At 63.2% G+C, this 227,807-nt stretch carries 209 protein-coding genes, 1 tRNA gene, 1 other RNA gene and 2 pseudogenes (2 of these 213 running past the window's edge); 99 read left to right on the top strand and 114 right to left on the bottom strand.

The genetic code is table 11. The features are described 5' to 3' along the window. The 6 genes from NKJ76_RS09805 to NKJ76_RS09780 form a co-directional block, all read right to left on the bottom strand. On the bottom strand, positions 1-1,093 hold the 5' portion of the coding sequence (locus NKJ76_RS09805; RefSeq protein WP_023681982.1) for a CpaE/TadZ family protein. 191 nt of this gene lie to the left of the window's left edge; the window shows 1,093 of its 1,284 coding nt (coding positions 1-1,093); the start codon lies at positions 1,091-1,093; the stop codon falls past the left edge of the window. 54 nt (positions 1,094-1,147) lie between these two features. Beyond that, positions 1,148-1,885 (bottom strand): CpaD family pilus assembly protein, encoded by a 738-nt coding sequence (locus NKJ76_RS09800; protein WP_023681983.1) that lies wholly within the window; start codon positions 1,883-1,885, stop codon positions 1,148-1,150. Positions 1,886-1,899: 14 nt separating this feature from the next. Further along, on the bottom strand, positions 1,900-3,432 hold the full coding sequence (locus NKJ76_RS09795; RefSeq protein WP_023681984.1) for a type II and III secretion system protein family protein: 1,533 nt from the start codon (positions 3,430-3,432) through the stop codon (positions 1,900-1,902). Further along, positions 3,429-4,241 carry a Flp pilus assembly protein CpaB gene (cpaB, locus tag NKJ76_RS09790; protein ID WP_023681985.1) on the bottom strand — a complete coding sequence of 271 codons (813 nt, stop codon included), beginning with the start codon at positions 4,239-4,241 and terminating at the stop codon, positions 3,429-3,431. Before cpaB ends, NKJ76_RS09795 begins: the two co-directional genes overlap by 4 nt. A 205-nt stretch (positions 4,242-4,446) precedes the next feature. Next, entirely contained in the window at positions 4,447-4,965 is a 519-nt protein-coding gene (locus tag NKJ76_RS09785; protein WP_023703464.1) for an A24 family peptidase, read from the bottom strand. 149 nt (positions 4,966-5,114) lie between these two features. Beyond that, positions 5,115-5,285 carry a Flp family type IVb pilin gene (locus tag NKJ76_RS09780; protein ID WP_023681987.1) on the bottom strand — a complete coding sequence of 57 codons (171 nt, stop codon included), beginning with the start codon at positions 5,283-5,285 and terminating at the stop codon, positions 5,115-5,117. 345 nt (positions 5,286-5,630) lie between these two features. On the opposite strand from NKJ76_RS09780, the gene NKJ76_RS09775 reads away from it, so the two are divergent. The 3 genes from NKJ76_RS09775 to NKJ76_RS09765 all read left to right on the top strand — a co-directional run bounded on the left by NKJ76_RS09775 (position 5,631) and on the right by NKJ76_RS09765 (position 7,488). After that, complete coding sequence (locus NKJ76_RS09775; protein ID WP_023681988.1) at positions 5,631-6,053, top strand: pilus assembly protein N-terminal domain-containing protein; 423 nt, start codon at positions 5,631-5,633, stop codon at positions 6,051-6,053. Between the two features lie 156 nt (positions 6,054-6,209). Continuing rightward, a complete protein-coding gene (locus tag NKJ76_RS09770) occupies positions 6,210-6,827 on the top strand; it encodes a TadE/TadG family type IV pilus assembly protein (RefSeq protein WP_031196259.1) in 618 nt (205 codons plus the stop codon). A 25-nt stretch (positions 6,828-6,852) separates the two neighbouring features. Then, positions 6,853-7,488, top strand: coding sequence for a TadE/TadG family type IV pilus assembly protein (locus tag NKJ76_RS09765; RefSeq protein WP_352510962.1), 636 nt, complete (start codon positions 6,853-6,855; stop codon positions 7,486-7,488). Positions 7,489-7,513: 25 nt separating this feature from the next. Here NKJ76_RS09765 and NKJ76_RS09760 read toward each other — a convergent pair whose 3' ends face one another. Further along, the gene (locus tag NKJ76_RS09760) at positions 7,514-8,467 is read right to left on the bottom strand and encodes a PhnD/SsuA/transferrin family substrate-binding protein (RefSeq protein ID WP_352537301.1); all 954 of its coding nucleotides are present in this window, start codon (positions 8,465-8,467) and stop codon (positions 7,514-7,516) included. Positions 8,468-8,642: 175 nt separating this feature from the next. Between NKJ76_RS09760 and NKJ76_RS09755 the strand changes: the two genes are divergently transcribed. From NKJ76_RS09755 to dnaA, 5 genes are all read left to right on the top strand, one after another. Then, a complete protein-coding gene (locus tag NKJ76_RS09755) occupies positions 8,643-9,881 on the top strand; it encodes a phosphopentomutase (protein ID WP_352459187.1) in 1,239 nt (412 codons plus the stop codon). Then, positions 9,874-10,764, top strand: a complete 891-nt coding sequence (gene mutM, locus NKJ76_RS09750) for a bifunctional DNA-formamidopyrimidine glycosylase/DNA-(apurinic or apyrimidinic site) lyase (RefSeq protein WP_023831948.1) — start codon at positions 9,874-9,876, stop codon at positions 10,762-10,764. Before NKJ76_RS09755 ends, mutM begins: the two co-directional genes overlap by 8 nt. A gap of 40 nt (positions 10,765-10,804) precedes the next feature. Beyond that, complete coding sequence (locus tag NKJ76_RS09745; protein ID WP_352537300.1) at positions 10,805-11,578, top strand: enoyl-CoA hydratase; 774 nt, start codon at positions 10,805-10,807, stop codon at positions 11,576-11,578. Positions 11,579-11,737: 159 nt separating this feature from the next. Continuing rightward, complete coding sequence (gene rpsT / locus NKJ76_RS09740) at positions 11,738-12,004, top strand: 30S ribosomal protein S20 (protein ID WP_023681995.1); 267 nt, start codon at positions 11,738-11,740, stop codon at positions 12,002-12,004. A gap of 847 nt (positions 12,005-12,851) precedes the next feature. Continuing rightward, entirely contained in the window at positions 12,852-14,396 is a 1,545-nt protein-coding gene (dnaA, locus tag NKJ76_RS09735; RefSeq protein WP_031199295.1) for a chromosomal replication initiator protein DnaA, read from the top strand. Positions 14,397-14,423: 27 nt separating this feature from the next. On the opposite strand, the gene NKJ76_RS09730 is transcribed toward dnaA, so the two are convergent. Continuing rightward, positions 14,424-14,699, bottom strand: a complete 276-nt coding sequence (locus NKJ76_RS09730) for a hypothetical protein (RefSeq protein WP_155922476.1) — start codon at positions 14,697-14,699, stop codon at positions 14,424-14,426. Between NKJ76_RS09730 and dnaN the strand changes: the two genes are divergently transcribed. The 6 genes from dnaN to NKJ76_RS09700 are packed head-to-tail and all read left to right on the top strand — an operon-like array spanning position 14,698 to position 19,960. Continuing rightward, positions 14,698-15,816 (top strand): DNA polymerase III subunit beta, encoded by a 1,119-nt coding sequence (gene dnaN, locus NKJ76_RS09725; protein WP_352537299.1) that lies wholly within the window; start codon positions 14,698-14,700, stop codon positions 15,814-15,816. The two genes, NKJ76_RS09730 and dnaN, sit on opposite strands and share 2 nt — an antisense overlap. 58 nt (positions 15,817-15,874) lie before the next feature. Continuing rightward, the gene (recF, locus tag NKJ76_RS09720) at positions 15,875-17,020 is read left to right on the top strand and encodes a DNA replication/repair protein RecF (RefSeq protein WP_023669574.1); all 1,146 of its coding nucleotides are present in this window, start codon (positions 15,875-15,877) and stop codon (positions 17,018-17,020) included. A gap of 31 nt (positions 17,021-17,051) precedes the next feature. After that, on the top strand, positions 17,052-17,807 hold the full coding sequence (locus tag NKJ76_RS09715; RefSeq protein WP_352537298.1) for a molybdopterin-synthase adenylyltransferase MoeB: 756 nt from the start codon (positions 17,052-17,054) through the stop codon (positions 17,805-17,807). A gap of 4 nt (positions 17,808-17,811) precedes the next feature. Continuing rightward, positions 17,812-18,300 (top strand): GNAT family N-acetyltransferase, encoded by a 489-nt coding sequence (locus NKJ76_RS09710; RefSeq protein WP_352537297.1) that lies wholly within the window; start codon positions 17,812-17,814, stop codon positions 18,298-18,300. Beyond that, the gene (locus NKJ76_RS09705) at positions 18,297-19,550 is read left to right on the top strand and encodes an aconitase X (protein ID WP_352537296.1); all 1,254 of its coding nucleotides are present in this window, start codon (positions 18,297-18,299) and stop codon (positions 19,548-19,550) included. Before NKJ76_RS09710 ends, NKJ76_RS09705 begins: the two co-directional genes overlap by 4 nt. Then, positions 19,547-19,960 carry an aconitase X swivel domain-containing protein gene (locus NKJ76_RS09700; protein ID WP_352537295.1) on the top strand — a complete coding sequence of 138 codons (414 nt, stop codon included), beginning with the start codon at positions 19,547-19,549 and terminating at the stop codon, positions 19,958-19,960. The genes NKJ76_RS09705 and NKJ76_RS09700 overlap by 4 nt, the downstream gene beginning before the upstream one ends. Before the next feature lie 12 nt (positions 19,961-19,972). Here the strand turns inward: NKJ76_RS09700 and NKJ76_RS09695 are convergent, their stop codons facing one another. Further along, positions 19,973-20,974 carry a 2-hydroxyacid dehydrogenase gene (locus NKJ76_RS09695; protein ID WP_352537294.1) on the bottom strand — a complete coding sequence of 334 codons (1,002 nt, stop codon included), beginning with the start codon at positions 20,972-20,974 and terminating at the stop codon, positions 19,973-19,975. 156 nt (positions 20,975-21,130) lie between these two features. On the opposite strand from NKJ76_RS09695, the gene NKJ76_RS09690 reads away from it, so the two are divergent. Then, entirely contained in the window at positions 21,131-21,688 is a 558-nt protein-coding gene (locus NKJ76_RS09690; RefSeq protein WP_023669569.1) for an SH3 domain-containing protein, read from the top strand. Between the two features lie 13 nt (positions 21,689-21,701). Here NKJ76_RS09690 and NKJ76_RS09685 read toward each other — a convergent pair whose 3' ends face one another. Further along, positions 21,702-22,061, bottom strand: coding sequence for a DUF4260 domain-containing protein (locus NKJ76_RS09685; RefSeq protein WP_352537293.1), 360 nt, complete (start codon positions 22,059-22,061; stop codon positions 21,702-21,704). A 10-nt stretch (positions 22,062-22,071) separates the two neighbouring features. After that, positions 22,072-22,503, bottom strand: coding sequence for an iron response transcriptional regulator IrrA (gene irrA, locus NKJ76_RS09680; RefSeq protein ID WP_023688734.1), 432 nt, complete (start codon positions 22,501-22,503; stop codon positions 22,072-22,074). Between the two features lie 345 nt (positions 22,504-22,848). Between irrA and fabA the strand changes: the two genes are divergently transcribed. The 4 genes from fabA to NKJ76_RS09660 all read left to right on the top strand — a co-directional run bounded on the left by fabA (position 22,849) and on the right by NKJ76_RS09660 (position 27,291). Beyond that, entirely contained in the window at positions 22,849-23,364 is a 516-nt protein-coding gene (gene fabA, locus NKJ76_RS09675) for a 3-hydroxyacyl-[acyl-carrier-protein] dehydratase FabA (RefSeq protein WP_023738185.1), read from the top strand. Positions 23,365-23,487: 123 nt separating this feature from the next. Beyond that, positions 23,488-24,708, top strand: coding sequence for a beta-ketoacyl-ACP synthase I (gene fabB, locus NKJ76_RS09670; protein WP_352537292.1), 1,221 nt, complete (start codon positions 23,488-23,490; stop codon positions 24,706-24,708). 33 nt (positions 24,709-24,741) lie between these two features. After that, complete coding sequence (gene fabI, locus NKJ76_RS09665; protein WP_023669564.1) at positions 24,742-25,554, top strand: enoyl-ACP reductase FabI; 813 nt, start codon at positions 24,742-24,744, stop codon at positions 25,552-25,554. A gap of 183 nt (positions 25,555-25,737) precedes the next feature. Beyond that, positions 25,738-27,291, top strand: a complete 1,554-nt coding sequence (locus tag NKJ76_RS09660) for a putative bifunctional diguanylate cyclase/phosphodiesterase (RefSeq protein WP_023688736.1) — start codon at positions 25,738-25,740, stop codon at positions 27,289-27,291. Positions 27,292-27,307: 16 nt separating this feature from the next. Here the strand turns inward: NKJ76_RS09660 and NKJ76_RS09655 are convergent, their stop codons facing one another. The 10 genes from NKJ76_RS09655 to rimP all read right to left on the bottom strand — a co-directional run bounded on the left by NKJ76_RS09655 (position 27,308) and on the right by rimP (position 39,528). Then, positions 27,308-28,321, bottom strand: coding sequence for a class I SAM-dependent methyltransferase (locus NKJ76_RS09655; RefSeq protein WP_352537291.1), 1,014 nt, complete (start codon positions 28,319-28,321; stop codon positions 27,308-27,310). Positions 28,322-28,406: 85 nt separating this feature from the next. After that, positions 28,407-30,554: a polyribonucleotide nucleotidyltransferase gene (pnp, locus tag NKJ76_RS09650; RefSeq protein ID WP_023688738.1), complete on the bottom strand. Its 2,148-nt coding sequence runs from the start codon at positions 30,552-30,554 to the stop codon at positions 28,407-28,409. A gap of 277 nt (positions 30,555-30,831) precedes the next feature. After that, entirely contained in the window at positions 30,832-31,101 is a 270-nt protein-coding gene (gene rpsO, locus NKJ76_RS09645; RefSeq protein ID WP_006202929.1) for a 30S ribosomal protein S15, read from the bottom strand. A 198-nt stretch (positions 31,102-31,299) separates the two neighbouring features. Next, positions 31,300-32,394, bottom strand: a complete 1,095-nt coding sequence (gene corA / locus NKJ76_RS09640) for a magnesium/cobalt transporter CorA (RefSeq protein WP_023692583.1) — start codon at positions 32,392-32,394, stop codon at positions 31,300-31,302. Positions 32,395-32,438: 44 nt separating this feature from the next. Then, a complete protein-coding gene (truB, locus tag NKJ76_RS09635; RefSeq protein ID WP_023692584.1) occupies positions 32,439-33,410 on the bottom strand; it encodes a tRNA pseudouridine(55) synthase TruB in 972 nt (323 codons plus the stop codon). After that, entirely contained in the window at positions 33,410-33,829 is a 420-nt protein-coding gene (rbfA, locus tag NKJ76_RS09630; protein ID WP_023692585.1) for a 30S ribosome-binding factor RbfA, read from the bottom strand. Before rbfA ends, truB begins: the two co-directional genes overlap by 1 nt. 161 nt (positions 33,830-33,990) lie before the next feature. Continuing rightward, positions 33,991-36,555, bottom strand: coding sequence for a translation initiation factor IF-2 (gene infB, locus NKJ76_RS09625; RefSeq protein ID WP_023669557.1), 2,565 nt, complete (start codon positions 36,553-36,555; stop codon positions 33,991-33,993). After that, the gene (locus NKJ76_RS09620) at positions 36,552-37,202 is read right to left on the bottom strand and encodes an RNA-binding protein (protein WP_023669556.1); all 651 of its coding nucleotides are present in this window, start codon (positions 37,200-37,202) and stop codon (positions 36,552-36,554) included. Before NKJ76_RS09620 ends, infB begins: the two co-directional genes overlap by 4 nt. Before the next feature lie 38 nt (positions 37,203-37,240). Then, positions 37,241-38,836 carry a transcription termination factor NusA gene (nusA, locus tag NKJ76_RS09615; RefSeq protein WP_023669555.1) on the bottom strand — a complete coding sequence of 532 codons (1,596 nt, stop codon included), beginning with the start codon at positions 38,834-38,836 and terminating at the stop codon, positions 37,241-37,243. Positions 38,837-38,883: 47 nt separating this feature from the next. After that, entirely contained in the window at positions 38,884-39,528 is a 645-nt protein-coding gene (gene rimP, locus NKJ76_RS09610) for a ribosome maturation factor RimP (RefSeq protein WP_023669554.1), read from the bottom strand. A gap of 335 nt (positions 39,529-39,863) precedes the next feature. Here rimP and NKJ76_RS09605 point away from each other — a divergent pair, with 335 nt between their 5' ends. Next, entirely contained in the window at positions 39,864-40,028 is a 165-nt protein-coding gene (locus NKJ76_RS09605; protein ID WP_023669553.1) for a hypothetical protein, read from the top strand. A gap of 42 nt (positions 40,029-40,070) precedes the next feature. Here NKJ76_RS09605 and trmB read toward each other — a convergent pair whose 3' ends face one another. The 18 genes from trmB to NKJ76_RS09515 form a co-directional block, all read right to left on the bottom strand. Continuing rightward, positions 40,071-40,772, bottom strand: a complete 702-nt coding sequence (gene trmB / locus NKJ76_RS09600) for a tRNA (guanine(46)-N(7))-methyltransferase TrmB (RefSeq protein ID WP_023688742.1) — start codon at positions 40,770-40,772, stop codon at positions 40,071-40,073. 139 nt (positions 40,773-40,911) lie between these two features. Beyond that, positions 40,912-42,177: a methionine adenosyltransferase gene (gene metK / locus NKJ76_RS09595; RefSeq protein WP_023669551.1), complete on the bottom strand. Its 1,266-nt coding sequence runs from the start codon at positions 42,175-42,177 to the stop codon at positions 40,912-40,914. 221 nt (positions 42,178-42,398) lie between these two features. Beyond that, entirely contained in the window at positions 42,399-42,818 is a 420-nt protein-coding gene (locus NKJ76_RS09590; RefSeq protein WP_023669550.1) for a helix-turn-helix domain-containing protein, read from the bottom strand. Between the two features lie 137 nt (positions 42,819-42,955). Then, positions 42,956-44,548, bottom strand: coding sequence for an apolipoprotein N-acyltransferase (lnt, locus tag NKJ76_RS09585; RefSeq protein ID WP_352537290.1), 1,593 nt, complete (start codon positions 44,546-44,548; stop codon positions 42,956-42,958). Positions 44,549-44,625: 77 nt separating this feature from the next. Further along, complete coding sequence (locus tag NKJ76_RS09580) at positions 44,626-45,096, bottom strand: VOC family protein (RefSeq protein ID WP_352537289.1); 471 nt, start codon at positions 45,094-45,096, stop codon at positions 44,626-44,628. Between the two features lie 20 nt (positions 45,097-45,116). Continuing rightward, on the bottom strand, positions 45,117-46,211 hold the full coding sequence (locus tag NKJ76_RS09575) for a hemolysin family protein (protein ID WP_352537288.1): 1,095 nt from the start codon (positions 46,209-46,211) through the stop codon (positions 45,117-45,119). Positions 46,212-46,239: 28 nt separating this feature from the next. Next, positions 46,240-46,746 carry an rRNA maturation RNase YbeY gene (gene ybeY / locus NKJ76_RS09570; protein ID WP_023703484.1) on the bottom strand — a complete coding sequence of 169 codons (507 nt, stop codon included), beginning with the start codon at positions 46,744-46,746 and terminating at the stop codon, positions 46,240-46,242. A gap of 17 nt (positions 46,747-46,763) precedes the next feature. Beyond that, positions 46,764-47,756, bottom strand: a complete 993-nt coding sequence (locus NKJ76_RS09565; RefSeq protein ID WP_027049340.1) for a PhoH family protein — start codon at positions 47,754-47,756, stop codon at positions 46,764-46,766. An 83-nt stretch (positions 47,757-47,839) separates the two neighbouring features. Next, positions 47,840-49,249 (bottom strand): tRNA (N6-isopentenyl adenosine(37)-C2)-methylthiotransferase MiaB, encoded by a 1,410-nt coding sequence (gene miaB, locus NKJ76_RS09560; protein WP_023703485.1) that lies wholly within the window; start codon positions 49,247-49,249, stop codon positions 47,840-47,842. 76 nt (positions 49,250-49,325) lie between these two features. Then, on the bottom strand, positions 49,326-50,126 hold the full coding sequence (olsA, locus tag NKJ76_RS09555) for a lyso-ornithine lipid O-acyltransferase (RefSeq protein WP_023703486.1): 801 nt from the start codon (positions 50,124-50,126) through the stop codon (positions 49,326-49,328). A 28-nt stretch (positions 50,127-50,154) separates the two neighbouring features. Beyond that, positions 50,155-50,649, bottom strand: a complete 495-nt coding sequence (gene rimI / locus NKJ76_RS09550; protein WP_023669542.1) for a ribosomal protein S18-alanine N-acetyltransferase — start codon at positions 50,647-50,649, stop codon at positions 50,155-50,157. Beyond that, positions 50,649-51,326, bottom strand: coding sequence for a tRNA (adenosine(37)-N6)-threonylcarbamoyltransferase complex dimerization subunit type 1 TsaB (gene tsaB, locus NKJ76_RS09545; RefSeq protein ID WP_023703487.1), 678 nt, complete (start codon positions 51,324-51,326; stop codon positions 50,649-50,651). Before tsaB ends, rimI begins: the two co-directional genes overlap by 1 nt. Positions 51,327-51,433: 107 nt before the next feature. Next, entirely contained in the window at positions 51,434-52,549 is a 1,116-nt protein-coding gene (locus NKJ76_RS09540; RefSeq protein ID WP_352521649.1) for a DUF1513 domain-containing protein, read from the bottom strand. Positions 52,550-52,552: 3 nt separating this feature from the next. Further along, on the bottom strand, positions 52,553-53,632 hold the full coding sequence (locus NKJ76_RS09535) for an imelysin family protein (RefSeq protein ID WP_352521648.1): 1,080 nt from the start codon (positions 53,630-53,632) through the stop codon (positions 52,553-52,555). Next, complete coding sequence (locus NKJ76_RS09530; RefSeq protein ID WP_352521647.1) at positions 53,632-55,221, bottom strand: di-heme oxidoreductase family protein; 1,590 nt, start codon at positions 55,219-55,221, stop codon at positions 53,632-53,634. The genes NKJ76_RS09535 and NKJ76_RS09530 overlap by 1 nt, the downstream gene beginning before the upstream one ends. Positions 55,222-55,233: 12 nt before the next feature. Next, positions 55,234-55,719 (bottom strand): bacterioferritin, encoded by a 486-nt coding sequence (bfr, locus tag NKJ76_RS09525; protein ID WP_023669537.1) that lies wholly within the window; start codon positions 55,717-55,719, stop codon positions 55,234-55,236. Further along, positions 55,685-55,996 (bottom strand): (2Fe-2S)-binding protein, encoded by a 312-nt coding sequence (locus tag NKJ76_RS09520; protein WP_023669536.1) that lies wholly within the window; start codon positions 55,994-55,996, stop codon positions 55,685-55,687. The genes bfr and NKJ76_RS09520 overlap by 35 nt, the downstream gene beginning before the upstream one ends. A gap of 59 nt (positions 55,997-56,055) precedes the next feature. Next, complete coding sequence (locus tag NKJ76_RS09515) at positions 56,056-57,348, bottom strand: imelysin family protein (protein WP_352521690.1); 1,293 nt, start codon at positions 57,346-57,348, stop codon at positions 56,056-56,058. 490 nt (positions 57,349-57,838) lie between these two features. Between NKJ76_RS09515 and NKJ76_RS09510 the strand changes: the two genes are divergently transcribed. Next, a complete protein-coding gene (locus NKJ76_RS09510; RefSeq protein WP_352521646.1) occupies positions 57,839-59,092 on the top strand; it encodes an NAD(P)/FAD-dependent oxidoreductase in 1,254 nt (417 codons plus the stop codon). A gap of 129 nt (positions 59,093-59,221) precedes the next feature. On the opposite strand, the gene NKJ76_RS09505 is transcribed toward NKJ76_RS09510, so the two are convergent. After that, positions 59,222-60,499, bottom strand: coding sequence for a 4-aminobutyrate--2-oxoglutarate transaminase (locus NKJ76_RS09505; protein ID WP_352521645.1), 1,278 nt, complete (start codon positions 60,497-60,499; stop codon positions 59,222-59,224). Between the two features lie 263 nt (positions 60,500-60,762). Between NKJ76_RS09505 and NKJ76_RS09500 the strand changes: the two genes are divergently transcribed. Together NKJ76_RS09500 and NKJ76_RS09495 are read left to right on the top strand one after the other, a co-directional pair. After that, positions 60,763-61,143 carry an efflux RND transporter permease subunit gene (locus NKJ76_RS09500; RefSeq protein WP_352537287.1) on the top strand — a complete coding sequence of 127 codons (381 nt, stop codon included), beginning with the start codon at positions 60,763-60,765 and terminating at the stop codon, positions 61,141-61,143. Positions 61,144-61,226: 83 nt separating this feature from the next. Further along, entirely contained in the window at positions 61,227-61,400 is a 174-nt protein-coding gene (locus tag NKJ76_RS09495; RefSeq protein ID WP_023732453.1) for a hypothetical protein, read from the top strand. 68 nt (positions 61,401-61,468) lie between these two features. Here the strand turns inward: NKJ76_RS09495 and NKJ76_RS09490 are convergent, their stop codons facing one another. From NKJ76_RS09490 to ffs, 12 genes are all read right to left on the bottom strand, one after another. Further along, complete coding sequence (locus NKJ76_RS09490) at positions 61,469-61,807, bottom strand: hypothetical protein (protein ID WP_352537286.1); 339 nt, start codon at positions 61,805-61,807, stop codon at positions 61,469-61,471. Positions 61,808-61,821: 14 nt separating this feature from the next. Further along, on the bottom strand, positions 61,822-62,571 hold the full coding sequence (locus tag NKJ76_RS09485; protein WP_352537285.1) for an ABC transporter ATP-binding protein: 750 nt from the start codon (positions 62,569-62,571) through the stop codon (positions 61,822-61,824). Then, entirely contained in the window at positions 62,568-63,404 is an 837-nt protein-coding gene (locus tag NKJ76_RS09480) for an ABC transporter ATP-binding protein (protein WP_352537284.1), read from the bottom strand. The genes NKJ76_RS09485 and NKJ76_RS09480 overlap by 4 nt, the downstream gene beginning before the upstream one ends. A gap of 10 nt (positions 63,405-63,414) precedes the next feature. After that, the gene (gene nikC / locus NKJ76_RS09475) at positions 63,415-64,335 is read right to left on the bottom strand and encodes a nickel transporter permease (RefSeq protein ID WP_023682024.1); all 921 of its coding nucleotides are present in this window, start codon (positions 64,333-64,335) and stop codon (positions 63,415-63,417) included. Continuing rightward, positions 64,332-65,399 (bottom strand): ABC transporter permease, encoded by a 1,068-nt coding sequence (locus NKJ76_RS09470; RefSeq protein WP_023669524.1) that lies wholly within the window; start codon positions 65,397-65,399, stop codon positions 64,332-64,334. The genes nikC and NKJ76_RS09470 overlap by 4 nt, the downstream gene beginning before the upstream one ends. 19 nt (positions 65,400-65,418) lie before the next feature. After that, positions 65,419-67,062: an ABC transporter substrate-binding protein gene (locus NKJ76_RS09465; RefSeq protein WP_023725785.1), complete on the bottom strand. Its 1,644-nt coding sequence runs from the start codon at positions 67,060-67,062 to the stop codon at positions 65,419-65,421. Between the two features lie 264 nt (positions 67,063-67,326). Beyond that, complete coding sequence (locus NKJ76_RS09460) at positions 67,327-68,604, bottom strand: lytic murein transglycosylase (RefSeq protein WP_352537283.1); 1,278 nt, start codon at positions 68,602-68,604, stop codon at positions 67,327-67,329. A 175-nt stretch (positions 68,605-68,779) separates the two neighbouring features. Continuing rightward, on the bottom strand, positions 68,780-69,385 hold the full coding sequence (gene recR / locus NKJ76_RS09455) for a recombination mediator RecR (RefSeq protein WP_023688760.1): 606 nt from the start codon (positions 69,383-69,385) through the stop codon (positions 68,780-68,782). Positions 69,386-69,481: 96 nt separating this feature from the next. Then, positions 69,482-70,450, bottom strand: a complete 969-nt coding sequence (locus NKJ76_RS09450) for a cell wall hydrolase (RefSeq protein WP_023703499.1) — start codon at positions 70,448-70,450, stop codon at positions 69,482-69,484. A 219-nt stretch (positions 70,451-70,669) separates the two neighbouring features. After that, the gene (locus NKJ76_RS09445) at positions 70,670-70,993 is read right to left on the bottom strand and encodes a YbaB/EbfC family nucleoid-associated protein (protein ID WP_023669519.1); all 324 of its coding nucleotides are present in this window, start codon (positions 70,991-70,993) and stop codon (positions 70,670-70,672) included. A 31-nt stretch (positions 70,994-71,024) separates the two neighbouring features. Further along, positions 71,025-72,836, bottom strand: a complete 1,812-nt coding sequence (locus tag NKJ76_RS09440) for a DNA polymerase III subunit gamma/tau (protein ID WP_023703500.1) — start codon at positions 72,834-72,836, stop codon at positions 71,025-71,027. Between the two features lie 204 nt (positions 72,837-73,040). Beyond that, an RNA gene (gene ffs / locus NKJ76_RS09435) (signal recognition particle sRNA small type) lies at positions 73,041-73,137 on the bottom strand. Positions 73,138-73,294: 157 nt separating this feature from the next. On the opposite strand from ffs, the gene NKJ76_RS09430 reads away from it, so the two are divergent. From NKJ76_RS09430 to NKJ76_RS09420, 3 genes and pseudogenes are all read left to right on the top strand, one after another. Next, on the top strand, positions 73,295-73,714 hold the full coding sequence (locus NKJ76_RS09430) for an HIT domain-containing protein (protein WP_352537282.1): 420 nt from the start codon (positions 73,295-73,297) through the stop codon (positions 73,712-73,714). Between the two features lie 35 nt (positions 73,715-73,749). Then, a pseudogene (nudC, locus tag NKJ76_RS09425) lies at positions 73,750-74,692 on the top strand (NAD(+) diphosphatase). A 75-nt stretch (positions 74,693-74,767) separates the two neighbouring features. Further along, positions 74,768-75,073, top strand: coding sequence for a Dabb family protein (locus NKJ76_RS09420; RefSeq protein ID WP_023669515.1), 306 nt, complete (start codon positions 74,768-74,770; stop codon positions 75,071-75,073). A 7-nt stretch (positions 75,074-75,080) separates the two neighbouring features. On the opposite strand, the gene NKJ76_RS09415 is transcribed toward NKJ76_RS09420, so the two are convergent. Beyond that, positions 75,081-75,944: a prephenate dehydratase gene (locus tag NKJ76_RS09415; RefSeq protein WP_023696750.1), complete on the bottom strand. Its 864-nt coding sequence runs from the start codon at positions 75,942-75,944 to the stop codon at positions 75,081-75,083. 53 nt (positions 75,945-75,997) lie between these two features. Then, positions 75,998-76,723, bottom strand: coding sequence for a 3-deoxy-manno-octulosonate cytidylyltransferase (locus NKJ76_RS09410; protein ID WP_352537281.1), 726 nt, complete (start codon positions 76,721-76,723; stop codon positions 75,998-76,000). 193 nt (positions 76,724-76,916) lie between these two features. Between NKJ76_RS09410 and NKJ76_RS09405 the strand changes: the two genes are divergently transcribed. The 7 genes from NKJ76_RS09405 (at position 76,917) to NKJ76_RS09375 (ending at position 86,479) form a co-directional block, all read left to right on the top strand. After that, positions 76,917-77,582: a c-type cytochrome gene (locus NKJ76_RS09405; RefSeq protein ID WP_023751921.1), complete on the top strand. Its 666-nt coding sequence runs from the start codon at positions 76,917-76,919 to the stop codon at positions 77,580-77,582. A 151-nt stretch (positions 77,583-77,733) separates the two neighbouring features. After that, positions 77,734-79,611: an extracellular solute-binding protein gene (locus tag NKJ76_RS09400; protein ID WP_023745252.1), complete on the top strand. Its 1,878-nt coding sequence runs from the start codon at positions 77,734-77,736 to the stop codon at positions 79,609-79,611. Beyond that, positions 79,611-81,479 carry an extracellular solute-binding protein gene (locus tag NKJ76_RS09395; RefSeq protein WP_352537280.1) on the top strand — a complete coding sequence of 623 codons (1,869 nt, stop codon included), beginning with the start codon at positions 79,611-79,613 and terminating at the stop codon, positions 81,477-81,479. The genes NKJ76_RS09400 and NKJ76_RS09395 overlap by 1 nt, the downstream gene beginning before the upstream one ends. Positions 81,480-81,653: 174 nt before the next feature. Next, positions 81,654-82,751: a microcin C ABC transporter permease YejB gene (locus NKJ76_RS09390; RefSeq protein WP_023669509.1), complete on the top strand. Its 1,098-nt coding sequence runs from the start codon at positions 81,654-81,656 to the stop codon at positions 82,749-82,751. Next, entirely contained in the window at positions 82,751-83,890 is a 1,140-nt protein-coding gene (locus NKJ76_RS09385; protein WP_023669508.1) for an ABC transporter permease, read from the top strand. Before NKJ76_RS09390 ends, NKJ76_RS09385 begins: the two co-directional genes overlap by 1 nt. After that, a complete protein-coding gene (locus NKJ76_RS09380; protein WP_352521641.1) occupies positions 83,887-85,518 on the top strand; it encodes an ABC transporter ATP-binding protein in 1,632 nt (543 codons plus the stop codon). The genes NKJ76_RS09385 and NKJ76_RS09380 overlap by 4 nt, the downstream gene beginning before the upstream one ends. A gap of 19 nt (positions 85,519-85,537) precedes the next feature. Next, the gene (locus NKJ76_RS09375) at positions 85,538-86,479 is read left to right on the top strand and encodes a 2-hydroxyacid dehydrogenase (RefSeq protein WP_023682039.1); all 942 of its coding nucleotides are present in this window, start codon (positions 85,538-85,540) and stop codon (positions 86,477-86,479) included. A gap of 12 nt (positions 86,480-86,491) precedes the next feature. Here NKJ76_RS09375 and NKJ76_RS09370 read toward each other — a convergent pair whose 3' ends face one another. Both NKJ76_RS09370 and NKJ76_RS09365 read right to left on the bottom strand, forming a co-directional pair. Continuing rightward, complete coding sequence (locus NKJ76_RS09370) at positions 86,492-86,848, bottom strand: hypothetical protein (RefSeq protein WP_023692609.1); 357 nt, start codon at positions 86,846-86,848, stop codon at positions 86,492-86,494. 104 nt (positions 86,849-86,952) lie between these two features. Next, the gene (locus NKJ76_RS09365; RefSeq protein WP_352537279.1) at positions 86,953-87,885 is read right to left on the bottom strand and encodes a class I SAM-dependent DNA methyltransferase; all 933 of its coding nucleotides are present in this window, start codon (positions 87,883-87,885) and stop codon (positions 86,953-86,955) included. Positions 87,886-87,990: 105 nt separating this feature from the next. Between NKJ76_RS09365 and NKJ76_RS09360 the strand changes: the two genes are divergently transcribed. Together NKJ76_RS09360 and NKJ76_RS09355 are read left to right on the top strand one after the other, a co-directional pair. Then, positions 87,991-89,001 (top strand): ligase-associated DNA damage response exonuclease, encoded by a 1,011-nt coding sequence (locus NKJ76_RS09360; RefSeq protein ID WP_023731394.1) that lies wholly within the window; start codon positions 87,991-87,993, stop codon positions 88,999-89,001. Between the two features lie 244 nt (positions 89,002-89,245). Continuing rightward, positions 89,246-90,844 (top strand): cisplatin damage response ATP-dependent DNA ligase, encoded by a 1,599-nt coding sequence (locus NKJ76_RS09355; protein WP_352521638.1) that lies wholly within the window; start codon positions 89,246-89,248, stop codon positions 90,842-90,844. A 7-nt stretch (positions 90,845-90,851) separates the two neighbouring features. Here NKJ76_RS09355 and NKJ76_RS09350 read toward each other — a convergent pair whose 3' ends face one another. Beyond that, on the bottom strand, positions 90,852-92,075 hold the full coding sequence (locus NKJ76_RS09350; RefSeq protein WP_352521637.1) for a hypothetical protein: 1,224 nt from the start codon (positions 92,073-92,075) through the stop codon (positions 90,852-90,854). A gap of 351 nt (positions 92,076-92,426) precedes the next feature. Between NKJ76_RS09350 and NKJ76_RS09345 the strand changes: the two genes are divergently transcribed. From NKJ76_RS09345 to NKJ76_RS09320, 6 genes are all read left to right on the top strand, one after another. Beyond that, a tRNA-Thr gene (locus NKJ76_RS09345) sits at positions 92,427-92,502 on the top strand. A gap of 490 nt (positions 92,503-92,992) precedes the next feature. Further along, the gene (locus tag NKJ76_RS09340) at positions 92,993-93,181 is read left to right on the top strand and encodes a hypothetical protein (RefSeq protein ID WP_023682045.1); all 189 of its coding nucleotides are present in this window, start codon (positions 92,993-92,995) and stop codon (positions 93,179-93,181) included. Continuing rightward, positions 93,181-94,362, top strand: a complete 1,182-nt coding sequence (locus NKJ76_RS09335; protein WP_023669499.1) for an acyltransferase family protein — start codon at positions 93,181-93,183, stop codon at positions 94,360-94,362. Before NKJ76_RS09340 ends, NKJ76_RS09335 begins: the two co-directional genes overlap by 1 nt. Beyond that, positions 94,359-95,471, top strand: a complete 1,113-nt coding sequence (locus tag NKJ76_RS09330) for a glycosyltransferase family 2 protein (protein WP_023682047.1) — start codon at positions 94,359-94,361, stop codon at positions 95,469-95,471. Before NKJ76_RS09335 ends, NKJ76_RS09330 begins: the two co-directional genes overlap by 4 nt. Further along, positions 95,468-96,514 (top strand): glycosyltransferase family 2 protein, encoded by a 1,047-nt coding sequence (locus NKJ76_RS09325; protein WP_023732470.1) that lies wholly within the window; start codon positions 95,468-95,470, stop codon positions 96,512-96,514. The genes NKJ76_RS09330 and NKJ76_RS09325 overlap by 4 nt, the downstream gene beginning before the upstream one ends. Further along, positions 96,514-98,310, top strand: coding sequence for an ABC transporter ATP-binding protein (locus NKJ76_RS09320; RefSeq protein WP_027049321.1), 1,797 nt, complete (start codon positions 96,514-96,516; stop codon positions 98,308-98,310). The genes NKJ76_RS09325 and NKJ76_RS09320 overlap by 1 nt, the downstream gene beginning before the upstream one ends. Before the next feature lie 124 nt (positions 98,311-98,434). Here NKJ76_RS09320 and NKJ76_RS09315 read toward each other — a convergent pair whose 3' ends face one another. Genes NKJ76_RS09315 through NKJ76_RS09295 form a run of 5 tightly spaced genes read right to left on the bottom strand, consistent with a single transcriptional unit; the run spans position 98,435 to position 103,674 of the window. Next, positions 98,435-99,265 carry a dipeptide ABC transporter ATP-binding protein gene (locus tag NKJ76_RS09315; protein ID WP_023682050.1) on the bottom strand — a complete coding sequence of 277 codons (831 nt, stop codon included), beginning with the start codon at positions 99,263-99,265 and terminating at the stop codon, positions 98,435-98,437. Further along, the gene (locus tag NKJ76_RS09310) at positions 99,265-100,110 is read right to left on the bottom strand and encodes an ABC transporter ATP-binding protein (RefSeq protein ID WP_023682051.1); all 846 of its coding nucleotides are present in this window, start codon (positions 100,108-100,110) and stop codon (positions 99,265-99,267) included. The genes NKJ76_RS09315 and NKJ76_RS09310 overlap by 1 nt, the downstream gene beginning before the upstream one ends. Then, entirely contained in the window at positions 100,110-100,994 is an 885-nt protein-coding gene (locus tag NKJ76_RS09305) for an ABC transporter permease subunit (protein WP_050485757.1), read from the bottom strand. Before NKJ76_RS09305 ends, NKJ76_RS09310 begins: the two co-directional genes overlap by 1 nt. 26 nt (positions 100,995-101,020) lie before the next feature. Continuing rightward, a complete protein-coding gene (locus NKJ76_RS09300; RefSeq protein ID WP_023669492.1) occupies positions 101,021-102,028 on the bottom strand; it encodes an ABC transporter permease subunit in 1,008 nt (335 codons plus the stop codon). 47 nt (positions 102,029-102,075) lie between these two features. Further along, positions 102,076-103,674, bottom strand: coding sequence for an ABC transporter substrate-binding protein (locus NKJ76_RS09295; RefSeq protein WP_023669491.1), 1,599 nt, complete (start codon positions 103,672-103,674; stop codon positions 102,076-102,078). 476 nt (positions 103,675-104,150) lie between these two features. Here NKJ76_RS09295 and NKJ76_RS09290 point away from each other — a divergent pair, with 476 nt between their 5' ends. Together NKJ76_RS09290 and NKJ76_RS09285 are read left to right on the top strand one after the other, a co-directional pair. Then, positions 104,151-106,142 (top strand): long-chain fatty acid--CoA ligase, encoded by a 1,992-nt coding sequence (locus tag NKJ76_RS09290; RefSeq protein WP_352537278.1) that lies wholly within the window; start codon positions 104,151-104,153, stop codon positions 106,140-106,142. 29 nt (positions 106,143-106,171) lie between these two features. Beyond that, on the top strand, positions 106,172-106,879 hold the full coding sequence (locus NKJ76_RS09285) for a class I SAM-dependent methyltransferase (RefSeq protein WP_352537277.1): 708 nt from the start codon (positions 106,172-106,174) through the stop codon (positions 106,877-106,879). Positions 106,880-106,963: 84 nt separating this feature from the next. Here NKJ76_RS09285 and NKJ76_RS09280 read toward each other — a convergent pair whose 3' ends face one another. The 3 genes from NKJ76_RS09280 to pgi all read right to left on the bottom strand — a co-directional run bounded on the left by NKJ76_RS09280 (position 106,964) and on the right by pgi (position 109,626). Then, positions 106,964-107,185 (bottom strand): hypothetical protein, encoded by a 222-nt coding sequence (locus NKJ76_RS09280; protein ID WP_155922478.1) that lies wholly within the window; start codon positions 107,183-107,185, stop codon positions 106,964-106,966. A gap of 69 nt (positions 107,186-107,254) precedes the next feature. Continuing rightward, a complete protein-coding gene (locus tag NKJ76_RS09275) occupies positions 107,255-107,986 on the bottom strand; it encodes an HAD family hydrolase (RefSeq protein ID WP_023688783.1) in 732 nt (243 codons plus the stop codon). After that, positions 107,983-109,626 (bottom strand): glucose-6-phosphate isomerase, encoded by a 1,644-nt coding sequence (pgi, locus tag NKJ76_RS09270; protein ID WP_502902285.1) that lies wholly within the window; start codon positions 109,624-109,626, stop codon positions 107,983-107,985. Before pgi ends, NKJ76_RS09275 begins: the two co-directional genes overlap by 4 nt. Before the next feature lie 427 nt (positions 109,627-110,053). On the opposite strand from pgi, the gene pdxR reads away from it, so the two are divergent. Together pdxR and NKJ76_RS09260 are read left to right on the top strand one after the other, a co-directional pair. Beyond that, a complete protein-coding gene (gene pdxR, locus NKJ76_RS09265) occupies positions 110,054-111,547 on the top strand; it encodes a MocR-like pyridoxine biosynthesis transcription factor PdxR (protein ID WP_023669484.1) in 1,494 nt (497 codons plus the stop codon). Positions 111,548-111,753: 206 nt separating this feature from the next. Continuing rightward, complete coding sequence (locus NKJ76_RS09260; protein ID WP_023745244.1) at positions 111,754-113,373, top strand: trimethylamine methyltransferase family protein; 1,620 nt, start codon at positions 111,754-111,756, stop codon at positions 113,371-113,373. 17 nt (positions 113,374-113,390) lie between these two features. Here NKJ76_RS09260 and NKJ76_RS09255 read toward each other — a convergent pair whose 3' ends face one another. The 3 genes from NKJ76_RS09255 to NKJ76_RS09245 all read right to left on the bottom strand — a co-directional run bounded on the left by NKJ76_RS09255 (position 113,391) and on the right by NKJ76_RS09245 (position 117,486). After that, complete coding sequence (locus tag NKJ76_RS09255) at positions 113,391-113,756, bottom strand: hypothetical protein (protein WP_352537276.1); 366 nt, start codon at positions 113,754-113,756, stop codon at positions 113,391-113,393. A 110-nt stretch (positions 113,757-113,866) separates the two neighbouring features. Continuing rightward, on the bottom strand, positions 113,867-115,348 hold the full coding sequence (locus NKJ76_RS09250) for a flavin monoamine oxidase family protein (RefSeq protein ID WP_352537275.1): 1,482 nt from the start codon (positions 115,346-115,348) through the stop codon (positions 113,867-113,869). Positions 115,349-115,680: 332 nt separating this feature from the next. Then, positions 115,681-117,486 (bottom strand): IlvD/Edd family dehydratase, encoded by a 1,806-nt coding sequence (locus NKJ76_RS09245; RefSeq protein WP_023712598.1) that lies wholly within the window; start codon positions 117,484-117,486, stop codon positions 115,681-115,683. Positions 117,487-117,629: 143 nt separating this feature from the next. Between NKJ76_RS09245 and NKJ76_RS09240 the strand changes: the two genes are divergently transcribed. Then, positions 117,630-118,088, top strand: coding sequence for an SRPBCC family protein (locus NKJ76_RS09240; protein WP_023712599.1), 459 nt, complete (start codon positions 117,630-117,632; stop codon positions 118,086-118,088). Between the two features lie 17 nt (positions 118,089-118,105). On the opposite strand, the gene NKJ76_RS09235 is transcribed toward NKJ76_RS09240, so the two are convergent. The 3 genes from NKJ76_RS09235 to NKJ76_RS09225 all read right to left on the bottom strand — a co-directional run bounded on the left by NKJ76_RS09235 (position 118,106) and on the right by NKJ76_RS09225 (position 121,024). Further along, complete coding sequence (locus NKJ76_RS09235; protein ID WP_352537274.1) at positions 118,106-119,296, bottom strand: Mrp/NBP35 family ATP-binding protein; 1,191 nt, start codon at positions 119,294-119,296, stop codon at positions 118,106-118,108. Between the two features lie 78 nt (positions 119,297-119,374). Further along, positions 119,375-120,379, bottom strand: a complete 1,005-nt coding sequence (locus tag NKJ76_RS09230; protein WP_023703518.1) for an inorganic phosphate transporter — start codon at positions 120,377-120,379, stop codon at positions 119,375-119,377. A gap of 3 nt (positions 120,380-120,382) precedes the next feature. Continuing rightward, complete coding sequence (locus NKJ76_RS09225) at positions 120,383-121,024, bottom strand: DUF47 domain-containing protein (protein WP_023673429.1); 642 nt, start codon at positions 121,022-121,024, stop codon at positions 120,383-120,385. Positions 121,025-121,182: 158 nt separating this feature from the next. Between NKJ76_RS09225 and NKJ76_RS09220 the strand changes: the two genes are divergently transcribed. From NKJ76_RS09220 to NKJ76_RS09175, 10 genes are all read left to right on the top strand, one after another. Next, complete coding sequence (locus NKJ76_RS09220; RefSeq protein ID WP_023688790.1) at positions 121,183-122,082, top strand: LysR family transcriptional regulator; 900 nt, start codon at positions 121,183-121,185, stop codon at positions 122,080-122,082. Between the two features lie 194 nt (positions 122,083-122,276). Then, the gene (locus tag NKJ76_RS09215; RefSeq protein WP_023738147.1) at positions 122,277-122,756 is read left to right on the top strand and encodes a formate dehydrogenase subunit gamma; all 480 of its coding nucleotides are present in this window, start codon (positions 122,277-122,279) and stop codon (positions 122,754-122,756) included. Continuing rightward, the gene (locus NKJ76_RS09210) at positions 122,753-124,309 is read left to right on the top strand and encodes a formate dehydrogenase beta subunit (RefSeq protein WP_352537273.1); all 1,557 of its coding nucleotides are present in this window, start codon (positions 122,753-122,755) and stop codon (positions 124,307-124,309) included. Before NKJ76_RS09215 ends, NKJ76_RS09210 begins: the two co-directional genes overlap by 4 nt. A gap of 10 nt (positions 124,310-124,319) precedes the next feature. Then, on the top strand, positions 124,320-127,232 hold the full coding sequence (gene fdhF, locus NKJ76_RS09205; RefSeq protein ID WP_352537272.1) for a formate dehydrogenase subunit alpha: 2,913 nt from the start codon (positions 124,320-124,322) through the stop codon (positions 127,230-127,232). A 346-nt stretch (positions 127,233-127,578) separates the two neighbouring features. After that, positions 127,579-128,409, top strand: coding sequence for a formate dehydrogenase accessory sulfurtransferase FdhD (gene fdhD / locus NKJ76_RS09200; RefSeq protein ID WP_352537271.1), 831 nt, complete (start codon positions 127,579-127,581; stop codon positions 128,407-128,409). Beyond that, positions 128,399-128,713: a formate dehydrogenase subunit delta gene (locus NKJ76_RS09195; RefSeq protein WP_023703522.1), complete on the top strand. Its 315-nt coding sequence runs from the start codon at positions 128,399-128,401 to the stop codon at positions 128,711-128,713. Before fdhD ends, NKJ76_RS09195 begins: the two co-directional genes overlap by 11 nt. Positions 128,714-128,849: 136 nt before the next feature. Further along, positions 128,850-130,403 carry an alpha/beta fold hydrolase gene (locus tag NKJ76_RS09190; RefSeq protein WP_352537270.1) on the top strand — a complete coding sequence of 518 codons (1,554 nt, stop codon included), beginning with the start codon at positions 128,850-128,852 and terminating at the stop codon, positions 130,401-130,403. Between the two features lie 110 nt (positions 130,404-130,513). Next, positions 130,514-130,993, top strand: coding sequence for a carboxymuconolactone decarboxylase family protein (locus tag NKJ76_RS09185; protein ID WP_023688798.1), 480 nt, complete (start codon positions 130,514-130,516; stop codon positions 130,991-130,993). Between the two features lie 76 nt (positions 130,994-131,069). Then, positions 131,070-131,432, top strand: a complete 363-nt coding sequence (locus tag NKJ76_RS09180; RefSeq protein ID WP_023688799.1) for a nuclear transport factor 2 family protein — start codon at positions 131,070-131,072, stop codon at positions 131,430-131,432. A gap of 55 nt (positions 131,433-131,487) precedes the next feature. Further along, the gene (locus NKJ76_RS09175) at positions 131,488-131,802 is read left to right on the top strand and encodes a hypothetical protein (protein WP_352537269.1); all 315 of its coding nucleotides are present in this window, start codon (positions 131,488-131,490) and stop codon (positions 131,800-131,802) included. A 28-nt stretch (positions 131,803-131,830) separates the two neighbouring features. On the opposite strand, the gene NKJ76_RS09170 is transcribed toward NKJ76_RS09175, so the two are convergent. From NKJ76_RS09170 to NKJ76_RS09125, 10 genes are all read right to left on the bottom strand, one after another. Next, a complete protein-coding gene (locus NKJ76_RS09170) occupies positions 131,831-132,529 on the bottom strand; it encodes a DUF3592 domain-containing protein (protein ID WP_023819543.1) in 699 nt (232 codons plus the stop codon). Between the two features lie 153 nt (positions 132,530-132,682). Then, positions 132,683-134,110 (bottom strand): gamma-aminobutyraldehyde dehydrogenase, encoded by a 1,428-nt coding sequence (locus NKJ76_RS09165; RefSeq protein ID WP_023673417.1) that lies wholly within the window; start codon positions 134,108-134,110, stop codon positions 132,683-132,685. Between the two features lie 105 nt (positions 134,111-134,215). Further along, positions 134,216-135,031 carry an ABC transporter permease gene (locus NKJ76_RS09160; RefSeq protein WP_023673416.1) on the bottom strand — a complete coding sequence of 272 codons (816 nt, stop codon included), beginning with the start codon at positions 135,029-135,031 and terminating at the stop codon, positions 134,216-134,218. Continuing rightward, positions 135,021-135,983 (bottom strand): ABC transporter permease, encoded by a 963-nt coding sequence (locus NKJ76_RS09155; protein WP_352537268.1) that lies wholly within the window; start codon positions 135,981-135,983, stop codon positions 135,021-135,023. Before NKJ76_RS09155 ends, NKJ76_RS09160 begins: the two co-directional genes overlap by 11 nt. Before the next feature lie 220 nt (positions 135,984-136,203). Continuing rightward, the gene (locus NKJ76_RS09150; RefSeq protein ID WP_023745236.1) at positions 136,204-137,202 is read right to left on the bottom strand and encodes an ABC transporter ATP-binding protein; all 999 of its coding nucleotides are present in this window, start codon (positions 137,200-137,202) and stop codon (positions 136,204-136,206) included. Positions 137,203-137,408: 206 nt separating this feature from the next. Further along, entirely contained in the window at positions 137,409-138,563 is a 1,155-nt protein-coding gene (locus NKJ76_RS09145) for an ABC transporter substrate-binding protein (RefSeq protein ID WP_023692632.1), read from the bottom strand. Positions 138,564-138,774: 211 nt separating this feature from the next. Next, positions 138,775-139,686: a LysR family transcriptional regulator gene (locus NKJ76_RS09140; protein ID WP_023673412.1), complete on the bottom strand. Its 912-nt coding sequence runs from the start codon at positions 139,684-139,686 to the stop codon at positions 138,775-138,777. Positions 139,687-139,766: 80 nt separating this feature from the next. Next, positions 139,767-140,378: a DedA family protein gene (locus tag NKJ76_RS09135; protein WP_023692634.1), complete on the bottom strand. Its 612-nt coding sequence runs from the start codon at positions 140,376-140,378 to the stop codon at positions 139,767-139,769. Positions 140,379-140,433: 55 nt separating this feature from the next. Beyond that, positions 140,434-140,619, bottom strand: coding sequence for a hypothetical protein (locus NKJ76_RS09130; RefSeq protein ID WP_156933986.1), 186 nt, complete (start codon positions 140,617-140,619; stop codon positions 140,434-140,436). A gap of 157 nt (positions 140,620-140,776) precedes the next feature. Next, entirely contained in the window at positions 140,777-141,541 is a 765-nt protein-coding gene (locus NKJ76_RS09125) for a DeoR/GlpR family DNA-binding transcription regulator (RefSeq protein ID WP_023685103.1), read from the bottom strand. Between the two features lie 420 nt (positions 141,542-141,961). On the opposite strand from NKJ76_RS09125, the gene NKJ76_RS09120 reads away from it, so the two are divergent. Next, positions 141,962-142,846, top strand: a complete 885-nt coding sequence (locus NKJ76_RS09120; protein WP_352537267.1) for a phosphotransferase — start codon at positions 141,962-141,964, stop codon at positions 142,844-142,846. Further along, entirely contained in the window at positions 142,843-145,296 is a 2,454-nt protein-coding gene (locus tag NKJ76_RS09115; RefSeq protein WP_352537266.1) for a GcvT family protein, read from the top strand. The genes NKJ76_RS09120 and NKJ76_RS09115 overlap by 4 nt, the downstream gene beginning before the upstream one ends. A gap of 12 nt (positions 145,297-145,308) precedes the next feature. Here the strand turns inward: NKJ76_RS09115 and NKJ76_RS09110 are convergent, their stop codons facing one another. Further along, entirely contained in the window at positions 145,309-145,941 is a 633-nt protein-coding gene (locus NKJ76_RS09110; RefSeq protein WP_023688807.1) for a class I SAM-dependent DNA methyltransferase, read from the bottom strand. 107 nt (positions 145,942-146,048) lie between these two features. Here NKJ76_RS09110 and NKJ76_RS09105 point away from each other — a divergent pair, with 107 nt between their 5' ends. Then, positions 146,049-146,951 (top strand): phosphotransferase family protein, encoded by a 903-nt coding sequence (locus NKJ76_RS09105; protein WP_023823791.1) that lies wholly within the window; start codon positions 146,049-146,051, stop codon positions 146,949-146,951. A 1-nt stretch (position 146,952) separates the two neighbouring features. On the opposite strand, the gene NKJ76_RS09100 is transcribed toward NKJ76_RS09105, so the two are convergent. Both NKJ76_RS09100 and NKJ76_RS09095 read right to left on the bottom strand, forming a co-directional pair. Further along, complete coding sequence (locus tag NKJ76_RS09100) at positions 146,953-147,876, bottom strand: DMT family transporter (RefSeq protein ID WP_352537265.1); 924 nt, start codon at positions 147,874-147,876, stop codon at positions 146,953-146,955. Between the two features lie 72 nt (positions 147,877-147,948). After that, positions 147,949-149,229: an amidohydrolase family protein gene (locus tag NKJ76_RS09095; RefSeq protein WP_352537264.1), complete on the bottom strand. Its 1,281-nt coding sequence runs from the start codon at positions 149,227-149,229 to the stop codon at positions 147,949-147,951. 175 nt (positions 149,230-149,404) lie between these two features. Here NKJ76_RS09095 and NKJ76_RS09090 point away from each other — a divergent pair, with 175 nt between their 5' ends. Further along, complete coding sequence (locus NKJ76_RS09090) at positions 149,405-151,162, top strand: ABC transporter ATP-binding protein (protein ID WP_023685110.1); 1,758 nt, start codon at positions 149,405-149,407, stop codon at positions 151,160-151,162. Between the two features lie 68 nt (positions 151,163-151,230). On the opposite strand, the gene ilvD is transcribed toward NKJ76_RS09090, so the two are convergent. Continuing rightward, positions 151,231-153,075, bottom strand: a complete 1,845-nt coding sequence (ilvD, locus tag NKJ76_RS09085; RefSeq protein WP_352537263.1) for a dihydroxy-acid dehydratase — start codon at positions 153,073-153,075, stop codon at positions 151,231-151,233. Positions 153,076-153,345: 270 nt separating this feature from the next. Here ilvD and NKJ76_RS09080 point away from each other — a divergent pair, with 270 nt between their 5' ends. Continuing rightward, on the top strand, positions 153,346-153,816 hold the full coding sequence (locus tag NKJ76_RS09080) for a VOC family protein (protein WP_352537262.1): 471 nt from the start codon (positions 153,346-153,348) through the stop codon (positions 153,814-153,816). Between the two features lie 179 nt (positions 153,817-153,995). On the opposite strand, the gene NKJ76_RS09075 is transcribed toward NKJ76_RS09080, so the two are convergent. Beyond that, complete coding sequence (locus tag NKJ76_RS09075; RefSeq protein ID WP_023738134.1) at positions 153,996-155,588, bottom strand: peptide chain release factor 3; 1,593 nt, start codon at positions 155,586-155,588, stop codon at positions 153,996-153,998. 138 nt (positions 155,589-155,726) lie between these two features. On the opposite strand from NKJ76_RS09075, the gene NKJ76_RS09070 reads away from it, so the two are divergent. Further along, positions 155,727-156,800 carry an NAD(P)/FAD-dependent oxidoreductase gene (locus tag NKJ76_RS09070; RefSeq protein ID WP_352537261.1) on the top strand — a complete coding sequence of 358 codons (1,074 nt, stop codon included), beginning with the start codon at positions 155,727-155,729 and terminating at the stop codon, positions 156,798-156,800. Here the strand turns inward: NKJ76_RS09070 and NKJ76_RS09065 are convergent. From NKJ76_RS09065 to NKJ76_RS09055, 3 genes are all read right to left on the bottom strand, one after another. Then, entirely contained in the window at positions 156,794-158,167 is a 1,374-nt protein-coding gene (locus NKJ76_RS09065; RefSeq protein ID WP_352537260.1) for an amidase, read from the bottom strand. The two genes, NKJ76_RS09070 and NKJ76_RS09065, sit on opposite strands and share 7 nt — an antisense overlap. Positions 158,168-158,468: 301 nt before the next feature. Beyond that, a complete protein-coding gene (locus NKJ76_RS09060) occupies positions 158,469-159,263 on the bottom strand; it encodes a class II glutamine amidotransferase (RefSeq protein ID WP_352537259.1) in 795 nt (264 codons plus the stop codon). Between the two features lie 15 nt (positions 159,264-159,278). Beyond that, positions 159,279-159,533 (bottom strand): DUF6356 family protein, encoded by a 255-nt coding sequence (locus NKJ76_RS09055; RefSeq protein ID WP_023685117.1) that lies wholly within the window; start codon positions 159,531-159,533, stop codon positions 159,279-159,281. Between the two features lie 114 nt (positions 159,534-159,647). Between NKJ76_RS09055 and NKJ76_RS09050 the strand changes: the two genes are divergently transcribed. From NKJ76_RS09050 to NKJ76_RS09025, 6 genes are all read left to right on the top strand, one after another. Further along, positions 159,648-160,118, top strand: a complete 471-nt coding sequence (locus NKJ76_RS09050; protein ID WP_023690042.1) for an Lrp/AsnC family transcriptional regulator — start codon at positions 159,648-159,650, stop codon at positions 160,116-160,118. Between the two features lie 85 nt (positions 160,119-160,203). Next, positions 160,204-160,689, top strand: coding sequence for a dUTP diphosphatase (gene dut / locus NKJ76_RS09045; RefSeq protein WP_352537258.1), 486 nt, complete (start codon positions 160,204-160,206; stop codon positions 160,687-160,689). A 1-nt stretch (position 160,690) separates the two neighbouring features. Continuing rightward, positions 160,691-161,350 (top strand): HAD family hydrolase, encoded by a 660-nt coding sequence (locus tag NKJ76_RS09040; protein ID WP_352537257.1) that lies wholly within the window; start codon positions 160,691-160,693, stop codon positions 161,348-161,350. Positions 161,351-161,388: 38 nt separating this feature from the next. Then, on the top strand, positions 161,389-162,243 hold the full coding sequence (locus NKJ76_RS09035) for a hypothetical protein (protein WP_352537256.1): 855 nt from the start codon (positions 161,389-161,391) through the stop codon (positions 162,241-162,243). A gap of 77 nt (positions 162,244-162,320) precedes the next feature. Further along, complete coding sequence (locus NKJ76_RS09030) at positions 162,321-163,124, top strand: isocitrate lyase/PEP mutase family protein (protein WP_352537255.1); 804 nt, start codon at positions 162,321-162,323, stop codon at positions 163,122-163,124. A 12-nt stretch (positions 163,125-163,136) separates the two neighbouring features. Beyond that, entirely contained in the window at positions 163,137-164,135 is a 999-nt protein-coding gene (locus NKJ76_RS09025; protein WP_352537254.1) for a proline racemase family protein, read from the top strand. 5 nt (positions 164,136-164,140) lie between these two features. On the opposite strand, the gene NKJ76_RS09020 is transcribed toward NKJ76_RS09025, so the two are convergent. Both NKJ76_RS09020 and NKJ76_RS09015 read right to left on the bottom strand, forming a co-directional pair. Then, positions 164,141-164,842, bottom strand: a complete 702-nt coding sequence (locus NKJ76_RS09020; RefSeq protein WP_352537253.1) for a sulfate transporter family protein — start codon at positions 164,840-164,842, stop codon at positions 164,141-164,143. A gap of 198 nt (positions 164,843-165,040) precedes the next feature. After that, positions 165,041-165,943, bottom strand: coding sequence for a DMT family transporter (locus NKJ76_RS09015; RefSeq protein WP_352537252.1), 903 nt, complete (start codon positions 165,941-165,943; stop codon positions 165,041-165,043). A gap of 215 nt (positions 165,944-166,158) precedes the next feature. Between NKJ76_RS09015 and NKJ76_RS09010 the strand changes: the two genes are divergently transcribed. Continuing rightward, positions 166,159-167,151 (top strand): adenosine kinase, encoded by a 993-nt coding sequence (locus NKJ76_RS09010; RefSeq protein WP_352537251.1) that lies wholly within the window; start codon positions 166,159-166,161, stop codon positions 167,149-167,151. A 71-nt stretch (positions 167,152-167,222) separates the two neighbouring features. Here NKJ76_RS09010 and NKJ76_RS09005 read toward each other — a convergent pair whose 3' ends face one another. The 3 genes from NKJ76_RS09005 to NKJ76_RS08995 all read right to left on the bottom strand — a co-directional run bounded on the left by NKJ76_RS09005 (position 167,223) and on the right by NKJ76_RS08995 (position 172,026). Next, positions 167,223-168,296 carry a GGDEF domain-containing protein gene (locus NKJ76_RS09005; RefSeq protein ID WP_352537250.1) on the bottom strand — a complete coding sequence of 358 codons (1,074 nt, stop codon included), beginning with the start codon at positions 168,294-168,296 and terminating at the stop codon, positions 167,223-167,225. 124 nt (positions 168,297-168,420) lie between these two features. Next, the gene (locus tag NKJ76_RS09000; protein WP_352537249.1) at positions 168,421-170,700 is read right to left on the bottom strand and encodes an NADP-dependent malic enzyme; all 2,280 of its coding nucleotides are present in this window, start codon (positions 170,698-170,700) and stop codon (positions 168,421-168,423) included. A gap of 144 nt (positions 170,701-170,844) precedes the next feature. Beyond that, positions 170,845-172,026 (bottom strand): glycosyltransferase family protein, encoded by a 1,182-nt coding sequence (locus tag NKJ76_RS08995; RefSeq protein WP_352537248.1) that lies wholly within the window; start codon positions 172,024-172,026, stop codon positions 170,845-170,847. Between the two features lie 165 nt (positions 172,027-172,191). Here NKJ76_RS08995 and mutS point away from each other — a divergent pair, with 165 nt between their 5' ends. The 4 genes from mutS to NKJ76_RS08975 all read left to right on the top strand — a co-directional run bounded on the left by mutS (position 172,192) and on the right by NKJ76_RS08975 (position 176,764). Continuing rightward, complete coding sequence (gene mutS, locus NKJ76_RS08990) at positions 172,192-174,921, top strand: DNA mismatch repair protein MutS (RefSeq protein ID WP_352537247.1); 2,730 nt, start codon at positions 172,192-172,194, stop codon at positions 174,919-174,921. Positions 174,922-174,994: 73 nt separating this feature from the next. Beyond that, positions 174,995-175,459, top strand: a complete 465-nt coding sequence (locus NKJ76_RS08985) for a nuclear transport factor 2 family protein (RefSeq protein ID WP_352537246.1) — start codon at positions 174,995-174,997, stop codon at positions 175,457-175,459. 66 nt (positions 175,460-175,525) lie between these two features. Beyond that, entirely contained in the window at positions 175,526-176,086 is a 561-nt protein-coding gene (locus tag NKJ76_RS08980) for a TetR/AcrR family transcriptional regulator (RefSeq protein ID WP_352537245.1), read from the top strand. A 129-nt stretch (positions 176,087-176,215) separates the two neighbouring features. Continuing rightward, positions 176,216-176,764 carry a hypothetical protein gene (locus NKJ76_RS08975; RefSeq protein WP_352537244.1) on the top strand — a complete coding sequence of 183 codons (549 nt, stop codon included), beginning with the start codon at positions 176,216-176,218 and terminating at the stop codon, positions 176,762-176,764. Positions 176,765-176,792: 28 nt separating this feature from the next. Here NKJ76_RS08975 and NKJ76_RS08970 read toward each other — a convergent pair whose 3' ends face one another. The 3 genes from NKJ76_RS08970 to NKJ76_RS08960 all read right to left on the bottom strand — a co-directional run bounded on the left by NKJ76_RS08970 (position 176,793) and on the right by NKJ76_RS08960 (position 180,669). Beyond that, the gene (locus NKJ76_RS08970) at positions 176,793-177,638 is read right to left on the bottom strand and encodes an aldo/keto reductase (protein ID WP_352537243.1); all 846 of its coding nucleotides are present in this window, start codon (positions 177,636-177,638) and stop codon (positions 176,793-176,795) included. Positions 177,639-177,734: 96 nt separating this feature from the next. After that, positions 177,735-178,118 carry a CopM family metallochaperone gene (copM, locus tag NKJ76_RS08965; RefSeq protein WP_023823806.1) on the bottom strand — a complete coding sequence of 128 codons (384 nt, stop codon included), beginning with the start codon at positions 178,116-178,118 and terminating at the stop codon, positions 177,735-177,737. 43 nt (positions 178,119-178,161) lie between these two features. Next, entirely contained in the window at positions 178,162-180,669 is a 2,508-nt protein-coding gene (locus NKJ76_RS08960; RefSeq protein WP_352537242.1) for a heavy metal translocating P-type ATPase, read from the bottom strand. A gap of 176 nt (positions 180,670-180,845) precedes the next feature. On the opposite strand from NKJ76_RS08960, the gene NKJ76_RS08955 reads away from it, so the two are divergent. From NKJ76_RS08955 to NKJ76_RS08930, 6 genes are all read left to right on the top strand, one after another. Continuing rightward, positions 180,846-181,688 carry a glycosyltransferase family 25 protein gene (locus tag NKJ76_RS08955; RefSeq protein ID WP_023819525.1) on the top strand — a complete coding sequence of 281 codons (843 nt, stop codon included), beginning with the start codon at positions 180,846-180,848 and terminating at the stop codon, positions 181,686-181,688. A 33-nt stretch (positions 181,689-181,721) separates the two neighbouring features. Further along, positions 181,722-184,517 (top strand): [protein-PII] uridylyltransferase, encoded by a 2,796-nt coding sequence (locus tag NKJ76_RS08950; protein ID WP_023690023.1) that lies wholly within the window; start codon positions 181,722-181,724, stop codon positions 184,515-184,517. Between the two features lie 76 nt (positions 184,518-184,593). Beyond that, positions 184,594-186,201, top strand: coding sequence for a murein biosynthesis integral membrane protein MurJ (gene murJ, locus NKJ76_RS08945; RefSeq protein WP_023736190.1), 1,608 nt, complete (start codon positions 184,594-184,596; stop codon positions 186,199-186,201). Between the two features lie 172 nt (positions 186,202-186,373). Continuing rightward, positions 186,374-187,441, top strand: a complete 1,068-nt coding sequence (gene trpS / locus NKJ76_RS08940; protein WP_352537240.1) for a tryptophan--tRNA ligase — start codon at positions 186,374-186,376, stop codon at positions 187,439-187,441. Between the two features lie 101 nt (positions 187,442-187,542). Further along, positions 187,543-188,034 carry a universal stress protein gene (locus NKJ76_RS08935; protein WP_023672856.1) on the top strand — a complete coding sequence of 164 codons (492 nt, stop codon included), beginning with the start codon at positions 187,543-187,545 and terminating at the stop codon, positions 188,032-188,034. Between the two features lie 201 nt (positions 188,035-188,235). Then, entirely contained in the window at positions 188,236-188,805 is a 570-nt protein-coding gene (locus NKJ76_RS08930; protein WP_023822841.1) for a NifU family protein, read from the top strand. 183 nt (positions 188,806-188,988) lie between these two features. Here NKJ76_RS08930 and NKJ76_RS08925 read toward each other — a convergent pair whose 3' ends face one another. Continuing rightward, positions 188,989-189,606, bottom strand: coding sequence for a L,D-transpeptidase (locus tag NKJ76_RS08925; RefSeq protein ID WP_023692663.1), 618 nt, complete (start codon positions 189,604-189,606; stop codon positions 188,989-188,991). A gap of 238 nt (positions 189,607-189,844) precedes the next feature. Between NKJ76_RS08925 and cueR the strand changes: the two genes are divergently transcribed. Beyond that, a complete protein-coding gene (cueR, locus tag NKJ76_RS08920; RefSeq protein ID WP_023690019.1) occupies positions 189,845-190,264 on the top strand; it encodes a Cu(I)-responsive transcriptional regulator in 420 nt (139 codons plus the stop codon). A gap of 258 nt (positions 190,265-190,522) precedes the next feature. Here the strand turns inward: cueR and NKJ76_RS08915 are convergent, their stop codons facing one another. Continuing rightward, positions 190,523-190,870: a hypothetical protein gene (locus NKJ76_RS08915; protein ID WP_023822840.1), complete on the bottom strand. Its 348-nt coding sequence runs from the start codon at positions 190,868-190,870 to the stop codon at positions 190,523-190,525. A 59-nt stretch (positions 190,871-190,929) separates the two neighbouring features. On the opposite strand from NKJ76_RS08915, the gene NKJ76_RS08910 reads away from it, so the two are divergent. Next, a complete protein-coding gene (locus NKJ76_RS08910) occupies positions 190,930-191,430 on the top strand; it encodes an MmcB family DNA repair protein (RefSeq protein WP_352537239.1) in 501 nt (166 codons plus the stop codon). 53 nt (positions 191,431-191,483) lie between these two features. Here the strand turns inward: NKJ76_RS08910 and nhaA are convergent, their stop codons facing one another. From nhaA to NKJ76_RS08885, 5 genes are all read right to left on the bottom strand, one after another. Beyond that, positions 191,484-192,671: a Na+/H+ antiporter NhaA gene (nhaA, locus tag NKJ76_RS08905; protein WP_352537238.1), complete on the bottom strand. Its 1,188-nt coding sequence runs from the start codon at positions 192,669-192,671 to the stop codon at positions 191,484-191,486. A 360-nt stretch (positions 192,672-193,031) separates the two neighbouring features. Beyond that, positions 193,032-193,595, bottom strand: a complete 564-nt coding sequence (locus NKJ76_RS08900; protein ID WP_023672848.1) for an ActR/PrrA/RegA family redox response regulator transcription factor — start codon at positions 193,593-193,595, stop codon at positions 193,032-193,034. 85 nt (positions 193,596-193,680) lie between these two features. Beyond that, a complete protein-coding gene (locus tag NKJ76_RS08895; RefSeq protein ID WP_023703121.1) occupies positions 193,681-195,006 on the bottom strand; it encodes an ActS/PrrB/RegB family redox-sensitive histidine kinase in 1,326 nt (441 codons plus the stop codon). 32 nt (positions 195,007-195,038) lie between these two features. After that, the gene (hrpB, locus tag NKJ76_RS08890) at positions 195,039-197,501 is read right to left on the bottom strand and encodes an ATP-dependent helicase HrpB (RefSeq protein ID WP_352537237.1); all 2,463 of its coding nucleotides are present in this window, start codon (positions 197,499-197,501) and stop codon (positions 195,039-195,041) included. Between the two features lie 41 nt (positions 197,502-197,542). Next, the gene (locus NKJ76_RS08885) at positions 197,543-198,433 is read right to left on the bottom strand and encodes a DMT family transporter (RefSeq protein WP_352537236.1); all 891 of its coding nucleotides are present in this window, start codon (positions 198,431-198,433) and stop codon (positions 197,543-197,545) included. A 26-nt stretch (positions 198,434-198,459) separates the two neighbouring features. Between NKJ76_RS08885 and NKJ76_RS08880 the strand changes: the two genes are divergently transcribed. The 15 genes from NKJ76_RS08880 (at position 198,460) to NKJ76_RS08810 (ending at position 212,986) form a co-directional block, all read left to right on the top strand. Further along, positions 198,460-199,158 (top strand): PIG-L deacetylase family protein, encoded by a 699-nt coding sequence (locus NKJ76_RS08880; RefSeq protein WP_023703560.1) that lies wholly within the window; start codon positions 198,460-198,462, stop codon positions 199,156-199,158. Positions 199,159-199,413: 255 nt separating this feature from the next. Next, entirely contained in the window at positions 199,414-200,745 is a 1,332-nt protein-coding gene (locus tag NKJ76_RS08875) for an ABC transporter substrate-binding protein (protein ID WP_023703561.1), read from the top strand. Between the two features lie 229 nt (positions 200,746-200,974). Then, positions 200,975-201,922 carry a carbohydrate ABC transporter permease gene (locus NKJ76_RS08870; RefSeq protein WP_352537235.1) on the top strand — a complete coding sequence of 316 codons (948 nt, stop codon included), beginning with the start codon at positions 200,975-200,977 and terminating at the stop codon, positions 201,920-201,922. Next, positions 201,919-202,869, top strand: a complete 951-nt coding sequence (locus NKJ76_RS08865; RefSeq protein WP_023690009.1) for a carbohydrate ABC transporter permease — start codon at positions 201,919-201,921, stop codon at positions 202,867-202,869. Before NKJ76_RS08870 ends, NKJ76_RS08865 begins: the two co-directional genes overlap by 4 nt. A 214-nt stretch (positions 202,870-203,083) precedes the next feature. Next, positions 203,084-203,287 carry a hypothetical protein gene (locus NKJ76_RS08860; RefSeq protein ID WP_023668776.1) on the top strand — a complete coding sequence of 68 codons (204 nt, stop codon included), beginning with the start codon at positions 203,084-203,086 and terminating at the stop codon, positions 203,285-203,287. Between the two features lie 2 nt (positions 203,288-203,289). Then, positions 203,290-204,402, top strand: a complete 1,113-nt coding sequence (locus tag NKJ76_RS08855; RefSeq protein WP_023684204.1) for an ABC transporter ATP-binding protein — start codon at positions 203,290-203,292, stop codon at positions 204,400-204,402. After that, positions 204,395-205,408 carry an ABC transporter ATP-binding protein gene (locus NKJ76_RS08850; protein WP_352537234.1) on the top strand — a complete coding sequence of 338 codons (1,014 nt, stop codon included), beginning with the start codon at positions 204,395-204,397 and terminating at the stop codon, positions 205,406-205,408. Before NKJ76_RS08855 ends, NKJ76_RS08850 begins: the two co-directional genes overlap by 8 nt. Before the next feature lie 64 nt (positions 205,409-205,472). Next, positions 205,473-207,116 carry a dihydroxyacetone kinase subunit DhaK gene (locus NKJ76_RS08845; RefSeq protein WP_352537233.1) on the top strand — a complete coding sequence of 548 codons (1,644 nt, stop codon included), beginning with the start codon at positions 205,473-205,475 and terminating at the stop codon, positions 207,114-207,116. 70 nt (positions 207,117-207,186) lie between these two features. Further along, the gene (gene dhaL, locus NKJ76_RS08840) at positions 207,187-207,789 is read left to right on the top strand and encodes a dihydroxyacetone kinase subunit DhaL (RefSeq protein ID WP_023732533.1); all 603 of its coding nucleotides are present in this window, start codon (positions 207,187-207,189) and stop codon (positions 207,787-207,789) included. Beyond that, complete coding sequence (dhaM, locus tag NKJ76_RS08835; RefSeq protein WP_023690004.1) at positions 207,786-208,175, top strand: dihydroxyacetone kinase phosphoryl donor subunit DhaM; 390 nt, start codon at positions 207,786-207,788, stop codon at positions 208,173-208,175. Before dhaL ends, dhaM begins: the two co-directional genes overlap by 4 nt. Positions 208,176-208,196: 21 nt before the next feature. After that, entirely contained in the window at positions 208,197-208,499 is a 303-nt protein-coding gene (locus NKJ76_RS08830) for an HPr family phosphocarrier protein (RefSeq protein WP_352537232.1), read from the top strand. Then, on the top strand, positions 208,483-210,069 hold the full coding sequence (ptsP, locus tag NKJ76_RS08825; protein WP_352537231.1) for a phosphoenolpyruvate--protein phosphotransferase: 1,587 nt from the start codon (positions 208,483-208,485) through the stop codon (positions 210,067-210,069). Before NKJ76_RS08830 ends, ptsP begins: the two co-directional genes overlap by 17 nt. A 10-nt stretch (positions 210,070-210,079) precedes the next feature. Next, positions 210,080-210,505: a hypothetical protein gene (locus NKJ76_RS08820; RefSeq protein WP_023668784.1), complete on the top strand. Its 426-nt coding sequence runs from the start codon at positions 210,080-210,082 to the stop codon at positions 210,503-210,505. Between the two features lie 20 nt (positions 210,506-210,525). Beyond that, positions 210,526-211,512 (top strand): dihydroxyacetone kinase subunit DhaK, encoded by a 987-nt coding sequence (gene dhaK / locus NKJ76_RS08815; RefSeq protein WP_352537230.1) that lies wholly within the window; start codon positions 210,526-210,528, stop codon positions 211,510-211,512. Between the two features lie 448 nt (positions 211,513-211,960). Beyond that, positions 211,961-212,986: a nucleotidyltransferase family protein gene (locus NKJ76_RS08810; protein ID WP_352537338.1), complete on the top strand. Its 1,026-nt coding sequence runs from the start codon at positions 211,961-211,963 to the stop codon at positions 212,984-212,986. An 8-nt stretch (positions 212,987-212,994) separates the two neighbouring features. On the opposite strand, the gene NKJ76_RS08805 is transcribed toward NKJ76_RS08810, so the two are convergent. The 4 genes from NKJ76_RS08805 to NKJ76_RS08790 form a co-directional block, all read right to left on the bottom strand. Continuing rightward, entirely contained in the window at positions 212,995-213,990 is a 996-nt protein-coding gene (locus NKJ76_RS08805; protein WP_023694189.1) for a phosphoenolpyruvate carboxykinase (ATP), read from the bottom strand. Next, the gene (locus NKJ76_RS08800) at positions 213,987-214,421 is read right to left on the bottom strand and encodes a lasso peptide biosynthesis B2 protein (protein ID WP_023668789.1); all 435 of its coding nucleotides are present in this window, start codon (positions 214,419-214,421) and stop codon (positions 213,987-213,989) included. Before NKJ76_RS08800 ends, NKJ76_RS08805 begins: the two co-directional genes overlap by 4 nt. Continuing rightward, on the bottom strand, positions 214,421-214,708 hold the full coding sequence (locus NKJ76_RS08795; protein WP_023684213.1) for a PqqD family protein: 288 nt from the start codon (positions 214,706-214,708) through the stop codon (positions 214,421-214,423). Before NKJ76_RS08795 ends, NKJ76_RS08800 begins: the two co-directional genes overlap by 1 nt. A 546-nt stretch (positions 214,709-215,254) precedes the next feature. Continuing rightward, positions 215,255-216,052 carry a DUF2259 domain-containing protein gene (locus NKJ76_RS08790; RefSeq protein ID WP_352537229.1) on the bottom strand — a complete coding sequence of 266 codons (798 nt, stop codon included), beginning with the start codon at positions 216,050-216,052 and terminating at the stop codon, positions 215,255-215,257. A 218-nt stretch (positions 216,053-216,270) separates the two neighbouring features. Between NKJ76_RS08790 and NKJ76_RS08785 the strand changes: the two genes are divergently transcribed. Both NKJ76_RS08785 and NKJ76_RS08780 read left to right on the top strand, forming a co-directional pair. After that, on the top strand, positions 216,271-218,178 hold the full coding sequence (locus tag NKJ76_RS08785; RefSeq protein WP_023684216.1) for a propionyl-CoA synthetase: 1,908 nt from the start codon (positions 216,271-216,273) through the stop codon (positions 218,176-218,178). Between the two features lie 71 nt (positions 218,179-218,249). After that, positions 218,250-218,951: a metallophosphoesterase family protein gene (locus NKJ76_RS08780; RefSeq protein WP_245260382.1), complete on the top strand. Its 702-nt coding sequence runs from the start codon at positions 218,250-218,252 to the stop codon at positions 218,949-218,951. 89 nt (positions 218,952-219,040) lie between these two features. Here NKJ76_RS08780 and NKJ76_RS08775 read toward each other — a convergent pair whose 3' ends face one another. The 6 genes from NKJ76_RS08775 to NKJ76_RS08750 all read right to left on the bottom strand — a co-directional run bounded on the left by NKJ76_RS08775 (position 219,041) and on the right by NKJ76_RS08750 (position 226,678). Further along, the gene (locus NKJ76_RS08775; protein ID WP_352537228.1) at positions 219,041-221,419 is read right to left on the bottom strand and encodes a polysaccharide biosynthesis tyrosine autokinase; all 2,379 of its coding nucleotides are present in this window, start codon (positions 221,417-221,419) and stop codon (positions 219,041-219,043) included. Between the two features lie 190 nt (positions 221,420-221,609). Continuing rightward, positions 221,610-222,506 carry a UTP--glucose-1-phosphate uridylyltransferase GalU gene (gene galU / locus NKJ76_RS08770; RefSeq protein WP_352537227.1) on the bottom strand — a complete coding sequence of 299 codons (897 nt, stop codon included), beginning with the start codon at positions 222,504-222,506 and terminating at the stop codon, positions 221,610-221,612. Positions 222,507-222,581: 75 nt separating this feature from the next. Beyond that, the gene (locus tag NKJ76_RS08765) at positions 222,582-223,532 is read right to left on the bottom strand and encodes a glycosyltransferase family 2 protein (protein ID WP_023755602.1); all 951 of its coding nucleotides are present in this window, start codon (positions 223,530-223,532) and stop codon (positions 222,582-222,584) included. Next, entirely contained in the window at positions 223,522-224,466 is a 945-nt protein-coding gene (locus NKJ76_RS08760; protein ID WP_502902284.1) for a glycosyltransferase family 2 protein, read from the bottom strand. The genes NKJ76_RS08765 and NKJ76_RS08760 overlap by 11 nt, the downstream gene beginning before the upstream one ends. After that, positions 224,466-225,461, bottom strand: a complete 996-nt coding sequence (locus tag NKJ76_RS08755; RefSeq protein ID WP_023828588.1) for a glycosyltransferase family 2 protein — start codon at positions 225,459-225,461, stop codon at positions 224,466-224,468. Before NKJ76_RS08755 ends, NKJ76_RS08760 begins: the two co-directional genes overlap by 1 nt. A 44-nt stretch (positions 225,462-225,505) precedes the next feature. Further along, positions 225,506-226,678 (bottom strand): glycosyltransferase, encoded by a 1,173-nt coding sequence (locus NKJ76_RS08750; RefSeq protein WP_352537225.1) that lies wholly within the window; start codon positions 226,676-226,678, stop codon positions 225,506-225,508. A 177-nt stretch (positions 226,679-226,855) separates the two neighbouring features. On the opposite strand from NKJ76_RS08750, the pseudogene NKJ76_RS08745 reads away from it, so the two are divergent. Beyond that, positions 226,856-227,807, top strand: a pseudogene (locus NKJ76_RS08745) (polysaccharide pyruvyl transferase family protein); its annotated part runs 215 nt beyond the window's last position; the annotation flags it as partial.

Raw genomic sequence — 227,807 nt, 5'->3', positions numbered from 1 at the left:
CGATGACCGACATCGGCGTGAGGCTGAGCGGCTCGGCGAAGTCGGAAGCGGAAATCTCGGGCCTTTTCGGCACGCCGGCCTGATTGATGATCAGTTTCGGCGGCGGATCGTTCGGGCGAAGCCGCGTCAGCATATCGACCAGATTCTTGGTGTTGCGCAGATTGGCCAATTCCGGCGTCGCAGTGATGACGATCTCGTCGGCCTTGATCAGTGTGTTCTTGGTCCAGCCCGTCCAGATATGGGGGACGTCGAGCACCAGCAGCGGCACGCTGCGCTGGGCGGTATCGATGAGTTGCGTGAAGGCATCGGGATCGAAATCATAGACACGTTCGAGGGTGGAGGGCGCGGCGAGCAGCGACAGATGTTCGGCGCACTGGGCAAGCAGACGGTCGAGATAAACCTCGTCGACGCGTTCGGGCGAAAACACGGCCTCGGCGATGCCTTGCGCAGGGTCCTGGTCGAAGTTTATGTTGGCCGTCCCGAAAGCCAGGTCGAGATCGGCGACGACCACTTCCGACTTGAACAGCGATGACATCGCCCACGCCACATTGTGGGCGATGGTCGAGGAGCCGACGCCACCCTTGGCGCCGACGAAGGCGATCGAGCGGCCGATCGGCTCGGCTTCCGGATCGACGAAGATCGACGAAACCACCGAGACAATATCGGCCATCGACACGGGCGCGATGACGTATTCGGAAATACCGAAGCGGATGAGTTCGCGGTAAAGACCGACATCGTTGTAGTGGCCGATCACCACGACTTTAGAGGAGGGATCGCAATATTCTGAAAGCTGGGCAAGCTGCTCCAGCAACTGCTTCGGTTCGCTGCGCGACTCCAGAAGGATGAGGTTCGGCGTCGGCGCGGATTGGTAGAATTCGATCGCCGTGGCGATGCCGCCCATATGCACTTTCAGATGCGCCTTGGCCATGCGGCGATCCTCGCCGGCCCGCTCCACCGGATGCGCGACACCTTCCGTCTCGCAAAATGCCTGGATGGAAATACGCGGAACCGGCCGCAGCGCCTGCATCGCGGCAATATCCAATTGCGAGCTGTCGCCGCCGTCTACGGGCGTATCGTAGGCAAGATTGCTCATTGTCATGCTCTTTTCCGTGACTTCTCTTCCGGTCTCTACGCGGGACCGGCGCTCCTAGTACGTCACTTCCGAATTGCCGAGGAACTCGTCCGAAATACCTCTGCCGCGGTAGACGTCGATCACCGCGCCGCGGTTCTCGGCGTCGATGTCGGACGACTTTCTTGGCCCGAGCAGATCGGTCGGATTGGCGAGTTGCGCGGCGAGGTTGTTTTGAGACGAGCAGCCGTAATCGGCGTAGTGCTTGTTTTCGGAGGTTTCGAGGATGTCTTCGGGCCAGCGCCCGCATTTGTCGGTCTGGGCTCTCACCGAAATATAGGAAACGCGGATAGGCGCCGACGCTTCCGGGGAAACCGACTGGTAGGAGGTCACCACGATCCGGTTTAGCTTGATGCCGCTGGCAACCGCCAGCCTTGCGAAATCGCGCGCCGCGGCAGTCGCCGCGACCTCATTAGCCGAGCCGATCGGGGTTGCGATCGTCAGCGCCGGGGCAGCGCTCTTGTCGTAACCGTCGAGGAAGCCCAGAAGCGTGTCGCGCTGCGAGCCGGTCATGCCGCGATCGCCGGCGCCGACCGGGAGGTCGAGCTTCTGATTCTTCTCAGCAATTACGATCGGATGCGTGGTGCGATAATCATCGGGAATCGCCCCAACCGTGATGCTGTCGCGCTTAGCGCAACCGGCAAGCGAGGCGGCGATCGCGACCGCCAGGATCGGCATTGCCGATCGGCGGATCCGGCCACGGCCAGACCATGCCGTTGCGGCAATCGCCAGTACCTTTGATGCTGACTGAGACATGTCCGCTTCCCCGCTTACTTGTAGATGAAGCCGACAACGCCGTGGTAGCGGCCGTTGGGCTTGTCGGTCTGCATGGTGCCGTAGACGCGGTTGACGCGGCCAAGGAACATGGCCGGACCATCGCCGGCGGCATTGAAATTGTCGTCCGGCTTAGCCAGGTCGTTGCGCGCCACCGGCCGAGCCAGATAAGGCGTGATGATGATGACCAGTTCAGTTTCATTGCGGACGAAATCGCGGCTGCGGAATAGCGTGCCGAGCACCGGGATCTTGGTCAGGCCGGGCAAGCCCGATACAGCCTGGCGGACGTCGTCGCGAACGAGGCCGGCAATCATCATCGAACCGCCCGACGGCAATTCGACGGTGGTGTCGGCAAGTCTCTTGCGGATCGACAGAAGCGTCAGGCCGGGCAAGCTGCCGCCGCCTTCCAGGGTGGTAGCACCTTCCGAGGTCGGCTCCGAAACCGATGTTCTGACCTTGAGGCTGATCCGACCCGCCGACAGCACAACGGGCTGGAACTCGAGGCCTATGCCGTATTCCAGCTTTTCGTTGGTGTAGGTGACCTGGCCGGTCTGGTTGTCGGTCGAAACGTTGTTCGTACGTGCCGTGATGAGATTGAATTCGCCGCCGACCCTGAACGTTGCCTTCTCGCCCGAAACCGCGGTGAGGGTCGGTTCTGCAAGCGTCTTCATGACGCCGCTTTGCTCCATGGCATTGATGTAGGCTTTGAGGCCACTGCCGCCCAAGTTAAAGCCTGAATTCTGCGAAAGCGGCTTTCCCAAACCGTAGTTGGGCGAACTCAGCGCACCGTAAGCGATGCCGTCCATGCTGCCGCTGCCAACCATGTTGACGCCGAGCTGCTTCATCACCGAGCGGCTGACTTCGGCCACGGTCACCTTCAGCGTCACCTGGTCGTCGCCGATGATCTGTAGCAGGTTGACGATCTTCGAGACCCGGCGTTCGGCATCCGGGTTGTTGATGTCGACGCCGCCATTGGCATTGCCGCCGGCCGCGGTCTGCGAATACTGGCCCGTCGTCGCTTCACCTCCGGACACGAAGATGGTTGCCAGATCGACGGCGCGCTTGGCATCGAGCGGCGTATCCACCGTCCCGGTCAGGACGACGTTGTCGTTCAGCAATTCGACCTTGATCTCGGCATTCGGAAGGAAGCGCTTGAGGTAGTCTTCCAATCCGGCGACGTCGCGTTCGACGGCCAGATCCAGGCTGGCAATCTGCTCGCCATTGGGACCGAAGACGAAGATGTTGGTTTCGCCCACCGACTTGCCGAACAGATAGATGCGCCTTGCGGTGCGGGTCACCGCATCGGCGACCGCGGGATTGGCGACAAGGATGTCGTAGGCGTCGCTCGGCAGATCGATGACGACCGATTTGTTGAGGCCGAGCTTGACACGTTGCGTGGCGGTCGAGGCCGTGACCCCGACGCTCTTTCCGGCGGCCTTGGCGTCGCCGAGGCCACTTGCATGGGCTCCGAGGAAAAGCAGGCCGACGGCTGCAGCCATGGTGACCGGCAGTTTAGCGACTAACCTCATTTCCTTGCCCCTACTTCGGAAACTTCGCCCGATTTGATCAACCGCACCGTTCCGCGCCGCCCACTGCCGGAAACGAGGTAGTCGGCTTCATCGGTACCCTTTTCCTTGTTGTCGGTGATCGAGCGCAGCGCCAGCGTCAGGCGATCGGCCATCTGCTGGGCGACGGTTATGATCTCGGCCTGCTGCGGCGTCAGCTCCAGCGTCGCCGTCTGTCCGACCCTGGTCTTCTTGCCTTCCTCGTCCTCCTGGATGGTCTGATCGATCGCCAGGACGCGGATGTTCTTGAGGATGGTCTCGGTGGTGAATCCGCTGCCGCCGTTGCCGGTGTCGGATCTGCGGGTCATGATGACGTCGACAAAATCGTTGGGCAGGATGAACCCGCCTGCCGACGTGTCAGCCGAGATCGCGGTGGCGACGGCACGCATGCCGGTGGGCAGGATCGAAGACATGAAGCTTTGCCCCTCGCCGATCAGCTTGGAGCGCCGCAGCGGCTCACCGGTGTACATCGCCATGCGGGCGACGGAGCCCTTCAGTTTCTCCCGCGCTTCGGGTTCGGCGGCACGGGTGATGAAATTCGCATTGATGCCATCGGACGGCCAGGACTCCCAGCTGAGATTGTTCTCAAGTGGGCTGCCCATCGGCACGTCGCCGGAAAGCACGAGCACATCCTGCAAGGCAATGGCCGGCGCCTGCGGGGCATCGGCGACGACCTGCTGGGGCGGGACCGCCACCATATTCTTGGCAACATAACCTGCACCACCCGCCGCAGCCACCGCCACGCCCAGAATAATCAGTCGGGATGCTGGCATCTGTCCGAACCCTCGCCTTTAGGCAACCACCTAGCCAGGCCGGACTTTGCAGCGGCAATCGTCAAAACAAGGTTAATGCAATGCTTACGATCGTGATTAATTTAAGGTTTATATAAATTGGACGGACCCGTGCTCGGACGACAGAAAGGGCGACCAGCGGCCTCTTTTCAGACCGATGTCGGAGCGGCAAAGGTTGCTTGCTGTTTCAGTTCGCCAGCTTTGCCAGTGCCCAAACCATCAGGGGTGAATCCGGATAGGTCAGCAGCCCGCCAATGCCGAGTGCAATGCCGTAGGGAACGCCAGTCGTGTCGTCGGCGAAATGGCGCAGGAATAGATTGTGGCTGGTGTAAATCGCCAGCGGCGATTTCCGGTAGAGAAGGATGGCGAGCGTCAGCAGTCCGCCGATGAACGTCGATATCACGAGATACTCGACAAGGTGAATGTTGAACCCCATCCAGACGGCGGTGCCGGCGAGCAGCTTGGCGTCGCCGCCACCCATGCCGCCGAGTGCAAACAGACCGAACGTCACGGCCAGCACCAGGCCGCCGGCGGCGAAATGCCAGCCATAGGTTGCCCAGTCCATGGCCGTCAGCGGCGCAACCAGCGCAAACACCGCCAGCAGCAGCACCGGTACGCGGTTGGCGATCGTCATCGACAGCATGTCGGAGATCGCGGCGAAGAGCATGCAAAAAGGAAAGATGACGAAGATCAACGCTTCGAGCATGGGCGCGACACCCTGTTGCCAACTGTATCCAGCCTCAGCCTAGACATATATGATTAACGATCGATGAGACTGGGTTACTCAAAACCACCCGACGCGATGAAATAAGGGCCGCCAGTCAGGCGGCCCCTATCTCTAAGGCAACCAGGGTATTACGAACCACTCACCTTACCGGCGATGGCGATGAACTTGTTGTTCAGGGCGTTGCCGAGCTGACCAGCGCCAAAAATGATGGCAAGCGCGATGAGAGCGGCGATCAGACCGTATTCGATAGCGGTCGCGCCGGATTCGTCCTTCGCGAAACGTGCGATGAGATTAGACATTCGAGAGCTCCTACTCCACGTGTTACAGCACTTCCGTCAACTTCTGTGGTGGTTGATCGGATGCTGCTAATCTACGGAGAAGCTCTTTCAATCGGCTTAATAAACAGCCTTACCGATTCCTTTCCCGCTTCGAACAGCTTGCGTGGTTAACCGTAAACTAAACGCTGGACAGTAGCTCGCCTGCCCGTGAAAAGCTGTAATTTCACGGCTATCGGCAGGACGCATTGTTATATCAGCTGGCAGCAAGATTGGAGCGAATACCCGGCGCCGGTCAAGGGTTTAACCGTTGGTTCACCAATCTCCTTCATGTTCCGTGAACAAGTTTTGCCGCTGTGGAGCGCCTTGATGACCGCCATGAAATCGTCATTCCTGCTTGTCGCGCTTCTCGCCGTCCCGGCTTTCGTGCTGCCGGCCAAGGCCGGAGCCGGCATTGAAGTGACGATGAACCAGGCCAAGATCGTCAAACTGACACGCCCCGCCGACACCATCGTCGTCGGCAATCCGGCGATCGCCGACGCCTCCGTCCAGGATGCATCGACGATCGTGCTGACGGGCAAGGGGTTCGGCGTGACCAATCTGGTTGTCCTCGACCACGATGGCAGCCCGATCGTCGACGAGCAGGTGACCGTAGTGCGCCAGGACGCGTCGTCGGTGCGTATCTACAGGCGCGCCTCGGTCCAGACCATGTCCTGCACGCCATATTGCGAAAGTTCGTACAAGAGCGACTCGGAAAAGTCGTCCGAGGCCGAGATGAGCGCTGGGCAGTAAGCGCCTCAGGTGACTTGATTGTCTGGGGGGAGAGCCGCGTCGGTTAGCGGCCGGTTAATGTCGCCTGGTCGAATTTAACGGTCATTCAAACCGGAGCTAAATGGGTTCTTGATAGTGGTGCTGACGGTACCGCATCAGGATCGGCAGGAACGGGATATGGGCGACGTTTTGGACGAGGATTCAAGACGCAAGATCTGCAAGGCCAAGGCAGGGCGCGTGACGTTTGCCCGTCGTTTCCTTGGTGATCGGCGCGGCGGCACGGCGATAGAATTCGCCATGCTTGCGTTACCGTTTGCGGCTCTCGTCTTCGCCATCCTCGAGAGCTGCATTTCATTTGCCGGACAGGAGGTGATGGCCAACATCACCGATGATATCGCCCGTCAATTGCGTACTGGCCAGTTGAGGCAAGCCGATGTGACGGAAGAGAAGCTAAAGGGTAGGGTCTGCGCCAGACTCGAGATCATTGTCGCCAAGGGTTGCCCCGGCTTGCTGGTTGATCTGCGCCCGTTCAAGACCTTTGCCGGGGCAGCCAGTGCGGGTTTCAAGATTTCCGGCTCGACCATCACGCTGACGGGCAAGGATCCGGATACAGGCAAGGACCCGGCTTTCGGGACCCCCACAATAGGTCCGGCAGAATCAAAGAACATGCTGCGGGTTTTCTACCCTTGGCCGGTCATGACCGATTTCATGGCTCAATACATGTCGAATATGGATGGCGGCAAGACGCTGCATTACGCAACGGCAACGTGGCAAAACGAGCCATTCGACAACTGAGGCACGTGTAGCAAAGGAAAAGGGCATGTTTCGTGCGGGGGCACATCCGGGGATATCGGTTATCTGGAAGAGAGCGGCGCGGTTTTGTGCCGATCGTCGGGGCATAGCGGCGGTCGAGTTTGCCCTCATCGTGCCCGTCCTGCTGATCATGTATTTCGTTACCATGGAGGCCTCGCAAGCCATCGAGGCCAGCAAGAAGGTCAGCCGCATCAGCTCCATGGTTGCCGACCTCGTCACGCAGCAAACGTCGGTGGTCAATGCAGATCTCACCGACATTATGAAGATCGGAAACTCCAGCCTTCAGCCTTATAACCGCTCAGTCGCCGATATCTTCATCACAGCAATCGACATCGAAGCCGATCCGGGCAACCCGACACCGAAGGCGAAGGTGGCGTGGTCCTGGCGCGTGCTGAATGGGGTCACGAGCCGCGACTCCAACCCGACAAGCTCCACAACTGTTCCGGCGACGCTCAACGTTGCGGGGACTTTCCTTATTCGTGTCAAAACCACTCTCAAATATGAACCGATCATCTCCTGGTCGGAAAGCGCCGAAAAGCCGCTCGGATTTATCTCGGCCTTCAACGAAGGCAAAATAACGATGAGCGAAACCTACTATCTCAGGCCGCGCCGGGCCACCTCGATCCCCTGCAGCAATTGCTGAAGCAGTTCTACCCATTCAACCCGGGTCATTGCGCGCTGCTGTCCGTGCTGCCCGACACCAGGCGCACGATGGAAGCGGCCATCGCATAGTCACTCGCAGCGGCGAGCGTGAACCCTCCCGAATGTTTCGATTCCACGAAATCGTAGATTTCCGGCGACTGCGATCTGAGATTGGTGAGGAAGACCGTCAGTCGGCGTTTGGCTTCGGGGTCAAGATCGCTGCGGACGGCGTGAGGGCCGTATCTGAGCACGCCGGAGGTCCAGATGATCTGGAGCGCGGCTTCTGGAATGCCCGCAGCCTCCAGTCGCGCCGTCGTGCCGTCCGGATCAGCCGGCTGATCGCCAGCAATCGCCGTCCAGTTTTCCGCCGTGGCCCGCTCCCAGCCGAACACGGCATCGGCCTGGCCATCGACCAGCATCGTTTCTGCGGCGGCAGCCGAGCCGGCATGAGCGAGGAATGGCGCATCCTGGCTGATCTTGATGCCGTCGGCCGCCAGCCCGGCGAGCGGTAGAAGCGAACCGCCGACATTGTCGGAAGGCGCCATGGCGATGCGGTGCGTTTCCAGGGCCGCGAGACCGGAAAGCCTGCCGTCGCGCGTCAAAAGCACGGAGCGGATCCCCGTGGCACCGTCGGCATCGACCGGCGCCACAAGAGGTTCGACGCAGCCGCAGCGCTCCGAGGCGGTGGCGTAGGCGGTCGCCGAATAGACCGCGTACTGAATCCGGCCATTGGCCTGTGCCTCGATCAGCGCCGCATAGTCATGCGCGACGACGAATTCCACCTTCATGCCGAGCGCCTTGCCGTAGGCGTCAGTCAGCAAGGCCAGACCCGGAACCGTGTTGCCGGCGCCCGGCTCGGCAACGATGCCGATCCGAAACGTGCCGATCTGGTCGCGCCAGTCGGCGTGCGCGGCGAACTGCGAGGCCAGCAGCGCTACGGTGGTCGCCAGTGCACTCCAACCGAGGTCAGCCCGTCTCATCGATCCATGCCCCGCACGCCGTTCCTTGAAGCGCATCGCATGTCTCAAGGATGCGTACACCACGCCTGCCCGACTTCGCGACTATCGCGCCAGGCCGTTGCCGCCTGGTTTACGATTTGCCAATGCCGCGACGGGACCTTATGTCTGGTCAACCAGACTGGCAATGACGGCATCGATGGCACGCGCTTTCCTCTTCGTTCTCGATTCTTTCGGCATTGGCGGCGCCGCCGATGCCGAACGCTATGGCGACGCCGGCTCGAACACATTCGGACATATCGCGCTGGCCTGCGCGGAAGCCCGCGCCGATCGCGAGGGCCTGCGCGAGGGACCGCTGAAGGTGCCCACCATGGTTTCGCTCGGTCTCGGCCGCGCAGCAGAAACCGCAACCGGCTTCCAATTCGACAGCAAAGCCGCCGTTTCAGCCTCCGCCTTCCACGGCGCCGCGCAGGAGATTTCGAGCGGCAAGGATACGCCGTCGGGTCACTGGGAAATCGCCGGGCTGCCCGTGCGGTTCGACTGGGGCTATTTCCCCGATAAGGTGCCCGCCTTCCCTGCCGAACTGACCGAAGCGATGATCCGCGAGGGCAAGGTCCCGGGCATTCTCGGCAACTGCCATGCACCCGGCACCGAGATCATCGAGCGCTTCGGCGAGGAGCATATCCGCACCGGCCAGCCGATCTGCTACACCTCGGTCGATTCCGTCCTGCAGATAGCAGCGCACGAAGTTCATTTCGGCCTGGAGCGGCTCTACGAGTTCTGCAAGACGGTACGCCGGCTGGTCGACCCGCTGAAGATCGGACGGGTGATCGCACGGCCTTTCCTGGGCGAAACATCAGCCACGTTCGAGCGCACCTACAACCGCCATGACTACGCCGTGCCGCCGCCTGAGCCGACGCTGCTCGACCGCTTGACCGGGCGCGGCAGCCGGGTGATCGCGGTCGGCAAGATCGGCGACATCTTCGCCCACCGCGGTATCTCGGAAGTACGCAAGGCGCCCGGCAACATGGCAATGTTCGACAAGGCGCTGGGCGCGATGGACGATGCCGGCGACGGCGACCTGGTGTTCGCCAATTTCGTCGACTTCGACACCGAGTTCGGCCATCGCCGCGACGTCGCCGGCTATGCTGCGGCGCTCGAAGCCTTCGACCGCCGGCTGCCCGAGGCACTGGCAAAGCTGAAGCCGGGCGATCTGCTCATCCTCACCGCCGACCATGGCAACGATCCGACATGGCGTGGCACCGACCACACGCGCGAACGCATCCCGGTCATCGGCATCGCACCGGGTCTCACGGGCGGCGACATCGGGCTCAGGACCACCTTCGCCGATATCGGCGAGACGGTCGCCGAACACCTCAAGCTGGCGCGCGGCCGCCACGGCGCTTCCTTCCATGCGGCGATAGGCGGCCATGCCTGAACTGCCCGAGGTCGAAACCGTCCGGCGCGGCCTGCAGCCGGTTCTGGAAAGCGCGCGGATCGTACGCGTCGAGGCGCGCCGGCCCGATCTCAGATTTCCGTTTCCGGCGAAATTTGCGCAGCGGCTGACCGGCAAGACGGTCATCGCGCTTGGCCGCCGCGCCAAATATCTCACCATACACCTGGACGATGGCCCGGTGCTGATCTGCCATCTCGGCATGTCGGGCTCGTTCCGCATTGAGATCGCTGATGACAAAGAGACGCCCGGCACGTTCCATCAAGAGCGCTCGAAGAATGCCAAGCACGACCATGTGGTGTTCCATGTCGTGTCGCCTGTCGGCGTCCAGTCTCGCGTGGTCTTCAACGACCCGCGTCGCTTCGGCTTCATGCTGTTTGCGGAAGGCCTGGCCGAGGCGCATCCGATGCTGGCGGGACTGGGCGTCGAGCCGACCGGCAATGCGCTGGAAGGCGCCCTGCTCGCCTCTCTGCTGAAGGGCCGCAGATCGCCGTTGAAGGCGGCGCTGCTCGACCAGAAGCTGATTGCCGGGCTCGGCAATATCTATGTGTCGGAAGCGCTGTGGCGCGCTGGCCTTTCGCCATTGCGCGAGGCAGGCACCATCGCCGGGACCGGCAAGAAGGCCAAGGAACAAAGCGAACGACTGGCCGAGGCAATCCGTTCGGTGATCGCCGATGCGATCGCCGCCGGCGGGTCTTCGCTGCGCGACTATGTGCACACAGACGGATCGTTGGGCTATTTCCAGCATTCCTTCGCAGTCTACGATCGCGAAGGCGAGCCCTGTCCGACGCCCGGCTGTCGCGGCCACATCGCGCGCATCGTGCAAAGCGGCCGCTCGACCTTTTATTGCCGGACCTGCCAGCGGTAAGCTGCACGGTCCTTCAGTGCCGCAACCAGGAGGCCAGCCCATGAGCTATGAAACCATCATCGTCGAGACGCGCGGCAAGGTCGGCCTGATCACGCTGAACCGGCCCAAGGCGCTCAACGCGCTGAACGCGCAGGTGCTGGAGGATTTGCTGACGGCGGCAAAGGGGTTCGACGCCGATCCCGGCATCGGCGCCATGGTCATCACCGGTTCCGAGAAGGCTTTTGCGGCGGGCGCCGACATCAAGGAAATGCAGGCCGTCACCTACGCCGAGGCCTATGTGCAGGATTTCTTCGTCGGCTGGGAAGAGTTTACCCGCACCCGCAAGCCGATGATCGCGGCGGTCGCCGGCTATGCACTGGGCGGCGGCTGCGAACTGGCGATGATGTGCGATTTCATCATTGCCGCCGACACGGCGAAATTCGGCCAGCCCGAAATCACGCTCGGCGTCATTCCCGGCATGGGCGGGTCGCAACGGCTGACCCGCTTTGTCGGCAAGTCGAAGGCCATGGACATGTGCCTGACCGGTCGGATGATGGATGCCGCCGAAGCTGAGCGCAGCGGCCTGGCGTCGCGCGTCGTGCCGGCCGGCGAGTTGATCGAGGAGGCGATGAAGGCCGCGGCCAGGATATCAGAGTTTTCACTGCCATCGGTGATGATGGCCAAGGAGGCAGTCAACCGCGCCTACGAGACGACGCTGGCGGAGGGACTGCGCTTCGAACGCCGGCTGTTCCACTCGCTGTTTGCGCTCGACGACCAGAAGGAAGGGATGGCAGCCTTTGCCGAGAAGCGGAAGCCGAATTTCACCAATCGCTAGAGTGGCGGCGGCGAGGACCAAAAAGAAGCCAAAGCGGCGTTGACGCGCCGGAAAAGCTGAACTATAAGCCGCTCCAACCGAGGCGGCCGTTGGCTGCCCGATTGTTTTTTGCGCCCTGCGGCATCCCGCATGCGCCCACCAGATCAGAAGAGAGGCATCATGGCCAATACCTCCTCGGCCAAAAAGGCAACGCGCAAGATCGCCCGCCGCGCAGCGATCAACAAGAACCGCCGCTCGCGCGTGCGTACATATGTCCGCCAGGTCGAAGAGGCACTGGCTGCCGGCGACAAGGCAGCCGCGCTGGAAGCCTTCAAGACCGCAGAGCCGGAATTGATGCGCGCCGCGACCAAGGGCGTGATCCATAAGAATACGGCATCGCGCAAGGTGTCGCGTCTGGCTCACCGCCTCAAGGTGCTGTCGGCCTGATTGACCGTTCCTGAACTGTCGTTCTTTCAAACCCGGCCAATCGCGCCGGGTTTTTTCGTTTGCCGGCAAGCACTTAAAAAGAACGGCCGCAAAGCATGCGGAGCCGCATTCCAGAGTCCGGAATGCTTTGCCGGCACATACACTCCCACTGATATTCCAATCCGCCGAAACGGCCCACGCCAATAAATTTGGCTGTCACAAATTGCTGATATTTTTCAGTGGCTTGCTGGAAGTGATCCACAGCTTGTTCACATCGCCTGTGGGCGACAGGCAGCAAGTTGGTGTCAAGCGAATTATTTCAGAAAATTTCAAACCGCACAGCCATTTTCATATTCGCGGCAAAAGGGTTTGAATCCCAATGGCTTTGTCAAAATATGCGCTTCCAGCACGGAGCCCGAACCGTTGTTCACTAACCAGATTCCTTAAAAATCCGTTAGAGGTGGCCTTGCCCTATCCACAGCGATTTCGGTAATGTCGATCTATCGAAAGGGACGGGCCATTAGCCCTTAACCCAGCCTGAATCGGCCAGCTTAACAGTGGCAGAATTCATGACGTGGATCAATTCCGCGAACGGGTATGGCTTGCCTTTTCGATACGATAGGGGACTGGCGTAATTGTACATGGCAGCTTGATGGCGCACCGGCGTTTTCGCCGGGCAGCACCGCTTTGCCCGAACATGTCAGACGGACTGGCTTTAAGCAGCCGGGACCGATCCCTTTTTGACGAGGCAACGTCATCCGCCGGCGGCGGCGGTGGTGTTGTAGCGAAGATACGGTCGCCGGAAACATGGGTGCAGGAGGCGCACTCCCGGCGGAAAAAAGGTACAAAGGAAAAGGGACGCACAATCATGCAGAGCGGCATCGAGCGGGAGCTTACGGGCGACCTGCCATTTCCCGGAACATTGGTCGGAGCGCACGATATGGCGGCTTCCAACGACGCGGAACAGAAGTTCGACCGGGTCAAGGCCCAGTTGAAGGCGCGCCTGGGAACCGAGGTCTATTCGAGCTGGTTCGGCCGTATGAAGGTGGCTGAGGCTTCCCGGGGCATTGTACGCATCTCGGTGCCCACGGCCTTCCTGCGCTCGTGGATCAATGGCCATTATCTCGATCTCATCGCCGATCTGTGGAAGCACGAGGATCCCGAAATCCTCAAGATCGAGATGGTCGTGCGCACCGCGACCCGTCCTGCCCGCAATGGCGTCGAACCCGAGGTCGTGCCGGCGCGCAAGATGACCAAGCATACGCAGACCGCATTGGCGGCCGGCACGGTCGGCCCCGGCAGGGTGGATCGGGCGCCCGCCCCTCGTCCCGGCACGCCCATCGAGAGCGAATTCCGGCACAATGTGCTGGGGTCGCCGCTCGACCCGCGCTACACGTTCGGCTCCTTTATCGAAGGCCCGTCGAACCGGGTGGCTTTCGCCGCAGCCAAAGCCGTGGCGGAATCGCAGTCGAGCGCGGTGCGCTTCAACCCGCTGTTCCTTCATGCGACCGTCGGGCTCGGCAAGACGCACCTTCTGCAGGCGATCGCGGCCGAGTCCTTGAAGCAGAACCCGAAATCGCGCGTCGTCTACCTGACGGCCGAATATTTCATGTGGCGCTTCGCCACCGCGATCCGCGACAACAACGCGCTGACGCTGAAGGAACAGCTGCGCGACATCGACCTCTTGATCATCGACGACATGCAGTTCCTGCAGGGCAAGTCGATCCAGCACGAATTCTGTCATCTCATCAACATGCTGCTCGACAGCGCCAAGCAAGTGGTGGTTGCCGCCGACAGGCCGCCGTCGGAACTGGAATCGCTGGAACCGCGGGTGCGCTCGCGCCTCAATGGCGGTGTCGCGCTGGAAATGTCGGCGCCAGACTTCGCCATGCGCATCGGCATGCTCAAACTTCGGCTTGCCACCGCCAAGGTTGACGATGCATCGCTCAATATTTCGGAGGAGATCCTCAACCATGTCGCCCGCACGGTGACCGGCAGCGGTCGTGAGCTGGAGGGCGCGTTCAACCAGCTGCTGTTTCGTCAGTCGTTCGAGCCGGCGATCACCATCGACCGCATCGACGAAATCCTCGGCCACATCTATCGCTCTGGCGAGCCGAAGCGGGTGCGCATCGAGGACATCCAGCGCATCGTGGCGCGCCACTACAATGTGTCGAAGACCGAGTTGCTGTCCAACCGGCGCACGCGCACCATCGTGAAGCCCAGGCAGGTCGCCATGTACCTGTCGAAGGTATTGACGCCGCGCTCGCTGCCGGAGATCGGCCGGCGGTTCGGCGGGCGCGACCACACCACGGTGCTGCATGCGGTGCGCAAGATCGAGGACCTTTCCGGCGTCGACAACACGCTGGCGCAGGAACTGGAACTGTTGCGCAGGCTGATCAACGACCAAGCCTGATCGGCGCGGCAAACGGAGCGCGCCGGGTTAGAGTATTCGGTCGTCGCGCTTTAAATTTTCTTGTTTTGATGCATGTCGTTGTCCCAAAACCGCTGCGCAGTTTTCGGCGACATGCATCGGTTGCCGGCCAACGTCCGCTTTATCCCCAGAAAGCCCGCTTAACCGGCGCGAACCGGTGGCCCGGACTTGCGTTTGCTGGCTTTTTCCTGTCAGTTTGCATAGATTCTGAGCCTGTTCAGACCTTTCGCGGGGCGCCGCCCACTGGTGACCCGTCCATTCATTCAAGCGAGCCTGTTTCGTCATGCGTGTTATCCTGGAACGGTCCAATCTCCTGAAGTCGCTCAACCACGTTCATCGCGTGGTCGAGCGGCGCAATACCATACCGATCCTGTCGAACGTGCTGCTCAGCGCCGAGGGCGCCAGCCTTGAAATGAAAGCCACCGACCTCGACCTCGAAGTGACCGAAGCGACGCCGGCAAAGGTCGAGCGCGGCGGGGCGACGACGGTTCCGGCGCACCTGCTCTACGACATCGTGCGCAAGCTGGCCGACGGCGCCGAAGTGATGCTGAAGACCGACGAGGACGGCAACGCCATGACGGTAACGTCGGGCCGCTCGAGCTTTCGCCTGCAATGCCTGCCGCAGTCCGATTTCCCGGAGCTTTCGGCGGGATCCTTCTCACACATCTTCCGGCTCGATTCCGTCGCCCTGAGAGGCCTTATCGAAAAGACCCAGTTCGCCATCTCCACCGAAGAGACGCGCTACTATCTCAACGGCATCTACCTGCACACGCATGAAACTGGCGGCAAGCTGAAGCTGCGTTCGGTGGCGACCGACGGCCACCGGCTGGCGCGCGCCGAGATCGACGCTCCGGCCGGGTCCGAAGGCATGCCGGGCATCATCATTCCGCGCAAGACGGTCAGCGAGTTGCAGAAGCTGGTCGACGATCCCGATGTCGCGGTGACCACCGAATTGTCCGACACCAAGATCCGCTTCACCATCGGCAGCGTGGTTCTGACCTCGAAGCTGATCGACGGCACTTTCCCGGACTACCAGCGCGTCATTCCGACCGGCAACGACAAGAAGCTGATCATCGACCGCCAGAGCTTCGCCGCCGCCGTCGATCGCGTCTCGACCATTTCCTCCGAGCGCGGCCGCGCGGTGAAGCTTTCGATCGCCGAAGGCCAGGTGACGCTTGCCGTCAACAATCCGGATTCGGGCAGCGCCACCGAGGAACTGGCGGCCGACTATTCGTCCGACCCGATCGAGATTGGCTTCAACGCCAAATATCTGCTCGACGTCGCTGCTCAACTCACCGGCACGGAAGCCAAGTTCATGCTGGCCGATGCCGGCTCGCCGACGCTGATCCACGACATGGCCGATGAGACCGCGCTCTACGTGCTGATGCCGATGCGGGTGTAGCCGCACTGCGGCACACTGCAGCATAGTGATTGCGGCGACTTCTATAGGCGGATAGCGGTTGCCGGAACAAAATCACATAAGTAAGCTCACACTTACGAATTTCCGCAATTATGCGGCGTTGTCGATCGGCTTTTCACCCGGCGCGGTGGTGTTTTCCGGCGACAATGGCGCCGGCAAGACCAATCTCCTGGAAGCCATCTCGCTGCTGACGCCTGGCCGCGGCCTGCGCCGGGCGCCCTATGTCGACGTGGCCCGCGAAGGCGGCGATGGCGGCTTTGCGCTGCACGCAAGGCTCGACGGGCCGGAGGGGCAGGTCGAGATCGGCACCGGCATCACCGGGGGTGAAGCGGCCGGCGAGGGCGGTCGCAAGGTGCGCATTAATGGCGCGCCGGCACGGTCGGCCGACGCCATGCTGGAATGGCTGCGCGTGGTCTGGCTGACGCCGGCCATGGACGGCCTGTTCCCGGGGCCTGCCGCGGACCGGCGGCGCTTTCTCGACAGGCTGGTGCTTGCGATCGATCCCGGCCACGGCCAGCGCGCGCTCGACTATGAGAAGGCGATGCGCGGACGTAACCGATTGCTTACGGAAGGTTCGCGAGACGGCGCATGGTTCGACGCCATCGAGATGCAAATGGTCGAAACCGGCGTGGCGATTGCCGCGGCGCGCGCCGAGCTGGTGCGCCTGCTGGCCGCCATGATCGACAGGTTGCCGTCCAGCGGGCCGTTTCCGCAAGCCGACATCAGCCTCTTCGGCGACCTTGAAAGCCATGTCGCCTCAGCACCCGCTGTGGATGTCGAGCAACGCTATCGCGACGCCCTTGCCGACGGCCGCGAGCGCGACCGCGCCGCCGGACGCACGCTCGACGGCCCGCACCGTTCGGATCTACTGGTGCGCCACCGCCCCAAGGCGATGCCGGCCGAACTCTGCTCGACCGGAGAGCAGAAGGCGCTGCTGGTCGGCATCGTGTTGTCGCACGCAAGGCTGACCGGCGAGATGTCGGCGATGACGCCGATCCTGTTGCTCGACGAGATTGCCGCGCATCTCGATGCCGGCCGGCGCGCCGCGCTGTTCTCGATCCTGGAGGAGCTGAACTGCCAGGCCTTCATGACCGGAACCGACGCCGCGCTGTTTTCCAGCCTGAGGGGACGCGCGCAGTTCCTCACCGTCGACCACGGCACGGTTGGGCCAACCGAAGAGACCTGACAAGGTTTTTGCTCCGCTATATGGTCGGGCAATGACCCCTGCCGCCCTCACCGACGAAGAACTCGAACGCTATGCCCGCCACATCGTGCTGCCCGAGATCGGCGGCGCCGGCCAGCAGAGGCTGAAGCGGGCCCGGGTACTGGTCATCGGCGCCGGCGGGCTCGGCGCGCCGGTGCTGGAATATCTCGCTGCCGCGGGCGTCGGCACGCTTGGCATCGTTGATGACGACATTGTCTCGCTATCCAATCTGCAGCGGCAAGTGATCCACGCCACCGATACGGTCGGTACGGCGAAGACCGAGAGCGCAAAAGCAGCGATCGCCCGGATCAATCCCCATGTCGCGGTGGAATTGCACGATTTCAGGCTGACGGCCGACAATGCTGCCGTCCTCGTCACGCGCTACGACGTGGTCGTCGACGGCTCCGACAATTTCGAGACGCGCTATGTGGTGGCTGATGCCTGCGCGGCGGAAAAGCGGCCGCTCGTGCATGCCGCCGTCGGCCGCTTCGACGGCTCGGTGACGGTGTTGATGCCGTTCGGCACCGGCGCCGACGGCAGACCGAACCCTGGATATCGCGACCTCTTTCCCGAAGCGCCGCCAGAGGGGCTGGTGCCGTCCTGCGCCGTGGCCGGGGTCGTCGGTGCGCTGACCGGCGTCGTCGGCACCTTGCAGGCAATGGAAGCCATCAAGCTGATCACCGGCATCGGCGAACCGCTGGTCGGCCGGCTGCTGCTCTACGATGCGCTGTCGGCGCGCTTCGACACGATCCGCTACAAGAGAAACTGAGCTTATGGATCAGTCCACCAGCGTCCTTGTTACGCAGCTCGCCTCCGATTTCGAGCGCTGGGATGAACTGCTCAGCCTAATCATGCATTCCTTTGCGCCGATGGACGGCGTCATCGATCCGCCCTCCTCTGCGCATCTGCTGAGCGTCGAAAGCCTGAGGGACAAGGCTGGGCGGGAAACGGTGTTCGTGGCTCTGCAGGGCGGCCAGATCGCAGGCTGCGTTTTTGCGCTGGAGAGACCCGATGATTTCTATGTCGGCAAGCTCGCCGTCGAACTCGGGCTTCAGGGCCGAGGCATCGGCAGACGATTGATGCAGGCTGTCGAGGATCTTGCCCGCAACCGCAACAAACCCGCCATCGAACTGCAGACGCGGGTCGAGCTCACGGCAAATCACGCAACCTTTGCGCGTCTCGGCTTCCGCGAAACCGCGCGCACGGCGCATGACGGTTATGACCGGCCGACCTCGATGACCATGCGCAAGGAGTTCGCGTGAGCCTCGCCCTCAGCGCACAGGAGCAGACAATCGCCTCCGGCCATGACGGGGCGGCGATGGCGATGCGCATCGTTGCCGAAAGCGCTGCGCTGCTCGGCGCGCCGCGACTTATCCCGATCGCCTCGACGCATATAGACGGCGCGCTCTATCACGGCGATTCCGGCACGCTGTTTGCCGAAAGGCTGGTCGATAGCGGCGCCAGGGTCGCGGTGCGCTCGACGCTCAATGTCGGCGCGCTCGACCTGATGGGCTGCTCGCGCGTGCGCCTCGAAGAGCCGGCGCGCGGCATGGCGCGACGAATGATGGAGGCCTACCGCAAACTGGGCTGCGAGCAGAGCTGGACCTGCGCGCCCTATCAGGCCGGCCACAGGCCGGCGCTTGGCAGCGATGTCGCCTGGGGTGAATCCAACGCGGTGGTGTTCTGCAATTCGGTTCTGGGGGCACGCACCAACCGCTATGGCGACTTCCTCGACATCGCCTGCGCCATATCGGGCCGCGCGCCGGATTACGGCCTGCATCGCCCCGAGAACCGGCAGGCACGGCTGTTGTTCGATGTGTCCGGCCTATCCGCCTCGTTCCTTGGCTCCGAGATCGCCTGGCCGGTGCTGGGCAACCTCTACGGCCGTGAGGTCGGCAATGCGATCGGCGTCGTCACCGGCATATTCAGCCATCCCGGCGAGGATGCGCTGAAGGCCTTCGGCGCGGCGGCGGCATCGTCGGGCGCCGTCGGCCTGTTCCACATTGCCGGCGTGACGCCCGAGGCGCCCGACGCCGAGACCATCCTGGTGGGCGGCAGGCCGGAAACGATGATCCGCGTAACGCCGGAGATGGCCATGAAGGCCCGCGCCGGCCTGTCCACCGCAGCCACGCAGACCGCCATCGATGCCGTGGCGATCGGCAGTCCGCATCTGTCTTTGGCCGAATTCGATGCACTTGAGCGGCTGATTGGCGGGCGGCGGCTCAGCGTGCCGATTTACGCCTGCACCGGCCGCCACGTGCTCACCAGGCTGGAGCAGAACGGCAAGCGCAAGATGCTCGAAGCCAGCGGCGTCATCATCGTCGCCGACACCTGCGTGGTGGTGACGCCGATCCTGCCGGATCTGGCCGGCGGCGTGCTGATGACCAATTCGGGAAAATTCGCGCACTACGCGCCGGGCAATACCGGTTACGCCGTGCTTTACGGCTCGCTGGCCGACTGCGTGGAAAGCGCGGTTGCCGGTAAGCCGAGGTTTACGGATATCGCCGCATGAATGCTGCAGCCGACATACTGGTGCCGGGCAGCGGAGGCGAAGGGCTGGCCTTGGTGCTGACGGCGCCGATCAGCTTCTGGGGCGGCGTCGACCCGAAGAGCGGCCGCATCGCCGATGTCCGTCACCCGCAGCATGGCGAGACCATTTCCGGGCGTGTGCTGTTCCTGCCCGGCACGATCGGCTCGTCCTCAGCGTCAGCCGTGCTGATGGAACTCGTCCACAATGGCCATGCGCCGACGGCACTCGTGCTGCACGAGCCGGACGCGATCCTGCTGCTTGGCTTGATTGTGGCCAGGGAAATGGGCTGGCGGACGCCGGTAGCGCTCAGGCTCAGGCGCGACGCTTTTGAGGCCTATCGCGGCAAGCGTGTGAGTGCCGCGGCGGATGGGGCCCTCACAACCGCAGCCTGAACGCGGCCCGCTTCAAGTCCGTAGCGGCAGCACGCGGTCCGGCGGTCGGTGGCCGTCGAAGAAGGCGCGGATGTTGATGATCACCTTCTCGCCCATGTCGATGCGGCCCTCGATCGTCGCCGAGCCCATATGCGGCAAAAGCACGACCTTGTTCTTGGCGGCAAGCTTCAGCAGTTTCGAGTTCAGCGCCGGTTCGTGCTCGTAGACGTCGAGGCCGGCACCGGCGATCTTGCCGTCCTGGATAAGCTTGACCAGCGCTTCCTCGTCGATAATGTCGCCGCGCGCGGTGTTGACCACATAGGCGGTGGGCTGAAGCAGAGCCAGGCGCCGCGCCGAAAGCAGATGAAAGGTCGCCGGCGTCGACGGGCAATTGACCGAGATGATGTCCATGCGGGCAAGCATCTGGTCGAGGCTTTCCCAATAGGTCGCCTCCAGCCCTTCCTCGACCGCCGGCAGCACGCGATGGCGGTTATGGTAGTGGATGGACAGGCCGAAAGCCTTTGCGCGCCTGGCAACAGCGGTGCCGATGCGGCCCATGCCGACAATGCCGAGGCGCTTGCCCCAGATGCGCCGGCCGAGCATCCAGGTCGGCGACCAACCGGCCCATTTCTTGTCGCTGGTGAGCACATTGGCGCCTTCGGCCAGCCGCCGCGGGCCGGCCAGCATCAGCGCCATGGTCATGTCGGCCGTATCCTCGGTCAGCACGTTCGGCGTGTTGGTGACGGTAATGCCTTTCTTGGCCGCCGCAGCGACGTCGATCTTGTCGACGCCATTGCCGAAATTGGCGATCAGCTTGAGATTGTCGCCGGCCTGGGCAATCAGCGCCGCATCGATCTGGTCGGTGATGGTCGGCACCAGCACATCGGCTTCCTTGATCGCCGCGACCAGCTCCGGCTGCGTCATCGGGCGGTCCTCGACAATCAGCCTGGCGTCGAAGAGTTCGCGCATGCGGGTCTCGACCGGATCGGGCAGCTTGCGCGTGATGACGACGAGAGGCCGTTTTTTGCCTGCCATTGTTCCTCGAACCCGATCTCGTTGAGACCTCTTTAACCAAGACAGGCGAAACTGAATACCGGTCGCGGTGCCTGCCACTCCTGTAACAAGCGGTGCCGCCGAAGACAAAGAAAAAGGGGCGCCCGGACCAAAGGGCACGCGCCGAAAGGAATGAAAGTGTCTGGTTTCGCGTCGCTTCGCCTGATCCTCAGCGCAGCGCTTCTCGGCGCTCTCCTGCATTCCCCGCAAGCCGCGGCGCAAGGTGCCGCCGCACCTGTGCAGACGGTCACGCTCGGGCCGAGCGGCCTGCCGCTGCCGCGTTTCGTCAGCCTGAAATCGGCTCGCGTCAACTCGCGCGTTGGCCCCGGCGCCAACTATTCCGTCGACTGGATGTACACAAAGGCCGGCCTGCCGATGGAAATCATCCAGGAATTCGATACCTGGCGGCGGGTGCGCGATGCCGATGGCTCGGAGGGTTGGATCAACCAGTCGCTGCTGTCGGGCCGACGGACCGCGATCGTCGCCCCTTGGCAACGCACCAAAGGTGGCCGAATCAATCTGCTCGACGATGCCGATAAGGACGCCAGCGTCATCGCCATCATCGAGCCGGGCGTTACGGGCACGATCAAAACCTGCGATGGCCAGTGGTGCGAAATGACCTTCGACGGCCACACCGGCTGGATCGCCCAGTCGCAGGTGTGGGGCGCCTATCCCGGCGAGCACGTCAAGAATTGAAATTGCTGGAGGCCTAACGGCCGATACGGCCGAGATGGGTGTCCTGAAAACCGGTCGACAGTTTGAGACCGTAGCCGAGCGCGCGGTCGACGGCGATGTGGATGATCCAGATCAGACCAATCGCGGTCGCCGTCGAATTGGCCAGAACATATCCGGCGAGGGCCAGCAACAGCGGGACGATCAATATGTGCAACGCGTTGTAAGCGACAGCGCCGATCCGTGCCCCGGCGAGATAGCCCAGCATCGCCAGGTCGGGCGCCAGAATAAGCAGGGCGAACAGCCACCAGGAAACGCCTGACGCGGCATAGGCGACTATAGCCACGACCGCGACCGCAACCCATTCGAGCCGGATTGCAAAATCGACAGGTTTCACGGGTTGGGGCTTAAACGCTGCGCTTCGGGCGCAGCCTCACCACGATGTCGACATTGGCGATCTCCATGCCTGCGGGTGGCTCCGGCAGGTTGGAGACGGTCACCGGACCGCTTTCTATATCGAAGATCCTGTTTTCGCCTTCGATGTAAAAATGATGGTGATCGGAGGTGTTGGTGTCGAAATAGGTCTTGGACCCCTCGACTGCCAGGATGCGCAGCAGGCCGGCCTGGGTGAACTGGTGAAGCGCGTTGTAGACGGTGGCGAGCGAGACCGGCACGCCGGCGGCGACCGCCTCTTCATGCAGTTCCTCGGCCGAAAGGTGGCGGTCGCCCTTGGCAAACAGCAGATCGGCCAGCGCAATGCGTTGGCGTGTCGGCCTGAGGCCGGCTTCGCGAACCCGCTTGTCCACAGCGACATTTTCCTTCCGGCAGCCCAGATCCATCTATCCGTCCAAGCCCACAGTTCTGCCTCAAGACACGCCCAGAGTGGCGAAAAAACGTCATCAACCGAAACTGGATACCTCCCGACATATATTCTGTTGGCGGAATACGATCAATAGAGCGACGTGCGGCCAGTTGGACGCACCAAATGCGCTCTATCACTTTTGGCGTAGCATCGTGCTTTCTGGAAATCGGAATCGATTTCCAGGCCGATGCGAGAGCGCGCATTGACCCGGGCAGACGGGCGGGTTAAGCGCAAACGCCGGTTTCCGGCCCGAATGGGATTGTGTTAGGAAACCAACGACAAGGGCGCCCCACCGCCCGGGACGATTATGGGGACGAGACATATGGCGGGTTCGAAATCCAGCTACGGTTATGAGGAATTGCTCGCCTGCGCCCGCGGCGAGCTGTTCGGGCCCGGCAACGCCCAGCTACCCTACCCGCCCATGCTGATGTTCGACCGCATCACCGAGATCAGCGAGACCGGCGGCGCCTACGACAAGGGCTTCATCCGTGCCGAATTCGACATCAAGCCGGACCTGTGGTTCTTCGCCTGCCATTTCATCGGCAATCCGATCATGCCGGGGTGCCTGGGCCTTGACGCCATGTGGCAATTGACGGGTTTTTACCTCGGCTGGCTCGGCGAGCCGGGCAAGGGCATGGCGCTGTCGACCGGCGAGGTCAAGTTCAAGGGCATGGTGACGCCTTCGGTCAAGAAGGTGGAATACGGCATCGATTTCAAGCGCGTCATGCGTGGACGCCTGGTGCTCGGTATCGCCGATGGCTGGCTTAAGGCCGACGGCGAACCCATATACGCTGCGACGGACCTCAAGGTGGGGCTGTCCAAGCAATCGGCCGCCTGACCGGCGCCACTGCAGCGGCGCGTTCTTCCGAGACGCAACGCCGCTGCGGCATTTTGATTTTGCGTATGATCGCCGGCGAAAACCGACTAGGGTTTCGGGATCATCCGCTGGAAGGAGTTGCGAATGAGAAGGGTCGTCGTCACAGGCCTCGGCATCGTATCGTCGATCGGCAACAACGCCAACGAGGTGCAATCCTCGCTCCATGATGCCAAATCAGGCATCAGCTTCTCAGATTCCTTCGCCGAACACGGCTTCCGCTGCCAGGTCTGGGGTGCGCCGACGCTCGACCCGACCCCTATGATCGACCGGCGCGCCATGCGCTTCCTGAGCCAGGGCGCGGGCTGGAACCATGTCGCGATGGACCAGGCGATCGCCGACGCCGGGCTTGGCGAAAGCGACATCACCAATGAGCGCACCGGCATCGTCATGGGCTCGGGTGGCCCCTCGACCCGCACCATCGTCGAGGCGGCCGAGACCACGCTCAAGAACAACAGCCCCAAGCGCATCGGTCCGTTCGCGGTGCCGAAGGCGATGTCGTCGACCGCGTCGGCGACGCTCGCCACCTGGTTCAAGATCCACGGCGTCAACTATTCGATCTCGTCGGCCTGCTCGACCTCGGCGCATTGCATCGGCAACGCCTACGAACTGATCCAGTGGGGCAAGCAGGATGTGATGTTTGCCGGCGGCCATGAGGACCTCGACTGGACGATGTCGGACCTGTTCGATGCCATGGGGGCGATGTCGTCGAAGTATAACGACAAGGCGTCAACAGCGTCACGCGCGTATGACGCCAATCGCGATGGCTTCGTCATCGCGGGTGGCGCGGGCGTCCTCATCCTGGAGGAGCTCGAACACGCCAAGGCGCGCGGGGCCAAGATCTACGCTGAGATCGTCGGCTATGGCGCGACGTCGGACGGTTACGACATGGTGGCGCCGTCGGGCGAAGGCGCGGTGCGCTGCATGCGCCAGGCTCTGGCGACGGTGTCCACGCCGGTCGACTACATCAACACCCACGGCACCTCGACGCCGGTCGGCGATTCCCGGGAAATGGGCGCCATCCGAGAGGTGTTCGGCGAGAAGATGCCGTTCATCACCTCGACCAAGTCGCTGACCGGCCATTCGCTGGGTGCCGCCGGCGTACAGGAATCGATCTACTCGATCCTGATGATGCAAGGCGGCTTCATCGGCGAGAGCGCCCATATCGAAAACCTCGATCCCGAATTCGAGGGCATGCCGATCGTGCGCAAGCGCATCGACGACGCCAGGATCGACACGGTTTTGTCCAACTCGTTCGGCTTCGGTGGCACCAACGCAACGCTGATTTTCCAGCGCTATTCCGCATAAGGCCAGCGTTTTTTTGTAGGGGGATTGCCGGCCATGGACGGACTGATGAAGGGCAAGCGCGGGCTTGTCATGGGCGTCGCCAACGATCATTCGATCGCCTGGGGCATCGCCAGGAAATTGTCCGAACACGGGGCGGAGCTTGCCTTCACCTATCAGGGCGACGCCTTCGGGCGCCGCGTCAAGCCGCTTGCCGAGAAGCTTGGCGCGTCTCTGGTGGTGCCCTGTGACGTCGAGGACAGCGCATCGGTCGCCGCCACCTTCGAGACGCTCGGCAAGGAATGGGGCGGGCTCGACTTCGTCGTCCACGCCATCGGCTTTTCCGACAAGAACGAGCTCAAAGGGCTCTACGCCGACACCAGCCGCGACAATTTCGTCCGCACCATGGTCATCTCCTGCTACTCCTTCACCGAGGTCGCCCGCCATGCCGCCCCGCTGATGAGCGAAGGCGGCGCGATGATCACGCTGACCTATGCCGGCTCTGTCCGCGTCATGCCGAACTACAACGTCATGGGCGTCGCCAAGGCCGGACTGGAAGCCAGCGTGCGCTATCTCGCCAACGACTATGGCCCGCGCGGCATCCGGGTGAACGGCATATCGGCGGGACCGGTGCGTACTTTGGCCGGCGCCGGAATCTCGGACGCCCGCCACATGTACTCCTACCAGCAGCGCAACTCGCCGCTGCGCCGCACGGTGACCATCGACGAGGTCGGCGGCTCGGCGCTCTATCTTTTGTCCGACCTCTCGTCAGGCGTCACCGGCGAAATCCATTATGTGGATTCCGGCTATCACATCGTGTCGATGCCAACCCTGGATGAGTTGAAGCAGACCGACAGCGTACGCGATTAATTCACCAGTAAAATTAGATGCATGGGCGGAAACTCATTTTAAGGAGATATCCGCTAGAAGTCCTATGGGCTTGGGCTCTGCGCGTTCTTGCTGGGCGCAAAGGATGCTTTAGCCTTTATGAATTTGCGCTTGATATTTCCCGAAGTCGAGTTGATTTCGGGATCATGCGACAGGGACTGAGCAATGCCTGCTGTCAGCAACCCGAAGCGAACACCTGTGTTCCGGCTGCTCACCGTCGCCAGTTCGGGCCTTGGCAGTTTCATCCTTGGGCTTTGGGGCCTCCGGCATGGTTTCGGGGACGGCTTTGCCGGCATGCAGGCGGAAACCATGATCGGCATCGCGTCGGCGCTATGCGCGCTGGCCGCCGCCGGTGCTGCCTTGTCCTTCTTCGCCGGCGTCGATGAATCGGTGGACTACGTTTTCAACGAAACCCATTTCGACAAGCTGACCGGGCTTTTTGCGCGGCCGGCGATGGTCGGCAGGATTGCCGACGCGGCGTCCGCGACGATCAGGACCGGTGAGCCGGTGTTCCTCATCGACATCGACATCGACCGCTTCAAGCAGATCAACGACGCCATCGGCTACAGCCATGGCGACGAACTGATCCGCGGCTTCACCAAGCGGTTGAAGGCCTGCATGCCCGAAGGCGCGGTGATGGGGCGCATCGGCGCCGGCGAGTTCGCTATCCTTGTCTGGGAACACCAACTCCAAAGGTCCATGGAAAGCACCGTCGAAACCATGATCGAGGAGATGCTGAAGCCGTACCAGCTCGATTCCCACCTGCAGTCGGTCGGCCTGTCGGTCGGCATCGTGGCGATGCCAAAGGATGGCGTCGATCCGGTCCTCATCCTGCGCCGCTCCAACCTGGCGCTGCAGAATGCCCGCGCCGGCGGCGTGGGCAACTGGTCGGTCTTCCATTCCGACATGGGCCAGGTCGCCGACTACCGCCACTGGATCGAATCCGAACTGCACATCGCCTTCGACCGTGGCGATTTCGACCTTCACTACCAGCCGCAGCTCGACCTGCCGACCGGCCGTGTCGTCGGCTACGAGGCGCTGATCCGCTGGAAGCACCCGGAACGCGGCATGATCCCGCCGATGGAATTCATTCCGATCGCCGAAGAGACCGGCATGATCCACCCGATCGGCAATTGGGTGCTGAACAAGGCCTGCAGCGATGCCCGTCATTTGCCCGAGGACTGCTTCGTTGCCGTCAACATCTCGCCGGTCCAGTTCAGGACCAAGGATTTCGTCGGTATCGTGCGCGACACGATGGCCAGCACCGGCATCAAGCCGTCGCGGCTGGAGCTCGAAGTGACCGAGACGGCGATGATGCAGGACCGCGACCGCGCCGCCATCATCCTGCAGCAGCTTGCCGACATGGGCATTTCGGTGGCCGTCGACGATTTCGGCACCGGCTATTCCAATCTCAGCTACCTGATCGACTTCGCCTTCGGCAAGCTGAAGATCGACCGCTCCTTCGTCAGCCGCATCGACACCGATTCCAATTCGGGCGCCGTCGTCTCTACCATCGTCGGCCTGTCGCGGGCGCTCGGCGTCGGCATCATCGCCGAAGGCGTCGAGACCGAGAACCAGGCGACGCTTTTGCGAGCAGCTGGTTGCGAGATGGTGCAGGGCTATCTGTTCGGCAGGCCGGCGCCGCTCAAGATCAAGCCTGGCGATATCAGACCGACCATTCCCGTCCACGAGCCGGCGCGCATCGTCAGCATGCATTGAGGCGACCGGCACCGTCCTATCGGCGCGCGCAGAAAACCTTGAACATGCCGTCGCGGGCGAGTTCGGCATGGCTGGAGAAGACAGCCTTCAGAACCGGTTCGTAAGGCAGCTGACGGTTCGCCACCATGAACAGCCGCCCGCCCGGCTTCAGCGCCTTGCCCGCCGCCTGGATCATGCCGGCGCCGATTTCCGGCTCGGCCGCCCGGCTGCGATGGAAGGGCGGGTTCATGACGATGGCATCATAGCGCCGCTCGACCGGCTCGCTCAGCAGATCGGTCCAGAAGAAGCCGGGCTCGAAGCCTGTCTGGCCGATATTGCCCTTGGCCGCCTCAAGCGCGTCGAAATCCGCTTCGTAAAGGTCGAGCCCCGTTATGCCGGATGAACGTGCCGCGACCTCGGCGGCGACATAACCCCAGCCGGCGCAGAAATCAGCAATGTTGCCGCGCAGGTCTTTGGGCAGGTTGTCGACCAGAAGTTTCGAGCCGACGTCGATCCGGTCGAAGGAGAACATGCCAGGCGCGGTACGGAAGCGGTCCTCTACGACCAAGGCGGGATTGGCGACGCGCAGTTTTTCCGCAGGCGCCAGATCGGCCGGACGGCGAAGCCAGAAGGCGATGCCGTGATATTTCGGCAGATGCCCTTCGATGGGAACAAGCTCGTCGATGCGCTTGCGCAGGCTGGCGATGCCTTCGTCCTTACCGCCGGCGACAATGATCAGACCGCCCGGCGTGACGCGTTCGATCGCCTCGGCAATACGCATCTCGTTTAGCCCACGATGGCGGCCGGCAAGCACGAGCGCTGCATCGAATGCATCGCCTTCCGCGCGCGGCGTTACCTTGTGACCGGCACGCTCCAGCGCTCGGAGATGCGGCCGGAAACCCTGTGCAAGATGGAGCTCTGCCTCGAAGCCTTCCGGCAAGCGGAAGCCGGGCTCCGCACCCAGGAACAACACACGCTCGCCCTTTTGCGGCAGAGGGAACCCCTCGGCCTCGAAGGGATGGAACAGTGTCTTCAGCGGCTCAGCGGCCATTCTTCGATTCTCATGTCGTAGACGGGTATTAAACGAAAACGGGCGCGACATAAGCCGCGCCCGTTCAACTCTATTGTCAGACCACTCAGGCGGCGTTTTCTTCGCCTTCGGCCTTCTTGTCGCGGGCGATTTCCTTGCCGGTGGCCTGGTCGACGACCTTCATCGACAGGCGGACCTTGCCGCGCTCGTCGAAGCCCATCAGCTTGACCCAGACCTTGTCGCCTTCCTTGACGACGTCCGAGGTCTTGGCGACCCGGTCGTTGGCAAGCTGCGAGATGTGGACGAGGCCGTCACGCGGACCGAAGAAGTTGACGAAAGCCCCGAAGTCGGCGGTCTTGACGACCGTGCCTTCGTAGATTTCGCCGACTTCCGGCTCGGCGACGATGGTATGGATCCACTTCTTGGCCGCCTCGATCTCCTTGGCGTTCGACGAAGCGATCTTGACCGTGCCGTCGTCCTCGATGTTGATCTTTGCGCCGGTCTTCTCGACGATCTCACGGATAACCTTGCCGCCGGAGCCGATCACGTCGCGGATCTTGTCGGTCGGGATGTGCATAACCTCGATGCGCGGTGCGAACTCACCGAGTTCGGGGCGGGCGCCGGTCAGAGCATGCGCCATCTCGCTGAGGATATGCTGGCGGCCGTCCTTGGCCTGGTCCAGCGCGATCTTCATGATCTCCTCGGTGATGCCCTCGATCTTGATGTCCATCTGCAGCGAGGTGATGCCGCCTTCGGTACCGGCAACCTTGAAGTCCATGTCGCCGAGGTGATCTTCGTCACCCAGGATGTCGGACAGAACCGCGAAGCGCTCGCCTTCCTTGATCAGGCCCATCGCGATACCAGCAACCGGCTTGGCCAGCGGAACGCCGGCATCCATCAGCGCCAGCGATGTGCCGCAGACGGTGGCCATCGACGACGAACCGTTGGACTCGGTGATCTCCGAGACGACGCGCAGCGTGTAGGGGAACTGGTCCGCGCTCGGCAGCATCGGACGGATAGCGCGCCAGGCGAGCTTGCCGTGGCCGATTTCGCGGCGGCCCGGCGAACCCATGCGGCCGGTCTCGCCGACGGAGTAGGGAGGGAAGTTGTAGTGAAGGAGGAACTTCTCCTTGTACATGCCGGTCAGCGAATCGACATACTGCTCGTCCTCGCCGGTACCCAGCGTGGCAACGACCAGCGCCTGGGTCTCGCCGCGGGTGAACAGCGCCGAACCGTGCGTGCGCGGCAGGACGCCGACTTCCGAGACGATCTTGCGGACAGTCTTGAGGTCACGGCCATCGATGCGCGAACCGGTGTCGAGGATGTTCCAGCGCACGACCTTGGCCTGGAGTTCCTTGAACACCGAACCGATCTGCTCGGAGGTGTACTTGGCGTCTTCGCCTTCGGCCGGGGCGAACGCTGCCTTGACCTTCGCCTTGACGGCGTCGACGGCGGCGTAACGCTTCTGCTTGTCGACGTTCTTGTAGGCATTGCTGAGCTCGTCGCCGACGATCTTCAGCATTTCGGCTTCAAGCGCGGAGTAGTCCGGCGCCGTGAAATCGCGCGGCTCCTTGGCGGCAACTTCGGCCAGCTTGATGATGGCGTCGATGACCGGCTGGAAGCCCCTGTGGCCGAACATGACGGCGCCGAGCATCAGCTCTTCGCCGAGTTCCTTGGCTTCGGACTCGACCATCAGCACGGCGTCGGTGGTGCCGGCGACGATCAGGTCCAGCCTGGATTCCTGCATCTCATCGACATGCGGGTTGAGCACGTATTCGCCGTTGATGTAGCCGACGCGGGCGCCGCCGATCGGGCCCATGAAGGGAACGCCCGACAGCGTCAAAGCGGCCGAGGTGGCGACGATCGACAGGATATCGGGATCGTTCTCGAGGTCATGCTGGACGACGGTGACGACGATCTGGGTGTCGTTCTTGTAGCCGTCGGCGAAGAGCGGGCGGATCGGGCGGTCGATCAGGCGGGAAACCAGCGTTTCCTTTTCGCTCGGACGTCCCTCGCGCTTGAAGTAGCCGCCCGGGATCTTGCCGGCGGCGTAGGTCTTTTCCTGGTAGTTGACGGTCAGCGGGAAGAAATCGAGGCCTGGCTTCGGCTCCTTCATCGAAACGACGGTGGCGAGAACCTTAGTTTCGCCGTAGGTCGCAAGCACCGCGCCGTCAGCCTGACGTGCGATCTTGCCGGTTTCCAGGATGAGCGGACGGCCGCCCCATTCGATTTCCACTTTGTGGTAGTTGAACATATCTTGTCCTTAATAAGCGGAAAGGGCCGCGCCGTTTCACGGTGCGCGGATGCCCTTTCCCTGGCTTCCTTTCTCGGGCAGCCACGGGCAAGACAACGGGAAGCTCGGTAAATTTCGGCGCTGGTTAGCGCACGAGCGTCCTGCAATCCTGCCCCATGACCGTCCATGGGCGGTTTCGAGTGGCCTCTGCACGCTCGAAACCGGGTCTGGCCAATCGATGCGACTGGCAGAATGCGCGACCGGCGGGCTCTCCTTCGAAAGCCCGCCGGTCAATTCGTCAACGGCGCAGACCGAGCTTCTCGATCAACGTCTGATAGCGCGCGTCATCCTTGCGCTTGAGATAATCAAGCAGGCTGCGGCGCTGGGAGACGAGAGCGAGCAGACCACGGCGGGAATGGTTATCCTTCTTGTGGTCCTTGAAGTGGTCGGTCAGGTTCTTGATGCGCTCGGAAAGGATGGCCACCTGGACTTCCGGAGACCCGGTATCGCCCTTGGCGGTTGCGAATTCACCCATCAATTCCTGTTTGCGCTCGGCAGTAATCGACATCGTGTTTTCCTTATCTGTTTGAGGAAACGGGTCGCCCTCAGCCGGGATGTCGTCCAGCAGGGGCCGGTGCAAGCAAAGCGACATGGCGCGATGCTGCGGCGCATATAGGGCAATTCCCCGGAAAACACCAGCCCATTCATAAAGCCGGCTTGTCGCAGCCTTTGCTCGGGAATCCAGGATTCCCCTGACACCGGAAGCTTACAGCCACTTCTTGCTTTTGAAGAAGACGATCAGCCCGACAGCAACGGCCAGCATGAACAGCAGCGAAGCCGGGTAGCCATAGTAGGCTTTCAGTTCCGGCATGTTCCACGGCGAGATATCGGGATCGAAATTCATCCCCCAGATACCGACCAGGAAGGTTAGCGGCATGAAGATCACCGAGACGATGGTGAGATAAGAGATGACGTCGTTGGTGCGCGCCTGGCTCAGCGACAAATGCATTTCGATCAAGCCGGTCAGCATATCACGCTGGTTCTCGACCAGCTCGATCAGCCGCAATGCGTGGTCGAGCGTGTCGTTGAAGAAGATTTTCGTCTCCGGCTTCACATAGGGCACGTCGTTGCGGATCAGCGTCGCCAGCGTGTCGCGCATCGGCCACAGCACGCCCTTGAGCACATTGGCGTCGCGCCGCAATTCGTGCAGCTGGCGCATCTGATGCTTGTGAGGCGTGTTGAGCATCTCGTCCTCGATGCCATCGACCTCCTCGCTAGCGGCCTCAATCGGCGGGAAATAGCTGTCGACGATGGAATCGATGAGCGCATAGGCCAGATAGTCGGCGCCGCGCATCCGCAAGCGGTTGGGCAACGCTGCGGCGATGCGCTTGCGCACGGGGTCGAACGGATCGCCTTCGCGCTCCTGGAAGGTGACGACGAATTTCTTGCCGAAGAACACCGCGATCTGCTCATAGCGATGCACCTTGACGTCGTCGATCATGCGCATGACGACGAAGGCGTGGTCCTCGAAGAAGTCGACCTTCGGCCGCTGGCCGGTGTTGACGACATCTTCCAGAGCCAGTGGATGCAGGTTGAAGATCCGGCCGATCTCCTCGATCAGCTGGATGTTGGCGAGACCGGTGCAGTCCAACCAGACGACCGGCCAGTTGTCGCAATGGGTGTTGAGATCGTCGATGCTGGCATCGTTGATGGTCTTGAATTTTTCAGGCGAAATCAGCGTCAGCCGCAGCTCGGACCGTCGCGCCGCCGGATCGGCGATCAGCGTGCCGGGCGAGGCTCCAACCGGCGGCCGGCGCGTTGTCACCGGCGCCCGCTTCTTCACCGCCTCAGCCTTTGCCATGTGCCCCTCGGATGTGACGTCGACGTAAAACTAGACGGGAGTGGTCAGCCGGCAAAGACCCGCTTCGGCTTGAACATGCCTTGCTCGATGGCGCCGATGGCGACAAGCTTGCCGCGCGCGGTGGCGCAGGCTTCCTCGGCTTCCACGGGCGCGTCGCGGCCGCGGATGATGACGGGATTGCCAAGGCGGATCTTGGTCGCCGCTTCGTCGCTGATGGCAATCTGCGGCAGGCAGTCGAGCGCGGCGGCCGTGTCGACGAGCAGCGCATCGATTGCGCCAAAGTCGATCGGCGCGTCGGCAACATCGGCGTCGCCCTCTTTGTCAGCTTCGCGCTGTTCGCCGAAACGGGCGGCTTCCAGTTCGGCGACGGTGACGAAATCCTCCTGGGTGAACGGCTCGACCTCGACCCTGCGCAATTCGGCGATGTGGCCGAAGCAGCCGAGGTCGCGGCCCATGTCGCGGGCCAGCGAGCGCACATAGGTGCCTTTGCCGCATTCGACCTCGAACAAAGTGTGGTCGGCAGCGTGCTCGACGATGTCCAGACGGCCGATCTCGATCTCGCGCGCGGGGATGTCGACTGTCTCGCCCCCACGGGCGAGATCGTAGGCGCGTTCGCCTGATATCTTGATGGCCGAGAATTGCGGCGGTGTCTGCATGATGACGCCGGTGTAGTTCGGCAGCAGCGCCCTGACATCTTCTTCCGCCGGACGGCGGTCGGAACTTTGCGTCACCGGGCCTTCGAGATCGTCGGTCGAACGCTCCTCGCCCCAGGCGACGGTGAACCGGTAGATTTTGGCGCCGTCCTGCACATAAGGCACGGTCTTGGTTGCCTCGCCCAGCGCGATCGGCAGCATGCCAGAGGCCAGCGGGTCGAGCGTGCCGGCATGGCCGGCCTTTTCGGCCTGGAAAAGCCATTTGATCTTGGAGACGGCTTCGGTCGAACCCATGCCAACCGGCTTGTCCAGCACCACCCAGCCGGAGATCGGCCGGCCCTTCTTCTTGCCGCGGCGCCCCACTATTTCTCGTCCTTGTCGTTGTCTTCGCCATCGGTACCCAAGTCTCGCGCGACTTCCGGCGATTTCAGCAAATCGTTGATCCTGGCGAAATTGTCGAAGGACGTATCGAGCTTGAAGCGGAACTCCGGCATGAACTTCATCTGGCGGAGCGCGCCGGAGACGCGGCCACGGACGAACTTCGCGTGCTTGTTGAGCGCGTCGATGACCGCACCCGTGTCCTTGGCGCCGAGCGGCGAAACGAAGGCCGTTGCGACCCTCAGATCAGTGGACATACGCACTTCCGAGACCGAAACCACGGTGTTCTCGATCAGCGGGTCGATAATCTCGCCGCGCTGCAAGGTTTCCGACAGCGCATGGCGCACCTGTTCGGCGACGCGAAGCATGCGCTGGGATGGGCTGGAGGCGGTTGGACGGGGCATTTTTCTCAATCCGGAAAGCGTGAGGCGCGGGATGGGACCGTGCCGCCATGTCTCATATTTGTTCTATGCATGTCGTTTATCCCGCACTTTTGGGCGACAGGCATTAATGTTAGGGCGGCGGTCTTTCGACCACCGCCCGGTCGTATCGACAGTATGCGAACTCAGAGCGTCCGGGTCACCATCTCGACGCGGAAGCACTCGATGATGTCGCCGACGCGCATGTCCTCGTAGTTCTGGAAGGCCATGCCGCACTCCTGGCCGCCCGGAACTTCCGCGACTTCATCCTTGAAGCGCTTGAGGGTCTTCAGCGTACCTTCATGGATGACGACGTTGTCGCGGATCAGGCGCACGCCCGCTCCACGCTCGACCTTGCCTTCGGTGACACGGCAGCCGGCGATCTTGCCGACCTTGGTGATGTCGAAGATCTCGAGGATCTCGGCATTGCCAATGAAGGTCTCTCGGCGTTCCGGCGACAGCAGGCCGGAAAGTGCTGCCTTCACATCATCGACGAGGTTGTAGATGATCGAGTAGTAGCGGATTTCGATGCCCGCGGCCGCCGCGGCCGCACGTGCCTGCACGTTGGCACGGACGTTGAAGCCGATGATCGCGGCCCCCGAGGTCTCCGCCAGCGACACGTCGCTTTCGGTGATGGCGCCGGCGCCGGCATGAACGATGCGCGCACGCACCTCGTCGGTGCCAAGCTTGTCGAGAGCGGCGTTGATCGCCTCGATCGAACCCTGCACGTCGCCCTTGATGACCAGCGGGAATTCCTTCAACCCGCTTGTCTGCAGCTGCGACATCATCTGTTCGAGCGAGCCGCGCTGGCCGGCATGGCGAGCCACTGCCTTCTCGCGCGCCAGACGCTGGCGATATTCGGTGATCTCGCGGGCGCGGGCCTCGTTGTTGACGACAGCGAAGCGGTCGCCGGCTTGCGGCGTGCCCTGCAGGCCGAGCACCTCGACCGGCATAGCCGGCGGCGCCTCCTTGATCTGCTCGCCACGGTCGTTGACCAGAGCGCGCACCCGGCCCCACTCATTGCCGGCGACGAGGATGTCGCCCGGCATCAAAGTGCCGGTCTGCACCAGTACGGTGGCGACGGGGCCACGGCCCTTGTCGAGCTGGGCTTCGATGACCACGCCCTCGGCGGTACGGTCCGGATTGGCCTTGAGGTCGAGGATTTCGGCCTGCAGCAGGATCGCCTCGAGCAGCTTGTCGAGGTTGGTGCCCTTGGTCGCCGACACTTCGACGTCCAGCACTTCACCGCCCATCGATTCGACGAACACCTCATGGCGCAGCAGTTCCGACCGCACCTTCTGCGGATCGGCATCATGCTTGTCGATCTTGTTGATCGCCACGATGATCGGAACGCCGGCCGCCTTGGCATGGCTGATCGATTCGATGGTCTGCGGCATGACGCTGTCGTCGGCCGCCACCACCAGGATGGCGATGTCGGTCGCCTGAGCGCCGCGGGCGCGCATCGCCGTGAAGGCGGCGTGACCGGGCGTGTCGATGAAGGTGATCTTCTGACCGTTCTTCTCGACCTGGTAGGCGCCGATATGCTGGGTGATGCCGCCGGCTTCGCCGGAGACGACATTGGCATTGCGGATGGCGTCGAGCAGCGAGGTCTTGCCGTGGTCGACATGGCCCATGATGGTCACGACAGGCGGCCGCGACACCAGGTCCTCGGCATTGTCGGCAATGTTGAACAGGCCTTCCTCGATGTCGGACTCGGCGACGCGGCGGACCGTGTGGCCGAATTCGGTGGCGACCAGCTCGGCCGTGTCGGCGTCGATGATGTCGCCCGGCTTCAGGATCTGGCCCTGCTTCATGAAGTACTTGACCACATCGACAGCGCGCTCGGACATGCGCTGCGCCAGTTCCTGGATGGTGATGGTTTCAGGCAGGATCACTTCGCGCATAACCTTCTCGCGCGGCTCATTGTGCATCGCGCGCTTGAATTTTTCCTGGCGGCGACGCATCGACGACAGCGAGCGGGCGCGCGCGTCCTCGTCGGAAAGAGCCGTGTTGAGGGTCAGCTTGCCGCGACGACGGTCTTCCTCGGCCTTGGTCGGCTTGGCCGGGCGCGCCACTTCGGGCGTAACCGGACGGCGTACCGGGGCGCCGGCGGCGGTGCGCTTCGGCTTGACCTCTTCCTCGTCATCCGATGCCACAAGCTCGGCAGCCTGCGGCGCGCGGCGGCGCGCTTCTTCCTCGGCGCGGCGGCGGGACTCGGCCTCGGTCTGCAGGCGGGCTTCTTCCTCGGCCTGACGGCGCGCGGATTCCTCGCGCTCGCGCTTGCGGCGTTCCTCATCCTCGTTGCGGCGCTTGGCCTCTTCGATGGCGCGTTGGCGGTCCTCGACGTCGCGAACCTTGGAGCCTTCGAGCGCCCTGCGGCGCGCTTCCATTTCATTGCGCGACAGTTCGTTCAGCACCATGCCGCCGCGTTCGGCCGGCGGCGGCGGAGGCGGCGCCTTGGGCGCTTCCTGCACGACGGGGGCTGCCACTACCGCGGGCTTGGGCGTAAATACGGGTGCAGCCACCGGCTCCGGCTTGTCGCCGGGCATGGAGAATTTGCGCTTCTTGATCTCGACCTGGACCTGCTTGGTGCGGCCATGCGAGAAATTCTGTCGCACGACGCTCTGCTCGGTACCGGGGCGCTTCAGCGTCAAGGTCTTCTTCGGTGTAACACTCAACGTCTTGTCGTCGCCCGATTTCGTATCGCTCATTCCATATCCTCTGCAGCATCATCTTCGTCAGCAACGGCCGCAAGCATTGCCAGATCGTCGGGGGTTCCGCCCCGATATCGGTCGAGCGCAACCATGCGCCTCTCAACCGCCTTGCCCGCGTCTCCCGCGAGAACGGCAGCATGTATCACATTTGTACCCCCCAATGCCAAGCTCAACTCGGCCTCGGAGAAAAGTTTGTAGGCAAGGACTGCCGGCCCGCCGAGGTGGACAGTTGCCCGCCGCGCCTGACTGATCTTGCGCACGCCATCGTCGGATGCCTCGGTCGCGTGGAGCACGAAAAGCGCCAACCCCGAGCGCACCGCGCTCTCGACCTTGGTTGCGCCGAGTGCGATCGAGCCAGCCTTGCGGGCAAGGCCAAGCATACCCAAAGCGGATCGTGCAAGCAGTCCGTCGACCATGCCGCCGAGATCGGGCGGCACGACGACCTGCGCCTTGAAGGCGCGGGCAAACAGGTTCTTCGCCGCCGCCTTGTCGATATGTAGGCGGTCGGCGCTCACCCAACAACCACGGCCGGGCAGATTTCTCTTCAGGTCAGGAACGACGGCCGAATCCGGGCCGACGACGAAACGGATCAGCTCATCCGGCTCGGCTTGCTTGCGCGTGACGATGCAGGTGCGATCGTTCATCTCGTCCTGGGGCGGGTTGTGTGCGATGCGGTTTCACCTCACGCACCAACGGCTTCGTCAGCCGGGACCTGTTCGGCTGCAAGCTCGTCTTCGGTGATCCAGCCGGCCTTGAGGCGGGCTGCCAGAACCATCTGCTCGGCGTCGGCGCGCGACACGCCGTGATTGGCGAGCACACCCGGGAATACCTTGGTCTCGCCGTCCTTGCGTTCCTTCCAGCCGGTCAGGTCGTCGGCGGCATAGCCGGCGAAATCCTCGATCGTCTTCACGCCATCCTCGCCGAGCGTCACCATCATGGCGGTGGTGACGCCAGGGATCTCGCGCAGTTCGTCGGTGACGCCCAGCGCCTTGCGCTTGTCGTCATGCTCGGCTTCGATCTTCTCCAGATATTCGCGGGCGCGGGTCTGGATCTCCGAAGCGGTGTCTTCGTCGAAACCGTCGATCGAGGCGATCTCGCCCGAATCGACATAGGCAACTTCCTCGACGCTGGTGAAGCCTTCGGAGGCCAACACCTGGCCGACCATCTCGTCGACATCAAGGGCTTCCATGAACAGCGACGAGCGTTCGACGAATTCCTTCTGGCGGCGCTCGGACTCCTCGGCCTCGGTCAGGATGTCGATGTCCCAGCCGGTGAGCTGCGAGGCAAGACGCACGTTCTGGCCGCGACGGCCGATGGCCAGCGACAGCTGGTCGTCGGGAACCACCACTTCGATGCGCTCGGCATCCTCGTCGAGCACGACCTTGGCGACTTCCGCCGGCTGCAGCGCGTTGACGATGAAGGAGGCGGCCGAAGGCGACCACGGAATGATGTCGATCTTTTCGCCCTGCAATTCGCCGACCACCGCCTGGACGCGGCTGCCGCGCATACCGACGCAGGCGCCGACCGGATCGATCGACGAGTCACGCGAAATGACGGCGATCTTGGCGCGCGAGCCTGGGTCGCGGGCGACCGACTTGATCTCGATGATGCCGTCATAGATTTCCGGCACTTCCATGGTGAAGAGCTTGGCCATGAACTGCGGATGGGTGCGCGACAGGAATATCTGCGGGCCGCGCTGTTCGCGGCGCACGTCGTAGACATAGGCGCGGACGCGGTCGCCGTACTTGTAGTTTTCGCGCGGGATCAGCTCGTCGCGGCGGATAATCGCCTCGCCACGGCCGAGATCGACGATGACGTTGCCATATTCGACGCGCTTGACGGTGCCGTTGACGATCTCGCCGATGCGGTCCTTGTATTCGTCATACTGGCGGTCGCGCTCGGCCTCGCGCACTTTCTGCACGATGACCTGCTTGGCTGACTGGGCGGCGATGCGGCCGAAATCCATTGGCGGCAGCTGTTCGGCGATGAAGTCGCCAAGCTGGGCGTCCGGATTGCGCTCGCGGGCCGAGGAAATGGCGATCTGGGTGGCGTAGTCGTCGACCTTCTCGACCACTTCCATCAGCCGCTGCAGCTTCATCTCGCCGGTGTTGGCGTTGATGTCGGCGCGGATGTTGGTTTCCTGGCCGTAGCGCGAGCGCGCGGCCTTCTGGATCGCATCAGCCATGGCGGCAATGACGATCGACTTGTCGATCGACTTTTCACGCGCCACCGCGTCGGCGATCTGCAGCAGTTCAAGTCTGTTGGCGCTTACAACCATCTTATTTCTCCCGAGCTTGTTGCCGAGCTTTTAGGCCCGGCCGCTCATCATAGTTCCTGTTCGATTTCGTCTTCCGCGCCGCCTTCAGCACCTTCGGGTGCATCATCAGCTTCGCCGCGGCGTTTCTTGGCTTCCTTGCGTTCCCGGTTGTCCTTCGAAAGGGCATCGCGAATAAGGTCGTCGGTGAGGATCAGCCGCACATCGGCGATCGCGTCATAAGGAATGCGAACCGTCGGCTCTTCGCCGTAGGCGGCCTTGTCGCGCTCGAGCAGCATGTCGTCTTCGCCGGCTTCGGCGATCTTGCCCTTGAAGCGCTTGCGGTCGGCGACCGGCACCGAGGTTTCCATCTTCACCAGATGGCCGGTCCAGGTGACGAAATCCGACTTGCGTACCAGCGGCCGGTCGATGCCCGGCGACGACACTTCGAGATGATAGGCCTTCTCGATCGGGTCATCGACGTCGAGCGCCGGCGACACAGCGCGGCTGACCTCTTCGCAATCCTCGACGGTCATGGTGCCGTCCTCGCGTTCGGCCATGATCTGCAGCGTCAGGCCGTTCTGGCCCGACAGATGCACCCGCACGAGGCGGAAGCCAATGCCTCGCAACACCGGCTGAACGATCAGCGCGATGCGCGCATCGATACCGCTTTCGCGGATGATGCGGTCGTCGGCTTCGCTTGCCGTTGCAGTCATGCGGTTCCTGTCGTTCTCTGGATCAGGATGATCGTCGTCCCGAACCATCTCTTTGCTGATGGCTGACCGGCAGGTAATAAAAAAGAGCGGGACCGGGTGGACCCACTCTTCGTCATACCGACCAAGAATTTGAGGCTGATATAGACGATCCCGGCCGGTGTTTCAAGTCTGTTGACGGGCCGGGCAGAGTGCAGCCGGGGACGGCTGGCAGGATTGCGCGCGGCGCATGCCGGCTATGCGGTAACGGCCCTGTGATCCCGGATTTCACATCCCTATCTATGTTGCACTGCACAAATCAAAGATGAGCGCGCGGTGGCGCGCGAAAGGTCAAGACAATGAGCAACCGTACCGTGTTTTCCGCCATAGGCGACGCCTTTGCCCTGTTCGGCAGCGCCGTTGCCGCCTCGCGGGCCGTCGAAGCCGGCCGCAAGCCGCGCGCCAACGATCTGCGCCGGCTCGGCATGGACCCGACCGCTTTCGGCAAGATCGGCCGTTTCTGAAGCCAGACCGGCTGTTGATGCGGGACACTTTCCCGCATCGAACTATTTTCTGATGAAGGTGAGATAGGCCGGCCGTCGGCCCTCGCGAATGGCTTTCGCCTCGTAGCGTGTGCCCGGCCAGCCTTCATAGGGCCGATGCCAGTCGGCCCCACCTTGCGCCTGCCAGAGGAGCGCGCCATGCGCCCGACAGTGCAACAAGGTCCAGTTCACATAGGTGTCGATGTCGGATGCGAAGCGGAATTTTCCGCCCGGCTTCAGCACGCGCGCGAACCGATCGAGGTTGAGCGGGCTGACGAAACGCCGCTTCCAGTGCTTTTTCTTCGGCCAGGGATCGGGGTAGAGCAGATCGATGCCGTCGAGCGACGCCTGCGGCAACCAATCGAGCAGGCGCGTGGCGTCGTCATCATAAACGCGAAGATTGGCAAGCGGCTTTTCCCGCACCGCCATCATCAGCTTGGCCATGCCGTTGACGAACGGCTCGACACCGATGAAGCCGGTCGCCGGTGCCTCCGTGGCACGGTGCAGCAGATGCTCACCGCCGCCGAAGCCGATTTCCAGCCGAACCGTTGAAACATCCGCTGAGAATAGCGCGCGCAATTCTGCCGGCGCCTGGACGGAGAGGTCGAGGCCATAGGCCCCAAGACCGCTTTCCAGCGCCGCCGCCTGCTGCGGGCGAATGGTCTTGCCGTGCCGGCGGCCGAAGAACCCTTCGGTCGCGCGGCTCCGCCTGTCCTGTGGATCCATGGCCTGGTCGCGCGCCGCGCTTAGATTGAGATGAGATTTGGGATTGAGATGAGATTTGGCTGAAATCTCATCTCAATCTAATCCTTTGTTGGAGCACGATCTTTTCCAAAAAACCGGTACCCACTTTTTGGAATCATGCCTAAGCAGCGATCGCGTCCTTGAGCGCCTTGGCCAGATCGGTCTTTTCCCAGGAGAAGGACCCGTCTCGGCCGGCCTTGCGGCCGAAATGGCCGTAGGACGAGGTCTTTGCGTAGATCGGCTTGTTGAGGTCGAGATGCCTGCGGATGCCGGATGGCGACAAATCCATCACCGTGCGCAGCGCTTCCTCGAGCTTGGCCTCGTCGACCTTGCCGGTGCCGTGCAGGTCGACATAGACCGACAGCGGCTGGGCAACGCCGATAGCGTAGGACAGCTGGATGGTGCAGCGGTCGGCGAGCTTGGCCGCCACCACATTTTTGGCGAGATAGCGCGCCGCGTAGGCGGCGGAGCGGTCGACCTTGGTGGTGTCCTTGCCGGAGAAGGCGCCGCCGCCGTGCGGGGCAGCACCACCGTAGGTGTCGACGATGATCTTGCGGCCGGTCAGGCCGGCGTCGCCGTCCGGCCCACCGATGACGAACTTGCCGGTCGGGTTGATGTACCACATGCAATCGTCGGCGATCTTAAGGTCGCCGAGCGCCTCACGGATGTAAGGCTCAACGACCTTGCGGACCTTCTTGGAATCCCAGGTCGCGTCGAGATGCTGCGTCGATAGCACGATCTGAGTCGCTTCGGCGGCCTTGCCATCGACATAGCGAACGGTGACCTGGCTCTTGGCGTCAGGCCCGAGCTTGCCGGCTTCGCCGTTGTTTTCGTGACGGGCAGCGGCGAGCAGTTCGAGAATCTTGTGGCTGTAATAGATCGGCGCCGGCATCAGGTCCGGGGTCTCGCGGCATGCATAGCCGAACATGATGCCCTGGTCGCCGGCACCCTCTTCGCCCTGGCGGTCGGCGGCGTTGTCGACTCCCTGGCCGATGTCGGGCGACTGGCCGTGCAGCAGAACCTCGATCTTTGCCGTCTTCCAGTGGAAGCCGGCCTGCTCGTAGCCGATTTCGCGGATCGCCTTGCGGGCGACCGACTTGAACTTGGCCGGGTTGACGACCGAATGCCCGGCGGCGTCCTTGAGGATGTTGCCGGCTTTGTCCCGCTTCAGCAGAGTATCAGGAACCCTTACTTCGCCGGCGATGACGACGCGGTTGGTGGTTGCGAGCGTCTCGCAGGCGACGCGGACTTTCCATGGGTCCATGCCGGTCTTCTTGGCCTCGCGATAGACCAGATCTACGATCTCGTCCGAGATGCGGTCACAGACTTTATCGGGATGACCCTCGGCCACGGATTCCGAGGTGAAGAAGTAGTTCTGCCGCGTCACGGGTGTCCCCTCTTGAAAAACGATCGGCAGGGCTGCCGATTTTGGCGCGCCACGTGTTAACGGTGCCGGGCGCCGCTCGTCAAGCGGTGCCGCGGTTCTGGCATGAGTGTCGCAGCAATATATCTTGTACCACCGGCGGCTTGGCACCGCCGGCAGTCGAGCCTCTGGGCTACTCGGGCCCGGGGGATTACTGGGGCCAATGGGTCAAGCGACCCACCGAATCACTCGGCATCTTCGGCAGAAAGGGACTTCACAAGGTCGATAATCCGGCGGCGCACCTTCACATCCGCGATCTTGACGAACGCGCGGTTGAGCTGAAGCCCTTCCGGACTGCCGCAGAATTCGACGGCGAAAGCCATCGAAGTGTCCTCGGCAAATCCTCTATTACCCACCGGCTCCTGCCCTGGCGCATCCTCGAAAAAGAAGGCGACAGGCACGCTGAGTATCGAGGCTATTGCCTGCAGACGGCTGGCGCCGACGCGGTTCGTTCCTTTTTCATATTTTTGGATCTGCTGAAACGTAATACCGAGATTTTCACCAAGCTTTTCCTGGCTCATTCCAAGCATATTGCGCCGAAGGCGGACGCGACTTCCGACATGGATGTCGATCGGATTCGGTTTCTTCTTGTTTTCTTCTGTCATTTTTTCCTCGCCGAATTTTTCCGGCCTTTTCTATTTTTCTCGCCCAAACGAAGCCGGAGCCAACTGCCCCAACAGAAACACCAACCGACTTCGAGAAAATTAGGCGGTAACAGTATGAGTTTCTAATGTGTCGACTGTCAATTCACCCGTAGCCGTTGCCTTACGTTCAAGCTGAGGGCGATTGCGGCAAGCACCAACATGATCAGCATTCCGTTAATGCGCCGCCCCGCGGCGGAGATGAAGGCTTGGCCGGAGATCGGCACCCGCACGTCGATGGCGCCACGTGCATCGACCGCCAATGCGTCGACGATGCGTCCACGCGTATCGACAACGGAGGAAATGCCGTTGTTGGCGGCGCGCAACAGTGGCAATCCGTTTTCCACCGCGCGAATCTGAGCCTGCCTGAAATGCTGGTACGGCCCGGGCGTGTCGCCGAACCATGCGTCGTTGGTGACGTTCACAATAAGCTGGGATGACGTTGCGTCAACAGCCACCAGATCAGGAAAGATCACCTCGTAGCAAATAAACGGCAAGGCGCTGATGCCGCCGGGCAGAGCGATCGGATGGCGCTCGTTGCCGGCGGCGAAGTTCATCGGCCCGGCGACGAGCTGTCCGATGCCGAAGCGGCTGAGCAGACCGGAAAACGGCAGATACTCGCCGAACGGCACCAGATGGACCTTGTCGACGGCATCAGCGATTTCGCCCTTGTCATCGATCGCCACCACCGAATTGTAGTAGCGGCTGTCGGCATCCGCCCCGGATCCGCGCTCCTCGCGCACGACGCCGGCAATCAGCATCTGACCAGGCTGCAGCATGTCGCCGAGCGCGGTCAGCGCGTCCGGACGCTCGGTGAACAGGAACGGTACCGAGGTCTCCGGCCACAGGATCAACTGCGGTTTGTTATGGCCGGGATCGGGCGCTGCGGCCGACAGGGCCATCATCGTGGCGAAGATGCGGTCGCGCACCGAAGTGTCCCATTTTTCGCTGAGGTCGACATCCGGTTGCACGATACGGACATCGAGAGTGCGGGTTGCCGGCTTGTCGGGGGTCGCGAGCCTGACATAGCCGAAGCCGGCATGGGCGGCGACGAGAATGGCAAGCAGGACCACACCGAGACGGACATGCCGGCGTGCTGCAAGCAAGGCCGGCATGGCGAAGACAAAGACCGCCAGCGCGTTCATGCCGACCATGCCGGTCACCGACACGCTTTGCATCAACAGCGGCACGGGCATCGCCGCATACCCGACGGCATTCCAGGGAAAGCCGGTGAACAGGAAGCCGCGCAGCCATTCCGTCAGGCCAAAAGCAAAGGCAAGGGCGGCAACGCGGCCAATATCGTTGGTCCATAACAGCCGCGCGACGACGGTGGCGAAGCCGTAGAAAAATCCCAGCGCCAAAGGAATGCCTACGACCGCGAAGGGTAAGGCCCAGGCGAAACTGTCGGCCTCGACCAGAAGCGCCTCGCCGATCCACCATAGGCCGGCGAGGAAATAGCCGAAGCCGAACCACCAGCCGATGGCAAAGGCCGGCCGCAGGCGCCTGAGCCAGCCGTCGGAAGCCTCGCCGGTGGCGCCGTCGAGCAGCCAGACCAGCAGTGGAAACGAGACGAAACAGACGGCGAAGAAATCGTAAGGCGCCTGGGCGAGCACCGCCAGCGCTCCGGCAAGAAACGCCACCAGCGCGCGCCGCCAGCCCCAAAGCAGAATTATCCGGCCGGCAAGGCGCTCCATTCAGACTTCCCAGGTCGCGCGAATCAAGAGCCAAGATTTATCAGATTTATTGAAACGCGAACCGGCCGATCGCTGCGCTATCGGGGCCATCCCTCAATGGTTAGCCCGCTCAGGTGCTCGGCCTCCTCGCGCGGCACCGCGCGCAAGGTCTGGGTGAAGGTCCAGACATGGCCTTCGGGGTCGCGCGCCCGATACTGCCGTTCGCCGTAGAAATGGTCGGCAGGCTCCTCGACGATTTGGGCTCCAGCCGCCATTGCCCGCTCACAATGCACGTCCAGGCCGTCTTTCAGACGCACACAGACCGACTGAGTGTTCTTGCCGCCGACGCTTACCGGACTGGCAATATGATCGGCCCATTCGGAATCGACGATGATGTAGCCGTCGCCAAAACGCATTTCGGCATGGACCAGCCGTCCGTCGGCATCGCTGACCACCATGCTCGGCTCGAAGCCGAAGGCCGTTTCGAGCCATTTCAATGCGGCTCGCGGGTCCTTGTAGAAGACACCCGAGCCAAAGGTTGAGTGCTTGAAGGGATCGTCGATCGTCATCGGCCGGGCAACGTTCTGTCCTAGGCCTGCTCGGTGCGGGGGGCGGTGACGCGGCGGCGACGCTCGCCCTTCTGGTTCTGGACGATGCGCACCCGCTTGACGCGGCGCGGATCGGCGTCGAGCACGTGGAATTCGAAGCCGGGGATGGCTTGCACAACCTCACCACGCGCGGGCACGCGACCGAGCGTGTTGAAAATCATGCCGCCGATCGTGTCGACATATTCACCATGCTCACCGGCGGTAAAGTCCTCGCCGATCATCTTGGCGACCTCGTCGATCTCGGCCTTGCCGTCGACGACGAACACGCCCTCGCCGGTCTGGGTGATCAGCGGCTCGTCCTCGTCATGCTCGTCCTCGATATCGCCGACGACCATCTCGACGATGTCTTCCAGCGAGGCGAGACCATCGGTGCCGCCATATTCGTCGATGACCAGCGCCATCTGGGTTCGCGTCGTCTGCATATGGCCCATCAGGTCGGAGGCAAGCATCGAGGGCGGCACGAACAGCACCGGGCGGATCAGATTGAGGTCGCCGATGGTGCGGCCGAGATCGACCTGGGCGAGGTCGAGAAGCGTCGTTGCCGGCGTCTTCCTGGATGTTCTGCCCTTCTTGACCCGGGCGACCTTGGTGATGTGGGCCAGCACGTCGCGGATGTGAACCATGCCGCGCGGATCGTCGAGCGTCTCGGAATAGACCGGCATGCGGGAATGGCCGGACTGCTCGAACAGACCGAGCAGATCGCCCAACGTCGTGGTGATCTCGACGGCCTCAATATCGGCGCGCGGCACCATGACGTCCTCGACGCGTACCTCGCGCAGGCGCAATATGTTGTTGAGCATGGCGCGTTCGCCGGGCGAGAAAGACCCGGCATCGCTGGTCGTTTCGGCAAGCGCGCCGGCGATTTCCTCGCGCAGGCTGGTGCCGTTCCGCTGCCTGAAAAGGCCCAAGACGCGGTCGAACAGGGACGGACCGGCAGGCGATGGCTCGCTGGCAATAATACCAGAAGCGGGGCTGCCGGAACTGGGACTCGGACTCGATCCCTCTTCCGTCGTATCGGAAGGCTTTGTCGCACTGCCAGCCTCGGGGCGGGCGGCAGTTTCTGGTTTGTCGTTCATCGTCGTCCGGTCAATTGGTCTTTTGTCATTACGTGTAGGGATCGGGAATGGCAAGCCTTGCGAGCGTTGAGCGCTCGATGGCTTCCATCTCCTCGGCCTCTGCATCGGTCTCGTGGTCGTAGCCCAGTAAATGCAGCAGGCCGTGGATGACGAGATGGGTGATATGGTTCTCGAAGGGCTTGTCTTCCAGGGCTGCTTCGCGCGCCACCGTCTCGGCGGCGAGCACGATGTCACCCAGCATCGGCGGCAGCTTGCCACCCCTGGGGAACGGAAAAGCCGGGAAAGACAAGACGTTGGTCGCCTTGTCCTTGCCGCGCCAGCCGGCATTGAGGGTACGGATATGGGCATCGTCGGAAAAGACGATGCTGAGTTCGGAAGGACCGGCAGCAGCGGTTTCGGCAAAGGCAGCCGACACGGCGCGATCGACCAGACGCGTCAGCGCCGCCTCATCGGGCCAGTCGCCGGCCTCGACCGACATATCGATCTCGACGGGAACCGAACTATCCCCGCCGCCAGGTCTTATGTCTTCAGGCATGAGCCCGCATTGTCACATCAGCTCTCGGCGCCGAGGCCGCGCGCCAGCTTGGCGTCGCGGTCATAGGCCCTGACGATTTCGGCCACCAGCGGGTGGCGCACAACGTCGACATCGTTGAAGCGCACGGTTACCGCGCCCGCCACGCCGTCAAGGACACGCAAGGCTTCGACGAGGCCCGACTTGGTGCTTGGAGGCAGATCGATCTGCGTCGGATCGCCGGTGACGATCATGCGCGAATTCTCGCCGAGGCGGGTCAAAAACATCTTCATCTGCATCGGCGTGGTGTTCTGCGCCTCGTCGAGGATGACGGCGGCATGCGCCAGCGTGCGGCCGCGCATGAAGGCCAGCGGCGCGATCTCGATGACCTCGGCGGCAATGGCGCGCTCGACCTTGTCGGCCGGCATCATGTCGTAAAGCGCGTCATAGAGCGGCCGCAGATACGGATCGACCTTTTCCTTCATATCGCCGGGCAGAAAACCCAGCCGCTCGCCGGCCTCGACCGCCGGCCGTGACAGGATGATGCGCTCGACCATGCCGCGTTCGAGCAGCATCGCCGCATGCGCCACCGCCAGATAGGTCTTGCCGGTGCCGGCCGGGCCAATGCCGAAGACAAGTTCCGAACGCTCCAGTGCCCGCATATAGGCGTCCTGGTTGAGCGAACGGGCATAGATCGTCTTCTTGCGGGTGGAGATCTGGGCGGCCGAAACCTTGCCCTTGCGTTCAAGCGTCGGCAGCGTCAGCTGGTCGTCGGCGGCAATCGCCATGCGCACGGCGCCATCGACGTCGGACTGGCCAATGTCGGTGCCCTTCTGGAGAATGCCGTAGAGATTGTCGAGTGCGCGGCGCGCCTGTTCGGCCGCCGAGGCCGAGCCCTTGATGGTCAACTGGTTGCCGCGCGAGCGGATGTCGACGCCGAGCTTCTGCTCAAGCCGGGCCAAATTCTCGTCGAACTGGCCGTACAGGGCGCTGGCAAGCTTGTTGTTGTCGAAAGTCAGAACGATGTGCGCCATGTCAGAGGCCCCGGATGTCTGGTTCTGGGGCAGAGTCTTCACTTCAGCAGCGCTCAACCGTCTCTCCTCATCTGCCGAGGCCATCAAGCCAACTCGGCGAACAGGCTATTGTAGCCCGTCTTCGTGATTCGCACCCGGATAATGTCACCGATTTCGCCTGCCTTTTCATCAACAATAACCGGCTGCAGCCAGGGCGAGCGGCCGACCTTCTGGCCGGCCTGACGGCCGGGCTTCTCGATCAGCGTGTCGATGGTGCTGCCGACCAGGCCCAGGCCGAAATCCTGCTGCTGCTTGAGCAACAATGCCTGCAGCTGTTGCAAACGTTCATCCTTGACCGCTTCCGGCACGTGATCGGGCATATCGGCGCCCGGCGTGCCGGGACGCGGCGAATATTTGAACGAGAAGGCCGAGGCGTAGTTCACCTGGCCCACCAGATCCATCGTCGCCTCGAAATCGGCGTCAGTTTCGCCGGGGAAGCCGACGATGAAGTCACCGGACAGCGCGATGTCGCCGCGTGCAGCGCGGATGCGCTCGAGCAGCGCCAGATAGTCCTTGGCCGTGTGCCTGCGGTTCATCGCCTTGAGGATGCGGTCTGACCCGGATTGCACCGGCAGGTGCAGATAAGGCATCAAAGCCGGGAGATCGCGATGGGCAGCGATCAATTCGTCGTCCATGTCGCGCGGATGGCTAGTGGTGTAGCGCAGTCGCGCCAGGCCGGGAATTTCGGCCAGCCGGAACAGCAGGCGACCAAGCCCCCATTCCTTGCCATCCTCACCCTTGCCGTGCCATGCATTGACGTTCTGCCCCAGCAGCGTCACCTCGCGCACACCGGCATCGGCCAGCCGCTCGGCTTCGGCGACGATCTGCGCCACCGGGCGCGACACTTCCGAGCCCCTGGTATAGGGCACGACGCAGAAGGTGCAGAATTTGTCGCAGCCTTCCTGCACGGTGAGGAAGGCGCTGACGCCGCGCTTGATCATTTCGGCACGCTTCGGCTGCGGCAGATGCTCGAACTTGTCCTCGATGGCGTATTCGGTCTCGACGATCTTCTCGCCGCCGCGCACCCGGGCCAGCACATCGGGCAGCCGGTGATAGGTCTGCGGGCCGATGACCAGATCGACAGCAGGCGAACGGCGGATGATTTCCGCGCCTTCGGCCTGCGCGACGCAACCGGCGACGCCGATCAGCATTTCGCGCCCAACTGCTGCGCGTTCAGCCTTCATGTCGCGGATGCGGCCGAGCTCGGAATAGACCTTTTCCGCCGCCTTCTCCCTGATATGGCAGGTGTTGAGCAGCACCAGATCGGCGTCGGCGATGACATCGGTCGCGGTGTAGCCGTCGGCGGCCAGCGCATCGGTCATGCGCTGTGAGTCATAGACATTCATCTGGCAGCCATAGGTCTTGACGAAGACCTTTTTGGCCGGGGCGGACGCCGCAGCCGCGCTTTGCGAGGCGCTGTCGGTTTCGTTCCGCTCTATCGTGTTCAAATCCATCCGGCGGCTTCTAACGCCTTTCCGTGACAAAAAACAGACGATTCTCGGGCATCGGCCTGTAGGCGCCCGGCCTGCGCTAGCGGCTCGGTCGGGGATCGGCGAGCGCGGCCTGCATCATGGCGCGCACCTTGCTTTCCATCAGCCTCGACGTTTCCTTGCGGTTCGAGCCCTTGGAAAAGGCGATTGGCTCGCCGAAATGCACCTCGACGTCAATGGCGCCTTCGGCCATCAGCACCTTGAGATGCGGCATCAGGTCCTGATCGCCGATCCAGGCAGCGAGCGGCCGGTGGCGGCGGCCGAGGGGCACGCCGTGCACCCGCGTGTAGGCAATCGCCAGCGGCTGGATGAAGACCTGCTCGGCCGCGCCTTCCGAAATCGCCATCGAGGCGGCGCCGAACAAGGTGCTCTTGAACGGCAGGATGGTGTTGCCGTCGCCGGTAGAGCCCTCGGCAAACAGCACCATGGCGTCGCCCTTGGCCATGCGGCTGGCGATCTCGCTGGCCTGGTCGCCAGCTGTCCGCTTGCGCTCGCGTTCGATGAAGACCGTACGCTGCAGTTTCGACAGCCAGCCGATCAGCGGCCATCCCTCCATGTCCGCCCTGGCGATGAAGGTCACATCGGCAAAGGAGCCCAGCACCATGATGTCGGTCCAGGAGATATGGTTCGAGGCGACCAGCAGCGGGCGCTGGCTGGACAGTGCGCCTTTGACATGGATGCGCAGGCCGAGCGTCCGGACGATGAGGCTGTGCCAGACCTTCAGAATGACCGTCTCGCGCCAGATTCCGGTCTTCATCGACAGCAGCTGCAAGGGCACAAGGACCAGCGAACCGACGACAACGAGGCTCAGCGCCAGGAAAATCCTGATTTTTCCGATCATGCAGCTTGGCCCTGCCTCAAAACTTTGGCTAGCGAAGATCGCGGCGCATGACAAGCGCGCCGGTAGGACCATGTTCGGTCGAGCGGTAATAATTGGCGCGGTGGCCGACTTGTCGGAAGCCCAGCCGCCGGTAGAGGGCGATGGCAGCGACATTGGTCTCGTCGACCTCAAGGAACAGCGCCTCGGCGCGCTGCGCATGCAATTCGCGCAGTACCGCGTCCATCAACTGCCAGCCGAGCCCCTGGCGGCGATGCGAGCGCGCCACCGCCACGGTCAGAATTTCGCCCTCGCCGGCTGCAAGCCTGGCCAGCACGAAGCCGACCGGCGGCTTGGCGCCCTGGCCGATTTCGCGCGCGGCATAGCCGAACACGGTTTCCTGTTCGAGCAACGCGGCGAATTCGCCATCGGTCCAGGGCCGGACGAAATCCTCGCGATGCAGCACCGACGCTGCCGGGCTGTCGGCGATGGTCAGCGGCTCGAGCGCATAGTCCCTGCGGCGCGGCTGGAGGAAAGGGATGCGCATTACCGTTTCTGCCTCAACAGGATGAACCCGGCCTGCGGCTTGGCATCGGCGCCGCGCAGATAGAGTGGCTTCGGCTTGTCGCCCTCGCCTTTTGCAGCGGCGAGCCGGGCGTAGACGGCAATGTCGGCGGTGGCAGCCGTCGGGCCGATATCGAAATCGCGACCGGCCGCGGCTGCGATCTGCACGGCGGCCGTGCCGGCAAGCACCGGACGATTGTCCGCCGCCATTCCCGCGGCTTGCGCAAGTGTGGTCACCGCCGGACCATAGCGCAAAATCGTATCTGCGTCGTAAAACGCGGCATGGATCTCCTCGCGGCCTGCATCGAGAGCGGCCAGGATCGGGCGGCCGGGAAATGCCGCCCTCGCCTCGGCCGCCAGCGCCTCCAGTGTCGTTACCCCGATCGCCGGGATCTTCAGCGCCAGCGCCAGGCCGCGCGCCGCCGAGACGCCCACCCGCAGGCCGGTGAAGGAACCCGGACCGATGGAGACCGCAACGGCGCCAAGGCCGGCATAATCGGTGCCGTCCGCTTTCAACGCTTCGTCAATGACAGCCATCAGGTGTTCGGCGTGGCCTTTGCCGAGATCGAGTACCGAGCGGCCGAGCTCTCTGCCGCCCGATGCGTCATAGACGCAAGCGGCGCAGAGATCGGCGGCACAGTCGATGGCGAGCAGTTTCATAGGCGACCGGTTCGAAAAACAGTCTCCCTCTGCCCGCCACGGCGCGCCGCCGCAAGAGCCAGCGCGTAAATTGTTAAGCGGCTTCGCTTCGGTGCAGGCCGGACGGCTTACGCCGCTGGCGCGATGCGCAGCATGTGGTTGTCCCAGACATAGTCGGGCTCGGAGCGCGTCGCGCCGCTGCCTTCGATGATTTCGCCGGCACCCGTGGTTGCCATGAAGCCCGGGCCGTCGGGCGCCAGGCCGCAGACCTCGACCAGCGCCTTGGTGGCGACGATCTTGCCGCTGGCGGCGTCGATGACGGCCAGCGAATTGCCTTCCGGCGAAGACACCGCGACCGTGCCGGCAATCGGGTTGGCGGCGACCGAGCCGATGTAATTCCGGAAGCCGGATAGCACGTCTTGCGGCATGTCGAGCAGCTGCAGCCCCTTGCCGCGCGTGGCGCGGCCGACCAGCGGTGGCCGCTCGGTGCCCGGCCCGCGGTACTGGCAGCCGAACCAGATGGTGCCTGTGGGGTCGGCATCCATGTGGCGAATCGACAGCTGGTGCAGAGCCGGCGGCAGTTCATGCTTTTCGATGAGATCGCCGGTTGTGCGATCGACCAGCACATAGGACGGCTTCATGGTGGCGGTGTTGAGCTCGGCGCGGCCATAGTCGGGATGGGTCTCGATGCCGCCATTGGCGATGGCGATCGTCCGGCCGTCTCCGAGCAGCAAGAGCTCATGCGGCCCCATGCCATAGGTCGGAAACTCGCCGATGCGGCTGAACTTGGCCCGTGCGTCGTAGATCCCGACGACGCCGGCGGCATTGTCGAAATTGTTTTCGGTGGCGTAAAGCAGCGCGCCGTCGGTGGAAAACACACCGTGGCCGAAGAAATGCCGACCGGTGATGCTGGCGATGGTCAGCGGCGGCTCGCGGCCGGCATGGTCGAAGACCACGGCGAAGGTGCCGGGTTGCCGGGCGAAGACCACGGAGCGCTTCGAGACCGGATCGAAGGTGACGTCGTGGCCACGGTCGGGCAGGTCGATCGCATGCAATACTTTTCCGGCTTCCGACAACACAGCGGCGCCAAAGCTGCCGTCGCGCTTGACGAAGGCGGTGGCAAAGACGGCATCGGCGGCAAGCGTGTCCGCCCAGGCCCGCGGCGCCATTGACGCGACGAAGCCGGCGCCGGCAGCTCTGAGAAAATCGCGGCGGTCCATCAGCGGCGTGCGTGTCGCAACCATTGGTCAGTCCCCGTCCAGTGACGAAAAGCCGGCGGTCAGGCCGAACTCGGCGGTTAGCCGGGTGCCGATCAAGCCCGACAGGCTGGAGGTGATCAGCGCGAAATGTTCGAGTTTTCCGCGCTCCGCGGGATCGGCGAGCGTCTTGTCGATCCGACCCTGGATGGATTTGGCAGTGGCAACGCCATTGATGAGCTGGATATGGATGGATTCCGCCATCCATCTGCTATCCTCGGGCAGCGCGTCGCCGAGCTTCGAGGCCTGGAACAGCGCATCAATGCCGGAGAGGTTGCCGGCTAATGAAAGGCCGGTGTTTTGCGAGCGCCAGTAGATCGCTTGCCTCGGCTTGTCACCCTGCGGTTTGGCGCCGAGAAAACCTTTGAGGCGCACGTCGCGGACCATTTCCAGCTCGTTGATGAAGACGCCGACCAGTTCGGTCACCCCTTCGGTGCCGTCGCGGTAAAGCGCATTGTCGGGTCCAGGATTAGCCCACAAGGCTGCAAAACCGTCCGGTTTTTTCCAGGCCGCGTCGACATCGGCCGCCATGGTCTCGATGTTCTTGGCGACTGCCGCGCCATAGGCGCAGCGATAGGGCTCGTCCTTGCCGACGAGCGTCTCGGCGCCGTCGCCGTAAAGCACGAACTCAAGCGCCCCTAATCCCTGCATCGCGACACTCTTGCCCGCCAGCTGCGCCGGATCGGTGGCGGTCGGATCCTTGCCGGCCAGCGCCGCCTGCACCTGCTTCAGGCCGATGCTCTTTCGGTCCGGCCAGTAGAGCATGCGCTCCAGCCGGTTGTTCTCCTTGATTGGCCCGAAGGCGATGATTTCAGCCGACGACCAGGCTGCGACCGTGGCCGAGAATCCGGCATGCGCGGCATCGAGGTTGCCCTGCGACGGCGCCTGGCAGAGCGCGTCCATGGCCTTCGCCAAGGTGCCGGCATGGCCATGCAGGCTGGCATAGGCGGGGCGGACAAATCCGTCGATCGCTCTTTGAATGACATCGGAGGCTTTCACCGAGGCCGATGCCGGGGACGCACCGAACAGAGCCAATGGGAGGAGTAGAACAGGCAAAACCCGCTTGAGCATCAGAATGACTCCAGGAATTTGATGAGAGCATCGCGGTCGGCCGTATTGGCGGCGGCAAAGCGATCGCGCGCCTTCTGCCCCTCGCCGCCATGCCACAGGATCGCTTCGGTAAGCGTGCGCGCACGCCCGTCATGCAGGAAGAAAGCGTTGCCGTTGACGGTCTTTGTCAGGCCGATGCCCCATAGCGGCGGGGTGCGCCATTCACTGCCCGTGGCATCGCCCACCGCCTGGCCGTCGGCAAGGCCAGGCCCCATGTCGTGCAGCAGAAAGTCGGAATAGGGCCAGATCAGTTGGAACGCCTGCGCCTTGTTCCCGCGCATGGTGACGAATTTCGGCGTATGGCAGGCAATGCAGCCCATCTCGTAGAACAGCTTCTTGCCGGCGAGCACGGCGGGTGCGCCGACATCGCGCCGCGCCGGCACCGCAAGATTCTGTGAATAGAAGGTGACGAGGTCCATCACCGGTGGTGGCGCCTCGACCGGGCCGAGCCGCTTCTGCACGCCATTGGGCATGGCTAAGCAGGCCTCTTCGGCTGCGGTGCAATCGCCCCAGTGGCTGGGCTCTTCCGGCGTCGAAATGCCGATATCGCCGGCAAAGGCGTCCGTCGCCTGCTGGCGGATCGATGCGGTCTGCGCCTTCCAACCGAAGCGGCCAAGCGTCAGTTGCCCGCTGCTGAGGTCACGCACCATGTTGGGCTTGCCGGAAATGCCGTCGCGGTCGTCGGGATCGGCATGGGCAAGGATGTCGGCCGGCGCGATCTGTTCGATCAGGCCAAGGCCGATCATGGGCGGGGTCAGACGTGGCGATAGCGTGGTGCGCGGGTCAAGCGGGCCGTAGCCAAGCCCGTCGACCGAATAGCTCGGCTTGCGCAGCGAAACGATGCTACCGTCGCCGAGCGTGACCTTTTCCTCGCGATAATCGACATACATGCGGCCTTCGCCCTTGAGGCCGGGCACCGCCAGTTCCTGCAACTGCGCGCCGTAGACCGGATCGGGGAAGTTCAGCACCTTGTGCGCGGCGATCTCGGTCTTTTCCTCGGCCGTGCTCGCATCGCGCGCTAGCCGCAGGAACATCGACGTGGTGCGGCTGTCGGCGGCCGGCGGGCGGCCGCGGCCATCCTTCAAATGGCAATTCTCGCAGGCGCGCTCGTTGAACAGGGGTCCGAGACCGTCCGAGGCCTGGGTCGAGGATGGCGACGACACCCAGTTCTTGCGGAAAAGCGCATTGCCGAGCTTGAAATTGCCCTGTTCCTCGAAGGTAATGTTTTCAGAGGGTTGCGAGAAGGCGTCGCGGTCGACCTGCTTGCGCGACGTGCCGGCGCCGCCTTGCATCGTTTCGAAGGATTCGGGCTTGGAGAAATCCTGGGTTGGCCTGGTAACGGCAAGGACGCGGGCCTGGTCCTTCGGCGTCAGGTCGGTGCGGCTCGTGGCGAGGCCGACCGGTTCCGACGATCCGGCCAGGGCCGGGGCCAAAATTGCCGCCAGGGTTACAACCGAAAGCCCGCGAAAGGCCTGATATCGCGGGTTTTTGAGGAGCAGCGGGCCGGCGGCCCGCCGCAAGCGGCGCAGAATATCTATGGGGCGCCGCATTCCTGCATGGTCCTATTCCGCCTCGTCCGCCGATGCGGCGTTGAGCTGGCCGTATTTTTCCTCGCCGATCGAGGCAAGGAGGTCGAGCTGCGTCTCGAGGAAGTCGATGTGACCTTCCTCATCCGCCAGCAATTCCTCGAACAGCTTCATCGTCACGTAGTCGCCGGCTTCGTTGCAGATCTCGCGCGAACGCTTGTAGGCGGTGCGTGCGTCATATTCGCCGGCGAGATCGGATTCGAGCACTTCCTTGACGTTCTGGCCGATGCGCAACGGCGCCACGGACTGCAAATTGGGATGCCCTTCGAGGAAGATGATACGGGCCACCAGCCGGTCGGCATGGTGCATCTCCTCGATCGATTCGGCGCGTTCCTTCTTTGCCAGCTTGGCATATCCCCAATCTTCGAGCAGGCGGAAATGCACCCAGTATTGATTGACGGCGCCAAGCTCCAGGAACAGAGCCTCGTTAAGCCGCTCGATGATCTGCGGTTCGCCTTTCATGGATTCTGCTCCCATATTGGACGCGCAGGCCTCTGACGCGATCCAGGTGTGAAACGATGTCCACGCCGCTCGCCTCCGAACGGGTGTGGTAATTTTCGGTGACCCGAATGATCGTTTCGACCACATTTGGGAAGCAGCCGCAACAGCGACCGCGCTTTTGCATCGTGTGATAGACCTTCGCCGGCACGATCAGTTGCCAGGGGTCCTGATCCAGCAGATCGACGATCGTCTGCTCAATCTCCTTTTCGGTGATGATGTTGCAATGGCAGATCAGCATGGATTGGCTCTGGCTGACGGCGCCCCTCCGCGCCGTTTGGCTGGTAGTTGGTTGGGGTGCTACTTGAACACCTTGTCCGGTGCGTCGAGGCTGTCGGACCCCTCGAAGGCTATGTTGTTCAGCTTCAGCGCGCCGACGGCGCGTTCGATCGACTTGGTCTGGTCGACCAGCGCGTCGATTGCCGCCTGCACGGTAGCATTGCCTTCGGTGTTGCCCTCGGCGATCTGCTGGTCGTAGGCCTCGCCGGCCACTTCCCGCGCCTTGATCGCCTCCATCTTGGCGACCGAGACATCGAGCTTGTCGGACAGTTCCTTGTCGATCGCCGGATCGGCCGCCTTGACCATATCGTGCACCGACGGGCCTGAAACGACGGTGCCGTCGATGCGCGTGTAGCTGGCGAGATAGGCGGCGCGGATGCCGATGGCGTCATAGAGATGCGAGTTGTAGGTATTATCCGAGAAGCAGTCGTGCTCCTCTTCGGGATCGTGCAGCAGCAGGCCGAGTTTCATGCGCTCCCCGGCCAGTTCGCCGTAGGACAGCGAGCCCATGCCGGTGAAGATCACCGAGATAGCGGTGTTCGGCTGGCCATCGACGAGGTTCTTGCGGGCGGCGCCGTCTTCCTTCCAGTTGCCGACCATCTCCTGCAGGTCGGAGACCAGAAGATCGCTGGCCGACTTCAGATACTCGGCCCGGCGATCGCAATTGCCGCCGGTGCAGTTCTTGAGGTCGTAGTCGGTGTACGGACGCTCGCCGGCGCCCGGGCCGGTGCCGTGCAAATCCTGGCCCCAGAGCAGGAATTCGATGGCGTGATAACCGGTGGCGACATTGGCCTCGATGCCGCCGGCCTCCTGCAGCGTGCCGGCGAGGAACTCCGGCGAAAGCTTCGAGGCGTCGACCTTCTTGCCGTCGATCTCGATGTCCTTGTTGGCGATGACATTGGCGGTGTAGAGCGCGTTGGCGTCGGACTCGGTGCCGTAGCTCTTGGCGACGTAGTCGATCAGGCCTTCGTCGAGCGGCCAGGAGTTCACCTTGCCTTCCCAGTCGTCGACGATCTTGTTGCCGAAGCGGTAGACCTCGGTCTGCTGGTAGGGCACGCGCGACGCCTTCCAGGAATCGCGGGCGGCATTCAGCGTGTCCGCCGACGGGTTGGCAAGCAGCGCGTCGACAGCCTTGTCGAGCGCCTGCGCCGTGGTCAGCGAATCCTCGTACTTGGCCAGCGCGATGTCGGAATAGGTCTTGATGACCGCCTTGGCATCGATCTCCGCCGCCTTGGCCGGCAGGATGAAAACCGCCGCCGTCAACATAGCCGTGGCACCGATCGCAGCCAGTCTGCCGCCATATCGCGCTGTCATCATCAGTCTCCAGTTCAAAGGGGATTCGGTAAAAGGCGCGCGTGCCAAACGGTGCCGGGACATAGGCATGCCGTAGGACACCACAGATGCCGCGCCGCTCTGCGGCTCACGGGAGAAAGACACCAAATGCCTCCAATCGAACGGGTTCAAGGCCCAAACATCAAAGGGATGCGCTGACGCGCGAGCCTCCATAAAACGATGGCGAGGCCGGAAGTCAACTGGTGAACCCTAGAAAATTCAATTGAAACAACAGTTTAGAATTATTCTAAACTAGCACTATCAACTTTAAATCGTAGCCAGCAGCCAAGGTGAGAGACGCCGCGATTGACAAGCGACCGTTCCGGGTGCGACCCGGACCGGGGCTCTTGCGACGGCGGCAGACAATCGCCATCTGGCGGAACGGCTCACAATCAAAGCATGATGTCGTCCGAAAACCGCTTCACACTTTTCGGCATCATGCTCCAGATTTGAAACAGGAATTCGGGTTGCGATGAAGAACGGGGTCGTCATTGTCGGTGCGGGTCATGCGGGCGTGCAAGCGGCCGCCAGCCTGCGCGAGGAAGGCTATGACGGGCCTGTCATACTGATCGGCGACGAAACCGATCTGCCCTATCACAAGCCGCCGCTGTCGAAGACCTTCATCAAGGACGCCGATGCCAAGCCGCAACCCTTGCGCGGCGAGGCCTTTTACACCGGCAGCGCCATCGACTTCAGGCCGGGCGTCCGAATCGACAGCATCGATACGGCAGGCCGCAAGCTGGACATAGCGGGCGGCGGCGTGCTGCCGTTCGACCGGCTCATCCTGGCCACCGGTTCGCGGCCGCGGCTCCTGCCGCTGCCGGGCGCCGACCTCTCGGGCGTGCTGTCGCTGCGCTCGATCGCCGATGCGCGGCTGATCCGCGCGCTCAGCGCCCAAAGCGGAGACGTGGTCATCCTCGGCGGCGGCTTCATCGGGCTGGAGATCGCGGCAACGCTGAGGGCCGCCGGCCGCAACGTCATCGTGGTCGAGGCCGTCGACCGGCTGCTTGGCCGGGCGGTAGCGCCGGTGGTGGCGAGCCATGTCCGCCAGCGGCTGGAGGCGATTGGCGTGCGTATCCTCACCGGCACCACCATTGCCAGGTTGGAAGGCGAAAACGGCCATGTCTGCGCCGCCATCACCTCCACCGGCGAAAGGCTGCCCGCGCGCATGGTCATCGTCGGCATCGGCGCGGTGCCGAATGTCGAACTTGCGCAGGCTGCCGGACTGACTGTCGCCAATGGCATCCGCGTCGACCAGCAGATGCGCACCTCAGTGCCTGATATTCTGGCCATCGGCGACGCCGCTTCCTACCGCCACTGGTCGACCGGCGGCGACGTGCGGCTGGAATCGGTGCAGAACGCCACCGACCAGGCGCGGCTTGCCGCACGCACGATCACCGGCCACACGGACGCCTATGCGGCGGTGCCGTGGTTCTGGTCTGACATCGGCGACATGAAACTGCAGATGGTCGGGCTGACCTCGGGCGGCGACAGCCATGTCGTGCTGGGCGACCTCGCTGAGAACAAGTTCTCGATCTACCACTATGCTGGAAGCCGGCTGCTCGGCATCGAATCCGTCAACAGGCCGGGCGACCATATGCTGGGCCGCAAGATGCTCGGGGCCGGGTTTTCGCCGATGGCGCAGACGATTGCTGAGGGACTTGACGGGCTGAAGGCTGCACTGGCAGCGTTCCAGCAGGATGAGCCGGCACGGGCTGCGGGCTAGACGCACTTACCCTCCCCCTTGTGGGGAGGGTCGCTGCGAAGCAGCGGGGTTGGGGTCGGCGCGAGGCCCCCACCCGGACCTGCGGTCCGACCTCCCCACAAGGGCCCAAGGGGGAGGTAGGGGTTTGCGCTAGGCAGCGCAGACTTCGCGGATCGAGCTTTCCAGAATGTCGAGCGCCTCGTTCATGACATTGTCCTGGATGGTGATCGGAGCCAGGAAACGGATGACGTTGCCGTAGACGCCGCAGGTCAGCAGGATCAGCCCCTTGTCGAGCGCCTTCAGCCGGATCGCATTGGCGATCTCGGCCGACGGCAGGCCCTTCTTGACGTCGTTGAATTCGACCGCGTTCATGAAGCCGAGACCCCTGATGTCGACAATCTCGGGCACATCGTCGCGGATCGACTGCAGCCGCTGTTTCAGCCGGGCGCCCAGCGTATTGGCGCGGTCGCACAGCTTTTCGTCCTCGATTACGTCGAGCACGGCGTGTGCCGCGGCAACGCCGATCGGGCTGCCGCCATAGGTGCCGCCGAGCCCGCCAGGACCGGGCGCATCCATGATCTCGGCGCGGCCGGTGACCGCCGCCAGCGGGAAGCCGCCGGCCAGGCTTTTCGCCATGGTGGTAATGTCGGCCGCGACCTCATGATGATCCATGGCGAACATCTTGCCGGTGCGGGCAAAGCCGGTCTGCACCTCATCGGCGATCAGCAGCATGCCGTGCTGGTCGCAGAGCTTGCGCAGCGCCGTCAGGAATTCGCGCGGCGCGTCGTAGAAGCCGCCCTCGCCCTGGACCGGCTCGATGATGATGGCGGCAACGCGAGCCGGGTCGACATCGGCCTTGAACAGTTTGTCGAGTGCGGCCAGCGAATCGGTTGTAGACACGCCGTGCAGCGGCACCGGAAACGGCGCGTGGTAGACGTCGCCCGGCATGGCGCCGAAACCGACCTTGTAGGGCACGACCTTGCCGGTCAGCGCCATGCCCATGAAGGTGCGGCCGTGGAAGCCGCCGGCAAAGGCGATGACGGCTTGGCGGCCAGTGGCGTTGCGGGCGATCTTGATGGCGTTCTCGACGGCTTCAGCGCCCGTGGTGACGAAGATGGTCTTCTTCTCGAACTTGCCGGGCAGCATGCCGTTCAGCCGTTCGGCCAGCCTGACATAGCTCTCATAGGGCACGACCTGGTGGCAGGTATGGGTGAAGCGGTCGAGCTGTGCCTTGACCGCCTCGATCACCCTGGGATGGCGGTGGCCGGTGTTGACGACGGCGATGCCGGAGGAGAAATCGATGTATCGGCGGCCTTCTACATCCCAGATCTCCGAATTCTCGGCGCGGTCGGCATAGATCTGCGTCGTCATGCCGACGCCGCGCGAGATCGACTGGTTCTTGCGCTCGGAAATGGCTGCGTTCTTCATTTCGTCCCTCATCGGGCCGACGCCCGTTCTCGTTAGATGAATGCCAAGGCCTCTTCTGACCTTATTTCACGTTTTCCTCAAGTTGGCACCGCCGCCGGGCGATTGGGCCTGTCGTCGATGCGGGCCACTTCGACAGACCGGTCTTAACCAGCCGACCGATACACGTACGGGGCAGTCCGTGACAGCTCACCCGTCACCGGGAACGGCGAAGCAATCCCGCTCGCGGCAGTGGCGACTTCCGCTACGACCTCGAACAGCCGACGGTGTGGCGGCGCAACCGCATCCCGACGATCACCGTTCGCGCAGGCCTCGTTGGCGACGTGCTGCCGGCCACCGTCGTCAACGAATTGAAGCCGTCGGTCGACGCCTTCATCGCCAAACTGCCGCCCGCTATTCCGTTGCAACCGCCGGCTCGGTCGAAGAAAGCGCAAAAAGCCGCAGCGGTGGTGCCGCTGATGCTGTTCGTGATGGCGACCATCCTGATGATCCAGTTGCAAACTTTTCAGCGCCTGTTCCTGGTGGTGGCGGTGGCGCCGCTCGGCCTGATCGGCGTGGTCGCGGCCCTGGTGCCGAGCGGCGCACCGCTCGGCTTCGTCGCCATTCTGGGCGTCCTGGCGCTGATCGGCATCCTGATCCGCAACTAGATGATCCTGATCGTGCAGATCGAGGATCTGGTGGCCGAGGGCCAAGACCGCTGGGAAGCCGTATCGAAGCGACCGAGCACCGCATGCGGCCGATCGCGCTGACGGCCGCGGCCGCCAGCCTGGCGCTGATCCCGATCGCGCGCGAAGTGTTCTGGGGCCCGATGGCATACGCCATGATGGGCGGCATCATCGCCGGCGATCACGCTGCTGTTCCTGCCGGCGCTTTATGTGACGTGGTTCAGGATCAAGGAGCCTAAGCAGGGGGACGAACCATCTGTTCCAGAGAACGGCGAACTGGCGCAAAGCTCGACTTAGCCCTCCTGCATCACTCGTTGTCGTTGGAGGGTACAGGGAGTGATTTAGCGCGCTGCCAAGGCGACAATTTTGAACTGCGCCAAGCATGCCAGCCTTTTGGCAAATCAGCCAATTCCAGGATGCTCTCATCCCGCTGAACCACATTCTGGAGGCTGACGAGCATTAGCTCGGGTTCATCTCGATTTTGCTTGTCGTTGCTATGAAATTGCCAACTGCCACCCTCATCGTTGTGGTTCTCGTCGTCATCAGCTTCGTGCACAACGTATGCGATCCAGTCACCACGTTTAAATATGCTTCTGTCCGACAACACCGCGACATTGGGTGGGTCTTCGAACGTCCATTCCGCCATAGGAAACCTCAGATTCAAGCGGTCCGCACAAACCCCTCGCTCGCCCTCAACAGATTGCGCGTATAATCCTTCTCTACGCGATGCCCGATCAGCTGGCTCGCGGTGAGATTTTCCACCGCTTCGCCGTTCTGCATCACCAGTAGGCGCTCGCACATATGGGTGATGATGGCGAGGTCGTGGCTGACCATCAGGAAGGTCAGCTTGCGCCGACGGCGAACCTCTTCCAGCAGGTTGAGCACTTCCGCCTGCACCGAAGCGTCGAGCGCCGAGGTTGGTTCGTCGAGCAGCAGGATCGACGGTTCGAGGATGAGCGCCCGCGCGATCGCCACGCGCTGACGCTGACCGCCGGAGAGCTGGTGCGCGTAGCGGAAACGGAAACCGTTGCCTAATCCGACCTCGTCGAGGGCGCGCTGGATGCGTTGCTCGCCATCGGCAAAGCCGTGAATGGCGAGCGGCTCCTGCAGCAGGCGGTCGACGGTCTGACGCGGGTGCAGCGAACCATAGGGGTCCTGGAAGACCATCTGCACTTCGCGATAAAAAGCCTTGTCGCGGCGCGCTCCCAGCGTCTTGCCATTGACCGTGATAGTACCGGATGCGACAGGCACCAGGCCGGCAATGGCTTTGAGCAGCGTCGACTTGCCGGAACCGCTCTCGCCGACCAGGCCGAAGGATTCGCCGGACTTCACCTCGAGGTTCGCCCCTTTCAGCGCGCGAAAACGGTCGAACACCACCTCCAGCCCTTCAATCGAAATGGCTGGCGTCATGCCGCCCACTCCGGCTTGCGGTCGAGCACCGGCAGCGGGTGGCGTTCGTAACCGATCCTGGGCATGCAGTTGAGTAGGCCGCGCGTGTAGGGATGCTTGGCGTCGCGCAGCTCCGACGCCTTGAGCTGCTCGACCACCTTGCCGGCATACATGACGATGACGCGGTCGCAGAAGGAGGCGACCAGCCGCAGATCGTGCGAGATGAAGATCAGGCCCATGCCGCGCTCACTGACCAAGCGGTCGAGGATGCCGAGCACATCGAGCTGCACGGTGACGTCGAGCGCCGAGGTCGGCTCGTCGGCGATCATCAGTTCCGGTCCGGCGATCAGCATCATTGCGATCATGGCGCGCTGGCCCATCCCGCCGGACACCTCGTGCGGATGCAGGTCGAAGACACGCGAGGGATCGCGGATCTGCACAGCTTCCAGCATGGCCAGCGCCCGCTCGCGCGCTTCGGCCTTGGAGACCTTTTCATGCGTGCGCAGCGTCTCGACGATCTGGCGGCCGATGCTCATCACGGGGTCGAGCGAATATTTCGGATCCTGCAGGATCATGGCGATGCGTTTGCCGCGCAGCGCCCGGCGCTGACGGGCCGGTATGGCCAGAAGGTCGATGCCGTCGAGGGCGAGCTTCTTGGCCGACACAAGGGCCTGCGGCGGCGTCAGCCCCATGATGGCGCGGCCGGTCTGCGACTTGCCGGAGCCGCTTTCGCCGACAATGCCCAGCCGCTCTCGGCCAAGCGAAAAAGTGACGCCGCGCACCGCCTGGATGAGGCCGGTCCGAGTCGGGAAGGTGACGCGCAGGTCGTCGACATCGAGAAGTGCACCGCTCATTGGTCACCACTCATTGGTCGCCACTCCGGGGATCGAGCGCATCGCGCAGGCCGTCGCCCAGCAGGTTGAAGCCGAGACTGACGATCAGGATGGCGAAGCCGGGCGCGCCGGCCACCCACCATTGGTCGAGCACGAAGCGACGGCCGGACGCGATCATGGTGCCCCATTCCGGCAGCGGCGGCTGCGCGCCGAGGCCAAGGAAGCCGAGGCCGGCGGCGGTGAGGATGATGCCGGCCATGTCGAGCGTCACCCGGATGATGAGCGAAGAGATGCATAGCGGCATGATGTGGCGCAGCACGATGCGGAACGGAGAGGCGCCCATCAATTGCACCGCCTTGATGTAATCCGAATTGCGCACGGTCATCGTCTCGGCCCGCGCAATTCGGGCGTAAGGCGGCCACGAGGTGATGGCGATGGCCAGCACCGCGTTTTCGATGCCGGGGCCAAGGGCCGCGACAAAGGCCAGCGCCAGGATCAGCTTGGGAAAGGCGAGGAAGATGTCGGTAATGCGCATCAGAATGGCATCGGTCCAGCCGCCGGCATAGCCGGCGACGGTGCCGACCAAAAGGCCGATGGGGGCTGCGATGACGGCGACAAGAATGACGACGTAGAGCGTCCAGCGCGAGCCGAAAAGAATGCGCGAATAGATATCGCGGCCGAGATCGTCGGTGCCGAACCAATGCGCCGCACTCGGCGCCAAAAGCCGCGCGTTCTTGAGATCGCCGATGGTCGGCGAATAGGGCGCCAGCACATCGGCAAAGGCGGCGACCAGCAGCAGCGCGATGATGATGAGCAGGCCGAGAAACGCCAGCCGGTTGGCGGAAAAGCGCCGCCAGGCGACATAGGCGCGGCCGAGCCTTGCCTGCATGCGCGAGGCCGGCCGATCGCTGAGTAGCCAATCGCGGCGCGTTTGGATTGCTTCGGCGCTCATCCTGTCTTCGTCCTCGGATCGAGCACCTTGTAGAGAACATCGGACAGGAGATTGATGCCGATGAACACCGAACCGATGACGATGGTGCCGCCGAGCACGGCGTTCATGTCGGCGTTCTGCAGCGAATTGGTGATGTAGAGGCCGATGCCGGGCCAGGAGAACACCGTCTCGGTCAGCACCGAACCTTCGAGCAGCCCGGCATAGGACAGCGCGATCACCGTGACCATCGGCACCGCGGCGTTGCGCAGCGCATGGCCCCAGATGATTCGCGTTTCAGACAGGCCCTTGGCGCGCGCGGCGACGATGTATTCCTGCGACAGCTCGTTCAGCATGAAGGAGCGCGTCATTCGGCTGATATAGGCGAGCGAGAAATAGCCCAGCAGCCCTGCCGGCAGGATGATGTGGCGGTAAGCGTCGTAGAAGACATCCCACTGGCCCTGCAGCGCGGCGTCGAGCAGGTAGAAGCCGGTGATCGGTGTGAATGTGTACTCGTAGACGATGTCGAGGCGGCCGGGAAAAGCTACCCATTGGAGCTTGGCGTAGAACAGGACAAGCCCCAGAAGCCCGATCCAGAAGATAGGCACGGAATAGCCAATCAGGCCGACAATGCGAACGATCTGGTCGATGAGACTGCCGCGTTTTACCGCTGCCAGCACGCCGAGCGGCACGCCGATCAACGAGCCTATCAGAGTGCCCAGCGTCGCCAGTTCGATCGTTGCCGGAAAGGCGCGGCGGATGTCGGTCATCACCGGATTGGTGGTCAGCACCGAGGTGCCGAAATCACCGTTCAGCGCATGCTTGAGATAGATATAGAATTGCTCGATCAACGGAAGATCGAGCCCCATCTCGCGGCGGGTGCGCTCGACGACATTGGCCGGTGCGCGGTCGCCGAGCACCGCCAGCACCGGATCGATCGGGATGACGCGGCCGATGAAAAAGGTCACCGCGAGCAGGCCGAGATAGGTGGTGACGGCGATGACCAGGAAGCGGCCGATCGCCAACAAGATAGCGACGGCGCGGGCGCTTCCCTGCCCCGCCGTCGCCTGGTTTTCAATCGCGCTCATCAGGGCGCGTCCGCCGGCGCTATTCCTTGGAGACCGGGCCGACGAAGTTGGTGTCGAAGCTCGGACCGAGCGCAAAGCCTTTCAGGTTTTTGCGCAGGCCTGCCACTTCCAATTGCTGGTGGATGATGACGAAGGGGCTGGTGTCGAGGATCGTCTTTTCAAGGCTCTTGTACATATCGGCGCGCTTGCCGGCATCCTTCTCCAGCAAGGCTGCTTCGGTCTGCTTTGTCAGGTCCGGGATGTCCCAGGCATTGCGCCAGGCCAGCGTCTTGGTCTTGCCTTCATCCGAATTGTCCGGGTTTGAGGCAAAGGTCTGGGCGTTGGAGTTCGGATCGAAATAGTCCTGGCCCCACTGGCCGATATAGATGTCATGATTGCGGGCGCGGTATTTGGTCAGCGTCTGCTTGCCGTCGCCGGGGATAATTTCCAGCTTGATGCCGGCTTGGCCAAGCGTCTGCTGGATCGATTCCGCCATGCCGGTGGTCGGCTGTCCCGTGCGTACGTCCATGGTTACACTGAAGCCGTCGGCCAGGCCGGCCTTGGTCAGCAGTTCCTTGGCCTTGGCGACGTCGAACTTGAACGGATTTTCGTCCAGTTCGCCCAGAACGCCCTTGGGCAGGAAGGTCTGGTGAATCTCGCCAATGCCCTTGAGGATGGTCGTGCTCAGCGCATCGTAGTCGACCAGATATTTGAACGCCTGGCGAACCTCGGGCTTGGCGAGGTTCGGATTCTTCTGGTTGAGGCTGATATAATAGACCGTGCCCTTCGGCGCGCTGGTCGTGGTGAGATCGGCATTCTTGGCGATGGCGTCGAGATCGTTCGGCTCGAGGTTGCGAGCAACGTCGATGTCGCCTGCTTCGAGCGCCAGGCGCTGTGCCGAGCTTTCCTTCATGTTGCGGTAGATGACGCGGGCGAGCTTGGCCTTCTCGCCATTGTAATTGTCGTTGCGCTCGAGCACGACGACCTCATTGGCCCGCCATTCGCGCAGCTTGTAGGCGCCGGAGCCGGCATAACCGGTCTTCAGGAAGGCGTTGCCGAAATCGTTGTCCCATTTGTAGTCGGCACTTGGCGTCACCGCGGCGACATGTTCCTTGACCAGCTTTGCGTCGACGACCGAAGCGACCGTTGCCGACAGGCAGTTTAACACGAAGCTCGGCGCATAGGCCTTGTCGACGGTGAACTGGAAGGTGGTGTCGTCGACGGCCTTGGCCTTGTCGGCAACATTGTCGCCGCTGATGCCGAACTGGTTGATGATGAATGCCGGCGGCTTGTCCAGCTTGATGGCGCGCTCGAAGGAATAGGCGACATCGGCCGCGGTCAGTGGATTGCCCGAAGCGAACTTTAGGCCGGGCTTGAGCTTGAACGTATAGACCAGGCCGTCGTCGGAAACGGTCCAGCTCTCGGCAAGGTCGCCCTTGACCTTGGAGGTGTCGCTGAGGTCGAGGCGGACCAGCAGATCATAGGTGTTGCCGGTGACCTCTGCGGTCGACAGTTCGAACGCCTCGCCCGGATCCATGGAGATGATGTCGTCGATGGCAAAACCTTCGACCAGCGTGTCGGCGGGGGTCACGGCAAAGGCCGGCGCGACGCCAATGAGCAGAGCGGACATGGCAGCACCTGCGAGCCAGACGCGCGAACGTAGAGCAAACTTTTCCATCATCATGATGATTGTTCCCTGTTTTGTTGATTGTTGACCCCGAGTTCCCGGCTCAGGGCTGCAGTAATCTTTTTCGCGGCCGGAGGACGACCGTTAGACCCCATACCGTGTTGATTTTTTTCCAGTTGGTCAACACCCTATCCGGCAGCCCTCCAACCGGCAACGGGCATTTTTGCGAGCCGGCATACTGGACCGGAATATGCTGTGCGCGTCGAAGCATGGGCGAGCCAATTGCAGCCGCCGATGGGGAAAAATCTGCTCTTTTCGGTGTTACTTGATGGCAGCAACCAGATCGGCGTCGGGGAAGCAGGTGGCGGGGCGGCCGTTCTTTTCCTGCCAGCTGCCGATCGAGCGGCGGGTCTTGAAGCCGGGCAGGCCGTCGGCGCTGCCGACATCGTAGCCCTTGGCCTCCAGCGCCCGTTGCAGCGCGGCGATGTCGGAACGATGCAGGCCGCCAACCGCACCCCAGTTGCCGACGAAATCAGCATCGCCATGTGCAATGCGGTCAGCGCCATGGCCGATGAACAGGGCGTACAGGTCGCTGGTGTTGTACTGTTTCAGCACGTAGAAATTGGGCGTGGCGATAAAGGCGGGGCCGCTGCGTCCGGCCGGCATCAAAAGGAATCCTTCCGCTTTCAGTTCGCCGGCCGGAAAGGCTTTGCCGCCGACGCGGCTGATTCCCATCGCCACCCAGGCTGAGATCTTCTTGCCCTGGTCGGGACCTTCGAGCGAGCAGGAAACGCTTTCCGGAACCGTCACCTCGAAACCCCAGACACGCCCCTTCACCCAGCCATAGCGGACGAGATAGTTGGCGATCGAGGCCAGCACGTCCGGCGTCGAATTCCAGATGTCCGGGTGCCCATCACCGTCGTAGTCGACGGCGTGCTTCAGGAACGAGGTCGGCATGAATTGCGGCTGGCCGAGCGCGCCGGCCCAGGACGATTTCATGGCGCCGACCGGCGCCAACCCACGCTCGACGATCTCGAGCGCCGCCAGTACCTCGGTGCGGAAGAAGTCCTTCTTGGTCGACATGAACGCCTTGGTGCCGAGAACCTCGAAGGCGTCGTAGGGCATTTTCGCCGCGCCGAAGCCGGTCTCGCGGCCCCAGATCGCCAACAGTATCTCGCCCGGGACACCGTAGCGCTTTTCGATCGCAGCCAGCGTCCTGGCGTTGGCCGCCTCGCGCGTGCGCCCGCCTGATGTGACGGCGCGCACCGTCTTTTCGGCGAAATAGGCGCCGGGCGAACCGAACTCGGCCTGATGCTGTTTTTGCGGAGTTTTGGGTTTCTCGCCGGGCAGGACGAGGTCGGGCAATTTGAGGTTCGGCTTCACGCCGTCGAAAGCGGCGTCGAAAGTGGATTTGGAGATGCCTTTGGTCTGGGCTTCCGGCCAGAGATCGGTTTGCAGCCAGGCGCGGAACTGGTCGTCGATTTTGGCGGCGGAGGCGGGGGCTACAAAAAGCAGGGCAACAAGGGATGCGAGGAGCGCAACGAGCGCCAATCCGAAAGATCCGCGTTCTGTCGCGCCCCCCTCTGTCCTGCCGGACATCTCCCCCTCAAGGGGGGAGATTGGCTGTCGCTTCGGTTTTCGCCAACCACCAGCGTTGAAAGAAGAATGCCGCCCGAGAAGCTGCTGATCTCCCCCCTTGAGGGGGAGATGTCCGGCAGGACAGAGGGGGGCCCGAAGGAATGCTGTCATCTCCGGAGCATCCCCGCCAATTGCGTCAAAACGCCGTCCGCGATCGCAACGCGGCTGCCAGCGTACCCTCATCCAGATAATCAAGCTCGCCGCCAACCGGCACGCCATGGGCAAGTCGTGTCACCTTGACCTCGAAGCCCGACAACTGGTCGGTGAGATAGTGCGCCGTCGTCTGGCCCTCGACGGTGGCATTGACGGCAAGGATCACCTCCTTCACCTCACCGCCGGCAACGCGGTCGACCAGCGAGCGCACGTTGAGCTGTTCGGGACCGATGCCGTCGAGCGGCGACAGCGTGCCGCCGAGCACGTGGTAGCGCACATTCATGGCCGCCGCCCGCTCCAGCGCCCAGAGATCGGAGACATCCTCGACGACGATCAGCGTCGAGGCATCGCGGCGCGGATCGGTGCAGATCATGCAAGGGTCGGAGGTATCGACATTGCCGCAGGTCGTGCAGATGCGCACCTTGTCGGCGGCTTCAGCCATGGCGGCGGCGAGCGGTGACAAAAGCTGCTCCTTCTTCTTGATCAGGTGCAGTGCCGCACGCCTGGCCGAACGAGGCCCTAGCCCCGGCACCTTGGCCAGGAGCTGGATCAGGCGTTCGATCTCGGGACCGGCGATTCGCTTTGACATCGCACTGATCTAGGATTTTTCCGCGCGCTTTGAAACATGCGCATACGCACCGAGCCCGCCATGCTGCCATGGCGGGCTCGGAAAATGTTCTGGGCGTCAGTAGGCTGAGAGCGGCCGGGTTTGATCGACGATCATTGCGCCGATATCGTCGGTGTTCTCAGGCGTCGACTGGAAGCCCATCGACGCTTCCTGCGTCGCCGATGGCACCAAGGTGACGTAGCGGGCGTTCAGCGTGCCGCCGAAACGCGAGGCATCGGGCTCGGCCATCGGCTCCTGCATCGCCACCTCCGTCTGCTTGGCGGCGACGCGGGCGCTCTTAGCGGGCGCCGCGGAAGCCGTCACATAGGTCTGCTCGGCCGGGGCACGTGTCGCCTTGGCTGCGCGAACCGCCGCGGCCTGCTTGGCAGGATCTGGACGGACAATGGTCTTCACCACCGGCTCGGCGTAGGCAACCTGCACCGGCGCTTCAGGCACAGGAGCGCGCGGCTGCGCCGAGGCAACCATGGTCGTGGATTCATCCGGCAGCGGCTGCCAGTTGCGGCCGCGCTTCTCGTAGAAGGCGTTGCCGCCGGCAACCATGGTGTAATGCATGTTCTTGTAGGGGAACCTCAGGCCGGCGGTGTGGAAGTACATCGTGTTCTTCAGCTTGGCCTTGCGCTCGCCCTTGAGCACCGCATCGGCGGCCTCCTCGACATCGGGCATCGCTTTCGAATTCATCGCCCGCGTCATCACGCCGGGCGCGAACTGGCCCGGTTCGCCAACCACTTGGCAAATGGTGCTGCCATGATTGCCGGAGCGCAGCCGGTTCATCACCACCGTGCCGACGGCGATCATGCCGTCACGGCTCGAGCGGTTGGACTCGAAGAACATCGCCCGCTCCAGGCATTCCTTCTCCTTCGGCGTGTTGCGGTAGGCGCGCGTCGAAAGGAAGCTGGGCGTGATGGCGTCGGTCAGGCTGGCGACCGACAGGCCGTGCGAAGACGTGGTCTGGCTGCAACCGGCCAGGAACATAGGGGAGAAGATGATGCCGAGCAGAAGCGGCGTCTTCCATCGCGTCGCGATCAACAAAAAATGCCTCATTGTCCAGATGCCAGCCCGCCCCGAGATGTGGCAAGAATGAGACTCTTAAAGGCAAAAAGATGGCTAAAGGATTAGCTTTCGTGCAGCATAGGTAAAACTTTATAAATGCCCGGATATGTCCGCGTGAGCAAAGCCGGAGAAAGTCTTAACAACAGCCCCCGCAGCCGATTTCCCTTCATAAACAATTAACTGGTTGGAGCCGGCTCAGAACGGCAATTTCATTCCGGGCGGGATCGGCAAGCCTGCCGTCAGCGCCTTGGTCTTCTCCTGCATAATCTGCTCGACCTTATTTTTGGCGTCATTGTGAGCGGCCAGCAGCAGGTCTTCGAGAATCTCGACCTCGTCCTCCTTGAACAGCGACGGATCGATCTTCAGCGACTTCATTTCGAACTTGCCGGTCAGCGTGACATTGACCAGCCCGCCGCCCGCCTGCCCGCTTGCTTCAATCGTCGCGATCTCGTCCTGCATGGCCTGGAACTTGGCCTGCATTTCCTTCGCCTTGCCCATCAGGCCGAGAAGATCTTTCATGGTCGGGTCCTTTGCGGATTCGTGGCTATGGTCAGGTTTCGTCGTCGTCGGACGGCGGCTCGACCGGCGCTTCGGCCTTGTCGGTGTCGACTTCCGGCGCGTCGGGAATGCGCACGTCGATGATCTTGGCGCCGGGAAAGCGCGCGAGGATGGCGGCCACCGCCGGATCGCTTTTCGCGTCGGAGAAAGCGGTCTCGCGCCTGGTCGATTCCATCTCGGCCAGCGTTTGGCCGCCCTCTTCCTTCGACAATGACACCAGCCAGTTGCGGCCGGTCCAGGCCCGCAGCTTCGTCGTCAAGTCGTTGAGCAGCATCTTGGGCGCATCGGCGGTCAGGCCGACGTCGATACGGCCGGGCTCGATGCGCACCAGGCGAATACAGCTTTTGACCAGCACCTTGAAGGCGATGTCACGCTGCGCGTCGGCAAGAGCGACAATATCGGCCAGCGATTTCAGCGGCGGCGATTGCGGCTCGACGACCGGCTGCGGAGGCGCGACAAAGGCGACCGGGGGCGCGTCGACCAATCGCATGGTTTGCGCACCGGCTGGCCCGGACGGCATCCGGGTCTGCGCTACCGCGCTGGCGCCGCCGCCATTGCCGGCATTTACCGGCGCACCATTCGGGCGTGAAACACCACCGGACGCCGGAGCGCCGCTCTCTAGAGATTTCAGCGCCTCGTCCAGCGTCGGCAGGTCGGCGGCATGCGCCAGCCGGATCAGCACCATCTCGCCGGCGCTGACCGGTCGGTTGGATGACTGCACCTCGGGAATGCCTTTCAAGAGCATCTGCCAGGTTCGCGACAGAACCTTGACCGACAGCGTGCTGGCGAAGTCGGCGCCGCGGCGGCGCTCATCCTCGGACAGGGAAGCGTCGTCGGCAGCCGTCGGCACGAAGCGCAGCCGGGTGACGAGGTGGTTGAATTCGGCCAGATCGGTCAGCACGGCAGTCGGATCGGCGCCGGTGTCGTACTGGTTGCGGAATTCGGCAAGGGCGGCCGCCACATCGCCTTTCATGACATGTTCGAACAGGTCGACGATGCGGGCGCGGTCGGCGAGACCCAGCATGGCGCGCACCGCTTCGGCGCTGACGGCGCCGCCGCCATGGGCGATTGCCTGGTCGAGGATGGAGAGCGAATCGCGGGCCGAGCCTTCGGCGGCGCGCGCGATCATCGCCAGCGCGTCGTCGTCGACCGATATGCCTTCCTTGCCGGCAATCGAGGAGAGGTGCGCGACCAGTGCGCCGGCATCGATGCGTCTCAGGTCGAAACGCTGGCAGCGCGACAGCACGGTGATCGGCACCTTGCGGATTTCGGTGGTGGCAAAGATGAATTTGACGTGCGGCGGCGGTTCTTCCAGCGTCTTCAACAGGCCGTTGAAGGCCTGGGTGGAGAGCATGTGCACTTCGTCGATGATGTAGACTTTGTAGCGCGCCGACACCGGGGCATAGCGCACGCGCTCGATAATGTCCCTGATGTCGTCGATGCCGGTATGCGACGCGGCGTCCATCTCGATGACGTCGACATGGCGGCCTTCCATGATCGCCTGGCAGTGCTCGCCCAGGAAGGCGAGGTCGACCGAGGGATGGTCGACCGTCGGCGTCTTGTAGTTGAGCGCCCGTGCCAGGATGCGCGCCGTCGTGGTCTTACCGACGCCGCGCACGCCGGTCAGCATCCAGGCCTGGGCGATGCGGCCTGTGGAGAAAGCGTTGGTCAAAGTGCGGACCATCGGCTCCTGGCCGATCAGTTCGGAGAAATTCGACGGACGATATTTGCGCGCCAGCACGCGATAGGCGACGGCCTTTTGCTTCTCCAGGTTTTCGGGGTCCGAATTTCCGGCTTCGCTCATTCGCCCGTAAAGCTCCAAAAGGCCGCGTCTCAGCGTAGCCGATTCCTGCTAGATCGTTTCACCGTTTTCTGAAACGGCAAACCGCTCTACCCTTTGCTTTAACGCAATTCCGGACGGGAAACCGCTCACACTTTCCCTGGAATTGCTCCAATAGTCTCGCCCGCGCTGCAATGCGTCGTCAATGTCGCGAGAGGGGCCGATGAGGTGGGAGGCTGGAACAATGACCCGTTCCGGGCTCGTTAGGGCTGCTTCCTTCCGGACCTGACCCGGTTGGCGAGTGGATCGTCCACCACCAACCTCCCGCGTTCCATATCGGCAATTCAGCGATCAAATGCAAGGGTGCATTGAGAATCGGATGCCCTTGAACTCCGCCGCTCAATGAATCGCTTGCAGCCCCCGTGCAGCCGCTCTAGCGTCATGAGTTTGGGAATAATGCGAGAAGCGCAAGGGAAACGCCAATGCTACCGGGCCTCAAGGCCGGATTCACGCTCGACTCCAGGCTGGAGGCGGATAGCGAGCAGCTGATGTGGCTCGGCCTGTGCGAGCTCAGGGTGATGAACGATAGCCGCTGGCCATGGCTGGTCCTGGTGCCGCAGCGGCCGGGGGCCGAAGAAATCCACGACATGACGCCGCTCGACCAGGCGATGTTGACCTTCGAAACCAACATGGTGGCGCAGGCGCTGAAAAGAACCACGGGCTGCACCAAGATCAACACCGGCGCGCTCGGCAACATCGTTCGGCAATTGCATATCCACGTCATCGCCCGCTCGGAAGGCGATCCGGGATGGCCGGGGCCGGTGTGGGGGCACGGCATGCGCGAGCCCTATGAGCGTTCAGGCATCCGCCAATTTGCGCAACAGATCAAGGCGGCGCTATAAGCCGCCTGTGTCCATCCCTAGACGTTCGAGCTTCCATGACCTTTCGCCTTTTTGACGCGCCCTTGCGCGAACCGAGCCAGTTCGTCGGCTTCGCCGGAAACACGATTGATCGGCAATCCGAGAACCGCGCCGACGATTCCGTCGAAAGGGTGTTGGCCGATCCCTCGGCACGTCTTCTGCCGATGCATGGCGGACGGCTGTATCTGAAATTGCACGATGGCAGCTTCGACCCTTGGTTCGATCTGGCTGAGAGCCAGAAGCTGCAGCCATCACTCGCACAAGGCGTGCTGCTTGGCTTTGCCGAGAGCGGCCCGGTCCTTGCCGTGCCGGTCGGCCTCGATCCCGAACAGCTGCCGGAGACCATGAAGGCGATCGATTATCGCTCGGTCTATATGCAGGGGCTGATCGACGAGGCGGCAGCGGGCGCGCTGGCGCAAGGCGCCGCCCTGCTTGCCTGGCATGCCACCCATCGCTTCTGCAGCAAATGCGGCCATGAATCGCAAATGCGGGCCGGCGGCTACAAGCGCCATTGCCCAAATTGCGGCACCGAGCACTTTCCACGCACCGATCCGGTGGCGATTATGCTGACGGCGACGCGGGAAAAATGCCTGCTCGGCCGCGGCCGGCATTTCGGGCCCGGCATGTACTCGGCGCTTGCCGGTTTCATCGAGCCGGGCGAGACGATCGAGGCGGCGGTGCGCCGCGAAACGCTGGAGGAAGCCGGCATCCGGCTCGGCCGCGTCGTCTACCATGCCAGCCAACCCTGGCCGTTCCCCTATTCGCTGATGATCGGCTGTTTCGGCGAACCGCTCAATGACGACATCCAGGCCGATCTCAACGAGTTGGAAGATTGCCGCTGGTTTTTTCGCGACGAGGTGCGTTCCATGCTGGAGAGGACGCACAAGGACAATCTGGTCACGCCGCCGAAAGGCGCGATCGCGCATCATCTGATCCGCGCCTTGGGTCGACAGCGAATAAGACTTGTTATTTTACGCAATTCCGGACGGAAAACCGCTTCACACTTTTCCTGGAATTGCTTAACGGGAGCAAAAAATGATCCGTCACACCGTGGTTTTCACCCTGAAGCACCCGCAGTACTCGCTGGAGGAAAAGCGGTTCCTCTCCGATGCCAAGCGCATTCTCAGCGCAATCAAGGGCGTCACCCATTTCGAGCCGCTGCGGCAAGTCAGCCCGAAGAACGACTATCACTTCGGCTTCTCGATGGAGTTCGTCGATCAGGCCGCCTACACCAGATATAACGAGCATCCCGACCACGTTGCCTTCGTGCGCGACCGCTGGATCCCGGAAGTCGAAACCTTCATGGAAATCGACTATGTGCCGCTGACCCTGCTGGTTTAGGGGAACCTTAGTCCGCGACCTTCCACTGCTCGCGCGACTCGCTGGCGGGATAGACACCCAGAATGCGCACTTCGCGCGAGAAGAAGCGCAGTTCGTCCAGCGCCAGCTTGACCAGTGGATCGTCGGGATGGCCCTCGATATCGGCGTAGAACAGCGTCGCGGTGAAGGCGCCCAGTTGATAGCTCTCCAGCTTCGTCATGTTGACGCCGTTGGTGGCGAAACCGCCCATTGCCTTGTAGAGCGCAGCCGGCACGTTGCGGACACGGAACATGAAGGTCGTCATCATCTTGGTGTCGGCCGAGGGCCGTTCGGCCAACCGCTTGTCCTTGGTCAGGACGACGAAGCGGGTGACATTCGAGTCCGTGTCCTCGACATTCTTCTCGATGATGTCGAGGCCGTAGAGTTCTGCGGCGAGCGCAGGCGCCAGCGAGGCCATGCTGCGGTCCTTGAGCTCCGAGACCAGCTTCGCAGAGCCCGCCGTGTCGCCGGCGATCACCGGCTTCCAACCATTCTTGCGGATGTATTTGCGGCACTGTCCCAGCGCATGGATATGGCTGTGCACGGTCTTGATCTCTTCGCGTTTGACGCCTGGCAGCACCATCAGCTGGAAGTGGATCGGCAGAAAATACTCGCCGACGATGTGGAGTTTCGATTCCGGCAAGAGATGATGGATGTCGGCGACGCGGCCGGCGATGGTGTTTTCGATCGGGATCATGGCGAGGTCGGCCTTGTTGGTCTCGACCGCGTTGAAGGCATCCTCGAAGGTGGGGCACGGCAACGGCTCCATCGAAGGGAACATGTTGCGGCTGGCGGTGTCGGAATTGGCGCCCGGTTCGCCCTGGAAGGCTATTCTGTTGGTCTTGTCAGGCATGCCGATATCTCAGGTTTGAAAGGATCTGCGGTGTCAGGAAAGAATTTATCTTCTCAGCAAAGAATTTGTCTGGCGCGTTCGAGGTCTTCCGGCGTGTCGACGCCGAGCGGCAGCGATTGCACGATCTCGGCATCGATGCGCATACCGGCCTCCACCGCCCGCAACTGCTCCAGCCGCTCGCGCCGTTCGAGCGGCGACGGTTTTAGCGCGACGAAGCGTTCGAGGACTGAGCGCCGATAGGCGTAGAGGCCGACATGGTGATAGAGCGGCCCCTCGCCCCAGGGCGCGGTGGCGCGGGTGAAATAGAGCGCCTTCAGCCGCGTCGCCGACAACGGCGAACCGACGATCTTGACGACGTTGGGGTTGGCCTTTTCCTCGTCGCGGACGATCTCGACGCCGAGCGTGGCGATGTCGACCGCAGCGTCCTCGAACGGTTTCAGCGCCGCACCGATGATCATGGGATCGATGGTCGGCAGGTCGCCCTGTACATTGACGATGGTTTCGACCTTGCGATCGGGGTCGAGGGCGGTCAGCGCCTCGAAGATACGGTCGGAACCGGATTCGTGGTCGGTGCGCGTCATCACCGCCTCGAAACCGTGCGCGCGCACCGCTTCGGCCACGTTGCGCGTGTCGGTTGCCACCACCACCCGGCCAAGCCCAGCCTCAGCGGCGCGGCGGGCGACATGGACGATCATCGGCGCGCCGGCTATGTCGGCCAGCGGCTTGCCCGGCAGGCGCGTCGAGGCCATGCGGGCCGGGATCAGGATGAGCGTGGACATCGAGGTTGCAAGGCGTTCGAAAGAGGATGGGGAAAGTGGCAAAAGGTCTCACTGGAAGCGCCCTTATAGGTGTTGCAACGCCCAAGCAAAAGACCTAGTTTCCGCCCGATTTGACCGGCTCGACGGGGTGGGTCACGATACCGACGGACGGAGTGGACGGAGAGGTCCGCCGGAAAAGGGAGCCCTGGGGCGTATGGATTCCAACGAAGTGAACAAACTGCTCGCCGGGTTGCTTGGAACCTGTTTCGTCGTCTTCTCGGTCGGTTTGGTGTCCGACGCCCTGTTTGCCTCGCCGGCGCCGGAAAAACCCGGCTTTGCCATCGAGGCGACGGAGCCTGCCGAAGGCGGCGCCGCCGGACCCGCGGCAGAGGCCAAGCCGATCGCCGACCTTTTGGCCACCGCCAATGTCGAGCAAGGTGCGGCCGTCTTTAAGAAATGCCAGGCCTGCCATTCCGGCGAAAAAGGCGGCCCCAACAAGGTCGGCCCGGATCTCTGGGACATCGTCGACCGCCCCGTCGCCGAGCATGAGGGCTTTGCCTATTCGGCCGGCATGAAAGAGTTTTCCAAGGGCGGCGCCGAGAAGTGGACCTATGACAACCTCAACCACTTCATCACCTCGCCGAAGAAATTCGTGAAGGGCACTGCGATGGGCTTTGCCGGCCTGCCGAAGGACGAGGACCGCGCCAACGTCATCGCCTATCTGCGCACGCTGTCGGATAGTCCGAAGCCGCTGCCGACGCCAGGTGCCGCCGCCGATGCAGCGGCGCCGGCCAAGCCGGCCGAGGGTGCCGCTCCGGCCAAGCCGGCTGAAGGTGGAGCTCCCGCCCCTGTGGCGCCGGCACCGGCGCCCGCCAAATAACCGAATTGTCATCTCCATGATCTCAAAAAAGCCGGGTTCAGCCCGGCTTTTTGTTAGGAAAATCGCATATGCGGCGACAAAGCCGCCGCATGGCGGTTTTCACCGGCGTCAAATCATTTAGGATTGCCGGGCATCGCGAAGAGGAGAACGCATGACGGTTGGCCGAACGCTTCTGAGGTCCTTTCTGGTTGTGGGCGCCCTCGCAGGCGGCCTGCAGGCAGCCTTCCCCCAGGAATGGCACACCACCTCTTCGCTGATCGGCCCCTCCAAATATGGCGAGAACTTCCAGCGCTACGATTATGTGAATCCGGATGCACCGAAGGGTGGCACCTACAATTCGGTCGTTTCCGGCACGTTCGACAGCTTCAATCCCTACATCGTGCAGGGCTCGCCGGCGGCCGGCCTGCAGCCATTTGGCGGCGGCCTGCTCTACGACACGCTCATGGATCAAGCGACTGACGAAGGCAGCGTCAGCCACCCGCTCATCGCCGATGCCTACAAGTACCCTACCGACTATTCCTCGGCCACCTACCGGCTCGACCCACGGGCGAAATGGCATGACGGACAGCCGATCACCACTGACGACGTGATCTGGTCGTTCCAGGTGCTGAAGGCCAACAGCCCGATGTACAGCCGCTATTTCGAAAACGTCACCGACGCCGTCGCTGTCTCGGACCGTGAGGTCGAGTTCCACTTCGACCAGAAGGGCAATCGCGAACTGCCCAAGATCCTCGGCGACCTTGTCGTGCTGCCCAAGCATTGGTGGGAAGGCACCGACGCCAATGGCAAGAAGCGCGACATCACCAAGGGGACGCTGGAGCCGCCGCTGGGCTCGGCTGCATACAAGATCGCCAGCTTCAAGGCGGGGTCGGAAATCGTCTGGCAGCGCGTCCCCGACTATTGGGGCGCCAAGCTGGCTGTGAAGATCGGCCGGGAGAATTTCGACACGCAGCACTTCACCTACATTCTTGACGACAACGCCTCCTGGGAGGCGTTCAAGAAAGGTGGCCTCGACGATATCAAGCCGGAAAACAGCTCCAAGCGCTGGGCGACATTTTACGATTTCGCGGCGATCAAGGCCGGCGATGTGATCAAGCAGGAGTTCAAGACCACCTCGCCCGAGCCGATGCAGGCTTTCATGCTCAACCAGAGACATAGGCTGTTTGCCGATCGCCTGGTCAGGGCCGCGCTCACCTACCCGTTCGATTTCGAATCGATGAACCGCACGCTGTTCTTCGGTTTCAACACTCGCACCCACAGCTATTTCCAGGGCACGGACCTAGCCTCCAGCGGCTTGCCGCAAGGCAAGGAATTGGAGATCCTGGAGAAGTACCGCGACAAGCTGCCGCCGGAAGTATTCACCCAGGAATTCAAGTTGCCGGTCTACGATTCGCCGCAGGCGGAGCGCAAATATCTGAAGCAGGCGGTCGACCTGTTCGCCCAGGCCGGCTGGGTGATCAAGGGCGGCAAGATGGTCAACGCCAAGACCGGCGAGCCATTCAAGTTTGAAATCCTAGGCTCGAATGAAACCGACCAGGTCATTTCCAGCCCTTGGATCGCCAATCTGCGCAAGATCGGCGTCGATGCGACACTGCGCATCGTCGACCCGAGCCAGTACACCAACCGCGTCAGAAATTTCGATTACGACGTCATCACAGGACAGCTCCAACAGTCGGAATCGCCCGGCAACGAGCAGCGCGATTTCTGGAGCTCCAAGGCCGCCGACACACCGGCATCGCGCAATTATTCCGGCATCAAGAACCCGGTCGTTGACGCCCTTGTCGACCGCATCATTTTTGCCACGGATCGCGATGACCTCGTCGCCACCACCCATGCGCTCGATCGCGTGCTGCTGTGGAATTACTATGTGGTGCCGCAATACTATCGCGCCGTTGTGTGGCTGGCTTACTGGAACAAGTTCGGCATCCCGGAAAAGCAGCCCGGCTACCGTGGCGCCGATATCGATTCCTGGTGGATCGATGCGGACAAGGAAAAGGCCCTGGCCGCCAAGTACAAGGGCAGCAATTGATGGCGGGGCTCCCTCGCCGCGATTTCCTGGCCCTCAGTGGCGCCGCGGCCGTTGCTGCGCTGCTGCCGGGCAAGGCTTTCGCCGCCAGCCCAACCGGCGTGAAACTGCATGGACTGTCGGCTTTCGGCGACCTCAAATACAAGCCGGACTTCACTCATTTCGACTATGTCAATGTCGATGCGCCGCAAGGTGGCGTCTTCAACTTCCTGCCGCGCAACTGGCTTGCCAACCAGACGCCGCTGACCTTCAACACGCTGAATTCGTTCGTTCCCAAAGGCGATTCGCCCCAGCGCACTGAGATGTGCTTCGATTCACTGATGGTGAGAGCGTACGACGAACCTGACGCCGTTTACGGGCTGATCGCTGACGGCGTGACGATTTCCGACGACCGCAACGACTTCACCTTCTCGCTGCGCCCGCAGGCCCGCTTCCATGACAGCACGCCATTGACGGCCGAGGATGGCGCCTTCACCTTCAAGCTGCTCAAGGACAAGGGGCACCCGTACTATTCCCTGCCGCTAACGCATCTGGATGACGCGATTGCCGTGGATGCCCACACGCTGCAGCTTAGGTTTTCCGGCAAGCAGACAAGCCGCACCATCCTCAACGTCGTCGAGTTCCCGGTCCTGTCGAAGGCGTTCTACACGGCCAACCCGTTCGATTCCTCGCAGATGAACCCGCCGTTGGGGTCAGCCGCCTACAAGGTCGGTCGCTGGTCGGCAGGGGCCTGGATCGAATATGAGCGTGTGGCTGATTATTGGGGCAACGACCTGCCGGTCAATCGCGGCCAGAACAATTTTCAGCGGATCCGCGTTGAGTTCTATCAGGACCGTAGCGTTGCCTTCGAAGCGTTCAAGAAGGGAGAAATCCTCTACAGGGAGGAATTCACCTCGCGCGTCTGGGCGACCGGCTACGACTTCCCAGCCTTCACTGCCGGCAAGGTGGTGAAGCACGAATTCCCGGCCGAAACGGTGCCTTCGATGCAGGGCACCGCCGTCAACCAGCGGCGCGAGCAGTTTCGCGACTCGCGCGTGCGGCAGGCGATCGGGCTCTGCTTCGACTTCGAATGGACGCGGCGCAATTTCTTCTACGGTTCCTATGAGCGCTCGCAATCCTGCTTCGAGAAATCCGAATTTCGCGCCGAGGGCAGACCGTCGCCACAAGAATTGGCTCTTCTTGAGCCGCTGCGTGAGCAGATTCCCGCCGAGGCTTTTGGCGAAGCCGTGATCCAGGACGCGTCGAACGGCTCCGGCCGCGACCGGCAGTTGCTTGGCAAGGCGGCCAAGCTTCTGGCCGAGGCCGGCTGGAAACGGTCCGGCAATTTCGTCGTGAACGACAAGGGTGGTCGGTTGTCCGCAGAGTTTCTTGTCGACGACGAAGTCTTCGAACAGGTCTACTCGCCCTGGGTCGAAAACATGAAGGCGGTCGGCATCGATGCCTCGATCCGGCTGGTGGATGCCGCGCAATATCAGCTGCGGCAGAATTCGTTCGACTACGACCTCGTCTCGGTCGCGGCCTCGTTTTCGGCGACGCCAACCCGTGACGACCTCGAAACCATTTTCCATTCGCGAGCAGCTACCGTATCGGGCTCTCGCAATCTGCCGGGAACGTCGAGCCCGGCCATCGACGCCCTGGTTGACGCCGCAGGTGCCGCCGAGGGTCGCGAAAGCCTGACAATTGCCATGCGCGCGCTCGACCGGGTCTTGCGTGCACGGAGGGATTGGATTCCAAGTTGGTTCCTGGCGAATCATCGAAGCGCCTATTGGGACATGTTCGGTTTTCCCGAGCGGAAACCCGATTTCGACTTCCCGGTCGAAGCGCTGTGGTGGGTCGACAAGGGCAAGGCGGCAAAAATTGGCAAAGGGTAGGCTGTTGCGCGGCACTTTACCCTCCCCCTCGTGGGGAGGGTCGGTGAGCACTTCGTGCGCAGCGCGAATGGCGAACCGGGGTGGGGGTGTGACGGCGTACGCCGGATCGAGACTACCCCCACCCCGCTCCGCTTCGCGGATCGACCCTCCCCACAAGGGGGAGGGTGAAAGCTGATGGGCGCCTACATACTGCGCCGTATCCTGCTGATGATACCGACCCTGTTCGGCATCATGGCGGTTGCTTTCGTCGTCACTCAATTCGCACCGGGTGGACCGGTCGAGCAGGTCATCGCCAGCCTGACCAACCAGGGCGGCAGCGACCGCCTCGGCAGCGGCGGCGGCGATGCAGGAGGCGGCGGCAATTTCGATGTGGCCGGTGACGTCGGCTCGAAGTATCGCGGCGCGCAAGGGCTCGATCCGGAATTCATCAAGAAGCTGGAAAAGCAATTCGGCTTCGACAAACCACCGCTCGAACGCTTCGGCATGATGCTATGGAACTATGCCCGCTTCGATTTCGGCGACAGCTATTTCCGTGACATCTCGGTTCTCGATCTGATCCTGGAGAAGATGCCGGTGTCGATCTCGCTTGGGCTGTGGATCACGCTGTTGTCCTATCTGATCTCGATCCCCCTTGGCATCCGCAAAGCGGTCAAGGACGGCTCCGCCTTCGACGTCTGGACCAGCGGCGTGATCATCGTCGGCTATGCCATACCGGCCTTCCTGTTCGGCATATTGCTGATGGTGCTGTTCGCGGGCGGTTCCTTCTGGGACTGGTTCCCACTGCGCGGCATCGTCTCCGACAATTGGGACCAATTGTCGTGGCCCGACAAGATCGTCGATTATTTCTGGCACATGACCTTGCCGCTGACGGCGCTGGTGCTGTCGGCCTTCGCGACGACGACGCTGCTGACCAAGAACTCCTTCCTGGAAGAGATACGCAAACAGTATGTGGTGACGGCCCGTGCCAAGGGCCTGTCGGAGCGGCGGGTGCTTTACGGACATGTGTTCCGCAACGCAATGCTGATCGTCATTGCCGGCTTTCCAGCGGCCTTCATCTCGGCCTTTTTCACCGGCTCGCTTTTGATCGAGAACATCTTTTCCCTCGACGGTCTCGGGCTGCTCGGTTTCAGGTCCGTGTTGGCGCGCGACTATCCGGTCGTGTTCGCCAACCTCTATATATTTTCGCTGCTTGGCCTGTTCGTGACGCTGTTGTCCGACCTGATCTACACATGGGTCGATCCGCGCATCGATTTCGAGCGGAGAGACGTCTGATGACGCAGGCTGCAGCCGAGATCACACCGATAAGGATCGCCCGCCCCTGGCTGTCGCCGCTCAACAAGCGGCGCTGGCAGAACTTCAAGGCCAACAGGCGCGGCTACTGGTCGTTGTGGATATTCCTCGCTCTGTTCGTGCTGTCGCTGTTTGCCGAACTGATCGCCAACGACAGACCGATCGTCGCCTACTACAAAGGCGAGATCCTGTTCCCGGTGGCGGTCGCCTACCCCGAGGAAAAATTCGGCGGCTTCTACGCCGTCACCGACTATCGCGACCCGGTCATCCGCGACGAGATCAACGCCAATGGCTGGATGATCTGGCCGCCAATCCGCTATTCCTACCGCACCGTCAACAATGCGATCCCCGACGCCGCTCCCGCAAAACCGTCATGGGAATATGACGCGCAGAGGCGATGCAGCCAATATCCGCAAGGCGCTGCCGATCCTGACTGCATTGTCGGCAACTGGAACTGGCTGGGTACCGACGACCAGGCGCGCGACGTGCTGGCGCGCATCATCTACGGGTTTAGGATTTCCGTGCTGTTCGGGTTGATCCTGACTGCGGGTTCGTCGGTTATCGGCGTCGCCGCCGGCGCGCTGCAAGGGTATTTCGGCGGCTGGACCGACCTTCTCTTTCAACGCTTCATAGAAATCTGGTCGGCGATACCGCTGCTGTATCTGCTGCTGATCGTCGCCGCCATCCTGCCGCCGGGCTTCTTCATCTTGCTTGGGCTGATGCTGCTGTTCTCCTGGACGTCGCTTGTCAGCGTGGTGCGCGCCGAATTCCTGCGCGCACGCAACTTCGAATATGTCAACGCGGCCCGCGCGCTTGGTGTGTCCAACCGCACCATCATGCTGCGCCATCTTCTGCCTAATGCCATGGTGGCGACGCTGACCTTCATGCCTTTCCTGGTCAGCGCCTCGATCTCGACACTGACCTCGCTCGACTATCTCGGCTTCGGCCTGCCGCCCGGCACCGCGTCGCTCGGCGAACTGCTAAAACAGGCGCAGAGTAACCTCAATGCCCCCTGGCTCGGTATATCGGGCTTCATCGTCATCTCGCTGATGCTGTCGCTGTTGGTGTTCATCGGTGAAGCAACGCGCGATGCTTTCGACCCGCGCAAGGCGTTCCGATGAGCAGCGAACTCCTGCTCTCCGTCCGCGATCTCAGCGTTGCCTTCACCCAAGGCGGCAACGAGTCGACCGCCGTCGACCACATCTCCTTCGATCTCGCCAAGGGCGAGACGGTGGCGCTTGTGGGCGAATCCGGTTCCGGCAAATCGGTCTCGGCGCTGTCGGTGCTGAAGCTTCTGCCCTACCCGACGGCCAGCCATCCCTCGGGCAAGATCCTGTTCCAGGGCGCCGACCTTTTGGCGATGAACGAAAAGCAGTTGCGCAGCGTGCGCGGCAACAAGATCACCATGATCTTCCAGGAGCCGATGACTTCGCTCAATCCGCTGCACACGATCGAGCAGCAGATCGTCGAGATCCTGGCGCTGCATCAGGGCATGGGCGACCGCCAGGCCAAGGCGCGCACGCTGGCGCTGCTCAACGAGGTCGGCATTCGCGAACCGGAAAAGCGGCTCGACGCCTATCCGCACCAATTGTCCGGCGGCCAGCGGCAGCGCGTCATGATCGCCATGGCGCTGGCCAACGAACCGGAACTGCTGATCGCCGACGAACCGACGACGGCGCTCGACGTCACCGTGCAGGCGCAGATCCTCGAATTGCTGGCGGAGTTGAAGAGCCGTAAGGGCATGTCGATGCTGTTCATCACCCATGATCTCGGCATTGTCAGAAAGATCGCCGACCGCGTCTGCGTGATGACCAAAGGCAAGATCGTCGAGACCGGGCCGACCAAGGACATCTTCGCCAACCCGCAGCACGCTTATACCAAGCACCTCCTCGCCGCCGAGCCGAAAGGCAAGCCGCCGGCCGCCAACGACGCCGCCAAACCGGTTATGACCGGCAAGGACATCAAGGTTTGGTTCCCGATCAAAAAGGGTTTCTTTCGCACCACCGTCGACAATGTGAAGGCTGTTGACGGCATCGACGTCACCGTACGCGCCGGCCAGACGCTAGGCGTCGTCGGCGAATCCGGCTCCGGCAAGACGACGCTCGGGCTGGCGCTGGCGCGGATGATCTCATCGACCGGCACCATCCAGTTCAACGGCAGCGACATCAACCAGCTTTCCTTCAACGCCATGCGGCCGCTGCGCCGCGAGTTGCAGATCGTTTTCCAGGACCCGTTCGGCTCGCTCAGCCCGCGCATGTCGGTCTCGGAGATCATCGAGGAAGGCTTGAAGATCCACGAGCCGAAGCTGTCGCCCGACCAACGCGACGACAAGGTCGTCGCCGTGCTGAAGGAGGTCGGGCTCGATCCGGCGACCAGGAACCGCTATCCGCATGAATTCTCCGGCGGCCAGCGCCAGCGCGTCGCCATTGCGCGCGCCATGGTGCTCAATCCACGCTTCGTCATGCTGGACGAACCGACCTCGGCGCTCGACATGAGCGTGCAGGCGCAAGTGGTCGACCTCTTACGCAATCTGCAGGCCAGGCACGACCTTGCCTATCTGTTCATCAGCCACGATCTGAAAGTCATTCGCGCCCTTGCCAATGACGTCATCGTCATGCGCAATGGCAAGATCGTCGAAGCCGGCCCTTCCGAACAGATTTTCGAGCGGCCGCAGACCGACTATACGAAGGCGCTGATCTCGGCCGCGTTCAAGATCGAGACGGCGCCGGTCGGTATCGTCAGCGAATAACAGGGAATACAATCCGCAAATGGAAAAAGGCAAAATCCTGCTTGCCGTCACCGGCTTTCATCCGCAGCGCTGGCGCGAGCTGCTGTCGGCCGAGCGCGAAGTGGTGCTGGAGCCGGACGGTGCCTCTGACCCGTCGATCACCTATGCGGTGGTGTGGAAGCAGAAGCCGAACCTCTTGAAATCGCTGCCGAATCTACGCGCAATCTTCTCGATCGGCGCCGGCGTCGACCATATCTTCGCCGATCCCGGCCTGCCCGATGTGCCGATCGTCAAAGTCGTAGCCGACAACCTCACCCAATACATGACCGAATATGTCGTCTGGCGGGTGCTCGACCATCATCGCCAGGGCATGCTCTATCGTGCCCAGCAGCCGAAGAAGACCTGGCACGAACCGCCGCAGCGGCCGGCCGGCGACATCTCGGTCGGCATTATGGGGCTCGGCAATCTCGGCCGCGCCGCGGCGTCGGTGCTGTTGTCGCTCGGCTTTGCCGTCAACGGCTGGTCGCGCAGCGACAAGGCCATGAAAGGCGTTGCGACCTATGCCGGAGAGGCCGGGCTGATCCCCTTCCTCAACGCCACCGACATACTGGTGGTGCTGCTGCCGCTGACGCCGGATACGCACGGCATCATCAATTACGGCGTGCTGAAGGAATTGCGCAAGCGCAACGGCCTCGGCGGCTCGGTGCTGATCAATGCCGGGCGCGGCCGGCTGCAGAAGGACGCCGACATATTGCGCGCGCTGGGCGACGGCACGCTGAAGGAGGCGAGCCTCGACGTGTTCGAGGTCGAGCCGCTGCCGAAGACCAGTCCGCTATGGAGTCACCCGAAAGTGTTCGTGACGCCGCACGCGGCGGCGACCTCCGACCCTGTCCACCTGGCGCCGAGCATGTTGCGGCAGATGGATGCCTTCGAGCGCGGCGAAAAGCTTGATAACGTGGTCGACCGCAAGGCGGGGTACTGAGGAAGTCCAGGTTCAGCTCGGCAGACTGAACTTCTTCTGCTTGTTGGGCGTGCCGCAGTCGCGGCGGACGATCGAGCGGTTCATGGCATCGATCTGGCCGCTTGCCAGGTCGGTGTCGCGCTTGCTTTTGGAGCGCATATCCGGCGTGAACGGGCCGAAGCCCATCGCCGGATTGGAGAAGCTCGGCTTGGCGTCCGTCGACAGATGGTATTGCTGCGCCAGTTCGTTGCGCTGCGCCAGCAACTGGTCGCAAGGCACATTGTCATATTGCAGCGACGATTGTACGTCCTGGTCCTGCCGCTCCGACATCGAGCTGCTGCAGCCGGCCATCGCTAGGCAGGACGCCAAGACCATCATGTTCCAGCGCATGTGTTCCTCCTCAATGCCTGCCGAGGGCTTTTCTCGGCTTGTATCCTACCTGATGCCGCGCCAGCCGCAAAAATCCTATTCACGTTTTCGAACAAGACGAGACATCAACCCTTGGACGAGGGCACCGCCAGCGCGGCAAGCCCGCCGACCGGCTGGCGGCGATCCCAGCGGATGACGGTCGGCTGCATCGACAGCACCGACAGGCCGTTTGCGGCAAGCACCCGCTCGACATAGGCTTGAGAATGGGCGTAGCGACGAGACGGCTGCAGCGCAAAACCGGCGTCGCCGCCCGCCCCGCCCTTGGCTGGCGTTTCGACGGAAAAGGCAAACAGGCCATTGGTGGCCAGAATGCCGGCTACGGTCTTCACCACGCGATCGAGCGCGCCGACATAGATGAACACGTCGGCCGCCACCACCAGATCGGCTTTCGGTCCGGCATAGGCGAAATCCTGCAGATCGGCCTTGGCGAGCAGATCGTAGACGCCTTTGGCGCGGGCCTTTTTCAGCATGGCGGCGGAGATGTCGTAGCCCTCCAGCCGTTCGGCGACCGGCCGCAGTTTCTCGCCCATCAGACCGGTGCCGCAACCAAGGTCGAGCGCCAGCGAAAAGCGGCCCGCCCTTGCCGCTCGAATGGCGCGATCGAGAAACTCCGGCAGCCGGTAGCCGAGCTTGCCGACCAGCGAATCTTCGAAAGTTTCGGCATAGTGGTCGAACAGCGTTTCGACGAAGGCGCTGGGTGGCGCCGCGGCAGCCGGCGCCTTGCCGATGAGTTGCAGCTTCAGCGCAGCGCCAAGGCGATCCGCCGGGTCGAGTTTCAGCGCCGTCGCCCATGCTTGAGCCGCCACGTCGAGCCGCTCGGCCGTCTCCTGCATCTCGCCAAGACGGAACCAGCCCGCCGCCCATTGCGGCGCCAGTTCCAGCGCGCCGAGCAGCAGCTCCGCCGCTGCCGCGTGCTCGCCCGAGCCGAAAAGCATCTCGGCATAGTCGGCGCGACGGTCGGCGGTCAGGTCGCCGGACGAGATTTTCAGCGGTTGCATGGCGATGGCCCCGCCGGCTGATGCGGCCGGTGGCTGGCTGTAGGCCGAGTCAGCAGTCTCTTGCAACAGGCTTCCCGCGCTGGAATTAGCCACTATCTTGACTGGATGCGCGCCAGCGACCTGCTCCATCCCCGGCCTGAAGGCCTTTATTGCCCATGCGGCGATTTCTTCATCGACCCGGTGCGGCCAGTCAACCGGGCGTTGATCACGCATGGCCATTCCGACCATGCCCGATCCGGCCATCGTTCGGTGCTGGCGACGCAGCAGACGCTCGACATTATGGGGTTGCGTTATGGCGAGGATTTTGCCGGGACAACGCAAGCGGCCGTGCTTGGCGAAGCGATGGCGCTGAACGATGTCAGCGTCACCTTCCATCCGGCCGGCCATGTGCTGGGCTCGGCGCAGATCGCGGTCGAGCACAAGGGCAGGCGCATCGTCGCCTCCGGCGACTACAAGCGCCAGAAGGACGCGACCTGCGCACCGTTCGAACCGGTCCAATGCGATGTGTTCATCACCGAGGCGACCTTCGGCCTGCCGGTGTTTCACCATCCGCCCGACACGGAGGAGATCGCCCGGCTGCTCAAATCGGCGGCGCAGTTTCCCGAGCGATCGCATCTGGTCGGCGCCTATGCGCTGGGCAAGGCACAGCGGGTGATGCGGCTGCTGCGCGATGCCGGTTATGACAGACCGATCTATATCCACGGCGCGCTGGCCAAGCTCAGCGAATATTACCAGAGCCAGGGCATCGACCTCGGCACGCTGGAGCCGGCAACCGTCGACAGCGGCGGCAAGCAGGATTTCACCGGGGCCATCGTTGTCGGCCCTCCATCGGCCTTCGCCGACCGCTGGGCGCGGCGCTTTCCCGACCCGATCTCATGCTTCGCCTCGGGCTGGATGCGCATCCGCCAGCGTGCCAAGCAAGGCGGCGTCGAACTGCCGCTGATCATTTCCGACCACGCCGACTGGGACGAACTGACCGCCACCGTCAAGGAGACGGGCGCCGGCGAAATCTGGGTGACGCATGGCCGTGAGGAAGCGCTGGTGCGCTGGTGCGAGCTGGAAGGCATCGCCGCCAGGCCACTGCACCTGGTGGGATATGAGGACGAGGGCGATTGATGGTGATTTTTGATCCAGAAATCGCCGGCGCGGCGATCCTTCCCACCCCCCTCTGGCCTGCCGGCCATCTCCCCCGCAAGGGGGGAGATCAGATGTCACCTCCGCTTTCGCCAATCGCCAACCTCGCAAGATGGGCGGCAAGATCAAGGCTGCCAATCTCCCCCCTTGCGGGGGAGATGTCCAGCAGGACAGAGGGGGGTGTGCCAGAACGCAAACCTCTGCCGTCAACGCGGTCCTTGCATCCATGAACCGCTTTGCCGAACTCCTCGACCGCTTGGTGCTGACGCCGTCGCGCAATGGCAAGCTGACGCTGCTCGTCGACTATTTCCGCAGCGTCGAGGACCCCGACCGCGGGCTGGCGCTGGCGGCGATCACCGGCGACCTCAACATTGCGGCGGTCAAGCCGGCGATGCTGCGCACGCTGGTCACCGAGCGCATGGATCCGGTGCTGTTCGGCTATTCCTACGACTATGTCGGCGACCTCGCTGAAACCGTGTCGCTGGTCTGGCCGCAAACGCCGGGACATATCCCCAACCGGGAGCCGACGCTTGGCGACGTCGTGACGAAGCTGCAGGCGGCGAGCCGCTCGGACGGACCCAAGGTGCTGGCCGGGCTGCTCGACAGCGCCGGCATTTCGGCGCGCTTTGCCATCATCAAGCTGGTCACCGGCGGCTTGCGCATCGGCGTTTCGGCGCGGCTGGCCAAACAGGCGCTGGCCGATTTCGGCAAGGTCGATGTCGCCGAGATCGAGGAGCTGTGGCACGGGCTGACGCCGCCCTATATCTCGCTGTTCGCGTGGCTGGAAGGCAAGGCCGAGAAGCCGAAGCGGACCGCACTTGCCCTGTTCAGTCCGGTGATGCTGTCGAACCCGGTCGGCGACGGCGACCTCGAAAAGCTCGATCCGGCCGCCTATGCCGCGGAATGGAAATGGGACGGCATCCGCGTTCAGGCGGTGTGCGAGGGCGGCGTGCGCCGGCTCTATTCGCGCACCGGCGACGATGTGTCCGGCGCATTCCCCGATCTCGCCCAGGCAATGGATTTTTCCGCCGCGCTCGACGGCGAACTGCTGGTCGGCGAGCCCGCGGCGACCGGCACGTTTTCGGACCTGCAACAGCGGCTCAATCGCAAGAGCGTGGCCCCGAAGATACAGCAGCAATACCCGGCCTTCATGCGCTGCTACGATGCGCTGCAGATCAACCGCGAAGATTTGCGCGCGCTACCTTTCCGCGAGCGGCGGGCCCGTCTTGAGGCCTTCATCACAACGCTGGACCCGCACCGTTTCGATCTGTCGCCATTCGTCGAATTCCGGGATTGGCAAACGCTGGAGGAACTGCGCCGCGCGCCGCCGCACCCAATCATCGAAGGCGTGATGCTGAAGCGCTGGGATTCGCCCTATCTCGCGGGACGGCCGAAAGGCCCGTGGTTCAAGTGGAAGCGCGATCCGCACACGGTCGATGCTGTGCTGATGTATGCGCAGCGCGGCCATGGCAAGCGGTCGAGCTTTTATTCCGACTATACGTTCGGCGTCTGGTCGGGGCCGGAAGGCGCGGAGGAATTGGTGCCGGTCGGCAAGGCCTATTTCGGCTTCACCGACGAGGAGTTGAAGCAGATCGACAAATTTGTCCGCGACAATACGGTCGAGCGTTTCGGCCCGGTGCGCTCGGTGCGCGCCGACCGCAGCCAAGGCCTGGTGCTGGAGGTGGCGTTCGAAGGTCTCAACCGTTCGACCCGCCACAAATCCGGCGTTGCGATGCGATTTCCCCGCATCTCACGGCTGCGCTGGGACAAGCCGACCGCCGAAGCCGACCGCATCGAGACGCTGCAGGCGCTGCTTGATCGCTAGGCGGCGCTTACGGTTCGATCGAAACGCGGATCTCGTAGATGTCGACCGCCTTGCCCTGCTTGTCGAAGTCGGAGTTGATGGCGATGCTGCCGGCCGCGCCCGGGGGCTTGTCGGGGAATTTCACGTCGAACAGATATTCGTTACGCTGCTGGCCGACCGCATAGCGCTTGCGGCCGCAGTCGCCGAGATCGCCGAAATTGCAGTCGACGGAGATCTGCGTGTCCTTGCCGTCCTCGGCGCGGGCGACGATGTCGAACACGGCATGTTTGCCGGCAAGCTTCTCCAGCACGCCCTGCCCGACATCGAAGCTGATGGCCGAGCCGGAAGCACCGGAGCGGATGCGCAGGAAGGAGCCGGTGTCGTCCTGCACGACATCGGCCTTGGCGTCGGACGGGGTCGCCACATGCGTTGGATCGGTGGGTGTAAACACGTTGATCCAGTCGCGCGTCTGTTCGGCGACACCAGGCTGCTGCGGCGCGCCAGGCTGCTGCGGCTCAGTTGTATCGGCAGGCGGCGTGAAGTCGTCATCGTCGACGGTCGGCGGCGCTTCGGGCGGCGCCGTGTCGAGCTGCGCCGGCGTCTTGAAGACCCCGGTCTGCACGGCGAAATAGAGGCCGATGCCGGCGGCGGCGAGCAACGTCACGCCAAAGAAGATCGCCGTCAGCGGCAGGCGGCGGCCCCTTATCCGCCTTTCATCGCGATCAGGCGCCACTTCCGCCGCGGCCTCGGCCGGCTCGGAATCGGCCATATCGATCGCCGGGGCGCCGGGCAGCGTGGCGTCAGGCATGATGTCGGGGACGACCGGCAGCACGCGCGAACGCGGCGCGTCGGATGCCTCGGGCTGAACCGGTTCATCAACGACGATCGCCGGCGACGGTCCGGCCGCGACACCTGTCGGGGCATCGACCGCGGGCGCTTCGGCGGCGCCCTGTACGGCGTCTTGCGGCTGCGCAACGCGTTGCGTCAGCGCGGTATCTTGTGTCTGCGCAGCGCTCTGCGTCGGCGCGGCGACATCGGGGACCGCGGGCAGGAATTCGGATTCGATCTCGGCGATCTTTTCCTGCACCGCCTTACGGCGCTTGATGGCGGCTTCCACCGTCACGCCGGGATTGGCCTGGAGCACGCGGTCGAGCGCCGCGAAAGCCGACCGATAGACCCGCTCGCGAAATGCCCGGTCCTCGGCGTTGCCTTTCTCGAAGGCGTTGCGGATCGCTTTTTCGATCGCGTCCAAGCGAATTCCCCTGTCCGTTCGCTTACATTGCCATGATCGTTAGCCGCAGGCGACCAATCAATCAACGGGCGAGCGCCCGCATTCTGCCTTACAGGCCTGTTCAACGCTCATTTCGATGCCTTTTAGCAATAAAATCAGTCCGTTTGCCGCCTTGCCGGGCGATTTGCGCGCAGTCCGGCGCGACGTCTCCGCGTAATCGAAAAAGCAAACGAGGCGATGGCTTATTCCGCGCCAATGGAAAATGACGGGACGAATTGCCGGATCCAGCCTTGAAATCACGGTTGCCCATCTTGAATTAGCGGCCGGTTGAGTCTATCACCCAGCCGATCCTGGAGGCTTCGCGCTTCCTGGGCCGCTTTAGCTCAGTTGGTAGAGCACATCATTCGTAATGATGGGGTCAGGTGTTCGAGTCACCTAAGCGGCACCAGTTCTCCATCCGACGCAAGCGTGACGGCAGGTGCAAGGCTAATGCACGTCACTCCCTACGCCAACACCGGCACTTCCTGTCTGCCTCGTCGACATGCGCCATATGGCCGCCGCCACAGGATTGCGTCGTCAGACGCTTGACCATCGACTATGCTGCATCGCGCAAGATCGACAGCCTAGAGAACCCGACAATACAAGCATAATTTATAAGATACAAAACCACTATCTTAGAATAATCTTCGTCAATTTTGACCTATATCAGACACTCCGGATTATAGTTGTGTAATTAAACCGTGCCTTTCTGACATGGTACTACTGCTCATGCAGCATTGCGGACGTGAAAAACCCTCAGCGACGCAACGCACTCGCAAATCATACCCATTTTTAGCACTAACTCACACAAATATTACAGCTCGATAGATATTTTGTGTTGCACTGCACCATTGCCCGGTTGCACCATTTCTTGGGGGATTGGTACTGGGAAGTGCGCCGTGGAGGATTCCGCCAAGTTGATCAGCTTGAATTTTTCGCTGGCCAGCACCGATTTCGAGGCTGCCCCGCGCACAAGGCGCGGGTTTGATGTTGTCGGCGCACTCTCGACGCTGGCAGGCCTCGACCTGAGGCCCGGAATGCAGGGCCGCTGGCTTCATCGGAGATTTCAGACCGGCGGAAATGGCTGATGGCGGTCGCGCGTGACAATCAGTTGGACGCTCTGCGCGCCATCGCTGTCACGATGGTTCTCTATTCCCATTTCCTTGCACCCAACGGGTCCTCCTTTTGGGGCCACATCGGGGTGCGGCTTTTTTTTGTGCTGAGCGGCTTCCTGATCACACGACTGCTGCTCGAAGCGCGCGCCGCGGCCGAATTCAAAGCCGGCCCTGCATTGAGTTCCTTCTACATCAGGCGCGCGCTGCGCATATTCCCGCCCTATTTCGCCGTGCTTGGGTTCGTCTGGCTGACCGATCTGGAGCAGTCCAGTGGATCGCTCGTCTGGCATGCGCTTTACCTGTCGAATTTTTGGTACGCGCTGCGCAACGAATGGACGCCCTGGCTACTCTGCCATTTCTGGAGCCTGAGCATCGAGGAGCAGTTCTATATCGCCTGGCCGCTGGTCGTGCTTCTCGCACCCCGCCGGCGGGTGGAAGCGATCACTATCGGCGTCATCCTGTTGTCGCTGGCCTATCGCTTCTACTGGCCGATCACCGCCACCCCGGCGCTAGCGCGCGACCTGCTGCCGCCAGCATCGATGGACGCGCTGGCGTTTGGTGCTTTGCTTGCCTGCCGGCGGACCAGAGGCGCCGGCCTGCCGCAATGGATGCGGCTAGGCTGGCCAGCCCTTGCGGCTGTCTTCCTGGCGATTGAGTGGCTTATCCCTGCGCCGGCCGATCCTATGCTGGAATGGGCCCGCTGGGCGTTACTGCAGATCCTGCCCCTAGTGCCGCTGGTGGCCGTTGTCGCCGCCTGTTCAGCCGGCCTTGGCGGCGTCCTCGGCAGGGTTTTCGAACTGCCACCGCTGCTGTCACTGGGCCGCATCAGCTACGGCGTCTATCTTTACCATCCGATCCTTCTGTCGCTCGCCGTCAAGTCACAGCCCTGGATCCCGCTCAATGTCTCGGAGCAGGGGCCAGGGCGTTTCCTGGTCGCGAGCGCCGCCACGATCGCCGTCGCTTCGATCTCGTGGACGGCTTTCGAAAAGCCGCTCAACGGCCTCAAGCGCCGCTTCCCCTATGTAGCGCGCCGCCGCTCCCAGGCACGCTCTGGCGATGCCGGCTGGCTCGGCAGGGCGGCGGACGCCTATCCCGGCGGATCCCCCGATGGCCGCGCCGCACTCGAACTCCGGCGAACGGATGCGCAGAGATGACCACCGCGCCGCTCGTCTCCGTCCTGCTGCCGGTCTACAATGCCGGGCCTTATCTCACCGCTGCGCTGGAGAGCATTCTGCGGCAAGACTACGATCGCCTGGAGGTCATCGCTATCGATGACGGATCGACTGACAACTCGCTCGAGATTCTCGAACGATACCGCCGGGCAGACAATCGCGTTTCTGTCATCTCGCGTGAGAACCGCGGCCTCGTCGCCACCCTCAATGAAGGGCTACGACTGGCCCAGGGCGAGCTTGTTGCGCGAATGGATGCGGACGATGTCGCCTATCCCCGGCGCCTCTCGCGCCAGGTCGCACTGTTCGAGCGGCGGCCCGATCTCGGCTTCTGCGGCGCCTGCGTCGATACCTTGCTTCACGGCCGTATCGCCAAAGGCAGGCTAGACCCGGTGTTCCGGCTCGGCCGGCTCGACATATTGTCGATGTTCTTTACGATATTCTTACATCCGACGGTGATCTATAACAGGAAGGTTATTGGGAACAACGATCTCTATTACGATCCAAAATATAGGCATGCCGAGGATTTCGATCTCTTCAGACGGCTTGCCGGCCGTTTCCCGGCGACCATATTGCCCGATAGCCTGCTCGTCTATCGCATCCACGCGGGAAGCGTGACCATGCGGCATGCCAAGGAAATGCGCAGGACGCATTTGCGGATCGTGGCCGAAAATCTCGAGCGTGAGGGGCTTGCGGAAACCACAGCGGATCTGCGCGACATCGGCGAGGCCGTCTCCTTCGACACGGTTTCGCGCGCAGCCGATTTCATCCGTGCGCTCGAAGAGCGGATTTCCGAGCTGCCGACCGACACACGGCCAAGCTTCGAGGCAGGCGCTCTGAACCTGTTCTATTTCCTCTACCAACTCGTCGGCGACGAAGGAGAACCGCCGCTGACCCACGAATTGCTCACGCGGACGGCGAGATGGAATTTCATCCGGCGCCGCGAACAATATGCGCTGCGTCCCGGCGTCTGGGCGCCTTGGCTCAGCCTGCTCTCGATAAGGGCCGGAAAGCGGGCGGACGCGGTGGCGTACTTCTTCAAAACCACGCCGGCCGAAGCGGTGCTTGCGCGTTATCAGCGGGGACTGGTATGACCGACAGGCCCCACCCGCTCCTGCGCGATCACCAGTTTGCGAGTGCGCCTGTCCCGACATCTCCCCGATCGGAGCGGCCGTCGCTCGAGGTCAGTTTCATCGTCTGCACGCGCGACCGCGCCGCTGTGCTGGAGGCTTGCATAGCCTCGATCCAGGCCGCATGCCGGGTGCACGCCACCTTCGCGGCAGAGTTGGTGGTGGTCGATAATGGTTCACGGGACGGCACGTCAAAGCGGCTGGCCGCTATCGCCGAAACTTCCGACATCCCAGTCACAGCCGTCTCGGAGACTCGCCCCGGACTAGCCGCTGCCCGCAATGCCGGATTGGCGCGAGCGCGAGGACGCGTGCTGGTCTTCGTTGACGATGACTGCAAGCTCGACCGCGACTATCTCCGCGACCTGGAGCGGCACTACCGGAGTGGCGAGAAGTGGCTGATCCGCGGCGGCCGGGTCGAGCTCGGTGATGCCCGGGACCTGCCCTTCACCATAAAGCTCTACGAGGCAAGCGAGCGGCTGACCCCGGCGGTCCACCCCGGCGGCTTCGTGCTCGGCTGCAACATGACCATGCACCGCGACGTCGCGGCCCGCATCGGGTCGTTCGACGAACGCTTCGGCGCTGGCGGCCCGCTACGCTCGGCTGAAGATACTGATTATCTCGTGCGGGCGATGCTGCTCGGCATGCCGGTCGAGTATGTGCCCGACATGACGGTCTTGCATCATCACGGCCGGCGAGACCGCAAATCGATCGACAGGCTGCACCGCGACTATAGCCTCGGTAATGGTGCGCTGTGCCTGAAACATGTCCGCCACGCCCCTTGGCTGCTTCGCCATGTCTATTGGTCCGCGCGGGCCGCGTTCAGGGAACTGGCGGGCCGTCCTCGCTTTGACCGCGACCTCGATCTGTCGCACTGGCCTATTGTCGTTATGAATCTGGCAGGTGCCGCCAGATTTGCGCTGCTCGTCATGATGGGATGGCCAAAACGGCTGCCGCTGCGCCACGACCGAGAAGCCAGCGAAGCCAATGCGGAGGCCAGAGCGCGATAATGTCACTGATTCCGTCAGCCCTGCCAATGCTGCGCCGCGCGCTTGGTGGCAGGCTGTTGCGGCTCGTTCCCGTCGTGGTGGGGCTCGGGCTTGCAGGCGCCGCGCTGGAAGGCCTCGGCATCGGTCTCATCATTCCGCTGCTCGGCATCATTATGGGACGTGGCGAAACATCAGGCATGGCCGGTTTCTCCGCCCTCCTCCAGCAGGTTGGAGCGGACCTCGGCGAGCGCCAGCGGCTGATCGCCATTTCGGCCGCGATCCTCGGTTCGATCGTACTGAAAAATGTCTTTGCCTTCGCCAACACTCTGCTGACCAGCTACATCTACGGCAAGGCAGGTTATTCGATCCGTAGCGCACTGTCGGAGCAGTTGCTCAGGGTCGGCTACCCCTTTTTCCTGCAGCAAAGCCCCGGGCGGCTGCTCAACATCATCTCCAACGAATCCTGGCGAGCATCCGACGCTATCCAGGCCCTGCTCGGCGCGATCGTCAGTGCCTCGGCCGCCGTCATCCTGCTCGCCTTCCTCCTGCTCCTCTCTTGGCAGATGACGCTGCTGGTGACTCTAGGGCTGGCGCTTGTCCAGCTGGCGCACGGGGTTTTGTCGTCCAATCTGAAGGCGCCGAGCCGCAGCGTCGTCTCGCGCAACAGCGCACTGGCGTCGCAGATGCTGCATCTGGTGCATGCCGGGCGCCTGATTCGCATCTTCGGGCAGGAGAACCGCGAAAAGGCGGTCTTCGCCAAAGCGTCCGACGGGGTGCGGCGGGCGGCTTTCGTGCTTTCAATCCGCCAGGGCGTCTTGCCGCCACTGACCGAGGTATTGCACGCAATGCTGTTCCTGGCGGTGGTGATCGGAGCCTGGCTGGCGAATGTAAGCTTCCCGCTGACCGTCGCCTTCCTCATCCTGCTCTACCGACTGCAGCCGCATATGCGCGCCTTGCAGATGTCCTGGAGTCAGTTGCAAGGCATGAGCGGCTCGCTGGAGGAGGTACAATGGCTGCTCGATCCTTCCGACAAGCCCGAGGCGCCGCAGGGCAGCCTGCCGTTCGACGGCTTGCGCCAAGGGATCAGCTTCGATGATGTGAGCTTCGCCTATTCCGGTCCCCTGTCAGGCCCCGACGCGCGCGAGGCGGTGCTGCATAAGGCGGTGTTCGACATCCGCAGCGGCCGCTCGACTGCGCTGATCGGCCGCTCGGGCGCCGGCAAGACGACGATCGTCAATCTCCTGTGCCGCTTCGTCAAACCCGACAGCGGCAGGATCCTCGTCGATGGGGCACCGCTCGATGAAGTCGACCCAAGCCAGTGGCGGCGGAACATTGCCCTGGCCAGTCAGGAGCTGGAACTGGTCGATGGCACCATTTTTGAAAACATTATCTACGGCTACGACACGGCCTCGGCCAGCGACGCCATGCGCGCCGCAAGGCTGGCCGAGGCACATCAATTCATCGAGCACCTGCCGCAGGGTTACGCGACGCTGGTCGGATACCGGGGCATCAACCTGTCAGCCGGACAAAGGCAAAGGATCGCCCTGGCGCGGGCGCTGGTGCGCGATCCCGATATTCTCATCCTCGACGAAGCCACCAGTGCGGTGGATGGGTTGTCAGAAGCCGCTATTGTCGAGACGCTGAAATCGCGGGCCGGCCGCCGCACCACCATTGTCATCAGTCATCATTACAGCACCATATCGTTCTGCGACGACGTGGTGATCTTGAGCCGCGGTCGGGTGAAAAAACAGGCCCCCTTCGCAACCCTGGCAATGCTCAGCATGGACGAGCTTTACCAGCACGGAGCGGGTGAGTGATGGGGGCGCACCCCAACCTGCGACGCGGCTTGCGCCCGGCAGCTCGCAGATCGCGATCAATCCTGCCGGCAAACCACCGCCGCGACGCATTTCCGATTGTTCAAAAACAATTCTCGGTGGGAGGTCAGGCGGCCTTCTTCTTCGCCAGCCGCGCCTTGATCGAGGCGACGTCGGCGCGCGGCGTCGCGGCGAACAGCGTCCTGGTGTAGTTGTGCTTGGGGTCGGCGAAGACCTCCTCGCGCGAGCCGTATTCGACGGCTTCGCCGAAATACATCACCATCACATCGTCGGCGATGTAGCGCACGACCGACAGATCGTGGCTGATGAAGACATAGGTCAGCTGGAATTCGTCCTGCAGGTCGGCGAGCAGGTTGAGCACCTGCGCCTGCACCGAAAGATCGAGCGCGGAGACCGGTTCGTCAAGCACCAGCAGGCTCGGGTTCAGCATCAGCGCGCGGGCAATGGCGATGCGCTGGCGCTGGCCGCCCGAGAACATGTGAGGATAGCGATTGTAGTGCTCGGTTCCGAGGCCGACTTTCTTCAGCATCCTCATGGCGAGGTCGCGCCGCTCTTCGGCCGGCTTGTCGGTGTTGATGAGCAGCGGCTCGCCCAGCACATCTCCGATCTTTTGGCGCGGATTGAGCGATCCGTAAGGGTTCTGGAAGACGATCTGCACCTTGCGGCGCATCTCCCTGGTCAGGCCGTTCCTTGCGATGTCGACCTTGTTGCCGTCGATGAACAGTTCGCCCGACGTTGCCGGATCGATCAGCGTGATGATGCGCGCCAGCGTTGACTTGCCGCAGCCCGATTCACCGACGATGGCCAGCGTCTTGCCCTTGTCGACGCTGAACGAGACGCCCTTGACCGCATGCACGGTGCGCGCGCCGCGAAACAGGCCGCCGCCGACGTGATAGTCGCGCACGATGTCCTTGCCTTCGACGACCTTGATGCTCATCAGACGCCCCCGGCAGCCGGTTCGAACAGCATGTCCGAGACGGTCGGTAGCCGGTCGCCGACGGCATTTTCCGGCAGCGCCGACAAAAGCGCGCGGGTGTAATTGCTCTTCGGCGATTCAAACAGCGACAGCACGTCGGCCTCTTCCATCTTGCGGCCCTTGTACTGGACGATGACGCGGTCGGCGGTCTCGGCGACGACGCCCATGTTGTGGGTGATCATGATCAGGCCCATGCCGTATTTGACCTGCAGCGAGACCAGCAGGTCGAGGATCTGCTTCTGGATGGTGACGTCGAGCGCGGTGGTCGGCTCGTCGGCGATCAGAAGCTTCGGATTGCAGGCGATGGCGATGGCGATCATCACGCGCTGGCACTGGCCGCCCGACATCTGGTGCGGAAACGAGTTCAGCCGTTCGGCCGGCTCGGCAATGCCGACCTGCGTCAGCAATTCGATGGCGCGCTCGCGACGCTGGGCCTTGTCCATGCCCATATGGAAGCGCAGCACCTCCTCGATCTGAAAGCCGACGGTGAAGCACGGATTGAGACTGGCCATCGGCTCCTGGAAGATCATCGACATGTCCTTGCCGACGATCTTTCGCCGGTCGGCCGGGCTCATCTTCAGGAGATCGCGGCCGTTGAAGCTCATCTCGTCGGCAGTGACCGTCGCCGTCCACGGCAACAGCCCCATCACAGCCAACATCGACACCGACTTGCCGGAGCCGGATTCGCCGACGATGGCCAGCACTTCACGTTCGTTCACATGGAGCGAGACGCCATCGACCGCGCGGAACGGGCCGGATGCGGTCTGGAACTCGACGACGAGATTGCGGATGTCGAGCAGCGCCATTACGACCTCCTCAGCTTCGGATCGAGCGCATCGCGCAGACCGTCGCCGATCAGGTTGATGGCAAGCACGGTGATGAGGATGGCCAGACCGGGGAAGGTCACCACCCACCAGGCGCGCAGGATGAATTCACGCGCCGAGGCGAGCATGGTTCCCCATTCCGGTGTCGGCGGCTGGGCGCCAAGGCCGAGAAAGCCGAGAGCGGCCGCCTCCAGGATGGCGTTGGAGAAGGACAGCGTGCCCTGGACGATCAGCGGCGCCAGGCAATTGGGCAGGATGGTGCGCAGCATAAGCCTTATATGGCCGGCGCCGGCGACCTTGGCGGCGACCACATATTCGCGGCTCTTTTCGGCCATGACGGCAGCGCGCACCAGACGGGCAAAGTGGGGTTGCAGGACAAGCGCGATGGCCAGCATGGCGTTGAACAGGCCGGGGCCGAGGATGGTGACCAGAACCAGCGCCAAGAGCAGCGACGGGAAGGACAGGATCAGATCCATGACCCGCATGATCGCCACGTCGACCCAGCCCCGGAAATAGCCGGCCAAAAGGCCGAGCGTGATGCCGCCGACAAGCGCCAGCGTGACCACGACGGCGCCGATGAGCAGCGAGAAACGCGCGCCATAGAGCAGGCGCGAGAGCATGTCGCGGCCGACCGCGTCGGTGCCAAGCAGATATTCCATGCTGCCGCCTGCCTGCCAGGCCGGCGGACGCAGGAAAGCGGTCTTGTCCTGGATGTCGGGCGCATAGGGCGCGAGCAGCGGTGCAAAGAGCGCGGCCAGCACCAAAAGGATGAAGACGAACAGGCCGATGACGGCGCCGCGGTTTACCGAGAAATAGTGCCAGAAAGTCCTGAAGCCGGTCAGTCGGTCAGGGTTGCCGGCGGCCATCGGGGCGATTTCGGTCGACTGGCTCATCACGCCGCCCTGATGCGCGGGTTGATGACGGCATAAAGCACGTCGACGATCAGGTTCACCGCCATGACGATAAGGGCGATCAGCAGCAAGCCTGACTGCACGACGACATAGTCGCGCTTGGATATGGATTCGACCATCCACTTGCCGATGCCCGGCCAGGCGAAGATGGTTTCTGTGAGAATGGCGCCGGCGAGCAGGGTACTGACCTGCAGGCCGATGGTGGTGACCACCGGGATCAGCGCATTGCGCAGCGCATGCACGCCGATGACGCGGGACGACGACAGGCCCTTGGCGCGGGCGGTCCGCACATAGTCTTCGCCCAGCACTTCGAGCATGGCCGAGCGCGTCTGGCGCGCGATCACCGCCAGCGGGATGGTGCCGAGCACAATTGTCGGCAGCACCAGGTGACTCAATGCCGAGCGGAAAGCATCCCATTTGCCGTAGAGCAGGCTGTCGAGGGTCAGGAAGCCGGTGATCGGCTTGATAAAGAACTGAAGGCCGATACGTCCTGAAACCGGGGTCCAGCCGAGATAGCCGGAGAAAAAGATGATCAGCAGCAGACCCCACCAGAAAATCGGCATGGAATAGCCGACGAGGGCGGTGCCCATCAGCCCCTGGTCGAACCAGGAGCCGCGTTTGACCGCAGCAATGATGCCGGCCGGGATGGCCAGCACCATGGCGAAGATCATGGCGAAGACTGAGAGCTCGATGGTTGCCGGGAAGAGCGTCATGAAATCTTCGATGACCGGCCGCTTGGACGAAATCGACACGCCGAAATTGCCGGTCGCGGCATCGCGGACATAATGCGCGTATTGCTGCCAGATCGGCAAATTGTAGCCGAACTGTTCCTTCAGTTCCGCGTAACGCTCGGGCGACACGCCATGCTCGCCGGCCATGGCAAGAATGGGATCGCCGGGCAGCAGCCTGACAAAAGCGAAGGCGCAGATGGTGATGCCGATCAGCGTCGGCAGCACCAAGACGATTTTGTTTAGGAGATATCGGAGCATCTTGAAAAGCGGGCGGCGCCTGATTGCGCGCCGCCCGCCTAACAGTTCTATTCGGCCTTGTCGACGCCGTCGAAGCGATGAATGCCGAGCGGGTCCATCATGAAGCCGCTGACATTCTTGCGCACGACTGCGTAGACCTGGCTGTGTGCCATGAGGAAGGCCGGAGCCTGCTTCTGGAAGACAACCTGCGCCTCTTCATAGAGCTTGGTGCGTTCGGCCTGGTCGCTGGTCTTCTTGGCCTTCTGGATCAGATCCTCGAAGTCCTTGTCGCACCAACTGGAGTAGTTCGACACGCCGATGGCCGAGCAGGCGAACAGCGTAGCGAAGAAATTGTCCGGATCGCCATTGTCACCGGTCCAGCCGATCTGGAAGGCGCCCGGACGCTCCTTCTTCTTGCCTTCTTCGCGGTACTTCGTCCACTCGTAGCTGACGATCTCCGCCTTGACGCCGACCTTGGCCCAGTCAGCCTGGATCAGTTCGGCGGCGCGCTGGAAGTTCGGGTTGTAGGGACGGACGCGGTCGGAGGCCCAAAGCTGGATCTCCTTCAATCCGGCATCGGCCAGCACCTTCTTGGCGGCTTCCGGATCATAGGCGTCGGACTTCACGTCCTTGTTCCACGACCACATGGTCGGCGGGATCAGGTTTACGGCCGGCGTGGCGCCGGCGTCCTGGAACAGCGACTTGATGAGCGATTCCCGATCGATCGCCTGGTTGAGCGCATGGCGCACTTCAGGCTTGTCGAGCGGCGGGATGGTGGTGTTGTAGCTCATATAGCCGATGTTGAGGCCAGCCTGATCCATCAGGGTCACGTCGGCGTTGGCCTTGATCGTGCCGATGTCGGCAGGATTCGGATAGGGCGCGATATCGCATTCGCCGGCGAGCACCTTCTGGATGCGGGCGGTGGCGTCAGGCGTGATCGCGAAGACGAGATCGTCGATCTTTTCCTTGCCCTTGAAGTAGTCCGGGTTGGCCGCATAGCGGATGACCGAATCCAGCTGGTAGTCGACGAACTGGAACGGACCTGTACCGACCGGCTTGGTCGAGAAGTCGGCCATCTTGCCGTCTTTTTCCAGCTGGTCGGCATATTCCTTCGACACGATCGAGGCGAAGTCCATGCCGAGATTGGCCAGCATCGGCGCGTTCGGTTCGGTCAATGTCAGCTTCACGGTCAGGTCATCGACCTTTTCCCACTTGGCGACGTATTTCGGCATGTCCATGCCGGTGTAGTAGTCCCAGGTCAGGTTCGGCAGGTACTTCTCGCCGTTCCAGGGGTTTTCCTTGTTGAACTGGCGATCGAACGAAAAGACGACGTCGTCGGCATTGAAATCACGCGTCGGCTTGAAGAAATCCGTCGTCTGGAACTTCACGCCCGGATGCAGGTGGAAAGTATAGACCAGGCCGTCGTCCGAAATCTCCCATTTGTCGGCGAGGCCGGGCACAACTTCGGTGCCGCCATGCTTGAACTCGACCAGGCGCGAATAGACGGTGCGCGACGAGGCGTCGAAGTCGTTGCCGCCCGTCGTGGTACCCGGGTCGAAGTTGGCCGGCGAGGCCTCCGAGCAATAGACCAGCGTCTTGGCATTGGCCACACCGCCGAGGACGCTTGCAGCCAGCAACGCGGCTGCAAAAGTCAGTTTCTTTTTCATTGAGCACTCCCTGATGTTCTTCCAAGCCCCTCTATAGGCTCGCGAAGCGCGCATATAAGCACCGTTTTTCCGGCTTTGGAACACCCTGTTTGCCTACCCCACCGTAAGCAGAAAATATTTCTCGGTCTTTGACGAACTGCAGAAACAAATAGCAAAATCTGCTAATCACGGGATTGTTAACGACCGCATTTTTTCATTGATCGCAGCAATCGTAAGCCAAAAATCCACAAGCCTGGGTTTCGCCACCGAGATGACAGGACGGCATTGCCTGAGCTGGCATCGCGGGAAGGATTTCGGCGGCAAATCTTTGCCGTCCTGCCGCTGGGGCAAGACTTGCACGGCCGCCGATAGTCGCAATAGATAGATGACACGCTGGATTTTCCGGGAATCCGCGACATCGCTGCAGCGGAGGACGCCTCACCACATCGAGGCGGCGCAGCAGGAGCAGGCAACAGAACGACCGAGGGAGGCTAGAGGTGGCGAAAGCAACAAAGACAACGGCCCCGGCGAAAGCAAAAGCGGCGAAAGCTTCAAAACCGGCCGCCGCTGCCGCCAAGTCGAAAGCGCCACCGGCCAAAGCCACTCCCGCTGTCAAGCCAACGGCAACCTCGACGCCGGCGAAGGCAAGCGCCAAGCCGGCAGCGAAACCTGTGGTCAAGCGCGCGGCGAAGACAGCACCCGCTGCAAAGCCCGCCCAGCCGCCAGCCGCCAAGACAGCCGCGGCGAAGCCCGCCTCGAAGCCGTCGCCGGGCGCGGCCAAAAAACTGCCGAATACGCTGACGGCGCTTGCCGCGGGCTTGCCGGAAAAGCCATGGCTAAAAAGCTATTCGAAAGTAGTGCCGGCGGAGATCGGCGCCCTGCCCTACAGTTCGATCGGCGACTTCCTCGTCGGCGCCTGTAAGCAGTTTTCCGGCCAGCCGGCATACGTCTGCATGGGCAAGTCGATCTCCTATGCCGAACTCGAGCGGCAATCGGCCGCCTTCGGCGCTTATCTGCAATCGAAGGGCCTGCAGAAAGGCGCACGCGTGGCGCTGATGATGCCGAATGTGCTGCAATATCCGGTGGCGATGATGGCCGTGCTTCGCGCCGGCTATGTCGTGGTGAACATCAATCCGCTCTACACGCCGCGCGAGCTCGAACATCAGCTCAAGGATTCCGGCGCGCAGGCGATCGTCATTCTGGAGAATTTCGCCAGCACCCTGGACGCGGTGATTGCCAGGACGGCGGTCAAGCATGTGGTGGTCGCGGCGATGGGCGACATGCTCGGCGCCCTCAAGGGCACGATCGTCAACCTCGTCGTGCGCCGGGTGAAGAAGATGGTGCCGGCCTGGTCGCTGCCCGGCCATGTCAAATTCAATGCGGCGGTGAAAGCCGGCGCCGGCATCGCCTTCAAACCGGCCAAGATGGAGGCCGGCGACGTCGCCTTCCTGCAATATACCGGCGGAACCACGGGGATTTCCAAAGGTGCTGTGCTGCTGCACTCCAATGTGCTGTCCAATGTCGCGCAGAACACGCTGTGGCTGCAGGACGCCTATGCGATCAAGCCGAAACCGGCGCATCTCAACTTCATCTGCGCACTGCCGCTCTACCATATCTTCGCGCTGACGGTGAACGCGCTGATGGGCATGCAGCAGGGCGCCCAGAACGTGCTCGTTCCCAACCCGCGCGACATTCCCGGCTTCGTCAAGGAGCTGCAGAAATACCCGATGCACATTTTCCCCGGCCTCAACACGCTGTTCAACGCGCTGCTCAACAACGAGGATTTCCGCAAGATCGACTTCAAGCCGCTGATCATGACGCTGGGTGGTGGCATGGCGGTGCAGAAGGGGGTTGCCGAGCGCTGGAAGGCGCTGACCGGCAATTCGATCACCGAGGGCTACGGGCTGTCGGAGACCTCGCCGGTAGCCACCGCCAACAAGTTCAGCGACAGCAATTTCACCGGCACGATCGGCCTGCCGCTGCCGTCGACCGAGATCGTCATCCGCGACGGTGACGGCAACAACCTGCCGCTCGGCGAGGTCGGCGAGATCTGCATCCGCGGGCCGCAAGTCATGGCCGGTTACTGGAACCGGCCGGACGAGACCGCCAGGGTGATGACCAAGGACGGTTTTTTCAAATCCGGCGACATGGGCTTCATGGACGAGCGCGGCTACACCAAGATCGTCGACCGCAAGAAGGACATGATCCTGGTCTCCGGCTTCAACGTCTATCCGAACGAACTCGAGGAAGTCGTCGCCCAGCATCCGGGCGTGCTCGAAGTGGCGGCGATCGGCGTGCCGGACGAGCATTCGGGCGAGGTGCCGAAGCTGTTCGTGGTCAAGAAGGACCCGGCGCTGACCGTCGAGGCACTGACCGCCTATTGCCGCGAGAACCTGACCGGCTACAAACGGCCGAAATACATCGAGTTCCGAACCGAACTGCCGAAGACGCCGGTGGGCAAGATTTTGCGCCGGGCGCTGCGGGAATAAGTTTGAACGGCGAGCCTGGCGACGGCGGGATGGCGGACGATAGTCGGCGTCCCGATGCAGTAGTGTTCATCAGGGCGAACCTGCGGCTTGCGCCCGTTCCCGCGCTCCCTGAAATCCAGCTCTATACGGCTCATCCCGGCAGCGGCCTGAGGCGGCTTGTCGAGTGGCGAGCTCATGGACCGGAAGACGGCAGCCAAACCGAGGAGCACGAAGCTGAGCCGCAGCCGCCCTACTGGGCCTATGCCTGGGCCGGCGGCGCCGTGCTGGCGCGCTATATACTCGACCATCCGCAAATCGTGGCCGGTCACCGCGTGCTCGACCTCGGCGCCGGCTCGGGCCTCGTCGGCATCGCCGCCGCCAAGGCCGGCGCCAGCGCGGTGATCGCGGCGGAGATCGATCGCAACGGCGTCGCCGCGATCGGCCTCAACGCGTTGGCCAACGGCGTCGAGATCACCATTGTCGACCAGGATATCACGACGGGCCCGCCGCCAGCGGTCGACCTCGTGCTTGCCGGCGACGTGTTCTACGGCCGCGAGGTTGCTCTGCGGATGATCCCGTTCCTCGACCGCTGCCTGGCAGCCGGCATCGAGGTGCTGGTCGGCGATCCCCGCCGCGCCGATCTGCCGCTGTCGCGGCTACGATTGCTCGCCGAATATCAGGTGCCGGATTTCGGCGACGCAAAGGGTGATGTGACCAAGCCGAGCGGTGTGTTTTGGTTCGAGCCGGAAGATTGCTAGCGCGACGCGGCAAAGCCCAGTCGCTCTGAATGGCCGGATTCTACTCATTGTGGACAAACCTCAAGGGGCAGAAAATAGATTGGATTAGCCGTTGATAGGAGAAGTCGAATGGCGTGGATTAAAGTTGTTCAACGTATCGGCTTCATAGTTTGCCCAAAGTGCGAAAATCGCGGCTTCGAGCTTCAGCCTGGCGAAGACATCGATAACGCAAGCGCCAAGATCAGGTGCGGCAGATGCGGGTACGTTTGCTCTGCTGATGAGTAGCCCACTATGTCCGAAAACAAACCAGAAGCTCCATAGTTTCATGGCTGCTTCCCCCAACTCGGCCATTGGCGGGGAAATCCCGAGCCGAATTGAGTTTGCCCCAGGCCCCCGTCAGACCGTCTCCTTGACCCGCGCCGACAGAAAGTCCGGCAAGTCGGCAACCGAATCCAGAACGACATCGGCGATCGACGCCAGCGATTCCCGCGTGCCGGTGCCGGAGAGCACGCCGACCGCCAGGCCGCAGCCGCCGGCACGCGCCATCTCCAGGTCGTGGCGGTTGTCGCCGACCATGGCGATCTCGGACGCCTTCAACCCGGTCAGGTCGCAAAAGGCGACGATCGTGTCCGGCGCCGGTTTCGGATTGGCGACCGCGTCATAGCCATAGGCGGCGGTGAACAGCTGCGCGACGCCGAGCGTGACCATGGTCTTTTCGGCACCGGCAGTCGAATCATTGGTGGCGACGCCGAGCCGGTAGGATCGCTTGTGCAGAGCCGTCAGCGCCGCGACGATGCCGGGCAAGGCCACCGCCATCGATGAGCCTTGCACCGAGGTGATCTCGTTGAAACGGGCGACGGCCAGCATCTGGTCCTCGTCGGACAGGCGCGGGAACCATAGTTCGACGACATCCATGTTGGTGCCCGAGGCGAAGATGGAATCCGGCTTGAAACGCTTGGCGACAAAATCGAAGCCCGCCGCTGAAAGCAGCCTGTCGGCTTTCCAGCGATCGCCCTCGGCAGCATCCATGGCCATGAAATCGGCGATGCCGAGCCAGGTCGCGTTGAAATCGACAAGCGTGCCGTCCTTGTCGAACAATATGCCCTTGATGTCGGCCGGATTTTTCATTGCGCCCCCCGCAGTTGCTGGATGCGCGCCACCAGCCCGGCCGTCGATGCGTCGCGCTTGGCGACGCTCTCCTTGCCTTCCACGACTGGCAACAGGCCGGTCGCCAGCTCCTTGCCGAGCTCGACGCCCCATTGGTCGAAGGAATTGATGTTGAACAGAGTGCCTTCGACGAAGACGCGGTGCTCGTAAAGCGCGATCAGCCGGCCGAAGGTGCGCGGGTCGAGCTTGCGGTAGAGGATCGTCACCGAGGGGCGGTTGCCGGAGAAGACGCGGTGCGGGGCTATTCTGTCGACATCGGCCGGCTTCATGCCCTTGGCCAGCATCTGCGCGCGAGCCTCGTCCAGCGTGCGGCCCTTCATCAACGCTTCCGATTGGGCCAGGCAATTGGCAAGCAGTAGATCGTGCTGGTGCTTCAGATCCGGCTCATGGCCGACGGCAGCGGCAAGGAACTCGACCGGGATGGAATCGGTGCCCTGGTGCAGCAGCTGGAAGAAGGCGTGCTGGCCATTGGTGCCGGGCTCGCCCCAGACCAGCGGTCCGGTCGGCGTCGTCACCGGCGTGCCGTCGAGGGTGACGCCCTTGCCGTTCGATTCCATGTCGAGCTGCTGCAGATAGGCCGGCAGCCTGGAAAGGCGCTGGTCATAAGGGATGACCGCACGCGCCGGATAACCGCAGATCACGCGATGCCACCAGCCGACCAGCGCCAGCAGCGCCGGCAGGTTCTTCTGCAGGGGTGCGGTGCGGAAGTGCTCGTCCATCTCATGCGCGCCATCGAGGAAGGCGCGGAAGTTGCGCGGGCCGATGGCGATCATCACCGGCAGGCCGATGGCGCCCCACAGCGAATAGCGGCCGCCGACCCAGTCCCAGAAGCCGAACACGCGATCCGCTTCGATGCCGAACTTGGAAACCAGGTCGAGCGCGGTCGAGACGGCGGCGAAATGCTTGCCGACAGCTTCCTTGCCGAGCGCCTTCTGCACCCATTCGCGCGCCGTCTCGGCATTGGTCATCGTCTCGACCGTGGTGAAGGTCTTCGAGGCGATGATGAACAGGGTGGTTTCGGCCGACAGGCCCTTCAGCGTGTCGTGGATATGGGCGCCGTCGATGTTGGAGACGTAGTGCGCGCGCGGGCCGTCGTGATAGGGCGCCAGCGCCAGCGTCGCCATGGCCGGGCCGAGATCGGAGCCGCCAATGCCGATGTTGACAATGTCGGTGATTTTCTTGCCGGTGGCGCCGGCGGCCTTGCCGGAGCGAATGGCGTCGGCGAAAGCGCCCATGGCGTCGAGCACGGACAGCACATCCGCCTTGACGTCCTGGCCATCGACGGTGACGCCCTTGCCCGAGAGGTTGCGCAGCGCCGTGTGCAGCACGGCGCGGTCTTCGGTGATGTTGATTTTCTTGCCGGAAAACATTGCGGCGCGGCGACCTTCGAGATCGGCGGCGGCGGCGAGCTTCTCGAGCAGTTCCATCGTGCCCTGGTCGACCGCGCATTTCGACCAGTCGAGCAAAAGGTCGCCGTCGCTGGCCGAGAACGTCTCGAAGCGCTTGGGGTCGGCGGCAAAAGCCTCGCGCATCGTACCCGATGCCGCCGCGCGCGCAGCACGCAAGGCGACAAGCTGTTTGTCGAAGGAGGAATGATCCACTTTCGGCTCCTGATCGTTTTTCACGACATCTTATCAGACCGGATGTTTCCGGCGCGTGTCGTCGCGCTGATCTTATTGAGCCGAATTCCGCATGTTTCAATGCGTGGGGATGACGCAGTGCAGCATAGTGCGATGTGATGGAGCTATGACGCTGCGCGCCGCGCTGGATGATTTGATGGGAGTAGCGACGACGCTGCGCGTCGCGCTGGGGATAATGAGGCGCGACGACGCTTCGCATCGCGCGGGCGTCCGCGCTGCGGGATGACGCAAGCGTCACCCGGGGATGCGACGACGCTGCGCGTCGCGCATAGATCACTGGCATAAATCCCAGCGATCAGAAAAATTGATTGGCGCAACCCCTTGTGCCACGGTTACCTTCCGCTGGTCCAGCCAAGCAAAAAAGACTGGCCATCGAGGAACACCTTCCATGCCACAGCGTAACGACACGGCCATATGGTCCGGCCTGTTCCGGATTTCGGCGGAATCGGGCCAGACCCTGCAGGCGCAGATCCGTCAGGCGATCGTCGCCGCCATTCTCGACCGGCAGATCGCCGCTTCGATGCCGCTTCCGTCCTGCCGCATCCTGGCTGAAAAACTCGGCGTCGCGCGCGGCACTGTGGTGCTGGCGTTCCAGCAATTGGTCGACCAAGGTTTCCTGGTGGCGCGCGAACGGCGCGGCCATTTCGTCAATCCGGATGTGCTGGCCACCCCCGCCAAGCCGCACCAGAAGGCGCCCGACCAGCAGAACGAGATCGACTGGAAGGCACGCCGGCAGATCGCCGCCAGCGACATGCCGCCACCGGCCAAGCACGACAACTGGATCAAGTCCTCCTACCCCTTCGTCTACGGCCAGTTCGACCCGGCGCTGTTCCCGACAGCCGAATGGCGTGAGTGCAACCGCATGGCGCTGGCCGTGCTCGAAATCCGCAACTGGGCCTCCGACATGGTCGATCGTGACGATCCGCTCTTGATCGAGCAGATCCAGGCGCGGCTGTTGCCGCGGCGCGGCATCTTCGCCAATCCGGACGAGATCATCGTCACGCTGGGCGCCCAGAACGCGCTCTATATGCTGGCGACACTGCTGATGACAAAGGGCTCCAAGGTCGCGATGGAAGACCCGGGATACCCCGACGCGCGCTCGATCTTCCGCTTGGCAGGCGCCGAAATCCAGCCGGTTCCGGTCGATCAGTCCGGCATCGTCACCTCGTCCATTCCCAACGATTCCGGCTTTGTCTTCGTCACCCCCAGCCACCACTGCCCGACCATGGTGCCGCTGTCGGCGGAGCGGCGGCAGGACCTTCTGGCGCGCGCCAACCGCCACAACCAGATCATCATCGAGGACGGCTATGACAGCCAGCTTCTCGACGAGGCGCCGCAGCAGGCGCTGAAGAGCCTCGATCGCTCGGGTCGCGTCGTCTATGTCGGCTCGATGTCGAAGACGCTGGCTCCGGGCCTGCGGCTTGGCTACATCGTCGCTTCGGCTGGACTAATCTCCGAGCTCAGGGCGCTGCGTCGCTTCATGCTCAGGCACCCGCCGGCCAACAACCAGCGCGCGGTCGCGCTGTTCCTGTCGCTCGGCCATCACGAAGCCCTGGTGCGGCGGCTGTCGTCGGCCTTCGACGAGCGGCGCAAGCGTCTGGTCCATGCGATTTCCGCATTCCTGCCGGAATGGCGCTCGACCGATTCGGCCGGCGGCACATCGCTCTGGCTGGAAGGCCCGCGCGGCACCGATTCACGTGGACTGGCCGAGGCCGCGGCCTCGCGCAGCGTCATCATCGAGCCGGGCGATCGCTTCTTCGATCGCACCGAAAAGCCGTCGCGTTTCATGCGCTTGGGCATTTCCTCGATCGCACTGCAGCACATCGAGCCGGGTATTCGCGAGCTCGCGACCGCAGCCGGACGCAGGCCCGCTGCAGCCTGATTTGCCTGTGCCGGGGCTTTGAACAGCCCGGCCCTTGGCATGATCACCAACATTCTGCATTAGCTCTCTGGCATACTCGGCTGCGTTGACTGGCCCATAGGCTGGGCCAATGGCAACGGCATAGTCGGCTGACAGAGGGACGAAGCAGGCCGACGGTGGACCAATCACCGCGTCGTGTTTCGCAAGCTAAAGGTGGAGTGCCCCCCATGTCAGTGGCTGTTGAGCAGCAGGATGCGGCTCTTAAGGATGCGGCTCCTAAAGATACATCAGCCGACCAGCGTTCGCGACGATCCGGCGGGCGCGAAGCGCGCCGCGCCATGCGGGCAGCACCTTTGGCCGACGACATCAGGCCGGTACGTGCCGGGCTTGAAGGCGGCAGTTACGGCCCGCTCAACCGGAACGACCAGGAGCGCATCCATGAAGCGGTGCTGACGCTGCTGGAGACCGTCGGCTTCGCCAATGCCATTCCCTCCTGCGTCGAGGCGCTGACCGGGGTCGGCGCCGTTTACGGCGATGACGGCCGCGTCCGTTTCCCACGCGGGCTTGTGATGGACACGATCAGACGAGCCGCGCGAAATTTTACGCTGCACGGCCAGGACCCCAGGCATGACATGCTGATCCAGGGCAAGCGCGTGCATTACGGCACGGCGGGTGCGGCGGTGCATCTGGTCGATGTCGAAAAGCGCGAATACCGCGAGTCGCTGGTGCAGGACATTTATGATGCCGCTCGCCTCGTCGAAGGGCTCGACAACATCCATTTCTTCCAGCGGCCGATGGTGCCGCGCGACATTCCCGATCCGCTCGAAATGGACTTCAACACGCTCTACGCCTGCGTGATGGGCACGTCGAAGCATGTCGGCACCTCGTTCACGGTGCGCGAGAACGTGCAGCCGGCGCTGGAAATGCTTTATGCGATCGCCGGCGGCGAGGAGAACTTTCGCGCCCGGCCGTTCGTGTCAAACTCCAATTGCTTCGTCGTGCCGCCGATGAAGTTTGCCGAGGACGCCTGCGGCGTGCTCGAAGCCTGTGTCGACGGCGGCATCCCGATCCTGCTTCTATCGGCCGGCCAGGCCGGCGCCACCGCTCCCGCGGCGATTGCCGGCGCTGTGGTGCAAGCGGTGGCCGAAGTGCTGGTCGGCCTCATCTACGTCAACGCCATCAAGCCCGGGCATCCGGCGATCTTCGGCACCTGGCCGTTCGTCTCCGACCTGAGGACCGGCGCCATGTCGGGCGGCTCGGCCGAGCAGGCAGTACTGACTTCGGCCTGCGCGCAGATGGCGCAGTTCTACGACCTGCCGGGCGGCTCGGCCGCCGGCATGACGGATTCGAAACTGCCCGACATCCAGTCCGGCTATGAAAAGGGGATCACCGACGTGATGGCCGGTCTTGCCGGCCTCAATCTGGTCTATGAATCGGCGGGCATGCACGCCTCGCTGCTCGGCTTTTGCCTGGAGAGCCTGATCATAGACAATGACATGCTGGGCCACTGCCTGCGCTGCGTGCGGGGCATCGAAGTGACCGACGAAGCGCTGTCGATCGACACCATCACCGAAGTCTGCATGAATGGCCCAGGCCACTATCTCGGCAACGAGCAGACGCTGCGCCTGATGCAGACCGAGTATTTTTATCCGGCCGTCGGCGACCGCTTTTCGCCCAAGGAATGGAACGAGAAGGGCCGGCCCGACATCTTGCAGCGGGCGATCATCGAAAAGAAGCGCGTGCTTGCCGAGCGCTTCCCGCGCCATGTGCCGAAGCTGCTAGACGACAAATTGCGCGCCCGCTTCGGCGAGATGATCAAGCTGCCACGCAGCGGCATGGGCGGGTAAGCTTCACCTTACGAAGGTCAGTCCGCACTTAGCCCAAAGCGCTCGACGACTTCGGCGCTGCTGATCAGCTTGCCATGCAGCGCCATCAGCACGATCTGGGCATCCAGGCTGTCGCCGGTTTCAAGCGCTGCCTCGATGCGGCGCTCAGCGTCCAGCCGCCGCTCCGGCCCATTGGCCTGCTCAAAGGTTTGTGGGCCTGCGATGCAATAACCAAACAGCTGCGCCACGGACCGATAAGCCTCTGGCGGGGGCTCGTCCGGCCAGTGATCCTTCATCAGATTGACGATGGTGAGCTTTACTCCCTCTGGCACCAGTGCCGGGTGAAGGTCGGCGCCGCGCAGCGCGTTGTCCAGTTCCCGCAAGTCACCCGAGCGGCCGAACATGCCGAGGAAACCGAGGGAAGAGCGCCGTTTAGTCACGTTGATACTTTCCGTCCGATAGCCGACCACTCATATGGGAATGTAGGATCGTTTTTCATCGCCTTTCCGGAGTCTCAGGCAAACCAGGCGTCGAGCCCGAATTCCCGCTGCAACAGGTCTTCCGCACTTTCCAGCGCGCCCTCGATCCAGCCGTGATTGTTGGACCACGCTTCGCCACAGACATGAATGCCCGGAGCGAGCGTATGGCTCGCCAGTTTTATACCGGAGATATCTATGCCACGGTCCCAGACATGCGACGCGCCGCCATAGGCCGGCGCACCCCAATCCTGCGCAAACCCGCCGATGGGTTTCGAGATGGCGCCGTGTTTGCCATGGACTTCGACCATCTGGCCGTGAAAGGCCTCCAGCGCGGAATGTCCCTCGGCCAAAACCGCAAAGCCGTGGCGCCGAGCGAGCTCAGGCAGCAGTGAGCGCCAGAATACCATGTGCTTGCCATCGCAATAGGCCATGGCGACGCTCCGACGAATCGTCGCGTCGCGAGCGTCCGCTTTTGTGAACTGCCATATCTGGCGAGCCGGCAGATCGGTCACGCTGTGGCCGGCCGCGATGCCGTTTCGAGCCCACCACGGGCTGGCATAGCAGGCGGCCAGCGTGAGCATCGGCCAGGGTTCCGGTGCCGGCAGATCGCTGGGCTGCTCGATGCCGGACTTTTCCAGCAGGGTCCGCAGGGGGCGGACCGGTAACGCCAGCACGACCTTGCGCGCCTCGACCGTCCCGCCCTGCCCCTCGACAGACAAGACCATCCCTTGCGCCGAGCGGGCGATGGCGGTCACGGTGTGATCGAGATGGACGGCGCCGCCGCTGACAGCGATCCGCCCGGCCATTCGCTCCGCAACCGGCTGGAACCCGCCATCGGGGGAACAATAGGAGCGGCCGCCGCTCAGCTCGCCGAGCGCAAGCCTGAACGTCTCGGCGGCGTTGGGTCCACGCAGGAGCAACGAATAGCCCACCGCGTCCTCGGCAAAAGCCATTTCCTCCGGGGTCAAGACCGTCGCCAGCACATCCCAAGTCGCCCAATCCGCCAGCTTGCGGCCGCCATAAACGAAGCCTGCGGCGCCGTTCCATTCGGCGCTGCCGAAGGCCTCCGAACCCGGCAGGATCAGTGCTGCCGCCTTTCGCAGCAGGCGGGACGGGCCTTTTTCCTGCAGCCGACGCGTCACGTCATAGGCAAACAGGCGGCGCGGCGCAAAGCGCGATATAGCGGCGTAGGGCAGGCTCCTACCGCGCAGATGGAGCCGGTTGGCGCCGGTGACGACGTCCATACCCGACAGCTTTACATCCAGCGTCGCCATGAGTTTTTTGAGTAGCCGATGTTGCGGCATCAGCATCATCGCGCCGAGATCGATGCTGAAGTTCGGCTCTCCGGGAAATGAGACCGTGGAGGCCCGACCGCCGACGCGACCGGCGGATTCGAAAACAGCGATCCTTGCGGGCTTTTCACTTTGGGACAAGCGCCACGCCAGGAAGAGACCGGCCATGCCCGCGCCGACAATAGCAATGTCGACCGGGGCAATGTCGATCGGGCTAGGCGGCAAGGATACGCCCGTGGCGGAAAACCATCATCATGGACGACTCTCTGGACCCCTCTTGATTTCGTGTCAAAAAACCCGAAACTGACGAGGACTGCAATGTCATACTGACAGGTGGGATCAGTTGGCGTGCGAGCAGTGATCTAAAACGGGCAACGGGTCCTATGAAGAAACAGTATCACACACCAGTCATCCGCAAGGCAGGACGACTCTCCGGCATCACAGCCATCGCCGCTTCGTCCGGCCCGCCTCCACCCTGAGGCCGCCATCCAAACAAGCTTACGCCAAGGCTTTCATGCCGGCCCGATCAGGCCGGCATTTTCATATCAAGCGGGTGCTTAGTGATTGTCCCTCGGCACGCCGCTGGTGTGCGCGACGTCCTGGTATTTCACCGCCGGCTTCAGCACCATGCCCTCCGAGAACTGGTCGACCATGGAGCGCTGGATTTCCTGCCATGGCGTCTGGTGCTTGGGATAGTGGTAGCCGCCATCGTCCTGCAGTTCGGCACGGCGGCGCGTGATTTCCTCGTCGGTGACGAGGATGTTGGCAGTGCCTTTGCGTAAGTCGATGCGCACACGGTCGCCGGTCTTGAGCAGCGCCAGGCCGCCGCCAATGGCGGCTTCCGGGGAAGCGTTGAGGATAGAGGGCGAGCCCGATGTGCCCGACTGGCGGCCATCGCCGATGCAGGCCAGCGCGTGAATGCCCTTCTTGATGAGATAAGCGGGCGGCTGCATGTTGACCACCTCGGCGCCACCGGGATAGCCGATCGGGCCGGCGCCGCGCATGAACAGGATGGTGTGCTCGTCGATGCCTTGCGCCGGATCGTCGATGCGGGCGTGGTAGTCCTCCGGCCCGTCAAAGACCATGGCGTTGCCTTCGAAGGCTTCCGGGTCGTTCGGGTTGGAGAGATAGCGCTCGCGGAATTCCGGCGAGATGCCGCTCATCTTCATGATTGCGGAATCGAACAGATTGCCGCTGAGATTGATGAAGCCGGCATTGGCCTTCAGCGGCTCGGCGACGGTGCGGATGACGTCGGTGTTCTCGTTGGCGACACCCTTGCAATTGTCACCGATAGTCTTGCCATTGACGGTCATCGCTTCGGGATAAGGCAGCAGCTTGGCCTTCATCAGTTCGGCCACCACAGCCGGCACGCCGCCGGCATGGTGATAGTCCTCGCCGAGATATTCGCCCGATGGCTGCAGATTGACGATGAGCGGCACATGGAGGCCGACCGTCTGCCAGTCGTCATTGGTGAGTGGCACGCCGAGATGGCGGGCAATCGCGTTGAGGTGGATCGGCGCGTTGGTCGAGCCGCCTATCGCCGAATTGACGACAATGGCGTTCTCGAAGGCCTTGCGCGTCATGATGTCGGACGGCTTCAGATCCTCATGCACCATCTCGACGATGCGCTTGCCCGTCTCATAGGAGATCTGGCCGCGCTCGCGATAGGGCGCCGGGATGGCAGCCGAGCCCGGCAATTGCATGCCGAGCGCCTCGGCCAGCGAGTTCATCGTGGTGGCGGTGCCCATGGTGTTGCAATAGCCGGTCGACGGCGCCGATGAGGCGACGATGTCCATGAACTCGTCATAGTCGATCTCGCCGGCGGAGAGCCGCTGGCGCGATTCCCAGACGATGGTGCCGGATCCCGTGCGCTTGCCTTTGTGCCAGCCATTGAGCATCGGTCCGACCGAAAGTGCTATGGCCGGAATATTGACGGTGGCCGCCGCCATCAGCAGCGCCGGCGTGGTTTTGTCGCAGCCGATGGTCAGCACGACGCCGTCGAGCGGATAGCCGTAAAGCACTTCGACCAGGCCGAGATAGGCAAGGTTGCGGTCGAGTGCCGCGGTCGGGCGTTTGCCGGTCTCCTGGATCGGATGGCACGGGAATTCGAAGGGGATGCCGCCCATCGAGACGATGCCTTCGCGCACGCGCTTGGCGAGTTCGATATGGTGGCGGTTGCACGGCGACAGATCCGAGCCGGTCTGGGCGATGCCGATCAGCGGCTTGCCCGACATCAACTCGGCCCGCGTCAGGCCGTAGTTCAGGTAGCGCTCGAGGTAGAGCGCGGTCATGCCTGGATTGTCGGGATTGTCGAACCACTCCTGCGAGCGAAATTTCTTCTTTCCGGTGGGGGCGCCTGCCATCATGGTCTCCGTATTTGTAAGACAAATCGATATGGCAACGCGCGGAAGCAGGCAAGAGGGCGCACCGTCGCAACCGGACTTTGGTGCGATAGACACAGACCAGACCGTGCGTTAGGCCTTCGAAGTCTGTCCGGGAGGTGTCGATGGCTTTGGTGATCGAAGGCGAGGAACGCATTGCCGCCCCCCTGCAGAAAGTGTGGGACGCGCTGAACGATCCGAAGGTTTTGCAGGCGACCATTCCCGGCTGCCAGCACCTGGAGATGAAATCGCCGACCGAAATGGCGGCGACGGTGGTGTTGAAGATCGGACCGATCAAGGCGACATTCAACGGCGAGGTGACATTGAAGAACCTGAAGCCGCCGCACTCCTACACCATCCAGGGCGAGGGCAAGGGCGGTATTGCCGGCTTCGCCAAGGGTGGCGCCGACGTGACGCTGACGGCGGACGGGCCGGATGCGACGGTCCTCAAATACTTTGCCAAAGCCGAAGTCGGCGGCAAGATCGCCCAACTCGGCAGCCGGCTCATCGAATCGACTTCGAAGAAGCTGGCCTTGCAGTTCTTTTCAAGCTTTGGCGAGAAGGTGGGTTCCCCTCCCCCTTGAGGGGAGGGATATCCGAGCTACTCGAACACGATGTTCGGCACCGCCGCTTCGGCCGCGCCGCGTTCTTCGTTGACCCGGTCCCAGACCTTCGAAGCAATGCCGCGATAGATCTTCGCCTCGGCGCTGTCTGGCTTCGACGCCACCACCGGAGCACCTTCATCAGAACTTTCGCGAATGCCCATTTCCAACGGCACTTCGCCGAGGAAAGTCACGCCGAGGCGCTCGGCCTCGCGCCGCGCCCCGCCATGGCCAAAGATGTCGTAGCGCTTGCCGGTATCGGGGGCGATGAAATAGCTCATGTTCTCGACGATGCCGAGCAGCGGCACGTCGACCTTCTTGAACATATTCAATCCTTTGCGGGCGTCGATCAGCGCCAGGTCCTGCGGCGTCGAGACGATGACGGCGCCGGCCAGCGGCACCTGCTGGGCCATGGTCAGCTGGGCGTCGCCGGTGCCGGGCGGCATGTCGACGACGAGCACGTCGAGGCGGCCCCATTCGACCTCGCGCAGCATCTGCGTCAGCGCCGACATCACCATCGGACCGCGCCAGATCATCGGCGTCTCCTCGTCGACGAGGAAGCCCATCGACATCACCTTAAGGCCGTAATTCTCCATCGGTTTCAGGATCTTGCCGTCGACGGTCTGCGGCCGGCCATGGATGTTGAGCAGCCTGGGCATGGACGGGCCATAAATATCGGCATCGAGCACGCCGACACGCAAACCGTTGGCGGCGAGGCCAAGCGCGATGTTGACAGCGGTGGTCGACTTGCCGACGCCCCCCTTGCCGGACGCCACCGCGATGATCGCCTCGATTCCGGGCACGCCGCGCTTGCCCGAGCTTTGCGAGGCCGAGGCGTGCGGGGCTGGAGTGTGTGGAGCTGGGCGCGGCCCGCCTGGCGCAGCCGGCGGTGCGGGCCTGGGCGCGGGACGCGACGCAACCGGAGCCTCCATGCCGCCGCCCTTCTTCTCCGCCGTCAGCGCGACGACGGCGCCGGCGACACCAGGGATCGCGTTGACGACACGCTCGGCTGCAGCGCGCAGCGGCTCCATCTCCTGTGCGCGGGCGGCGGGAACGGTGATCGAGAAAAACACTTTCGAATCGGCGATGAAAATCTCCGAAACCATGCCGAGGTCGACGATGTTGCCGGTGAAGTCCGGCCCGTTGACCGTCTTCAGACGCTCGGTGACGATTTCCTTGGTGACGGACATGCATTATTCCCTAAGGCGTTTGGCTGCGGCTCAGATAGTGCAGATTGGCAGCGACTCCAAGCACCACCGGTGTCCGCCTCACCCTGCCAGGCCAACCGCTAGGTAGGTGAGCGCCGAAATTGCAGCCGTGGCCGGCAAGGTGACGATCCAGGCGATGACGATGTTGCCGGCAATGCCCCAGCGCACGGCCGAGACGCGGCGGGCGGCGCCGACACCGATGATGGCCCCGGTGATGGTATGGGTGGTCGACACGGGGACGCCGAGCCAGGTGGCGGCAAACAGGGTGATGGCGCCGCCGGTCTCGGCGCAGAAGCCCTGCATCGGATTCAGCCGGGTGATCTTCGAGCCCATCGTGTGAACGATGCGCCAGCCGCCGAACAAAGTGCCGAGCGCCAGTGCTGTCTGACAGGTGAGGACGACCCACAGCGGCACGTAGAACGTCCCGCCGAGCATACCTTGCGAATAGAGCAGCACGGCGATGATGCCCATGGTTTTCTGGGCGTCGTTGCCGCCGTGCCCTAGCGAATAAAGCGAGGCCGAAAAGAACTGCATGACGCGGAAGGTGCTGTCGACGGCGAACGGTGTCTGGCGCACGAACAGCCAGGAAACGGCCAGGATCAGGACCAGCGCCAGAACAAACCCTGTCGCCGGCGACACGACGATTGCGGCGACCGTCTTGCCAAGCCCGGTCCAGACGATGGCGCCGGGCCCAGCCTTTGCAACGCCGGCGCCGACGAGCCCGCCGATCAGGGCATGCGAACTGCTGGACGGGATGCCGGCAATCCAGGTGACGATGTTCCAGACGATGGCGCCAACGAGCGCCGAGAAGATCACCGCCGGCGTGACGATGCTGACGTCGACGATACCTTTTCCCACAGTTTCAGCCACGTGAAGGCCGAAGAACATGAAGGCGATGAAATTGAAGAAAGCCGCCCACAGGACCGCATATTGCGGTCTCAGCACGCGGGTGGAGACGATGGTGGCGATGGAGTTCGCTGCATCGTGCAGGCCGTTGAGAAAATCGAAAAACAGCGCGACGGCGACAAGGCCGATCAGCACGGGAAAGGCGATGGTGGCTTCCATTGCCTAAACGTTCTCGATGACGATGCCGCTGATCTCGTTGGCGACGTCCTCAAAGCGGTCGACCACCTTCTCCAGCTGGCCGTAGATCTCCGAGCCGATCAGGTAGGCCATCGGATCGCTGCGGCCATGCCGCTTGAACAGGTCCTTCAATCCCTGCTCATGCAGATCGTCGGCGCGGCTTTCGACGCGCATCACCTCTTCGGCGATGGCGTTGAGGCGTACCGTGTGCGTGCCGACCTTGCTGAGCAGCGGGATTGCTTCGGCAACCAGCCTGGAGGCGGCAACGATGACGCCGCCCATCTCCTGCATCAGCGGGTCGAATTCCTTCTTTTCGAACAGCTTCACCGTCTTGACGGTCTTGTGCATCATGTCGATGGCGTCATCCATCGACTGGATCAGGTCCTTGATGTCGCCGCGATCGAAGGGCGTGATGAAGGAACGCCGCACCGCCAGCAGCACTTCGGCCGTGATATGATCGGCCTCGTCCTCGAGATCGATGATCTTCTGGCACCAACGATCGATGTCCTTGCCCTGCAGGAGCTGCTCCAGCGCCTCGGCGCCGCCGACCACGGTGCGGGAATGCCGTTCAAAGAGGTCGAAGAAGCGATCTTCGCGCGGCAAAAGCTTGCGGAACCAGCCCAGCATGTCCGATCTCCTCGTATTCCATCCAACCACATAGCGCCGTGTTCGGCCGGGGGAAACAGCCAGCCGGCCCAAAGATGTGGATGCATGGCCAATTGCGGGTAGAGCTTGCGGCGAAAGGCAATTTCCCCGACCTTGCGCGCAACGAACGGACGGATGGTATGATCGACAAGCTCGAATTCTTCATCGCGCTGGCCAAGGAGGAGCATTTCGGCCGGGCGGCGGAAGCGTGCGGCGTCACGCAGCCGACCTTGTCGGCCGGGATCAAGCAGCTGGAGGGCCAGCTCGGCGTCATGCTGGTCAATCGCGGTTCGCGCTTTCAGGGGCTGACGCCGGAAGGCAAGCAGGTGCTGGTGTGGGCGCGTCGCATCGTCGGCGATTCCAGGACCATGCGCGAAGAGATGCGGGCGGCGCGACATGGCCTGTCCGGGCGTATCCGTATTGCCGCCATCCCAACCGCCCTCGCCATGGTGGCGCGGCTTACGACGCCATTTCGCGAGAAGCATCCGGGCGTCACCTTCTCTATCCTGTCGCGCACCTCGATCGAGGTGTTGTCGCTGCTCGGCAATTTCGACGTCGATGCCGGCATCACCTATCTCGACAACGAGCCTCTCGGACGGGTGACCAGCGTGCCGCTCTATGACGAGCGCTACCAGCTGATCACGGCGGTCGGAAATCCCTATTCGGATCGCGACAAAGTGACATGGGCCGAAATCAGCCAGCTGCCGCTCTGCTTGTTGACGCCGGACATGCAGAACCGCCGCATCATCGACCAGCATCTGGCCGAGGCCGGCGTGCAGGTGCGGCCGACACTGGAATCCAACTCGATGATCGTGCTGTTCTCCCACATACGGACAGGCAAATGGTCGTCGATCATGCCGCTCAACCTGGCGGAAACATTCGGTTTTTCCGAACCGATCCGGGCCATTCCGATCGTCGAACCGGATGCCAGCCACACTGTCGGGCTGGTCGCCGCGCCGCGCGAACCGCACACGCCGCTGGTGCAGGCGCTGCTGGACGAGGCGATGGCGCTGGCAGACGATTTCCGCGCCAATCGCTGAGCTAGTCATAACTGGTCAATCAGCGCGATAGAAATTTTCTATCGTGCAACGAAACCGCTTTATTGATTTCAGAGGTTTTCTCTGATTTCTTAAGCACTTAGCGATTAAGCGGCGTAGGCATGTCGTTGTTCCAAAACCGCTTCATGCTTTTGGACGATTATATGCATCGATCGCTACGATAGGGAGGGCGCTGCGTGACGATGCAGCCTGCAAGTACCGAGATACAGTCGCGCACGGCGGCGATCATCCAGGAGTTGAAGGGCCTCGAAGGCCCCCTGCTGCCGATCCTGCACGAGATCCAGGAAGAATTTGGCCACGTGCCGCAGGACGCCGTGCCCGTCATCGCCGATGGGCTGAACCTGTCGAGGGCCGAAGTGCATGGCGTCGTGACCTTCTATCATGATTTCCGTGCCCGGCCGGCTGGCCGGCATGTGCTCAAGCTCTGCCAGGCGGAAGCCTGCCAGTCGATGGGTTCGGATGCGATCGCCGCAAAGGTCAAGCAGTTGTTGGGCATCGATTTCCATGAGACCACCCGCGACGGATCGGTTACGCTTGAGCCTGTCTATTGCCTCGGGCTGTGCGCCTGTTCACCGTCGGCGATGCTGGATGGTGAGGTGATCGGGCGGCTCGATGACGAGAAGATCGAAGAGATCGTCGCGGAGGTACGCTCATGATCCCGCGCATCTACATTCCAGGTGACTCCGGCGCGCTGGCGCTCGGCGCCGAAAAGGTCGCCAAGGCTGTTCGTGCGGAACTGGCTGAACGGGGCGTCGAGGCCAAGATCGTCCGCAACGGCTCGCGCGGCGCCTATTTCCTCGAACCGATGGTCGAGGTCGCGACCGAAAAGGGCCGCGTCGCTTACGGGCCGGTCAAGCCATCGGACGTCAAGAGCCTGTTCGACAGCGGCTTTCTCACCGGCGGGCATCACAAGCGCTGGCTGGGCGAGCCCGACAAAATCCCGTTCCTGGCCAAGCAGACGCGCCTGACCTTTGCGCGTTGCGGCATCAACGACCCGCTATCGCTCGATGCCTACAAGTCACTGGGCGGGCTCAAGGGCCTGCAGAACGCGGTGGCCATGGCGCCGCTCGACATCGTCAAACAGGTCACGGAATCGGGCTTGCGCGGCCGAGGCGGCGCCGGCTTCCCGACCGGCATCAAGTGGAAGACGGTGCTCGATACGACATCTGACCGCAAATACATCGTCTGCAATGCCGACGAGGGCGACAGCGCCACCTTTGCCGACCGCATGATTATGGAGGGCGACCCCTTCGTGCTCATCGAAGGCATGACGATTGCCGGCATCGCCACCGGCGCGACCAAGGGGTTCGTCTATATCCGCTCGGAATATCCGCATGCGGTGGCTGTCATGAACAAGGCTGTCGAGGTCGCCCGCAAGGCAGGCGTGCTCGGCGTCAGCGTGCTGGGTTCGCCCAACGCCTTCGACATGGAAATCCGCGTCGGCGCCGGCGCCTATGTCTGCGGCGAGGAAACTTCGCTGCTGAACAGCCTTGAAGGCAAGCGCGGCGTGGTGCGAGCCAAGCCACCGCTGCCGGCAATCCAGGGTCTGTTCGGCAAGCCGACGGTGATCAACAACGTCATCAGCCTAGCCTCCGTGCCCATCATCATGGACAAGGGTGCTGCCTTCTACAAGGATTTCGGCATGGGCCGCTCGCGCGGCACGATCCCGATACAGATCGCCGGCAACGTCAAGTTCGGCGGCCTGTTCGAGGCGGCGTTCGGCATGACGCTGGGCGAGATCGTCGACGATATCGGCGGCGGTACGGCCACAGGTCGCCCGGTGAAGGCGGTGCAGGTCGGCGGCCCGCTCGGCGCCTATTTCCCGCGCGGCCTGTTCGACACGCCGTTCGACTACGAAGAGTTCGCGAAGCGCGACGGGCTGATCGGCCATGCCGGCATCACCGTGTTCGACGACACGGCCGACATGCTGAAGCAGGCGCGCTTTGCCATGGAGTTCTGCGCCATCGAAAGCTGCGGCAAGTGCACGCCCTGCCGCATCGGCTCGATACGCGGGGTGGAGACCATCGACCGGCTTGCCGCCGGCATCGAGCCGGAGAAGAACCTGGCACTGGTCACCGATCTCTGCACTACGATGAAGTTCGGATCGCTCTGCGCGCTGGGCGGCTTCACGCCCTATCCGGTGATGAGCTCGATCACCCATTTCCCCGAAGATTTCAAGCCCGCGCCGGCGCGCGTGGCTGCTGAATAGGAGCTGGCAGATGAATATCAAGGCCGACTTCCCGACACTCATCGAAGAACTCGATTACGGAACCCCGGAATCGAAGGCCCAAAAGCAGGTTACGCTGATCGTCGACGGCCGCAGCATCAGCGTGCCGGAGGGTACGTCGATCATGCGCGCGGCGATGGAAGGCGGGGTCGAGATCCCAAAACTCTGCGCCACGGACATGCTGGACTCGTTCGGCTCCTGCCGCGTCTGCCTGGTCGAGATCGACGGGCGCGGCGGCACGCCGGCATCCTGCACGACCCCCGTCGGCGAAGGCATGGTGGTGCGCACGCAATCCGAGCGGCTCGACGCCATCCGCCGCGGTGTCATGGAGCTTTACGTCTCCGACCACCCGACCGGCTGGAACGAGAAGGCCGGCACCGGCGCCAGCGAGTTCGACGTTGTGGCGAAATCGGTCGGCCTGACCGAGAACCGCTTCGGCATTGAGGGCCGCAACCACGTCAAGCAGGAAAACGGCGTCGCGCCCGGCCATGGCTCGCTGGCGGTCGACTACATCGCCCGCGACGAGTCAAACCCCTATTTCACCTATGATCCGGCGCAATGTATCGTCTGCTCGCGCTGCGTGCGGGCCTGCGAGGAGGTGCAGGGCACCTTCGCGCTGACGATCGAGGGCCGCGGTTTCGAATCGCGCATGGTCGCCGGCATGCACGAGGATTTCATCGCCTCCGAATGCGTGTCCTGCGGCGCCTGCGTGCAGGCCTGTCCGACCGATGCGCTGCGTGAAAAGACCGTGCTTGAGAAAGGCATGCCCGAGCGTTCCGCTGTCACCACCTGCGCCTATTGCGGCGTCGGCTGCTCGTTCAAGGCCGAAGTGAAGGACGACGAAGTCATTCGCATGATGCCCTACAAGGACGGCAAGGCGAACCACGGCCACTCCTGCGTGAAGGGCCGTTTCGCCTATGGCTATGCCACCCACAAGGACCGCATCCTGTCGCCTATGATCCGGGAAAAGGTCAGCGATCCCTGGCGCGAGGTGAGTTGGGAAGAGGCCATCGCCCATACGGCCAAGGAATTCCGCCGTATCCAGTATCAATACGGCCGCACCTCGATCGGCGGCATCACGTCCTCGCGATGCACGAATGAAGAGACCTATCTGGTGCAGAAGCTGGTGCGCCAAGGCTTCCGCAACAACAATGTCGACACTTGCGCCCGCGTCTGCCACTCGCCGACCGGCTACGGCCTCGGCCAGACCTATGGCACCTCGGCCGGCACTCAGGATTTCGATTCCGTCGACTTCACCGATGTCGCCGTCATCATCGGCGCCAATCCGGCTTCCGCCCACCCGGTGTTCGCCTCGCGGCTGAAGAAGCGGCTGCGCCAGGGCGCCAAGCTGATCGTGCTCGATCCGCGCCGCACCGAAATGGTCAAGTCGGCGCATATCGAGGCCGACTATCACCTGCCGCTGAAGCCGGGCACCAACGTGGCGGTGCTGACGGCGCTGGCGCATGTCATCGTTACCGAAGGGCTTTTCGACGAAGCCTTCATCCGCGATCGCTGCGACTGGGCGGAGTTCCAGGATTGGGCTTCTTTCGTCGCCTTGCCGGAAAACAGCCCCGAAATGGTGGGCAAGCTGTCCGGCGTCGATCCCGAACTGATCCGAGGTGCTGCACGGCTCTATGCCAAGGGCGGCAATGGCGCGATTTATTACGGCCTCGGCGTCACCGAACACAGCCAGGGTTCGACCACGGTTATGGCTATCGCCAACCTTGCCATGGCGACCGGCAATATCGGCCGTCCCGGCGTCGGGGTGAACCCGCTGCGCGGCCAGAACAACGTGCAGGGTTCCTGCGACATGGGCTCGTTCCCGCATGAACTGCCGGGCTACCGCCACATCTCCGGCGAGGCGGTGCGCGACATCTATGAGACGTTGTGGGGGGTGAAGCTCGACGACGAACCAGGCCTGCGCATCCCCAACATGCTCGATGCCGCCGTCGACGGCTCCTTCAAGGGCATCTACATCCAGGGCGAGGACATCCTGCAGTCCGACCCTGATACCAAGCATGTCGCGGCTGGCCTGGCGGCGATGGAATGCGTCGTCGTGCACGACCTGTTCCTCAACGAGACAGCGAACTACGCGCATGTCTTCCTGCCGGGCTCGACCTTCCTGGAAAAGGACGGCACCTTCACAAATGCCGAGCGCCGCATCAACATGGTGCGCAAGGTGCTGGAGCCGAAGGCGCGCTATGCCGACTGGGAAGCGACACAGGAGCTTGCCCGCGCGATCGGGCTGGATTGGAACTACCAGCATCCCTCCGAAATCATGGACGAGATCGCCAAAACGACGCCAAGCTTCGCCGGCGTCTCCTTCGATCTGCTCGACCGTGTCGGATCGGTGCAATGGCCCTGCAACGAGAAGGCGCCGCTCGGCACGCCGATCATGCATATCGACGGCTTCGTGCGTGGCAAGGGCAAGTTCATCCGCACTGAATATGTGGCGACCGACGAGCGGACCGGGCCGCGTTTCCCGTTGCTGCTGACCACCGGTCGCATCCTCAGCCAGTACAATGTCGGTGCGCAGACAAGGCGCACCGAAAACGTCATGTGGCACTCGGAGGACCGGCTGGAGATCCATCCGCACGATGCGGAGAACCGCGGCCTGCGCGATGGCGACTGGGTGCGGCTGACCAGCCGTTCGGGTGAGACGACGCTGCGTGCGCTGATCACCGACCGGGTGTCGCCAGGTGTGGTCTACACAACGTTCCACCATCCCGACACGCAGGCCAACGTCATCACCACCGACTTCTCCGACTGGGCGACCAACTGCCCGGAGTACAAGGTGACCGCGGTGCAGGTCGGCGCCTCCAACGGGCCTTCGGACTGGCAGCGCGACTATAACGAGCAGGCCGAGCAGAGCCGCCGCATCGCAAAGCTGGAAGCGGCGGAGTAGTCTTGCCACGGCGTTCGACAATGAGAGCCTCAATCTTGACGGTTGGTCGACCCCCACTCCGTCAGGAAGGAGAGCTTAAGCCGCATGGCGCCTTTCCTCTCCCTCCGGAGGGGGGAGAGGTGGCGCCGCGAAGCGGCGACGGAGTGGGGGAAGCCGGCCCCGCAACACGCAGCCGTCGAAAGTCGCGCACAACCCAAAGAGCAGGCAAACCGGCCTATCTGGCGAGCAGTCGCCCCCCACTCCGTCAAGCTTCGCCTGACACCTCTCCCCCAATCGACGGGGGAGAGGAAAGGCGCGAGCCTCCACAGCTAGTGCTAAGGACGAACAGGGCAGAGGGGCGCGCCTCGTGACCCGAAAACGCCAAGCCACCACCCAAATCTCTCGCCTTGCCCACCGCGCCAGCGGCACGACATCGGCCAACCGCATGGTGCCGGAGGAGACGCCGGTGGCGTTCTCCTTTGCCGGCACCACCCATGCGGTGATGATGGCGAGCCCGGCCGACTTCGAGGATTTCGCGCTCGGCTTCTCGCTGACCGAAGGCATCATAGCCTTGCCTGACGAAATCGATGCGATCGAGGTCGAGGACCATGGCGCCGGCATCGATATCCAGATCCGGCTGAAGGACCAGGCCAATACGCGCTTCGAGGCGCGGCGGCGGCGGCTCGCCGGCCCGGTCGGCTGCGGGCTGTGCGGCATCGAATCCATCGAGGAAGCGATGCGCTCGGTCGACAAGGTTAGTGCGTCCAAGCTTACGCTTGAAGCCGACGACATCACCCGTTCGGTAAAACTTTTATCCAAGGTGCAGCCTCTGCATTCAGAAACCGGCGCCGTGCATGCAGCGGGCTTCTACATTCCCGGCAAAGGCATCGTCATGGCGCGCGAGGATGTCGGCCGGCACAATGCGCTGGACAAACTGGCCGGCGCGCTGGCCAAGGCCGGCATTGACGGTGCATCGGGCGCGGTGGTGGTGACATCACGCGTCTCGGTGGAGATGGTGCAGAAAACGGGGGCGATCGGCTCCGCCTTCATCATCGCCGTGTCGGCGCCGACAGCCCTTGCCATCCGCACCGCCGAAGAGGCCGGCATGACGCTGGTGGCGCTGGTGCGCGGCGACGATTTCGATGTTTTCACCCACCCTAAACGGGTGGTCTTGGGAGTTGCCCAGCATGTCGCATGACGAAGAACACATCACGAGCACCGGGGAAAAGCTGGTGCGCATGGCCAACCAGATCGCCGCCTTCTTCCATTCAAGGCCCCGCGAGGAAGGTGTGGCGGGCGTGGCCGAGCACATCAACAAGTTCTGGGAGCCCAGGATGCGCCGGCAGTTCTTCGAGATGCTGGACAGCGGCGGCGAAGGTTTTGACGAACTCGTCGTCGTGGCCTCGGCCAGGATCAAGCGGCCGAAGACCGAGGAGCAGGCCGATGTGAGCATCGGCTACGTCCAACCCACGGGTGCAGAGAGCGTCGCTCCCCAGAAATAGCCTGCCCCAGAAATGGCGGGCGAACACGGCTCGCGCCGCGGGCTATATTCCTGTCTTCTAAAGTTTGGCTGCCGCATCCGGCAGGCGTCTGCTATGGTCGACGATCAGAAATCGTCTGGCCGGGCGGGATAGCAACGTGAGGCCGATCGAGACGCGATATGCCCTCAGCGGCGACGTGCGGATCGCCTATCAGGTGGTCGGCCAGGGATCGTTCGACCTGGTTTTCGTGCCCGGCTTCATCTCCAATCTCGACCTGCATTGGGAAGACGAGGGCTACGCCAGGCTCTTGAAACGGCTCTCGGCGTTCTCGCGGCTGATCCTGTTCGACAAGCGCGGCACCGGCCTGTCCGACCGCGTCGACCCACGCCACCTGCCGAGCCTCGAAACCCGCATGGACGATGTGCGCGCGGTGATGGATGCCACCGGCAGCGGCCGCGCGGCCTTGCTCGGCGCTTCGGAAGGCGCGCCGATGGCAATGTTGTTTGCCGCCACCTATCCGGAACGGACACGAGCGCTGGCGCTCTATGGCGGTTATGCGCATTTCCACAAATGGGTGATGTCGCCGGATCGCCTCGAGGCCTTCATCGCGACGGCCGGCACGGAATGGGGCACGGGCGCCACACTGCCCAACTTCGCTCCCGGCCGGGTAGATGATGCGCATTTCACCCAGTGGTGGGCCCGCTTCGAGCGGCTGTCGGCCAGTCCGACGGCAGCGGCCGCTCTTGCCCGGATGAATGCCGGGATCGACGTGCGCGGCGTGCTTTCGGCGATCGGCGCACCGACCCTGCTCATCCATCGCCGCAACGACGCGCGGGTCGACCCCGACGCCAGCCGCTTTCTGGCGAAAAACATCTCGAATGCGCGACTGGTCGAGGTCCCCGGGCGCGACCACCCGATCTGGACCGGCGATGTCGACCGGGTGGCCGACCTGATCGAGGAATTCCTGACCGGCGAGCGTGCCGTGGCCGAAGCGGAGCGCGTGCTTGCCGCTCTTCTGGCGACACGCATCTACGACACGGCGCGGGTTGGCGACCGCATGTGGAGCGAACGCAGCGAGCGCTTCCAGGAGAGCTGGCGGCAGCTGGTCGGCCGTCATGGCGGACGCGTCGCCGGCATCCATGGCGAATTGATGATCTCGCGCTTCGACGGGCCGGCGCGGGCCATACGCTGCGCGGCGGCACTGCGCGATGCGGCGCAACATATGGGCATTGCAAGCGCCCAGGGCGCCCATGTCGGCGAGGTCGAAATGCGCGGGCCGCCGGTGGGGCTGATGGCACGGGTGACGATGCAGATCGCCGCCCATGCCGGGCGCGGCGATATTCTGGCGTCGCGGCTGGCCGCCGACCTGGCGGCGGGGTCCGGCCTGCATTTCATCGATGCCGGGCGTGTCACGGTGGATGAGCTGGACGAGCCGCTGGCGCTGGTCCAGGCGACGTCGGAACAGCACCTGGAGCCGGCCTGCCGCTCCAAGGCGAAACCCGCCGAGCCGGCTCAACTGACGGCGCGCGAAAGCGAGGTGGTGATCCTGATCGCCGACGGCAAGAGCAATGCCGCGATCGCCGCCGAGCTGAGGCTCAGCGAGCATACGGTCAAGCGTCATGTCGCCAACATATTGCTGAAGCTCGATTTGCCCTCACGGGCGGCGGCAGCGGCATTTTCCGCCAGGCAGGCTGGCCCGGACGGGCCATAGGGACCATGGCGCTTTCGGGCGAAGCGGCCAGGTGGGGTCGAGGCGTACCAATTCTCTCCATGCAGGCCAGGCGGATGTCGCCGGGAAAGGCACTGCGGATGGAGGATGCAATGCTGAAGTCAAACAGGTCGATCAAATCGTTGGTGATAGCGGCAGGCGTTGGCGCGCTGTTCACGATCGCTCCCGCCAGGGCCGAGGATGCCTCGGCGGCGGCGGCCTACAAGGACATCGAGGCGACGCTCGGCTCGGTGCCGGACATGTTCAAGACGCTGCCCGATGTCGCGGTTGCCGGCGCCTGGGCCGAGATCAAGGGCGTGCAGCTCAACCCCAAGACCGCGCTCGACGGCAAGACCAAGGAACTGCTGGGGCTGGCCGTCGCCTCGCAGATCCCCTGCCAGTACTGCATCTATTTCCACACCGAGGCCGCCAAGCTCAATGGCGCGACCGACGAGGAGATCAAGGAGGCGATCGCGATGGCGGCCATCGTGCGCCACTGGTCGACGATGCTCAACGGCAGCCAGGTCGATTTCGCGACCTTCAAACAACAGACCGACGGCGTGTTCGCAGCCGTCAAAGCCAAGTCGCAGTGAAAGAAAATGCCGGGCGGTGCGCCGGGCATTGCTTGTGATCATTCAACCGCCCGATCAACGGGCCATGGAGGAGAAGATGCTGACCAAGACGCAGAGCGTGGACGGCGCGGCGATCAAGAAAGCGATCGAAGGACGGGACGGCAGGATGCTCGCTAGCTTCTATGCCGACGACGCACTGGTGCGGGTGATCGACCGCAACAATCCGCCGAGCAAGCCGCGCGAGATCCGCGGCCGGGCGGCGATCAGCACCTTCTGGGACGACATCTGCAGCCGGGCGATGACCCACAAGGTCGACACCACCATCGCCGATGGCGACAATCTCGCCTTCACCCAGGCCTGCGCCTATCCGGACGGAACGAAAGTGTTCTGCGCGGCGATGCTGGAGCTGAAGAATGGGCGGATTGCACGACAGACCGTCGTGCAGGCCTGGGACGAGTAGTTCCACCGCGGAAAGATCAACCGCGGTTTGGGCCGCAAAACTGGAGGAGACAAAAATGTTCAGCGCCAGATGGCAGATCGACGCCAAGTTCGGGCACAAGCAGACCGTGCTCGACCTGTTGAAGAAATGGGAACGCGAGATCGGCTCTCAGGTCGGCATTGCCGATCTCGAGTTCCAGATCATGACCGGTTCGATCGGAGCTCGGGAAGCGACGGTCGAATCGCATCATCAGGTCGAAAGCCTTGCCCAGCTGGAGGGTTTCTTCGCGAGGATCGGCAAGATCGACGCCCACGCCAAATGGGGCAAGGAGATGGAGCCCTACGTCGTGTCGGGCACCAGCATTTGGAACATCTACCGCATCGTGGAGTAGCGGTGGCGGGTGCATCGGTTTTCGGCCATCAGTTGCGGCGGCCGAAACTCGTCCGCTGCCCCGAGAACCGCCCTTCCCTGGCCAATCCGGCAGCCGCGACACGTGCCGGCTGATTGGGCAATGTGGCCTGCTTGGCCAGGGCCGCCGCTATCAAGGCGTCGGCCTGGCGCGCGCGCTGGTCCGCGCCGGCATCTCCGGCAGGGTTGCCCGCCACGGCGGAGGTCGACATCCGCCGGCGGGGTTTGAAAGCAAGATAGAGAAGCAACGCGCCGAGCAGTCCAGCCCCAATGACGATCGTCAAACGCGTGCCGGTCATGCCGGTGCGTTCGATCTGGGTGGGGTTGGCGGGGTTCTGGACGACGGTGAGCTTGTCGCCGACCTGCGGTTCGCGGGCACCGTTCTTGTTCAGCTCCATCGTGGCCTCGACGGCGTCGGCGCCGGTGCCGACGCGCAAGGTGCCGGTGAATTTCTGGGTCACCTTCCACTCTTTGTCAGCATGAACCGTCTTGAACGCATCCACCAGTTCGCACGGGATCGTGGCGGTGCTGACGGTCTTGTAGACAATCTTGTGGGCGGTCGATTCCATGTCGCATTCGACATTGACCGCGAGGATTTCAGCAGGCGCCTCGGGCCAGCCGCTCTTCTTGATCATGTCCTTGCCGCCGAACACAGCGATCAGCAGACAGAAGCCGCCAATGAGTACCAGCTTGATCTTGGTCGTGTTCATGCGCAAACCCCTCGCCGCGCGGTTTCCCGGCAAGAGGCTGCTCGTTCAGGTTGAATATTCAGTAAATCGTGAACTCCCGCCGTACCGCAAAAGTAACTCTCGCTTAATGTACAGAAAACGGGTTGGCGAATATCTTAGAGATAGTGGCGGCCTCTACCCATGCGCCACCATCACATGACGAACGGCGGTATAATCCTCCAGCGCATAGAGAGACATGTCCTTGCCGTAGCCAGACTGCTTCAGCCCGCCATGCGGCATCTCGTTGGTCAGCATGAAATGGGTGTTGATCCAGGTGCAGCCATATTGCAGACGGGCGGCCGTCGCCATGGCGCGCGAGACGTTCTTGGTCCACACCGAGGATGCCAGGCCGTAGTCGCTGTCATTGGCCCAGTTCACGGCTTCATCGACTTCGGAGAAGCGGGTGATGGAGACGACCGGACCGAACACTTCGCGGCGCACGATCTCGTCTTCCTGCAGCGCGCCGGCAACCACCGTCGGCTGGTAATAGAAGCCGGAGCCTTCGCCGGGCTTGCCGCCGGTGGTGATCTCGATGTGCTTCAGTTCCGAAGCGCGCTCGACGAAGCTCGACACGCGATCGCGCTGGCGGCGCGAGATCAGCGGCCCGATCTCGTTTTCGGTGTCATCGGGCTGGTTGTATTTGATGGTCGAGACGGCAGATGAGAGATCGGCGACGAGCTTGTCGTAGATCTTCTTGCCGGCATAGATGCGGCAGGCGGCTGTACAATCCTGCCCGGCATTGTAGTAGCCGAAAGCGCGCAGGCCGTTGACCACGGCGCCAAGGTCGGCGTCGTCGAAAACGATGACCGGCGCCTTGCCGCCGAGTTCCAGATGCGTGCGCTTGACCGACTTGGCGGCGGCCTGCAGCACCTTCTTGCCCGTGGCGACGTCGCCGGTGATCGAAATCATGTTGACCTTGGCGTGATTAATCAGCGTGTTGCCGACGCTGTCGCCGCGGCCGAGCACGACATTGACGACGCCCTCGGGCAGAACCTCGGCCAGGATCCTGGCCAGCTTCAGCGCCGTCAGCGGCGTCTGCTCCGACGGCTTGAAGACGACGGTGTTGCCGCCGGCAATGGCCGGCGCCAGCTTCCAGGCCATCATCATCAGTGGATAGTTCCACGGCGCGATGGAAGCGACAATGCCGATCGGATCGCGCCGCACCATCGAGGTGTGGCCGGGAATGTATTCGCCGGCGACCACGCCCGGCATCGAACGCACAGCGCCGGCAAAGAAACGATAGCAGTCGACGATCGCCGGGATCTCGTCATTGAGCACGGCGTTGATCGGCTTGCCGCAATTCAGCGCCTCGAGCGCCGCGAACTCCCGCGCGTTGGCCTCGATGCGGTCGGCGATCTTGAGGAGATAGCCGGAGCGCTGCGCCGGCGTTGTGCGTGACCACAAGACGAATGCTCGCCCGGCGGCAGTAACAGCCGCCTCGATCTGCGCCTGGCTTGCTTCAGGCAGGTTGAGAATGGTCGCCCCGGTCTTTGGATTCAGAATCGGCTCCTCGGTCTCGGTGCCGTTCTCGAACTTCGAGCCGATCAGCATCTGGGTGTCCATGCAGGTTGTCCTCGGTCAGGAGCGAGTAGCGAATAGCGAGTAGCGAATAGGGCTGGTCGTGCAATCTCCCCTATTCGCTATTCGCTACTCCCTATTCGCTGTTCTTCATTTGCCCGAACCGGCGATCTGGTCGCCGTCGCGGGTCAGGTAATAGGCGGCAAGGATGGGCAGCAGCGTCACCAGCACCACGACCATGGCGACGACATTGGTGACCGGACGCTGGCGTGGGCGGATCAGCTCTTCCAGCATCCAGATCGGCACGGTCTGCTGCTGGCCGGCGGTGAAGGTGGTGACGATGACCTCGTCGAAGGAGAGCGCGAAGGCGAGCATCCCCCCGGCAAGCAGAGCGGTGGCGATGTTGGGCAGCACGACGTGCCGGAAGGTCTGGAAGCCGTCGGCGCCGAGATCCATCGAGGCCTCGATCATTGAGCCGGAAGTGCGGCGGAAACGGGCGACCGCATTGTTGTAGACGACGACAACGCAGAAGGTGGCGTGGCCGAGCACGATCGTCCAGAACGAGAACGGGATGTCGGCTAGCGAGAAGGCCGAGCGCAACGCGATGCCGGTGATGATGCCGGGCAGCGCGATCGGCAGGATGACGAGCAGCGAGATCGTCTCGCGGCCGAAGAATTTCGTCCGTGACACGGCGGCGGCGCACAGCGTGCCCAGTATCAAGGCAATCGCGGTCGAGATGGCGGCGACACGGACCGAAAGCGACAGCGCCTGCCAGACATCCGGCCGGTTCCAGGTGACGGCGAACCATTGTGTGGTCAGCCCCGGCGGCGGCCAGACGAAGCTCTTCTCTTCCGTGGTGAAGGCGTAGACGAAGATCAACAAGATCGGCAGATGCAGGAACAGCAGGCCGCAGGCGGCAGCGATCTTGAGGCCGAGCGGAGCGGATTGCGAACCGTCAGAGCGCATCGAAGGCCCCCATGCGCTTGGCGCCCCAGAGATAGAAACCCATGATGACGATGGGCACGACGGTGAAGGCTGCGGCGAGCGGGATGTTGCCGGCTGTGCCTTGCTGCGAATAGACGGCCTGCCCGATGAACAGCCGCGATGTGCCGATGATCTGTGGGATGATGTAGTCGCCCAGCGTCAGCGAGAAGGTGAAGATCGAGCCGGCGACGATGCCGGGCAGCGCCAGCGGGAACAGCACGTTGCGGAAGGTCTGGCCCGGCGATGCGCCGAGATCGGAGGACGCCTCGACCAGATTGCCGGGCACGCGCTCCAATGCCGCCTGCACCGGCAGGATCATGAACGGCAGCCAGACATAGACGAAAGCGATGAAGGTGCCGGTGGCGGAGACCGACAAAGAGTTGCCGCCGACGACCGGCAGCGACAGCCAGCCATCGAGCACCCAGAGCAGATGCAATTTGGCGAGCAACCAGGTCAGAATGCCTTCCTTGGCGAGGATCAGCTTCCAGGCGTAGATCTTGACGAGGTAACTCGACCATAGCGGCAGCATGACGCCGAGATAGAACAGCGCCTTCCAGCGGCCGCGGGCATAGCGCGCCGCATAGGCGATCGGGAAGGCGATGACGGCCGAGGCCAGCGTGACCAGCACCGCCATCGTCACCGTGCGCAGGATGATGTCGAGATTGGCGGGCTGGAACAGGTCGCCATAGGTCTTCAGCGTGAATTCGTGGTTGATGAGGCCGGAGAACTCGTCGATCGAAAAAAAGCTCTGCGCCAGAAGTGCGAACAACGAGCCGATATAGACAACGCCGAGCCATAGAACCGGCGGCAGCAGCATGAGGAACAGCAGCAGTTGCGGCTTGCGCCAGAAAAGGTCCGACAGTGCGCCGCGCATGCCACCGCTGCCGGGCAGGATGGCGGGGGCGGAGGTTGAGTTGAGCGCGGCGATGGTCATGGGGCGACCGCGTGCTGAAGGAACCCTGAGAAGCCGCGTTCCTTCACACCCCCCTCTGTCCTGCCGGACATCTCCCCCTCAATGGGGGAGATCAGCAGTTTCGCTGCCTCGCCAAATCCCCAACGTTGAAGATTGGCGAAACCGGGAGGAACAGCCAATCTCCCCGCTTGAGGGGGAGATGTCCGGCAGGACAGAGGGGGGTGCTTGGCGCAAACCTCAATCATGCCGGCTCGTCCATCAAATGCAAATGCTCGCGGTTGAACGTCAGCACCACCGCTTCGCCTTCCGCCGGCAGTTTCGTGCCGGCCGGCACGATGGCGTGCAGCCTCAACCCGTCGGCGTCGAGCGCCAGCTTGGTCGTAGCGCCGAGATAGTTGGTTCCGACCAGGCGCGCGGCGACGCCCTCGCCTTTGGCGGCGCGGCCGATGCGGATGGATTCGGGACGCAGGCTGCCCCAGCGGTGCTGGCCGGAATAGCGCTGGACGAAGTCCGGCGGCAGTACGTTGGAGGAGCCGACGAAATCGGCGACGAAGCGGGTCTTCGGCCGCTGGTAGATGTCTTCCGGCGTGCCGATCTGCATGATCTTGCCGTCATTGAAGACGGCGACGCGGTCGGCCATCGACAGCGCTTCGCCCTGGTCGTGGGTGACGAAGACGAAGGTGATGCCGAGCGCCTTCTGCAGCGACTTCAGCTCTTCCTGCATGTTCTCGCGCAGTTTGAGATCGAGCGCGCCGAGCGGCTCGTCGAGCAGAAGCACCTTGGGCTGGTTGACCAGCGCACGGGCCAGCGCCACGCGCTGGCGCTGGCCGCCGGAGAGCTGGCCGGGACGGCGGGCGCCATAGCCTGGAAGCCGCACCAATGACAGCGCCTCTTCCGCCGCCTTCTGCCGCTGCGGCTTGGCGACGCCCTTGACCATCAGCCCGTAGGCGACATTGTCCAGCACGTTCAGATGCGGGAACAGCGCGTAGTCCTGGAACACGGTGTTGACGTTGCGACGATAGGGCGGCATGCCCTCGGCGCGGTCGCCGAAGATCGAGATCGAGCCCGAGGTCGGCTGCTCGAAGCCGGCGATGAGGCGCAGGCAGGTCGTCTTGCCGGACCCCGACGGACCGAGCATGGCGAAGAACTCGCCCGGCACGATATCGAGATCGACCGCATCGACGGCGCGCACGCTGCCGAAATGGCGAGAGACTTTCTGGAAGGAAACGGCCGATGTCATGGGCTGTCCGTCTGTTGCCGGTTTGTGTTCGTCGAAATAGCTCTTGCCGCCACCAATCAGGCCAGCGGGCACGGCACTTCACCTCCCCCTCGATGGGGGAGGTCGCGGCGAAGCCGCGGGTGGGGTGACTAGCACCGGACGTCAGCGTTGCCCCCACCCCGACGCTGCGCGTCGACCTTCCCCACAAGGGGGAGGGTTAAGGGAGCTCACCGCCCGCCGATGACGCCAATATAGTCGGACACCCAGCGGTAGTAAGGCACGCACTGGTCGTTCTGGGTTGCGCACTTGGAGACCGGGGTCTTCCAGAACTTGATCTTGTCGAAGTTCTCGTAGCCGTTGGTCTTGCAGCCTTCCTCGCCGAGCAGCTCGTTGCCCTTGCAGGCAGCGGGCACCACGGGGAGCGAGCCGAACCAGGCCGAGACATCGCCCTGGACCTTGGGCGACAGCGAATGCTCAAGCCACATATAGGCGCAGTTGGGATGCGCGGCGTCGGCCTCCATCATGGTGGTGTCGGCCCAGCCGGTGACGCCTTCTTCCGGCACGGTCGAGGCGACCGGCTTCTTGGCGGCAACCAGCGTGTTGACCTGGTAAGGCCACGAACCGGAAGCGACGACGCCTTCGTTCTGGAAATCGTCGACCTGGATGGCGGCGTCATGCCAGTAGCGGCCGACCAGCGTCCGCTGAACACGCAGCAGCTCGAGCGCTGCCTTGTACTGGTCTTCGTTCAATTCGTACGGGTCCTTAATGCCGAGTTCCGGCTTGTGGAACATCAAATAGTTGGCGGCGTCGGCGATGTGGATCGGGCCGTCATAGGCCTGGACGCGGCCCTTGTTGGACTTGCCGTCCGGCAGGTTCATTTCCTCGAAGACGACGTTCCAGCTCTTGGGCGCTTCCTTGAAGACATCGGTGTTGTACATCAGGATGTTCGGGCCCCACTGATAGGGAACGCCGTAATGCACCTTGTCGACGGTGAACCAGGGCGCATCCTTCAGACGATCGTCTACCGCCTTCCAGCTCGGGATGAGATCGGTGTTGATCGGCTGCACGCGCTTGCCGGCAACGAGGCGCAGCGATGCGTCACCCGAAGCGGTGACTAGATCGAACCCACCCTCATTCATCAGCGAGACCATCTCGTCGGAGGTGTTCGCGGTCTTGACGTTGACCTTGCAGCCGCTCTCCTTCTCGAAGGAGGTCACCCAGTCATAGCCCTTGTCGGTTTCGCCGCGCTCGATGTACCCCGGCCAGGCAACGATGCTGACCTCCCCTTCGCCCTTGCCAAGTTCCTTGACCTGGGCGACGGCCTGACCGGAAAAGGTCAGCGCGACCGTCAAGGCGGTGCACGTCTTCAGGAATGAATTCATCGTCAATCTCCCATTTTGGCGCCTGACTGCGAAGCGAGTCGCCGCCGCGGTCAGCCGCAGGCTGAAAAGCGTCAGTTCATCCGATGGCACGTTGCCGCTCTGATGGCGGCTTTCGTCCCTGACATGAAAAGTGCTCGGAAAATTCCGGTTTCGCAAATTCATTTATCAGAAACGCGATATCGGTTTTTCCGATAGATAACCACGCACCCTATCAACGCTGCTGGCGTACCATACGCTGCGACTGGGCAAGGCCGATGAAGTCGCGCGACGCCTGCGGCAGACCGGAGCCGCGGCGCCAGACCATGCCGACCTGGACGACCGGCAGGGAACCCGAAATGTCGCGCGATTCGATGCGGTCGCCTTCCAGCGACCACGGCCGGTAGACTAGGTCGGGCAGCAACGCCACGCCCGCACCTGTGGCGACGAGGCTGCGAACGGCTTCGACCGAGCGGGTGCGAAAGGCGACATGCGGCCTGGCGCCGATCGCCGCCAGAAGCTTGCCGGTGTTCTCCTCGATCTCGTCGACGGTCAGCATGATCAGCGGCTCGCCGGCAATGTCGCCTATGCCGATAATGTCGGCGCTGGCCAGCTTGTGGCCGAGCGGGACCCACAGCCGGTAGGCCGAGACCTCGAGGATTTCCGACTGCAGAGCGGTGCGGTCGCGCAAATTGGAGGTGACCATGACGGCAATGTCGAGCTTGCCGCCGATCAGCAGATGTTCGAGATAGTCGCCATTGTCCTCGATGGCCGAGACATCGACGCCGGGATAGGCGCGGCGGTAGCGCGCCAGCAGATCGGACAGCACATAGCCCGCGACCAGCGAGGTGACGCCGAGCTGCAGCCGCCCGCCGGCCACCACCTGGTCGTCGGAAAAAGCGCGGCGCGCGTCGGAGACGTCGGCCAGGATCTTGGTCGCATGGCGCAGGAACTGGTGGCCTTTGTGGGTAATGTTGAGGCCACGCGGATGGCGCTCGAACAATTCGACGCCGAGATCGCTCTCCAGCTCCTTGATCGCCTCGGTGACCGAGGATTGCGAGATGGAGAGGTTTTGTGCGGCGCCCGACACCGTGCCTTGCTCGGCGACGGCAATGAAGAACTGCAGCTGGCGGATGGTGAAAGCCATGGCCGGACTAAACACCGGCGCGCCGGGGAAGGAAAGCCGAAGGCGGAGCTTATACCCATACGGCTTGAGGCGCCTCCTGGTCAGCCGAACCCGAGGCGCCGCCGGCAGGCAGGACCGTAGCGAAGCGCGAGCATGAACGCCGTCTCCAGCGCCAGGACGATGACGATGATGCGAAAGCCGATGGCATAGGAATCCCGGCCGCTGCCGCGCATAAGGTAGCCGGTGACGAGGAAGCCGGTGTTCCATAGCGTGGCGCCGAGCAGCGTCGCCGCCGCGAAGGGCAAGAGTGGAAGACGGAGCGCGCCGGCCGCGATCGGCAGATAGTTGCGAACCGTCGGGATGAACTGCGCCAGCAAGGAGACCCGGACATGATGGCGGCGGTAGGCCTGACCAAGCTTGCTGTAGGTCGCATAGCGCAAGCAGACATATTTGCCGAAACGCTCGACCAGCCTGTCGGCACGATCCAATCCAATCCTACGGCCCACACTATACCAGACAAGGCAGCCTGTGATGGCGGACAGCGTCGTCACCAGAAGCAGGATCGCCAGCGCCAGGAGATCGGAGGCTGCCGTCATGCCGAGGAACAGCAGCAGCACATGCGAGGGCGGCAGCGGCAGGATCTTTTCAGTGAAGGCGAGACAGCCGACACCAAGCAGGCCGAAGCCCAGGATCGCCGACAGTGGATCAGTCATGCGAAGCGCCAGTCATAGGTTTTGAGGTTCTTGATCCTGGACACCTTATACACCGTCATACACCGTCGCCGGCGGAAAGTTGCGGAATGTCCGGCCAAGCCGGGTCCGCTTCCAGGTCGGAGCGCGCAAGCGTCCAGGAAAGACAAGGCATCGTTTGCAGCATGGTGGCCTCATTGCTGATGCGGGCGATTCGCCCGGCCCGCATTTCGACGAGGCGCTGTTTGCGGCTGCCAAGTTGCATGGACATTGCGAAGAGCGGGATGATTGAAAAACAATTTTTCACCAGAACGACATCTTATGCGGCCGGCGACGCGGCGCGCATGATGCACAACATCGCCTTCGTGGTATCGGGTGGCGGCATGGGCCGGGATCGCGGCGCGCCAGTCGCTGGTGTTTGGCTAGGCCGCAGCGATGCTGAGGCGCGCTCCAGCCTCGGCAAGTGCCGAGGCAATGTCGCGCGGCGGCGGCTGGTCGGTGGCGAGTTCGGAAAAACCGTCGAAGCCGCAGACCTGGACCAGACCCTGGCGACCGAACTTGGTGTGGTCGGTGATGACCAGCGAGCGCTGGCCGCGCGACAGCACCATGCGGGCGAACTCCGCCTCTTCCAGATCGTAGTCGGCAAGGCCTGCGGCGGCATCGACGGCGCCGATCGAAATCACCGCATGGCTGACCGAGAAGCGGCTGACGAAATCGATCGCCGAGGCGCCGAAGGCGGCCCCGGAATCGCTGCGCAATTCGCCCCCGGCCATATAGACCTTGTTGCCGTTGACGGTGGCCAGCGTGCGGGCGATATCGGACGAGTTGGTGACGACCGTCAGCCGCCGGTGGCCGAGCAGTTCGCGGGCCAGGAACGAGGTCGTGGTGCCGGTGTCCAGCATGACCGATTCACCGTCGCGAATGGTGGCAGCGACCATGCGGGCGATCAGCCGCTTGGCCTCGGCATTGTCGCGCATGCGCCGCTCGAAGGGCGCTTCGCCGGCCATCGACGGCAGGCCGATGGCGCCATGCATCTTGAGCACCGAGCCATTGCCGGTCAGTGGCTTGACATCCCGGCGCACCGTTTCAAGCGAAACCCCCAGCCGGTCGGCGAGGCTGGCAATGGTGACGGTGCCCTCTTCCTTGAGGAGGCGGAGGATTTCGCCATGCCGTTTCGAATGGATCATCTGGCTTCCTCAATTTGCGGCCTGCCCGGTTTTAGGGCAATGCCGCCGTTTTTAAAGGAATTGCTCGTGGTTTCGGGCAAAACACCCAAAAAAAGTCACAACATTTCATTGACAGTTAGGTAGCACTGGCGTGACATTGACCGCGTGACAGCTTCGGAACTGCCACGGGAGGGTGATGGCAGAGCCGCAATTCACGGACCGGACCGTCTGGCCAGACCGTCTGGGTTTGAACTGGCACAAAAGTTTCTCAAATCCGCGGGGGCGGAGACCGGGTATCAAAACCTGGCCAGAGGGGCTCGTCGGTGCGGCGCGGGATAGGAGTTCCTGCGTCCCGCACCGACGAGATTTTTTGCGTTTCCCAACGCTCGTTGCGCGGCGCATGGCGCCCAGGAAAGCTCCGCAAAAGTCAGGGATGGCCCCGTGACTGCTGAAGACCGCATCCGGGCCTTGCCTTGCTGGAATGGCAGCATCGACATTGCGCCGCTGCCGGGCGGCCTCAGCAACGCCAACTATCTGGTCAAGGACGCGGCCGGTCGGCATGTCGTCCGCTTCGGCCAGGACTATCCATTTCACCACGTCTTTCGCGACCGCGAGGTGATGACGGCCCGCGCGGCGCACGCCGCAGGCTTCGCGCCGGCGGTCCACCATTCCGAACCCGGCATCATGGTCACGGAATTTCTCGGCGCGAAAACCTATGTTGCCGAGGACGTGCGCGCCAATATCGGCCGCGTCGCGGCCTTTATGCGCGGGTTCCATCGCGAGATGCCCAATCACATCTCCGGCGCCGGCTTCATGTTCTGGGTCTTCCATGTCATCCGCGACTATGCGCGAACGCTGAGCGAAGGCGGCAGCCGCAAGCGCGACGAGCTGCCCAGGCTGCTGGCTCTGGCCGACGAGTTGGAGCGGGCCCAGAAACTGCTGCCGATCGTCTTCGGCCACAATGATCTTTTGCCGGCAAATATTCTCGACGATGGCGACAGGTTGTGGCTCATCGATTTCGAATATGCCGGTTTCAACACCGCGATGTTCGATCTTGCCGGCGTTGCCTCCAACGCCGAGATGAGCGACGCGGAGTCCTTCACTTTCCTCACGGCGTATTTCATGCGCGAGCCGGATGAGGCGATCCGCCGCTCGCACGCGGCCATGCAATGCGCCTCGCTGCTGCGCGAGGCGATGTGGAGCATGGTTTCCGAACTTTACCTAGACGCGCCCGGCATCGACTACGTCGCCTACACCGCAGAGAACCTGACGCGGCTTGACGCGGCGCTGGACAATTACCGCACGAAATACGGGACACAGTCATGAGCTTGCCCACACATGCCGGCATCGTCGTCATCGGCGGCGGCATTATCGGCTGTTCGACGGCCTACCACCTGGCGCGCGACCACAAGGCCGATGTCGTGCTGCTGGAACAGGGCAAGCTGACCTCGGGTTCGACCTGGCACGCGGCCGGGCTGGTCGGCCAGCTGCGCTCGTCCGCCTCGATCACCCGCGTGCTCAAATATTCGGTCGAGCTCTACAAGGGGCTGGAAGCCGAAACCGGGCTCGCTACCGGCTGGAAGATGACCGGGTGCCTCAGGCTTGCGACCAATGCCGACCGCTGGACCGAATATAAACGGCTGGCGACGACGGCCAGGAGCTTCGGCATGGACATGCAGTTGCTGTCGCCGGGGGAGGTCAAAAAGATGTGGCCGCTGCTGGAGACCGGCGACCTCGTCGGCGCCTCCTGGCTGCCGACCGATGGGCAGGCCAGCCCCTCCGACATCACGCAGTCGCTGGCCAAGGGCGCGCGCATGCATGGCGCCAAGCTGTTCGAGGACGTCCGCGTTACCGGCTTTGACATGACGGACGGGCACATCACCGCGGTGAAGACCAACAAGGGCGACATTGCTTGCGACAAGGTGGTGAACTGCGCCGGGCAATGGTCACGCCAGGTCGGCGCGATGGCCGGCATTTGCGTGCCGCTGCAACCGGTCAAGCACCAGTACATCATCACCGAGAAGATCGACGGGCTGGCGACCGACGCGCCGACAATCCGCGATCCCGACCGCCGCACCTATTTCAAGGAAGAGGTCGGCGGGCTGGTGATGGGCGGCTATGAGCCGAACCCGCAGGCCTGGACGACCGGCCTGCCGGGCGGCGATGTCCCCGTTGACTGGGAGTTCCGGCTGTTCGACGACGACTACGATCATTTCGAGCAGCATATGAGCCAGGCGATCGCGCGCGTGCCGGCGCTGGAGACGGTCGGCGTCAAGCAGATGATCAACGGGCCGGAGAGTTTTACGCCGGACGGCAATTTCATCCTCGGTGTCGCGCCCGAATGCGCCAACATGTTCGTCGGCGCCGGCTTCAACGCCTTCGGCATCGCTTCCGGCGGCGGCGCCGGCTGGGTGCTGGCGCAATGGGTTGTCGATGGTGAAGCGCCGCTCGACCTTTGGGTGGTCGACATCAGGCGCTTTTCCGGCCTGCATCGCGATCGGCAATGGGTCAGCGATCGCACGCTGGAAGCCTATGGCAAGCATTACACGATCGGCTTTCCACATGAGGAGTATTTGTCGGGCCGGCCGCGCATCGTCTCGCCGCTCTATGACCGGCTGAAAGAGCACCGCGCGGTGTTCGGCTCCAAGCTCGGCTGGGAACGGCCGAACTGGTTCGCACCGCAGGGCACCAAGCCCGAAGACGTCTATTCGATGGGCCGGCAGAACTGGTTCTCAGCCGTCGGCGACGAGCACCGGCATGTGCGCGAAAAGGTCGGCATCTTCGACCAGTCGTCCTTCGCCAAATACGAAATGACGGGTTCGGATGCGGCTAAGGCGCTGGACTGGATCTGCGCCAACGATGTCGCCAAGCCGGTGGGACGGCTGACCTACACGCAGCTTCTCAACACGCGCGGCGGCATCGAGGCCGATTTGACGGTGGCCAGGCTCGCCGAAGACAAATTCTACATCGTCACCGGCACCGGCTTCCGCACGCATGATCTCTCCTGGATCGGCGACCATGTCGGCAAGGGCCTCGACGTGACGTTGAAAGATGTCACCGAGGATTTCGGCACGCTGTCGCTGATGGGACCGCGCGCCCGCGATGTGCTTTCGGCCGTCACCGACGCGGATGTCTCAAATGCCGCCTTCCCATTCGGCCATGTCAGCGAGATCGCTATTGCCGGTCACACGGTGCGGGCGCTGCGCGTCACCTATGTCGGCGAGCTCGGCTGGGAATTGCATGTGCCAATCGCCGCCACCGGCGAAATCTTCGACACGCTGATGGCGGCAGGCAAGCCGCACGGCATCCGGCCGATCGGCTATCGGGCGCTGGAATCACTTCGGCTGGAGAAAGGCTACCGCGCCTGGGGCTCCGACATCACCCCCAACGACACGCCTCAGGAGGCCGGCCTCGGCTGGGCGGTGAAGCTGAGGAAGAACACCGATTTCGTCGGCCGGCGGGCGCTCGAAAAGATCAGCGGCGCCGACCTGAAGAAACGCTTTGCCGGCTTCACGGTCGACGATCCCGATATCGTGCTGGTCGGGCGCGAGACGATTTTGCGCAATGGCGAACCGGTCGGCTATCTCACCAGCGGCGGTTATGGCTACACGCTGGCTAAGAACATCGGCTATGGCTATGTCCGCAACGCCGATGGCGTCAGCGACGATTTTCTCAGCTCAGGCGACTATGAGCTGGTGGTGGCGATGGAACGGACGCCGGCCAAGATCCATCTCGAGCCGATGTACGATCCGGCGATGAGCAAGATCAAAGCGTAGACGAAACCTGGATTAGCTCACACGAAGCACGAGGCCGCGGCTGGGCACGGTATCCGACTCGCCCGGCATCGAGACATAGGGCGCCGTCTCCTCGGCGCGGACAACCCTGCCCTCAGCCTCGAGCGCAGCGATGCGTTCGGCGAAGCCGGCGTTCCACAGCGTGTTCTTGACCGTCAGCACGATGATGCCGTCCGGCCGGCAGATGCGGATCAGTTCGTCCAGTCCCTCGGCGCCGACATGCCCGGAGGTGAAAACGCCGGCCGAGACGATGCCGGCATAGGCATTGTCGGCAAAGGGGAGCGGCCCGCCGAGCGCCAGGCAATGCAGTGCCGAATAGACGCCCTTTGCCGCCGCCTTGGCCAGCATGCCTTGCGAAATATCGAGCGCTTCGACCTGGGGATAGCCGGTAATGGCCAGCCACTCGCTGATCAGCCCGGTGCCGGCCCCGGCGTCGAGAAGCGGGGCCGCGCCGCGCGGCAGATGCCGTGCGAGCAGGGCCAGGCAGATCGTCGGATGGCGGTAGCCGGCGGCCGACATATCGGCATCGTAGGTTTCCGACCAATTGTCATAGATCGCGGCGACGTCCTCGGGCCGTTGCGCTGAATAGGCGGCGCCAAGCCCGCCATGATCCTTGTTGCCCGCCATGGCTGTTTCTCCGCCAGCTCGCTGCTCACCCTCGATCGGGATGATAGCCAAACGGCGAAAACTGTGGAACCGTTGTCGCAAGAAATAACACGCCAGGGGCAACAGGCATGGGGACCGACGAGGCACGCGCAACACTTGCAGCGATTCCGGCATTAGCGGGCTATGACGGACCGCTTGAGCGGCTGGGCGGGATGACCAATCTCGTCTTTCGGGCCGGCGATATCTGCCTGCGTATCCCCGGCAAAGGCACGGAGGAGTATATCAACCGCGCCAATGAAGCGGTGGCGGCGCGTGAGGCGGCCAAGGCCGGCGTCAGTCCCGAGGTGCTGCATGTCGACCCTGCGACAGGCGTGATGGCGAGCCGCTTCGTTGCCGGCGCCGAGACAATGTCGCCGGAGAAGTTCAAGCTGCGCGACGGCAGCCCGGCCCGCGCCGGCGAGGCCTTCCGCAAGCTGCACTCGTCAGGCGCGGTGTTCCCGTTCCGCTTCGAGCTGTTTGCGATGATCGACGACTATCTCAAGGTCTTGTCGACCAAGGACGTCGCCTTGCCGCCGGGCTACCACGACGTGGTGCGCGAATCCGCCACCGTGCGTGCGTCCCTTGCCGCGCATAGACTGCCGCTTGCCGCCTGCCATTGCGATCCGCTGTGCGAGAATTTGCTCGATACGGGCGAGCGGATGTGGATCGTCGACTGGGAATATTCGGGGATGAATGACCCGCTCTGGGATCTCGGCGACCTCTCGGTCGAAGGCCGGTTCGACACCGCGCAGGAGGAAGTGATGATGCGCGCCTATTTCGGCGGCGAGGCAAAACCGGCCGAGCGCGGCCGCGTCGTCACCTACAAGGCGATGTGCGACCTGTTGTGGACGCTCTGGGGCCTTATCCAGCTTGCCAACAACAACCCGGTCGAGGATTTCCGCGCCTATGCCGACGGTCGCTTCGCCCGTTGCAAGGCGCTGATGGAAACGCCTGAGTTTTCACGGCATCTGGCGGCGGTGCGCCAAGGTTAGGTCAATTCACGCCTTTCGGCACGTTCTCCGGCGGCACGCCTGTTTCGACCACCTTCTGGCGGTGGAAGATGAACAGGCCGGCGAGCACGACGATGGCCGAGCCGATCAGGATGCGCGGTCCCGGCACGTCGCCGAAGAAGGCCAGGCCGAAGATCACCGCCCATAGAAGCAGGCTGTAGTGCAGCGGCGCCAGCGTCGAGGCAGGGGCCAGTTTCAGCGCCCTGGTAATCATCAGATGCGCGCTGCAGGAGACGATGCCGAGCAGGAGCATGGCGCCGAAATCAAGTGCCGAGGGCGTCTGCCAGGCGCCTATGGTCATCACGCCGCCGACCAGCAGCGTGCCGATAGTCTGCCAGGTGACCAGCGTTGTGTCGCTGGTGCCGCGCAGGCGGCGGCTGAGGATGATGGCGAAGGCGAAGGCAATGCTGCCGACCAGTGCGAACAGCGAGGACTGCGAGAACGCCGCCGAAGACGGCTTCAAGATGATCAGCACGCCGCAGAAGCCGACCAGGATGGCGGCCCAGCGGCGCCAGCCGGCCTTTTCGCCGAGCAGGAAATGCGACAGCGCCGCCACATAGATCGGCCCGGCCATGTAGAAGCTCATCACGTCGGCAAGCGGAAGATAGACGACGGCGGCATAGAACAGCGCCGTGTCCGCCGTGGTCGCCAGCACGCGCAGAATCTGGAGGACCGGCCGCTCCATCCGGAACAGTCTGCCGGCGCCCTGGTTGGCGATCATCGGGCCGAGCACGATGAAGGCGCCGATCGATCGGATCAGCACCACCTGACCGACCGAGAAGCTGGCGACCAGCCATTTGCCCATCGCGTCGTTCAGCGCGAACATGAAGTCGCCGGCCAGCATCAACAGGATGCCGGCCAGGAGCGCGTTCCTGATGGTGAAGGTGCGGACGAGCGACTGGGCCATGCGGCTCCCTAGCTGCAAGCGGCCGCTTTGACGAGGCAAATCGGTAAGACCAGCGGCGGAAATCGGCTGTTTCTACGCAGTTTTGTGCCGCCGGTTCACCTGTCCGGGACGGCCGGCGACCGACAGCCGTGTCTCCTGTTTCGTGCGCTCGGCCACCACCTTGCCCCTGGCGACGACGCACAGCCGTTCGGCACGCAGCCTCAAGGCCTCGATCGGGTTGCCTGCATCGAGGATGACGAAGCTGGCGCGCTTGCCCACGGCAAGGCCGAGATGATCGAGGCCCATGATGGCGGCGTTGACATTGGTGACCATGTCGAAGCAGCGTGCCATGTCGGCAGGGCTCGACATCTGAGCGACGTGAAGCCCCATGAAGGCGACGTCGAGCATGTCGGCGGTGCCCAGCGAATACCAGGGGTCGAGAACGCAATCCTGGCCCCAACCGACGCGGATGCCGAGCGCCAGCATCTCCTTCACCCGGGTCATTCCGCGGCGTTTGGGAAACGTGTCGTGGCGGCCCTGCAGCATGATGTTGATCAGCGGATTGGGGATCGCCGACACACCGGCCTCGGCAATCAGCGGCAGCAGCTTGGAGACGTAGTAATTGTCCATCGAGTGCATTGAAGTCAGATGCGAGCCGGCTACCTTGCCCTGCAGGCCAAGGCGCTGCGTCTCATAGGCAAGCTGCTCGATGTGGCGCGACAGCGGATCGTCGGTCTCGTCGCAATGCAGGTCGACCATCAGCCCGCGCTTCGCCGCGATTTCGCACAATTCGGTCACCGAGCGCGTGCCGTCGGCCATGGTGCGTTCGAAATGCGGGATGCCGCCGACGATGTCGACGCCCATGTCGAGCGCGCGCAGCGTGTTCTGGCGCGCCGTCGGCGAACGGTAGAAGCCATCCTGCGGGAAAGCGACCAGTTGCAGATCGATATAGGGCGCGACAATCTTCTTGACGTCGAGCAGCGCCTCGACCGCCAGCAGCCGGTCGTCGCAGACATCGACATGGGTACGGATGGCGAGCAGGCCCATCGAGACCGCCCAGTCGCAATAGGCGAGCGCCCGCTCGCGCACCGCGTCATGCGTCAGGAGCGGCTTCAGCTCGCCCCATAGCGAAATGCCCTCCAGCAGCGTACCCGAAGCGTTGATGCGTGGAATGCCGTAGGACAGCGTTGCATCCATATGGAAATGCGGATCGACGAAGGGCGGCGAGATCAGATTGCCACGGGCGTCGATCGACGTGCCGGCGCTGACATGCAGTTCGGGCTCGATGGCGACGATCGTCTCGCCGATGATGCCGAGGTCGGCGACGGTGCCGTCGGGCAGCGTTCCGCCGCGCACAACAAGGTCGAAATCCATCTGTCGTCATCTCCCCGCAGATCAATCGCCGCAATCGTGGCGCAAAAGACACCGTGCCGCAGCCGATTGTCTCCGCGACAGCGAAAGGTTCCATCCGGCCACAACTCGCTCTATAAGCCGCCTTTCGCCCTGGTGGCGAATCCGAAATTCGTCAGTCAGGCATGGGATCGGCCATTTGTTTCGCTTCTTCCGTTCGACGGAAAACCAGCGCCTTATCGCAAGGCTTTTGCGGGAATCCTTTCACGCGCATAGATTTGGCTACGCTGCGGCCATTCTGTCGATGCTGGTGGTGGCGGCAACGACAGCAGCCAGCGCCTATATGCTGCGCGAAATCACCAATGAATTCGTGGTTTACAAGCGGATTGGGCAGGTCAATCTGATCGCGGCGGCGACCGGAGCGATTTTCATTCTCAAGGGCTTCGCAAACTTCATCCAGGCCTACTTCATGAGCAGGGTCGGCAATGCCATCATCGCCGACCGGCAGCGCAAGATCTATGACAGCATTCTTGCGCAAGGCATCGAATTCTATCATTCGACCTCTTCGTCCGAACTGATTTCGCGCATGACGAACAATGCCCAGGCCGCGCGCAGCGTGCTCGACCAAATCGTCACGTCCTATGTTCGCGACCTGGTGACGCTGGCTGCGCTGGTGGGTGTGATGGTCTGGCAGCAGCCGGCGCTGTCCCTGATCTGTCTGGTGATCGGGCCGATCGCCATTTACGGCGTCAATCGTATCCTGAAGCGCGTCCGAAAAATTGCCTCGCAAGAATTCCGTTCGCTCGGCCAGATCGTGCAGGTGATGCAGGAAACTGCGATCGGCGTGCGCGTCGTCAAATCCTTCGGTCTCGAAGGCGCCATGCGCAAGCGCATGTACAAGGCCGTGTCGGACGTGGAGAGCCGCGCCAACAACATCGCCACGCTGGAGGCCGCCACCAGCCCGGTTATGGAAACGCTTGCGGGGCTGGCCATCGCTGGCGCCGTTTTTGTCAGCGGCTTCCTGGTTCTGGGCGGCGGCGGTCAGATGCCGGGCAACATCATGGCCTTCATCGCGGCGCTGCTGTTGGCCTATGAGCCGGCCAAGCGCCTGGCCCGCGTACGCATCTCGCTTGAAACCGGCATTGTCGGCGTGCGCATGATGTTCCAGCTCGCCGACCGGCCGCTGACGCTGGCCGAAAAGCCGGATGCAAAGCCGCTGCGGGCCGGGCCGGGCGAGATCCATTTCGACAATGTCAGCTTCGCCTACCCCGAAAGCGCGCCGGTGTTCGAGGGACTGGACCTGACGCTTGCCGCAGGCAAAATGACGGCGCTCGTCGGACCCTCGGGCAGTGGCAAGTCGACCATCCTCAACCTGATCATGCGCATGTACGACCCGCAGAGCGGCAGGGTGATGTTCGACGGGCAGGACATTTCTTGTGCCACGCTCACCTCGGTCAGGGAAAAGATCGCCTATGTCAGCCAGGACACGTTCCTGTTTGCCGGCACGATCATGCACAACATCAGGCTCGGGCGCGAGGGCGCCACGGACGAGGAAGTAATGGCCGCCGCAAGGGCCGCCAATGCACATGACTTCATCAGCGCCCAGGCGAAAGGCTACGACACGGATGTCGGCGAGAATGGCGCGCTGCTGTCAGGCGGCCAGCGCCAGCGCATCTCGATCGCACGCGCCATGCTGCGCAATGCCGAAATCCTGCTTCTGGACGAGGCGACCAGCGCACTCGACGCCGAATCCGAGGCGCTGTTCCGCGACGCGCTGCAGCAGCTGACGGTCGGGCGCACCACCATCGTCATTGCCCACCGCCTGTCGACCGTGCACCAGGCCGACACGATCGTGGTGCTGGAGGCCGGCAAGGTGGTGGAAAGCGGCGCGCATCGCACGCTGCTCAACCAGGGCGGGCTGTATCAGAAGCTTTACGAATATCAGCTGATGCCGTGAGCTTTACCCTCCCCCTTGTGGGGAGGGTCGCTGCGCAGCAGCGGGGTGGGGGTCGGCGCCGCACCCCCTCACTGCGGCACGTGCCGCACCGCGCCCTTGTCTGCGCTGGTGGCGAAGGCTGCGTAAGCGCGCAGCGCGGTCGTCACCTTGCGCTTGCGCTTTTCCTCGGGCTTCCAGGCCATGGCGCCCTTTGCCTCCATGGCCGCGCGGCGCGCATCTAGCTCGGCGTCACTGACCGCCAGACGTATGGTGCGGTTGGGGATGTCGATCCCGATCGTGTCGCCCTCTTGCACCAGCCCGATCAATCCGCCTTCGGCCGCCTCCGGTGAGGCATGGCCGATCGACAGGCCTGATGTGCCGCCCGAGAAGCGGCCGTCGGTGACCAGCGCGCAGGCTTTGCCGAGGCCTTTCGACTTCAGATAGCTGGTGGGGTAGAGCATTTCCTGCATGCCGGGGCCGCCACGCGGCCCTTCATAGCGGATGACGACGACATCGCCGGCCTTGATCTCGTTGGACAGGATCGCTTTGACGGAAGCGTCCTGGCTTTCGAACACGCGGGCCGGGCCGGTGAACTTCAGGATCGACTCGTCAACGCCGGCCGTCTTCACGATGCAGCCGTCGAGCGCCAGATTGCCTTTCAGCACGGCAAGGCCGCCGTCTTTCGAGAACGGCGTCTCGGCTGAGCGGATGACGCCCTTCTCGCGGTCGAGGTCGAGCTCGTCCCAGCGGCGGTCCTGGCTGAAGGCGACCTGTGTCGGCACGCCACCCGGAGCGGCGAGGAAGAAATCGCGGACGCTTTGGCTGGAGGTGCGGGAAATGTCCCAATGGTCGAGCGCTTCGCCGAGGCTCGCCGTGTGCACCGTGGGCAGGTCGCGGTTGAGCAGCCCGGCATTGTCGAGCTGGCCGAGGATCGCCATGATGCCGCCGGCGCGGTGGACGTCTTCCATATGCACGTCGGACTTGGCCGGTGCGACCTTGCATAGCACCGGAACCCGCCGTGACAGCCGGTCGATGTCTTCCATGGTGAAATCGACTTCGCCCTCGTGGGCGGCGGCCAGGATATGCAGCACCGTATTGGTCGAGCCGCCCATGGCGATGTCGAGCGTCATGGCGTTCTCGAAGGCGCCCTTCGAGGCGATGCTGCGCGGCAGCGCCGTCTCATCATCCTGCTCGTAGTAGCGCTGGGCGAGATCGACGATAAGGTGGCCCGCCTCGACGAACAGCCGCTTGCGGTCGGCGTGGGTTGCCAGCGTCGAGCCGTTGCCCGGCAGCGAGAGCCCCAGTGCTTCAGTCAGGCAGTTCATCGAATTGGCGGTGAACATGCCCGAGCACGAGCCGCAGGTCGGGCAAGCCGAGCGCTCGATGACCTTGACGTCCTCGTCGGAGATCTTGTCGTCGGCGGCGGCAACCATGGCGTCGACCAGGTCGAGCGCTTGTGTCTTGCCGGCGAGCACCACCTTGCCGGCTTCCATCGGCCCCCCGGAGACGAAGACGCTTGGGATATTGAGGCGCAAGGAGGCCATCAGCATGCCGGGCGTGATCTTGTCGCAATTGGAGATGCAGACCATGGCATCGGCGCAATGCGCGTTGACCATGTATTCGACCGAGTCCGCGATCAGCTCGCGCGACGGCAGCGAATAGAGCATGCCGTCATGGCCCATGGCGATGCCGTCATCGACGGCGATGGTGTTGAATTCCTTGGCGACACCGCCGGCCTTCTCGATCTCGCGCGCCACCAGCTGGCCAAGGTCTTTCAGATGGACATGACCCGGCACGAACTGGGTGAAGGAATTGACCACCGCGATGATCGGCTTGCCGAAATCCGAATCCTTCATGCCGGTGGCGCGCCACAGGCCGCGTGCGCCGGCCATGTTGCGGCCGTGGGTGGTGGTGCGGGAGCGATAGGCAGGCATGAATTTTCCTTGGCTGGCTGGCTGCGCTCAACGCGGAGCGTGGCGGCGCTGGATTTGGATCGCAGGGTTTATAGACCGGCAAGTATGGTCTGGCCACATTTTTGCAATGCGCCAGAGTCTCGCTGAAATCAGGGTTTCGAAAAAGATTGCCGGCCAGTGTCGGATCGCTAGCCCGGCATCCGTCCTTGGGACGACGGCAAGGGAATGGCACCATTTCTATAAGTCAGCCGCTTCACCTGTAATCGCAACCAAACACCCGAGGAGCATGACATGCAAAAGATCACCACCTGCCTGTGGTTCGACGGCCAGGCCGAAGAGGCGATGAATTTCTACGTCTCCATCTTCAAGAACTCGAAGGTACTGAGCGTGCTGCGTTGGCCCGAAGGCCATACCGATGCCGGCAAGGCGCTGGTAACCACGTTCGAACTCGACGGCCTGCAGTTCCAGGCGCTCAACGGCGGACCGCAATTCAAGTTCAACGAGGCGATGTCACAGTCGATCGACTGCAAGACCCAGGAAGAGGTCGATTATTTCTGGGACAAGCTCATCGAAGGCGGCGGCGAACCGTCGCAATGCAGCTGGCTGAAGGACAAGTTCGGCGTCTCCTGGCAAGTCGTGCCGGAGCAACTGCCGCGCCTGCTTCTGGATCCGGACCGGGCCAAGGCCGGGCGGGTGATGTCGGCGATGATGCAGATGAGCAAGATCGATATTGCGAAGATCGAGGAAGCTGCGGAGGGGTGAGAAGGGGTCCGCGTAGCGGACGAAAAGCCAATTGCTTGGCTTTTCGAGCTTCGAACGCCCTGAGCCATGCGAAGGGCCGGCGCGCGTTGGAGCCAATTGACCCTTCAACGTCGGCGCTGCCCCTCATCCGCCCTTCGGGCACCCTCTCCGCGTAAACGGGCAGAAGGAAAAGGGGCGCCTTACGCCGCCTTGTCGCGGACCTGGTAGTCTTTGACGGTTGCGAAGCGGATCGCCTTCCAGCGTTCGGCTTCGTAGTTCAGCGAGAAGGCGTGCTGGGCCAGAAACACAGGGTCGTTGTCGAGGTCGCGGGCGATGTCGCCGCGATGCGCTTCGATGAAGCGAAGCGTCTCGCCCTTGTCGTCGGCCGAGATCCAGCGGCAGACCGAGAAGCGCGACATTTCGAATTCGACCGGCAGCGTGTATTCGAAATTCAGCCGCTCCTTCAAAACGTCGAGCTGCAACGCGCCGACGACACCGACGATGGCCGGCGAGCCGTCTTCCGGCGAAAACAGCTGCACGACGCCTTCCTCGGCCATCTGGTGCAGCGCTTCCTTGAGTTTTTTCGCCTTCATCGCGTCGCCGAGGCGCACACGGCGCAGGATTTCCGGCGCGAAGTTGGGTACGCCGCGGAACAGTATCTCCTCGCCTTCGGTCAGCGTATCGCCGATACGCAGCGTGCCGTGGTTGGGAATGCCGACGACATCGCCGGCAAACGCTTCGTCGGCGGTGACGCGGGTGCGGGCAAAGAAGAACTGCGGCGCCGACAGGCTCATCGGCTTGCCGGTGCGCACCAGCTTGGCCTTCATGCCGCGCTCGAGCTTGCCCGAACAGACGCGCACGAAGGCGATGCGGTCGCGATGGTTGGGGTCCATATTGGCCTGGATCTTGAACACGAAGGACGTCATCTTCTCCTCCGTCGCCTCGACCTTGCGGGTGTCTGCGTCCTGCGCACGCGGCGGCGGGCCGAAGGCGCCGAGCGCCTCGATCAGGTCGCGCACGCCGTAATTGCGCAACGCCGAGCCGAAATAGACCGGTGTCAGATGGCCTTCGCGGAAGGCGTCGATGTCGAGCGGGCGGCAAGCTTCGCGCGCGAGCTCCAGCTCCTCGATGAAGGCCTCGCGCTCGTTTTCCGGCAGCAGGCCGGCGACGCGGTTGGAGTCGGGGCCGTTGACCGGCGTGCGGTCTTTCTCGGCATCGCCCCTGCGCACAGCGTTGAGCGCCAGGTGGTAGGTGCCGGCAAAAGTCTTGCCGCGGCCGATCGGCCAGGTGATGGGGGCAGTGTCCAGCGCCAACTTCTGCTCGATCTCGTCGAGAATTTCGAACGGGTCGCGGCTTTCGCGGTCCATCTTGTTGATGAAGGTGATGATCGGGATGTCGCGCAGCCGGCAGACTTCGAACAGTTTCAGCGTGCGCGGTTCGATGCCCTTGGCGGCGTCGATGACCATGACGGCGCTATCGACCGCCGACAGCGTGCGGTAGGTGTCGTCGGCGAAATCCTCGTGACCTGGCGTGTCGAGCAGGTTGAAGACATTGTCCTCGTATTCGAAGGTCATCACCGAGGTGACGACCGAAATGCCGCGCTCGCGCTCGATCTTCATCCAGTCGGACCGCGTCTGGATGCGGTCCTTCTTGGCCTTGACCTCGCCCGCAAGCTGGATGGCGCCGCCGAACAGCAGCAGCTTTTCGGTGAGCGTCGTCTTGCCGGCGTCTGGGTGGGCGATGATCGCGAAAGTGCGGCGGCGCGATACCGCCTGTTCGATGTCTTCAGCCAATTTCTGGAATCCTGTCTGTGGCGCGGGCTTCTAGCAGCGCATTGCCAGCCTGTCGACAGTTTCGGGCCGGCAGGCCGACCACACTTGAGCTTGAATCGTTACGGTGGCATCAGAGGAGCCCATTCTGAGAGGTCCGGTATGAGCAGCGCTAAAGAAGTCATCGTCATCGGCGCCGGCATTGTCGGGGCGTCCATCGCCTGGCACCTGACCAAGGCCGGGGCGCGGGTGACTGTGATTTCCGATAGTGGTGCCGGCGGCGTCGCCACGCCAAACTCCTTTGCCTGGATCAACGCCAGCTGGGGCAATCCCGAAATCTATTTCCGGCTGCGCATCCGTGCGATGGCCGAATGGAAGCGGCTGGCAAACGAGCTGCCCGGCCTGCCGCTCGCCTGGTGCGGCGGGCTGTGCTGGGATCTGCCGGCCGACAGGCTCGAAGCCTACGCGGCTGAGCACGCTTCCTGGGGTTACGGCATCGAACGCGTCGACGCCGGGCGCGCAGCGCAAATCGAGCCCAATCTCGTCGAGCCGCCGGAATTCGCTGTCTATGTCGCGGAAGAAGGCGTGGCCGAACCGGTCGCAGCGGCCAAGGCGCTGCTGGCCGACGCAGAACGGCAAGGTGCGCGCGTTCTCTCCAGTTCTGTAACCGCACTTGTCCAGACCGATGGCAGGATTGCCGGTGTCGATACATCGCATGGGCTGATGCCAGCCGAAGAGGTGGTGATCGCAGCCGGTGTCGGGGCGCCCGATATTGCCGCTACCGTCGGCATCAAGCTGCCGATCGAGACGCCGCCCGGTCTGATCGTCCACTCGCAGCCCTACAAGAAGCTCCTCAACGGGCTGGTGCATGCCGAAAAGCTGCATATGCGCCAGACGGCGGAGGGCCGCATCATCGCCGGCTCGGATTTCGCGGGGAGCGATCCCGGTGAGAATCCCGACGCCACGGCGCGCGAGCTGTTTGCAGCAATGAAGGCGGCTTTGCGCGGCGCCGACGAACTGGAATTTGATTTCCACACGGTTGGCTACCGGCCGACGCCGATCGACGGCTTTCCGATCATCGGCCGCGCCGAGGGCACGGAAGGTCTCTATGTCGCCGTCATGCATTCCGGCATAACGCTGGCGCCGGCGGTCGGGCTGTTCGCCACGCGCGAAATTCTCGACGGCGAGCGTGATCCGCTGCTGAGGCCTTATGGGTTGGGTCGGTTTGCTCAGTAGCCCGGCGGACGCTTGAAGCCGCCGGTCAGCGCTTCGATCGCCTTGGCGATGCCGAGCAGCCGCGATTCCGACCAGCGCTTGCCGACCAGTTGCAGGCCGATAGGCAGGCCGTCGCGGTCTTGCCCGCAGGGCAGCGAGAGTGCCGGATGGCCGGAATAGTTGAAGACCGCGCCATAGGCCGGTAGCATCCAATAGCTTTGCTCCTTGCCGTCGACTTCGATCGGCGTGCCGGGCTCACAATGCGCGAAGGCCGTGGTCATGGCGACCGGGCACAGCAAGGCATCGCAGGTTTCGAAGAACCTGTCCCAGGCCAGGATCGAGCGGTCGCGGCGAGCGAGCGCCTCGAACCAATTGGTGATCGGCGTTGGCTGCTCCGGCGGTTCGGGCTGCGCTGCCTCCAGCATCATGCCGATCAGATCGCCGCCCTGCTCCAGATCGTCACGCAGATCGATCTCAGGCAAGTTCGCTTCTTCCACAATCACCCCTGCTGATTGCAACCGCTGGGCCAGGCTTTCGGCGGCGACAGCGATTTCGCCAGCCACCGGAAAGCCGGGGAAGGACGGCGCGGCGGCGATGCGCAATGTCTTGAGGTCGAGCCTGGGCATGGCCTCTACGGGCACCGGCGCGAGGTCGGTGTCTGCTCCGTCCGGGCCGGCGATGATTTTGTAGATCAGCGCAAGATCCTCCACGCAGCGCGCCAGCGGGCCGAGGCAGGACATCAGCCGCACGCTACGCGCCGCGCCGTTCGGATCGGGGAAGGCGCCGGCCAGGGACACGCGGTGCTCGGTCGGTTTCAACCCGTAGACGCCGCAAAAAGCCGACGGCAGGCGGATCGAATCCTGCATGTCGGTTCCGACATCGAACGGCGTCATCCCGGTCGCCACTGCTGCCGCGGCGCCACCGCTGGAGCCGCCTGAAGTGCGCGATAGGTTCCAAGGATTGCTGGTGCGACCTAACAGCGGATTGTCTGACTGCCAGTCGCCCAGCATGGTCGCGACATTGGTCTTTCCAATCAGGATGCCGCCTGCGGCTTTCAATCGGGCGACGACCGGACTGTCTGCCTTTGCCACATAGTCGGCGAATGGTGCGAAACCAACCGTGGTCTTCATGTCGGCCGTTTCGTGCGTATCCTTCAGGGTGAAGGGCACGCCATGCAGCGAGCCGAGCGCATCGCCATGCGCCAATGCCACGTCGGCGTTTTCAGCGCGCTCACGGGCGCCTTCGCGGTCGAGATTGACGATGGCGTTGACGGCCTCGTTGTGTCGGTCGATTTGGACCAGATGGGCGTCCAGAGCTTCGACGGCGGAGATCTTTCGCGCCGCGATTGCGGCGGCGAGATCGATGGTAGAGGAAAAGGCGAGGTCCATGATTGCTCCGGCTGCTGCCAAACGTATCGCGGTTTAAAACCAAGTTCAGCATTCGGAGATCATCGGCGCTTGATCAAAATTGCGCTTGCCGGTCGGTTGAGGTTGGCGCTCTACGGCGCCCCCCTCTGTCCTGCCGGACATCTCCCCCACTTTGGGGGGAGATTGGCAGCTTTGGCTTCGGCGCCCCTTTTCCTGCGTTGAAAATTGGCGAAGGCCGCCGTGACCTCCAATCTCCCCCCTCGTGGGGGAGATGTCCGGCAGGACAGAGGGGGGCGCGAAGGAATGCGGCTTAGACTAGGGCCTAGACGACCAGTGCCAGCCTTGCCACAGCCGGCACGAACGGCCGAATGCTCATCCCATCGCCAGTGATCGTGACAAAACTCGCCGGCGGGATCGCCTGCCAGTCGCCGCCTTCGCGGTCGAAGGGTTCGGACACGATGCAACGACCGCCGTTGCGGAGCGACGTGTACAGCGTCGGTGCGTGGGCATCGCTTGCGTAGCGCACGGCATAGAGCGCGCGCCCATCCGAAAAGGCCGCAGTCAGTTTCAAGGCTGGCTCCAGACCGGCGCGGCGCGATGCCTCGATGACGCGGGCGGTGGCGCGCGATACTGCCCCTTGCGGGTCGCCAGCAAGACCCTCGTCGATCATCAGCAGGAAAAGCAGCTCGGAATCGGTGGTGCCTTCACGCTGGTCGAAGACGGCGTCGCAGAGCGAGTTCTCCAGCGCGCGGCGGATCTTTTCGAAGCCGCCGATCTGGCCATTGTGCATGAACGACCAGCTGCCGGAGATGAAGGGATGGCAGTTAATGCGGCTGGTGGCGCCGCCGGTCGACGCCCTGACATGGGCGAGGAACAGGCCGGATTTGATCTGCCGGCACAGGCTTTTCAGATTGGGATCCGACCAGGCCGGCAGGATGTCGCGGTAGAGGCCGGGCTCGGGCCGGTCGCCATACCAGGCAAGGCCGAAACCGTCTCCATTGGTCGGCGACTTGGCTTCCTGGGCGCAATGGCTCTGGGCAATCAGCGAGTGGCAAGGCGCTGTGACGACGTCTTCGAGGAAGACCGCTTCACCCAGATAGGCCGCCCATCGGCACATCGCTTCTAACCAATCCTAGGCGCGATCCAAGAGAGCCTGGGGCTCCTTGACCGCGTGCGAGCCTCTGTTGTGCGTCCGTTCATAAAGTTCGCGAACGATTCGGCTTGCCGTAGTTTCGAAGAGAAACGGCAAGAAAGCGTGAACGAGTGCCGCACCAGCGGCCATCAGGAGGCGCGAGCAGAACCAGGCGGCAAAGGCCATATGGCTGAAATAGGTCTCGCCCACCTTGGCCGGGTGAGAGGTGAACAGCTTCGAAAACAGCGTCGTCATGGTGATCCCTCCTGCCGGGATAAGCCCCGATGTGGGTATCCTGCCACGGGGTAAAGGTTCATCGGTCTCAATTTGTCCTTGTCTAACGCCGTGGTTCGGGACATTCATCCCAACATGGCGCTTGAATTTGATGAAATCGACCGAAGATTGCTGGCCGAGCTGCAACGCGACGGCACACTGTCGGTCGATCAGCTCTCCGAAAAAGTGTCGCTGTCGCGCAACGCCTGCTGGCGCCGGGTCAAGCGGCTGGAAGAGGACGGCGTCATCACCGGGCGGGTGGCGCTGGTCGATGCCGACAAGCTCGGGCTCGGGCTTTCGGTGTTCATCCTGATCCGCACGTCCAATCATGACCCGGACTGGCTGCAGAAGTTTCGGGCGGCGGTGACCGGTTTTCCCGAGATCACCGGAGTCTATCGCATGTCCGGCGATCTCGACTACGTGCTGCGCGCCCGCGTCGCTGACATGAAGGCCTATGACCGCCTCTATCAGCGGCTGATCGCCAAGGTGGCGCTGTCGGACGTTTCGGCCTCCTTCGTCATGGAGGAGATCAAGGAGACGACCGTCGTTCCGGTGGAATTGCGCTAGGTCACACTGACGCCTGAAAGAAAGCCGTTGATAGGCCTGCGGACGAGTTGACCGAATCGCCGTTCGCGCCGATAGGATCGATTTTATGCGCGCAGCCTTCCAAAATTCCTCCGTCATTGGTCCCACTGTCGGCTTCGTCAGGTTGCCGCATGGAGATGGACTTCCCCTTCCCGCCTATGAAAGCACCGGCGCCGCCGGCATGGATCTGCGCGCCGCGGTGCCGGAAGACCGGCCGCTGCTGATCCTGCCTGGCAAGCGCGCCTTGGTGCCGACCGGTCTGATCCTGGAAATTCCCGAAGGAATGGAAGGCCAGGTGCGGCCGCGCTCCGGCCTTGCCTTCAAGCATGGGCTGACCGTCCTCAATTCACCGGGCACGGTCGACAGCGACTACCGCGGCGAGGTCAAGGTGCTGCTGATCAACCTTGGCGACGAGGATTTCGCGGTGACGCGCGGCATGCGCATTGCCCAGATCGTCTTTGCCACGGTGACGCAGGTGACGGTTGAGGAGCGCTCGCTGGCCGGCGCCACGACGCGCGGCGCGGGCGGGTTCGGATCGACCGGCACCGCCTGAAATGAGCATACCGAAACTGGTCATCTTCGACTGCGACGGCATCCTGGTCGACACCGAGAACCTTGCCAACCGGCGGCTTGCCGAGTGGTTTTTTGCCGCCGGTTATCCCACCACATTCGAATATTGCCGCAAACATTTTTCCGGCCGCAGCATGGCTTCGGTGCAGAAGGAAATCGAAGAGACGACCACGGTGCGGCTCGGCGCCGATTTCGTCGATCGCTGGAATGCCGGCCTGCCCGATCTGTTTGCGCATGGCGTCGAGGCGATCCCCTATGTGCGCGACTTCATCGAGGCGGTTCGCGCGGCCGGCATTCCCTATTGCGTCGCCACTTCCGCGCGTATCTCGAAGATGCACATCACGCTCGGCCAGACCGGGCTGCTGCCTTTGTTCGAGCACGCCATGTTCTCTTCGACCATGGTCGGCCGCGGCAAGCCGTTCCCGGACCTGTTCCTGCATGCGGCAAAGACCATGGGTTTTGCGCCGGCCGACTGCATCGTCATCGAGGACAGCGTTGCCGGCACGCAGGCCGGCATTGCCGCGGGCATGCGTGTCTATTCCTATCATGGCGATCCCTATTCCGACCGCGATGGCCTGGCCGGCGCTGGCGGCGTCCTGTTCGACGACATGCGCGAACTTGCCGGGCTGGTGCCGATCCACTGAAGCTGTGTTAGGTTCCGCGCGGCCAGCTTGAGGCACCCATGCCAACGAACCTGCTTCGCTCGATCCTAGCGCTTGTGCTGCTGCCGTGGCTTTGGACCGCAGCCGGCGCGCAAGCCGTCAGCTTCCCGGAATTCGGCAGCGCCATCCCCGGCCACATGGATGTGACCTATCTGGACCTCGCAAGGATGGTCATTCCCGGCCTCGCAGGTGACAGCAACGGTTTCTACCGGGGTGGATTGCCGATCGAGATGCGCCACATCGAGGGACCGGATGACGGCGGTTCGCCGCCTGAGACATCGGGTCTCTCCAACGCCGGCGTGCTCGCCATCAAGGCCGGGGGTAAGGACCGGCTGGCGATGCTCTACGACCTCGGCGACTCTCCCGACAGCGCCGAAGGCTATGCCGTGCTGGCGCTCTACGACATCACAGACAAGCGGAAGCTGCTCGACGCCGTCAATGTCGCGCTCGACCGCGGCACCTATTTCCGTGAACCGGGCAAGCTTTCCGTTGGGCCGAACGACGACATCGTGATCACCATGAGCGCGCATTTCAATTCAAGCCAAAACTACGCGATCACGCCGCTGATCATGGTGCGCGACGACAAATTCCAACTGATCGACATGATCTTCACCTTCGATGAGAACCTGTGCGCCTACAGCCGCAAGCAGGACGTTGCTTTCCAGACGATCGCTGACGGGCAGCCTTATGCCGCGGTCAAAGTGATAGTGACCGACGCCACGGTGCTCAACGGCGAGAGCTGCGACGACCAGCCGCCCAAGCCTGAAGCCCATGCAATTTCCGTCACCTATCATTGGGACAAGAAGACGTTGCACTATGTCAAGGATTCCGATGCGCTGGACAAACTGGCAGGAGAGAACGCCAAACGCTTCTGAGCCAACCGCATTCGTTTGCCCGGTGCATTTCTGCACGATAGAATCCGCCGGCATTTCCGCATCTGAAGGGAGCACTCATGGACAAGGGCAAGATCTTTCGCGACCTGCACGCCTCGACCTTCGTCATGCCCAACCCCTGGGATGTCGGCACGACCAAGCTCCTGGCCTCCTTCGGCTTCAAGGCGCTGGCGACGACCAGCGCCGGTTTTGCCTTCTCGCGCGGCCTGCCCGATGGCGCAGTGACCTTCGAGGCGATGATCCACCATTGCCGCGAGCTGACGGCGGCAACCAGCCTGCCGGTGTCGGCCGATCTCGAGAAAGGCAAGGGCGACAGCGCGACGAGTGCCGCCGAGACGGTTTTTGCGGCCGAAGCGGCAGGTCTCGCCGGCTGCTCGATCGAGGACCATACCGGCGATCCCGACAAGCCCATCTATGAGTTTTCACACGCCGTCGAGCGCGTTGCAGCTGCTGCTGAAGCCGCACGGGCGCTCAAGCATGATTTCGTCTTCACCGCACGGGCCGAGAATTTCCTTTGGGGCAAACCGGATCTCGACGACACGATCAAGCGGCTGCAGGCCTTCGAAAAGGCCGGCGCCGATGTGCTCTATGCGCCCGGCCTCAAAGATGTCGAGACCAACCAGAAAGTCTGCTCGGCGGTGAGCAGGCCGGTCAACGTCATGGCACTGCCGGCCTTCACCATCGCCGACCTTGCCATGGCCGGGGTCAAGCGCATCTCGCTCGGTCCGTGGCTGACCAATTTCGCCTTCGGCATGCTGGAAACCGCAGCGCGCGAGATCCAGCAGGACGGCACGTTCGGCTTCACCCGGGCCGCCATGCCGTTCGGCAAATTGCAGGCGCTGTTTTCCAAATCCTCAGGGTAGGGGTCCCGGCGCATGACGCTCACCGTCGTCGACATGCACACCGGCGGTGAGCCGCTCAGGATCGTCACCGGCGGCTATCCAGACATTCCCAAAGGCACGATCCTGGAAAAGCGTGCCTATGTGCGCGACCACCTCGACCATTTGCGCAAGCTGCTGATCTTCGAGCCGCGCGGCCACTACGACATGTATGGCGCGCTGCTGGTGGAGCCCGACCTGCCCGGCGCCGAGCTGGCCGTGCTGTTCATGCACAACGAGGGCTATTCGACGATGTGCGGCCACGCCATCATTGCGCTTGGCCGCTACGCCGTCGACGAAGGCCTGGTGGCGAAACAGGAGCCAATCACCACCGTCAACATCGAGGCGCCGTGCGGCATGGTCGTCGCTTCGGTGGAGGTCAAGGACGGCAAAGCGGGATCGGTGTCGTTCGAAAGCGTGCCGGCCTTTCTGTTTGCCCATGACCAACAAATCGAATGGGGGGGATACGGCAAGATTGCGTTCGACATCGCCTATGGCGGCGCCTTCTACGCGCTGGCCGACTGCCATCAATTCGGCCTGGAGTTCGGCCGCAGCCGGGTGCGCGATTTCGTCGACGCGGCAACCGCCCTGACCGAGCGGCTGAAGGCGGCGTTCCCTCTATCGCATCCCGACCATGCCGATCTCGCTTTCCTCTACGGCACCATCCTCACCGATGGACACGATGCGTTCTCCGGCGAGGCAACAAAAAACATCTGCGTCTTTGCCGATGCCGAGGTCGACCGCTCGCCGACCGGCTCCGGCGTCACCGCGCGGCTGGCGGCAATGCATGCCAAGGGTGAGATCAACCCTGGTCAGGAGCGGTCCTTCGAAAGCATCGCCGGCTCGCGCTTTTCCGGAGCGGTGGCGCGCACGACCATGGCCGGCCCGCATGATGCGATCATCGCCCGCGTCGGCGGCCGCGCCTACTATTCGGGCCGGGCGGAATTCACCGTCGAGCCGGATGACGAATTGGGACGCGGTTTTCTTCTGCGTTGATAGGCCTATCGCCCGGCGCTCTCCCGCGCGCCGACCGCCTTGTGCAGATGCACCATCATGGCGGCGGCAAAGAGCGGCGTCAGCAGGTTGAGCAGGGGCACGGCGAGGAAGGCAGCGATGAGCAGCCCGGCCAGAAAGACGGTGCCGGCATGTTTCCGGCGCAACGCCCTCGCCTCATCTTCCGGGCGGAAGCGCATGGCGGCGAATTCGAAGAATTCACGTCCGAGCAGATAGCCGTTGACGATGAAGAAGGCGGCGATGTTGACGCCTGGAACCAACAGAAGGAGCAAGGCGACGATGTTGCCCAGGATGACGACGCCGAAGAATTTCACCGACAACACGAGCGAGCGCAGCGCCGGCATGGCGCGTCCGACGGGATCGGCCGGATAGTCGGTGCGCTCGACCACTTCGGCGATGTCGTCGAGAAACAGGCCCGCCACGATTGCCGTCACCGGCGCGATCAGCAGCGCCATCCCGAAGGCAAGCGCGATGGCAGCGATGATGCCGCCCAGCCATCCGGCCCAGGACGGCAGGCCGGGCAGCAAGGAGTGAACCCATGGCAGGGCCAGCCAATCGACAAGCCCGGTCAAGACGAACCACAAGGCGACCAGCGCCAGGACGGTCAAGCCCAGCGTCTTCAGGAAAACCGCGCGGAATTCGGGAGAAAACAGCCGGCTGAAGGCGGCGCGGGCAGCGTTGGAGATCACGGCGTTTCCACCCCCAGGAACAAACGGATATCTCCGACATAGGCGGAGACCCTGTCAGCCGCAAGCCTGCTGGAGCGGGCGCAATTCCGGACGGGAACTAGAGCATGATCCCAAAAAGTGGGTACCGGTTTTTGGAAAAGATCATGCTCCAACAAAGGGTTAGATCATGATGAGATTTCAACCAAATCTCATCATGATCTAGCGCGCCAGCGCCCGGGAGCGGGCGGGGATGGTCATTGCCGCAACGCCGGCGACGACGCAGCCCATGCCCCAGAAAGCTGTCGGCCCAAGGCTTTCACCGAGGAACAGGGCGCCGATGCCGACGCCGATCGGCACGCGCAGATAGGCCTGCGACGTCGTGCCGACCGAACCAAGCGTGTGGATGAGGCGGAAAAAGATGCAGAAGGCCAGCGCCGTGGAGAACACCGACAATGCCAACAAGGCCAGTATCGACGCCATTGAAGGCGACAGCGTCCACGGGCGGTCGAAGGCCAGGCTCAAGGGGACGAGGATGACCGCGCCGCACAGCATCGAGCCGGCGGCCGGCAGCATCGGGTCGAGTCCCCTAAAGCTGCGGCCGAAAATGGCGGCGCCGGCATAGCAGACCGTGGCGGCAATGACGGCAAGCTGCGCCCACAATTGATGGCCGAGCCCGCCAAGCGCCTGGGTGCCGACGATCAGGCAAATGCCGGCAATGCCGGCACCGACACCGAACAGCTTGCGTGCGGTCACGGATTCATGGCGGGTGATGAGCGCGGTCAGCAGGAAGGTGAAGATCGGCGAGGTCGCGTTGAGAATGGTGGCCAGACCGGCGTCGATGGAGCGCTCGGCGGCGGCGATCAGCGTGAACGGCACGACGCTGTTGAGGCAGGCCTGGACCATGAACCGCCACAAGGTCGCGCTGTCCTTGGGCATGGCGAGGCCGCGCCAGCGGATCAGCGCGAGCAGGATGGCGCCGGCGATCAGGGTGCGGGCAGCGATGAAGGATATCGGCGGGATCGTCTCGACACCGATCTTGATGAAGGTATAGGACGCGCCCCACAGGGCGGCCAGCACGCCAAGCAGCGCCAGTTCGGTGGTCATGTCGGTCTTTGCTTGCATGCGGGTGCTTCCAGCGCTTGATTTGAGGCCAAGCTTGTAGGCGACCCGGCGGTCAGATGCTTCGGCCACGGTCGAACTGTGATGGAGCCTCGTCCCAGGCGCGCGCGCCGGCTTGGGCCGGCAAAGGATGGAAATCGGTTGCCATTTTTCGGGGTGATGCTGTAGACCCGCCCGGGCGCGGCAGAAAGCCGGCAGGTTCCGAGGCGGAGACATTGATGCCGGATTTTGACGTGCTTTGCATCGGCAATGCCATTGTCGACATCATCGCCCAGTGCGACGACGCTTTTCTCGAGACCAACGGCATCATCAAGGGTGCGATGAACCTCATCGACACCAAGCGCGCCGAGCTGCTCTACAGCCGCATGGGGCCGGCGATCGAGGCCTCGGGCGGCAGCGCCGGCAACACGGCGGCGGGCGTCGCCAGCTTCGGCGGCCGCGCCGCATTCTTCGGCAAGGTATCGAATGACCCGCTCGGCGAGATCTACGCCCATGACATCCATGCCCAGGGCGTTGCCTTCGACACTAGGCCGCTTGAGGGACAGCCGCCGACGGCGCGCTCGATGATATTCGTCACCCCCGATGGCGAGCGTTCGATGAACACCTATCTCGGCGCCTGCGTCGAACTCGGCCCGGAAGACGTCGAGGCCGACAAGGCATCCGGCGCCAAGGTTACCTATTTCGAGGGCTATCTGTGGGATCCGCCGCGCGCCAAGGAGGCGATCCGGCAGACGGCGAAGCTCGCACACGAGGCCGGGCGCGAAGTGTCGATGACGTTGTCGGATTCGTTCTGCGTTGACCGCTACCGCGACGAATTCCTCGATCTGATGCGCTCCGGCACTGTCGACATCGTCTTTGCCAACAGCCACGAGATCAAGTCGCTCTACCAGACAAAATCCTTCGACGAGGCGCTGGCGGCGATCCGCAAGGACTGCAAGATTGCCGCCGTCACCCGCTCCGAAAAAGGCTCGGTGATCGTGCGTGGCGACGAGACCGTCACTATCCAGGCGACGACGATCCGCGAACTGGTCGACACCACCGGCGCCGGCGACCTCTATGCCGCCGGTTTCCTCTACGGCTACACCTCGGGGCGCAGCCTGAAGGATTGCGGCGATCTCGGCTCGCTGGCCGCCGGGCTGGTGATCCAGCAGCTCGGGCCACGGCCGCGGCAAAACCTGCGCAGCGCGGCCCAACTGGCGGGGTTGCTGTAGGGCCGTCTTTCGGCGCGCAGCGCCGAGCCAGATGAGGGGTGCCCGCCGGTTGAGGCTGTCCGGCGCTCCGCTCAGGCGGTGCGGCGAAGGTCGTCGGACGTAGGCCCGGGTTCCAAAGCCCCGGCGGTGACCAGCCGGTTGCGGCCGCTCTTTTTGCCGATGTACATCAGTCGGTCGGCGAGCGTTATCAGCGCCTCCGAATCGGACGCTTCCGCCGGGTAGATGGCGACGCCAACGGTGCAACCAACATGGATGGCACCATTCGGCGTCGGCACCTTGATCCGCAGCTTTTCCAGGATACGTTCGGCGACGCCCACGGCCTTCTGTCGGGCCCGGCTAGCCTCTCCTGAAAACAGGAATGCGAACTCGTCTCCACCGAGCCGCGCCACGAAATCAGCGCTGCGCAGGATGGTGCGAAGCTGACCCGCCACCTCCTGCAGCAGCGCGTCGCCGGCCTCGTGGCCGAGCGTGTCGTTGACCTTCTTGAACCTATCGAGGTCGATGAACAGCAGGCCGGCCGCCTGGCCGGTGCTGTCGCAGCGGTCGATCACCGACCTCAGCTCGTTGTGAAAGGCGCGCCGGTTGGGCAGGCCGGTCAATGCATCGTGGTTGGCCGAATGATCGCTCTGCTGCTTGGCCAGCTCGATCTCGCGCTTTTGTACGGAGAGTTCCTCATTGGCGGCCTTGAGTTCGAGCAGCAGTTCGGCATTGAGATCCTCGACTACCTTACGGTCGCTGATGTCGACGACGAAACCTTCCAGGAATTCCAGTTCGCCGGCCTCGTCCCAGACGCCGCCGCCGATCTCGCGGACCCAGAGCGGCTCGCCGACCTGCGGCACGATGCGGTAGTCGACGTTCCAGTTGCAGCGCGCCTCGAGCGCGGTATCGACGGCGGCATAGACGGCAGCGAGATCATCCGGGTGGATGGCCGAGACATAGTCGCGCACGGCATTTTGAATGAAGTCGCTCGGCCGATAACCGCTGACGGTGAAAATGCCGTCGCTGATGTAGAGCATGGTGTAGGACGCATCGTTGCGGCAACGGTAGAGATAACCGTCCATGCGGCCGGTGATGCTCAGCAGCGCATCCAGGCGCTCGTCGTGATAGACCCCCTGGCCGACCACAGATGCCGTGTCATGCTTCATGGCCGCACCCCCGTTTTGGCGGTCTGAGCGCGCCGCCAATGCCATAAGGCCATAGGGGGCGAGAACGTTCCCTATAGCAGCCGAATATTATCAATCTCTTATGCGTTGGCGATTTTGCCGCCAATCAGGCTCCCGCGCTATAGGCCGCGATCGCAGCCATGTTGACGATGTCCGAATCCTTGGCGTTGAGCGAGACGATCTGGACCGGTTTGTTCAAGCCGACCAGCAGCGGGCCGATGACGGTGGAGCCGCCGAGTTCCTGCAGCATCTTGGTCGAGATCGAGGCCGAGTGGAACGCCGGCATGATCAGCACGTTGGCCGGGCCGGTCAGCCGGATGAACGGATATTGCGCCATGGCGCGGGCATTGAGCGCGACGTCGGCGGCCATTTCGCCGTCATATTCGAAATCGACCCGGCGTTTGTCCAGGATACGCACCGCTTCCTGGACCCGCTCGGAACGTTCGCCCTGCGGGTGGCCGAAGGTCGAATAGGCAAGCATGGCGAGCCGCGGCTCGTAGCCCATGCGGCGGGCAAAGCCCGCCGCCTCTTCGGCGATGTCGGCGATCTGTTCGGCATTGGGCATGTCGTGCACGGCGGTATCGGCGACGAGGACTGTTTTGCCCCGCGCGAGCACGATGGAGACGCCGATGACGCGGTGTCCGGGCTTGGCGTCGATGACGCGGCGGATATCGTCAAGCGCCGTGGAATAGTTGCGGGTGACGCCGGTGACGATGCCGTCGGCATCGCCCAGCGCCACCATGCAGGCAGCGAAATGGTTGCGGTCGTTGTTGATCAGCCGCTGGCAGTCGCGGAACAGGAAGCCTTTGCGCTGCATGCGCTCGTAGAGATAATCGGTGTAGATGCCGTTGCGGCGCGAAAGCCTGGCATTGATGATCTCGATGCCTTGCTTGTTCAGGTCGATGCCGGCGTGCCTGGCGTTTTCCTTGATGACGTCGTCGCGGCCAAGCAGGATCGCGGTGCCGAGCTTCTGGTTCACATAGGATACGGCGGCGCGCATCACCTGTTCTTCCTCGCCCTCGGCAAAGACGATGCGCTTGGGCTGGCGGCGGACGCGATCGTAGATGCGCTGCAAGGTCGAGGCGATCGGGTCGCGGCGGGCCGACAGCTCCTGCGCGTAGCGGTCGAGGTCGAGGATAGGCTTGCGGGCGACGCCTGACTCCATCGCCGCCTTGGCCACAGCGAGCGGGATGGCCGAGATCAGGCGCGGATCGAACGGCACCGGGATGATGTAGTTCGGGCCGAATTTCGGCCGGTTGCCCTGATAGGCGGCGGCGACATCGTCGGGCACGTCCTTGCGCGCCAGGTCGGCCAGCGCTCTCGCTGCGGCGATCTTCATGTCGTCATTGATGGTGGTGGCCCTGACATCCAGCGCACCGCGGAAGATGTAGGGGAAGCCCAGCACATTATTGACCTGGTTGGGGTAGTCGGAACGCCCGGTGGCCATGATGGCGTCGGTGCGGATTTCGGCCACTTCCTCCGGCGTGATCTCCGGGTCGGGATTGGCCATGGCGAAGATGATCGGGTTCTTGGCCATCGACTGCACCATCCTGGTGGTCAATGCGCCCTTGGCCGACAGGCCGAGGAAGACGTCGGCGCCGTCCAGCGCCTCGGCCAGGCTGCGCGTGTCGGTCTTGACCGCATGCGCCGACTTCCACTGGTTCATGCCTTCGGTGCGGCCCTGGTAGACGACACCCTTGGTGTCGCACAAGATGATGTTTTCCGGGGCGAAACCCATCGCCTTCATCAGTTCGATGCAGGCAATGCCGGCGGCGCCGGCGCCGTTGCAGACCATTTTCGTGGTCTTCATGTCGCGGCCGGTGATCTCCAGCGCGTTGATCAGCCCGGCGGCCGAGATGATGGCGGTGCCGTGCTGGTCGTCATGGAAGACCGGGATGTCCATCAGTTCGCGCAGCCGCTGCTCGATGATGAAGCATTCCGGCGCCTTGATGTCTTCCAGGTTGATGCCGCCGAAGGACGGGCCGAGAAAGCGCACGCAATTGATGAACTCGTCGGCATCCTCGGTGTCGACCTCGAGGTCGATGGAATCGACATCGGCGAAGCGCTTGAACAGCACCGCCTTGCCTTCCATCACCGGCTTGGAGGCCAGCGCGCCGAGATTGCCGAGGCCGAGAATGGCGGTGCCGTTGGAGATGACGGCGACCATGTTGCCGCGCGTCGTGTAGTCGAAGGCGCGGCTGGGGTCTTCGGCGATGGCCAGCACAGGAACCGCGACACCCGGCGAATAGGCGAGGCTCAGATCGCGCTGCGTCGCCATCGGCTTGGTGGCGACGATCTCCAGCTTGCCGGGGCGGCCCATGGCGTGGAATTCCAGCGCCTCCTCGGCGCTGACGGAGGGGCCGCTATTTTCGGTTTTCTTGGCCATGATGCTTTTGATTTCCTCGCCGGTGTCGCCCCCTTGAGACGGGTGCGTGTTTTTGAAACTTCTGGATCAAGGCTACACGCCACCGCTGTAAATCGCCAAGCGATCTTCACGCCCGCAGCGAAATCTCCCGAGGGTCGGATGGCGTCACGTCGGCTCTGGCTCGCTGACGAAGGCAGCGATTTCGCGCACCGTTCCCCGTCGCATCATGCCGTCTGTGCCGGGGAAAGGCCACGTCTCGATGGGTGGCGCACGGCTTCCCTTGCGCCGCAGCAATGCAGTCAGGAACGCCATGAGTTCGATGCGCTGGGCGTGAACCTTCTCCAGCGTGCGGCGGCGGATGTGCTGACGCGGTATGGCACGATCTCGCAGCGTCTCGACGGCGCGGCGAATGGCAGCCGGTTCCGGATCGGCGACGATGCAATAATCCGGATCGAAATAGACGTCGCGACCGCCAAGGCTCGGCGTACTGACGATCGGCAGGCCGGCCATCAGATATTCCATCGAGGAGTACATCGCTCCTTCCACGGCCGACAGGCACAGCCCGACGGCGGCCTGGTTGTAGACGTGGTTGACCTGTTGCGCCGTCAGCTTGCCCGGCCAGCCGTCGACGAGCGGATTGGCGATCTGGTGGAGCGGCGAACGCGCCTGCAGTCGCCGAACAAAGGCGCGGGCGGCAACCGGCGGCAATTCGCCGATCGAATAGGTGATGTGGGCCAGCCGCTCTATGTCGAAGGCCAGGTGATGGCGTTTGATCGGCGAGATGCGGCCATTGTAGACCGCGTCGAATTCGACCGGCACGTCCGGCAGCGGCCGGAATATATCCTCCGACACCATCAGATTGTGGTTGGAGAAGATGGCATTGCCGCCCGCAGCCGCGACGAGACGGCGCTCTTCCTCGGTGTTGCACAGGAAGATGATTTCGTGCAGCGGAAACCGGCCGGCATACCAGGCGAGATCGCGGCCCATCCGGGCGATGACAGCCGGCCGCTCCATGGTCCAGGTCTGCATCGTCAGGAAGGTGACGCGCCGTCCCGCCAGGCGCCGGCCAAGGGCCGCCAGCGGATAGAGCGGACGGGCTCCGCCAATCGGGACATAGAGCACCAGCGGGTCGCGGCTGAGCACATGCAGCGACATCTCGATGCCGCTATCGAGATCGGACAGCGGTCCCCGTGTCGGCAGGAGGAAGGGGACGCGCTTGCGCACTGTCCCCCTAAGCTTGCTTTTGGTGCGGTGGACGCGCCGCGCCGCCAACAGCAGCAGGCGCTCAAGCGCCGATCCAGCCGGACCGATCAGCTCTTCGAACGCCTCCTGTTTGTCCTGATCCATGCCGCTTATTCCCGCCATGGCGATCATAGGGTCTGGTTGGCGCCCGAAGCAACCAACGGCTTCACCCGGCGTAGAGGGAGCACAAGCCGCCGTCGAGGCCGGTCGTCCCCTGCTTTTCGAGCCGCCGGCATTAAACCCCGCACCCACATCTGCTAGCGTGCGGGCATGAACATGCACACTTCAGCAGAAACCGACGCCCCAGAGGTGACACCGCCTGCGCCCGTCGGCAGCGTCACGCCGATGATGGAGCAATATATCGAGATCAAGGCGGCGAACCCGGATTCTCTGCTGTTCTACCGCATGGGCGATTTCTACGAGCTGTTCTTCGACGACGCCGAAAAGGCGAGCAAGGCGCTGGGCATCGTCCTGACCAAGCGCGGCAAGCACCAGGGTAACGACATTCCGATGTGCGGCGTGCCGGTGCATGCGGCCGACGACTATCTGCAAAAGCTGATCGGCCAAGGTTTTCGCGTTGCCGTCTGCGAGCAGATCGAGGACCCGGCGGAAGCCAGGAAGCGCGGCGGCAAATCGGTGGTGCGCCGTGACGTGGTGCGTCTGGTGACGCCAGGCACCATCACCGAGGATAAATTGCTGGCGCCGTCGGAATCGAGCTTCCTGATGGCGCTAGGGCGGGTGAAGGGCGGCAACAGCGGTGACGCCTTCGCCCTGGCCTGGATCGAGATCTCGACCGGCGTCTTCCGCGTCGCCGAAACCACGGCCGACCGCCTGCTGGCCGATGTCTTCCGCGTCGACCCGCGCGAACTGATTGTCGCCGAGCCGGTATTTTACGATCCCGAGCTGAAGGCGGTGTTCGATGTCATCGGCCGCGTCGCCAGCCCGCAACCGCCATCGCTGTTCGATTCGGCCTCCGCCGCAGGCAGGATCGCGCGTTTCTTCGAGGTGGCGACGCCGGACAGTTTCGGCGCCTTCTCGCACGCTGAATTGTCGGCGATCTCGGGCGCCATCGCCTATGTCGAAAAGACGCAGAAGGCCGAGCGGCCGCCTTTGTCGCGTCCCGAACGCGAGGAGCAGGGCTCGACGCTGCTCATCGATCCTGCGACACGCGGCAATCTGGAACTGTTGCGCACGCTGTCGGGCAGCCGCGACGGCTCGCTGTTCAAGGCTATAGACCGCACGGTCACCGGCGGCGGCGCCAGGCTGCTCGCCGACCGGCTGATGGCGCCGCTGACCGATCCGGCGGCGATTGCTGCCCGGCTTGATTCGGTATCGTTCTTCCGCGCCGAGACGCGGCTCTGCCAAGCGGTGCGGTCAAGCCTGAAGAGCGTCGCCGACATGCCGCGAGCGCTGTCGCGGTTGGCGCTCAACCGCGGCGGCCCGCGCGACCTCGGCTCGCTGCGTGCCGGCTTTGAAGCGGCGGGCGCCATTGCCGAAATCTTCGCCGCAATAGCGCTGCCCCATGAATTGACGGAAGCACTTGCCGCGATAAAGGCGCTGCCGCGTGCGCTGGCCAAGCATCTGGCCCAGGCTCTTGGCGAGGAACTGCCGCTGCTCAGGCGCGACGGCGGCTTCGTGCGCGGCGGCTACCATGCCGAGCTCGACGAAATGCGGGCGCTGCGCGACGAATCGCGCAAGGTGATCGCCGGACTGGAGCGCTCGCTGATCGAGGAGACCGGCATCCGCTCGCTGAAAATCCGCCACAACAATGTGCTGGGCTATTACATCGAGGTGACGGCCAACCACCATTCGATCATGACCGGAAGCGACGGCGCCAAGGCGCGCTTCATCCACCGCCAGACCATGGCCAACGCCATGCGTTTCACCACGACCGAACTTGCCGAACTCGAGACCAAAATCGCCAATGCCGCCGACCGGGCGCTGAGCATCGAGCTTGCCGCTTTCGACACGCTGACGACAGAGGCGGTCGCCGAGGCGCAAAAAATTCGCGCCGGCGCCGAGGCGCTTGCCGTACTTGACGTGTCGGCGGCGCTCGCGCTGTTGTCGGAGAGTGAAGCCTGGTGCCGGCCGCTGGTCGATTCCAGCCTCGCCTTCGATATCTCGGGCGGACGCCATCCGGTGGTGGAACAGGCGCTGCGGCGCTCGGGCGAAGGGCCGTTCGTCGCCAATGATTGCGATCTGTCGCCGCAAGACGGGGCCAAGGCCGGCGCGATTTGGCTGCTCACCGGTCCGAATATGGGCGGTAAGTCGACCTTCCTGCGGCAAAACGCACTGATCGCCATCCTCGCCCAAACCGGTTCCTTCGTGCCGGCGACGTCTGCCCATATCGGCGTTGTCGACCGGCTGTTCTCGCGGGTCGGCGCCTCGGACGATCTGGCGCGCGGCCGTTCGACCTTCATGGTCGAGATGGTAGAGACGGCGGCGATCCTCAACCAGGCCGGCGAACGGGCGCTGGTGATCCTGGACGAGATCGGTCGCGGCACCGCTACGTTCGATGGCCTGTCGATCGCCTGGGCGGCAGTCGAGTATCTGCACGAGAAGAACCGCTGCCGGGCGATCTTCGCCACTCATTTCCACGAAATGACGGCACTCTCCGGCAAGCTGCCGCGACTGCACAATGTCACGATGCGGGTTAAGGAGTGGGAAGGCGACGTGGTCTTCCTGCACGAGGTCGGCAAGGGTTCCGCCGATCGCTCCTATGGCGTTCAGGTCGCTCGCCTTGCCGGTCTGCCGGAAGCGGTGGTCGGCCGCGCCAAAGAGGTGCTGCATCAGCTCGAGGAAGGCGATGTCTCCGGCAAGGCCAACCGGCTGGTCGACGATCTGCCGCTGTTTTCGGTGGCAATGAAGCGGGAAGCGGCAAAGCCTGCGAAGAGCGACGCATTGGGCGCAGCGCTGGGTGAGATCAATCCAGACGAGATGACGCCGCGCGAGGCGCTGGAAGCGCTCTACCGGCTGAAGGGGCTGGCGGGGAAAACCTAGTCCGATTTCAGCCTTGACCAATTGTACCGTTTGGTACAATGCTCGCCATCGCCTTTGCCGATGGGAGAATGACATGAGCCGTCCGCCGCTGCCGCCCTTCACCGCCGAGACCGCCGCGCAGAAGGCGCGCATGGCCGAAGACGCCTGGAACAGCCGCGATCCCGAACGGGTTTCGCTCGCCTATACGCAAGACAGCACCTGGCGCAACCGCGCCGAGTTCGTCTCGGGCAGAAATGAGATCGTTGCCTTCCTCACGCGCAAATGGGCGCGCGAGCTGGACTACCGGCTGATCAAGGAGGTCTGGACCTGGAACGACAACCGCATCGCGGTGCGCTTTGCCTATGAATGGCGCGACGACAGCGGCCACTGGTTCCGCTCCTACGGCAATGAGAATTGGGAATTTGACGCGGATGGACTGATGCGTAGGCGCGTCGCCAGCATCAACGACCTGCCGATCGCTGAGGGTGAGCGCAAATATCACTGGCCGCTCGGCCGCCGGCCGGACGACCATCCCGGCCTGACCGAACTCGGACTTTAGAGCGTGATCCCTAGAACTGTGTCGCGGTTTTCGGCAAAGATCATGCTCAAGCGGAAAAACTAGCGCATGCGCAGGATCGCGCCCGATCGCGCCGATTTGCTCTCCATCATCGGCGAGGTTTTCCGCGAACACGGCTATGAAGGGGCGAGCCTGGCGCGGATCGGTGCGGCGACCGGCCTAGGCAAAGGCAGCCTTTACCACTTCTTCCCCGGCGGCAAGGAAGAGATGGCGGCGGCTGTCATTGCCCATATAGATGGCTGGTTCGAGGAGAATGTCTTCGTGCCGTTGCAGGACAGGGCCTACCCTCGCACGGGCATCGATCGGATGTTCGAAGCGACCGACAGCTATTTCCGCTCGGGACGCCGAGTGTGCCTGATCGGCGCCTTCGCGCTGGACGAATCCCGCGACCTCTTCGCCATTGCGATCAAAAGCTATTTCGGCCGCTGGGTGGCGCATCTTGCCGAAGCGCTGACCCGAAGCGGGCACAGCGCTGCCAGGGCGGACGAACTCGCCGAAGAAACGGTCGGCGCCATCCAGGGCGCGCTCACGCTGGCGCGCGCCTTCGACGACACGGCAGTGTTTTCCCGCGCCCTGCAACGAGCGCGGGCGGCGCTGGAAACCACCTAGCCAATTGCATGGGCGTCTGGCATTCAGAATGCGAGTTGTTCATTGCCACCTCCTAGGCCCATCTATAACGAAATTGGGAAGGCAAATGGCGCGATCTCATGAAGCATTGCCGTGAGGATACTGCCCCACATGATTTGGACTCCGCACGAGGTCGTCAAGACTGAATTGCAACCTGGAGAAACCGTGCGCTGGACTGGATCTCCATCCTTTATGGGTATGCTTCGGACCCAGTTATTTCCGATTATTTTTGCCATCGCCTTGACCTGTTTCTGTACTCCACTCCTCCTCAGCGCTCTAAGCGAACCATTCCTTAAGCACATTGGGTGGAATTCACTCTCGCTGATCACGTGGTTTGTCGCTATTGGCTTTGGACTATGCCTGCTCGGCAATGCCGTCTGGAATGCTTTGGCTGTATGGCGAACGGTCTACGCCGTGACCGACCGTCGAATCCTTATCATCAGCGATTTGTGGTGGCGGCATGTCCTCGCCATGGCCCCTAATGCCATAAACACCATTGAGCGAAACGAACGCTCGAACGGTAGAGGATCGATTACCTTTCGCCGGGAAACGGTTGATACGGGCGACGAACCAACCACAACCACAGTGAGCTTTGTCGGTGTCCGCGATGTGCGAAACGCAGCGCGCGAGATCGAAAACCTACGACTGGGCAGCAAGTAGACGGCCAGTCTGACCAACCGCAATCAATTCAGATCATCTCCAGCCCGCGCTTGCGCGTCGGCGGTGGAAAGGCGCGGTCGAGTTCGGCGAGGTCTTCGGCCGTCAGCCTGATATCGAGCGCGGCGACATTCTGGCGGACGTGCTCCTGGCTGCTCGCCTTCGGGATGGCGATGACACCGGGCTGGGCAATCACCCAGGCCAGGGCGATCTGTGCTGCCGTGGCGTTGTGGCGGGCGGCGATGGTTTCCAGCCTTGAATTGCGCGCCAGCGCGCCCTGCTCGACCGGCGAATAGGCCATCAGCGGGATGCCGCGCTGCCGGCTCCACGGTGCGAGATCGAATTCGGGGCCGCGCCGCGACAGATTGTAGAGTACCTGGTTGGTCTGGACATGATCTCCAGACGACAGGCCGGTCAGCTCCTCCATTTCGTCGGTGTCGAAATTGCTGACGCCCCAGTGACGGATCTTGCCGGCCTTCTTCAACGCCTCGAAAGCGTCGACCGTTTCGCCTAGAGGCACACTGCCCGGCCAATGCAGGAGATAGAGATCGATGCGGTCGGTGCGCAGGCGCTTCAAGCTGTTTTCGCAGGCCCGCGCCACACCGGTGCGCGAGGCATTGGACGGCAATACCTTGGAGACGAGAAAGAGTTCGTCGCGGCGCCCGGCAATGGCTTCCGCCACCACCTCCTCGGCGCCGCCGCTGGCATACATTTCAGCGGTGTCGATCAACGTCATGCCGAGGTCCAGCCCGAGCTTCAGGGCATTGACCTCCCCGGCGCGGCGGCGGGAATCCTCGCCCATCTTCCATGTGCCCTGTCCCAGCACCTGGACGGCCTCGCCCGAAGGCAGCGTGGTGGTTCTTATGGTCGTGGGCATGGAGGCTCCTCGTATGGCGGTCAATGCGCATGGCATCACAAGCACAGGGAGAAATCCAGAATGGATCCCGCATTCTTCTCCGCAGTCGTTGCTGCGCTACTTGACCGGATGGGCGGCGAGCCAGGCCTGCATCTTGGTGATCTCCGCTTCCTGCGCGGCGATGACATCTTCGGCCAGCTTGCGGATTTCGGGATCCTTGCCATTGGCGAGTTCCACCTTGGCCATGTCGATCGCGCCCCGATGATGCGGGATCATGCCGCGCACGAAATCGACATCGGCATTGCCGGAATATTCGATCATCATGTCGGTGTGCATCTTGTCCATCGCCGCCTTGTAGCCGTCGGTCGAAGGACCTTGCGCGCCCATCGCGCCCATGTCGTGTTTCATCTCTTCGGATTGCGCCGGGACGCTTTCGAGGAAAACGGCAAGCAGCATTCCCGCCGCCATCATCAAAAGCACGATTTTCTTAGCCAAGGTCATCCATGATCTCCTGTTGATTGAAATTCGTATCTGGGGGCTTTGCTCAGAGTTTCAACGTCCGCAGCCGCAATGCGTTGGCGATGACCGAAACCGAAGACAGGCTCATGGCCGCCGCCGCCAGCATCGGCGACAAAAGCGTGCCGGTGAGCGGATAGAGCACGCCGGCAGCAACCGGCACGCCAAGCACATTGTAGAGGAAGGCGAAAAACAGATTCTGGCGGATGTTGCGGATCGTCCCCTGGGCGAGCGTTCGCGCCCTGACGATGCCGTTGAGATCGCCCTTGACCAGCGTAATGCCGGCGCTCTCGACAGCGACATCGGCGCCGGTGCCCATGGCGATGCCGACATCGGCGCTGGCCAGGGCCGGCGCATCGTTGACGCCGTCGCCGGCCATGGCGATGCCGGCACCTTTCGCACGCAACTCCTCGACAAGGGCTGCCTTTTGTTCCGGCAGAAGGCCGGCGCGCACCTCGTCAATGCCAAGGCTTTTGGCGATGGCGCGCGCCGTGCGTTCATTGTCGCCGGTCGCCATGATGATCCGCAAGCCTCTGTCATGCAGCGCCCTGATCGCCTCGGCTGTCGTTGCCTTGACCGGATCGGCGACGGCGACAATGCCGGCCAGTCTTTTGTCCACCGCAACGAACATCGCCGTCTTGCCTTCTGCCTGCAGCGCCTCGGCCCTGGCCGACAGGGAAGCGGTATCGATGCCGACATCGGCCATCATGGCGGCGTTGCCGAGCGAAACCTTCCTGCCAGACACCGTGCCGGATACGCCCTTGCCGGTGACGGCGTCGAAGCCGCCGGCCTCAATGAGCGTCAGGCCGCGTTCGCCGGCGCCGCCGACAATGGCCTCGGCCAGCGGATGCTCCGAGCCTTTTTCCAGGCCGGCGGCGAGCGCCAGCAATTCATTCTCAGACAGGCCTTCGGCAGCGACGACATCGGTCAAGCGAGGCTTGCCTTCGGTCAAGGTGCCGGTCTTGTCGACGATCAACGTGTCGACTGAAGCGAAGCGCTCGAGCGCGGCCGCGTCCTTGATCAGCACGCCCGCGTGCGCCCCGCGCCCGGTGGCGGTCATGATCGACATCGGCGTCGCCAGGCCGAGCGCGCAGGGGCAGGCGATGATCAGCACCGACACCGCCGAGACGATGGCGAAGACCAGGCTGGGTTCAGGGCCGAAGATCGCCCAGGCGGCAAAGGCCGCGAGCGCGACCAGCACGACTGCCGGCACGAAGTAGAAGGAGACGCGATCGGCCAGACCTTGAATCGGCGCGCGCGAACGCTGCGCCTTTGCGACCAGCTCGACGATGCGCGAAAGCGTCGTTTCGGAGCCGACCTTTTCGGCGCGCATGATCAGCGAACCGTTCTTGTTGAGCGTGCCGCCGGTCAAGGCATCGCCTCTCGTTTTTTCGACCGGCAGCGGCTCGCCCGAGATCATCGATTCGTCGATGGAGGAACGGCCTTCCGTTACGATGCCGTCGACCGGCACGGCGTCGCCCGGACGGAGGCGCAGGTGGTCGCCGGTCTTGACCGCATCGAGCGGCACGTCGGTGTCGGAGCCGTCCTCCCCGATCAGCCGTGCCGTCTTCGGCGCCAGGTCGAGCAGCGCACGGATGGCCGACCCGGTCTTTTCGCGCGCCCGCAATTCGAGCACCTGACCGAGGAATACCAGCGCGACGATGACGGCGGCTGCCTCGAAATAGACCGGCACTGTGCCGCCATGACCGCGGAACTGGTGTGGAAAAATGTCCGGGAACAGAGTGGCCGCCACGCTGTAGAGATAGGCAGCGCCGACACCGAGCGAAATCAGCGTCCACATATTGGGGCTGCGGTTGACCAGCGAATCCCAGCCGCGGTGGAAGAACGGGAAGGCCGCCCACAGCACCACTGGGCTGGCCAGCGCCAATTCCAGCCAGACCATCGTTCGCCCGTCGACAAACGCCTGGAACGTCAGGCCGAGCATCGGCGCCATGGCAACGATCAGCAGCGGCAGGGACAGCACCGCGCTGACCCAGAACCGTCTGGTGAAGTCTACCAGTTCGGGGTTCGGGCCCTCATCGCCAGTGGGAACGCCCATCGGCTCAAGCGCCATGCCGCAGATCGGGCAGGAGCCGGGCTTGTCTCTTATCACTTCGGGGTGCATCGGGCAGGTGTATTGAGTGCCTTTCGGCACTGGCGACGCCGCCGGCCTATCGCCGAGATAGTTTTGCGGCTCGGCCTCGAACTTCGCCCGGCAGCCGGCCGAGCAGAAATAGAAACCCTGGCCTTCGTGGCGGAAAAAATGCCTGGCGGTAGCGCGGTCGACACTCATGCCACAGACGGGGTCGGTGGCGGTCAGGTATTTTTCAGGCCCGGCGACGAATTTCGTACGGCAACCCTCGCTGCAGAAGTGAAAAAGACGGCCGCCATGCTCGGCCGTCGGCTTGCCGGCTACCGGATCGACGCTCATGCCGCACACCGGATCGCGCACCACGGCTTCGGCGGCCGGCTCAGCAGCCTTTGCCGCACAACAGCTGCCATCGGCCGCGTGGTGGTGATGCTCGGAATGCGCCATCGAAAAGTGCCTTATATCTGTCTGGGTGAGGAGGTAGTGCTTCCAGTAACTGGAAGGTCAAGGGGCGATTTCCACTTATCGATCGTGGCCGTCATCGCGCACATCGAGGGAAAATCGCTTACGCGACTTTGTTCCCATGCTATGGACGCGCGTCCCACTGCATCGATCCCACCCAAATGAAATGCCTGATTATCAATCTCGATCGGTCTCGCGATCGCCTCGCCCATGTAACGGCGGAGTTCGCCCGCATCGGCATCGCCTTCGAGCGGGTCGCCGCCATCGATGCGCGAGATCGGCCGGATCTGGCCGAAATGCCGCAGGGCAAGAAGCATTTGCGTCTGGCCGACGCCGAGATTGCCTGCCTGCTCAGCCACCAACAGTGTTGGTCGACGATCGCTGCAGGTGAGGATGCTTACGCGGCGATTTTCGAGGACGATGTCGTTTTCCCGGACAAAGCCGGCGCTTTGCTTGCCGATGCGGGCTGGATTCCCGCCGATGCGGACATCGTCAAGTTGGAAACGTTCTTCAACCGGACCGTAATTTCACGCAAGCAAGTTGCCTGCGGCCACGGTTTTTCTGCGAGCAGACTGCACGGGCTCCATATCGGTACGGCGGGATACATCCTGTCCAGACAGGCCGCGCGGGACCTTCTTGCGGCAACGAATGAGATCAGCATTCCCGTCGATCACCTCATCTTCAATCCGCGTTTTGCGACCTCGTCCGACAAGGTCATTTACCAACTCGTCCCAGCATTGTGCCTGCAGGCACAATTCCTCGGCGACAGTCCGGTGAGATTGCCAAGCCTGCTCAAGCAGGAGCGAACAGAGGAATGGGTGGCAAGCGGGATAGGTAAACGGCGCCCCAGGCCAATCACCGCCAAGGCAAGGATCGAGACCAGGCGGTTGACGCGGCAGATCGCCGATCTCTTCCGGCTCCGGCGCGAGATGATCATCCCTTTCTGGTATCGCGGCCGACGCGTCCGTCCGCCCCATACACAGCGCCGTGAAAACGCGCTATAGACGCCGCGCAAAGGCGAGGCCCACCGGCAATCCATGGCAAAAATCTCCCTCAAGCTCGACGCGCTGATCGACAGCGAGGCTTTGCGCCGCGACATGACGGCGCTGATCTCGGCGGCCAGCGGCATCGAGCCCGGCGCGCGCGTCGGTGCGCTCCGGCTGCTGAAGGATCGGCTGACCGAGGGCCGCAAGGTTGCCGAGCGCATGCTGATGGACGATGGCAGCGGCACGGCCTGCGCCGCCCGGCTGTCGCATCTGATGGACGAGATCATCCGCGCCCTCTACGAGTTCGCCGCGACCCACGTCTACCGGGTGAAAAGCCCCTCGACCGCAGAGCGCATGGCGGTCGTTGCCGTCGGCGGCTATGGCCGCGGCACGCTGGCGCCGGGCTCCGACATCGACCTGTTGTTCCTGCTGCCCTACAAGCAGACGCCGTGGGGCGAACAGATCGTCGAATATATGCTCTATATGCTGTGGGACCTCGGGTTGAAGGTTGGCCACGCCACCCGCAACATCGACGAGTGTCTCAGGCTGTCGCGCAGCGATATCACCATCCGCACCACGATCCTGGAAGCGCGGTTCCTGTGGGGCGAACAGAAGCTCTTCGACGAATTGCTCACCCGCTTCGACCATGAAGTGGTGCGCACCACCGGACCGGAATATGTGCAGGCCAAGCTCGCCGAACGCGACGATCGCCATGCCAAGGCCGGCGAAAGCCGCTATCTGGTCGAGCCCAACGTCAAGGACGGCAAGGGCGGCCTGCGCGATTTGCAGACGCTGTTCTGGATCGCCAAGTATTTTTATCGCGTGCGCACCGGCGAGGAATTGGTCGAGAAAGGTGTCTTCACCGAGGCCGAGTACCGCGAATTCCAGAAGGCCGAAGACTTCCTGTGGGCGGTGCGCTGCCACATGCATTTCCTCACCGGCAAGCCAGAGGAACGGCTGCATTTCGATATCCAGCGCGAGATCGCCGAACGGCTGGGCTACACCACCCATCCCGGTCTGTCGGCGGTCGAGCGCTTCATGAAGCATTACTTCCTCGTCGCCAAGGATGTCGGCGACCTCACCCGCATCTTCTGCGCCGCGCTCGAGGAAGAGCAGGCCAAGCATGTGCCCGGCTTCAACCGCATCTTCCTCACCTTCCAGCGCCGCAAGCGCAAGCTGGCAGGCACGTCGGACTTCATTGTCGACAATCACCGCATCAACGTCGCCGACGACAGCGTGTTCGAGCGCGACCCGGTCAATCTGCTCAGGCTGTTCTGGTTCGCCGACAAGCACGGGCTGGAGTTCCATCCCGATGCGCTGAAGCTGCTCACCCGCTCGCTCGGTCTGGTCAACAAGTCGCTGCGGCGCGACGAGGAGGCCAACCGGCTGTTCCTCGACATCCTGACCTCGGACCGCAATGCCGAGCTTAATTTGCGGCGCATGAACGAGGCCGGCCTGCTCGGCAGGCTGATCCCCGATTTCGGCAGAATAGTCGCCATGATGCAGTTCTCGATGTACCACCACTATACGGTGGACGAGCACCTGATCCGCTGCATCGGCGTCTTGGCCGAGATCGAGCGCGGCGACGGCGAAAAGGTGCATCCGCTCTCGCACACGCTGATGCCGGGGCTAGAGAAGAGCCGCGAGGCACTCTATGTCGCGGTGCTGCTGCACGACATCGCCAAGGGCCGGCCGGAGGATCACTCAGAGGCCGGCGCCCGGATCGCACGCCGCATCTGCCCGCATATGGGGCTGTCGGCGGCCGACACCGAGACAGTCGCCTGGCTGGTCGAGAACCATCTCGTGATGTCGATGACGGCGCAGACGCGCGACCTCAACGACCGCAAGACGATCGAGGATTTCGCCTCGATCGTGCAATCGGTCGAGCGGCTGAAAATGCTGTTGATCCTGACCGTCTGCGACATCAGGGGTGTCGGGCCGGGCGTGTGGAACGGCTGGAAGGGCCAGCTCCTGCGCACGCTCTACTACGAGACCGAACTGCTTTTGACCGGCGGCTTCTCGGAAGTGTCGCGCGCCAAGCGGACGGCGGCGGCGCGCGAGCGGCTGGCCGAGGCGCTGGCCGATTGGCCGGACAAGGCCCGCAAGCGCTATGTCGGCCTGCATTACGAGAACTATCTGCTGACGGTCGACCTCCCCGATCAGCTGCGCCATGCCGAATTCATTCGCGAAGCCGATGCGGCAGGCAAGAAGCTCGCCACCGTGGTCAGGACCCACCAATTCGAGGCGGTGACCGAGATCACCGTGCTGGCGCAGGACCATCCGCGCCTGCTTTCGGTTATTGCCGGCGCCTGTGCCGGCGCCGGCGGCAACATCGTCGACGCGCAGATCTTCACCACGTCCGACGGCCGCGCGCTGGACATCATCCTGATCTCACGGGAATTCGACCGCGACGAGGATGAGCGCCGTCGCGCCGAGCGCGTCGGCCGGCTGATCGAGGACGTGCTCTCGGGCAAGAGCTGGCTGCCGGAGATGATCGAGAAGCGCACCCGGCCGCGGCGCGGCGCCAAGGTGTTCAAGATTCCGCCGCGCGCCGAAATCCGCAACACGCTGTCGAACCGGTTTTCGGTGATCGAGGTCGAGGGACTGGACCGGCCTGGGCTGTTGTCGGAAATCACCAGTGCGTTGTCCGATCTCTCGCTCGACATCGCCTCGGCTCACATCACCACCTTCGGCGAGAAGGTGATCGACACTTTCTATGTCACCGACCTTACGGGGCAGAAGATCGACAACCCGGCACGCACCGCCACCATCCACGCCAGGCTGATCGCGGCGCTTGAAGGCGTTGTCCCGGAGCGCGGCGGCAAGGCCAAGGCGGCGGCCGAGTGACCATCACTTTGTCCCAATCACCCCCTTTGTCCCAATCATCCCCTTTGTCCCAATCATCCAGGCAATCTCCCCGCGCATGAGCCTCGTCAAAAAATTCGCCACGGTTGCGTCCGGCACGCTGATGAGCCGCGCCCTTGGCTTTGGCCGCGAAATGCTGATGGCGGCCGCACTCGGCACCGGGCCGGTGGCGGACGCCTTCAACGCCGCCTTTCAGTTTCCCAACACGTTTCGCCGGCTGTTTGCCGAAGGCGCCTTCAACGCCGCTTTCGTGCCGCTGTTTGCCAAGGAGATCGAGACTCACGGCACCGACGGCGCCAAGCGCTTTTCGGAGGAAGTGTTCGGCGTCCTGTTCACCGCACTTCTGGCGCTGACCATCGTCATGGAATTGGCGATGCCGCTGATCGTGCGCTATCTCGTGGCGCCGGGCTTTGCCGACACGCCGGGCAAATTCGAGACGACCGTCCTGCTGGCGACGATCATGTTCCCGTATCTCATCTGCATGTCGCTCGCAGCCATGATGGCCGGCATGCTGAATTCGCTGCGCCGCTATTTCGCGGCTGCCGTGGCGCCCGCATTCCTCAACATCATCCTGATTAGCGTGCTCGGCTACGCCTGGTACCACGGCATGGATGCCCGTGAGGTTGGTTTCAGCCTGTCCTGGGGCGTGCTGGCGGCGGGGCTGGTACAGCTCGCCATTGTCTGGGTGGCTGTGCGCAATGCCGGCATCGCCATCGGCTTTCGCCGGCCGAAGATGACGCCCAACGTCAAGCGCCTGCTGATTCTGGCGCTGCCGGCGGCGATCACCGGCGGCATCACCCAGATCAACCAGCTGATCGGCACGGCGATCGCGTCGGCGCAGGACAGCGCCGTGTCCTCGCTTGCTTACGCCGACCGCATCTACCAGCTGCCGCTCGGCGTCGTCGGCGTCGCGGTGGCCATCGTGCTGTTGCCGGAGCTGTCGCGGGCGCTGAAATCGGGCAATCTGGTCGAGGCGGCCAATCTGCAGAACCGCTCGGTCGAGTTCACGCTGTTCATGACCTTGCCGGCGGCGGCGGCCCTTTGGGTAATGGCGGAGCCGATCGTGCGGCTGGTCTATGAGCGCGGCGCCTTCGCCGCCAACGGCTCGACGCCGACCGTGGCCGCGATCCTGGCGATTTTCGGCCTCGGCCTGCCGGCCTTCGTGCTGATCAAGGCCTTCACTCCCGGCTATTTCGCCCGCGAGGATACGCGCACGCCGATGATGTTCGCCGCCATTTCGGTCGGCGTGAACGTGATCACGGCACTGACGCTGTTCCCGAGCATGGGCGCGCCCGGCATTGCGGTGGCCTCGGCCGTGGCCGGCTGGGTCAACGCTGTGATGCTGCTTGCCGTGCTGATCCGACGCGGCCATTGGGGCCGCGACGCGCCGCTGCTGAAGCGCATTCCGCGCCTGGTGCTGTCGGCTGCGGTGATGGCGGTGGCGCTCTATTTCGCCGAGCACTGGCTGGCCGTCAGGCTCGGCCCCGGCTCGCCACTGGTGATCAAGGCCGTGACGCTTCTCTCATTGGTGGCCGGCGGGGCGCTGCTCTACTTCGTCACGGCTTTCGCCACCGGCGGCGCCGATTTCGGAATGATCCGGCGCAATGTGAAACGCGGCTCGGGCAAGGCAGCGGCGCCAGCGCCAAACGCCGATCTGGACGAATAGTCCGGGCGAGCTAACAGCAACACCGGTCTTGATCCTCTCCGCCCCTTCGTCCATAAGCGCGCCGTCGCAAGACTTTCGCCGCGCGTGGTTTCCAGCCGCGTGATTGGCTCCGAAAAGTCTGCAACTTTTCGGAATCACGCTTATACGGCCCTCCACAAGCCATGAGGAACCCATGACCGCCTTCAAACAGCTCGTCTTTTCCGGGGTACAGCCGACCGGCAATCTGCATCTCGGCAACTATCTCGGCGCCATCAAGAAATTCGTCGCCCTGCAGGAAACGTCCGACTGCATCTATTGCGTCGTCGACCTGCATTCGCTGACGGCACAACTCGTCCATGACGACCTCGCCGACCAGACCCGCTCGATCACCGCGGCCTTCCTTGCCTCCGGCATCGACCCGAAGAAGCACATCGTCTTCAACCAGTCGCGGGTGATGCAGCATGCCGAGCTTGCCTGGATCTTCAACTGCGTGGCGCGCATCGGCTGGATGAACAAGATGACGCAGTTCAAGGACAAGGCCGGCAAGGACCGCGAAAATGCCTCGCTGGGCCTGCTAGCCTATCCCTCGCTGATGGCGGCCGACATCCTGCTCTACCGCGCCACCCATGTGCCGGTGGGCGAGGACCAAAAGCAGCATCTGGAGCTGACCCGCGACATCGCGCAAAAGTTCAATAATGATTTTTCGAGCCGTATCGCCAGTCTTGGCGTCGGCGTCGAGATGCAGGTCGGCGAAGAGACGGTAAACGGGTTCTTCCCGATAACCGAACCGGTGATCGGCGGGCCGGCGGCGCGCATCATGAGCCTGCGCGACGGCTCCAAGAAGATGTCGAAGTCGGACCCGTCGGATCTGTCCCGCATCAATTTGACCGACGATGCCGACACCATCTCGAAGAAGATCCGCAAGGCCAAGACCGACCCGGAAGCGTTGCCAAGCGAAGCCGACGGCCTGGAAAGCCGCCCGGAAGCGGAAAACCTGGTCGGCATCTATGCCGGGCTGGCCGAGATGTCGAAGGCGGACGTGCTGAAGGAATTCGGCGGCCAGCAGTTTTCCGTGTTCAAGCCGGCGCTCGCCGACCTTGCCGTGGAAAAACTGGCGCCGATCGCCGGCGAGATGCGCCGTATCGAGGGAGACCGCGCCTATGTCGACGCGGTGCTGAGAGACGGCGGCGAACGCGCCGGCGCGCTGGCTGGGACCACCATGAAGACGGTACGCGACATTATCGGCCTGTTGCAGGGCTGATCCTACCGTCAGTGCACCGCACCATTCTGGCCCAAGGCCGGCGGCTTGCCGCCGGTCTGTCGCGGTGGCAGATTGCGGCCGAAAACATCGAGTAGATAGACATGGTCTCCAAACGCCTCAGTCGCGAAGCCGGCCATCGCAGGAAATTCCTGACGATCATCGACGACACGCCGGAGTGCGAGCGCGCCGTCGCCTACGCCTCCAAGCGGGCGCAGAGCACCAGCGGCACGCTGGTGCTGCTCTACATCATCACACCGGACGACTTTCAGCACTGGCTGGGCGTCGAGAAGATCATGCGCGAGGAAGCCAATGCCACGGCACGCGCGGCACTCGACGGCTACGCCAACAAGGTGCGCCAGAAGCTCGGCATCGAGCCCGAGATGGTGGTGCGCGAAGGCAAGCCGACCGAGGAGATCCACAAGCTGATCGAGGAAGACCAGGACATCGCCATCCTGGTGCTGGCGGCAGGTGCCGGCAAGGAAGGACCCGGGCCGCTGGTCGGGGCTGTTGCCGGCAAGGGCGCCGCCTTCCCTATTCCGGTCACAGTGGTGCCGCAGAACCTGTCTGACGAGGAGATCGACAGCCTCGCATAGAGAGTGATGCCGGAAGTGTGAAGCGGTTTCGGATAACATCACGATCCTGGATTTATAGCCCGCGCGGGATTCATTCCCAGCCAGCAAAAACATCCCGCCAGCCAGCCGTTTTGAGCGACGCGTTTCGCTTGAATGTCCAGCCGATTGAGCCTATTTAGAACTATTCCAAACTAGCTGCCCGACTGGGGCACGGAGACGGCCATGTTCATCCAGACCGAATCGACGCCGAACCCGGCAACGCTGAAGTTCCTGCCCGGCAAGGAAGTCCTTGTTGAAGGCACCGCCGATTTCCGCGACGCCGACAGTGCAGCCAGCGCCTCGCCGCTGGCCGGCCGGCTGTTCGAGATCCCCGGCGTGACCGGCGTCTTCTTCGGCTATGACTTCATCACCGTGACCAAGGACGGCCCGGACTGGCAGCACCTGAAGCCGGCGATCCTGGGCGCCATCATGGAGCATTTCATGTCGGGCGCGCCCGTCATGGTCAATGCCGGCCCCGCCGCCGAGACCAGCCAGACCGGCGAATTCTACAACAAGGCCGACGAGCAACTGGTCATCACCATCAAGGAACTGCTCGACACCAGGGTGCGCCCGGCGGTTGCCCAGGATGGCGGCGACATCACCTTCCGCGGCTTCGAGAACGGCACCGTGTTCCTGCACATGAAGGGCGCCTGCGCCGGCTGCCCGTCCTCGACGGCGACGCTGAAGCACGGCATCCAGAACCTGCTCCGCCACTTCGTGCCGGAAGTACAGCAGGTCGAGCAGGTCTCCTAAGACCCCTTCACGCATTCGAGCGAGCAACAAAAAACCGGGCCAGATTGCCCGGTTTTCTGTTTTGGACGTCCGTTGTTGCCTAGACGGTCCGCGTACGAAGGGTAACGCCTACTTTGACCATGATCTTCCCGAAAACCGGTTCCACTTTTCGCTTTCGTGGACCTCGGTTCCGGATCATGGTCCCTACATCACGATGACCTTGGCGCCGACCGACGTGCGGTCGTAGAGGTCGATGATGTCCTGGTTCATCAGCCGGATGCAGCCTGACGACATCGCCTTGCCGATCGAATTCCATTCCGGACTGCCGTGCAGGCGGTAGCCCATATCACCGCCCTTGTTGAACAGATACATGGCGCGCGCGCCGAGCGGGTTCTTCAGGCCCGGCTCCATGCCGCTCGCGAACTTCGCTAGCTCCGGCTGGCGCTGGATCATCTGCCGCGGCGGCGTCCAGGTAGGCCATTCGCGCTTCAGCGCGATATGGGCGGTCCCGTGCCATTCAAAGCCTTCGCGGCCGACGCCGATCCCGTAGCGGATCGCCCGGCCGTCGCCTTCGACGAAGTAGAGAAACTTGTTCTGGGTATCGACGACAATGGTGCCCGGCTTTTCCGAGGTGTCGTAGTTCACCTCTTGCCGGTGGTACTTCAGCGGCACCCTCTCGATCGGGATGCGCGGCAGTTGGTAGCCTGCATCGTTCACCGAACCGTAGTTGTTGGTGAACAGTTGCGAGCCGATCGTGCTGCAACCCGAGATCGCGGCCGACAACGCAAGTGCGGCGACGATTGCAAATGACTTCATGCGCATGAAATGGTCCGATGCCCCGCCAAGATGTCGCGACACGTTACGGCCGCTTTTCCTGAAATCATTCATGCTGGCATTTGCTTTGCTTGCCAAGCGCGCGATGCCTATATGCAGGAGCTTACGTGCCGGTAAGCCGTCAACTATGGCATTTCGGCAACAGGACTCACGGGATTGTGAAGGAAAAACAATGGGCGGCCCTGTCGGATAGCCTAGAATCAGGGAACCACATCGAGGAATCACAATGAATGTAGGCGATGCCGCGGCGCGGTCCGGCCTGCCGGCCAAGACCATCCGCTACTATGAAGAGATCGGCCTGATCGCGCCGGCACGCGCCGGCAATGGCTACCGCGATTATTCCAGCGACGACATCCACCGGCTGGCCTTCCTGCGCCGCGCCCGCAACCTCGGCTTTTCAATCGAAGATTGCCGCCAGCTGATGGCGCTCTACCGCGATCGCAGCCGCGCCAGCCACGATGTGCGCGAGATTGCCGCCGCCCATGTCAGCGCCATCGAGGAGAAGGTGCGCGAGCTGCAGTCGATGCGCACGACCTTGCAGACGCTGATCCAGGCCTGCCATGGCGACGACCGGCCGGACTGCCCGATTTTGGATGATATTGCGGGGGCTGCGCTGCTCGAGAACAGGCCGGCTTCGGCCATATAAGTAGTATCTCGACTGACTAAAATATGGGAACGTCCAAGGGACAAGAACGGAACCAAAGCGGTTACATCAGACCTTTGCGTTCACGGCGCAAGACTTTAGTCCGGCCGCCTTACAGCTAAGAACGGAAGTTGATCGGCGGACGCAGGGGCGTTCCGGAGCAATACCAGACCGCGCCAATACAGATATGGTGCGATCGCGGAAGGCGCTCGGATCAAGTCGTAGCCTCAGTTCTGTCAACCGTATAATCGCCGCCATTCCCTACGGCTGGGTAGCGCTAGTGAGCAGTGGGTCATCTAGCTCTGCCTTTATCTTCAGGACGGCATCAACGAGGGAACCGAACTCCTCGACGCTGAATGTGCAACTATCCTGGACCGCTCCCATATGGCTGAGGCGGAAGCGTACGAATTTCCGGTTTTCGGCTGGGATGCGCTTCACCAGAAACATGAATGAATAGGGACCCGCGATCGCTGAGTACCGGCGCAACTCTTCGGTCGCGGGGAAAAGCCGGTTGATGAATCCCAAAAACCCCATGGTGTCTCCCCTCGTGCCAAGGACCGTGCTTCTTATCATTGCGAGAGAAAATTCGCCTATGGGTTTGTCAACCATACGATCGCCATGGTCACACAGGGTTCAAACCGTGAACAAAATCTGGCATGGTGGCTGCCATGCCGATCATCTCCCCGATTCTCCTCAATCCCCTGATCGATGGCCGCCAGTCGGAACGCGCCATGCTGGTGCGGCGTGGCGTGCAGCGGCTGCTTATGCAAATGGGCATGCATGTGCTGCCCGAACTGTCGCTGGCCACCGGGCGGCGCGCCGACCTTGTGGCGCTGACCAGGCAGGGCGACATCTGGATCATCGAGATCAAATCCTCGATCGAGGATTTTCGCGTCGACCGCAAATGGCCTGATTACCGGCTGCACTCCGACCGCTTCTTCTTCGCCACGCATCCCGGCGTGCCCTCGGATATTTTTCCGGAGGAGTGCGGCTTCATCCTGTCCGACGGCTACGGCGCCGAGATTTTGCGCGAGGCGCCCGAGCACCGCATGGCCGCAGCAACGCGCAAGGCGCTGATGCTGCGCATCGCACGCGCAGGTGCGGCGCGGCTGCTGGCGGCGGAACTGGCGGGTGTGGCGGTGCCGGCGCTGGCGGGAGAGAGCGAGTAGACGAAGCTCAAGTTCCTCGCCCCGCTTTGCGGGGGCGAGGAACCCAAGAACACCTACTCCACCACCTCCTCCACCCCTGCCGCCGGCGCCATCAGGAGCACGGCGGCACCCAGCAGCGCTGCAACGAAGGACCCGGCCAGGATGCCGACCTTGACGGCGTCCTGCAGCGCCATGTCGTTGGCGAAGGCGAGCAGGTCGATGAACAGGCTCATGGTGAAGCCGATGCCGCAGAGCAGCGAAATGCCGATCATGTGCAGCCAGCCGGCATTGACCGGCAGGTCGGCGAAGCCGAGCCGGATCGCCAGCGCCGAGGAGCCGAAGACGCCGGCCAGCTTGCCCAGCACCAGGCCGGCGGCAACGCCGAGCGTCAGCGGCTCGACCAGGTCAGAGGCGCTGAGGCCGGCCAGCGACACGCCGGCATTGGCAAAGCCGAAAATCGGGATGACGAAGAAGGGCACGATCTTGTGCAGGCCGTGTTCGAGCCGGTGCAACGGCGAATGGTCGAGATCGTGGCCGCTGCCGGCAGAGATTTTCAGCGGAATGGTGAGCGCCAGCGCGACGCCGGCCAGCGTGGCATGCACGCCCGATTTCAGAACCAGCACCCACAGCACGGCGCCGAGCACTAGGTAGGGCGTCAGCCTCGTCACCCGCATGCGGTTGAGCATGATGAGCACCGCGATGACGGCGAAGGCCGCACCGAGATAGGCCAGCGACAGGCCGCTTGTGTAGAAGATGGCGATGATGATGACGGCGCCGAGATCGTCGATGATGGCGAGCGCGGTGAGAAAGATCTTGAGCGACGCCGGCACGCGGTTGCCGAGCAGCGACAGTACGCCGAGCGCAAAGGCGATGTCGGTGGCGGTCGGGATCGCCCAGCCGGAGAGCGCGGCGGCGTTGTTGCGGTTGATGGCGACATAGACGAGTGCGGGAACCAGCATGCCGCCGGCGGCGGCGACGCCCGGCAGCACGCGGCGCGGCCAGGTCGAGAGCTGACCGTCGAGCATCTCGCGCTTGATCTCGAGGCCGACCAGCAGGAAGAACACCGCCATCAGCCCATCATTGATCCAGTGCGACAGGCTGAGCGGGCCGAGATAGGTGTGGAGAGCGGCGAAATAGGTTTCGGCCAGCGGTGAATTGGCGACGATCAGCGCAAGGGCTGCCGCAACCATCAGGATGATGCCGCCCGCCGCCTCGCCGTCGAGGAATTCGCGAAGGATGGATTTCGGCTGCTTGTCGCGCATGTGTGCTCCGTTGCCGGGTTTTCAGGCGGCGTTATTGCCGATGATGGGCAAAGCTCGATGGCACGGCAAGCGCAACTGTTTCCAGCGTTGGCGCCGCCCCAACCAATCCGCTTGGCGCTGCGGCGGACGCATAGGGGGAGAGAAGTGTCACCTATGTATCCGGTTCAAAGTGTTACCCATCTATCGGCTGGACAGCAGCTTCAGCCTCGCCGTCGTCTCCTGCAACGCCGGCGATTGGCGAAACCGGCGATGAGAGCGCCCCTCTCCCCCGTCTCTATACGGGGAGAGGATGCCGGCAGGCAGGTGAGGGGCAGCGCTGAGGTTCGGCAATTGGCGGCCGGCGCCGCCGGCGCGTGAACCTCAGCGTGGTGCGCGCTTGGCGAGTATCCGCTGCAGCGTGCGGCGATGCATGTTGAGCCGGCGCGCGGTTTCCGACACGTTGCGGTCGCACATTTCGTAGACGCGCTGGATGTGTTCCCAGCGCACCCGGTCGGCCGACATCGGGTTTTCCGGGGGGGCGGCGCGTTCGCCGGCGGTGCGGGTGAGCGCTGCAAACACGTCGTCGGCGTCAGCCGGCTTCGACAGATAGTCGATGGCGCCGAGCTTCACCGCGGTCACCGCGGTGGCGATGTTGCCGTAGCCGGTGAGGATGACGGTGCGGGCATCGTCGCGCTTCTCGCGGATGGCGGCGACGACGTCGAGGCCGTTGCCGTCGCCGAGCCGCATGTCGACCACCGCATAGGCCGGCGGATGGGCGCGCGCCTTGGCCACCGCCTCCTCGACGCTCTCGGCCGTCTCGACCACGAAACCCCTGGTTTCCATGGCGCGGGCCAGCCGCGTCAGGAACGGCTTGTCATCGTCGACGATGAGCAGCGAGGTGTCCTCGCCTTCGACCATTGCGCCAATTGCTTCTTCGCCAGTCATTATCTTAAAAAATCCTGCTGCCTTAATTTTACGCAGATATAGTTCCTGAACGCCATTGTCCAATTTTGCCGCCTCCGCCGGGCTTTTACGCGGTGTCGAACATCGAGATCCCCACCGATTCCGGGTTGAGGAAGACGGTGCGGGGCCACGATATCTGCACGATGGCGCCCTCGCCCAGCCCGCTCGAATTGCGGAAATCGAGCGTGGCGCCGGAGCGTTCGAGCAAGGTCTTGGCAATGAAGAGCCCGAGTCCAAGGCCACCGCCGGCCTCGTTGCCCTGGCGTGTCGACATATAGGGCTCGCCGATGCGATCGATGATTTCGGGGGGAAAGCCCGGCCCGTCATCGATGATCGAGAAGGTGACGTCGAGTTCGTCCCAGCTCCATCGCACCGTCACACTGTTGCGGGCGAAGTCGACGGCGTTCTCGACCAGATTGCCGAGGCCGTAGATGACCCCGGGGTTGCGTCGTCCCACCGGTTCGGGGCCGACGCGCTCGCCGGGCCGAAGCTTGATCGAGATGCCGAAATCGCGGTGCGGCGCCGTCACCTCCTCGACCAGCGAGGTCAGCGGCAGACGGGACAGATGCGCCTCGCCCTCGGAGGACAGGCTGGTCAGCCGCTTCAGGATCTCGCGGCAGCGCTCGCTCTGCGACCGCAACAGCTTCACATCCTCACCATATTTAAGATCGTTGCCCAGCGCCTTCTCCATTTCCTTGGAGACAAGGGCGATGGTGGCGAGCGGCGTGCCGAGCTCGTGCGCGGCGGCGGCGGCGAGCCCATCCAGCGCCGACAGATGCTGTTCGCGTTGCAACACCAGTTCGGTGGCGGCAAGCGCATTGGCGAGCAGGCGGGCTTCCTCGGCGACGCGGAAGGCATAGATGGCGGTGAAGGCGATCGAGGAAAACACCGCCATCCATATGCCGGCGACATAGATGAATGGCATGGGCAGCGGCGCGCCCTCATACCATGGCAGCGGCTGGTGGAAGAAGACCAGCAACGTGGCCGCCGCCATGACCAGCGCGCCGAGCACCGCAGTTAGCCGCAGCGGCAGCGACGCCGCCGAGATGACGACGGGCACGGTCATCAGCACTGAGAACGGGTTGGTGAGGCCGCCAGTCAAATAGAGCAGGCCGGCAAGCTGCAGGCTGTCGAAGGTCAGGATGAAAAAGGCTGAGAACGGGGTCAGCCGGTGCGCTGCCGGATAGCGGAAGGTCAGCACCAGGTTGAGCCAGGCGGAGCAGGCGACCAGCGCGAAGCAGAGGCTGACCGGCAGCGGGAATTTGAGCCCATAGGCGACGACCAGCACCGCCAGGCTCTGGCCGACGATGGCCAGCCAGCGCAGCCGGATCAGCGTGTTGAGGCGCAGCCGCTGGCTTTGCTGGAAGTCTGGCGCGTGCACGATGTTGATCATGGCCAAGGATTATAGCCGGGAAAGGACGAGCGCTAGGTCCCTCGCGGTTTGGCGCGGGCGGTGGCCGCAGCGAGCAGCGGATTTTCCGGCCAGACATGGCGGGGATAGCGGCCGCGCATGTCGGTGCGCACATCGGCCCAGGAGCCGCGCCAGAAGCCGGGCAGGTCGCGCGTCGTCTGGATCGGCCGGTGCGCCGGCGACAACAGCTCGAGCGTCAGCGGCACGGTGCCGTTGGCGATTGCCGGATGGCGGTCAAGGCCGAACAGTTCCTGCACGCGGATGGCCAGCACCGGCCATTCGCCGTCATAGCGGATCGGCACATGGCTGCCGGAGGGCGCGTCGAAATGGGTCGGCGCCAGTGTGCCGACCTTGCGCTGCAATTCGTGCGGCACCAGCGCCATCAGGCCTGACGACAGCACGCCGGGATCGATCGCGGCGAAGGATGCCTTGCCCGAAAGGAACGGCAGCAGCCAGTCGTCGAGGCCTTCGAGCAGGGCGGGTTCCGAAACATCGGGCCAAGGCGCGCCGAGGCCGCGATGCAGCCAGCCGAGCCGTTGGCGCAGCGTCTCGCCGTCCTTGCCCCATTCCAGCAGCGACAGGCCGTGCTCGCGCAAGGCATCTGTTATGGCGCGGTCGGCGTCTGTTCCAGTTGGTGCGGGCAGCATGCGCTCCGACAAAGTGATGGCGCCGAGCCTGGCGGTCTCGCGCACGCGCGCCGCGCGCCGCTCGCGGTCGAAGCTTGTCTCGCGGCGCGTCTCGATCCTGTCGGAGAGTGCGGCGCGGATGTCGGCCTCGTCGACGGCTGCCGCCGCCGTGATGCGGGCATTTTGCGCCTTGCCTTGCAGATCGGCGACGACCAGCCAGCTCTCGCCGGCCAGCGGATCGGCGGCGTCGAGCATGGCGCCGGAGCCGTTGGCGAGCACAAAACGCCCGCGCTCGCCGCGCGCTCTGGCGACACGGTCTGGCCAGGCGTGGATGAGGAGAAGACCGGCAGAAGCGGTTTCGCTGCTCTTGGCGCCGCCCGCCTCCTTCGCCAATCGCCCGGCAAGCTGCCTTGCCGCAACAGCGCGCGGTGACTTTTCCGTGCGGAAGCGCATCAGGCGCCGTTCGAGGTCGGCGCCGTCGCCGCCAAGGCCACGCTCGGTGAGCAGGACGGCTAGCATCGCAGCCTCGAGCGCGTGGCCGCCGCCAGCGGCTTCAGCGACCATGTGTGCGAGCCGCACGGGCAGCGCCAGCTTGCGCATCGCGCCGCCCGCCTCCGTCAGCCGGCCGGCCGCATCGATGGCGTGCAGCGCCAGGAGCAGCGCCCGCGCCTCGTTGAGCGCGGGAATGGGCGGCGGATCGAGGAAGGACAGGCTTGCGGGATCGGCGACGCCGAAGGCGGCGCAATCGAGCAGTAGGCCGGACAGGTCGGCTTCGAGAATCTCGGGTGGAGTGAAGGCGGGAAGGGCCGCCGTCTGCTCGGCCCGCCAAAGGCGGATGGCGACGCCTGGCTGCGTGCGTCCGGCGCGACCGGCGCGCTGGTCGGCGGACGCCCTGGAAACGCGCACCGTCTCCAGCCGGGTCAGGCCGCTCGCCGGTTCGTAGCGCGGCAGCCGCGACAGGCCGGAATCGATGACGACGCGCACGCCGTCGATGGTGATCGAGGTCTCGGCGATCGACGTCGCCAGCACCACCTTGCGGCGGCCGGGCGGCGCCGGTTTGATGGCGGCATCCTGCGCCCTGTTGTCGAGCTGGCCGTAGAGCGGCACGATGTCGGTGTCGGCGCCGAGCCGGCCCTGCAGCCGCTCGGCCGTGCGCTCGATCTCGCGCTGTCCCGGCAGGAAGGCGAGCACGCTGCCGCTCTCGCCGGCAAGAGCGGAGCGGATCGCCTTGGCCATGGCGTCTTCGATGGGAACGCCGGCTGGCCGCTCGTCGTATCTGACATCGACGGGGAACGCACGGCCTTGGCTTTCGATCACCGGGGCGCCGGACAGGAGTTTCGCGACGCGCGCGCCATCGAGCGTTGCCGACATCACCAGCAAGCGCAAATCGGGCCGCAGCGCGCCCTGCACATCGAGCGCCAAAGCGAGGCCAAAATCGCCGTCGAGCGAGCGCTCGTGGAATTCGTCGAAAATCACCGCCGAGACGCCGGGCAGCTCGGGATCGTCGAGGATCATGCGCGCCAGGACGCCTTCGGTGACGACCAGGATTTTTGTCCGGGCCGATGTGCGGTTTTCCATGCGCATGGCATAGCCGACGGTGGCGCCGGGCTCTTCATCAAGCAATTCGGCCATGCGGCGGGCGGCGGCGCGGGCGGCCAGCCGGCGCGGTTCGAGCAGGACGATCTTGCCGGCGACCAGCCAGGGCGCATCGAGCAGCGCCAGCGGGACCAGCGTCGTCTTGCCGGCGCCAGGCGGCGCCACCAGGACGGCGCTGTTGCCGGAGCCGAGCGCCTCGCTCAGGGCCGGCAGCACGGCGGATACCGGAAGCTCCGGCAAGGATCTCGTCGTCATTGCGTCCGCATATCAGCGGTCACTGTGGCCATGCAACCGGATCAAAGCCTCGTGCGCGCAAACGGGTTCCAGCGCACCGTGCCCAGCCGCACCTCCTCGCGCACCATGGTGAGCAGGCCGGACGCGCCAACGACGGCCAAGCCGACCAGCGATATCCAGTCCGGATACTCCTTGAAGAACAACGCACCGAGGATCACCGCCCAGACGATCTGCGAATAATGCGTCGGCGCGATGCGGTTGGCCGGTGCGTATTTGGCGGCCAGCAGCTGCAGCAATTGGCCGCCGGCGGTAAAGGCGCCGCCCAGCACCAGCCACAGCAGCTGCATGGCGTTGGGGAGGGTGAACGATGTGGCGATGGTGCCGGCCCCGTTGAACAGCAGCCCGTAACCGATGAGCACGCCGAGCATGGTGGTGCGCTTTTCCTGCTGGGCGAGCGACCGCATCAGGATGACGCTGGCCGCGGCAAGGAAGGCCACCGTGAAGGCGGCAAGGTGTCCGAGATGCAACTCGCGAAAACCTGGCCGCACCACCAGCATGACACCTGCAAAGCCGGCAACCACCGCCAGCCAGCGCCATGGACCGACCTTTTCCTTCAGGATGACGCTCGAGAGAATGGTAACGCAAAGCGGCGCCAGGAAGATCAGTGCATAGGTCTCGGCCAGCGGAATGGTGGTGAAGGCGTAGACGCTGAGCACGCCCGAGGCGATGCCGGCCCAGGCGCGGGCCTGCACCGCCCATGGCCGCCCGGTGCGCCAGAAGTCGCGCCAGCGCTCATCGACTGGGCGGCTGAAAAACAGGAAGCAGCCGGCAAACAGCGTGATGAAGAAGCCGATCTCGAAGACGGTGAACTGTCCGCCAAGGCTCTTGATAACGGCATCACTGCACGAATAGCTTGCATAGGCGATGAGGGCGAGCAGGATTCCGTTCGTCACGTTGTTCCATTTCCGGGGAGAGTGCAGTGAAGGTATTGGCGCTCGGCGCGCATCCCGACGACATCGAGATATTCATGTTCGGTACGCTGGCTGCCTATGCCACGCAAGGCGCAGAACTGACTTTTGCCGTGGCCACGGATGGCGCCAGGGGCGGCATGGGCGACCCGAGCGTTTTGGCTCGTGTCCGCCGCGACGAGGCGGCGGCCGCTGCGGCGCTGCTCGGCGCAACCCTTCGCTTTCTCGACTTTCCCGACGGCGAACTGGTGGCTGATGCGGAACTGATCGCTTCGCTGAAAGCGCTGATACGCGAGACCGCGGCGGATCTGGTTATCACGCATGCCCCCAACGACTATCACGCCGACCATCGTGCTTTGTCGGACGGCGTGCGCATCGCGGCCTCGTTCGGCGTCCCCGTGCTGCATGCCGACACGATGGGCGGCACCGGCTTTGCGCCGACGCATTACGTCGACATTTCCGCCTACGGCGATATCAAGACGCAGGCGATCCGAGCGCACCAATCGCAGTGGCCGGAGCAATATGTCGACAGAGCGCGCGTTCAGAATGAGTTTCGCGCCGGGCAATGCAACAGCGTTCCCGGCTCCCTGGCCGAGGCCTTCCGATTCGAGCTGACATTTCCCTTCGCCGACATCCGCGCGCTGCTGCCGCCCGCGCCCCCTGTCCGGCCGGTGACGCCGCAGACGAAAATTATAGGCGACCCCTGCTAAGCAACTTCCGGGCGAGCCGTCCGGCAAATCATTTCCCAACGATTTCAATCGCCGTTTGGCCATGTTGCGGCGCAGCGACGAATTCGCTTGCCTTGTTTAGTAAAAATTGCATCACTAAACAAATTACTAAACATCTGCGGTGGACCGCGCCGCCCTGGCGACGCATAGCGCGCCGTGTTTAGGCCCTCGGAGGAGCGAGGGCTGAGGGGTTCTTGAAACGGCCATCCGGGCGCGTTTCGCAAATGGGAGGAAGGCATGAAATCGAGCTTGAAACTGGCGTTGGGACTGACCTCGGCGATTACCGCGTCGACAGCCGTCTCGAACGTTGCGCACGCTGAAGACCTGACGCTTTGCTGGGCCGCCTGGGATCCGGCAAACGCGCTGGTCGAACTGTCCAAGGATTTTACCAAGGAAACCGGCATCGGCATGAAATTCGAATTCGTGCCGTGGACCAACTATGCCGACCGCTTCCTCAACGAGCTCAACTCGCACGGCAAACTGTGCGACCTGATCATCGGCGACAGCCAGTGGATCGGCGGCTCGGCCGAGAACGGCCACTACGTCAAGCTGAACGACTTCTTCGACAAGGAGAAGATCAGCATGGACGACTTTGTGCCGGCAACAGTCGTCGGCTATTCCGAATGGCCGAAGAACACGCCGAATTACTGGGCGCTGCCGGCCATGGGCGACGTCGTCGGCTGGACCTACCGCAAGGATTGGTTCTCCAAGCCGGAGCTGCAAAAGGAATTCAAGGAAAAATATGGCTGGGATCTCGGCCCGCCGACCACCTTCGACCAACTGAAGCAGGTCGCCGAGTTCTTCCAGAAGCGCGAGATCGACGGCAAGACCGTCTATGGCGCTTCGATCTACACCGAGCGTGGCTCGGAAGGCATCACCATGGGCGCCATGGACGTGCTCTACAGCTACGGCTTCCAGTATGAAAACCCCAAGAAGCCCTACGAGATGGAAGGCTTCGTCAATTCGCCAGACGCGGTCAAAGGCCTGGAGTTCTACAAGTCGCTCTACGATTGCTGCACGCCTCCGGGTGCCTCGAACAGCTATATGGGCGAAGGCGTCGACGCCTTCAAATCCGGTCAGGTGGCCATGCACATGAACTTCGCCTTCACCTGGCCCGGCCTGCAGAAGGACGAGAATGTCGGCGGCGACAAGATCGGCTACTTCGTCAATCCGAAGGGTCCCGGTGGCGCCCAGTTTGCGCAGCTTGGCGGCCAGGGCATTTCGGTGGTGTCCTATTCAGACAAGCAGGAATCGGCGCTGAAATTCATCAAGTGGTTCGCCAACAAGGATGTGCAGGCCAAATGGTGGTCGCTCGGCGGCTATTCCTGCCTGAACGCGGTTGTCAAGGACCCGGCCTTCCCGTCCAGCCAGCCTTATGCGCAGACCTTCCTCGACTCGATGGCGATCGTGAAGGACTTCTGGGCCGAGCCGAGCTACGCACCGCTGCTGCAGGCGTCGCAGAAGCGCTTCCACGACTATGTCGTTGCCGGCCAGGGTTCGGCCAAGGACGCGCTTGACGGCCTGGTCAAGGACTGGACGCAAGTGTTCCAGGACGACGGCAAGATGTAACCGGACCAACGGCTCCTCCCGAGCCTGACCCCAGAGGCGGATGATTTTCAGGCGGAATCGACCAGAAATCATCCGCCTCAGGGCTAGAAAGAGAGAGAGCATGATGTCGTCCGAAAACCGCTTCACACTTTTCGGCATCATGCTCTTGGTCCCGTGCTGCCCTTGGCACGGGACGCAGTTCAGATAAATTCCAGTGTCGAGACTTGACGTGACCGAAGCAGGACTCACCATGCTGAATCGGACTGCGGAGAACGTTGCCCGGGCGACCCCGGAGCCGTTGGCCCGCAAGGCCCGGGGCATCAGCGACAAGGGCCTCGCCTGGCTGTTCATCTCGCCGACGATCCTGTTGCTCTTGGCCATCAACATCTTCCCGCTGTTCTGGGCGATCTACCTGTCCTTCACCAACTTCCGGGCGAACCGCCCGAACGAGGTGGTGAAGAACCTCGGCTTCGCCAATTACCAGCGCATCCTCGGCGACCAGGACATCTGGATCGCCATGCAGACGACGGCGCATTTCGTGTTCTGGACGATCCTGCTGCAGACGCTGATCGGCTTCACGCTGGCCTGGCTGATCGACCGCAAATTCCGCGGCCACGCCTTCTGGACGACAATCATCCTGGTGCCGATGATGCTGTCGCCAGCGGTGGTCGGCAATTTCTGGCGCTTCCTCTACGAGCCGCAGATCGGCCTGTTCGCCTATGCCATCTCGTTCGTCACCCGGATACCACCGACCGACATCCAGATGCTGTCCAACGTGTCGCTGGCGCCGTGGTCGATCATCATCGTCGACACCTGGATGTGGACGCCCTATGTGATGCTGATCTGTCTCGCCGGCCTGCGCTCCATCCCCGAATACATCTATGAAGCCGCCGAGGTCGACCGCGCGTCCAACTGGCGGCAGTTCTGGTCGATCACGCTGCCGATGGCGCTGCCCTTCATCATGCTGGCAGTGCTGTTTCGCGGCATCGAGAACTTCAAAATGTTCGACATGGTCAACCTGCTGACCGGTGGCGGGCCGGGCTCGACCACCGAGGTCGCTTCCATCACGCTGAAACGGCAGGCGTTCGAGAGCTGGCGCACCGGCTATTCCTCAGCCTTCGCCATCATCCTGTTCGTCGCGGTGTTCGGGCTGGCCAACATCTACGTCAAGGCGCTGAACAAGGTGAAGCAGAGATGAGCCTGACCACCGCCCACTCCGTCGTCGCCCCCTCGGCCAATTCGAAGCGGATCGCCGGCACGATCATCGTGCTCTACGCGCTGATCTCGATCGTGCCGCTGCTGTGGATCTTCGCCACCAGCTTCAAGACGCCGCCGGATTCGATCGCCTATCCGCCCAAGATTCTGTTCCAGCCGAGCATCGAGGGCTATTGCAACCTGTTCACGACGCGCACCAGGCAAACGCCCGAGTACATCAACTCGCTCGGACCCGCGACCGGTTTCTGCGACGAGACCTCGCGCAAGCGCAACATGGTGATTGCCGGCCCGTCCAATTTCCTGCCGCGCTTCGTCAATTCGCTGATCATCGCCTTCGGCTCGACCTTCTGCGCGGTCTTCCTCGGCACGCTGTCTGCCTATGGTTTCTCGCGCTTCAAGGTGCCGCTGGCCGATGACCTTCTGTTCTTCATCCTGTCGACGCGCTTCATGCCGCCGATCGCGGTCGCGATTCCCATCTACCTGATGTACCGCGAGCTCGGCCTGTCCGACACCGCGCTGGGCATGATCCTGCTCTACACCGCGGTCAACGTGTCACTCGCGGTGTGGCTGCTGAAAGGCTTCATCGACGAGATCCCGCGCGAGTATGAGGAAGCGGCGATGATCGACGGCTATACCAGGCTGCAGGCCTTCTGGCGCACCGTGCTGCCGCAAGCGACTACCGGCATCGCCGCGACCGCCATCTTCTGCCTGATCTTCGCCTGGAACGAATATGCCTTCGCCGCACTCTTGACGTCCGGCACCGCGCAGACCGCGCCGCCCTTCATCCCGACCATCATCGGCGAAGGCGGCCAGGACTGGCCGGCGGTGGCGGCCGGCACGACGATCTTCCTGGTGCCGATCCTGGTTTTCACCGTCCTGCTTCGCAAACAATTGCTGCGCGGCATCACTTTTGGGGCGGTGCGCAAATGATTGATGTGCCAGGTCGACCCCCACTCCCTCGAGCTTCGCTCGACACCTCTCCCCCGATCGACGGGGTAGAGGAAGGACGCGAACTTCATTCAGCCAGGCTCCCTTCCTCTCCCTCCGGAGGGGGGAGAGGTGGCGCTGCGAAGCAGCGACGGAGTGGGGGAACCACCTGGCAACCGTCTCGCCCCGTTGCCGGGCAGAAGGAAGGCAGCTACGCATGACGCGCCCAGCCATCTCCAAAAAGTCATCCTGGCCTCGCTGGGCCCGGCGCGGCCTCATGGAAAATATCGCCACGACGCTGATCGCCATTGGATTCCTGATGCTGTTCCAGCCCTTCGCGCTGGCGCTCTACACCTACTCCTTCATCACCATGCTCGCCGGCACGGTGATGTTCATCATCGTCTCGAAATTCCCGGAATAATCATGGCCGAAATCCGCGTCCAACATTTGAGAAAGGCCTTCGGCGATTTCGTCGCCGTGCAGGATTCCAGCTTCGTCGTCGAGGATGGCGAGTTCTTCGTGATGCTTGGGCCGTCAGGCTGCGGCAAGACGACGACGCTGCGCATGATCGCCGGGCTCGAACTGCCGACCGGCGGCCAGATCCTGCTCGGCGGCGAGGATGTCACCATGCGCCGGGCGCGGGAGCGCGACATTGCCTTCGTGTTCCAGCTGTTCGCGCTCTATCCGCATATGAATGTGCGCAAGAACATCGGCTTCCCGCTGCTGGCGCAAGGCATGCCGTCCGCCGAGATTCGAAGCCGTGTCGAGGAAACGGCGAAGCTGCTGCGCATCGACCACCTGCTCAACAAATCGGTCTCAGGGCTTGCCGGCGGCGACCGCCAGCGGGTCGCGCTCGGCCGTGCCATCGTGCGGCGGCCAAAGTGTTTTCTGATGGACGAGCCGCTCGGCACGCTCGACACCGAATTCCGCGATCTGATGGTGCATGAGCTGCGCGAGCTGCACAACCGCATCCACGCCACCACCGTCTATGTCACGCACGACCAGATGGAAGCGATGTCGATGGCCGACAAGATCGCCGTCATGAACCATGGCGTCATCGAACAGTTCGGCAGCCCGCGCGAAATCTACGACCGCCCGGCAACCATGTTCGTCGCCGACTTCATCGGCTCGCCGCCGATGAATTTCCTGGGCTTCGGTGGCGGGCTGGCGAAGGGGGCGAAGGAAATCGTCGTCCAGGGCGCCAAGGTGGCGGTGCCGGAAGTGCGCGAGGAAATTGCGCCCGCCGACATGGCGCTCGGCATCCGTCCCGAGCACATCCGTTTCGACGATGCGTCGAAACTGCGCGGCGCCATCTACGGCACCGAATATCTCGGCACGACGCAGATCGTGGCGGTGGAGACGGCGGACGGCATCATCAAGGCGCGGGTGCCGGCCGAAATCCGGCTCGCTGCCGGCGATCACGTCGGGCTGACGTTGAACAGCGCGCGGCTGTCGCTGTTCGACAAGGGCTCGGGTCGGGCGGTGCGCACCGCGATCCACGATACCGCCTCTCAAGGGAGAGCGCAGCATGGCTGACGTGCACATCAAGGGCGTGACCAAAAGCTTTGGCGATCATGTCGCCGTCAATGGCCTCGACCTTAACATCGCCGATGGCGAATTCGTCGTGCTGCTCGGCCCGACCGGCGCCGGCAAGACGACGACGCTGAGATTGATCGCCGGACTGGAGCGGCCGGAGGGCGGCAGGATCGATATTGGCGACCACGATGCGACGACGCTGTCGCCGGCCGAGCGCGACACCGCTTTCGTCTTCCAGCAATATTCGCTCTACCCGCATCTGTCAGTCTACGACAACCTCGCCTTCCCGCTGCGCTCGCCGGCGCGGAAAGTACCGGAGGACCAGATTCGCCGCCGCGTCGAAGAGGTGGCAAAGATGGTGCGCATCCACCACAAGCTCGCCAACCGCTCGACCAAGCTGTCGGGCGGCGAGATGCAGCGCGTCGCCATCGGCCGAGCGTTGGTGCGCAAACCGTCGATCTATCTGATGGACGAACCGCTGTCGTCGCTGGATGCCAAATTGCGCGCCGATCTCAGGCTCGAACTCAAGCGCATCCAGGCCGAACTCGGCGCCACCATGCTCTATGTCACGCACGACCAGATCGAGGCGATGACCATGGCCGATCGCATCGGCATCCTCAATGACGGCGTGCTGGTGCAGATCGGCACGCCGCGCACAATCTATTCGGAGCCGGCCAACCTTCATGTCGCGGCCCGCCTCGGCCAGCCGGCGATCAACCTGCTGCCGGCCGGGCTGCTGCCTGATGGTGGGGCGCCGACCGGAACCAAGACCATCGGCGCGCGCACCGAGCATCTGTCGATCGAGAAGACCGCAAGCGGCCATGCCGACGGCGTCGTCGACTGGGTCGAACATCTCGGGGACCAGAACCATCTGCATGTTACGGTCGGCCCGAAGAAACTGGTGACGCTCACCGACCCCGATACGGATCTGGCCGAGGGCGACAAAGTGGTGATCCGCTACCGCTCGCCACTTTATTTCGGCGCCGACGGACAAAGACTGATGTGAGGTTTTCGGTGTCTCGCCAAGGGCACGGCACCGGCTTCTGATTGACGAATACAGGACGAATTCGATGAAGCACTTTTTCAACCGCAGGGAAACGATCGTCACCGAGGCGCTGGACGGGCTGTTGCGGACTATCGGTTCCGGCGATCTCGCCCGCCTCGACGGCTATCCCGAGATCAAGGTCGTGCTGCGCGCCGACTGGGACAAGGCAAAGGTTGCGGTCGTCTCCGGCGGCGGTGCCGGGCACGAGCCGTCGCATGCCGGGTTTGTCGGCAAGGGCATGCTGACGGCGGCGGTCTCGGGCGAGATCTTTGCCTCGCCCAGCGTCGAGGCGGTCCTGGCGGCCATTCGCGCGGTGACCGGCCCGGCTGGCTGCCTGCTGATCGTCAAGAACTACACCGGCGACCGCCTCAATTTCGGCCTCGCGGCCGAGAAGGCGCGCGCCGAGGGGTTTCGCGTCGAGATGGCGATCGTCGCCGACGACATTGCCTTGCCCGATATCAACCAGCCGCGCGGCGTCGCCGGCACCTTGTTCGTGCACAAGATATCAGGCCATTTGTCGGAGACGGGAAGCGGTCTGACAGCGATCGCGACAGCGGCTCGCGCGGCGGCGAAGGACATCATCTCGCTCGGCATGTCGCTGTCGTCCTGCTCGATCCCCGGCCAGCCACATGAAGAGCGGTTCGGCGAAAATGACGGCGAACTCGGCCTCGGCATCCATGGCGAGCCGGGCGTCGAGCGCATCGCCGTGCAGAGCGCCGACAGACTTGTGGCGATCATGGCGGAGCGGCTGGCCGCGCGGCTCGACCCGAACGCCAGCCACGCGTTGCTCATCAACAATCTCGGCTCGGTGCCGCCGCTCGAAATGTCGCTGGTCGCCAATGCCGTGCTGGCCTCGCCGCTGGCCAAGACCGTGAAGCTTGCGATCGGCCCCGGACCGCTGATGACGGCGCTCAACATGAACGGTTTTTCGCTGTCGCTGATCAAGCTCGATGCGGCGCGCGAGGCAGCCTTGCTGGCGCCTGTCGGCCCACATGCCTGGATGCCGGCCAAAACCGTCGTCGCGCCGGCTATCGTGCCTATGGCGAAAGCGGCTGGAAACAGCGCAGCCCAAAGGGCCAGCCAGGATTCCGGCACCAGGCGTTTGATCATCACGGTCTGCGAACGGCTGATCGCGCTCGAAGAGACACTGAACGGGCTCGACGCCAAGGCGGGCGATGGCGATACCGGTTCGACGGTTGCGACCGGCGCGCGCAGCGTGCTGGAACGGCTCGATGCGCTGCCGCTGGCCGACCCTGCCGCCACGCTTGCGGCTATAGGCGATAGTCTGGGCGTCGCAATGGGCGGCTCCTCAGGCGTCCTGCTGTCGATCTTCTTCACGGCGGCGGCTCAGGCTTCGAATGGCGGAGCAACCCTGTCCAAGGCGCTGCTTGCCGGGCTCGACCGCATTACTTTTTACGGTGGCGCCAGGGTCGGCGACCGCACCATGGTCGATGCCTTGGAGCCGGCGCTGAAGGCGCTCGATGCCAAGGGGCTGGATGCCGCGGCTACAGCGGCACGGCACGGCGCCGAGGCGACCGCTGCCATGGAGAAGGCGAAGGCCGGACGCTCCGCCTATGTTGGCGCCAAATTGCAAGGCGTAGTCGACCCTGGCGCCCATGCCGTGGCCGAAGTGTTCGCGGCCGCCGCCGCGCTGCATGCAGCGGCCTGACGGCATGCTTCGATTGTCGAATGAAAACTCTTGCGATACTGCCGGCAGGATCGAAACCGGGAATCTGGACATGGCAGCGTTCGACCTTGCCAGGCTGATCACCGCCGCCGCGGACACGATCGCCGCTCACTCGGAAGAGTTGACCGCGCTCGACCAGGCTATCGGCGACGGTGACCATGGGCTGAACATGAAGCGCGGCTTCGAGGCTGTGCGCGCCGATGCCGGGGCGTTCGCTGCAAAGCCGCTGCCCGAGGCGCTGAAGGCGATCGGCACCAAGCTGGTGATGACGGTCGGCGGCGCGTCCGGGCCGCTGTTCGGCACATTGTTCCTGGCGCTCGGCAAGGAGATTTCAGGAGAGCCGGATCGCCCCAAGCTGACGGCTGCTTTCGGCAAGGCAATCGAGGCGGTGGCCGCCAGAGGCAAATCGCAGGTCGGCCAGAAGACGATGCTCGATGTGCTGTATCCGGTGCATGACGCGCTCGCGAATGGAAAGACAGGCTCGGAAATCGCTGATATTGCCGACGCGGCTGCCGAAGCGACCGTGCCGATGAAGGCAACACGCGGTCGCGCCTCATTCCTCGGCGACCGCTCAATCGGTCATATGGATGCCGGCGGACGCTCTGTGGCGCTGCTGGTGCGGACCGTCGCCGAAACCGTCGAGGGCCAAGCATGAGCAATGTCGGCATCGTCATCGTCTCGCACTCGCCGCTGGTTGCCGAAGGCACGGCCGACATGGTGCGGCAGATGGTGGGCGACGAAGTGCCGCTTGCATGGTGCGGCGGAAACGGCCATGGCGGGCTCGGCACCAGCGTCGAAGCGATCATGGGCGCCATCGACAAGGCGTGGTCGGAGGCGGGCGTCGCCATACTGGTCGATCTCGGCGGCGCCGAGACCAATTCGGAAATGGCAGTGGAAATGATCGGCGAGCCGCGGGCGCAGAAGATCGTCGTCTGCAACGCGCCGATCGTCGAAGGCGCGGTGATGGCTGCGACGGAGGCGTCCGGCGGGGCCTCGCTGAAGGAAGTGGTGGCGACGGCGCATGAATTGTCGCCGTCGTGAGCGAACGGGAATTTTGACCTGATGTCCGCATTTGCCGAGGCCACCGTCCTGATCACCCACGAGGTAGGTCTGCACGCGCGCCCTTCGGTGAAGTTCACCAAGCTTGCCAAGAGCTTTGCCGCCGAGGTGGAGATTGCGCTTGCCGCCAACGGCCCATGGTTCGACGCCAAGAGCATCGTCAAGGTGATGGCGGCCAGGGCGCCGAAAGGCACCATGCTGCACATCCGCGCCACAGGCGACAGCGCCGATGATGCCGTGAGAGCGCTGGCCGAGCTGGTGCGACGCGGTTTCGACGAGGATGCGGGCCATGCCCGAACCGCTTAGGCTGCAAGGCATTTCGGCCTCGGCCGGCTATGCCGAGGGGCCGTTGTTCAACCTCGACAACGGCACCGCGCACTACACGGGCAAGGCGAGCGCCGCGGACGAGAAGGCCGCATTGGAAGCAGCTATCGCCAGCGCGACGGACCGGCTCGCGACCCTGATCGAAACCGCCGATGACGAGGCCGCCGGCATTCTCGAATTCCAGCTCGCCATGCTTGGGGACGAGGCACTGACCGGCCCGGCTTTTGCCGCGATCGCGTCCGGCATGCCGGCTGACATGGCCTGGCGACAGGCGCTGGACGCCGAGATCTCCGGCTACGAAACGTCAGACCAGGACTATTTCCGGGCTCGCGCCGCCGATATCAGCGATATCCGCGACCGCGTGCTGCGCGCCCTTACCGAGGAGCAGGAGAGCGCTCCACCAGCGGGCGCCATTCTCTATGGCGAGGACATCGCGCCGACGCGCTTTCTCGAGACCGACTGGAGCACCGGCGGCGGCATCGCGCTGAGGGCCGGCAGCGCCGCCAGCCACGTCGCCATGCTGGCGCGCTCGCGCGGCGTGCCGATGGTGGTGGGGCTTGGCGCTTCGCCGGCTAATCCCGTCGGTCTGGCTCTGCTCGATGCGGAGCATGGCGGTATCGTGCTTTCGCCGACCACGACCGAGATCGAAGCGTTCCACCGGTCCTCGTCCTCGTTTGTGGCACATCGAGACAAGGCCGGAGTCTATCTCGCGAAACCGGCGGTAACCCGGGCCGGGACGACAGTGCGCGTGCAGGTCAACATCGCCGATCCGTCCGAGGTCGACGGCATCGACATTTCGACCTGCGACGGGGTCGGGCTGATGCGCACCGAATTCCTGTTCGGCAAGGCGCCGCCGGACGAGGAGACGCAATACCAGGCCTATCGCAAGGTGCTGGAATGGGCAGGCGACAAGCCGGTGACCATCCGTACCGTCGACGCCGGCGGCGACAAGCCGGTGCCGGGCTTCACCGTCGAGGAGAGCAACCCGTTCCTCGGGCTGCGTGGCATCAGGCTGTCGCTGGCAAGGCCGGAGGTGTTTCGCGTACAGATCCGGGCGCTGCTGCGCGCGGCGGTGCACGGCAATCTGAAGGTGATGTTTCCGATGATCGCCGTCGCGGAGGAATACCAACGCGCCGCCGCTCTGTTCGTGGCGGAGCAGGCCGGGCTTGCCGCGCGCGGCATCGCGCAAAAAATGCCGCCGCTCGGCATCATGGTCGAGGTGCCTTCGGTGGCGATCGCGCCGGAGGCGTTCGCCGATGTCGCCTTCTTCTCGATCGGTTCGAACGATCTGACCCAATATGTAATGGCGGCTGCCCGCGATAACGCAGCCGTGGCGCATCTTAATTCTGTCCGCCATCCCGCCGTGTTGCGGCTGATCGGCTCGGTTGCCGCTTTTGGCCTGCGCGCGAAAATCCCAGTCAGCCTGTGCGGCGATGCCGGCGGCGATCCGGCATCGATCCCGGCACTGCTCGAGGCCGGCCTGCGGGATCTCTCGGTGGCTCCCGCCCAACTCGCCATGGCCAAGGCGGCCATCTCGGATGCATCGGTCTAGGATGACTGAGATGGCCGACAAGACACCAGAAGCCGGCTCCGAAGAGGCGATCCGCGCCTACAAGACGATCCTGTCGCAGGTCATCGACCAGCGACCGTCGGGTATGCGACAACGCCTTGCCGACGCGCTTGGCAAGCACCGCAGCTTCGTCACCCAGATTTCCAGCGCGGCCTATTCGACCCCGATCCCGTCAAAACATCTGCCGGCTATTTTTTCGGTCTGCCATTTCAGTCCGGCCGAGCGCGATCAGTTTCTGGCTGCCTATCATCTGGCGCATCCCGGCAAGATGTCGGTTGCGGCAGGCATGCGCAAGACCCGGCATGTCTCGCTGATCGTGCCCGATTTCGGCGACGACAAGCAGAATGCAGCGCTCGACAAGGCGATCAACGAATTCATCCAGAAGATCACCAGCATCACCGGCAGGAGTGGCGGCTGATCGACGTGTCGGGAGGACACATGAAGAAATTCATCAATTCCGTCGACACGGTGCTGACCGAAAGCCTCGACGGCTTCGTGTCCGCCCACGGCGACATTCTGGTGCTGGGCGACGAGCACAAATTCATCCGCCGCAGGGCACTGAAGCCGGGGAAGGTGGCGCTGATCTCGGGCGGCGGTTCCGGCCACGAGCCGTTGCATGCCGGCTTTGTCGGTCACGGCATGCTGGACGCCGCCTGCCCCGGCCAGGTCTTCACCTCGCCAACGCCGGACCAGATACTGGCGGCGGCCGCCGCCGTCGATACCGGCGCCGGCTGCCTGTTCATCGTCAAGAACTATGAAGGCGACGTGATGAATTTCGACATGGCCGGCGAAATGGCCGACGGCGTCCTGCAGGTGGTGATAAATGATGACGTCGCCGTCGAGAATTCGTCCTTTACGACCGGCCGGCGCGGCGTCGCCGGCACGCTGGTGGTGGAGAAGATCGTCGGCGCCGCCGCCGAGCAAGGCATGGCGCTGGCGGATCTCAAGGCGCTCGGCGGTCGCATCAACAGCGCGACGCGTTCGATGGGCGTGGCGCTGACCAGTTGCACGGTGCCGGCGGCCGGCAGGCCGACCTTCGAGATTGGTGATGGCGAGATGGAATTCGGCGTCGGCATTCATGGCGAGCCCGGCCGGCGTCGCGACACGTTGAAAAGCGCCGATGCGATCGCCGAAGAGATTTGCGCCGCGATCCTGGGCGATCTCGGCGACAGGGCGAAAGGCCCGGCACTGTTGTTCATCAACGGCTTTGGCGGCACGCCGCTGATGGAGCTCTATCTGATGTACAACAGCGCCCGAAACATCTTCGAAAAACAGGGCGTGACGGTGACCCGCTCGCTGGTCGGGTCCTACGTGACATCGCTCGACATGGCCGGCTGCTCGATCACGCTGACCATGCTGGATGACGAGGCAACGTCAATGTGGGACGCGCCGGTGCAAACAGCCGCGCTGCGCTGGGGACTGTAACGGAGGGGCCTTGCCCATATCCCGAACAGGCGGCTTATGAACTTGCCTTAGCCTGCGGGACCGGACGGACCGTTACCCGCAGTCACGCCGACAGATTGCCCGCCTGCAGCGCGGCTTGCCTTGCGGCCGACCGCTCCGGCTTCATCCAAACCGAAGCCGTAGAAGTCTTATCGCGGTATCGGCAGCGACGGCCCGGCCACCACGCTGGACAACTTTCCTGCCTTGCGCAGCACGGGCGCTTCATACTTTTTCTTGGCCATTCCAAACACCCTTTTCAGTCCAGTGCAAAAGAATGGACCGAAACCGTGGAAAGTCAATTCATGAGCTGGTTCTGCCACCACACGCTGGCTTCATGCATGCTTTTCTGCAACATACGCTCCTCTGAGTTGGTTGTTTGACGCAATTCCGGACGGGAATTGCTGATGTGGGCGAACGCAATCCGGGTTTGATGCTGCCATCTCTTGCGCCTGCCGATGAAAAACTGCTGCTGACCTTCGCCGACCCGGAGGCGACGGTTGCCATTGGCCGTGACGTTGCTGCCGAAAGCTTGCTGGCACTGCTCGCCAATGCCGAGTTCCACGGCGTGCTGCCGATCATGCTGCGCAAGCTCAGCGAGATCGGCGACGCCCAACTGCCTGCGGACGCAGCCTTGCGGCAAAAGCTGTCGGAACTGCGTGATCGCTCGACGCTGGCGACCGGCCAATCGATGCTGCTGCAATATCATGGCGACCGCATCATGAAGGCATTGGCGGCGAAAAATGTTCCGGCCCGCATCGTCAAGGGTCCGGTCTTCGCACGCAAACTTTACCGCCACGCCGCTGACCGGCCGTTCACCGACATCGACATTCTGGTCGAGCCGGCCAGCATCATTGAAGCCAACACGGTGATTGCCGGATGCGGCTTCGAGCTCTGGAGCGGCGAGGCGCAGTCGCAGGATCTGCAGGAGTTCAAGTGGCTGGAGAAGGAGAATACCAGCCTGCTGATCGAACTGCACGGCAACCTGGTGCATGATTCCGGCATGCGGCGGCGGCTGTCGCTGGGCTTTCGCGAATTGCAGATCATCGACGGCAGCGAGGCCGACACGCCGGCCGCGCTGCTGACCATCGCCATTGTCCACGCCGCCGGCGGGCACAAGTTCCACCGGCTGCAGCTTTGCGTCGATGTGCTGCAGGGCGTGCGCGCGCTGCGGTCGCCCGCGGATGAAGACCGGCTTTTCGAGGCGGCGCGCATCAGCGGCATCGAGCTCGAACTGGCGACGGTTCTCGATGTGACGGGGCGGCTGTTTGATGCACCGCGCGCGATCGAACTGGCCGACCGCATCAAGCCCGACCTCTCGATATTTTTGGCCAAATGGCTGATCACCGGCGATACGCTGCTCGGCGTCAATTCCAGGGACAAGATGCATTCGCGCCTGCGCCGCGACGCCTTCCGCTGGATCCAGCGCCTCGCCAGGCCAAAGCCGCATTCTGCCTGAAGTGTGCTTTAGTCCCGCGCCGCCAGCGCCGAGCGGATCAGCGGGGCCGCCTCGGCCGGGTTCGCGCCGACTTCCAGGGTAAATGTCGGGACGGCTTTGACCAGCGTTGCGATGGTTGCCATGCGGCGCTTCTGCGCCGGCAAAAGGCCGGTCATGCCGGTCCTGACATTGTCGGTGGCAAGCGCCACCATGGCGTCTGTCCTGGTCATGGGCACGAGCCGGGTTTGCGCGTCCGCCGAGCGGGCGAGATGAAACAGTGCCGCAACCGGTCTGCCGACAGTTTCCTCGATGCGGATGATCTCGGCGAGACGTTCCAGCGAGACGGCCTGCTCGCCATTGGCGTCCCATTTGTCGCCAAGGCAAGGCGCCACGAAGGGCAGCATTGCCGCGGTGTGGCGGTGGACCTTCACCTTGCGCGGCAAGCCCCAGGCCGTGATGCCGCCACCGGCCAAAACCTTGAGGATCATGGCGTCATCCGAGCACAGGCCGAAACCTTGCGACGCCAGCGCCAGCGACGTCGTCGACTTGCCGGTGCCGCTCGGCGCATGGATCAGCACGAGCGCCTCGCGGCCGGGCAATGTCAGGCCGGCGGTGTGCAGCATGTGCTGGTCGCCGGCATCAAGTGCTGCATCCAGCACCATCATCAGCACCGTCCATTTGACCTTGGCATCGGGATGGACTCGTATCTCGGCCCAGCCTCCATCGGCATTGATCGAGACGGTCTGCAGGCCGGGAAAGACCAGATGAACGGTGCCGCCACCGTCGATCAGCCGGCAATGGCCGTCCTCCGGCACCTCGCCGTCGAAAGCGAGTTTTCCGGCAGGCGATTCCGGTAACTCCCGCGTCTCGACGATGTCGACGCGGAAATCGGGCTCGACCGGCCCGCTCACGCGCAACGTGCCGAGCAAGAGGTCGAAGCTCGGCCAGAGATCGGCCCGCGAGGCCGATATGCTGATGACCTGGCCCTGGAGATCATAGCAGAAGGTGGTCGCCGGACCGGTCAAGCAGCGTGCGCCTTTCCGGCATCGGCGTGATGGCGATAGATCTGCACCATGCCGGGGAGGCTGTCCGAGACCACCGGGCGGCCATCGAGACAGACCCAGCAATGGGCAGACATACGCGGCGCCTGCATCGACTTCGGATCGACGCCGAAGCGCAGATCCGGATCGAAGCCGGCAAAGCGCAGGAAGCGGTGGGCGAGCAGGCCCTCGCGCAGGCATCTGCGGTCGCGCATCAGCCAGGGGTGCCGGACGGTCCGGTTGACGGCAGCGACGATGTAGGCTGACGACAGGCCGCGATAAGGGGTGGGTGCGCTGAGCGGCGCCCATTTCAGCACCGATTCGAAGCTGCGGCGGCCGATCAGGGTCGGCATCAGCCGCGCGCTTGCCCATAAATGGACACGAAACAAAGCGCGCAGGAGAACGCCGTCCACCATCAGGGAGCCGGGTCGGCGAGAATGCCTTCGCTCACCAGTTCGGCGGCCAGCGCCGCCATGTCCTGGTCGAGCGTGCCCTTGTCGACCTCGAACTCGTCAGACAACAGGACGACGATCTGGTCAAGGCTGCGGGCGCCGTCCACCTTGTCGAGAAAGGCTTCGGTGGTGCCGTTGCAGGTGTAAAGCTGGCCGCTGCGCGCCAAGAGCACGACGGCGCCATCGCCGACATGCTGGACCGAGGCGTCGTCCGCCAGCCGCAGAACCATTTCAGAACCGATTTGGGCCATGGAGCCCCTCCACCATTTTCCTGGAGAGCAGATAGCGCGGCGATGCGGGTCTGTCCATTGCGCGGGCGAGAGGGAGAACAGGCCGGCCTGACCGTTCTGTGGCAATCCGGCAACGCCACCATCCTCACGACACAGGCGACCGAAGCCTAATGGAGACATCCAATTTCAGATTGTGGTAACTTCCACATCATTCAGAGCCTGAGAACAGGGAAGCACCCCAGAAATCGTCGGTGATTGCAGCTGGTAATCACCGCCGCAAACCGTCAAGCCGGCTATCTCGCAGGGTCAAGGTCTTGCTTTTCTTACCTAAAGTAAGCTATGCAGTCGCGGGGTTTTGGGAGAGCATTGGGTATGCGTTACAATTGGGAGCGGGCGCCGACCGCGTTCGAACGTCATCGAAAAGCATTGGCAGCCGCCATATTGATTGCGGGTGGCGTCGGGCTGATGCTGGCGGCCTTGCCGCTTTAAGAGCTGATATCCGACACGAACGCCCTGCTTTCTCCGGGCGCATGAGCTTTTTCTGCCTGCCACAAGGGGGGCCGCGGCTTAGCGTGCCTGGCCGGTTACGGCGATGAAGCGGCGGTCCCGTCCTTCGAAGCCCTGGCTGAAGCGCTGCACCAGCACGGCCAGTACCGCCGGCTTGTCGGGCGGGGCGTATTCGTAGGATTCCGACAGGCTGTAGGAGGTCGGGCAGTTGCGCGAGCCCGGCACGGCCTTGTCCTCGTGCAGCACCTTGAACGGCTTGCCGTCCTGCCCCTGCAGCGACAGGCGGAAGCCGCGCGCCTTGCCCGTCTTGTCCCCTTGAAGTGTCTTGTCGCCTTGAAGTGTCTTGTGCCCCTGAAGAGGCTGGTCGCCTTCCTTGGCGTCATCAAAGCTTGCCGAGCAATCCTCCTTGCTGTCGGCCAAAATCTGATCGAGCTGGATGGTCGAAATCTGTGTTTCGCCATAGAACGGCGACAGCCATTTCTGCGCGGCCTGCTCGAGGCGGGGGATGTCGTTGTACTCGACCGTGTCGTCCGGGAAGGTGAACCTGTCGGAGGCCGTGCGCGTGCCGCGCTCGGCGATGCCGTATTTGGCCAGGATTGGCGCGGCCTGCTTTGCGGCCTGCGCCCGTGCCTGCTCCACCGTCGTGGTCGCCTCTTCCGATTCATCGAGGACAAGGATCGGCTTGCCGCCGACGAACTCGTCTGTGCTTGTGTCGATGATGTCGATCTGCGACCAGCCGGAAACGGCAGCGTCGACCTCGCCATATTGCTCGAAGGCGAAATATTTGCCGTCGGGGGAAAAGCCGATGATGCGCCGCGCGGCGGCATCGCCGGCCTGGGCGGCGGAAACGATCGTCAACAGCAGCGCTGCTCCAACGGCAGATCCAACCCCGTATCGTACCGTCATTGCGCGCCCTGCCCCGATTTCAAACCCGGCCATGGTGCCTGCAATTTATGGCCAAGGCGAGATCGGCCAAGCCCCAAATTTCGGGAAAGACATGGCATTTGGGGAAAGACGTGGCCGGGAAAACCCGCATAGGCTATTGCAACATAGAGAGTTTTCCCGAGGAGGGATGAATGGCGTCACGCTACCACGAGGTCTATGACGGCTGGAAACGCGACCCGGAACAATTCTGGGCCGCTGCCGCCGAGGCGATCGACTGGTATTCGCCGTGGACCAGCGTCTTCGATGCCAAGGCGGGCGTTTACGGGCGCTGGTTCAACGGCGCCACCTGCAACACCTGCTTCAACGCTCTCGATCGCCATGTCGCAGGCGGCCGCGCCGACCAGATCGCACTTATCTACGACAGCGCGATCACCGGCACGGTCAAGAAATTCACCTATGCCGAATTGAAGCGCGAAGTGGTAGCGCTGACTTCGGTGCTCAAGAACCGCGGCATTCGCAAAGGCGACCGCGTCATCATCTACATGCCGATGGTGGCCGAAGCGACGATCGCGATGCTTGCCTGTGCCCGCATCGGCGCGGTGCATTCGGTGGTGTTCGGCGGCTTTGCCTCGCACGAGCTCGCCACCCGCATCGACGACGCTAAGCCGAAGCTGGTCATCTCCGCGTCCTGCGGCCTGGAGCCTGGACGTGTCGTGGCCTACAAGCCGCTGCTCGACAAGGCGATCGAAATGTCCCGCCACAAGCCGGACGCCTGCCTGATCCTGCAGCGCGACCAGCTGCGCTGCGATCTGAGGGAGCATTACGATATCGATTTTGCCGACGCCGTTGCCCGCGAGCGGGCGGCGGGCGCCAACGTCGATTGCGTTCCGGTACTGGCTACAGACCCGCTCTACATCATCTATACCTCCGGCACGACCGGCCAGCCGAAGGGCATCGTGCGCGACAATGGCGGCCACATGGTCGCGCTCAAATGGACGATGGAAAACGAGTTCGGCGTCAGACCGGGCGAAGTATTCTGGGCGGCCTCCGATGTCGGCTGGGTGGTCGGCCATTCCTACATCGTTTACGGACCGCTGCTGCATGGTGCGACAAGCGTGCTGTTCGAGGGCAAGCCGATCGGCACACCCGACGCCGGCACCTATTGGCGGGTGATCGCCGAACACGGCGTTGTCGCGCTGTTCACCGCGCCGACAGCCTTTCGCGCCATCAAGGGGCAGGACCCCAAGGGCGAATTCGTGCCGAAATACGATCTGTCGAAATTCCGCACTCTGTTCCTGGCCGGCGAACGCGCAGACCCGGAAACCATCAAATGGGCGGAGCAGAAACTCAACGTGCCGGTGGTCGATCATTGGTGGCAGACCGAGACCGGCTCGCCGATGACCATCAACCCGGCAGGCCTCGGCCTGCTGCCGGTGAAATACGGCTCGCCCGGCGTGCCGATGCCGGGCTACGACATTCGCGTGCTCGACGATGCCGGCCATGAAGTGCCGCGCGGCACGCTTGGCAATGTGGTGGTGAAACTGCCGCTGCCGGCCGGCTGCCTGCCGACGCTGTGGAATGCCGACGAGCGTTTCCGGCAGGCCTATCTCGAGGAGTTTCCCGGCTTCTACAAGACGGCCGATGCCGGCATGATCGACGAAGACGGCTACCTCTATGTCATGGCGCGCACAGACGACATCATCAATGTCGCCGGACACCGGCTGTCGACCGGGGCCATGGAGGAGGTGCTTTCAGCGCATTCCGATGTTGCCGAATGCGCCGTCATCGGCGTCGCTGACGCTATGAAGGGCCAGGTCCCGCTCGGCTTCGTCGTGCTCAATGCCGGTGTGTCGCGCGATACCGCTGCCATCGAACGCGAAGTGGTGGGGCTGGTGCGCGAACGGATCGGCCCGGTCGCCGCCTTCAAGACGGTGGTGACGATCAAGCGCCTGCCGAAGACGCGCTCCGGCAAGATCCTGCGCGGCACCATGCAGAAGATTGCCGACAAGGAAGAATGGACGATGCCGGCGACAATCGACGATCCCGCCATTCTTGACGAGATCACCGCGGCGCTCAAAGCCCGCGGCATCGGGGTCTGACGGCCCCAGTGGCGTTGTTTCAGCGGTCCAGACCTCCCCGGCCGGCGCCGCGCGAGCGCCTGGAAATGGATATGGACGACACCGTCGTCTACGCGATCGGCGACGTGCATGGCTGCTACAAGGAATTGCTGTCGCTGGAGCAGAAGATCCAGCTCGACGCGCTGCAATTTCGCGGCCGCAAGATTATCGTCATGCTCGGCGACTATATCGATCGCGGGCCGCAATCGTCGCGCGTGCTCGACCACCTCTTGGCGCTGCCGCCAACAGAGTTCCTGCGCGTCTGCCTGGCGGGAAACCACGAAGTGGCCATGCTGAACTATCTCGACGGCTATCTGTCGCGGGACCGCTGGCTGGCGGTCGGCGGCCTCGAGACGCTGTTTTCCTATGGGGTCGATCCGGCGCGGCTTGCCAGCCTCTATGCCTTGAGCGACGAGGTCGACCGGCGCGTGAAGGAAGTCATTCCGGCCAGCCATATCGACTTTCTGCGCAGCCTGCCGGTGCTGCTCTGTTCGGATAAATTCGTTTTCGTCCATGCCGGCATCAGGCCGGGTATCGACCTGGTCGCACAGGATGAGCAGGACCTGCTCAACATCCGCGACGAGTTCTTCAACGCCGCCTATCTGCTCGACCGCTTTGTGGTGCATGGGCACACGCCGGTCGATATCCCCAGGCTTGACGGGCGAAGGCTCGGCATCGACACCGGCGCCTTTCAAAGCGGCCGGCTGACAGCGCTCAGGATCGCCGGTAAATTCGGCAAGCTGATCTTTTCCTGACCTGCCGTGCTTCTTCGTTTGAGCGTGATCCTTTCCGAAAACCGGATCCGCTTTTCCGGATCACGCTCCTTTTCAGGATCGCGCTCCGTTCAGGCCGCGGTCTTGGCCCGCACGTCCGATTTCTCCAGATAGTAGGTCGAATAGCGGTCGAAGAACTTTTCCGAGCCGCCGAGCGAGCCGTATTTCGGCAGCTTCTTCAGATCGACCTTGTTGAGCACGGCGCCGACGACCTTGCTTGCGACGTAGGGTTCCTGCTCCAGCAGCGAGCGCACCATGGCGCGCGGCGTGCGGCCCCATTCGGCAACCAGCACGAAGCCGTCGACCAGCGGCGCAAACGCCTTGGCGTCGACCACGGGGCCAAGCGGCGGCAGGTCGACGATGATGTACTCGAACGTCTCCTTGGCGTTGTCGATGAAGCGCCGCATGCCGGCCGACGACAGCAGCTCGCTGGTATGCGAGAACTGCCCACGCAGCACGGCCGGGATGATCGCCAGCTTGGTCTGGCGGTCGACCTTGCCGACCGACTGCCAGGTCTGGCCGTTGACCACGGCCTCCATCAGCCCCTGCTCGGCCTCCATGCCGAGGTTGCGGCTGAGGCCAGGATTGCGCAGATCGGCGTCGATCAAAAGCGTCTTCGAGCCGTTGGCGGCCAGCAATCCGGCGAGATTGGCGGCGACCGTAGACTTGCCCTCGCCGGGCAGGACCGAGACCACGCCTATGACCCGGCTGCCTTGCCCTTCCATGACGACGTCGAAGGCGATCTTGGCGTTGCGCAGCGTTTCGGAGAACATCGATGCCGGCGCATCGACGCTGACCCGCAAGCGCGCCCGTTTCTCGGCCGCCGACAATGTGTTGGCGCCTTTGGCATCCGCCGCACCGTCGTCGGCGTCCTTGCCGAGCCTGCCGCCGATCATCGGCAAATAGCCGAGGAATTTGAGGCCGACGCGATCGCGAATGTCCTCGCCGGTCCTGAAGAAGCGCTCGTTGAACTCATTCAGGCCACCAAAGCCGGCGCCAAGCAGCACGCCAAGCACCAGCGACAGCGCCAGCACCCTGGAGGTGCGCGGGCTTGAGGCGGAAAGCGGCGTTGAGGCATCCGAGATGATGCGGACCTTGCCGACCGGGAAGGATTGCTGCTGCGAGGCCTCCTCGTAGCGGCTAAGGAAAGTCTGGTAGAGCGTGGTCAGCGCCTGCGCCTGCTGATCGAGCTCGCGCAGTTTGACCTGGCTCTGGTTGTCGATGGAGCTCTTGCCGGCCGCGTCGGCGATCTTCTGCCTCAGTGAGGTCTCGCGTGAAAGCGCGACTTCATATTCATTGCGATAGCTTTCGGTCAGCTGCTTCAACTCGCCGAAAATCTGGGTCGACAGGTCGGCCTTCTCCTTGGCCAGCGCCACCGCCTGCGGATGGTCGGCGCCGAAATTGGCCGTCACGTCCTGCAGCCGCTTGGCGACTGTGAGATAGCGGGTCTTGAGCGTTGCAATGACGGAGCTTGCCGGCTGATCGCTTGAGATGGCGGAATCGTTGAAGGCATTGTCCGAGCCGCTTTCGACGATGGTCTTGTATTGCTGATAGCGGGCGCTGGCGCGCGCCGTATCGGCCTGCGCGACGATCAGTTGCGCGGTGAGATCGGCAATCTGCTTGTCGCTGATCAGCTGGCCGTCGCTGTTGGCGGCCAGACCATGCTCGGCCCTGAATTTCTCGACCGCCATAGCGGCCGCCTGTGAGTTCTGACGAAGCTCGGTCAGCCGGCCCTGCAGCCAGACCGCAGCGCGCTCGGTGGCGTCGAAGCTGGCATTGAGCTGGTCGGCGAGATAGGCGTCGGCATAGGCCTTGGTGATGGCGGTGGCGAGTGCCGGATTGGTCGACTGGTAACCGATGGCGAGCACATAGGAGCGGCCGTTGCGCTGCGCCAGCACCTCGCTCTGCAGCTTCAGCACGGCATAGTCGTGGCGCGCCGTCTGCATCATGGCCTGGCGTGTCGCCTCATCGACGTTTTCCATGCCGGGAATCTGCTCGGCGGAACTTGAGCGGAAATAGCCGATCACGCCGCGCACGAAGCCGATGCCCTTGACCAGCGCCGATTGCGGCGGGCTCATGAACTCTGCGTTCTGGTCGAGTTTCAGCTTGTCCACCACCACCGAGGCCAGCCGCGCCGAGGTGATGATTTCGATCTGGCTGAGCAGGGCGGCGTCGGTCTGCATGGTGACGGATGCAGCCGAGATGTCGTCGATGACCTTGTTCAGGCCTTCGTCGATCAGCACGCTGGCGACCGACATGTATTGCTTGGGCGTGGTCTGCAGATAGAGCAACCCCAGGAACAGGCCGATGATGGCGCAGACCGCCACCACCTTGACCTGACGCGCCGCCATGCCAAGCAGGCGCTCGACGTCGATGAAGTCTTCACCCTTTTCCTGATCGGGGTTGGGCAACGGCATCCTCTTGTCGAGAGGAAAGCTGGCATAATTCATCTTCGATCCAATTCTAGGTTACAGGCGCCGGAGCGAGACGGGTCAGGCCCCACCTCGTCCGAAGCTGCGGAGATTGGGGGCAAGATATGCAACGCAAGCTTCATGCCATCCGGCGCCGGGCCTGAGCGGCCAGGCGTGCAGGCAGGAGCCGCGCCATCGTCCAAACGCATATGCCCTCGAAAGATGGGCATTATGCGGCCACTTCCTGACGCTTATGCGACCGCACGAACGCCTGCAGCATTTCCAGCACAGGTCCCTTCATGTCGTCGCGCGCCAGCGCGAAGGCGATGGTCGCCTCTATGAAGCCTTCCTTGGAGCCGCAGTCGAACATGCGGCCATTGAAAGGCTGGGCAAAGAAAGACTGGCTTTTCGCCAGCCGCACCATGGCATCGGTAAGCTGGATTTCGTTGCCGGCGCCGCGCTGCTGGTTGCCCAGCAGCGAGAAGATCCCGGGCTGCAGGATGTAGCGGCCGTTGATGTAATAGTTCGACGGCGCATTGGCCGGCGCCGGCTTTTCGACCATGGCCGTCACCTCGAAGCCGCTGCCTGTCTCGGCGCCGCGCCCGACGATGCCGTATTTGCTGGTCTCGCTGGGATCACAGCGCTCGACGGCGATCACATTGCCGCCGGTCTGCTGATAGAGATCGACTGTTTCAGCCAGGCAACCTCGGCGACCGAACGACACCATATCGGGGAGCAGCAGGGCGAAGGGCTCGTCGCCGATGACTTCGCGTGCGCACCACACCGCATGGCCGAGACCATGTGGCGACTGCTGGCGGATGAAGCTGGTGGCGCCCGCCACGGGCAGCATGCTTTCGAGCGCCTCCAGCTGGGTCTTCTTGCCGGTTTGTTCGAGCGTTCCAATCAGTTCGGGGTGCAGGTCGAAGTAGTCCTCGATGACAGCCTTGTTGCGGCCGGTGACGAACACGATGTGCTCGATGCCGGCTTCGAAGGCCTCGTCCACCGCATATTGGACGACCGGCCGGTCGACCACGGGCAGCATCTCCTTCGGAATCGACTTGGTTGCCGGCAGGAACCGTGTTCCAAGCCCCGCCACAGGGATGACTGCCTTCCTGATTTTCTTCATCGCAAATTCCTTCTGAGCAGATCGATTTCAGCCTGTTGCAGGCCACGAACAAACGTCTTCATGTACTCGCCCTCCTTACCTCTCCGCGCCGACGGCAAACTGCGCCGCCACCCTTTTGAGGCGGACGGCGATCGGCATCGACATGTGCCTGACAGCCGCCGGATCACTTAGCGCGGTGCGTATCGCTTTCAACGGCGAACGCGCCTTGATGTGCTGGACCAGCGACAGAAACGATGCCGCCTTGCGCAGGCTGCGGGCGCGTTTGGCGAAGGCGGCCGCAGCAGCAGCGTCCATGGAATTGGTCTCGGCGAAGACCGCGTCGGCCTTGCGCATCGCCTCGATATGGTGAAGCTCGAGCACGCGCGAGATCGAGCCCGTGCGGATGTGGTAGATATAGCCGGTCGTCGGCTCGACGACGCATTTTCCGCTCTTGGCCAGCGCGTTGGCGAGCAGGATGTAATCCTCGCCTATGCTCAGACTTTCATCATAGCGAAGCCCGTTTTCGATCAGGAAACGGCGCTGGAAGATCGGCTTGAGATAGCCAAGGTTGAACGTGGATTCGAAAACGATGTTGCCAGCGATGTAGTCGGCGAGCGTGATTTCACGCAGGCCCTCCAGATATTTGGCGGGAAACATCGTCGCTTCGGCAATGCCGTCCTCGCGCACCACCTGGAGGTTGTCGACGGCGATTACAGCGCCCGCACTTTCGGCTCGCGCGATCATGGCGGCGAGCCGCCCGGGCAGGACGGCATCGTCGGAATCGAGCACCGCGACCCAGCGGCCTGTGGCGAGGTCGAGGCCGGCATTCCTGGCGCCGCCAGGGCCACGATTTGCCGGCAGCGCAACCACTTTGACGACATCTTTTGGATAGGCTCTTGCGACGTCGAGCGTGTTGTCGCGCGACTGGTCATCGGCGACGATGATTTCGACGCTGACATCGCGCTGGGCCATGGCGCTTGCGATCGCCCGGTCGAGCGTGGCCGCGGCATTGTAGGCTGCGATGACAAAGGAGACGTCAGGCTGCACGCTTGCCTCCTTGCTGCGGGGAAGACAGTCCGTATTGGCGAATTTCGCTGATACCGACGAGGCCGCTGACGACGCCGACATGCATGATGCCGCGCAGCACGCTGCGGTTGCGGCGGACCGGGCTAATCGCGGTCAACGCCGCCATGCCGAAGCAATAGACGGCCTTGGCCGAGGCAAGGCCGACAGCCTTCGCACGCTCTATCACGCCTGCGTCATGGCCGATGAGGTGGCCATGCGTCTGGCCGAAGCGGAAGCGGCGGCGGCGCAGCCAGTCGAAAGCGGCTCGCGAACGCGGCACGACTTCCTCGACCCACGCCTCCGGCGCAAAGGCGACGCGACCGCCTGCCTTGACCATGCGGTCGAAGAATTCGGTGTCCTCGCCGCCGCTCTGGCCGCGCGCCAGGCTGAAACGACGGTCGCGCAAGCTGTCGGCGCTCATCCTCAAAAGGACGTTGCAGGTGTAGCCGGTGCGGATTTCGCCCTGCACCCAGACCGGCAAGGTCGAATGGAAATCGCCCTTGCGCATCCAGTCCGGCGCATCCGGGCGGTAGAGCGCCCGCACCGGACCGAGCACGGCCTCGGCGCCGCTTGTCTCCGCGATAGCAATCAGTTCGGCCAGCCATTGCCGGGAAGCGGTTTCATCGTCGTCGATGAAGGCGACAAAGTCGGCCGTGCTGGCATCAAGACAGGCGTTGCGGGCAACCGAGATGTTGCGCGCCGGAGCGTGCCGGTAGCGGGCCACGAGCTTCAATTCGCTCGCCAGCGCGGTCACCAGCGGCTCGGCGGTCGGCTCGTCGTCATTGTCGGCGACGATGACGCCGATGCCGAAACCGGCAGGCATATCCATGGCAGCGAGCGACCGCAGCGTGTCGGCCAGTTCCGGCCGCCGGAACGTGCAGACGCAGATGTCGATTCGGCGGCTGTCGGCGACCATCATGCCACCCCGCGCTGCGATCGCGAGCCGAGCAGTTGCAGCCAAAACCCGAGCGACCAGCCGAAATGCATGACCATCGCCGAAATGCCCGCCAGCACATTGTTGGGATTGCGCTGGCTGATGGCGGTCACAGCGCCGTAGCCCAGACAGACCGAAGCCCAGACCAGCAGCGGCACCGCCGCCAGCCAGTGGATAAAGGAAAATACCGCGAGAAGGACGACCGGCGCCACCAGCAGCGGGATCATCTGCCGAACTTTCGGGATCATGCGGTGCTTGAGCACATTCTTGGCGCGGCCGCGGCCATAGCCGAGATATTGGAAATACAGGCCCTTCAGCGACGAACGCGGATAGTAGACCATCTGCGTCTTGCCGCTCATCCAGATGCGGTAGCCTGCCCGGCGCAGGCGGTAGTCGAGTTCGGCATCCTCATTGTGGCTGAAGGTCTCGTCATAGCCGCCGACCGCGGTGAAGGCCGAGATCCGGATCAGCGCGTGATGGCCATGGTCGACCCATTCGCCGGCCGAGAAGTGCCGATGCTTGGAGCCGCCGGTGCCGAGCTTGGAATTCTGCGCCGCCGCGACCGCTTTCTGCACCGCGCCGCTGCCGCTGGTCAGCATCGAGACGACGACCGAATCGGCTGAAGTGGCGAGCGCCTCCTCGACCAGCCGGTCGCAATAATCGGCGGGATAGCCGCCATGGGCATCGATGCGGATCAGGTATTCGGCGCCGTCACCGAGGCTGGCGACGGCGAGATTGATCGCCGCGCTCTGGATACGTTTTGGGTTGTGCAGGAGGACGACCTGAGGGTCCTTGGCCGCAACCGCTTCGACAATGGCCAAAGTGCCGTCGGTGCTGCCGCCATCGGCAACGACGATGCGGGCGCCGAGCCTTAGCGCTGCCGGCCTGAGCTGCTCGAGCAGCGCGCCGATATGGGCTGCCTCATTCAGGCACGGAATGACGATCAGGCTCGACGGAAGCGCTTCGGTTTGCGTCATTGGCGCCTTCCCATACTCTGTATTTTTCCCATCATCAGCCATCGCTAAGCCAGCGCTTCGGTCACGAAGGGACCGGGGACCGCCGCCAGACCGCGCAGCCTGTCGACAAAGGCGCGGCAGTCGCTGCGGTCGTAGCTCCAGGTTCGTGGGTTGCGGGCCAGCACACGCGCCTTGGCCTTGCCGAAGTGCTCCTGGTCCATGCGGCCGAGCGCGGTTTCCAGGATTTCGGGCGTGGCAGCAGAAAGCAGGATGCCAATGTCCTGCTGGTTGAGAAAGCGCCCCGTCTCGGTAGTGCCCATCGAGATCGGTACGGCGCCGAAGCGGCAGCCCTCATAGAGGCGGTTGGGCAGCAGCCATTCCGAATTCTGCCCTTCCTCGAAGAAATCGATCGCCCAGGAAAAATGCACTTCGCCGTAGATCGCGGCCATGTCTTCCGGGTTGCGGTAGGGGCCACGAAAGGAGAGATAGGGTTCGGCCTCGACAAAAGCGTGGAAATCCGGGAATTCCGAGAGTGCCGGACGGCCCCGGAGGACGACCTCGAAGCGCCCGCCCTGACGGCGCGTGAAGTCGGCCAGCAGCTCCAGCGAGCGGCGGCAGCGCAGCGCGCCGAACCAGCCGATGCGCCACGGAGGTGCTGCAGGGTTTTCGGCCTTTGACCTGTCATCCAAGGCGATCGGCGCGGTTTCGAAGTATTTGTTTTCGACCAGTTCCACCGGTGCGGCGACCTGCCCGAACGGCTTGAAATAATTGGCGATGAAGGCCGGTGAGCTCGTCACCAGAAGCTTCACGTCGCGGGCGAGATAACGCTCCGCTGTGCGCAGTGCTTTGCCCAGCATGTCATTGCGCAGCACCAGGCGATGGATGTCGAGGCATTCGTAGACGATCGGCACGCCGCCGCGAAAGGCGGCCTTGGCGCGCCTGGCCAGCGCCAGCATTTCCAGATTGCGCGCGATGATGAGGTCGGGCTTCGGCATCGCCGCAAGCTTCGAGCCTATCGACAGCGCCGCCTTGGCGACCGCCGCCAGACGCTGGCCGAATCGGCCGTCACGCGTCGCGCCGAGGTCGACCGGCTGCAGCCCCTCGACGTCGGGAACAGCATTTGTGGTCCGACGGAAGCCGGCCAACGTGACCCGCGCGCCGCCTGCCTTGAGCATTATGATCCGCCGGCGCACCGCCGGGTCGGAAACATCGTGCACAAGGTACAAGACATGCAGCATGAAAACTCGACCGCTGTTGGCCCACCCACGGGAATGCTAACCCAGCTTTTGCTGCATCGCAACATTTTTGGTGCGCCGTAGCATAAGTGCACGTTTTTTGTTGCACTGCAAAATTGATGCGTTACCCTTCGTCGGGCTTGAGCGCCGCTCTGACTGGTCACCCAGCCCGATGCAGCGATGAATTGTGACGCGAGCCGCATCGGGATCGTCCTGGCGTTGGTGTTTTCGGTCACCATGCCCGTCCTAGGCACCGCAGGCCCCGCCGCGGAATCTGCTGACGAAATGAGGTATCCCATGAAGATCGTCGTTGAAAACACAGTCTGCCTGAATACCGGGGATGCGGCGATTCTGCTGGCGGTCCGCCACATTCTCAAGACGATCGTGCAAGGCGACGTGCGGTTTGCCGTCTTCGACAGCCAGCCCGAGGTTGCGGAACGACTCTATCCGAAGACGGATTATCCCGACCTCGAATTTCATAAGCTGCTGTCGGAATCCCTGTTCCGATACAAGAATGGCAGCGGGCTGAGGGACCGGTTCAAGCCGATCTACAATCGGCTCGTTCTCCAGGCCCTGCGCTGGTTTGGCAGCAGCGCGCTAGGCAATTTTTTCAGCCATCGCGACCGGCGCGGTCTCGATATCTACGCCGACGCGGACATGGTGGTCACCACAGGGGGAACCTATCTCGTCGAGAACTACAATCTCGAACGACGCCTCAATCAGTTCAGGCTCGATGCCGTATTTGGCAAGGATCCGGTCTTCTTCACGCAATCCCTCGGTCCGTTCGACAAAAGTTACAACCGCCAGGAGCTCGGCCCGATCTTTGACCGCAGCCCGCTCATCCTGCTGCGCGACGAACGGTCGCGGACCCATATCCGGGACTTGGTGAAGGATCTCGGCAAGTGCCACGTGGTGGCCGATGCCGTATTCGCCTTGGCCGATACCGACAGGATCGGCAAGCGTCTCGCTTCCAGCCAGCCGCCGGCGTCGACGGGCCGCGTCGCTATTTCGGTCCGCCACTGGAACTACGTCAGCGACGGTGAGGGCGGCATGCGCCGCTATCTGGATTCGGTCCGCGAGATCGCCACAATTCTTGTCAGGGACCTTGGCAAGGAGGTGACCTTCGTCTCCA

The organism is Mesorhizobium sp. M0029, from assembly GCF_040323735.1.
Classification (GTDB): Bacteria; Pseudomonadota; Alphaproteobacteria; order Rhizobiales; family Rhizobiaceae; genus Mesorhizobium.
Note: the sequence above shows the minus strand (reverse complement) of the source record. Positions and strands in the feature narration are given on the sequence as shown.

Excerpts from the sequence above, each read along its gene's own strand:
- NKJ76_RS09800 (WP_023681983.1), bottom strand. The coding sequence starts at position 1,885 with ATGTCTCAGTCAGCATCAAAGGTACTGGCGATTGCCGCAACGGCATGG.
- NKJ76_RS09795 (WP_023681984.1), bottom strand. The coding sequence starts at position 3,432 with ATGAGGTTAGTCGCTAAACTGCCGGTCACCATGGCTGCAGCCGTCGGC.
- cpaB (WP_023681985.1), bottom strand. The coding sequence starts at position 4,241 with ATGCCAGCATCCCGACTGATTATTCTGGGCGTGGCGGTGGCTGCGGCG.
- NKJ76_RS09785 (WP_023703464.1), bottom strand. The coding sequence starts at position 4,965 with ATGCTCGAAGCGTTGATCTTCGTCATCTTTCCTTTTTGCATGCTCTTC.
- NKJ76_RS09780 (WP_023681987.1), bottom strand. The coding sequence starts at position 5,285 with ATGTCTAATCTCATCGCACGTTTCGCGAAGGACGAATCCGGCGCGACC.
- NKJ76_RS09775 (WP_023681988.1), top strand. The coding sequence starts at position 5,631 with ATGACCGCCATGAAATCGTCATTCCTGCTTGTCGCGCTTCTCGCCGTC.
- NKJ76_RS09770 (WP_031196259.1), top strand. The coding sequence starts at position 6,210 with ATGGGCGACGTTTTGGACGAGGATTCAAGACGCAAGATCTGCAAGGCC.
- NKJ76_RS09765 (WP_352510962.1), top strand. The coding sequence starts at position 6,853 with ATGTTTCGTGCGGGGGCACATCCGGGGATATCGGTTATCTGGAAGAGA.
- NKJ76_RS09760 (WP_352537301.1), bottom strand. The coding sequence starts at position 8,467 with ATGAGACGGGCTGACCTCGGTTGGAGTGCACTGGCGACCACCGTAGCG.
- NKJ76_RS09755 (WP_352459187.1), top strand. The coding sequence starts at position 8,643 with ATGGCACGCGCTTTCCTCTTCGTTCTCGATTCTTTCGGCATTGGCGGC.
- mutM (WP_023831948.1), top strand. The coding sequence starts at position 9,874 with ATGCCTGAACTGCCCGAGGTCGAAACCGTCCGGCGCGGCCTGCAGCCG.
- NKJ76_RS09745 (WP_352537300.1), top strand. The coding sequence starts at position 10,805 with ATGAGCTATGAAACCATCATCGTCGAGACGCGCGGCAAGGTCGGCCTG.
- rpsT (WP_023681995.1), top strand. The coding sequence starts at position 11,738 with ATGGCCAATACCTCCTCGGCCAAAAAGGCAACGCGCAAGATCGCCCGC.
- dnaA (WP_031199295.1), top strand. The coding sequence starts at position 12,852 with ATGCAGAGCGGCATCGAGCGGGAGCTTACGGGCGACCTGCCATTTCCC.
- dnaN (WP_352537299.1), top strand. The coding sequence starts at position 14,698 with ATGCGTGTTATCCTGGAACGGTCCAATCTCCTGAAGTCGCTCAACCAC.
- NKJ76_RS09730 (WP_155922476.1), bottom strand. The coding sequence starts at position 14,699 with ATGACGAAACAGGCTCGCTTGAATGAATGGACGGGTCACCAGTGGGCG.
- NKJ76_RS09715 (WP_352537298.1), top strand. The coding sequence starts at position 17,052 with ATGACCCCTGCCGCCCTCACCGACGAAGAACTCGAACGCTATGCCCGC.
- NKJ76_RS09710 (WP_352537297.1), top strand. The coding sequence starts at position 17,812 with ATGGATCAGTCCACCAGCGTCCTTGTTACGCAGCTCGCCTCCGATTTC.
- NKJ76_RS09700 (WP_352537295.1), top strand. The coding sequence starts at position 19,547 with ATGAATGCTGCAGCCGACATACTGGTGCCGGGCAGCGGAGGCGAAGGG.
- NKJ76_RS09695 (WP_352537294.1), bottom strand. The coding sequence starts at position 20,974 with ATGGCAGGCAAAAAACGGCCTCTCGTCGTCATCACGCGCAAGCTGCCC.
- irrA (WP_023688734.1), bottom strand. The coding sequence starts at position 22,503 with ATGGATCTGGGCTGCCGGAAGGAAAATGTCGCTGTGGACAAGCGGGTT.
- fabA (WP_023738185.1), top strand. The coding sequence starts at position 22,849 with ATGGCGGGTTCGAAATCCAGCTACGGTTATGAGGAATTGCTCGCCTGC.
- fabB (WP_352537292.1), top strand. The coding sequence starts at position 23,488 with ATGAGAAGGGTCGTCGTCACAGGCCTCGGCATCGTATCGTCGATCGGC.
- fabI (WP_023669564.1), top strand. The coding sequence starts at position 24,742 with ATGGACGGACTGATGAAGGGCAAGCGCGGGCTTGTCATGGGCGTCGCC.
- NKJ76_RS09660 (WP_023688736.1), top strand. The coding sequence starts at position 25,738 with ATGCCTGCTGTCAGCAACCCGAAGCGAACACCTGTGTTCCGGCTGCTC.
- NKJ76_RS09655 (WP_352537291.1), bottom strand. The coding sequence starts at position 28,321 with ATGGCCGCTGAGCCGCTGAAGACACTGTTCCATCCCTTCGAGGCCGAG.
- pnp (WP_023688738.1), bottom strand. The coding sequence starts at position 30,554 with ATGTTCAACTACCACAAAGTGGAAATCGAATGGGGCGGCCGTCCGCTC.
- rpsO (WP_006202929.1), bottom strand. The coding sequence starts at position 31,101 with ATGTCGATTACTGCCGAGCGCAAACAGGAATTGATGGGTGAATTCGCA.
- corA (WP_023692583.1), bottom strand. The coding sequence starts at position 32,394 with ATGGCAAAGGCTGAGGCGGTGAAGAAGCGGGCGCCGGTGACAACGCGC.
- rbfA (WP_023692585.1), bottom strand. The coding sequence starts at position 33,829 with ATGCCCCGTCCAACCGCCTCCAGCCCATCCCAGCGCATGCTTCGCGTC.
- infB (WP_023669557.1), bottom strand. The coding sequence starts at position 36,555 with ATGAGCGATACGAAATCGGGCGACGACAAGACGTTGAGTGTTACACCG.
- NKJ76_RS09620 (WP_023669556.1), bottom strand. The coding sequence starts at position 37,202 with ATGAACGATCGCACCTGCATCGTCACGCGCAAGCAAGCCGAGCCGGAT.
- nusA (WP_023669555.1), bottom strand. The coding sequence starts at position 38,836 with ATGGTTGTAAGCGCCAACAGACTTGAACTGCTGCAGATCGCCGACGCG.
- rimP (WP_023669554.1), bottom strand. The coding sequence starts at position 39,528 with ATGACTGCAACGGCAAGCGAAGCCGACGACCGCATCATCCGCGAAAGC.
- NKJ76_RS09605 (WP_023669553.1), top strand. The coding sequence starts at position 39,864 with ATGAGCAACCGTACCGTGTTTTCCGCCATAGGCGACGCCTTTGCCCTG.
- trmB (WP_023688742.1), bottom strand. The coding sequence starts at position 40,772 with ATGGATCCACAGGACAGGCGGAGCCGCGCGACCGAAGGGTTCTTCGGC.
- NKJ76_RS09590 (WP_023669550.1), bottom strand. The coding sequence starts at position 42,818 with ATGACAGAAGAAAACAAGAAGAAACCGAATCCGATCGACATCCATGTC.
- lnt (WP_352537290.1), bottom strand. The coding sequence starts at position 44,548 with ATGGAGCGCCTTGCCGGCCGGATAATTCTGCTTTGGGGCTGGCGGCGC.
- NKJ76_RS09580 (WP_352537289.1), bottom strand. The coding sequence starts at position 45,096 with ATGACGATCGACGATCCCTTCAAGCACTCAACCTTTGGCTCGGGTGTC.
- NKJ76_RS09575 (WP_352537288.1), bottom strand. The coding sequence starts at position 46,211 with ATGAACGACAAACCAGAAACTGCCGCCCGCCCCGAGGCTGGCAGTGCG.
- ybeY (WP_023703484.1), bottom strand. The coding sequence starts at position 46,746 with ATGCCTGAAGACATAAGACCTGGCGGCGGGGATAGTTCGGTTCCCGTC.
- NKJ76_RS09565 (WP_027049340.1), bottom strand. The coding sequence starts at position 47,756 with ATGGCGCACATCGTTCTGACTTTCGACAACAACAAGCTTGCCAGCGCC.
- miaB (WP_023703485.1), bottom strand. The coding sequence starts at position 49,249 with ATGGATTTGAACACGATAGAGCGGAACGAAACCGACAGCGCCTCGCAA.
- olsA (WP_023703486.1), bottom strand. The coding sequence starts at position 50,126 with ATGATCGGAAAAATCAGGATTTTCCTGGCGCTGAGCCTCGTTGTCGTC.
- rimI (WP_023669542.1), bottom strand. The coding sequence starts at position 50,649 with ATGCGCATCCCTTTCCTCCAGCCGCGCCGCAGGGACTATGCGCTCGAG.
- tsaB (WP_023703487.1), bottom strand. The coding sequence starts at position 51,326 with ATGAAACTGCTCGCCATCGACTGTGCCGCCGATCTCTGCGCCGCTTGC.
- NKJ76_RS09540 (WP_352521649.1), bottom strand. The coding sequence starts at position 52,549 with ATGGTTGCGACACGCACGCCGCTGATGGACCGCCGCGATTTTCTCAGA.
- NKJ76_RS09535 (WP_352521648.1), bottom strand. The coding sequence starts at position 53,632 with ATGCTCAAGCGGGTTTTGCCTGTTCTACTCCTCCCATTGGCTCTGTTC.
- NKJ76_RS09530 (WP_352521647.1), bottom strand. The coding sequence starts at position 55,221 with ATGCGGCGCCCCATAGATATTCTGCGCCGCTTGCGGCGGGCCGCCGGC.
- bfr (WP_023669537.1), bottom strand. The coding sequence starts at position 55,719 with ATGAAAGGCGAACCGCAGATCATCGAGCGGCTTAACGAGGCTCTGTTC.
- NKJ76_RS09520 (WP_023669536.1), bottom strand. The coding sequence starts at position 55,996 with ATGCTGATCTGCCATTGCAACATCATCACCGAAAAGGAGATTGAGCAG.
- NKJ76_RS09515 (WP_352521690.1), bottom strand. The coding sequence starts at position 57,348 with ATGACAGCGCGATATGGCGGCAGACTGGCTGCGATCGGTGCCACGGCT.
- NKJ76_RS09510 (WP_352521646.1), top strand. The coding sequence starts at position 57,839 with ATGAAGAACGGGGTCGTCATTGTCGGTGCGGGTCATGCGGGCGTGCAA.
- NKJ76_RS09505 (WP_352521645.1), bottom strand. The coding sequence starts at position 60,499 with ATGAAGAACGCAGCCATTTCCGAGCGCAAGAACCAGTCGATCTCGCGC.
- NKJ76_RS09495 (WP_023732453.1), top strand. The coding sequence starts at position 61,227 with ATGCGGCCGATCGCGCTGACGGCCGCGGCCGCCAGCCTGGCGCTGATC.
- NKJ76_RS09490 (WP_352537286.1), bottom strand. The coding sequence starts at position 61,807 with ATGGCGGAATGGACGTTCGAAGACCCACCCAATGTCGCGGTGTTGTCG.
- NKJ76_RS09485 (WP_352537285.1), bottom strand. The coding sequence starts at position 62,571 with ATGACGCCAGCCATTTCGATTGAAGGGCTGGAGGTGGTGTTCGACCGT.
- NKJ76_RS09480 (WP_352537284.1), bottom strand. The coding sequence starts at position 63,404 with ATGAGCGGTGCACTTCTCGATGTCGACGACCTGCGCGTCACCTTCCCG.
- nikC (WP_023682024.1), bottom strand. The coding sequence starts at position 64,335 with ATGAGCGCCGAAGCAATCCAAACGCGCCGCGATTGGCTACTCAGCGAT.
- NKJ76_RS09470 (WP_023669524.1), bottom strand. The coding sequence starts at position 65,399 with ATGAGCGCGATTGAAAACCAGGCGACGGCGGGGCAGGGAAGCGCCCGC.
- NKJ76_RS09465 (WP_023725785.1), bottom strand. The coding sequence starts at position 67,062 with ATGATGATGGAAAAGTTTGCTCTACGTTCGCGCGTCTGGCTCGCAGGT.
- NKJ76_RS09460 (WP_352537283.1), bottom strand. The coding sequence starts at position 68,604 with ATGTCCGGCAGGACAGAGGGGGGCGCGACAGAACGCGGATCTTTCGGA.
- recR (WP_023688760.1), bottom strand. The coding sequence starts at position 69,385 with ATGTCAAAGCGAATCGCCGGTCCCGAGATCGAACGCCTGATCCAGCTC.
- NKJ76_RS09445 (WP_023669519.1), bottom strand. The coding sequence starts at position 70,993 with ATGAAAGATCTTCTCGGCCTGATGGGCAAGGCGAAGGAAATGCAGGCC.
- NKJ76_RS09440 (WP_023703500.1), bottom strand. The coding sequence starts at position 72,836 with ATGAGCGAAGCCGGAAATTCGGACCCCGAAAACCTGGAGAAGCAAAAG.
- NKJ76_RS09430 (WP_352537282.1), top strand. The coding sequence starts at position 73,295 with ATGCTACCGGGCCTCAAGGCCGGATTCACGCTCGACTCCAGGCTGGAG.
- NKJ76_RS09420 (WP_023669515.1), top strand. The coding sequence starts at position 74,768 with ATGATCCGTCACACCGTGGTTTTCACCCTGAAGCACCCGCAGTACTCG.
- NKJ76_RS09415 (WP_023696750.1), bottom strand. The coding sequence starts at position 75,944 with ATGCCTGACAAGACCAACAGAATAGCCTTCCAGGGCGAACCGGGCGCC.
- NKJ76_RS09410 (WP_352537281.1), bottom strand. The coding sequence starts at position 76,723 with ATGTCCACGCTCATCCTGATCCCGGCCCGCATGGCCTCGACGCGCCTG.
- NKJ76_RS09405 (WP_023751921.1), top strand. The coding sequence starts at position 76,917 with ATGGATTCCAACGAAGTGAACAAACTGCTCGCCGGGTTGCTTGGAACC.
- NKJ76_RS09400 (WP_023745252.1), top strand. The coding sequence starts at position 77,734 with ATGACGGTTGGCCGAACGCTTCTGAGGTCCTTTCTGGTTGTGGGCGCC.
- NKJ76_RS09395 (WP_352537280.1), top strand. The coding sequence starts at position 79,611 with ATGGCGGGGCTCCCTCGCCGCGATTTCCTGGCCCTCAGTGGCGCCGCG.
- NKJ76_RS09390 (WP_023669509.1), top strand. The coding sequence starts at position 81,654 with ATGGGCGCCTACATACTGCGCCGTATCCTGCTGATGATACCGACCCTG.
- NKJ76_RS09385 (WP_023669508.1), top strand. The coding sequence starts at position 82,751 with ATGACGCAGGCTGCAGCCGAGATCACACCGATAAGGATCGCCCGCCCC.
- NKJ76_RS09380 (WP_352521641.1), top strand. The coding sequence starts at position 83,887 with ATGAGCAGCGAACTCCTGCTCTCCGTCCGCGATCTCAGCGTTGCCTTC.
- NKJ76_RS09375 (WP_023682039.1), top strand. The coding sequence starts at position 85,538 with ATGGAAAAAGGCAAAATCCTGCTTGCCGTCACCGGCTTTCATCCGCAG.
- NKJ76_RS09370 (WP_023692609.1), bottom strand. The coding sequence starts at position 86,848 with ATGCGCTGGAACATGATGGTCTTGGCGTCCTGCCTAGCGATGGCCGGC.
- NKJ76_RS09365 (WP_352537279.1), bottom strand. The coding sequence starts at position 87,885 with ATGCAACCGCTGAAAATCTCGTCCGGCGACCTGACCGCCGACCGTCGC.
- NKJ76_RS09360 (WP_023731394.1), top strand. The coding sequence starts at position 87,991 with ATGCGCGCCAGCGACCTGCTCCATCCCCGGCCTGAAGGCCTTTATTGC.
- NKJ76_RS09355 (WP_352521638.1), top strand. The coding sequence starts at position 89,246 with ATGAACCGCTTTGCCGAACTCCTCGACCGCTTGGTGCTGACGCCGTCG.
- NKJ76_RS09335 (WP_023669499.1), top strand. The coding sequence starts at position 93,181 with ATGGCGGTCGCGCGTGACAATCAGTTGGACGCTCTGCGCGCCATCGCT.
- NKJ76_RS09330 (WP_023682047.1), top strand. The coding sequence starts at position 94,359 with ATGACCACCGCGCCGCTCGTCTCCGTCCTGCTGCCGGTCTACAATGCC.
- NKJ76_RS09325 (WP_023732470.1), top strand. The coding sequence starts at position 95,468 with ATGACCGACAGGCCCCACCCGCTCCTGCGCGATCACCAGTTTGCGAGT.
- NKJ76_RS09320 (WP_027049321.1), top strand. The coding sequence starts at position 96,514 with ATGTCACTGATTCCGTCAGCCCTGCCAATGCTGCGCCGCGCGCTTGGT.
- NKJ76_RS09315 (WP_023682050.1), bottom strand. The coding sequence starts at position 99,265 with ATGAGCATCAAGGTCGTCGAAGGCAAGGACATCGTGCGCGACTATCAC.
- NKJ76_RS09310 (WP_023682051.1), bottom strand. The coding sequence starts at position 100,110 with ATGGCGCTGCTCGACATCCGCAATCTCGTCGTCGAGTTCCAGACCGCA.
- NKJ76_RS09305 (WP_050485757.1), bottom strand. The coding sequence starts at position 100,994 with ATGGCCGCCGGCAACCCTGACCGACTGACCGGCTTCAGGACTTTCTGG.
- NKJ76_RS09300 (WP_023669492.1), bottom strand. The coding sequence starts at position 102,028 with ATGCTCCGATATCTCCTAAACAAAATCGTCTTGGTGCTGCCGACGCTG.
- NKJ76_RS09295 (WP_023669491.1), bottom strand. The coding sequence starts at position 103,674 with ATGAAAAAGAAACTGACTTTTGCAGCCGCGTTGCTGGCTGCAAGCGTC.
- NKJ76_RS09285 (WP_352537277.1), top strand. The coding sequence starts at position 106,172 with ATGGCGGACGATAGTCGGCGTCCCGATGCAGTAGTGTTCATCAGGGCG.
- NKJ76_RS09280 (WP_155922478.1), bottom strand. The coding sequence starts at position 107,185 with ATGAAACTATGGAGCTTCTGGTTTGTTTTCGGACATAGTGGGCTACTC.
- NKJ76_RS09275 (WP_023688783.1), bottom strand. The coding sequence starts at position 107,986 with ATGAAAAATCCGGCCGACATCAAGGGCATATTGTTCGACAAGGACGGC.
- pdxR (WP_023669484.1), top strand. The coding sequence starts at position 110,054 with ATGCCACAGCGTAACGACACGGCCATATGGTCCGGCCTGTTCCGGATT.
- NKJ76_RS09260 (WP_023745244.1), top strand. The coding sequence starts at position 111,754 with ATGTCAGTGGCTGTTGAGCAGCAGGATGCGGCTCTTAAGGATGCGGCT.
- NKJ76_RS09255 (WP_352537276.1), bottom strand. The coding sequence starts at position 113,756 with ATGTTCGGCCGCTCGGGTGACTTGCGGGAACTGGACAACGCGCTGCGC.
- NKJ76_RS09245 (WP_023712598.1), bottom strand. The coding sequence starts at position 117,486 with ATGGCAGGCGCCCCCACCGGAAAGAAGAAATTTCGCTCGCAGGAGTGG.
- NKJ76_RS09240 (WP_023712599.1), top strand. The coding sequence starts at position 117,630 with ATGGCTTTGGTGATCGAAGGCGAGGAACGCATTGCCGCCCCCCTGCAG.
- NKJ76_RS09235 (WP_352537274.1), bottom strand. The coding sequence starts at position 119,296 with ATGTCCGTCACCAAGGAAATCGTCACCGAGCGTCTGAAGACGGTCAAC.
- NKJ76_RS09230 (WP_023703518.1), bottom strand. The coding sequence starts at position 120,379 with ATGGAAGCCACCATCGCCTTTCCCGTGCTGATCGGCCTTGTCGCCGTC.
- NKJ76_RS09225 (WP_023673429.1), bottom strand. The coding sequence starts at position 121,024 with ATGCTGGGCTGGTTCCGCAAGCTTTTGCCGCGCGAAGATCGCTTCTTC.
- NKJ76_RS09220 (WP_023688790.1), top strand. The coding sequence starts at position 121,183 with ATGATCGACAAGCTCGAATTCTTCATCGCGCTGGCCAAGGAGGAGCAT.
- NKJ76_RS09210 (WP_352537273.1), top strand. The coding sequence starts at position 122,753 with ATGATCCCGCGCATCTACATTCCAGGTGACTCCGGCGCGCTGGCGCTC.
- fdhF (WP_352537272.1), top strand. The coding sequence starts at position 124,320 with ATGAATATCAAGGCCGACTTCCCGACACTCATCGAAGAACTCGATTAC.
- NKJ76_RS09195 (WP_023703522.1), top strand. The coding sequence starts at position 128,399 with ATGTCGCATGACGAAGAACACATCACGAGCACCGGGGAAAAGCTGGTG.
- NKJ76_RS09185 (WP_023688798.1), top strand. The coding sequence starts at position 130,514 with ATGCTGAAGTCAAACAGGTCGATCAAATCGTTGGTGATAGCGGCAGGC.
- NKJ76_RS09180 (WP_023688799.1), top strand. The coding sequence starts at position 131,070 with ATGCTGACCAAGACGCAGAGCGTGGACGGCGCGGCGATCAAGAAAGCG.
- NKJ76_RS09175 (WP_352537269.1), top strand. The coding sequence starts at position 131,488 with ATGTTCAGCGCCAGATGGCAGATCGACGCCAAGTTCGGGCACAAGCAG.
- NKJ76_RS09170 (WP_023819543.1), bottom strand. The coding sequence starts at position 132,529 with ATGAACACGACCAAGATCAAGCTGGTACTCATTGGCGGCTTCTGTCTG.
- NKJ76_RS09165 (WP_023673417.1), bottom strand. The coding sequence starts at position 134,110 with ATGGACACCCAGATGCTGATCGGCTCGAAGTTCGAGAACGGCACCGAG.
- NKJ76_RS09160 (WP_023673416.1), bottom strand. The coding sequence starts at position 135,031 with ATGCGCTCTGACGGTTCGCAATCCGCTCCGCTCGGCCTCAAGATCGCT.
- NKJ76_RS09155 (WP_352537268.1), bottom strand. The coding sequence starts at position 135,983 with ATGACCATCGCCGCGCTCAACTCAACCTCCGCCCCCGCCATCCTGCCC.
- NKJ76_RS09150 (WP_023745236.1), bottom strand. The coding sequence starts at position 137,202 with ATGACATCGGCCGTTTCCTTCCAGAAAGTCTCTCGCCATTTCGGCAGC.
- NKJ76_RS09145 (WP_023692632.1), bottom strand. The coding sequence starts at position 138,563 with ATGAATTCATTCCTGAAGACGTGCACCGCCTTGACGGTCGCGCTGACC.
- NKJ76_RS09140 (WP_023673412.1), bottom strand. The coding sequence starts at position 139,686 with ATGGCTTTCACCATCCGCCAGCTGCAGTTCTTCATTGCCGTCGCCGAG.
- NKJ76_RS09135 (WP_023692634.1), bottom strand. The coding sequence starts at position 140,378 with ATGACTGATCCACTGTCGGCGATCCTGGGCTTCGGCCTGCTTGGTGTC.
- NKJ76_RS09130 (WP_156933986.1), bottom strand. The coding sequence starts at position 140,619 with ATGCAACTTGGCAGCCGCAAACAGCGCCTCGTCGAAATGCGGGCCGGG.
- NKJ76_RS09125 (WP_023685103.1), bottom strand. The coding sequence starts at position 141,541 with ATGATCCATTCGAAACGGCATGGCGAAATCCTCCGCCTCCTCAAGGAA.
- NKJ76_RS09115 (WP_352537266.1), top strand. The coding sequence starts at position 142,843 with ATGAGCTTGCCCACACATGCCGGCATCGTCGTCATCGGCGGCGGCATT.
- NKJ76_RS09110 (WP_023688807.1), bottom strand. The coding sequence starts at position 145,941 with ATGGCGGGCAACAAGGATCATGGCGGGCTTGGCGCCGCCTATTCAGCG.
- NKJ76_RS09105 (WP_023823791.1), top strand. The coding sequence starts at position 146,049 with ATGGGGACCGACGAGGCACGCGCAACACTTGCAGCGATTCCGGCATTA.
- NKJ76_RS09100 (WP_352537265.1), bottom strand. The coding sequence starts at position 147,876 with ATGGCCCAGTCGCTCGTCCGCACCTTCACCATCAGGAACGCGCTCCTG.
- NKJ76_RS09095 (WP_352537264.1), bottom strand. The coding sequence starts at position 149,229 with ATGGATTTCGACCTTGTTGTGCGCGGCGGAACGCTGCCCGACGGCACC.
- ilvD (WP_352537263.1), bottom strand. The coding sequence starts at position 153,075 with ATGCCTGCCTATCGCTCCCGCACCACCACCCACGGCCGCAACATGGCC.
- NKJ76_RS09080 (WP_352537262.1), top strand. The coding sequence starts at position 153,346 with ATGCAAAAGATCACCACCTGCCTGTGGTTCGACGGCCAGGCCGAAGAG.
- NKJ76_RS09070 (WP_352537261.1), top strand. The coding sequence starts at position 155,727 with ATGAGCAGCGCTAAAGAAGTCATCGTCATCGGCGCCGGCATTGTCGGG.
- NKJ76_RS09065 (WP_352537260.1), bottom strand. The coding sequence starts at position 158,167 with ATGGACCTCGCCTTTTCCTCTACCATCGATCTCGCCGCCGCAATCGCG.
- NKJ76_RS09060 (WP_352537259.1), bottom strand. The coding sequence starts at position 159,263 with ATGTGCCGATGGGCGGCCTATCTGGGTGAAGCGGTCTTCCTCGAAGAC.
- NKJ76_RS09055 (WP_023685117.1), bottom strand. The coding sequence starts at position 159,533 with ATGACGACGCTGTTTTCGAAGCTGTTCACCTCTCACCCGGCCAAGGTG.
- NKJ76_RS09050 (WP_023690042.1), top strand. The coding sequence starts at position 159,648 with ATGGCGCTTGAATTTGATGAAATCGACCGAAGATTGCTGGCCGAGCTG.
- dut (WP_352537258.1), top strand. The coding sequence starts at position 160,204 with ATGCGCGCAGCCTTCCAAAATTCCTCCGTCATTGGTCCCACTGTCGGC.
- NKJ76_RS09040 (WP_352537257.1), top strand. The coding sequence starts at position 160,691 with ATGAGCATACCGAAACTGGTCATCTTCGACTGCGACGGCATCCTGGTC.
- NKJ76_RS09035 (WP_352537256.1), top strand. The coding sequence starts at position 161,389 with ATGCCAACGAACCTGCTTCGCTCGATCCTAGCGCTTGTGCTGCTGCCG.
- NKJ76_RS09030 (WP_352537255.1), top strand. The coding sequence starts at position 162,321 with ATGGACAAGGGCAAGATCTTTCGCGACCTGCACGCCTCGACCTTCGTC.
- NKJ76_RS09025 (WP_352537254.1), top strand. The coding sequence starts at position 163,137 with ATGACGCTCACCGTCGTCGACATGCACACCGGCGGTGAGCCGCTCAGG.
- NKJ76_RS09015 (WP_352537252.1), bottom strand. The coding sequence starts at position 165,943 with ATGCAAGCAAAGACCGACATGACCACCGAACTGGCGCTGCTTGGCGTG.
- NKJ76_RS09010 (WP_352537251.1), top strand. The coding sequence starts at position 166,159 with ATGCCGGATTTTGACGTGCTTTGCATCGGCAATGCCATTGTCGACATC.
- NKJ76_RS09005 (WP_352537250.1), bottom strand. The coding sequence starts at position 168,296 with ATGAAGCATGACACGGCATCTGTGGTCGGCCAGGGGGTCTATCACGAC.
- NKJ76_RS09000 (WP_352537249.1), bottom strand. The coding sequence starts at position 170,700 with ATGGCCAAGAAAACCGAAAATAGCGGCCCCTCCGTCAGCGCCGAGGAG.
- NKJ76_RS08995 (WP_352537248.1), bottom strand. The coding sequence starts at position 172,026 with ATGGATCAGGACAAACAGGAGGCGTTCGAAGAGCTGATCGGTCCGGCT.
- mutS (WP_352537247.1), top strand. The coding sequence starts at position 172,192 with ATGAACATGCACACTTCAGCAGAAACCGACGCCCCAGAGGTGACACCG.
- NKJ76_RS08985 (WP_352537246.1), top strand. The coding sequence starts at position 174,995 with ATGAGCCGTCCGCCGCTGCCGCCCTTCACCGCCGAGACCGCCGCGCAG.
- NKJ76_RS08980 (WP_352537245.1), top strand. The coding sequence starts at position 175,526 with ATGCGCAGGATCGCGCCCGATCGCGCCGATTTGCTCTCCATCATCGGC.
- NKJ76_RS08975 (WP_352537244.1), top strand. The coding sequence starts at position 176,216 with ATGATTTGGACTCCGCACGAGGTCGTCAAGACTGAATTGCAACCTGGA.
- NKJ76_RS08970 (WP_352537243.1), bottom strand. The coding sequence starts at position 177,638 with ATGCCCACGACCATAAGAACCACCACGCTGCCTTCGGGCGAGGCCGTC.
- copM (WP_023823806.1), bottom strand. The coding sequence starts at position 178,118 with ATGACCTTGGCTAAGAAAATCGTGCTTTTGATGATGGCGGCGGGAATG.
- NKJ76_RS08960 (WP_352537242.1), bottom strand. The coding sequence starts at position 180,669 with ATGGCGCATTCCGAGCATCACCACCACGCGGCCGATGGCAGCTGTTGT.
- NKJ76_RS08955 (WP_023819525.1), top strand. The coding sequence starts at position 180,846 with ATGAAATGCCTGATTATCAATCTCGATCGGTCTCGCGATCGCCTCGCC.
- NKJ76_RS08950 (WP_023690023.1), top strand. The coding sequence starts at position 181,722 with ATGGCAAAAATCTCCCTCAAGCTCGACGCGCTGATCGACAGCGAGGCT.
- murJ (WP_023736190.1), top strand. The coding sequence starts at position 184,594 with ATGAGCCTCGTCAAAAAATTCGCCACGGTTGCGTCCGGCACGCTGATG.
- trpS (WP_352537240.1), top strand. The coding sequence starts at position 186,374 with ATGACCGCCTTCAAACAGCTCGTCTTTTCCGGGGTACAGCCGACCGGC.
- NKJ76_RS08935 (WP_023672856.1), top strand. The coding sequence starts at position 187,543 with ATGGTCTCCAAACGCCTCAGTCGCGAAGCCGGCCATCGCAGGAAATTC.
- NKJ76_RS08930 (WP_023822841.1), top strand. The coding sequence starts at position 188,236 with ATGTTCATCCAGACCGAATCGACGCCGAACCCGGCAACGCTGAAGTTC.
- NKJ76_RS08925 (WP_023692663.1), bottom strand. The coding sequence starts at position 189,606 with ATGCGCATGAAGTCATTTGCAATCGTCGCCGCACTTGCGTTGTCGGCC.
- cueR (WP_023690019.1), top strand. The coding sequence starts at position 189,845 with ATGAATGTAGGCGATGCCGCGGCGCGGTCCGGCCTGCCGGCCAAGACC.
- NKJ76_RS08915 (WP_023822840.1), bottom strand. The coding sequence starts at position 190,870 with ATGGTTGACAAACCCATAGGCGAATTTTCTCTCGCAATGATAAGAAGC.
- NKJ76_RS08910 (WP_352537239.1), top strand. The coding sequence starts at position 190,930 with ATGCCGATCATCTCCCCGATTCTCCTCAATCCCCTGATCGATGGCCGC.
- nhaA (WP_352537238.1), bottom strand. The coding sequence starts at position 192,671 with ATGCGCGACAAGCAGCCGAAATCCATCCTTCGCGAATTCCTCGACGGC.
- NKJ76_RS08900 (WP_023672848.1), bottom strand. The coding sequence starts at position 193,595 with ATGACTGGCGAAGAAGCAATTGGCGCAATGGTCGAAGGCGAGGACACC.
- NKJ76_RS08895 (WP_023703121.1), bottom strand. The coding sequence starts at position 195,006 with ATGATCAACATCGTGCACGCGCCAGACTTCCAGCAAAGCCAGCGGCTG.
- hrpB (WP_352537237.1), bottom strand. The coding sequence starts at position 197,501 with ATGACGACGAGATCCTTGCCGGAGCTTCCGGTATCCGCCGTGCTGCCG.
- NKJ76_RS08875 (WP_023703561.1), top strand. The coding sequence starts at position 199,414 with ATGAAATCGAGCTTGAAACTGGCGTTGGGACTGACCTCGGCGATTACC.
- NKJ76_RS08870 (WP_352537235.1), top strand. The coding sequence starts at position 200,975 with ATGCTGAATCGGACTGCGGAGAACGTTGCCCGGGCGACCCCGGAGCCG.
- NKJ76_RS08865 (WP_023690009.1), top strand. The coding sequence starts at position 201,919 with ATGAGCCTGACCACCGCCCACTCCGTCGTCGCCCCCTCGGCCAATTCG.
- NKJ76_RS08860 (WP_023668776.1), top strand. The coding sequence starts at position 203,084 with ATGACGCGCCCAGCCATCTCCAAAAAGTCATCCTGGCCTCGCTGGGCC.
- NKJ76_RS08855 (WP_023684204.1), top strand. The coding sequence starts at position 203,290 with ATGGCCGAAATCCGCGTCCAACATTTGAGAAAGGCCTTCGGCGATTTC.
- NKJ76_RS08850 (WP_352537234.1), top strand. The coding sequence starts at position 204,395 with ATGGCTGACGTGCACATCAAGGGCGTGACCAAAAGCTTTGGCGATCAT.
- NKJ76_RS08845 (WP_352537233.1), top strand. The coding sequence starts at position 205,473 with ATGAAGCACTTTTTCAACCGCAGGGAAACGATCGTCACCGAGGCGCTG.
- dhaL (WP_023732533.1), top strand. The coding sequence starts at position 207,187 with ATGGCAGCGTTCGACCTTGCCAGGCTGATCACCGCCGCCGCGGACACG.
- dhaM (WP_023690004.1), top strand. The coding sequence starts at position 207,786 with ATGAGCAATGTCGGCATCGTCATCGTCTCGCACTCGCCGCTGGTTGCC.
- NKJ76_RS08830 (WP_352537232.1), top strand. The coding sequence starts at position 208,197 with ATGTCCGCATTTGCCGAGGCCACCGTCCTGATCACCCACGAGGTAGGT.
- ptsP (WP_352537231.1), top strand. The coding sequence starts at position 208,483 with ATGCCCGAACCGCTTAGGCTGCAAGGCATTTCGGCCTCGGCCGGCTAT.
- NKJ76_RS08820 (WP_023668784.1), top strand. The coding sequence starts at position 210,080 with ATGGCCGACAAGACACCAGAAGCCGGCTCCGAAGAGGCGATCCGCGCC.
- dhaK (WP_352537230.1), top strand. The coding sequence starts at position 210,526 with ATGAAGAAATTCATCAATTCCGTCGACACGGTGCTGACCGAAAGCCTC.
- NKJ76_RS08810 (WP_352537338.1), top strand. The coding sequence starts at position 211,961 with ATGCTGCCATCTCTTGCGCCTGCCGATGAAAAACTGCTGCTGACCTTC.
- NKJ76_RS08800 (WP_023668789.1), bottom strand. The coding sequence starts at position 214,421 with ATGGTGGACGGCGTTCTCCTGCGCGCTTTGTTTCGTGTCCATTTATGG.
- NKJ76_RS08795 (WP_023684213.1), bottom strand. The coding sequence starts at position 214,708 with ATGGCCCAAATCGGTTCTGAAATGGTTCTGCGGCTGGCGGACGACGCC.
- NKJ76_RS08785 (WP_023684216.1), top strand. The coding sequence starts at position 216,271 with ATGGCGTCACGCTACCACGAGGTCTATGACGGCTGGAAACGCGACCCG.
- NKJ76_RS08780 (WP_245260382.1), top strand. The coding sequence starts at position 218,250 with ATGGACGACACCGTCGTCTACGCGATCGGCGACGTGCATGGCTGCTAC.
- NKJ76_RS08775 (WP_352537228.1), bottom strand. The coding sequence starts at position 221,419 with ATGAATTATGCCAGCTTTCCTCTCGACAAGAGGATGCCGTTGCCCAAC.
- galU (WP_352537227.1), bottom strand. The coding sequence starts at position 222,506 with ATGAAGAAAATCAGGAAGGCAGTCATCCCTGTGGCGGGGCTTGGAACA.
- NKJ76_RS08760 (WP_502902284.1), bottom strand. The coding sequence starts at position 224,466 with ATGGTCGCCGACAGCCGCCGAATCGACATCTGCGTCTGCACGTTCCGG.
- NKJ76_RS08755 (WP_023828588.1), bottom strand. The coding sequence starts at position 225,461 with ATGACGCAAACCGAAGCGCTTCCGTCGAGCCTGATCGTCATTCCGTGC.
- NKJ76_RS08750 (WP_352537225.1), bottom strand. The coding sequence starts at position 226,678 with ATGCTGCATGTCTTGTACCTTGTGCACGATGTTTCCGACCCGGCGGTG.